This is a genomic window from Pseudomonas sp. LD120, from assembly GCF_009861525.1.
Lineage (GTDB): Bacteria > Pseudomonadota > Gammaproteobacteria > Pseudomonadales > Pseudomonadaceae > Aquipseudomonas.
In genome coordinates this window covers 2,053,867-2,284,552 of record NZ_WVHL01000005.1, presented here as the reverse complement: position 1 = coordinate 2,284,552, position 230,686 = coordinate 2,053,867, and the positions used below count along the sequence as shown (strand labels likewise).

General features: G+C 60.1%; 202 protein-coding genes, 5 tRNA genes, 1 other RNA gene and 6 pseudogenes (2 of these 214 running past the window's edge). 62 read left to right on the top strand and 152 right to left on the bottom strand.

Features of this window, described 5'->3' with window-relative positions:
• The 3 genes and pseudogenes from PLD_RS24770 to PLD_RS31305 form a co-directional block, all read right to left on the bottom strand.
• Positions 1-867: the 5' portion of a bifunctional diguanylate cyclase/phosphodiesterase gene (locus tag PLD_RS24770; RefSeq protein ID WP_159897347.1), read on the bottom strand. It extends 852 nt beyond the left edge of the window; 867 of the gene's 1,719 nt are visible here — the first part of the coding sequence; the start codon lies at positions 865-867; the stop codon falls past the left edge of the window.
• 18 nt (positions 868-885) lie between these two features.
• A complete protein-coding gene (locus PLD_RS24765) occupies positions 886-1,980 on the bottom strand; it encodes a methyl-accepting chemotaxis protein (RefSeq protein ID WP_371929103.1) in 1,095 nt (364 codons plus the stop codon).
• 189 nt (positions 1,981-2,169) lie between these two features.
• Positions 2,170-2,484: pseudogene (locus PLD_RS31305) on the bottom strand (PAS domain-containing protein); the annotation flags it as partial.
• 411 nt (positions 2,485-2,895) lie between these two features.
• Between PLD_RS31305 and PLD_RS24760 the strand changes: the two are divergent.
• The 3 genes from PLD_RS24760 (at position 2,896) to PLD_RS24750 (ending at position 4,759) form a co-directional block, all read left to right on the top strand.
• Positions 2,896-3,210 (top strand): helix-turn-helix domain-containing protein, encoded by a 315-nt coding sequence (locus tag PLD_RS24760; RefSeq protein ID WP_159897345.1) that lies wholly within the window; start codon positions 2,896-2,898, stop codon positions 3,208-3,210.
• A gap of 146 nt (positions 3,211-3,356) precedes the next feature.
• A complete protein-coding gene (locus PLD_RS24755; protein WP_159897344.1) occupies positions 3,357-3,728 on the top strand; it encodes a VOC family protein in 372 nt (123 codons plus the stop codon).
• A 137-nt stretch (positions 3,729-3,865) separates the two neighbouring features.
• A complete protein-coding gene (locus PLD_RS24750; RefSeq protein WP_159897343.1) occupies positions 3,866-4,759 on the top strand; it encodes a DUF2167 domain-containing protein in 894 nt (297 codons plus the stop codon).
• 55 nt (positions 4,760-4,814) lie between these two features.
• Here PLD_RS24750 and PLD_RS24745 read toward each other — a convergent pair whose 3' ends face one another.
• The 7 genes and pseudogenes from PLD_RS24745 to PLD_RS24720 all read right to left on the bottom strand — a co-directional run bounded on the left by PLD_RS24745 (position 4,815) and on the right by PLD_RS24720 (position 13,976).
• Complete coding sequence (locus PLD_RS24745) at positions 4,815-5,336, bottom strand: GrpB family protein (RefSeq protein ID WP_159897342.1); 522 nt, start codon at positions 5,334-5,336, stop codon at positions 4,815-4,817.
• Between the two features lie 190 nt (positions 5,337-5,526).
• Positions 5,527-5,623, bottom strand: an RNA gene (ffs, locus tag PLD_RS24740) — signal recognition particle sRNA small type.
• 364 nt (positions 5,624-5,987) lie between these two features.
• A pseudogene (locus PLD_RS30495) lies at positions 5,988-6,156 on the bottom strand (putative zinc-binding metallopeptidase); the annotation flags it as partial.
• A 78-nt stretch (positions 6,157-6,234) separates the two neighbouring features.
• Positions 6,235-8,607, bottom strand: a complete 2,373-nt coding sequence (gene ligA / locus PLD_RS24735; protein WP_159897341.1) for an NAD-dependent DNA ligase LigA — start codon at positions 8,605-8,607, stop codon at positions 6,235-6,237.
• A 108-nt stretch (positions 8,608-8,715) separates the two neighbouring features.
• Positions 8,716-9,570 carry a cell division protein ZipA gene (zipA, locus tag PLD_RS24730; protein WP_159897340.1) on the bottom strand — a complete coding sequence of 285 codons (855 nt, stop codon included), beginning with the start codon at positions 9,568-9,570 and terminating at the stop codon, positions 8,716-8,718.
• Positions 9,571-9,825: 255 nt separating this feature from the next.
• Positions 9,826-13,314: a chromosome segregation protein SMC gene (gene smc / locus PLD_RS24725; protein ID WP_159897339.1), complete on the bottom strand. Its 3,489-nt coding sequence runs from the start codon at positions 13,312-13,314 to the stop codon at positions 9,826-9,828.
• 2 nt (positions 13,315-13,316) lie between these two features.
• Entirely contained in the window at positions 13,317-13,976 is a 660-nt protein-coding gene (locus tag PLD_RS24720; RefSeq protein ID WP_159897338.1) for a GntR family transcriptional regulator, read from the bottom strand.
• A gap of 347 nt (positions 13,977-14,323) precedes the next feature.
• Here PLD_RS24720 and xdhA point away from each other — a divergent pair, with 347 nt between their 5' ends.
• The 4 genes from xdhA to guaD all read left to right on the top strand — a co-directional run bounded on the left by xdhA (position 14,324) and on the right by guaD (position 20,456).
• Positions 14,324-15,778 carry a xanthine dehydrogenase small subunit gene (xdhA, locus tag PLD_RS24715; RefSeq protein ID WP_159897337.1) on the top strand — a complete coding sequence of 485 codons (1,455 nt, stop codon included), beginning with the start codon at positions 14,324-14,326 and terminating at the stop codon, positions 15,776-15,778.
• On the top strand, positions 15,771-18,170 hold the full coding sequence (xdhB, locus tag PLD_RS24710) for a xanthine dehydrogenase molybdopterin binding subunit (RefSeq protein WP_159897336.1): 2,400 nt from the start codon (positions 15,771-15,773) through the stop codon (positions 18,168-18,170). Before xdhA ends, xdhB begins: the two co-directional genes overlap by 8 nt.
• A gap of 114 nt (positions 18,171-18,284) precedes the next feature.
• Positions 18,285-19,127, top strand: coding sequence for a xanthine dehydrogenase accessory protein XdhC (gene xdhC / locus PLD_RS24705; protein ID WP_159897335.1), 843 nt, complete (start codon positions 18,285-18,287; stop codon positions 19,125-19,127).
• A gap of 24 nt (positions 19,128-19,151) precedes the next feature.
• The gene (gene guaD / locus PLD_RS24700) at positions 19,152-20,456 is read left to right on the top strand and encodes a guanine deaminase (protein WP_159897334.1); all 1,305 of its coding nucleotides are present in this window, start codon (positions 19,152-19,154) and stop codon (positions 20,454-20,456) included.
• 80 nt (positions 20,457-20,536) lie between these two features.
• Here guaD and PLD_RS24695 read toward each other — a convergent pair whose 3' ends face one another.
• The 3 genes from PLD_RS24695 to PLD_RS24685 form a co-directional block, all read right to left on the bottom strand.
• Complete coding sequence (locus tag PLD_RS24695; protein ID WP_159897333.1) at positions 20,537-21,370, bottom strand: nucleoside-binding protein; 834 nt, start codon at positions 21,368-21,370, stop codon at positions 20,537-20,539.
• A gap of 147 nt (positions 21,371-21,517) precedes the next feature.
• Complete coding sequence (locus tag PLD_RS24690) at positions 21,518-22,468, bottom strand: LysR family transcriptional regulator (protein ID WP_159897332.1); 951 nt, start codon at positions 22,466-22,468, stop codon at positions 21,518-21,520.
• Between the two features lie 194 nt (positions 22,469-22,662).
• Complete coding sequence (locus PLD_RS24685) at positions 22,663-23,427, bottom strand: GntR family transcriptional regulator (protein ID WP_159897331.1); 765 nt, start codon at positions 23,425-23,427, stop codon at positions 22,663-22,665.
• 310 nt (positions 23,428-23,737) lie between these two features.
• Between PLD_RS24685 and PLD_RS24680 the strand changes: the two genes are divergently transcribed.
• Positions 23,738-24,928 carry a benzoate/H(+) symporter BenE family transporter gene (locus PLD_RS24680; protein WP_159897330.1) on the top strand — a complete coding sequence of 397 codons (1,191 nt, stop codon included), beginning with the start codon at positions 23,738-23,740 and terminating at the stop codon, positions 24,926-24,928.
• Between the two features lie 179 nt (positions 24,929-25,107).
• On the opposite strand, the gene PLD_RS24675 is transcribed toward PLD_RS24680, so the two are convergent.
• Positions 25,108-25,452 (bottom strand): YggL family protein, encoded by a 345-nt coding sequence (locus PLD_RS24675; protein ID WP_159897329.1) that lies wholly within the window; start codon positions 25,450-25,452, stop codon positions 25,108-25,110.
• A gap of 233 nt (positions 25,453-25,685) precedes the next feature.
• Between PLD_RS24675 and dacB the strand changes: the two genes are divergently transcribed.
• Positions 25,686-27,146 carry a D-alanyl-D-alanine carboxypeptidase/D-alanyl-D-alanine-endopeptidase gene (dacB, locus tag PLD_RS24670; RefSeq protein WP_159897328.1) on the top strand — a complete coding sequence of 487 codons (1,461 nt, stop codon included), beginning with the start codon at positions 25,686-25,688 and terminating at the stop codon, positions 27,144-27,146.
• Between the two features lie 40 nt (positions 27,147-27,186).
• On the opposite strand, the gene PLD_RS24665 is transcribed toward dacB, so the two are convergent.
• Together PLD_RS24665 and rlmKL are read right to left on the bottom strand one after the other, a co-directional pair.
• A complete protein-coding gene (locus PLD_RS24665) occupies positions 27,187-29,586 on the bottom strand; it encodes a diguanylate cyclase (protein ID WP_159897327.1) in 2,400 nt (799 codons plus the stop codon).
• A 137-nt stretch (positions 29,587-29,723) separates the two neighbouring features.
• Positions 29,724-31,994 carry a bifunctional 23S rRNA (guanine(2069)-N(7))-methyltransferase RlmK/23S rRNA (guanine(2445)-N(2))-methyltransferase RlmL gene (rlmKL, locus tag PLD_RS24660; RefSeq protein ID WP_159897326.1) on the bottom strand — a complete coding sequence of 757 codons (2,271 nt, stop codon included), beginning with the start codon at positions 31,992-31,994 and terminating at the stop codon, positions 29,724-29,726.
• Between the two features lie 545 nt (positions 31,995-32,539).
• Here rlmKL and rmf point away from each other — a divergent pair.
• Complete coding sequence (gene rmf / locus PLD_RS24655) at positions 32,540-32,755, top strand: ribosome modulation factor (RefSeq protein WP_159897325.1); 216 nt, start codon at positions 32,540-32,542, stop codon at positions 32,753-32,755.
• A gap of 131 nt (positions 32,756-32,886) precedes the next feature.
• Here the strand turns inward: rmf and PLD_RS24650 are convergent, their stop codons facing one another.
• Complete coding sequence (locus PLD_RS24650) at positions 32,887-33,909, bottom strand: quinone-dependent dihydroorotate dehydrogenase (RefSeq protein ID WP_159897324.1); 1,023 nt, start codon at positions 33,907-33,909, stop codon at positions 32,887-32,889.
• Positions 33,910-34,139: 230 nt separating this feature from the next.
• Here PLD_RS24650 and PLD_RS24645 point away from each other — a divergent pair, with 230 nt between their 5' ends.
• Positions 34,140-35,351, top strand: coding sequence for a CmpA/NrtA family ABC transporter substrate-binding protein (locus PLD_RS24645; protein WP_159897323.1), 1,212 nt, complete (start codon positions 34,140-34,142; stop codon positions 35,349-35,351).
• Between the two features lie 15 nt (positions 35,352-35,366).
• The gene (locus tag PLD_RS24640; RefSeq protein ID WP_159897322.1) at positions 35,367-35,942 is read left to right on the top strand and encodes an ANTAR domain-containing response regulator; all 576 of its coding nucleotides are present in this window, start codon (positions 35,367-35,369) and stop codon (positions 35,940-35,942) included.
• 26 nt (positions 35,943-35,968) lie between these two features.
• Here the strand turns inward: PLD_RS24640 and PLD_RS24635 are convergent, their stop codons facing one another.
• Positions 35,969-37,270, bottom strand: coding sequence for an IS4 family transposase (locus PLD_RS24635; RefSeq protein WP_159890820.1), 1,302 nt, complete (start codon positions 37,268-37,270; stop codon positions 35,969-35,971).
• Between the two features lie 453 nt (positions 37,271-37,723).
• Here PLD_RS24635 and PLD_RS24630 point away from each other — a divergent pair, with 453 nt between their 5' ends.
• The 6 genes from PLD_RS24630 to cobA all read left to right on the top strand — a co-directional run bounded on the left by PLD_RS24630 (position 37,724) and on the right by cobA (position 47,303).
• Entirely contained in the window at positions 37,724-38,935 is a 1,212-nt protein-coding gene (locus tag PLD_RS24630) for a NarK/NasA family nitrate transporter (protein ID WP_159897321.1), read from the top strand.
• 7 nt (positions 38,936-38,942) lie between these two features.
• The gene (locus tag PLD_RS24625; protein WP_159897320.1) at positions 38,943-40,613 is read left to right on the top strand and encodes a bifunctional protein-serine/threonine kinase/phosphatase; all 1,671 of its coding nucleotides are present in this window, start codon (positions 38,943-38,945) and stop codon (positions 40,611-40,613) included.
• Positions 40,614-41,068: 455 nt separating this feature from the next.
• On the top strand, positions 41,069-43,522 hold the full coding sequence (gene nirB / locus PLD_RS24620) for a nitrite reductase large subunit NirB (protein WP_159897319.1): 2,454 nt from the start codon (positions 41,069-41,071) through the stop codon (positions 43,520-43,522).
• A complete protein-coding gene (gene nirD / locus PLD_RS24615; RefSeq protein ID WP_159897318.1) occupies positions 43,519-43,836 on the top strand; it encodes a nitrite reductase small subunit NirD in 318 nt (105 codons plus the stop codon). The genes nirB and nirD overlap by 4 nt, the downstream gene beginning before the upstream one ends.
• On the top strand, positions 43,836-46,553 hold the full coding sequence (locus PLD_RS24610) for a nitrate reductase (RefSeq protein WP_159897317.1): 2,718 nt from the start codon (positions 43,836-43,838) through the stop codon (positions 46,551-46,553). Before nirD ends, PLD_RS24610 begins: the two co-directional genes overlap by 1 nt.
• Positions 46,554-46,562: 9 nt before the next feature.
• Positions 46,563-47,303 (top strand): uroporphyrinogen-III C-methyltransferase, encoded by a 741-nt coding sequence (gene cobA / locus PLD_RS24605; RefSeq protein WP_159897316.1) that lies wholly within the window; start codon positions 46,563-46,565, stop codon positions 47,301-47,303.
• 78 nt (positions 47,304-47,381) lie between these two features.
• Here the strand turns inward: cobA and PLD_RS24600 are convergent, their stop codons facing one another.
• The 8 genes from PLD_RS24600 to ppsA all read right to left on the bottom strand — a co-directional run bounded on the left by PLD_RS24600 (position 47,382) and on the right by ppsA (position 55,516).
• Entirely contained in the window at positions 47,382-48,362 is a 981-nt protein-coding gene (locus tag PLD_RS24600; RefSeq protein WP_159897315.1) for an OmpA family protein, read from the bottom strand.
• A gap of 107 nt (positions 48,363-48,469) precedes the next feature.
• Entirely contained in the window at positions 48,470-49,060 is a 591-nt protein-coding gene (gene sigX / locus PLD_RS24595; RefSeq protein WP_011060195.1) for an RNA polymerase sigma factor SigX, read from the bottom strand.
• Positions 49,061-49,146: 86 nt separating this feature from the next.
• Positions 49,147-49,971, bottom strand: coding sequence for a mechanosensitive ion channel domain-containing protein (locus PLD_RS24590; RefSeq protein WP_016964357.1), 825 nt, complete (start codon positions 49,969-49,971; stop codon positions 49,147-49,149).
• Between the two features lie 2 nt (positions 49,972-49,973).
• Complete coding sequence (locus PLD_RS24585) at positions 49,974-50,225, bottom strand: CrfX protein (protein WP_371929081.1); 252 nt, start codon at positions 50,223-50,225, stop codon at positions 49,974-49,976.
• Between the two features lie 57 nt (positions 50,226-50,282).
• Positions 50,283-51,278, bottom strand: a complete 996-nt coding sequence (locus tag PLD_RS24580) for a zinc transporter ZntB (protein WP_159897313.1) — start codon at positions 51,276-51,278, stop codon at positions 50,283-50,285.
• Between the two features lie 25 nt (positions 51,279-51,303).
• The gene (gene rraA / locus PLD_RS24575) at positions 51,304-51,795 is read right to left on the bottom strand and encodes a ribonuclease E activity regulator RraA (protein WP_159897312.1); all 492 of its coding nucleotides are present in this window, start codon (positions 51,793-51,795) and stop codon (positions 51,304-51,306) included.
• Between the two features lie 256 nt (positions 51,796-52,051).
• Entirely contained in the window at positions 52,052-53,038 is a 987-nt protein-coding gene (locus PLD_RS24570) for an alpha/beta fold hydrolase (protein ID WP_159897311.1), read from the bottom strand.
• A 102-nt stretch (positions 53,039-53,140) separates the two neighbouring features.
• Positions 53,141-55,516 carry a phosphoenolpyruvate synthase gene (ppsA, locus tag PLD_RS24565; RefSeq protein ID WP_159897310.1) on the bottom strand — a complete coding sequence of 792 codons (2,376 nt, stop codon included), beginning with the start codon at positions 55,514-55,516 and terminating at the stop codon, positions 53,141-53,143.
• A 174-nt stretch (positions 55,517-55,690) separates the two neighbouring features.
• On the opposite strand from ppsA, the gene PLD_RS24560 reads away from it, so the two are divergent.
• Entirely contained in the window at positions 55,691-56,509 is an 819-nt protein-coding gene (locus PLD_RS24560) for a pyruvate, water dikinase regulatory protein (protein ID WP_102863851.1), read from the top strand.
• Between the two features lie 82 nt (positions 56,510-56,591).
• Here the strand turns inward: PLD_RS24560 and PLD_RS24555 are convergent, their stop codons facing one another.
• Positions 56,592-58,016, bottom strand: a complete 1,425-nt coding sequence (locus tag PLD_RS24555) for a PLP-dependent aminotransferase family protein (protein WP_159897309.1) — start codon at positions 58,014-58,016, stop codon at positions 56,592-56,594.
• Between the two features lie 93 nt (positions 58,017-58,109).
• Between PLD_RS24555 and PLD_RS24550 the strand changes: the two genes are divergently transcribed.
• Positions 58,110-59,066: a DMT family transporter gene (locus tag PLD_RS24550; RefSeq protein ID WP_159897308.1), complete on the top strand. Its 957-nt coding sequence runs from the start codon at positions 58,110-58,112 to the stop codon at positions 59,064-59,066.
• 114 nt (positions 59,067-59,180) lie between these two features.
• Here PLD_RS24550 and prpD read toward each other — a convergent pair whose 3' ends face one another.
• From prpD to PLD_RS24520, 6 genes are all read right to left on the bottom strand, one after another.
• On the bottom strand, positions 59,181-60,665 hold the full coding sequence (prpD, locus tag PLD_RS24545; protein ID WP_159897307.1) for a 2-methylcitrate dehydratase: 1,485 nt from the start codon (positions 60,663-60,665) through the stop codon (positions 59,181-59,183).
• Positions 60,666-60,965: 300 nt separating this feature from the next.
• Positions 60,966-62,156, bottom strand: a complete 1,191-nt coding sequence (prpF, locus tag PLD_RS24540) for a 2-methylaconitate cis-trans isomerase PrpF (RefSeq protein ID WP_159897306.1) — start codon at positions 62,154-62,156, stop codon at positions 60,966-60,968.
• Positions 62,157-62,217: 61 nt separating this feature from the next.
• Entirely contained in the window at positions 62,218-64,812 is a 2,595-nt protein-coding gene (gene acnD / locus PLD_RS24535; protein ID WP_159897305.1) for a Fe/S-dependent 2-methylisocitrate dehydratase AcnD, read from the bottom strand.
• A 200-nt stretch (positions 64,813-65,012) separates the two neighbouring features.
• Complete coding sequence (prpC, locus tag PLD_RS24530; RefSeq protein ID WP_159897304.1) at positions 65,013-66,140, bottom strand: 2-methylcitrate synthase; 1,128 nt, start codon at positions 66,138-66,140, stop codon at positions 65,013-65,015.
• Between the two features lie 174 nt (positions 66,141-66,314).
• Positions 66,315-67,208, bottom strand: a complete 894-nt coding sequence (prpB, locus tag PLD_RS24525) for a methylisocitrate lyase (RefSeq protein ID WP_159897303.1) — start codon at positions 67,206-67,208, stop codon at positions 66,315-66,317.
• A complete protein-coding gene (locus tag PLD_RS24520; protein ID WP_159897302.1) occupies positions 67,205-67,927 on the bottom strand; it encodes a GntR family transcriptional regulator in 723 nt (240 codons plus the stop codon). Before PLD_RS24520 ends, prpB begins: the two co-directional genes overlap by 4 nt.
• 268 nt (positions 67,928-68,195) lie before the next feature.
• Between PLD_RS24520 and PLD_RS24515 the strand changes: the two genes are divergently transcribed.
• The 4 genes from PLD_RS24515 (at position 68,196) to pabB (ending at position 72,759) form a co-directional block, all read left to right on the top strand.
• Positions 68,196-68,732: an ATP-dependent zinc protease gene (locus PLD_RS24515; protein ID WP_159897301.1), complete on the top strand. Its 537-nt coding sequence runs from the start codon at positions 68,196-68,198 to the stop codon at positions 68,730-68,732.
• A gap of 5 nt (positions 68,733-68,737) precedes the next feature.
• On the top strand, positions 68,738-70,270 hold the full coding sequence (locus PLD_RS24510) for an inactive transglutaminase family protein (protein WP_159897300.1): 1,533 nt from the start codon (positions 68,738-68,740) through the stop codon (positions 70,268-70,270).
• Positions 70,270-71,256, top strand: coding sequence for an alpha-L-glutamate ligase-like protein (locus PLD_RS24505; protein ID WP_159897299.1), 987 nt, complete (start codon positions 70,270-70,272; stop codon positions 71,254-71,256). The genes PLD_RS24510 and PLD_RS24505 overlap by 1 nt, the downstream gene beginning before the upstream one ends.
• A gap of 159 nt (positions 71,257-71,415) precedes the next feature.
• Positions 71,416-72,759 (top strand): aminodeoxychorismate synthase component I, encoded by a 1,344-nt coding sequence (pabB, locus tag PLD_RS24500; RefSeq protein WP_159898198.1) that lies wholly within the window; start codon positions 71,416-71,418, stop codon positions 72,757-72,759.
• Between the two features lie 110 nt (positions 72,760-72,869).
• Here pabB and thrH read toward each other — a convergent pair whose 3' ends face one another.
• A complete protein-coding gene (gene thrH, locus PLD_RS24495; RefSeq protein ID WP_159897298.1) occupies positions 72,870-73,487 on the bottom strand; it encodes a bifunctional phosphoserine phosphatase/homoserine phosphotransferase ThrH in 618 nt (205 codons plus the stop codon).
• Between the two features lie 176 nt (positions 73,488-73,663).
• Here thrH and PLD_RS24490 point away from each other — a divergent pair, with 176 nt between their 5' ends.
• From PLD_RS24490 to PLD_RS24480, 3 genes are all read left to right on the top strand, one after another.
• Positions 73,664-74,398: a phosphoadenylyl-sulfate reductase gene (locus PLD_RS24490; protein ID WP_159897297.1), complete on the top strand. Its 735-nt coding sequence runs from the start codon at positions 73,664-73,666 to the stop codon at positions 74,396-74,398.
• A 525-nt stretch (positions 74,399-74,923) separates the two neighbouring features.
• Positions 74,924-76,471 (top strand): NCS1 family nucleobase:cation symporter-1, encoded by a 1,548-nt coding sequence (locus PLD_RS24485; protein WP_159897296.1) that lies wholly within the window; start codon positions 74,924-74,926, stop codon positions 76,469-76,471.
• A gap of 55 nt (positions 76,472-76,526) precedes the next feature.
• A complete protein-coding gene (locus PLD_RS24480) occupies positions 76,527-77,255 on the top strand; it encodes an aspartate/glutamate racemase family protein (protein WP_159897295.1) in 729 nt (242 codons plus the stop codon).
• A gap of 36 nt (positions 77,256-77,291) precedes the next feature.
• Here PLD_RS24480 and PLD_RS24475 read toward each other — a convergent pair whose 3' ends face one another.
• Positions 77,292-78,215, bottom strand: a complete 924-nt coding sequence (locus tag PLD_RS24475) for a LysR family transcriptional regulator (protein WP_159897294.1) — start codon at positions 78,213-78,215, stop codon at positions 77,292-77,294.
• Positions 78,216-78,340: 125 nt separating this feature from the next.
• Here PLD_RS24475 and PLD_RS24470 point away from each other — a divergent pair, with 125 nt between their 5' ends.
• A complete protein-coding gene (locus PLD_RS24470) occupies positions 78,341-79,087 on the top strand; it encodes a 3-oxoacyl-ACP reductase family protein (protein ID WP_159897293.1) in 747 nt (248 codons plus the stop codon).
• 72 nt (positions 79,088-79,159) lie between these two features.
• Here PLD_RS24470 and leuS read toward each other — a convergent pair whose 3' ends face one another.
• The 13 genes from leuS to PLD_RS24405 all read right to left on the bottom strand — a co-directional run bounded on the left by leuS (position 79,160) and on the right by PLD_RS24405 (position 95,264).
• Complete coding sequence (leuS, locus tag PLD_RS24465) at positions 79,160-81,949, bottom strand: leucine--tRNA ligase (RefSeq protein WP_159897292.1); 2,790 nt, start codon at positions 81,947-81,949, stop codon at positions 79,160-79,162.
• Positions 81,950-82,039: 90 nt separating this feature from the next.
• Complete coding sequence (locus PLD_RS24460; protein ID WP_159897291.1) at positions 82,040-83,404, bottom strand: glutamate-cysteine ligase family protein; 1,365 nt, start codon at positions 83,402-83,404, stop codon at positions 82,040-82,042.
• 15 nt (positions 83,405-83,419) lie between these two features.
• Positions 83,420-84,631, bottom strand: coding sequence for an aminotransferase class V-fold PLP-dependent enzyme (locus PLD_RS24455; RefSeq protein WP_159897290.1), 1,212 nt, complete (start codon positions 84,629-84,631; stop codon positions 83,420-83,422).
• A gap of 45 nt (positions 84,632-84,676) precedes the next feature.
• The gene (locus PLD_RS24450; protein WP_159897289.1) at positions 84,677-85,885 is read right to left on the bottom strand and encodes a hypothetical protein; all 1,209 of its coding nucleotides are present in this window, start codon (positions 85,883-85,885) and stop codon (positions 84,677-84,679) included.
• The gene (locus PLD_RS24445; protein ID WP_159897288.1) at positions 85,875-86,666 is read right to left on the bottom strand and encodes a gamma-glutamyl-gamma-aminobutyrate hydrolase family protein; all 792 of its coding nucleotides are present in this window, start codon (positions 86,664-86,666) and stop codon (positions 85,875-85,877) included. The genes PLD_RS24450 and PLD_RS24445 overlap by 11 nt, the downstream gene beginning before the upstream one ends.
• Positions 86,667-86,717: 51 nt before the next feature.
• A complete protein-coding gene (locus tag PLD_RS24440) occupies positions 86,718-87,689 on the bottom strand; it encodes a RimK family alpha-L-glutamate ligase (protein ID WP_218575866.1) in 972 nt (323 codons plus the stop codon).
• Between the two features lie 69 nt (positions 87,690-87,758).
• Positions 87,759-88,403, bottom strand: a complete 645-nt coding sequence (locus tag PLD_RS24435; RefSeq protein ID WP_159897287.1) for a glutathione S-transferase family protein — start codon at positions 88,401-88,403, stop codon at positions 87,759-87,761.
• The gene (locus PLD_RS24430; protein WP_159897286.1) at positions 88,400-89,278 is read right to left on the bottom strand and encodes an ester cyclase; all 879 of its coding nucleotides are present in this window, start codon (positions 89,276-89,278) and stop codon (positions 88,400-88,402) included. Before PLD_RS24430 ends, PLD_RS24435 begins: the two co-directional genes overlap by 4 nt.
• 5 nt (positions 89,279-89,283) lie before the next feature.
• A complete protein-coding gene (locus PLD_RS24425; RefSeq protein ID WP_159897285.1) occupies positions 89,284-89,652 on the bottom strand; it encodes a hypothetical protein in 369 nt (122 codons plus the stop codon).
• Positions 89,653-89,660: 8 nt separating this feature from the next.
• Positions 89,661-91,031, bottom strand: coding sequence for a cytochrome P450 (locus PLD_RS24420; RefSeq protein WP_159897284.1), 1,371 nt, complete (start codon positions 91,029-91,031; stop codon positions 89,661-89,663).
• Between the two features lie 29 nt (positions 91,032-91,060).
• Positions 91,061-92,251, bottom strand: coding sequence for a cupin-like domain-containing protein (locus tag PLD_RS24415; protein ID WP_159897283.1), 1,191 nt, complete (start codon positions 92,249-92,251; stop codon positions 91,061-91,063).
• Positions 92,241-94,196, bottom strand: a complete 1,956-nt coding sequence (locus PLD_RS24410; protein ID WP_159897282.1) for a radical SAM protein — start codon at positions 94,194-94,196, stop codon at positions 92,241-92,243. The genes PLD_RS24415 and PLD_RS24410 overlap by 11 nt, the downstream gene beginning before the upstream one ends.
• A gap of 36 nt (positions 94,197-94,232) precedes the next feature.
• A complete protein-coding gene (locus tag PLD_RS24405; RefSeq protein WP_159897281.1) occupies positions 94,233-95,264 on the bottom strand; it encodes a radical SAM protein in 1,032 nt (343 codons plus the stop codon).
• 242 nt (positions 95,265-95,506) lie between these two features.
• Between PLD_RS24405 and PLD_RS24400 the strand changes: the two genes are divergently transcribed.
• The gene (locus tag PLD_RS24400; RefSeq protein ID WP_159897280.1) at positions 95,507-96,214 is read left to right on the top strand and encodes an autoinducer binding domain-containing protein; all 708 of its coding nucleotides are present in this window, start codon (positions 95,507-95,509) and stop codon (positions 96,212-96,214) included.
• A gap of 265 nt (positions 96,215-96,479) precedes the next feature.
• Complete coding sequence (locus tag PLD_RS24395) at positions 96,480-97,046, top strand: acyl-homoserine-lactone synthase (RefSeq protein ID WP_159897279.1); 567 nt, start codon at positions 96,480-96,482, stop codon at positions 97,044-97,046.
• Between the two features lie 42 nt (positions 97,047-97,088).
• Here the strand turns inward: PLD_RS24395 and PLD_RS24390 are convergent, their stop codons facing one another.
• From PLD_RS24390 to PLD_RS24365, 6 genes are all read right to left on the bottom strand, one after another.
• Complete coding sequence (locus PLD_RS24390; protein WP_159897278.1) at positions 97,089-97,787, bottom strand: HAD-IA family hydrolase; 699 nt, start codon at positions 97,785-97,787, stop codon at positions 97,089-97,091.
• 152 nt (positions 97,788-97,939) lie between these two features.
• Positions 97,940-98,101 carry a hypothetical protein gene (locus PLD_RS24385; RefSeq protein WP_178116206.1) on the bottom strand — a complete coding sequence of 54 codons (162 nt, stop codon included), beginning with the start codon at positions 98,099-98,101 and terminating at the stop codon, positions 97,940-97,942.
• Between the two features lie 323 nt (positions 98,102-98,424).
• The gene (locus PLD_RS24380; protein ID WP_159897276.1) at positions 98,425-98,865 is read right to left on the bottom strand and encodes a hypothetical protein; all 441 of its coding nucleotides are present in this window, start codon (positions 98,863-98,865) and stop codon (positions 98,425-98,427) included.
• A gap of 491 nt (positions 98,866-99,356) precedes the next feature.
• Positions 99,357-100,337 (bottom strand): IS5 family transposase, encoded by a 981-nt coding sequence (locus tag PLD_RS24375; RefSeq protein WP_159897275.1) that lies wholly within the window; start codon positions 100,335-100,337, stop codon positions 99,357-99,359.
• A 223-nt stretch (positions 100,338-100,560) separates the two neighbouring features.
• Positions 100,561-100,752, bottom strand: a complete 192-nt coding sequence (locus PLD_RS24370) for a hypothetical protein (RefSeq protein ID WP_159897274.1) — start codon at positions 100,750-100,752, stop codon at positions 100,561-100,563.
• 565 nt (positions 100,753-101,317) lie between these two features.
• Positions 101,318-101,920: an NAD(P)H-dependent oxidoreductase gene (locus PLD_RS24365; protein WP_159897273.1), complete on the bottom strand. Its 603-nt coding sequence runs from the start codon at positions 101,918-101,920 to the stop codon at positions 101,318-101,320.
• Between the two features lie 87 nt (positions 101,921-102,007).
• Here PLD_RS24365 and PLD_RS24360 point away from each other — a divergent pair, with 87 nt between their 5' ends.
• The gene (locus PLD_RS24360; RefSeq protein WP_159897272.1) at positions 102,008-102,625 is read left to right on the top strand and encodes a TetR/AcrR family transcriptional regulator; all 618 of its coding nucleotides are present in this window, start codon (positions 102,008-102,010) and stop codon (positions 102,623-102,625) included.
• 499 nt (positions 102,626-103,124) lie between these two features.
• Here PLD_RS24360 and PLD_RS24355 read toward each other — a convergent pair.
• The 3 genes and pseudogenes from PLD_RS24355 to PLD_RS24345 form a co-directional block, all read right to left on the bottom strand.
• Positions 103,125-104,096: pseudogene (locus tag PLD_RS24355) on the bottom strand (IS5 family transposase).
• A gap of 176 nt (positions 104,097-104,272) precedes the next feature.
• A protein-coding gene (locus tag PLD_RS24350) for an IS3 family transposase (RefSeq protein ID WP_159890010.1) occupies positions 104,273-105,441 on the bottom strand; the annotation gives its coding sequence in 2 pieces (ribosomal slippage) (positions 104,273-105,180 and positions 105,180-105,441; 1,170 coding nt in all).
• A gap of 381 nt (positions 105,442-105,822) precedes the next feature.
• Positions 105,823-105,912 (bottom strand) — tRNA-Ser (locus PLD_RS24345).
• Between the two features lie 319 nt (positions 105,913-106,231).
• Between PLD_RS24345 and PLD_RS24340 the strand changes: the two genes are divergently transcribed.
• From PLD_RS24340 to PLD_RS24330, 3 genes are all read left to right on the top strand, one after another.
• Entirely contained in the window at positions 106,232-106,921 is a 690-nt protein-coding gene (locus tag PLD_RS24340) for a crotonase/enoyl-CoA hydratase family protein (protein ID WP_159897271.1), read from the top strand.
• Between the two features lie 214 nt (positions 106,922-107,135).
• Complete coding sequence (locus PLD_RS24335; protein WP_159897270.1) at positions 107,136-107,858, top strand: 1-acyl-sn-glycerol-3-phosphate acyltransferase; 723 nt, start codon at positions 107,136-107,138, stop codon at positions 107,856-107,858.
• Between the two features lie 146 nt (positions 107,859-108,004).
• Positions 108,005-108,976 (top strand): magnesium and cobalt transport protein CorA, encoded by a 972-nt coding sequence (locus tag PLD_RS24330; protein ID WP_159897269.1) that lies wholly within the window; start codon positions 108,005-108,007, stop codon positions 108,974-108,976.
• A 40-nt stretch (positions 108,977-109,016) separates the two neighbouring features.
• Here the strand turns inward: PLD_RS24330 and PLD_RS24325 are convergent, their stop codons facing one another.
• The 3 genes from PLD_RS24325 to PLD_RS24315 all read right to left on the bottom strand — a co-directional run bounded on the left by PLD_RS24325 (position 109,017) and on the right by PLD_RS24315 (position 113,220).
• Positions 109,017-109,739: an amidotransferase gene (locus tag PLD_RS24325; RefSeq protein ID WP_159897268.1), complete on the bottom strand. Its 723-nt coding sequence runs from the start codon at positions 109,737-109,739 to the stop codon at positions 109,017-109,019.
• Between the two features lie 105 nt (positions 109,740-109,844).
• Entirely contained in the window at positions 109,845-111,989 is a 2,145-nt protein-coding gene (locus PLD_RS24320) for a 3-hydroxyacyl-CoA dehydrogenase NAD-binding domain-containing protein (protein WP_159897267.1), read from the bottom strand.
• Between the two features lie 25 nt (positions 111,990-112,014).
• The gene (locus PLD_RS24315) at positions 112,015-113,220 is read right to left on the bottom strand and encodes an acetyl-CoA C-acetyltransferase (protein WP_159897266.1); all 1,206 of its coding nucleotides are present in this window, start codon (positions 113,218-113,220) and stop codon (positions 112,015-112,017) included.
• Between the two features lie 792 nt (positions 113,221-114,012).
• On the opposite strand from PLD_RS24315, the gene PLD_RS24310 reads away from it, so the two are divergent.
• Positions 114,013-114,819: a cytochrome c gene (locus PLD_RS24310; RefSeq protein WP_159897265.1), complete on the top strand. Its 807-nt coding sequence runs from the start codon at positions 114,013-114,015 to the stop codon at positions 114,817-114,819.
• 416 nt (positions 114,820-115,235) lie between these two features.
• On the opposite strand, the gene PLD_RS24305 is transcribed toward PLD_RS24310, so the two are convergent.
• The 13 genes from PLD_RS24305 to PLD_RS24245 all read right to left on the bottom strand — a co-directional run bounded on the left by PLD_RS24305 (position 115,236) and on the right by PLD_RS24245 (position 125,013).
• Complete coding sequence (locus tag PLD_RS24305; RefSeq protein WP_159897264.1) at positions 115,236-115,574, bottom strand: ribonuclease E inhibitor RraB; 339 nt, start codon at positions 115,572-115,574, stop codon at positions 115,236-115,238.
• Between the two features lie 213 nt (positions 115,575-115,787).
• Complete coding sequence (locus PLD_RS24300) at positions 115,788-116,021, bottom strand: hypothetical protein (RefSeq protein ID WP_159897263.1); 234 nt, start codon at positions 116,019-116,021, stop codon at positions 115,788-115,790.
• Positions 116,022-116,144: 123 nt separating this feature from the next.
• Positions 116,145-117,367, bottom strand: a protein-coding gene (locus PLD_RS24295) for an IS3 family transposase (RefSeq protein WP_159889365.1) whose coding sequence is annotated in 2 segments (ribosomal slippage) — positions 116,145-117,004 and positions 117,004-117,367 — 1,224 coding nt in all. Because the reading frame shifts where the segments join, the coding sequence is not laid out codon by codon here.
• 111 nt (positions 117,368-117,478) lie between these two features.
• Positions 117,479-118,087 carry an START domain-containing protein gene (locus PLD_RS24290; RefSeq protein ID WP_159897262.1) on the bottom strand — a complete coding sequence of 203 codons (609 nt, stop codon included), beginning with the start codon at positions 118,085-118,087 and terminating at the stop codon, positions 117,479-117,481.
• A 72-nt stretch (positions 118,088-118,159) separates the two neighbouring features.
• Positions 118,160-118,414 (bottom strand): YkgJ family cysteine cluster protein, encoded by a 255-nt coding sequence (locus tag PLD_RS24285; RefSeq protein WP_159897261.1) that lies wholly within the window; start codon positions 118,412-118,414, stop codon positions 118,160-118,162.
• A gap of 169 nt (positions 118,415-118,583) precedes the next feature.
• Entirely contained in the window at positions 118,584-119,084 is a 501-nt protein-coding gene (locus PLD_RS24280) for a translation initiation factor 2 (RefSeq protein ID WP_159897260.1), read from the bottom strand.
• Between the two features lie 76 nt (positions 119,085-119,160).
• Complete coding sequence (locus PLD_RS24275; protein WP_159897259.1) at positions 119,161-120,600, bottom strand: PLP-dependent aminotransferase family protein; 1,440 nt, start codon at positions 120,598-120,600, stop codon at positions 119,161-119,163.
• 202 nt (positions 120,601-120,802) lie between these two features.
• Positions 120,803-121,615, bottom strand: a complete 813-nt coding sequence (locus tag PLD_RS24270) for an OmpA family protein (RefSeq protein ID WP_159897258.1) — start codon at positions 121,613-121,615, stop codon at positions 120,803-120,805.
• A complete protein-coding gene (locus PLD_RS24265; protein WP_159897257.1) occupies positions 121,612-121,968 on the bottom strand; it encodes a DUF4398 domain-containing protein in 357 nt (118 codons plus the stop codon). Before PLD_RS24265 ends, PLD_RS24270 begins: the two co-directional genes overlap by 4 nt.
• 9 nt (positions 121,969-121,977) lie before the next feature.
• A complete protein-coding gene (locus PLD_RS24260; protein WP_159897256.1) occupies positions 121,978-122,802 on the bottom strand; it encodes an ABC transporter substrate-binding protein in 825 nt (274 codons plus the stop codon).
• A 79-nt stretch (positions 122,803-122,881) separates the two neighbouring features.
• Positions 122,882-123,811, bottom strand: coding sequence for an electron transfer flavoprotein subunit alpha/FixB family protein (locus tag PLD_RS24255; RefSeq protein WP_159897255.1), 930 nt, complete (start codon positions 123,809-123,811; stop codon positions 122,882-122,884).
• 2 nt (positions 123,812-123,813) lie between these two features.
• The gene (locus tag PLD_RS24250) at positions 123,814-124,563 is read right to left on the bottom strand and encodes an electron transfer flavoprotein subunit beta/FixA family protein (protein WP_015634720.1); all 750 of its coding nucleotides are present in this window, start codon (positions 124,561-124,563) and stop codon (positions 123,814-123,816) included.
• 258 nt (positions 124,564-124,821) lie between these two features.
• Positions 124,822-125,013 (bottom strand): hypothetical protein, encoded by a 192-nt coding sequence (locus tag PLD_RS24245; RefSeq protein ID WP_159897254.1) that lies wholly within the window; start codon positions 125,011-125,013, stop codon positions 124,822-124,824.
• A gap of 98 nt (positions 125,014-125,111) precedes the next feature.
• On the opposite strand from PLD_RS24245, the gene PLD_RS24240 reads away from it, so the two are divergent.
• Complete coding sequence (locus PLD_RS24240) at positions 125,112-126,776, top strand: electron transfer flavoprotein-ubiquinone oxidoreductase (RefSeq protein WP_159897253.1); 1,665 nt, start codon at positions 125,112-125,114, stop codon at positions 126,774-126,776.
• 166 nt (positions 126,777-126,942) lie between these two features.
• Here the strand turns inward: PLD_RS24240 and PLD_RS24235 are convergent, their stop codons facing one another.
• Positions 126,943-127,833 (bottom strand): AraC family transcriptional regulator, encoded by an 891-nt coding sequence (locus PLD_RS24235; RefSeq protein WP_159897252.1) that lies wholly within the window; start codon positions 127,831-127,833, stop codon positions 126,943-126,945.
• 180 nt (positions 127,834-128,013) lie between these two features.
• On the opposite strand from PLD_RS24235, the gene PLD_RS24230 reads away from it, so the two are divergent.
• Complete coding sequence (locus PLD_RS24230; RefSeq protein ID WP_159897251.1) at positions 128,014-129,066, top strand: NAD(P)-dependent alcohol dehydrogenase; 1,053 nt, start codon at positions 128,014-128,016, stop codon at positions 129,064-129,066.
• A gap of 109 nt (positions 129,067-129,175) precedes the next feature.
• Here the strand turns inward: PLD_RS24230 and PLD_RS24225 are convergent, their stop codons facing one another.
• Entirely contained in the window at positions 129,176-129,655 is a 480-nt protein-coding gene (locus PLD_RS24225; RefSeq protein ID WP_159897250.1) for a GNAT family N-acetyltransferase, read from the bottom strand.
• Between the two features lie 128 nt (positions 129,656-129,783).
• Between PLD_RS24225 and PLD_RS24220 the strand changes: the two genes are divergently transcribed.
• The 3 genes from PLD_RS24220 to PLD_RS24210 all read left to right on the top strand — a co-directional run bounded on the left by PLD_RS24220 (position 129,784) and on the right by PLD_RS24210 (position 132,165).
• Positions 129,784-130,425, top strand: coding sequence for an HD domain-containing protein (locus tag PLD_RS24220; protein ID WP_159897249.1), 642 nt, complete (start codon positions 129,784-129,786; stop codon positions 130,423-130,425).
• A 114-nt stretch (positions 130,426-130,539) separates the two neighbouring features.
• Entirely contained in the window at positions 130,540-131,757 is a 1,218-nt protein-coding gene (locus PLD_RS24215; RefSeq protein WP_159897248.1) for an MFS transporter, read from the top strand.
• Positions 131,758-131,841: 84 nt separating this feature from the next.
• Complete coding sequence (locus PLD_RS24210; RefSeq protein WP_159897247.1) at positions 131,842-132,165, top strand: hypothetical protein; 324 nt, start codon at positions 131,842-131,844, stop codon at positions 132,163-132,165.
• Between the two features lie 136 nt (positions 132,166-132,301).
• Here PLD_RS24210 and PLD_RS24205 read toward each other — a convergent pair whose 3' ends face one another.
• The 20 genes from PLD_RS24205 to PLD_RS24110 form a co-directional block, all read right to left on the bottom strand.
• A complete protein-coding gene (locus tag PLD_RS24205) occupies positions 132,302-133,222 on the bottom strand; it encodes a PfkB family carbohydrate kinase (RefSeq protein WP_159897246.1) in 921 nt (306 codons plus the stop codon).
• Positions 133,215-134,681: a cytosine permease gene (locus PLD_RS24200; RefSeq protein WP_159897245.1), complete on the bottom strand. Its 1,467-nt coding sequence runs from the start codon at positions 134,679-134,681 to the stop codon at positions 133,215-133,217. Before PLD_RS24200 ends, PLD_RS24205 begins: the two co-directional genes overlap by 8 nt.
• A gap of 121 nt (positions 134,682-134,802) precedes the next feature.
• Positions 134,803-135,801, bottom strand: coding sequence for an ADP-ribosylglycohydrolase family protein (locus tag PLD_RS24195; protein WP_159897244.1), 999 nt, complete (start codon positions 135,799-135,801; stop codon positions 134,803-134,805).
• Positions 135,798-136,511 carry a GntR family transcriptional regulator gene (locus PLD_RS24190; protein ID WP_159897243.1) on the bottom strand — a complete coding sequence of 238 codons (714 nt, stop codon included), beginning with the start codon at positions 136,509-136,511 and terminating at the stop codon, positions 135,798-135,800. Before PLD_RS24190 ends, PLD_RS24195 begins: the two co-directional genes overlap by 4 nt.
• A gap of 68 nt (positions 136,512-136,579) precedes the next feature.
• The gene (locus PLD_RS24185) at positions 136,580-137,146 is read right to left on the bottom strand and encodes a DUF1285 domain-containing protein (protein WP_159897242.1); all 567 of its coding nucleotides are present in this window, start codon (positions 137,144-137,146) and stop codon (positions 136,580-136,582) included.
• 16 nt (positions 137,147-137,162) lie between these two features.
• On the bottom strand, positions 137,163-137,765 hold the full coding sequence (locus PLD_RS24180; protein WP_159897241.1) for a DUF4823 domain-containing protein: 603 nt from the start codon (positions 137,763-137,765) through the stop codon (positions 137,163-137,165).
• Positions 137,766-137,864: 99 nt separating this feature from the next.
• Positions 137,865-138,833, bottom strand: a complete 969-nt coding sequence (locus PLD_RS24175) for a GTP 3',8-cyclase MoaA (protein ID WP_159897240.1) — start codon at positions 138,831-138,833, stop codon at positions 137,865-137,867.
• Between the two features lie 139 nt (positions 138,834-138,972).
• Entirely contained in the window at positions 138,973-139,611 is a 639-nt protein-coding gene (locus PLD_RS24170) for a TetR/AcrR family transcriptional regulator (protein WP_159897239.1), read from the bottom strand.
• A 763-nt stretch (positions 139,612-140,374) separates the two neighbouring features.
• A complete protein-coding gene (locus PLD_RS24165) occupies positions 140,375-141,166 on the bottom strand; it encodes a TatD family hydrolase (RefSeq protein WP_159897238.1) in 792 nt (263 codons plus the stop codon).
• An 83-nt stretch (positions 141,167-141,249) separates the two neighbouring features.
• Entirely contained in the window at positions 141,250-142,236 is a 987-nt protein-coding gene (locus tag PLD_RS24160) for a DNA polymerase III subunit delta' (protein ID WP_159897237.1), read from the bottom strand.
• Positions 142,229-142,861, bottom strand: a complete 633-nt coding sequence (gene tmk / locus PLD_RS24155) for a dTMP kinase (protein ID WP_159897236.1) — start codon at positions 142,859-142,861, stop codon at positions 142,229-142,231. The genes PLD_RS24160 and tmk overlap by 8 nt, the downstream gene beginning before the upstream one ends.
• A gap of 19 nt (positions 142,862-142,880) precedes the next feature.
• Entirely contained in the window at positions 142,881-143,999 is a 1,119-nt protein-coding gene (mltG, locus tag PLD_RS24150; protein ID WP_159897235.1) for an endolytic transglycosylase MltG, read from the bottom strand.
• Positions 144,000-144,002: 3 nt separating this feature from the next.
• Positions 144,003-144,818, bottom strand: a complete 816-nt coding sequence (gene pabC / locus PLD_RS24145; RefSeq protein WP_159897234.1) for an aminodeoxychorismate lyase — start codon at positions 144,816-144,818, stop codon at positions 144,003-144,005.
• Positions 144,818-146,062, bottom strand: coding sequence for a beta-ketoacyl-ACP synthase II (fabF, locus tag PLD_RS24140; protein WP_159897232.1), 1,245 nt, complete (start codon positions 146,060-146,062; stop codon positions 144,818-144,820). Before fabF ends, pabC begins: the two co-directional genes overlap by 1 nt.
• Before the next feature lie 110 nt (positions 146,063-146,172).
• On the bottom strand, positions 146,173-146,409 hold the full coding sequence (gene acpP, locus PLD_RS24135) for an acyl carrier protein (RefSeq protein ID WP_003175607.1): 237 nt from the start codon (positions 146,407-146,409) through the stop codon (positions 146,173-146,175).
• A gap of 196 nt (positions 146,410-146,605) precedes the next feature.
• Complete coding sequence (gene fabG, locus PLD_RS24130) at positions 146,606-147,346, bottom strand: 3-oxoacyl-ACP reductase FabG (RefSeq protein WP_159897230.1); 741 nt, start codon at positions 147,344-147,346, stop codon at positions 146,606-146,608.
• Positions 147,347-147,362: 16 nt separating this feature from the next.
• Entirely contained in the window at positions 147,363-148,301 is a 939-nt protein-coding gene (gene fabD, locus PLD_RS24125; RefSeq protein WP_159897228.1) for an ACP S-malonyltransferase, read from the bottom strand.
• A gap of 127 nt (positions 148,302-148,428) precedes the next feature.
• Positions 148,429-149,439: a phosphate acyltransferase PlsX gene (gene plsX, locus PLD_RS24120; RefSeq protein ID WP_159897226.1), complete on the bottom strand. Its 1,011-nt coding sequence runs from the start codon at positions 149,437-149,439 to the stop codon at positions 148,429-148,431.
• Positions 149,440-149,442: 3 nt separating this feature from the next.
• The gene (gene rpmF, locus PLD_RS24115; RefSeq protein WP_003179396.1) at positions 149,443-149,625 is read right to left on the bottom strand and encodes a 50S ribosomal protein L32; all 183 of its coding nucleotides are present in this window, start codon (positions 149,623-149,625) and stop codon (positions 149,443-149,445) included.
• 13 nt (positions 149,626-149,638) lie between these two features.
• Complete coding sequence (locus PLD_RS24110) at positions 149,639-150,166, bottom strand: YceD family protein (protein ID WP_009047832.1); 528 nt, start codon at positions 150,164-150,166, stop codon at positions 149,639-149,641.
• Positions 150,167-150,271: 105 nt separating this feature from the next.
• On the opposite strand from PLD_RS24110, the gene PLD_RS24105 reads away from it, so the two are divergent.
• Positions 150,272-150,850 carry a nucleoside triphosphate pyrophosphatase gene (locus PLD_RS24105; protein WP_159897224.1) on the top strand — a complete coding sequence of 193 codons (579 nt, stop codon included), beginning with the start codon at positions 150,272-150,274 and terminating at the stop codon, positions 150,848-150,850.
• A gap of 53 nt (positions 150,851-150,903) precedes the next feature.
• Here the strand turns inward: PLD_RS24105 and sppA are convergent, their stop codons facing one another.
• From sppA to rluC, 3 genes are read right to left on the bottom strand one after another with little or no spacing between them, the layout of a single operon-like run.
• Positions 150,904-151,893 (bottom strand): signal peptide peptidase SppA, encoded by a 990-nt coding sequence (gene sppA / locus PLD_RS24100; RefSeq protein ID WP_159897222.1) that lies wholly within the window; start codon positions 151,891-151,893, stop codon positions 150,904-150,906.
• 21 nt (positions 151,894-151,914) lie between these two features.
• Complete coding sequence (locus tag PLD_RS24095; protein WP_159897220.1) at positions 151,915-152,577, bottom strand: HAD-IA family hydrolase; 663 nt, start codon at positions 152,575-152,577, stop codon at positions 151,915-151,917.
• Positions 152,567-153,523 (bottom strand): 23S rRNA pseudouridine(955/2504/2580) synthase RluC, encoded by a 957-nt coding sequence (gene rluC / locus PLD_RS24090; protein ID WP_159897218.1) that lies wholly within the window; start codon positions 153,521-153,523, stop codon positions 152,567-152,569. The genes PLD_RS24095 and rluC overlap by 11 nt, the downstream gene beginning before the upstream one ends.
• Before the next feature lie 715 nt (positions 153,524-154,238).
• Here rluC and rne point away from each other — a divergent pair.
• Positions 154,239-157,448, top strand: a complete 3,210-nt coding sequence (gene rne, locus PLD_RS24085; RefSeq protein WP_159897216.1) for a ribonuclease E — start codon at positions 154,239-154,241, stop codon at positions 157,446-157,448.
• A gap of 58 nt (positions 157,449-157,506) precedes the next feature.
• On the opposite strand, the gene PLD_RS24080 is transcribed toward rne, so the two are convergent.
• The 12 genes from PLD_RS24080 to PLD_RS24025 form a co-directional block, all read right to left on the bottom strand.
• The gene (locus tag PLD_RS24080) at positions 157,507-158,097 is read right to left on the bottom strand and encodes an NTP transferase domain-containing protein (RefSeq protein WP_159897214.1); all 591 of its coding nucleotides are present in this window, start codon (positions 158,095-158,097) and stop codon (positions 157,507-157,509) included.
• Entirely contained in the window at positions 158,094-159,089 is a 996-nt protein-coding gene (locus PLD_RS24075) for an XdhC family protein (RefSeq protein ID WP_159897212.1), read from the bottom strand. The genes PLD_RS24080 and PLD_RS24075 overlap by 4 nt, the downstream gene beginning before the upstream one ends.
• Positions 159,089-161,404 (bottom strand): xanthine dehydrogenase family protein molybdopterin-binding subunit, encoded by a 2,316-nt coding sequence (locus PLD_RS24070; RefSeq protein WP_159897210.1) that lies wholly within the window; start codon positions 161,402-161,404, stop codon positions 159,089-159,091. Before PLD_RS24070 ends, PLD_RS24075 begins: the two co-directional genes overlap by 1 nt.
• Positions 161,401-161,871, bottom strand: coding sequence for a (2Fe-2S)-binding protein (locus tag PLD_RS24065; RefSeq protein WP_159897207.1), 471 nt, complete (start codon positions 161,869-161,871; stop codon positions 161,401-161,403). The genes PLD_RS24070 and PLD_RS24065 overlap by 4 nt, the downstream gene beginning before the upstream one ends.
• A gap of 240 nt (positions 161,872-162,111) precedes the next feature.
• Positions 162,112-163,131 carry a UDP-N-acetylmuramate dehydrogenase gene (murB, locus tag PLD_RS24060; protein WP_159897205.1) on the bottom strand — a complete coding sequence of 340 codons (1,020 nt, stop codon included), beginning with the start codon at positions 163,129-163,131 and terminating at the stop codon, positions 162,112-162,114.
• Positions 163,128-163,592 (bottom strand): low molecular weight protein-tyrosine-phosphatase, encoded by a 465-nt coding sequence (locus PLD_RS24055; protein ID WP_159897203.1) that lies wholly within the window; start codon positions 163,590-163,592, stop codon positions 163,128-163,130. The genes murB and PLD_RS24055 overlap by 4 nt, the downstream gene beginning before the upstream one ends.
• Positions 163,592-164,356, bottom strand: coding sequence for a 3-deoxy-manno-octulosonate cytidylyltransferase (gene kdsB / locus PLD_RS24050; RefSeq protein ID WP_159897201.1), 765 nt, complete (start codon positions 164,354-164,356; stop codon positions 163,592-163,594). Before kdsB ends, PLD_RS24055 begins: the two co-directional genes overlap by 1 nt.
• Entirely contained in the window at positions 164,353-164,538 is a 186-nt protein-coding gene (locus tag PLD_RS24045; protein ID WP_011060103.1) for a Trm112 family protein, read from the bottom strand. The genes kdsB and PLD_RS24045 overlap by 4 nt, the downstream gene beginning before the upstream one ends.
• Positions 164,539-164,562: 24 nt before the next feature.
• A complete protein-coding gene (gene lpxK, locus PLD_RS24040; protein ID WP_159897200.1) occupies positions 164,563-165,573 on the bottom strand; it encodes a tetraacyldisaccharide 4'-kinase in 1,011 nt (336 codons plus the stop codon).
• The gene (locus tag PLD_RS24035; protein WP_159897198.1) at positions 165,573-166,001 is read right to left on the bottom strand and encodes a biopolymer transporter ExbD; all 429 of its coding nucleotides are present in this window, start codon (positions 165,999-166,001) and stop codon (positions 165,573-165,575) included. The genes lpxK and PLD_RS24035 overlap by 1 nt, the downstream gene beginning before the upstream one ends.
• A complete protein-coding gene (locus PLD_RS24030; protein ID WP_178116205.1) occupies positions 165,998-166,633 on the bottom strand; it encodes a MotA/TolQ/ExbB proton channel family protein in 636 nt (211 codons plus the stop codon). Before PLD_RS24030 ends, PLD_RS24035 begins: the two co-directional genes overlap by 4 nt.
• Before the next feature lie 98 nt (positions 166,634-166,731).
• The gene (locus PLD_RS24025) at positions 166,732-168,966 is read right to left on the bottom strand and encodes a DNA internalization-related competence protein ComEC/Rec2 (protein ID WP_159897194.1); all 2,235 of its coding nucleotides are present in this window, start codon (positions 168,964-168,966) and stop codon (positions 166,732-166,734) included.
• A gap of 139 nt (positions 168,967-169,105) precedes the next feature.
• Between PLD_RS24025 and PLD_RS24020 the strand changes: the two genes are divergently transcribed.
• The gene (locus tag PLD_RS24020) at positions 169,106-169,621 is read left to right on the top strand and encodes a DUF2062 domain-containing protein (RefSeq protein WP_159897192.1); all 516 of its coding nucleotides are present in this window, start codon (positions 169,106-169,108) and stop codon (positions 169,619-169,621) included.
• A gap of 54 nt (positions 169,622-169,675) precedes the next feature.
• Here PLD_RS24020 and PLD_RS24015 read toward each other — a convergent pair whose 3' ends face one another.
• The 4 genes from PLD_RS24015 to PLD_RS24000 form a co-directional block, all read right to left on the bottom strand.
• Positions 169,676-170,455 (bottom strand): ABC transporter permease, encoded by a 780-nt coding sequence (locus PLD_RS24015; protein ID WP_159897190.1) that lies wholly within the window; start codon positions 170,453-170,455, stop codon positions 169,676-169,678.
• On the bottom strand, positions 170,452-171,384 hold the full coding sequence (locus tag PLD_RS24010) for an ABC transporter ATP-binding protein (RefSeq protein ID WP_159897188.1): 933 nt from the start codon (positions 171,382-171,384) through the stop codon (positions 170,452-170,454). The genes PLD_RS24015 and PLD_RS24010 overlap by 4 nt, the downstream gene beginning before the upstream one ends.
• A 133-nt stretch (positions 171,385-171,517) precedes the next feature.
• The gene (locus PLD_RS24005) at positions 171,518-172,141 is read right to left on the bottom strand and encodes a glutathione S-transferase (RefSeq protein ID WP_159897186.1); all 624 of its coding nucleotides are present in this window, start codon (positions 172,139-172,141) and stop codon (positions 171,518-171,520) included.
• A 42-nt stretch (positions 172,142-172,183) separates the two neighbouring features.
• Positions 172,184-172,843 carry a transglutaminase family protein gene (locus PLD_RS24000; protein ID WP_159897184.1) on the bottom strand — a complete coding sequence of 220 codons (660 nt, stop codon included), beginning with the start codon at positions 172,841-172,843 and terminating at the stop codon, positions 172,184-172,186.
• A gap of 226 nt (positions 172,844-173,069) precedes the next feature.
• Between PLD_RS24000 and PLD_RS23995 the strand changes: the two genes are divergently transcribed.
• A complete protein-coding gene (locus PLD_RS23995) occupies positions 173,070-175,517 on the top strand; it encodes an acyl-CoA dehydrogenase (RefSeq protein ID WP_159897182.1) in 2,448 nt (815 codons plus the stop codon).
• A gap of 86 nt (positions 175,518-175,603) precedes the next feature.
• Positions 175,604-176,011 carry a PA2817 family protein gene (locus PLD_RS23990; RefSeq protein ID WP_016968255.1) on the top strand — a complete coding sequence of 136 codons (408 nt, stop codon included), beginning with the start codon at positions 175,604-175,606 and terminating at the stop codon, positions 176,009-176,011.
• A gap of 149 nt (positions 176,012-176,160) precedes the next feature.
• Here PLD_RS23990 and PLD_RS23985 read toward each other — a convergent pair whose 3' ends face one another.
• Entirely contained in the window at positions 176,161-177,114 is a 954-nt protein-coding gene (locus PLD_RS23985) for a LysR family transcriptional regulator (protein WP_159897180.1), read from the bottom strand.
• An 89-nt stretch (positions 177,115-177,203) separates the two neighbouring features.
• On the opposite strand from PLD_RS23985, the gene PLD_RS23980 reads away from it, so the two are divergent.
• Positions 177,204-177,830, top strand: coding sequence for an alanyl-tRNA editing protein (locus PLD_RS23980; protein ID WP_159897178.1), 627 nt, complete (start codon positions 177,204-177,206; stop codon positions 177,828-177,830).
• A 32-nt stretch (positions 177,831-177,862) separates the two neighbouring features.
• Positions 177,863-178,495, top strand: a complete 633-nt coding sequence (locus tag PLD_RS23975) for a LysE family translocator (RefSeq protein ID WP_159897176.1) — start codon at positions 177,863-177,865, stop codon at positions 178,493-178,495.
• 125 nt (positions 178,496-178,620) lie between these two features.
• Here PLD_RS23975 and PLD_RS23970 read toward each other — a convergent pair.
• The 4 genes from PLD_RS23970 to PLD_RS23955 form a co-directional block, all read right to left on the bottom strand.
• Positions 178,621-178,696, bottom strand: a tRNA-Gly gene (locus tag PLD_RS23970).
• Between the two features lie 3 nt (positions 178,697-178,699).
• Positions 178,700-178,775: transfer RNA gene (locus tag PLD_RS23965), tRNA-Glu, on the bottom strand.
• Positions 178,776-178,879: 104 nt separating this feature from the next.
• Positions 178,880-178,955: transfer RNA gene (locus PLD_RS23960), tRNA-Gly, on the bottom strand.
• A 2-nt stretch (positions 178,956-178,957) separates the two neighbouring features.
• Positions 178,958-179,033, bottom strand: a tRNA-Glu gene (locus tag PLD_RS23955).
• Positions 179,034-179,398: 365 nt separating this feature from the next.
• Here PLD_RS23955 and PLD_RS23950 point away from each other — a divergent pair.
• Positions 179,399-180,169, top strand: a complete 771-nt coding sequence (locus PLD_RS23950) for a hypothetical protein (RefSeq protein ID WP_159897174.1) — start codon at positions 179,399-179,401, stop codon at positions 180,167-180,169.
• Between the two features lie 69 nt (positions 180,170-180,238).
• On the opposite strand, the gene PLD_RS31300 is transcribed toward PLD_RS23950, so the two are convergent.
• The 3 genes and pseudogenes from PLD_RS31300 to PLD_RS23940 form a co-directional block, all read right to left on the bottom strand.
• Positions 180,239-181,102 (bottom strand): methyl-accepting chemotaxis protein, encoded by an 864-nt coding sequence (locus PLD_RS31300; RefSeq protein ID WP_371929102.1) that lies wholly within the window; start codon positions 181,100-181,102, stop codon positions 180,239-180,241.
• A pseudogene (locus PLD_RS31295) lies at positions 181,100-181,324 on the bottom strand (HAMP domain-containing protein); the annotation flags it as partial. The pseudogene PLD_RS31295 and the gene PLD_RS31300, both read right to left, overlap by 3 nt.
• A gap of 1,079 nt (positions 181,325-182,403) precedes the next feature.
• Positions 182,404-183,165, bottom strand: coding sequence for an SDR family oxidoreductase (locus PLD_RS23940; protein ID WP_159897170.1), 762 nt, complete (start codon positions 183,163-183,165; stop codon positions 182,404-182,406).
• 238 nt (positions 183,166-183,403) lie between these two features.
• On the opposite strand from PLD_RS23940, the gene PLD_RS23935 reads away from it, so the two are divergent.
• The gene (locus PLD_RS23935; protein ID WP_159897168.1) at positions 183,404-184,408 is read left to right on the top strand and encodes an NADP-dependent oxidoreductase; all 1,005 of its coding nucleotides are present in this window, start codon (positions 183,404-183,406) and stop codon (positions 184,406-184,408) included.
• 49 nt (positions 184,409-184,457) lie between these two features.
• Here the strand turns inward: PLD_RS23935 and pyrF are convergent, their stop codons facing one another.
• On the bottom strand, positions 184,458-185,159 hold the full coding sequence (gene pyrF / locus PLD_RS23930; protein WP_178116204.1) for an orotidine-5'-phosphate decarboxylase: 702 nt from the start codon (positions 185,157-185,159) through the stop codon (positions 184,458-184,460).
• A gap of 317 nt (positions 185,160-185,476) precedes the next feature.
• Here pyrF and PLD_RS23925 point away from each other — a divergent pair, with 317 nt between their 5' ends.
• From PLD_RS23925 to PLD_RS23915, 3 genes are all read left to right on the top strand, one after another.
• Entirely contained in the window at positions 185,477-186,241 is a 765-nt protein-coding gene (locus PLD_RS23925; RefSeq protein ID WP_159897166.1) for a response regulator, read from the top strand.
• Positions 186,241-187,272, top strand: coding sequence for a HAMP domain-containing sensor histidine kinase (locus PLD_RS23920; protein ID WP_159897164.1), 1,032 nt, complete (start codon positions 186,241-186,243; stop codon positions 187,270-187,272). Before PLD_RS23925 ends, PLD_RS23920 begins: the two co-directional genes overlap by 1 nt.
• Before the next feature lie 112 nt (positions 187,273-187,384).
• Positions 187,385-187,678, top strand: coding sequence for a hypothetical protein (locus PLD_RS23915; RefSeq protein ID WP_159897162.1), 294 nt, complete (start codon positions 187,385-187,387; stop codon positions 187,676-187,678).
• Here the strand turns inward: PLD_RS23915 and PLD_RS23910 are convergent.
• The 10 genes from PLD_RS23910 to PLD_RS23865 form a co-directional block, all read right to left on the bottom strand.
• A complete protein-coding gene (locus PLD_RS23910) occupies positions 187,675-188,727 on the bottom strand; it encodes an AI-2E family transporter (RefSeq protein WP_159897160.1) in 1,053 nt (350 codons plus the stop codon). The genes PLD_RS23915 and PLD_RS23910 overlap by 4 nt on opposite strands.
• A gap of 69 nt (positions 188,728-188,796) precedes the next feature.
• Positions 188,797-189,603 (bottom strand): DUF4892 domain-containing protein, encoded by an 807-nt coding sequence (locus PLD_RS23905; RefSeq protein WP_178116203.1) that lies wholly within the window; start codon positions 189,601-189,603, stop codon positions 188,797-188,799.
• An 8-nt stretch (positions 189,604-189,611) separates the two neighbouring features.
• Positions 189,612-190,271 (bottom strand): glutathione S-transferase family protein, encoded by a 660-nt coding sequence (locus PLD_RS23900; RefSeq protein ID WP_159897156.1) that lies wholly within the window; start codon positions 190,269-190,271, stop codon positions 189,612-189,614.
• 50 nt (positions 190,272-190,321) lie between these two features.
• Complete coding sequence (locus PLD_RS23895; protein ID WP_159897154.1) at positions 190,322-191,176, bottom strand: alpha/beta hydrolase; 855 nt, start codon at positions 191,174-191,176, stop codon at positions 190,322-190,324.
• The gene (locus PLD_RS23890; protein ID WP_159897152.1) at positions 191,173-191,979 is read right to left on the bottom strand and encodes an alpha/beta fold hydrolase; all 807 of its coding nucleotides are present in this window, start codon (positions 191,977-191,979) and stop codon (positions 191,173-191,175) included. Before PLD_RS23890 ends, PLD_RS23895 begins: the two co-directional genes overlap by 4 nt.
• A 114-nt stretch (positions 191,980-192,093) precedes the next feature.
• Positions 192,094-192,537, bottom strand: coding sequence for a hotdog fold thioesterase (locus PLD_RS23885; RefSeq protein WP_159897150.1), 444 nt, complete (start codon positions 192,535-192,537; stop codon positions 192,094-192,096).
• Between the two features lie 33 nt (positions 192,538-192,570).
• Positions 192,571-194,238, bottom strand: coding sequence for an AMP-binding protein (locus PLD_RS23880; RefSeq protein WP_159897148.1), 1,668 nt, complete (start codon positions 194,236-194,238; stop codon positions 192,571-192,573).
• 172 nt (positions 194,239-194,410) lie between these two features.
• On the bottom strand, positions 194,411-194,860 hold the full coding sequence (sixA, locus tag PLD_RS23875) for a phosphohistidine phosphatase SixA (protein WP_159897146.1): 450 nt from the start codon (positions 194,858-194,860) through the stop codon (positions 194,411-194,413).
• Positions 194,857-195,204 carry a DUF4389 domain-containing protein gene (locus tag PLD_RS23870; protein WP_159897144.1) on the bottom strand — a complete coding sequence of 116 codons (348 nt, stop codon included), beginning with the start codon at positions 195,202-195,204 and terminating at the stop codon, positions 194,857-194,859. Before PLD_RS23870 ends, sixA begins: the two co-directional genes overlap by 4 nt.
• 18 nt (positions 195,205-195,222) lie before the next feature.
• Positions 195,223-196,248, bottom strand: coding sequence for an NAD(P)H-dependent glycerol-3-phosphate dehydrogenase (locus tag PLD_RS23865; RefSeq protein ID WP_159897142.1), 1,026 nt, complete (start codon positions 196,246-196,248; stop codon positions 195,223-195,225).
• A 195-nt stretch (positions 196,249-196,443) separates the two neighbouring features.
• Between PLD_RS23865 and PLD_RS23860 the strand changes: the two genes are divergently transcribed.
• The 6 genes and pseudogenes from PLD_RS23860 (at position 196,444) to PLD_RS23835 (ending at position 204,547) form a co-directional block, all read left to right on the top strand.
• Positions 196,444-198,564: a TonB-dependent siderophore receptor gene (locus PLD_RS23860; protein ID WP_159897140.1), complete on the top strand. Its 2,121-nt coding sequence runs from the start codon at positions 196,444-196,446 to the stop codon at positions 198,562-198,564.
• 1 nt (position 198,565) lies between these two features.
• Positions 198,566-199,495, top strand: coding sequence for an ABC transporter substrate-binding protein (locus PLD_RS23855; RefSeq protein ID WP_159897138.1), 930 nt, complete (start codon positions 198,566-198,568; stop codon positions 199,493-199,495).
• Entirely contained in the window at positions 199,492-201,393 is a 1,902-nt protein-coding gene (locus PLD_RS23850; RefSeq protein ID WP_159897136.1) for an ATP-binding protein, read from the top strand. Before PLD_RS23855 ends, PLD_RS23850 begins: the two co-directional genes overlap by 4 nt.
• Before the next feature lie 247 nt (positions 201,394-201,640).
• Complete coding sequence (gene fabA, locus PLD_RS23845) at positions 201,641-202,156, top strand: 3-hydroxyacyl-[acyl-carrier-protein] dehydratase FabA (RefSeq protein WP_159897134.1); 516 nt, start codon at positions 201,641-201,643, stop codon at positions 202,154-202,156.
• A gap of 11 nt (positions 202,157-202,167) precedes the next feature.
• On the top strand, positions 202,168-203,388 hold the full coding sequence (gene fabB, locus PLD_RS23840; RefSeq protein WP_159897132.1) for a beta-ketoacyl-ACP synthase I: 1,221 nt from the start codon (positions 202,168-202,170) through the stop codon (positions 203,386-203,388).
• A 128-nt stretch (positions 203,389-203,516) separates the two neighbouring features.
• Positions 203,517-204,547 (top strand): annotated as a pseudogene (locus PLD_RS23835) (IS110 family transposase).
• Positions 204,548-204,828: 281 nt separating this feature from the next.
• On the opposite strand, the gene PLD_RS31290 reads toward PLD_RS23835, so the two are convergent.
• Together PLD_RS31290 and PLD_RS31285 are read right to left on the bottom strand one after the other, a co-directional pair.
• Entirely contained in the window at positions 204,829-205,692 is an 864-nt protein-coding gene (locus tag PLD_RS31290; protein ID WP_371929101.1) for a methyl-accepting chemotaxis protein, read from the bottom strand.
• Positions 205,684-206,454: pseudogene (locus tag PLD_RS31285) on the bottom strand (MCP four helix bundle domain-containing protein); the annotation flags it as partial. The pseudogene PLD_RS31285 and the gene PLD_RS31290, both read right to left, overlap by 9 nt.
• A 348-nt stretch (positions 206,455-206,802) precedes the next feature.
• Between PLD_RS31285 and PLD_RS23825 the strand changes: the two are divergent.
• Both PLD_RS23825 and PLD_RS23820 read left to right on the top strand, forming a co-directional pair.
• On the top strand, positions 206,803-207,219 hold the full coding sequence (locus tag PLD_RS23825) for an OsmC family protein (protein WP_159897128.1): 417 nt from the start codon (positions 206,803-206,805) through the stop codon (positions 207,217-207,219).
• Between the two features lie 67 nt (positions 207,220-207,286).
• A complete protein-coding gene (locus PLD_RS23820; protein WP_159897126.1) occupies positions 207,287-208,159 on the top strand; it encodes a pirin family protein in 873 nt (290 codons plus the stop codon).
• Between the two features lie 101 nt (positions 208,160-208,260).
• Here PLD_RS23820 and PLD_RS23815 read toward each other — a convergent pair whose 3' ends face one another.
• The 4 genes from PLD_RS23815 to PLD_RS23800 form a co-directional block, all read right to left on the bottom strand.
• Entirely contained in the window at positions 208,261-208,989 is a 729-nt protein-coding gene (locus PLD_RS23815) for a dienelactone hydrolase family protein (RefSeq protein WP_159897124.1), read from the bottom strand.
• A 71-nt stretch (positions 208,990-209,060) separates the two neighbouring features.
• Complete coding sequence (gene htpG / locus PLD_RS23810; protein WP_159897122.1) at positions 209,061-210,965, bottom strand: molecular chaperone HtpG; 1,905 nt, start codon at positions 210,963-210,965, stop codon at positions 209,061-209,063.
• A 90-nt stretch (positions 210,966-211,055) separates the two neighbouring features.
• Positions 211,056-211,508 carry a PaaI family thioesterase gene (locus tag PLD_RS23805; protein WP_159897120.1) on the bottom strand — a complete coding sequence of 151 codons (453 nt, stop codon included), beginning with the start codon at positions 211,506-211,508 and terminating at the stop codon, positions 211,056-211,058.
• Positions 211,505-211,981, bottom strand: coding sequence for a PaaI family thioesterase (locus PLD_RS23800; RefSeq protein ID WP_159897118.1), 477 nt, complete (start codon positions 211,979-211,981; stop codon positions 211,505-211,507). Before PLD_RS23800 ends, PLD_RS23805 begins: the two co-directional genes overlap by 4 nt.
• Positions 211,982-212,139: 158 nt before the next feature.
• Here PLD_RS23800 and PLD_RS23795 point away from each other — a divergent pair, with 158 nt between their 5' ends.
• Positions 212,140-212,391 (top strand): hypothetical protein, encoded by a 252-nt coding sequence (locus PLD_RS23795; RefSeq protein WP_159897116.1) that lies wholly within the window; start codon positions 212,140-212,142, stop codon positions 212,389-212,391.
• A 115-nt stretch (positions 212,392-212,506) separates the two neighbouring features.
• On the opposite strand, the gene PLD_RS23790 is transcribed toward PLD_RS23795, so the two are convergent.
• From PLD_RS23790 to sdhC, 12 genes are all read right to left on the bottom strand, one after another.
• Entirely contained in the window at positions 212,507-212,971 is a 465-nt protein-coding gene (locus PLD_RS23790) for a hypothetical protein (protein WP_159897114.1), read from the bottom strand.
• Positions 212,972-213,022: 51 nt separating this feature from the next.
• Complete coding sequence (locus tag PLD_RS23785) at positions 213,023-213,760, bottom strand: DUF599 domain-containing protein (RefSeq protein ID WP_159897112.1); 738 nt, start codon at positions 213,758-213,760, stop codon at positions 213,023-213,025.
• Between the two features lie 169 nt (positions 213,761-213,929).
• Positions 213,930-215,243: a branched-chain amino acid transport system II carrier protein gene (gene brnQ, locus PLD_RS23780; protein WP_159897110.1), complete on the bottom strand. Its 1,314-nt coding sequence runs from the start codon at positions 215,241-215,243 to the stop codon at positions 213,930-213,932.
• A 455-nt stretch (positions 215,244-215,698) separates the two neighbouring features.
• Complete coding sequence (gene sucD / locus PLD_RS23775; RefSeq protein ID WP_068587916.1) at positions 215,699-216,580, bottom strand: succinate--CoA ligase subunit alpha; 882 nt, start codon at positions 216,578-216,580, stop codon at positions 215,699-215,701.
• Positions 216,580-217,746, bottom strand: coding sequence for an ADP-forming succinate--CoA ligase subunit beta (gene sucC / locus PLD_RS23770; protein WP_009047768.1), 1,167 nt, complete (start codon positions 217,744-217,746; stop codon positions 216,580-216,582). Before sucC ends, sucD begins: the two co-directional genes overlap by 1 nt.
• A 229-nt stretch (positions 217,747-217,975) precedes the next feature.
• Positions 217,976-219,412, bottom strand: coding sequence for a dihydrolipoyl dehydrogenase (gene lpdA / locus PLD_RS23765; RefSeq protein ID WP_159897108.1), 1,437 nt, complete (start codon positions 219,410-219,412; stop codon positions 217,976-217,978).
• Between the two features lie 106 nt (positions 219,413-219,518).
• On the bottom strand, positions 219,519-220,736 hold the full coding sequence (gene odhB, locus PLD_RS23760) for a 2-oxoglutarate dehydrogenase complex dihydrolipoyllysine-residue succinyltransferase (RefSeq protein ID WP_159897106.1): 1,218 nt from the start codon (positions 220,734-220,736) through the stop codon (positions 219,519-219,521).
• A 42-nt stretch (positions 220,737-220,778) separates the two neighbouring features.
• On the bottom strand, positions 220,779-223,610 hold the full coding sequence (locus PLD_RS23755) for a 2-oxoglutarate dehydrogenase E1 component (RefSeq protein ID WP_159897104.1): 2,832 nt from the start codon (positions 223,608-223,610) through the stop codon (positions 220,779-220,781).
• Between the two features lie 263 nt (positions 223,611-223,873).
• Positions 223,874-224,578: a succinate dehydrogenase iron-sulfur subunit gene (locus tag PLD_RS23750; protein ID WP_038581011.1), complete on the bottom strand. Its 705-nt coding sequence runs from the start codon at positions 224,576-224,578 to the stop codon at positions 223,874-223,876.
• Positions 224,579-224,590: 12 nt separating this feature from the next.
• Positions 224,591-226,363 carry a succinate dehydrogenase flavoprotein subunit gene (gene sdhA / locus PLD_RS23745; protein WP_159897102.1) on the bottom strand — a complete coding sequence of 591 codons (1,773 nt, stop codon included), beginning with the start codon at positions 226,361-226,363 and terminating at the stop codon, positions 224,591-224,593.
• A 3-nt stretch (positions 226,364-226,366) separates the two neighbouring features.
• Positions 226,367-226,735: a succinate dehydrogenase, hydrophobic membrane anchor protein gene (sdhD, locus tag PLD_RS23740; protein WP_159897100.1), complete on the bottom strand. Its 369-nt coding sequence runs from the start codon at positions 226,733-226,735 to the stop codon at positions 226,367-226,369.
• Positions 226,729-227,103 (bottom strand): succinate dehydrogenase, cytochrome b556 subunit, encoded by a 375-nt coding sequence (gene sdhC, locus PLD_RS23735; protein WP_011060048.1) that lies wholly within the window; start codon positions 227,101-227,103, stop codon positions 226,729-226,731. The genes sdhD and sdhC overlap by 7 nt, the downstream gene beginning before the upstream one ends.
• A gap of 363 nt (positions 227,104-227,466) precedes the next feature.
• Between sdhC and gltA the strand changes: the two genes are divergently transcribed.
• Positions 227,467-228,756 (top strand): citrate synthase, encoded by a 1,290-nt coding sequence (gene gltA, locus PLD_RS23730; RefSeq protein WP_159897098.1) that lies wholly within the window; start codon positions 227,467-227,469, stop codon positions 228,754-228,756.
• Between the two features lie 305 nt (positions 228,757-229,061).
• On the opposite strand, the gene PLD_RS23725 is transcribed toward gltA, so the two are convergent.
• On the bottom strand, positions 229,062-230,686 hold the 3' portion of the coding sequence (locus PLD_RS23725; RefSeq protein WP_159897096.1) for a cation acetate symporter. 34 nt of this gene lie beyond the right edge of the window; 1,625 of the gene's 1,659 nt are visible here — the last part of the coding sequence; its start codon lies off the right edge, out of view; its stop codon occupies positions 229,062-229,064.

Here is a 230,686-nt window from a genome sequence, read left to right as displayed (position 1 = left end):
GAACAAATGAAAACGATTGCGTCCGCTTTGCTTGGCCACGTACATCGCTTGATCGGCATGGCGCAACAACGTGTCGGCGTCATGGTTGTCGGTGGGAAACAGGGTCACGCCAATGCTGGCAAAGACGTTGATGTCCTTGCCCTGAATTGAGTAAGGCTGGGAAATGGCGACCAACACCCGCTGCAATGCCGCGCGCAACTCCAACATATCGCGCACATAACGCAGGATCAGCACGAACTCGTCACCGCCCAGTCGCGCCACCACATCCTCGCCACGAATGATCGAACGCAAGCGCGCAGCCACCTCGACCAGCAGCAGATCGCCGCACGCATGCCCGTAGCCATCGTTGACCGCCTTGAAACCGTCCAGATCGAGCATGCACACCGCCAGCGGAATGTCTTCCTGCCGGGAGAAATCCAGGGCCTGATGCAGCAACTCGGAGAGGAAGGCCCGATTGGGCAGGCCGGTCAGCACGTCATGCCCGACCCGCCACTGCAGCGAGTGCAGCAGTTGGCGCTTCTCACTGACATCGAAACGGATCGACACATAACGCATCACCTTCCCGGTAAGCGGGTCCATCAAGGGCACCATGGTGCTGTCGACCCAGTACAAGCTGCCGTCCTTGGCACGGTTACAGATTTCCCCCTTCCATACCCGGCCCTGGGTGATGGTCTGCCACAAGTCACTGAAGAAACCTGGCGGGTGCAGCCCGGAACTGAGCATACGGTGGTTGGCACCGATCAGTTCCTCGCGGCTATAACCCGACACCTGACAGAACAGGTCATTGACATAGGTGATGGATCCGCTCAGATCTGTCTCGGAGAAGATGGCGGCGGCATCCACGGCCCTGCGGTATTTCTCATCCATGAGTCGAACTCACCGTCGCTAGCGGTTGAACCGCTCGACCAGGGCACGCAGCCCGGAAGAGATGTTTTCCAACTCGGCGCCGCGAACCACTCCAGCGCTGGCATTCTCAGCAGTGCGTTGCACGGTGGCGGCGACACTGTTGATTTGTTCGGAAACCGATTCAGCTACATGGGACTGCTCCTGGGAGGCTGCAGCCATTTGCTGGCTCATGTCTGTGATGCGCTCCACTGCCGCACTGATGCCCTGCAGGGCCTGCTGCGCCTGCACAACCTGTTGCACACCCTGCTCAGCCTCTTCGATGCCAAGGTTGGCGATTTGTACTGCCCCTTCGGCGCCGGCCCGCAAGTTCTGAATGATGCCCTGGATCTGCTGGGTCGACTCGCGAGTCTTGCCTGCCAGGGCTCGCACCTCATCGGCCACCACGGCAAATCCACGGCCCTGCTCACCGGCGCGGGCAGCCTCGATGGCGGCGTTCAGGGCCAGCAGGTTGGTCTGATCGGCGATCGCCTGGATCATGCTCGCCGCCACCATGATGTCCTGGGTCTGACCGGCCAGGTCGCCCACCGCCTGGTTGATCTGACTGACGGTGCGGGCCAGCAATTGAATGGCATCACGCGACGTGCCCGCGACCTGACTGCCCTGCTGCGCCAGGAGGTTCGCGGTGTGGGCCTCACTGGCGGTGTGCTGCACATGCTCGGCCACCTCAGTGATTGACGCCGCCATCTGGGTCATGGCGGTGGCGGTCATGTCAGTCTCGGCTCGCTGCTCGCGCAACGCTGATTCGGTGCGGCTGGACAACTGGCAAGAATCAGTCGCTGCCGTGGCCATTTGCCGAGCCAGATCACTGAGACGGGTCAAGGCCGTTTTCAGCCGGGCCTCCTCACTGATCAAAATCATCTGCAACTGCGCCGCCGGGCCCAACGCTTCGCTATAGGCCAAGGCACAGATAGGATCGGCAAAGGTGTTCGGGGTACTGCCGACAATCTGCTTGAGCTGCTGCCCCAAGTGACGTTGTCCGAGCCACCCGACGCTGACAAACCCCGCAAGCGTCAGTCCCTGAGCCAACGGTGTTGGCAGCCAGGCAAACGCCGCCAGACACCCCAGCGCCACCAAGACGGGCAGCAGCAATGGCCGCGCCCCAAGTGCAACGCGCCGCCTCATCGAAACCGGCGACTTATCGGCCCGCAACCGGGCGTACAACGCTTCGGCGCGGCTCACCTGCTCCCGGGTAGGCTTGACCCGAACCGACTCAAATCCCACCAAGCGCCCATCGTCAAGGATGGGCGTGACGTAAGCGCTGACCCAATAGAAGTTGCCGTTCTTGCAGCGATTCTTCACCACCCCCATCCAGCTCTGTCCTGCTTTCAGGTACCCCCACATTGACTCGAACACTGCTGCTGGCATATCCGGGTGGCGCACCAGGTTGTGAGGACTACCGATCAGTTCGGCCTGGCTGAAACCGCTCACTGCGGCAAACTCCGCGTTGCAGTAAGTGATATGACTGTTTATATCAGTGGCAGATATGAGCCGCTGCTGGTCGGGAAAGGTCTGTTCAACAGAGGTGACCGGCAAATTGAGACGCACTTTAGAACTCCATAGACTGCCTGCGATCAACATTTACCGGCACCCGGCAATGGATTGATTAGCGATGTACTTTCCTGGCGGTACAACTCAATCGATAGGTTCGCCCTGATTGCAGCCGTACAGCGGTTTGCGCGGCAGTTGACCGTCAATTCAACGAAGATCAACTAAAATCAGATAAGGCGTCAGGTGGGGACGGCGGACGAAGCGTTGGCGGGATTTACGAGACGTTCGAGCCTCTGCCAAGCCCTCGGTTTAGGTGAACAAGGGAAATGCAATGATTTCTTGTTTCATAAACCTGCCTTCTGAAACTAGATCACCAAATACCTGTCCGAAGCGCCGATTCTACGAAATACATCACATTTTGCAAGGCAAGGTGATGAAAACTGGCGTTGTCTAATGCCAAGATTTATCGTTAAGTTCTTGATTCTAAATGGGAATTGAGCGATGCAAATTTCAAGTTTGGGTGCAGCCATCAAGCGCTATCGAAAGGTAGCGGGGCTTACTCAGGCTGAACTAGGTGAAAAAACCGGTTTTGACCCAAAAACCATCAGCCGCTTCGAAACCGGCACCTACACCCCCAGCGTTGAAGCTCTATTTCTGCTAGCCGAAGTACTGGGAGTGAAGCTGAAAGCCTTCTTCGCCGATCTGGGCGACGAAGAGGAACAGCGAGCTTATTTGTTCGGTGTCATTCACAAAGCCCCCCCGAAGGATCTGGGAAAGCTGATAGCAGCGGTAGACCAGGCCTTGTCCAAGCCTTGAACACCCGCAACAACCCCACCAGAAGAGGCAGGCTTATCACCCCTGATAAGTTGGCCTCTTTTTAATCCGCGACTCCTGACAGGAACTGACAGACCCAGCCCATAAGCTTGTGCCCACAGCACAACCCAAAGATCCCTGGAGCCGTCATGATCAACAACACCTACTTCCTGCTCTATGTAGACAGCCCGTCCCTCAGCGCGGAGTTCTACAGCCGCCTGCTGGACAAGCAGCCGGTGGAATCATCCCCCGCCTTCGCCCTGTTCATCCTTGATTCGGGGATCAAGCTCGGCCTCTGGTCCCGGCACACGGTTGAACCGAGCGCCCAGGCAACCGGTGGCGGCGGCGAGCTGGGCTGGGCCGTCGACAGCCGCGAAGCGGTGGATGAACTGCATCGACACTGGCAAGCCCTGGGCATGACCATCGCCCAACCTCCCACCCAAATGGACTTCGGCTACACCCTGCTCGCCCTTGATCCGGACGGACATCGCCTGCGCGCGCTCCATCTCACGGTCAACTGAGCTGCAACCCAGCAAAGGCGCTGATATCGGCGCCTTTCCAACCTCGACCTGAAAATTAATAGAAATGTCTCATTGAGCCCGCTGACGCTCATCGTTATTCTCCCCCGCCAATTTGTCACAATTTGTAAGGGAATACGATGAAGTACCTGCGCCTCCTCCTAGCGATGACCGTCCTCTGCACCACCCCATGGCTTGCCAGTGCCGCCACCCCGGCCGAGAGCAAAGATACCGAACCACAAACCGCCGAGCAGTTTCTCGCCACACTCTCCCCACGCCATGGCAACGTCAAATTACCCGGGGATATCGCCAGTCTCGACCTGAGTAACGAGTTCTATTACCTCAACCCCAAGGACACCGAGACGCTGCTCACCGAAGGTTGGGGCAACCCACCCGGCTTCAGTACCCTGGGCATGATCGTACCCAGCGCGGTCAGCCCACTGTCCGCCGAAGGCTGGGGGGTAATCATCAGCTACAAGAATGACGGCCACATTTCCGACGATGACGCCGCCAAAATCGACTACCAAGCGCTGCTCAAGCAGATGAAGGAAGAGGACAAGGAAGACAACAAACAGCGCAAGGAACAGGGCTACAGCGCCATCCACCTGGTGGGCTGGGCCGAACAACCCAGCTACGACGCACACACCCACAAAATGTACTGGGCCCGCGAGCTCAAGGCCGAAGGCGCCGAGAGCAACACGCTGAACTACAGCATTCGCGTGTTGGGGCGCGAGGGCGTACTGGAACTCAATGCAGTCGCGTCCATGGACGACCTGGACACCATCAAACGCGAGATCCCCAAAGTCCTGGCCTTCACCAACTTCACTGATGGCAACCGCTACGCCGACTACAACCCAAGCACCGACAAACTGGCTTCCTACGGCCTGGCCGCGCTGGTGGCCGGCGGCCTGGCCAGCAAGGCCGGCCTGTTCGCCAAGCTGGGAGTACTGCTGCTGGCCGGCAAGAAATTCATTGTCATCGGCGTACTCGCCCTCGCCGCATTCGCCGGCCGACTGTTCAAGAAAAAAGGCTGACGCCCTGTCGCGCCACCCTCAGAAGACGTAATCCAGGCCACTCCAGCCAGCAGCCTTAAGTGACCTTCATCGACGCGCCTGACGCTCTGCGCATTAGCGCGTCGATGAAGGGCGCCTTTTGCGCAAGATACTCGCCAACGCCCTCGCGATTGCGTGCTTCAAGCTCAAGCTTCAGGTTTTGGTATTGCTGACGCAGATCGCTGTCCTGGCGCAGCAGATCGCGAAAATTCAGCATGCGCTCGATCTGCTCATGACCCGAGACACAAACATGAACCTTGTGGGTGCGCACGCCATCGACATCACGACGATAAAAGTGATGCCCCAGGCCAAGATCGCTACCCCGGACATACCCCAAGCCTGCCATGAAGGCAGTGCGCGCCTCCTCATCCCGGTTCTGCGCCACTACGACCAAAAGATCAATCTCCGGCTTGGCCGCCAGACCGGGCACAGCGGTGCTGCCCACATGCTGAACATCCATGAGCTCGGAACCGAACCCCTTGGCTATACGCGCCTTCTCGGCCCTGAATGCCGCAGGCCACTGATTGTCATAGAGGGAAATCTTACTGGTTAGCGCCATGAGCACTCCTTGAAGCAAAGGCGATGGATGTTCCAGGAACCGAGCGCACAGTTTTGCCGGGACAGGGATTCACGAGCCAAAAACAAGGTGCACGAAAAAACACGCCAACAGGAATGCTGCGCGATCTTGAAGAATCTTGAGGAATTTGATGAATCTCGTCGAGGACCAACGAGAGGCGTTATGGAGGCAACCCCACCAGCCACACCCCGGCACACAATGTTCCCGCTGTGGCTGCTGCCTTCCGGCTCTGACCAGGTTCACGGGTAATCGTTGCGGGGGGACCGATGGGGTCACCATAACGACGCTCGCCTGTCGGCGAGCCGCGCCATTGTACCTATCTGAGTCGAACTTACAACCGCTACTTGCAGATTAAAAATCTGAGGGCGGTCAAGCACTTGGCTACTTTCCTTGGAACACCCCGCGATGCGGGGGGGGGCCGGAACCGGCCAAGGGTATCGGCGCCGTACCCTTTGCAAGACAAGCACGTGAGGCGCTGTGGAGTTTTCGCTTTGTTTTATAGGCCGCCACCAAGGGAATGCACCGGCAGCGCGGATGCGGCTGTGAACTCGGCAACTCTTGAACACCGAACGCCCACCCACCTGTGACGCGCGCAACCAATGCCATGAGAAAGCGCGCCCTCTTGCCGCACCTTCAGGTCTGGGCCGACAGCTCATCGGCCTTGCCAGCTTCGCCCTGGATCACCAAGTGAATGAACTGCAACTTGGCAATCACCGCTACAGGCAGGATGAAAGGATAGACCTCCGGCCTGCCCCATGTTCCGCGTCAGCTCGTTGAGCATGCCCGCCAGTTCGATCCAGGCGGCCTCATCGCCCCCCTCGCGGCTACCCGCAGCTGGCTCGCGGGCCAAAGGCTTCGCCTGCAAGCCAGCTCCTAGGGGTCAAGCCGAGACGGAGATGCCATGCTCGCTGAGGAAGGCGACGAAAGCGGCTTCGTCCAGAACCTTGAGTCCCAGCTCATTGGCCTTGGCCAGCTTGGAACCGGCACCCGGACCGGCGACGACACAGTGGGTTTTGGCTGACACGGACCCCGCCACCTTGGCCCCCAGGCTCTCCAATTTGTCCTTGGCCACGTCGCGACTCATCAACTCCAGAGAGCCGGTAAGCACCCAGGTCTTGCCAGCCAGCGGCAGGCCCTCGACCACTTTCTTTTCACTCTGCCAATGCATGCCGAATACCCTGAGCTGCTCTTCAATGGCCCGGGCCAATTGGGCGTTGGCCGGATTGTCAAAGAACTCGCGCACCGCCTTGGCGGGCTTCTCCGACAGGGTCTGGCGCATGTCCAGCCAGTCCGCCTCGATCACCCGCTGCAGGGAGCCGAACTTTTCCGCCAGCTTTTGTGCGGCACCGGGACCGACCGAGGGGATATTGAGCTTGTCGAGCATGCCGCCCAAGGTGGTACTGGCGGCGAACTCTGCGCCCAACTCGCCCTGATCCTGCAACTGCAGACCGCACTGATCAGTGGCCAGCAAGGCGCCGATCACTTGCTGGTTATGGCTGTCCTGGAAAAAGCTGTGGATCTCGTGGGCCACTTCCAGACCAACATCCGGCAGATAGGTCAATACTTGCGGCAACGCCTGCTGCACTCGCTGCAGACTGCCCAGTGAGCGCGCCAGGACCTTGGCGGTTTCTTCGCCTACATCGGGGATGCCCAGGGCGTAGATAAACCGCGCCAGGGCCGGACGCTTGCTGTCCTCAATGGCCTTGAGCAACTTGTTGCTGGAAACCTCGGCAAAACCTTCCAGATCGATGATCTGTTCGTATTTGAGCTGGTAGAGATCCGCCGGCGACGCAATAAGCTCCTCGTCCACCAGTTGCTCGATGGTCTTGTCGCCCAGACCTTCGATGTCCATGGCACGACGGGAAACGAAGTGAATGATCGCCTGCTTGAGCTGAGCAGCACAGGCCAGGCGGCCAACGCAACGGTACACCGCGCCTTCACTGATGGTTTCCCGGCCCTTGCTGCGCTTGACCAACTGAGTGCGCTCAACGTGAGAACCACAGACCGGGCAGCGCTCGGGAATCTGTACGGGGCGAGCGTTTTCCGGGCGGCGCTCAAGGATCACTTGCACCACTTGCGGAATCACGTCACCGGCACGGCGGATGATCACCGCGTCACCGATCATCAACCCCAGACGCGCCACTTCATCCATGTTGTGCAAGGTGGCGTTGGACACGGTGACGCCTGCCACCTTCACCGGCTTCAGACGTGCCACCGGCGTTACCGCCCCGGTGCGACCGACCTGGAACTCCACATCCAGCAGCTCGGTGAGCTCTTCCATGGCTGGGAATTTATGAGCGATGGCCCAACGCGGCTCCCGGGCACGGAAACCTAACTCACGCTGCGACGCAATGTTGTTGACCTTGAACACCACGCCGTCGATTTCGTACGGCAGCGCATTACGCCGCTCGCCGATCTCGCGGTAGTAATCCAGGCATTCATCGATACCCTTGGCCAAGCGCAATTCGCGACTGATGGGCATCCCCCATTGCTTGAGTTGCTCAAGGTTGCCAATGTGGGTGTCGGCAATATCCGCACTGACCTGACCCAGGCCATAGCAGCAAAACTCCAAAGGTCGACTGGCGGTGATCTTCGAGTCCAACTGACGCAGGCTGCCCGCCGCAGCGTTGCGTGGGTTGGCAAACGTCTTGCCGCCCGACTCCAGTTGCGCAGCGTTCAGGCGCTCGAAGCCTGCCTTGGACATGAATACTTCACCGCGCACCTCCAGCGTCGCCGGCCAGCCGCTGCCGTGCAGCTTGAGCGGGATATTGCGCACCGTGCGTACGTTGACACTGATGTCTTCGCCGGTGGTGCCATCGCCACGAGTGGCGCCGCGCACCAGCACACCGTCCTGATACAGCAAGCTGACCGCCAAACCATCAAGCTTGGGCTCACAGCTGTACTCCACCGCAGCGCCACCACCGAACAAGTCACCCACCGGCAGATCCAGCCCCTCATTGACCCGGCGATCGAACTCGCGCATGTCAACCTCTTCGAAGGCGTTGCCCAGGCTGAGCATGGGCACTTCGTGACGGACCTGAGTGAACGCCGAGAGTGCCGCGCTGCCCACGCGCTGGGTCGGGGAATCGCTGGTCACCAGCTCAGGATGCTCGGCCTCCAGCGCCTTGAGTTCGTGGTACAGCCGGTCGTACTCCACGTCCGGGATACTCGGCTCGTCGAGTACGTGATAGCGATAGTTGTGCTGCTCCAGCTCAGCGCGCAGCTCAAGAATGCGGGTTTCGGCGGCGGTCATGGGGTTCTCTCAAAAAGCAAAAGAGCAGCCTAGGCTGCTCGATATGAAGATTGGCACACAGGCTTGGCTAGCAAACCAGCGTCCCGAGAGGGCGCTGGCTGCGCGAGCCTAGCGCTTTTGGGTCAGGGCACGGCGTTCGAATTCGACGATACGCTGGCGATAGTGTTCGATGGTCTGAGCGGTCAGAACGCTGCGCTGATCATCCTTGAGCTCACCATTGAGCTCTTGAGACAACTTGCGTGCTGCCGCCACCATCACATCAAAAGCCTGCTTTGGATGGCGTGGACCAGGCAAACCGAGGAAGAAGCTCACCGCCGGCGTGCTGAAGTGGTCAATATCGTCCAGGTCGAATACGCCGGGCTTGACCGCGTTGGCCATGGAGAACAGCACTTCGCCGTTGCCGGCCATGCTTTCGTGGCGGTGGAAAATATCCATCTCGCCAAAACGCAGACCGCTTTCCAGGATGTTCTGCAACAGAGCCGGGCCCTTGAAGCCCGCTGCATCGCGACAGATCACGCTGATCACCAGCACTTCTTCGGCTTGCGCGGGCTCCTTGCCGCCATGACTGGAGGACTTGTCCTCGTCCGCCGGGAAATCATCGTCGCGGCTACTGAAGCTCGGACCGCCGTCCAGATCAAGATTCAGATTGAGGTCGCCCTGATGCGGCTCGCCACCACGCTTGCCGCGCTTGGACGAAAGATTTTCCCGAGGCTCACGAGCCGACATACTCACCGACGGTAAATCGTGCTCGTCCAGTTGCGGTTCTTTATGCGTATCCAGCACCCGGGGTGGCCCCAGCAGTTCGGCACTGCCTTCGTCGTCCGGCAGATTGGACAGACTTCGATCAAGACGGAATTTCAACTTGCCCTTACCGCCGCGCATACGCCGCCAGCCATCAAAAAGAATACCGGCGATAACAATGATGCCGATGACGATCAGCCACTCGCGCAGACCGATTTCCATGTAATCCCGTGCCTCTATAAAAAATGCTGAAAAATAAGGAGTTTACAATCTGCAAACCGCTTTAAAACGTGGCGCCAACTCTATGTTCTGAATGGCGTTTTGCCCACGCATAGAAAAAATTGACATTAAACTAGCACGACCAAAGGCAACTTTACACCGTCTGTCGTAACGGTTATGGCCAATCTATCGATTGGTCAGCTCAGTAAGGGGCAAATTCCCCGAATTGCCCCCAACAATCGCCTCAGCGGCCCGGACTCAAGCGTCCACCATCGCCATCGCCTCCTCAACATCCACGGCTACCAGGCGCGAACATCCAGGCTCGTGCATCGTCACGCCCATTAACTGATCAGCCATTTCCATGGCGATCTTGTTGTGGGTGATATAGATGAACTGCACCGTCTGCGACATCTCTTTAACCAGTCTTGCGTAGCGTCCAACGTTAGCGTCATCCAGCGGTGCGTCAACTTCATCGAGCATGCAGAACGGCGCCGGATTCAACTTGAAGATAGCGAATACCAAGGCCAACGCGGTCAGTGCCTTTTCACCACCCGAGAGCAAATGAATGGTGCTGTTCTTCTTGCCAGGAGGACGCGCCATGATCGTTACCCCTGTATCGAGTAAATCTTCGCCCGTCAGTTCCAAATAAGCGCTGCCACCACCGAAAACTTTTGGAAAGAGTGCCTGCAAACCGCCGTTGATCTGATCGAAGGTGTCCTTGAAGCGATTACGGGTTTCCTTGTCAATCTTGCGAATCACGTTCTCCAGGGTTTCCAGGGCTTCCACCAGGTCAGCGTCCTGGGCATCCAGATAGCGCTTGCGCTCGGACTGCTGCTGGTACTCGTCGATGGCGGCAAGGTTGATCGCACCCAAACGCTGAATTCTGGCGGCAATGCGCTCCAGCTCGTCTTCGGCGGCCTGCTCGCTGGCATCACCGGTCAAGGTCGCCAGCACGCCATCCAGATCATAGCCATCTGCCAGCAACTGCTCCTGCAGGGTCTTGCGACGCACGGTCAGAGCCTGCCATTCCATGCGCTGCTGCTCGAGCTGACCACGGATCAATTGAGATTGCTGCTCGGCCTGGTTACGGCGCTTCTCGGCATCGCGCAGTTCGCGATCGGCCTCTTCCAGGGCAATCTGCGCTGTCTTGAGTTCGACATCAACGGTCATGCGCTTTTCCAGCAGCTCTTCGAGCTTGAGGCGCAACTCTTCCAGCGGCGCCTCACCCTCCTCCAGGTTGAGGCTGAGCTGCTCACGCTTCTCGGTCAGGCGCTCGGACTGCAACGCCAAGCGTTCCAGAGCCTGACGAGTGGAATCGTGCTGAGCCTTGAGCGAGCCCATGCGCACCGCCAGTTGATGGGCGTGATCCTTGTGCTGGCGCGCCTCCTGGCGCACCCGATCAAGGCGCTCGCGCAGACTGTCGCGCTGGGCCAGCAGCAGCTCACGCTGTTCGGTGTCCAGAGCCATGCTGTCGAGGGCTTCCTGCAATTGCAGGCGCGCCTCACCAATTTGTTCATGCTCCAGCTCTCGCTGCTCGCCAAGTTCCACCAACTCTTCGTCAAGACGAGTACGGCGCAGATTCAACTGCTCGGCCTTGGCCTTGCCGGCGGACAGCTTGGCTTTCAACTCGCCTTGTTGACGGGCCTCATCCTGCAATAGCCGGCGCAGATGCTCGCGACCGTTCTCCTGCTGACGCTGCTGGGCCCGCAGGTTGAGCAACTGGCTTTCCAGGGCTTCGACACTGGCTTCGCGCTCATCACGTTCCACGGTCAGTTGCTGAATTTCCTGGCCGCGGGCCAGCACGCCGCTTTGCGCTTCGCTGGCGCGGCGCACCCGCAGAAAGTGCCGACCGACCCAGTATCCGTCGCGGCTGATCAGGCTTTGCCCCGCAGTCAACTGCCCCCGCAAGGCCAAAGCCTGCTCAAGGCTTTCCACCGGTTTGACCTGCCCCAGCCAGGGCGACAGATCAACCTGCGATTCAACTTTGTCCAACAGGCTGCCCGGCATACGCAAGGCGTCACCCTGCAGCGTCAAAAGGCGCAAGTCGCCCTGCTCGAACCCCGCCAGGTCGATGCCGGCAAAATCGTCCACCAATACCGCCTGCAGATCGGCGCCAAGCACGGTTTCCACCGCCAGCTCCCAGCCAGCCTCTACCTGCATGCCATCGGCCAGACGCGGGCGCTCAGCCAACTGTTGATCGCGCAACCATTGCGCGGCACCGGTTCCCGGGTCCAACGCGGCTTGCTGCAAGGCCTCCAAAGAAGCCAGCCGCCCATTGAGTCGCTGCAGCTCGCCCTGAGCCTGTTGCTGGGCCTGAGTAGCCTGTTGCAGTTGCTGGCGCAACTGCTCCAGACGCTCGACCTGGGACTCTTCGCTGGCCTGCAGGTCTTCCAGGGTCGCTTCGCTGGCGGCCAACTGCTCATTGAGTTCGAGGATCGCCGCGTCTTCCGGGTCAGCCAAGAGCTGCTCGCGCTCCTCCACCAGCCGCCGTTGACGCTCGAACAGACGCTCCATGCTGCCTTCCAACTGCTGAATCCGCGACTGCTGCACTTCCGACTGACGCCGGGGTTCGGCGGAACTGAGGTTGAAAGCATCCCACTGTTCCTGCCAGCCGTGCATGGTGGTTTCGGCTTCTTCCAGGGTTGCGGCGGCTTCTTCGGCGGCAGCGGCGGTCACTTCCTGCTCGGGCTCAAGCATCGCCAACTCTTCGCCCAGGGTCGCCAGCAACGTGCGGTCGTGGCCCAGGTGCGATTCGGTTTCCAGGCGCGCGCGCTCGGCTTCCTTGAGATCGTCCTGCAACTGCCGCAGGCGCTGCTGGCCATGCTGGATGCTCTGCTCGACCCGCGCGATGTCACCACCCACTGAATAGAAGCGCCCCTGCACCAGATTGAAGCGCTCGGACAGCTCATGGTGGCCATCGCGAAAGCGTTCGATGGCGGCGTCGGCATTACGCTGCTCGGCCACCAGGGCCTCGAAACTGACCTCCTGGCTGCCGATCACTGACTCACGCTGAGCCACCTGCTCATCCAATGCCTGCCAGCGCAAGGCCGACAGTTGCGCCTTGAGCTGACGCTCCTCGGCCTTGTATTCCTGATACTTCTCGGCAGCCTGGGCTTGACGGTGCAAACGCTCGAGCTGACGTTCCAGCTCTTCGCGCAGGTCGGTCAAGCGAGCGAGGTTCTCATGGGTGCGGCGGATGCGGCTTTCGGTTTCGCGCCGACGCTCCTTGTACTTGGAGATGCCCGCGGCTTCTTCGATGAAGTTGCGCAGGTCTTCGGGCTTGGCCTCGATCAGCTTGGAGATCATGCCCTGCTCGATGATCGAGTAGCTGCGCGGCCCCAGGCCGGTGCCAAGGAAGATGTCGGTGATGTCGCGACGGCGACACTTGGCGCCGTTGAGGAAGTAGCTGTTCTGGCTGTCGCGGGTCACCTTGCGGCGGATGGAAATCTCCGCATAGGCCGCGTACTCGCCCACCAGGGTGCCGTCGGAATTATCAAACACCAGTTCGATGCTGGCCTGGCTCACCGGCTTGCGACTGGTGGAACCGTTGAAGATGACGTCGGTCATCGACTCGCCACGCAGGTTTTTCGCCGAGCTTTCGCCCATCACCCAGCGCACGGCGTCGATGATGTTCGATTTGCCGCAACCATTGGGCCCGACCACCGCCGCCATGTTACTGGGGAAGGTCACCGTGGTCGGATCGACGAAGGACTTGAACCCCGCCAGCTTGATGCACTTGAGTCGCACGCTTACGCATCCGCCAACGCAGCTACCACCTGATCGATGCTGCGCTGGGCATAGGCCGTCAACACCTGGCGGATCTGCGCCAGATCACGGGCCAGCACCGCCGCCAGCAACTGCTCGAACAACTCCAGGTACTCACTCATCGACGCCTTGCGCTGATCCAGCGCCAGGTAATAAGCACGGCTCATGGCCGGTTGCAGGTTTTCGACGGTCTCCTGCAGGTACGGGTTATTGGCAAAAGGATAGGCCGCGCGCATGACGCTGAAACTGTCTTCGACGAAAGCGCGGACGTCCTGACGCTGGTAGGCACCCTCAAGACGCTGCTGGATCTGCAGGAACGGAGCCATGTCGCTCTGCTGTGTCCAACCGCTGGCTACCGAGTTGCCCAACAGGATGTACAGCTCGCTCATCAGTCTGCAGAGACTGCGAACCTTATGCTCGGTGAGCTCGGTAACGTGGGCGCCTCGCCGAGGCAGGATGGCGATCAAATGGCGCCGTTCAAGAATCAGCAACGCTTCGCGAACCGAACCACGGCTGACATTAAGGGCCAGGGTGACCTTCTGCTCCTGAATGCGCTCCCCAGGCTTGAGATCCCCGCGAATGATACGTTCGGCGAGGTGGTGAGCGATTTGCTCGGCGAGACTGTCCGGCGCCTTGAACGTCATGGTTTTCCTTCAAAATCTTTAATCGACACAAGCGGCGCAGTGTAGCGCAATTGATACCTTGTCGCGGAGTGCCCAGACAGCGGAATTTGCCACGAAACACGCAGATTGATCGCGATTCGAGCATTTCCCCACAGTCACCACCCAAGGTCGCGATCAGCGGGCAAGACCAGCGTGTTCAGCTGATATTCGCAGCCTGCGTGGCGACTGCGGCGATCGCGTTAATACTTGAAGTGTTACCCGCCAACATTTCCTGACCCAAAGGTCAGAAAATCATTGACCGAAAAGTCAGACATGACTAAATTCGGCCCACGTCGGTTAACAACAATAATGAGTCTGCGAGGCCTTCCGTGATCCAGTTTTTACTCAACCAGGAACTCCGTAGCGAGCACGCCCTGGACCCGAACCTGACTGTGCTCAACTACCTGCGCGATCACCTGGGCAAACCCGGCACCAAAGAAGGCTGCGCCAGCGGTGACTGCGGCGCCTGCACCGTGGTGGTCGGCGAGCTGCAGGTGGATGCACAGGGCAGCGAATCCATTCGCTATCGCAGCCTCAACTCGTGCCTGACATTCGTCTCGTCCCTGCACGGCAAGCAACTGATCAGCGTCGAAGGCCTCAAGCACCAGGGGCAACTGCACAGCGTGCAGCAGGCCATGGTCGAGTGCCACGGCTCACAATGCGGCTTTTGCACCCCAGGGTTCGTCATGTCGTTGTTCGCCCTGCAAAAGAACAGCAGTGAACCCGACGCCCACAAGGCCCATGAGGCCCTGGCCGGCAACCTGTGTCGCTGCACCGGCTACCGGCCAATTCTCGCCGCCGCCGAACAAGCCTGCTGCGGCCAGCCAAGCGATCAGTTCGACGCCCAGCAAACCGAGACCATTAAACGCCTCAAAGCCATCGCGCCCCAGGACACCGGCGAGCTTAACAGTGGCGACAAGCGCTGCCTGGTGCCGTTGACCGTAGCCGATCTGGCCGACCTCTACGACGCCTATCCACAAGCCCGGTTGCTGGCCGGCGGCACCGATCTGGCCCTGGAAGTGACCCAGTTCCACCGCACCCTGCCGGTGATGATCTACGTCGGCAACATTGCCGAAATGAAGCGCATCGAACGCTTCGACGATCGCCTGGAAATCGGCGCCGCCACCGCCCTCACCGACTGCTACGAGGCCCTGCGCGCCGAGTACCCGGACTTCGGCGAATTGCTGCAACGCTTCGCCTCGTTGCAGATCCGCAACCAGGGCACCCTGGGCGGCAACATCGGCAACGCCTCGCCCATCGGCGACTCGCCGCCGCTGCTGATTGCCCTCGGTGCGCAGATCGTTCTGTGCAAGGGCCAAGTGCGACGCACCCTGGCCCTGGAAGACTATTTCATCGACTACCGGGTCACCGCCCGCCAGGAAAGCGAGTTCATCGAGAAGATCATCGTGCCCCGGGCCAGCGCCGAGCGACTGTTCCGTGCCTACAAGGTGTCCAAGCGCCTGGACGATGATATTTCCGCGGTCTGCGCGGCCTTCAACCTGCGCATCGACAACGCCATGGTCAGCGCTGCGCGCATCGCCTTCGGCGGCATGGCGGCGATCCCGAAACGGGCCAAGCGCTGCGAGGCGGCGTTGATCGGCGCCCCTTGGAACCAGGCGACGATAGAACGTGCCTGCGCCGCATTGACGGAAGATTTCACCCCGCTTTCGGACTTTCGCGCGAGCAAGGAATACCGCCTGTTGAGCGCACAGAACCTGCTGCGCAAATACTTCATCGAACTGCACACACCGCACATCGAGACCCGGGTGACCGCTTATGTCTAATCATCACAAGGTCGAGAAGACCCAAGCCGAACTGACTGCCCTGTTTCACCAGGACCTGAGCACCGGCGTCGGCCGCAGCGTCAAGCACGACAGCGCCGACAAGCACGTATCCGGTGAAGCCGTGTACATCGATGACCGCCTAGAATTCCCCAATCAACTGCACGTCTACGCAAGGCAGTCGGACCGGGCCCACGCCAAGATCATCAGCATAGACACTGGTCCCTGCTACGCCTTCGAAGGCGTGCGCATCGCCATTACCCATGAAGACATTCCCGGCCTCAAGGACATCGGCCCGCTGCTGCCCGGCGACCCGCTACTGGCCATCGACACCGTGCAGTTCGTCGGTCAGCCGGTGCTGGCGGTAGCCGCCCATAACCTGGACACCGCGCGCAAGGCGGCCATGGCCGCGATCATCGAATACGAGGACCTGGAGCCGGTGCTGGATGTGGTCGAAGCCCTGCGCAAGCGCCACTTCGTGCTGGACAGCCACACCCATCAACGCGGCGATTCGGCCGGCGCCCTGGCCAGCGCCGAACACCGCATCCAGGGCACCCTGCATATCGGTGGCCAGGAACATTTCTACCTGGAAACCCAGATTTCCTCGGTAATGCCCACCGAAGACGGCGGCATGCTCGTCTACTGCTCGACCCAGAACCCCACCGAAGTACAGAAGCTGGTGGCGGAAGTGCTCGACGTGTCGATGAACAAGATCGTGGTCGACATGCGGCGCATGGGCGGCGGTTTCGGCGGCAAGGAAACCCAGGCCGCCAGCCCCGCCTGCCTGTGCGCAGTGATCGCCCGCCTCACCGGCCAACCGACCAAGATGCGTCTGCCACGGGTCGAAGACATGCTCATGACCGGCAAGCGCCACCCCTTCTACATCGAATACGACGTGGGCTTCGACAACAACGGGCGCCTGCACGGCATCCAGCTGGAACTGGCGGGCAACTGCGGCTGCTCACCTGACCTCTCGGCGTCCATCGTCGACCGGGCGATGTTTCACGCCGACAACGCCTACTACCTGGGCGACGCCACCATCAACGGCCATCGCTGCAAGACCAACACCGCGTCGAACACCGCCTACCGCGGCTTCGGCGGCCCGCAAGGCATGGTCGCCATCGAGGAGGTGATGGACGCCATTGCCCGCCACCTGCACCTGGACCCGCTGGCGGTGCGCAAGGCCAACTACTACGGCAAGACCGAGCGTAACGTCACCCACTACTACCAGACCGTCGAGCACAACATGCTCGAAGAGATGACCGCCGAACTGGAAGCCAGCAGCCAGTATGCCGAGCGTCGCGAAGCCATCCGCCGGTACAACGCCAACAGCCCGATCCTGAAAAAGGGCCTGGCACTGACCCCGGTGAAGTTCGGCATCTCCTTCACCGCCAGCTTCCTCAACCAGGCCGGCGCGCTGATTCACGTCTACACCGACGGCAGCATCCACCTGAACCACGGCGGCACGGAAATGGGCCAGGGTCTGAACGTCAAGGTGGCGCAAGTGGTGGCCGAGGTGTTCCAAGTGGACATCGGGCGAGTACAGATCACCGCCACCAACACCGACAAGGTGCCCAACACCTCCCCCACCGCCGCTTCCAGTGGCGCCGACCTCAACGGCAAGGCCGCGCAGAATGCCGCGCAGACCATCAAGAACCGCCTGGTGGAGTTCGCCGCGCGCGCATACCAGGTCAGCGAGGAAGACGTGGAGTTCCACAACGGCCATGTGCGGGTTCGTGACCACATCCTGAGCTTCGAAGAGCTGATCCAGCAGGCCTATTTTGCCCAGGTGTCGCTGTCCAGCACCGGCTTCTACAAGACCCCGAAAATCTACTACGACCGCGCCCAGGCCCGAGGTCGGCCGTTCTACTACTACGCCTTCGGCGCTGCCTGTGCCGAAGTGATAGTCGATACCCTGACCGGCGAGTACAAAATGCTGCGCACCGACATCCTGCATGACGTCGGCGCCTCGCTGAACCCGGCCATCGACATCGGCCAGGTAGAAGGCGGCTACATCCAGGGCATGGGCTGGCTGACCAGCGAAGAGTTGGTGTGGAACGCCAAGGGCAAACTGATGACCAACGGACCGGCCAGCTACAAGATCCCAGCCGTGGCCGACATGCCTGCGGACCTGCGAGTCAAGCTGGTGGAAAACCGCAAGAACCCGGAAGACACGGTGTTCCACTCCAAGGCCGTGGGCGAACCGCCGTTCATGCTCGGCATCGCCGCCTGGTGCGCGATCAAGGACGCGGTGGCCAGCCTTGGCGGCTACCGTCACCAGCCACAGATCGACGCCCCGGCGACACCGGAGCGGGTGTTGTGGGGTTGCGAGCAAATGCGCCAGTTACAGGCAAACAAACGAGTTGAACCTGCAGCCGAGCCGACTCAGCCCTGATAGCGAGGCACGATCTTCGCGGGCACGCCCACTCCTGCATGACTCATGATGAACCTGCGGGAGTGAAGCGCCCAGCCAAGGGCCGTAACAGACAACCAAGATGTCGAGGTGAACATGTACAACTGGATCAGCGCCCTCGCCGACCTGCAAATACAAGGTGAGCCCTGCGTGCTGGTGACCATCATCGAAGAGCTCGGCTCAACGCCGCGCAACGCAGGCTCGAAAATGGTGGTCAGCGCCAGCCAGTCGTTCGACACCATCGGCGGCGGCCACCTGGAATACAAGGCCATGCAAATCGCCCGGGAAATGCTCGCCGCGGGCAAGCAGGCCACCCACCTGGAGCGCTTCAGCCTCGGTGCCAGCCTCGGCCAATGCTGTGGCGGCGCCACGGTGCTGCTGTTCGAACCCATGGGCCAGGTGCAGGCACAGATCGCTGTGTTCGGCGCAGGTCACGTCGGTCGCGCCCTGGTGCCGCTCCTGGCCAGCCTGCCCTGTCGGGTGCGCTGGATCGACTCCCGCGACCAGGAGTTCCCGGAACACATCCCCCAGGGCGTACACAAGATCGTCAGCGAAGAGCCGGTGGACGAAATCGACCACCTGCCTCCTGGCAGCTATTGCATTGTCATGACCCATAATCACCAGCTGGACCTGGAGCTGACTGCCGCCCTGCTCAAGCGCAACGACTTTGCCTATTTCGGCCTGATCGGCTCGAAGACCAAGCGGGTCAAGTTCGAACATCGCCTGCGCGACCGCGGCTTCGACGCCTCCACCGTGCAGCGCATGCGTTGCCCGATGGGCCTGGACGACGTCAAAGGCAAGCTGCCCGTGGAAATCGCCATCTCCATCGCCGGTGAGATCATCGCCACCTATAACGCCCATTTCGGCCAGCCCAGTGCCAGCGCCGAACCCATTGCCAAGCTGCTGCCCATCTCGCGCCGCAGCCACGCCTCGAACTAAAAAAGCCACACATTGAGAACGACCATGCCTTTGACTCGCAAAGCCTACCGTGCCGCCATCCTGCACAGCATCGCCGACCCGGCCGAAGTCGGCATCGAAGCCTCCTACGAGTACTTCGAGGATGGCTTGCTGGTGGTCGAGGACGGCCGGATCAGCGCCCTCGGCCACGCCAGCGAACTGCTGGCCAAGCTGCCCGCCCAGGTGCAGATCGAGCACTATCCGGATGCCCTGATCACTCCCGGCTTCATCGACACCCATATCCACCTGCCCCAGACCGGGATGGTCGGCGCCTACGGCGAACAGTTGCTGGACTGGCTGAACACCTACACCTTCCCTTGCGAAAGCCAGTTCGCCGACCAGGCCCATGCAGACAAAGTGGCCGACATCTTCATCAAGGAACTGCTGCGCAACGGCACCACCACTGCCCTGGTATTCGGTAGCGTGCACCCGCAATCGGTGAACGCGTTCTTCGCCGCCGCCGAGAAACTCGACCTGCGGATGATCGCCGGCAAGGTGATGATGGATCGCAACGCCCCGGACTACCTGACCGACACCGCTAAGTCCAGCTATCAGGACAGCAAGGCACTGATCGAGCGCTGGCACGGTAAAGGCCGCCTGCACTACGCCGTGACCCCGCGCTTCGCTCCGACCAGTACCCCGGAGCAACTGACCCTGGCCGGCCAGTTGCTGACCGAGTACCCCGACCTCTACATGCAGACCCACATCAGTGAAAACCTGCAGGAAATCGAATGGGTCAAGGCGCTGTTCCCGGAGCGCAAGGGCTACCTAGACGTCTACGACCACTACCAGTTGCTGGGCGAACGCTCGGTGTTCGCCCACGGTGTGCACCTGTGCGACGACGAGTGCGCGCGCCTGGCGCAGACTGGCTCGGCCGTGGCCTTCTGCCCGACCTCGAACCTGTTCCTTGGCAGCGGCCTGTTCAACCTGCCCATGGCGGAAAAGCACAAACTCAATGTCGGCCTGGGCACCGACATCGGTGCCGGTACCAGCTTTTCTCTGCTCAATACCCTGAACGAGGCCTACAAGGTCATGCAATTGCAGGGCGCACGCTTGAGCCCCTTCAAGTCGCTGTACCTGGCCACCCTGGGTGGCGCCCGGGCCCTGCGCCTGGAGGACAAGATCGGCACCCTGCACCCGGGCACCGACGCCGACTTTGTGGTTCTCGACTACCACGCCACACCGCTGCTCAGCTACCGCCTGAAGCAGGCCAATGACATCGCCGAAACCCTGTTCGTCCTGATGACCCTGGGGGATGACCGCACCGTACTGCAGACCTACGCCGCCGGCCAGCCAGTGCACCAGCGCTAACCCGGCAAATAAAAATCCCCCGCTGGCGAGAACCGGACGGGGGATTTTTTGTGCCTGACGCACCCAGCATCGAATGAAGGCTAGAACGTCACTTCCATGTTCAAGGTCGGCGCCGTGGTCCGCGTACCACGGCCACCGTCGACCCCGAATTTGTTGTGCCAGTACTCATAGCCGACCCCCAGATACAGGTTGGGTTTGACCCGTTTGCCCGGTAGCACGGCCACCATCAGCGACGTTCGCACCAGGGTTTCCGCGGCGGTGTCACGGTTGTTGTAGTCGTGGCCCTTTTCCCCGGTGTAGTTGATGAAGCCCTGGAACTTGGCGGCGTGGTTACCGACCTCGAAGGGTCGCATCCAGGCCAGGTTGAGCAGGTAGGTATCGTCGAACGTGTGGTTCGGATCCTTGGCCCCGGGAATGCCGGAGTGGTTGTTTTCCTTGTAGTACAACAGGCTCAGGTCGAGTACCCCGACGCTGTTGAACTTCAAGGTTGGCCCGAACACCACGGCGCGTTTTTTCGCCGATGCCAGGTTGTTGTTGCGACTGGCGTCAAAGCCCAGGGTCAGTGCGTAGTCCTTGACCAGCCCGGTGCCCAGGGGCGTATCGAATACCCGCGAGGCGAAGAGCTGATGACGATAGACGCCGTAGACTTCGCTGCCGCCCTTATGGGTACCCTTACGCGGGTCGTCGCTGTCAGAGAGCAGCACATCCAGGTGCAGGTAATTGCTGCCGTACTGGTAACCACTGGCGTGAGTGAAACTGTAGATGCGCTTGCTGATGTAATGCGGGTTGTTCGGGTTGGTGAACTCCTTGCCGTACCGAAAGCCGACGCTGTTGTTCATCCACTCCAGGGCGGACGCTTGCCCCGCGCCGATCAAGCTCATCAGCAGGGTTGCGCCTTGTAGTGCCTTTCTCATTTTTATTATGTCCTGTGGCGGTGTAGCGTTAGGCAGCTTCGCTGGCTGCCGACCGCACGCAGTATCGGCACAAGCGCCACAGGGCCCAAAGAACAGAATATCGACCAGCGCGCTGCCAAAATGGCAACAGCCTCGCCAGCCAGGTACTCAGGGCAGCGGCTGGCCGAAGGCGCGCTCGGCCCGCTCCCGAATGGCAATCTCCTCACTGAGCAGATGCGCCAGCGCCTCCACGGCGCTGGGCAAATCGCGCCCGCTGCGGGCATAGAGCCCCAGGTCGCTATAGATGCCACCTTGATCGCTGAGGGGAATATGCACCAACTCGCCCTTGCTCAGGTCCGACTCGATCCCAACCCGGGTCTGGAACGCCACCCCCATGCTGTGCCGGGCCATCTGCCGCGCCAGTTCCATGGAGTTGCTTTGCAATGCTGGCTTGTCCAGCAATCCCAGGCGCTTGTGCAACGGCGCCAGCAAATGATGAATTGACAGTTCACTTTTCGCCAGAATCAGCCCGTGCTCGGCACAGGTGGCGAAATTGACACTGCCGCGCTCAGCCAGCGGATGCTCGGGGCTGACCAGCGCGCCCAAACGGAAATGCCCGACGCTCAGTTGGCGAATCTCCGGCGCCCTGGGCAGGGCAAACGCCAGCCCCAGATCGGCACGGCTATTGATCAACGCCTGAGGAATCGATGGCGAGCCCTGCACCGTGACGCCAATGGTCACCTGTGGGTAGTGATCGCGCATGCGTTTGAGCACCACCGGCAACAGGTCCACGGTGGCCCCCTCGACCGTAGCGATCTCCACATGCCCACTCTTCAGGCCTGGCAGGGCATCCAGTTCCAGGCGCACCCGCTCCAAATCCTGCAACACCAGACTGACGTGGCGACTGAACACCTCCCCAGCCAGGGTCAAGCGCAACCCGCCGGGCAGGCGCTCGAACAGCGGAGTACCGAGTTCATCCTCAATCTTCAGAATCTGCCGATTCACCGCCGAGGAGGCGACATTCAGGCGCCGCGCGGCTGCGCGGATCGAATGACAGCGCCGGACCATATCGAAGTAGTGGATCGCGGAGGAATGGATGCGGAGGGTTCTGCCTGTCATGCCGTGGGTTCCTTGCGCAGGGCGAGAGGCTTGTCCCTGACGGAGACCCCGGTCGAGCGCCCTTGAAGCAGGCACTGTATACAATTTCCAGTAAAAACATCAACAATCCATCAGACCGAAATGCAAACGGCCACACACAAAAAATCCCCCGCTGCGCGCACTTCACGCAGCGAGGGATTTCTGGGCTGGCCAGCTTACAGTTTGACTGTCGGTCGCCCCGGCTTCTTGGTCTGCAGCAAGTGCGAGAACACCGCGTGCAGATCATCCGAAGCACTTTCCTCGTCGAGATTGAGCTTGCTGTCGATGTGATCCATGTGATGCATCATCAGGTTCACCGCCAGCTCGCCATCCCGGGCTTCGATGGCGTCGATCAGTTGAGTGTGTTCATCGTAGGAACAATGGGAGCGGTTGCCACTTTCATACTGGGCGATGATCAGCGAGGTTTGAGACACCAGACTGCGCTGAAAGCTGATCAGCGGTGCATTCTTCGCCGCCTCGGCCAACTTCAGGTGGAACTCCCCGGACAGGCGGATGCCGGCGCCACGATCCCCCCGGGAAAAGCTGTCGCGCTCCTCGTTGACCATCTGCCGCAATTCCAGCAGTTGCTCGGCGGTGGCATGCTGCACCGCCAGCTCAGTGATGGCCCGCTCCACCAGGCGCCGGGCGAGAAATACCTGCCGGGCTTCCTCGACACTCGGGCTGGCCACTACCGCTCCACGATTGGGCCGCAGCAGCACCACGCCCTCGTGGGCCAGGCGTGACAGGGCGCGACGGATGATGGTCCGACTGACTCCGAATATTTCTCCCAACGCCTCCTCGCTCAACTTGGTGCCGGGCGCCAGGCGCTGCTCGAGGATGGCCTCAAAGATGTGCGCGTAGACAATATCGTCCTGGGTTCCGCTGCGACCGGCTTTGCCTGCTCGCGGCTGTTTCTTGAGAGGTTGCAACTGTTCGTTCATGGGCACTCGGGTCGGGAGGACTGCGGCAATTTCGGCGTGACTTTAATACGTCAAGGTAGGTCGCTGGCAAGTATCGCGTTAAAACAGGGACGCATTGTACACAACCCCAGGGATCATTAATAAAAAGTGTTGATGCCCTTCTACTGCTACAGCGACTGTACGGCTATTTGTAGTCACCGCTGTATAGCAATGCAAAGTTACTTTTAAGTTTAGGCTTGAATCCCTTGCCCAGCCGAGGTTTCGAACACATTTTGAGCCATGCGCGCCGAATGGGCAGTGTTATGCCGATCTAGAACAAGGAATAGCAGTAATGTCCGATGCCACCCCCGCACAGTTACGCCCCATCGCGGACACTTCCCCCTCAGCCATAGTGGCCGGCTTCATCGCCATGATGACCGGCTATACCAGCTCCCTGGTGCTGATGTTCCAGGCCGGACAAGCTGCCGGCCTGAGCAGCGGCCAGATCTCATCTTGGATCTGGGCCATTTCCATCGGCATGGCGGTGTGCAGCATCGGCCTGTCCCTGCGCTATCGCACCCCGATCACCATCGCCTGGTCGACTCCTGGGGCGGCGCTGCTGATCACCAGCCTGTCGGGAGTAACCTACGGCGAAGCGATTGGCGCCTACATCACTTGCGCGGTGCTGGTGACTATTTGCGGACTCACCGGCAGCTTCGAGCGCCTGGTGAAGAAGATTCCAGCATCCTTGGCAGCCGCCTTGCTGGCGGGGATCCTGTTCAAGATTGGCAGTGAAATTTTCGTCGCCGCGCAGCACCGCAGCGGGTTGGTCCTGGGCATGTTTTTCACCTATCTGGTGGTCAAGCGGCTATCGCCACGTTATGCGGTGCTCGCGGCGCTGCTGATCGGCACCGCCCTGTCGGGATTGATGGGGCTCTTGGACTTCAGCCACTTCCACCTGGAAGTGGCAACGCCGATATGGACCACGCCACACTTCTCCCTCGCCGCCACCATCAGCATCGGCATCCCGCTGTTCGTGGTCGCCATGACGTCGCAGAACATGCCAGGGATTGCCGTACTGCGGGCCGATGGCTACAACGTCCCGGCCTCGCCGTTGATCTCCGCGACGGGCCTGGCGTCCCTGGTCCTGGCGCCATTCGGCTCCCATGGCATCAACCTGGCCGCCATCAGCGCGGCGATCTGCACTGGCCCACACGCCCATGAAGATCACAGCAAACGCTACACCGCGGCAGTTTGGTGCGGGGTGTTCTACGGTGTCGCCGGGATCTTCGGGGCCACCCTGGCGGCGCTGTTCGCCGCCTTGCCCAAGGAGTTGGTGCTGTCCATCGCGGCGCTGGCGCTGTTCGGTTCGATCATCAATGGCTTGAGCATCGCCATGAGCGAAGTGAAGGAGCGAGAAGCCGCGCTGATCACTTTTATGGTGACCGCTTCAGGGCTGACGCTGTTCTCCATCGGCTCGGCATTCTGGGGAATTGTGGCGGGGGTGGTGACCTTGATGATTCTCAATTGGCGCAGTGCTTGAACAACTGCGCAGACCGCCGCCCCTACAACCACCACAAGTAACCGGCCTGCCGGTGAAATGACGCCCACGACAAAACCCGGGACACGCCCGAGGCAGATAACAATACAAAGGGGAAAACGACAGATTGCCCTGTGGGCAACAATGCATGAGCGACCCGGGCGGGCCGCTCATGCATGACATCACGCGACGGTGTTGATCGCGTTGTCCGGGTACCAAACGTCCAGCAGCGGGCTGACTTCAACGGTGGTCAGCTCGGGACGAGCCTTGAGCCAGGCTTCAACGGTAGCGCGCTGCTCTTCGCTCACGGAACCGCGCTTGCTCAGGCAAACCAGACCGAAGTCATCGCCGCCTACATAGCCCAGGCCGTTGGCTTCCATCGCTTCTTTGAGGAATGCGTCGAGGAAAGCGTCAATAGCTTCGTCAGCCAGACCTTCTTTGAAATCCAGGTTCAGCTCAAAACCCAGCTCCTGAAATTCATCCACGCAGAGTTTTTTGCGCAGACGGCGGGAACGGTTAGTGGCCATGGAACAATCCTCATAAGTAATAACGGGCGGCACTTTACCAGTTTAGTCAGGCGATTGCCTGACTCTATGAGGATCGCGGCCCGCCATTGGTAAAAAAATACCGCACCGGCCGCCCGCGGCACGGCACAAGCCGCTATACCTTGGGGCATAATGCCGACACTTTCAGGATTACTGAGGGATTTTATCTACATGCCCTCGCCTTTATTCCCCTCGACTGCAGGGTTGCATTTCATATGATCAAATCGTTGCGTCCTCTATTGCTTGCCAGTGTTTTTCTCCCCCTGGCACTCCCAACCTCCGCGGCACCGGTCAACACCACCCTGACTCCCAAGGTTCAACAAGCCCTCAAGGCCAACAAACTCCAGCACAACGCACTCTCGCTGGTGATGATTCCCCTGAACAGCCCGGGCACCCCGACGATTTTCAACGCGGATGTGTCGGTCAATCCGGCGTCCACCATGAAACTGGTGACCACCTACGCGGCCCTGGAAATGCTCGGCCCGACCTACCAGTGGAAGACCGAGTTCTACACCGATGGCACCCTCAGCGGTGGCATCCTCAACGGCAATCTCTACCTCAAGGGCGGGGGTGATCCCAAGCTGAATATGGAGAAACTCTGGCTGTTGATGCGCGATCTGCGCGCCAATGGCGTGCAACAAGTCACCGGCGATCTGGTGCTGGACCGCAACTTCTTCGTGCCACCGCAACTGCCGGAATTCAACGATGACGGCAACGATAAAAACAAGCCCTTCCTGGTCAAGCCGGATTCGCTGATGGTCAACCTCAAGGCCCTGCGTTTTGTCGCCCGCAATGACTCAGGCCGCGTCCTGGTATCGGTGGAACCGCCGATTGCCAAGATTCGCATCGACAATCAGCTCAAAGCCCTCAATACCAAGCAATGCACCGGTGATGTGCGCTACAACCCGGTCACCCAGGCCGACGGCAGCGTGATCGTCACAGTCGGCGGTCAGTTGGGCGACGGTTGCAGCTCCCAGACCTACCTGTCGCTGCTGGATCACGCCACCTATACCGCCGGCGCAGTACGGGCGATCTGGAAGGAGCTTGGGGGTAGCATTCAAGGCCGCGATCGCTCGGCGCAGGTGCCCAAAGACGCCAAAGTGCTGGCCCGGGCCTTTTCACCGGACTTGGCGGAAATCATCCGCGACATCAATAAATACAGTAACAACACCATGGCCCAGCAGCTCTTCCTGAGCCTGGGCGCCAAGTACCGCAATGAAACGGATGGCGACGACGCCAAGGCGGCCCAACGCGTAGTGCGTCAATGGTTGGCAAAAAAAGGCATCACCTCACCGCATCTGGTGATGGAGAACGGTTCGGGCCTGTCCCGGGCCGAACGGGTCAGTGCCCGGGAACTGGCTGGCCTGCTGCAAGCGGCCTGGAAAAGCCCCTATGCCGCGGAATTCATCAGCTCGATGCCGATTGCCGGCATGGACGGCACCATGCGCAAGCGCCTCAAGCGCACAGCCCTGTCCGGCGAGGCGCATATCAAGACCGGCACCCTGAATACCGTCCGCGCCATTGCCGGCTACAGCCGCGATGACAACGGCAACACCTGGGCGGTGGTGGCCATTCTCAACGACCCTCGTCCGTTTGGCGCATCATCGGTACTGGATCAAGTCCTGCTGGATCTGTATCGCCAACCCAAACAGGGCAACAGGGCGTCTGCGCTGTAACCCCAATCCGACGGCGGCGACCACACCTCGCCGCCAGCCCTCATTGCAATTCGCCCTGCACCCGGTCACGCCCGGCCTGCTTGGCGGCATAGACTGCGGAGTCGGCTCGCAGCAGCAATCCGTCCGCCCCCTCCCCCTGACGCCAACTGGCAATGCCAAAACTGGCGGTGACAATCCCCACCGGCTCGATCGGTGAACTGCGCAGCCCATGCCACAGCTCCCAGGCGAGAATCGCCGCCTGCTGAGCATTGGTGTCTGGACACAAGACCATGAACTCCTCGCCGCCAAGCCGACAGAACACATCGGTGCGCCGCAAACGCCGACCAATACGTTCGCACAAGGTACGCAACACCTGATCCCCGACCCCATGACCATGCTGGTCGTTGATTCGTTTGAAATGGTCGATATCGAGCATGATCACCGCCATCTGCCCGCCTCCGCGCTCCAGCCGTTGCATCTCGATTTGCAGATGCTCCTGAAAATAGCGTCGGTTATAAATGCCCGTCAGAGCGTCAGTCACCGACAGCGCACGCAGCTCCTCCTCGACCCGTTTGAGATCGGTGATATCCGAGATGTAGCCATGCCACAGCACCGCGCCATCAGGCAGGCTTTCCGGGGTTGCGGCGCCACGCATCCAGCGCAGGCCGCGCTGCGGCAGACAAACCCGGTACTCCTCCCGCCAAGGGCTGAGTTCCTGTGCGGAGACCTGAATCGATAGGCGCACCCGCTCCACGTCCTCCGGGTGAATGCGCTCGAACACCTGGGAAGCGTCTTGCTGCAACTGCTGCGGCTCAATCTCGTAAATCTCACGAATGCCATCACTGGCGTAAGTGAAACTGGCATGCCCATCGACATCCAGCTTGAACTGATAGATGCCCCCGGGCACATGAGCGCTGAGCCTGTTGAGCAGTCGATCACGGGCCGCCAGCGCCTCGTGTACGCGCTTGCGTTCGGTAATGTCGATGCAGATCGCCAGATGCCCGACCCACAACCCCTGATCATCAAGTACCGGAGTTGCCAGCATGTTCACCGGCAGATGGCTGCCATCGCGCCGCACCAGGGTCCACTCCCGAGCCTCGTGACCATCGGCCATGCCCTCTTGCACCAGCATCGCCTGAGACACCGGGATGGGTTTGCCATATCGCTGGCTGAGGCTATGCGCCCAGCTCTGCAGTTCCTGAGGCATGTGCAGACTTTCCAGCGTCAGGTGCCCCACCGCTTCGCCGCTGCGGTAACCGAGCATGTGCTCCGCCCCAGCATTGAAAGTCGTGATGACCCCGCGCAGATCCGTAGCGATGATCGCCACCTGAGTGGCGGCATTGAGCACACTGCGCAACTGGTTGTGGGTGCCGCGCAGCTCATGCTCCCGGCTGCGCAGTTCAGCCGTGCGCTGCTCCACCAGCATCAGGGCCCGTTGTCGCTGGCTCACCAGCACATAGAGCAACGCACTGAGCAGCATACTGAGCAAGCCGCCGAGGATCACCGGGCTACTCAAGGACGAATGATTGGCCTGCAAAAAGGCCTCGCTGGGACGAATGTCCACCTGATAATCCCGATCCGCCAGACGCAGCAGACGGCTGGCGCTCAGGTGACTGGTGGTGGCGGGATTGTTCGACTCGTAGAGCACCTCATGCGGCCCCTCGGTGGACAGGTCGAGAATCCGTACCGACAGGTTGTCACTGGCCGGGACCGGCAAACCGTCCGCAACCAATTGCCGCAAGCTGATCACCGCCAACACATAGCCGTCGGGCACCGAGCGCCCAGCGCCCGGCTTCACGGCATGGCGCACCGGAGCAGCCAGCAACACGCCCCGGGCATAGGCCGGATCGACCGCCACCAAGTGCACAGGCTGTGAAACCGCCAGGCCGTTGAGCTCCCGGGCACGCTCCAGTGTGGCCCGGCGTTGAGGCTGAGCCAGCAAGTCGTAGCCCAGGGGCGAGCCCAGCGGACTTTGGGTCTGGCTATACAGCACCGGGGCATATTCATCCCGATCGCCGGCAGGCCCCAACTGGTCGGAGGCGTCCAATTGCAGAATGGAAAACCCCGCCAGCCCCTGATCCCGCACCGACTGCTCGAACGCCGAACGCTGGCTGCGACTGACCAGAGGCGCCCACGCATAAGCCTGAGTGCGATGCAACAAGGGGCGGGCATAACCTTCGAAGTCCTGGCGGGTTACCAGATCGGAATTGACAAAGAAGCGCCGCAAGCCATCCAGGCGCTGCTCCTGGTCTTGAAAGCGATCTTCGATACGGCTGTAGCGCTCGCTGGCCAGCAACTGGAAACGCTGACGCAACTGCTGTTTGTTGAGGTTGTAGGTCGACAACGCCAACAGCCCGGTGAGAACCACGCCGGCCAGCAATACCAACAAGGCCACCAGCCAGGCGGACGCTTCTTCACTAATGAAACCCAGAATCTTCGGGCGGACCAGATGCAACGGCATAAGTAGAACTCATCACGCCAACGAGTTTGGGTGTCATTCGAACCAGTTAAAGTTATAGCTATTAGCCACTAATTTGACCAGTGCCAAACAGTCCCTGAAGCCTTAAAAATCGGGCTTCCGGGACTGTCTGCCGACCATCAGCGAGCAGTGATTTTCCAGGCACGGTGGATTTTGCTGTTGCGAGCGAAATCGGGATCGATGGTTTTCGCGGTGATTTCCTCGATCTGATATCGCGCAGCGAGGTGTTCATCCAACTGGAACTTGCGGAAATTATTGGAGAAGTACAACACCCCACCTGGCGCCAGACGCGCCATGGCCAGGTCCAGCAATTGCACCTGATCGCGCTGTACGTCGAACACCCCTTCCATGCGCTTGGAGTTGGAGAAGGTTGGCGGATCAATGAAGATCAGGTCGAACTCATCGCGACAGCTGTCCAGCCAGGCCATCACATCACCCTGCTCCAGCCGATTCTTGTCGGAGAAACCGTTGAGCGAGAAGTTACGCCGCGCCCAGTCCAGGTAGGTTTTCGACAGGTCGACGCTGGTGGTGCTACGCGCCCCGCCCTTGGCCGCATGCACACTGGCAGTGGCGGTGTAGCAGAACAGGTTGAGGAAGCGCTTGCCCGCGGCCTCTTTCTGGATGCGCATGCGCATCGGCCGGTGATCGAGGAACAAACCGGTGTCCAGGTAGTCCGTCAAATTCACCAACAACTTGACCCCGCCTTCGCGGACTTCAGTGAACTGCCCCTGCGCACTCTGGCGCTCATATTGCTTGGTACCACTCTGACGTTCGCGGCGCTTGATCACCACCCGGCTCTTGTCCACATTCAACGCCTGCGGGATCGCAGCCAGCGCGTCGAACAAGCGGGCCTGGGCCTTTTCCGGGTCGATGGATTTCGGCGCAGCGTATTCCTGAACGTGCACCCAATCATGGTAGAGGTCGATGGCCAGGGAGTACTCGGGCATGTCGGCATCGTAGACCCGATAGCACTCGATCCCTTCGCGCTTGGCCCACTTGCCCAGTTGCTTGAGGTTCTTCTGCAGACGGTTGGCGAACATCTGCCCCCCCTCGCTCAAACGGGCCTGCTCGACCACTGGCGCTGGCGCCGGAGCGGGTTTGATCGGGTTGCCGTTTTTGTTGTACTGACGCTCTTGTGGCTCCAACGGCGCCTGATCGGCCTGCGCTTGCTCGCGTTCGGCCAGACGTTGCTCCGGGGTGCGGCGTTCGCCGGTGACAAACTGATCCGGCAGCACCTTGATCAACAACAGTTTGCACGGCAAGGCACCGTTCCAGAACGAATACTGCTTGTGGCTACGAATGCCCATGCGCTTGCCCAGGTCCGGAGCCCCCGTAAACACCGCCGCCTCCCAGTTCAGGCAAGCCTGACGCAGACGCTCACCGAGGTTCTGATAGAGATACAGCAAGCTGGCTTCATCCCCCAGACGCTCTCCGTAGGGCGGATTGCAGATCACCAGGCCTTTCTGGTTCTGGTCCGGACGTGGCTCGAAGGTGCCCACTTCACCTTGGTAGATCTTGATCCAGTCACTCAGACCGGCGCGCTCGACGTTGTTGCGGCCTGGTTGAATCAGCCGAGGATCGGCCTCGTAGCCGCGAATCCACAGCGGCGGCTTGGCCAAGCCAGCCTGGGCCCGCGCCTGAGCTTCGTCGTGCAATTTGCGCCACAGCGCCGGCACATGCCCAAGCCAGGCGGTAAAGCCCCACCGCTCGCGTTTGAGGTTGGGGGCGATGTCAGCAGCAATCATTGCCGCCTCCACCAAGAACGTACCGACACCACACATCGGGTCAGCCAGAGCACCGCCTTGCGCGGCGATACGTGGCCAGCCGGAACGGATCAGGATTGCCGCCGCCAGGTTCTCTTTCAGCGGCGCGGCGCCTTGCTGCAGGCGATAGCCGCGCTGGTGCAGGCTGTGGCCGGACAGGTCCAGGGAGAGGATGGCTTCGCCGCGATCCAGGCGCAGGTGAATGCGCAGGTCCGGATTGAGCTTGTCCACCGAAGGACGCTCGCCGGTCGGGGCGCGCAGCTTGTCGACGATCGCATCCTTAACCTTCAGCGCGCCGAAGTGAGTGTTATCGATGCCCGAACCGTGGCCGCTGAACTCCACCGCCAGGGTGCCATCAGCAAACATGTGGTCCTGCCAGTCGACATCCAGCACGCCGTGGTAGAGGTCCTCGGCATCCTTCATCGGAAAGCGCTTGAGGACCAACAACACACGGTTGGCCAGACGCGACCACAGGCACAGGCGATAGGCCGTCTCCATGTCGGCCATGCCGCGCACGGCGGAAGTGTGCTCACGCGCTTGCTCAAGGCCAAGCCCGACGGCTTCCTCGATCAGCAGGCCTTCAAGGCCTTTGGGACAGGTGAGGAAGAGTTCGTAACGATCCGACATGGGAATACCAAGGCCTTTAGCAATAAGTGAACGGACAACGCGTCGCCCGCTCGATTTTCAATCAAGCGCTTTTCTTCAAGAGCGCTCGTGTGGCACGAAACTGTGCCGTCCCACCCCGTCTATTTGGCTTTCTTGCAGGGCAAAAGAGCTTAGAAGCCGGGACAGATAAAAAAGTCAGGGCAACAAAATGACATAAGTCGACCCTTCGTCGAATAGTAGTTGAGTGCAACCGTTCGACATTCTCACTAAGGCATTAACCCCATCATCTAGCGAGAGGCTGATCACATCGGGCTTTGCCTGAAACCAGCATCGCAAAACGTCCCCAGCTTATGACATGGATAGCAATATCGTTACGCCCTTATGACAAAACGATCATTCACTTGCTGTGACCTATTGGTTAGAAATCAACACAGGTTGGCGCCGCAACGGCACCAACGCCAAGGCTCGCGACGCCGGCAGCGAGCACCAGCGGCAGAGGCAATCTGCCAGACCTCAAATGAAGGTCGACGGGACATAAGACAGTCAACAAGTGAGGGAAACACCCTATGAGAAGACTAAAGCGTGATCCGTTGGAAAAAGCGTTTTTACGCGGATATCAGTATGGCGTTAGTGGCAAGTCCCGTGAGCTTTGCCCATTTACTCTACCGTCGGTACGCCAAGCCTGGATTAACGGCTGGCGCGAGGGACGCGGCGACAACTGGGACGGTATGACAGGCACTGCGGGCATCCACAGACTCAACGAACTTCGCGCTGTCGGCTGATCAGGGTACATTCCGACACCTAAAACTTGAATAGATGACGATTTAACCACGCACGCCCCATCCGGGCGGCGGGCTTCGGCCCAGGGGCTCCTTCGAGGAGCCCTTTTTATTGGCCACGCTGGCGTCCGTGCTTACCGCCCCATCGCCGCGATGGCATCCACCGACTCACGAATCAACGCCGGCCCCTTGTAGATAAAGCCCGAATACAGCTGCACCAGGCTGGCGCCCGCGGCGATCTTCTCAGCCGCGTGCTTGCCTTCAGTGATGCCACCCACGGCAATGATCGGCAAACGGCCAGCCAGCTCAGCCGCCAGGACCTTGACCGTGTGCGTGCTCTTGTCTCGCACCGGCGCGCCGGACAGACCGCCCGCCTCGTCGCCATACTCCATGCCTTCGACACCTTCACGACTCAAGGTGGTGTTGGTGGCGATCACTGCGTCCATGCCGGTTTCAAGCAAGGCGCGAGCCACTTCAACGGTCTCTTCATCGCTCATGTCCGGAGCGATCTTGATCGCCAGGGGCACGCGCTGGCCATGCAGGGTCGCCAGTTCCTGCTGACGCTGGCTCAGGGCCGACAGCAACTGCTTGAGGGACTCGCCAAACTGCAGGCTGCGCAAACCCGGGGTGTTGGGCGAGCTGACGTTGACCGTGACATAGCTGGCATGGGCATAGACCTTGTCCAGGCAGATCAGGTAGTCATCCACCGCCCGCTCCACCGGCGTGTCGAAATTCTTGCCGATATTGATCCCCAGCACGCCCTTATATGAAGAGGCGGCAACCCGCGCCAGCAGGTGGTCGACCCCCAGGTTATTGAAGCCCATGCGGTTGATGATCGCTTCGGCCTGGGGCAGACGGAAGATCCGCGGCTTGGGGTTGCCCGGCTGTGGGCGCGGAGTCACGGTGCCGATCTCGACGAAACCAAAGCCCAGTTGCGCGAAGCCATCGATGGCCGCACCGTTCTTGTCCAGGCCGGCAGCCAGGCCCACCGGGTTCGGAAACTCCAGGCCCATGACCTGCACCGGCAACTGCGCCGGCGCCTTGCACAACAGACCGTTAAGGCCCAAACGCCCGCCCGCACCGATCAGGTCCAGGGACAGATCGTGGGAGGTTTCCGGGGAGAGTTTGAACAACAGCTGGCGGGCCAGGGTATACATGGGCGGGATGAACTCGGTTGGCGGCGAAATAAGGCGCCGATTATAGCCGCGCCCAGGGCTTGCAGGCGAGGCGCAGAATAAAATCCCCGACAATGGCATATGCCTTGCACCCACTTGCTCCATCAGACCTGGGCCAATGCCGGCGCAGGTTCAAGGACAATGGCGTCGTCACCCGCTCGGGCATTGCCTGGCCAGTGGGGACGACGCTTTTTTATGCAAGGTGCCAAGCCATGACTGAACACCCCAACACTGCATTGGCCTGGGTCAACGGCAGCGATGCCCCGGAAAAGTCCGCCATCAACCTGGGCTTCATGGCCCTGACCGATTGCGCCTCAGTGGTGGTCGCCGCCACCCAGGGTTTTGCCCAGCCCTACGGCCTGACCCTGAACCTCAAACGCCAGAGTTCCTGGGCCGGGCTGCGGGACAAGCTGGCAAGCGGCGAACTGGATGCCGCCCACAGCCTGTACGGCCTGATCTACGCCGTGCACCTGGGCATCGGCGGAACCCCTCCCTGCGACATGGCGGTGCTCATGGGCCTGAACCAGAACGGCCAGAGCATCAACCTGTCCCGCGAGCTGCAAGCCCTCAAGGTGACCAGTCCTGAAGCATTGGATCGCCACGTGCACCAAAGCCGGACGCGACTGACCTTCGCCCAGACCTTCCCCACCGGCACCCACGCCATGTGGCTGTACTACTGGCTGGCAAGCCAGGGCATCCACCCGCTGCAGGATGTCGACAGCGTGGTGGTGCCGCCACCGCAGATGGTCGCCCACCTGCAAGCCGGGCGCATCGACGGGTTCTGCGTCGGCGAACCCTGGAGTGCCAGCGCCGTGCAGCAGGATCAGGGCTTCACCCTGGCCACCAGCCAGGCGATCTGGCCGGACCACCCGGAAAAGGTACTGGGCTGTACCCGCGCCTTCGTCGAGCAATACCCCAACACTGCTCGGATCCTGGTGATGGCGATTCTCGAAGCCAGCCGCTTTATCGAGCAAAGCCCGGAAAACCGCCGCAGCACCGCCCAGCTCCTGAGCGCCGCCGATTACCTGAATGCACCGCTGGACTGCATCGAGCCGCGGCTGCTGGGGGACTACGCCGACGGCCTGGGCAATCGCTGGCAGGACCCTCACGCCCTGCGCTTTCACCAGCATGGCGCCGTCAACCTGCCCTACCTGTCCGACGGCATGTGGTTCATGACCCAGTTCCGGCGCTGGGGCCTGTTGCGCGAGGACCCGGACTACCTGGACGTCGCTCGCCAGGTGCAACAGCTCGACCTGTACCGCGAAGCCGCTACCGCCGTGGGCGTTGCCGCCTGGGGCCAGGACATGCGCAGCAGCCAGTTGATCGATGGCAAGGTATGGGACGGTTCAGAGCCCGCCGCTTATGCCCGCAGCTTTCGCCTGCATGCCCTCAACGACGCCCCCGCCCTGGTTGCCCAGCGCTGAACGGAGCCCGCGAACATGCTGCGTATCCTGCTGATCAACGACACCGCGAAAAAAGTCGGACGGCTCAAGGCCGCCCTCAGCGAAGCCGGTTTCGAGGTAATTGACGAATCCGGCCTGACCATCGACCTGCCCGGACGCGTCGAAACAGTGCGTCCGGACGTAATCCTGATCGATACCGAGTCACCCAGCCGTGATGTCATGGAGCAAGTGGTGCTGGTCAGCCGCGATCAACCCCGGCCCATCGTCATGTTCACCGATGAACACGATCCGGGGGTGATGCGCCAGGCGATCAAGTCCGGGGTCAGCGCCTACATCGTCGAGGGCATCCAGGTTCCGCGCCTGCAACCGATTCTCGACGTAGCCATGGCCCGCTTTGAAAGCGACCAGGCCCTGCGCGCTCAGCTCCAGGCCCGGGACCAGCAACTGGCCGAACGCAAGCGCATTGAGCTGGCCAAGGGCCTGTTGATGAAGATGAAAGACTGCGATGAAGAACAGGCCTACACCCTGATGCGTCGCCAGGCCATGAGCAAGCAGCAGAAGCTGATCCAGGTCGCGGAGCAGATCATCGCCATGCAGGAACTCCTCGGTTGACTCCTGCACCCTAAGAGCCATCCCTTTCAAGGTCTTTTCGTTTTGGCTGCCTTGATGACTCGATCGGTTGAAACATGGGCATTCACGGCCGTCCCCTGCACCCATGTTTTGGGCTTGGGTACCTTGGGGCCTCGTGGGCTTTTCGCAACTTGTTTTGGCTGGATGTTTCTGGCTAATTCCAACAAGCGCTGAGCCAGTTTTTCCGCAGGGATAACGGGAAGGTACTCCGAGGGCAGCGCAATCTGCATTCCCTCATAACCACTCCTGACCTGGACCGCCAAGTGATAGGTCGAGGCTTCCCAGCCTTCAGGCTGGGTGTCCCGATGGGCTTGTTCGACACTTCGTTTGAGTACGGCCAGGACGTTGTATGCCAATACCGCAGTAGCGAACCCGAGCAAGGCAGCTTTTGGGCTGCCAAGGGTTTCGATTTCACTTTCCAGGATCGCTTCCAGTCGCTGGAACATGCCCTCAATACTCCAGCGGCGGCGATAGAGTTCCGCGATCTGCTGTGCACTGACGCTCTCAGGTAGATTGCTCCAGAACATCAAGCTGCTGTCACCCGAGTCCGTTGGCGAATGAAGCGTCAGTTCCACGCGCCGCCATTGGTAACCGCCTCTGACGTGGATGATCTGCTCGCGCACAGTGCCTGTTTCCACAGGTACGGGCTCTTGCCACTCACCCTCTTGAATCAGGCGTGGGTGCTTGGCTTGCTGACGAATGACAAAGGATGTCTGGACCTGCTCACAAGCTTCCATGACCGGAAGCGTGCAGTAGAGTCGATCAGCCAGCCACACCTGGCCCGGCTCGGCATCAGCCAATAGAGGCAGCACACAAATACGCTCGCTTGCGTAGGCATCCTCACACGCCTGAAGGTCGATGACCTGATCGAGATCGGGGTCGTAGACAACCACCGAAAAGCCAGGACGAGCGGCACCTCGCTCGTGGCGTAGAGCGCCCAGACGTTTCTCAGTGGATGCCAAGTGGTTGCCGTCCACCACCCGAACCTGCCAGCCCGGCAGCATCGTGGTGCAACCCAGCTCTTTGATGGTTGGGGTCAGGCGTTGCGCACAGCCTGTGACCAGCGCGCGCAACAGAGCAGGTTCGGTACGACTGATCTTGTCGTAGAGGGCTGCCAAGCTGACAGGAAGATCTTCCAGTTGCCGAGCGGCGGCGTGCAGGGATGGCTTCAAACCCAATGAAACAAGGGACATCAGCTTGATGATGGTCGAGAACAGTAGTTCACGAGAGTACTGCCGTTGCCGATGTTCTTCGAAGACCTGATCGACCCACTCAGGAGCAATAGCCTGCTCCAGCGCCAACTTGGCCATGACGCTGGCAGGTGCTTTTTTCTCGAATCGAGCTAGAACATCGGTCCACATCTTCGGGGATCCCTGACTGAGATTTCAGGGGATTCTACCTAAGACCTTGAAAGGGATGACCCTAAGAGCCGGATTGCCGGCAAATAGCCCTCTGAACCTTGTAGTTCGTCTTGAGGGCGCCAGTGCTGGCAAGCCCGCTACTGCCGCCAGCTCCTGAGCCAGCTCCAACACTCGCTATCGACACGGATTGGCGCGGCTCTTGCTATCAGATCCACAACGGTAACCAACGGCGGTTGCCCCACCTACGACAAAGACGTCGCGCACCCTGCTCGCCCACCGCGAGCCAGGTGCCGACGTTTTTTCGTTTTGGCCCCACTGACCGGGGTCGGTGGCGCGGCCGTCGCGGCGCTCCACCTACAAGCTCATGACGATTCCTACGACTCTTATCAGCTGAGGTGCGCGATGAATTCAAGCTTCTGGAAATCCGGCCACACCCCGACCCTGTTCGCGGCCTTCCTGTATTTCGACCTGAGCTTCATGGTCTGGTACCTGCTGGGCCCCCTGGCGGTGCAGATTGCCGCCGACCTGCACCTGAGCACCCAGCAACGCGGGCTGATGGTGGCCACGCCGATCCTTGCCGGCGCGGTGTTGCGCTTCATCATGGGCCTGCTGGCCGATCGCCTGTCACCCAAGACCGCCGGCCTGATCGGTCAAGTGATCGTCATCGGCGCCCTGTTGGTGGCCTGGAAACTGGGCATCCACAGCTATGAGCAAGCGCTGCTCCTGGGGCTCTTCCTCGGCATGGCCGGCGCTTCCTTCGCCGTGGCCTTGCCCCTGGCGTCCCAATGGTATCCGCCACAACACCAGGGCAAAGCGATGGGCATCGCCGGTGCTGGCAACTCCGGCACCGTGCTCGCCGCACTGATCGCTCCGCTGCTGGCGACGGCTTTCGGCTGGAGCAATGTGTTCGGCTTCGCCCTGATCCCGCTAGTCCTGACCTTGGTGTTGTTCGCCTGGCTGGCGAAGAACGCCCCCGAGCGGCCACGGGCCAAGTCCATGGCTGACTACTTCAAGGCCCTGGGGGACCGCGACAGCTGGTGGTTCATGTTCTTCTACAGTGTGACCTTTGGCGGTTTCATCGGCCTGGCCAGCGCCCTGCCCGGCTATTTCAATGACCAGTACGGCCTGAGCCCGGTGACTGCTGGCTACTACACCGCCGCCTGTGTCTTCGGCGGCAGCCTGATGCGCCCTCTGGGCGGCGCCCTGGCGGACCGTTTCGGCGGTATCCGCACCCTGCTGGCGATGTACAGCGTGGCGGTGGTCTGCATCGCCGCGGTGGGTTTCAACCTGCCCAGTTCCTACGCTGCCCTGGCCCTGTTCGTCTGCACCATGCTGGGCCTCGGCGCCGGCAATGGCGCGGTCTTCCAACTGGTACCGCAACGTTTTCGCCGGGAAATCGGGGTCATGACCGGGCTGATCGGCATGGCCGGTGGCATCGGCGGTTTTGCCCTGGCCGCAAGCATGGGCGCGATCAAGCAAAGCACCGGCAGCTATCAACTGGCCCTGTGGCTGTTCGCCAGTCTTGGGGTCCTGGCCTGGTTCGGCCTGCACGGGGTCAAGCGTCGCTGGAGAACCACCTGGGGCAGCGCCGCCGTGACCGCGGCAAGGGTCTAAGCGCGCCATGGGCCTGCAACTGAGCCATGCCGAAGCCAGCGCCACCGGGCCACGGACGCAGAACCAGGACGCCTTGCGCCGGGTCACCCCGGCGCCGGACCTGGCGGCAAGCAAAGGCCTGCTGTTCGCCATCGCCGATGGCGTCAGTCAGTGCGCCGACGGCGGCCTGGCAGCACGCTCAACCCTGCAGGCGCTGGCCCTGGACTACTACGCCACGCCAGAAACCTGGCCCGTGGCCGAAGCCCTGGAGCGTCTGCTGATCGCCCAGAACCGCTGGTTGCAGGCCAACGGCGGCGGCCAGCCCCTGCTCACCACCCTCAGCGCCCTGGTATTGCGCGGGCGACGCTTCACCCTGGCCCATGTCGGCGACTGCCGGGTCTATCGCTGGCACCAACAGCAGTTGCAACGCATCAGCGAGGACCACGTCTGGGAACAACCGGGCATGCAGCATGTGCTCAAGCGCGCCCTGGGCCTGGACCAGCATCTGGTGCTGGATTTTCTCGATGGCGAACTGCACCAGGGCGAAAGCTTCCTGCTGCTCAGCGACGGGGTCTGGGCCACCTTGGGCGACACCGCCATTGCCGCCATCCTGCGGGACCAACCGGAGCCGGACAACGCGGTGGCGACCCTGGTCAACGCCGCGCACCTGGCCGGCAGCCAGGACAACGCCAGCGCACTGCTGGTGCGAGTGGACCAGCTGGGCGAAAGCAGCATTGGCGATGCCCTGCTGCACCTGCAGCAATGGCCCCTGCCTCCACCACTCACACCCGGGCACTGCTTCGAGGGCTGGCACATCGAAGCGCTGATCAACCAGAGCCAGCAATCACTGCTGTACCGGGTGCGTGACGAGCAACAGCAAGCCTGGTTGCTGAAAACCCTGCCCGGGGCCTTGCATAAGGACCTCGACGCCTGCCAGGGACTGTTGTCCGAAGAGTGGCTGCTGCGCCGCGTGGCCGGGCGTCACTTCCCCCAGGTGCACGGTGCGACATCGCGCCAGCACCTCTACTACGTGATGCGCGAGTATCCGGGCCGGACCCTGGCCAATCTGTTTCGCCTGAACGGCCCCCTGCCGCTGGCGCAATGGCAGCCCCTGGCCGAGCACCTGCTGCGGGCGATCGGTTTGCTGCACCGGCGGCAGATCCTGCACCGTGACATCAAGCCCGACAACCTGCTGCTGGGGGATGATGGCGAACTGCGGGTGCTGGATTTCGGCCTTGCCTATTGCCCCGGCTTGTCAGCAGACCCAGCACACCTGCTACCGGGCACCCCAAGCTACATCGCCCCGGAAGCCTTCGACGGCGAACCTCCCAGCCCGCAACAAGACCTCTATGCCGTGGGCGTCAGCCTGTATTACCTGCTGACCGGACACTACCCCCACGGCGAGATCGAGGCTTTCCAGCGCCCGCGCTTCGGTGCCCCGACAAGCCCCGCGCGCTATCGCCCGGACCTGCCGGAATGGCTCGCGCAAAGCCTGGAACGCGGGGTGAGTGCCGACCCCAGACGGCGCTACGAAACCGCCGAAGAATGGCTGCTGGCGCTGGAACACGGCGAACGGCGCGGCCTGAGCACGAGGCCGCGGCCCTTGCTGGAACGCGAACCCCTGAAGGTCTGGCGCGGCATCGCCCTGCTCGCCTTGCTGTTCAACCTGATGCTGTTGCTTGTGCTGCTGCATCGTTAGCTCCCGCGTCCCAGCAGACCGTTCGCAGCCTGCGGCAGCGGCTACAAACCCCTTCGGCATTGGCAGCAGGTGTAGCCGCTGTCGAGCCATAGCGAGGCTGCGAAACGCTCCGCAGAACCTTGCTTGGCGATGCCCAGGCCATTCATCGCCCCCAGCAGCCGCCCCAAAGAGCCGAAAGAGGGCGTGACGCCTCGATTCGGTGCAAGGACCATACCCGGCACGCTGACAATCTTCACAAAAGCCCCATAAACCGCGCCCTTGGCAACTTGGCACAAGCGCTGCATTAGATCAGGCAACAGACATAAAGCCGGCCTTCAACGACGAAGGCGGGCTTCCCGAGAGAACGGGATCGGACAAAGGCGTCCTCGTCAGGCCACTGACGGGACGCCTTTTTTGTTTGCGCGCAGTTTGTCGAGCCAGGCCGCACTGACCCTGCCTGAGCTCCGGAGAAGCCCATGAAAAGACTCAAACTGGTAATGATCGGCAACGGCATGGCCGGGGTCCGCACCCTGGAAGAGTTGCTCAAACTGAGCGACGAGCTGTACGACATCACCGTGTTCGGTGCCGAACCCCACACCAACTACAACCGCATCCTGCTGTCACCGGTGCTGGCCGGTGAACAGACGTTCGAGGACATTGTCCTCAACGACCTGGACTGGTACCTGGACCACGACATCAAGCTGCTGCTCAACCGCAAAGTGGTGCAGATCGACCGCATCAAGCGCCGGGTGATCGCCGAGGACGGCAGCGAGGCCGAGTACGACCGCCTGCTGATCGCCACCGGTTCCACGCCGTTTATCCTGCCGATTCCCGGCAAGGAACTGCAGGGGGTGATCGGCTATCGCGACATTGCCGACACCCAGGCGATGATTGACGCGACGAAAACCCATCAGCACGCAGTGGTGATCGGCGGCGGCCTGCTGGGCCTGGAAGCCGCCAACGGCCTCACGCTGCGGGGCATGGACGTGACCGTGGTACATATCGGCGACTGGCTGCTGGAACGCCAATTGGACCAGACCAGCGGCCAGTTACTGCAGAGCGCCCTGGAAAGCCGTGGCCTGAAGTTTCGCCTGTGTGAACAGACCCAGGCCCTGATCGATGCCGGCAATGGCCGGGTCGGCTCGGTGCAGTTCAAGAATGGCGAGATCATCCCCGCCGATCTGGTGGTGATGGCCGCCGGCATCCGCCCCAACAGCGAACTGGCGGAACGGGCCGGCCTGCCTTGCAACCGCGGGATTCTGGTCAACGACACCCTGCAGACCTTCGACCCGCGCATCTACGCCATCGGTGAATGCGCCAGTCACCGCGGTATCGCCTACGGCCTGGTGGCGCCGCTGTTCGAACAGGCCAAGGTCTGCGCCAACCACCTGGCCCAACTGGGCTTTGCCCGCTACCAGGGCTCAGTGACCTCGACCAAGTTGAAGGTCACGGGCATCGACCTGTTCTCCGCCGGGGACTTCATGGGCGACGACGGCACCGAGACCATCACCCTCGCCGACCCGATTGGCGGGGTCTACAAGAAGCTGGTGATCAAGGACGACGTACTGGTGGGCGCCTGCCTGTACGGCGATACGGCGGACGGAGGCTGGTACTTGCGGCAGATCCGCGAACAGCACGGCATTGGCGAAATCCGCGATCACCTGATGTTCGGCGAGCAGGCCTTGGGGGAGGTCGGCCACCAGGGCCAGGACAAGGCCATGAGCATGGCCGACAGCGCCGAGGTCTGCGGCTGCAATGGTGTGTGCAAGGGCAGCATCGTCAAAGCCATTCAGGAACACGGGCTGTTCAGCGTCGACGAGGTCAAGAAACACACCAAGGCCGCCAGCTCCTGCGGCTCCTGCGCCGGCCTGGTGGAGCAGATCCTGATCAACACCGTGGGCGGCGCGGCGGACGTCAAGCCGAAAAGCGAAAAGGCCATCTGCGCCTGCAGCGACCTGAACCACGGGCAGATCCGCCAGGCCATTCGCGAACAGCACCTGCTGACCGTCGCCGGCACCATGAGCGACCTCAACTGGCGCACCCCCAACGGTTGCGCCACTTGCCGCCCGGCGCTGAACTACTACCTGATCTCCACCTGGCCGGGAGAAGCCCGGGACGATCCGCAATCGCGACTGATCAACGAGCGGGCCCACGCCAACATCCAGAAGGATGGGACCTACTCGGTGGTGCCGCGGATGTGGGGGGGCGTGACCAATCCGTCCGAGCTGCGGCGCATCGCCGATGTCGCCGACAAGTACCAGGTGCCCATGGTCAAGGTCACCGGCGGCCAGCGCATCGACCTGCTGGGCATCCGCAAGGAAGACTTGCCCGGAGTCTGGAAAGACCTGGACATGCCCTCCGGCCACGCCTACGGCAAATCCATCCGCACGGTGAAGACCTGTGTCGGCAGCGAGTTCTGCCGCTTCGGCACACAGAACTCCACCCAGCTGGGCATCGAGCTGGAACACGACCTGTTCAACATGTGGTCACCGCACAAGGTCAAGCTGGCGGTCTCCGGTTGCCCGCGCAACTGCTCGGAAGCCGGGATCAAGGACGTGGGCATCATCGGCGTCGATTCGGGCTGGGAGCTGTACATCGGCGGCAACGGCGGGATCAAGACCGAGGTGGCGGAGTTTTTCGTCAAGCTCAAGACCGCCGAAGAAGTCCGCGAATACAACGGCGCCTTCCTCCAGCTGTACCGCGAAGAGGCCTTCTACCTCGAACGCACGGTGCACTACCTGCAACGGGTCGGCCTGGAGCACGTGAAAAAGGCCGTGCTGGAAGACCCGCAGCGGCGCAAGGCGCTGAACGAGCGCCTGCAGTTCTCCCTGTCCTTCGAGCAAGACCCGTGGCAGCAGCGCCTGGCCGAGCCGCAGCTGAAAAAAGAGTACGAGTCGATCCCCGTGAAACAACTGGAGGTGCCGGCATGAACTGGCTGGATATCTGCGCCCTGGAAGAGATCAATGCCCTGGGCTCGCGCATCATCAAGGGCCCCAAGGGCGATATCGCGATTTTTCGTACCAGCGACGATCAAGTCTTCGCCCTCGATGACCGCTGCCCGCACAAGGGCGGCCCCCTGTCCCAGGGATTGATCTACGGCAGGCGCGTGGCCTGCCCGCTGCACAACTGGCAGATCGACCTGGAATCCGGCGCAGCCCAGGCACCGGACGTCGGTTGCGCCCACCATCATCCGACGCGAGTGGAAAGCGGCCGAGTGCAGTTGGCCCTGCGGGAGGCCGGGTGATGCAGCGCCAGCGCACGGCCTCGACCTGTTGCTACTGCGGGGTCGGCTGCGGTGTGCTGATCGAGCATGACGGCCGGCAGATCCTCGGGGTCAGCGGCGATCCGACGCACCCGGCCAACTTCGGCAAGCTGTGCAGCAAGGGCGCCAGCCTGCATTTGACCGGCGACCGCAACGCCCGCGCCCTGTACCCGGAACTGCGCCTGGGCAAGGACCTGGCTCGCAGCCGCTGCGACTGGGACAGCGCCCTGGAGCATGCCGCCGGGGTGTTCGCCCAGACCATCGCCGAGCATGGCCCGGACAGCGTGGCGTTCTATGTCTCCGGACAACTGCTGACCGAGGACTATTACGCCTTCAACAAGCTGGCCCGGGCCCTGGTGGGCACCAACAATATCGACAGCAACTCACGGCTGTGCATGTCCTCGGCGGTGGTGGGCTACAAACGCAGCCTGGGAGCCGATGCGCCGCCTTGCAGTTATGAGGACCTGGAGCACAGCGATTGCGTGGTGATCGTCGGCAGCAACATGGCCTACGCCCACCCGGTGCTGTTTCGGCGCCTGGAGCAGGCGAAAAGCCGGCGCCCGGAGATGAAAGTCATCGTCATCGACCCGCGTCGTACCGACACCTGCGATCTGGCCGACCTGCATCTGGCGATTCTGCCGGGCACCGATGTCGCACTGTTCCACGGCATTCTCCACCTGTTGCTGTGGGAGGACTGGGTCGATCGGGACTTCATCCGCGAACACACCGAGGGCCTGGCCGAGCTGAAGCTCCTGGTCCGCGACTACACCCCGGCGATGGTGGCGCAACTCTGCGGTATCAGTCTTGAGCAACTGCAGCTGTGCGCCCAATGGATAGGGATGGCGCCCAGTTTCCTGTCGTTGTGGTGCATGGGCTTGAATCAGTCCAGCGCCGGCAGCGCAAAAAACAGTGCGCTGATCAATCTGCACCTGGCCACCGGGCAAATCGGCCGCCCTGGTACAGGGCCTTTCTCGCTCACCGGCCAGCCCAATGCCATGGGCGGGCGCGAAACCGGCAGCCTGAGCAACCTGCTCCCCGGACACCGGGAGGCCGCAGACCCTGAGCATCGTGCGCAAGTCGCCGCCTACTGGGGGGTGGAACAGTTGCCTGACAGCCCTGGACTGAGCGCTATCGAGTTGTTTGAGCAGTTGCAAAGTGGTGGCATCAAGGCCTTGTGGATCGCCTGCACCAACCCGGCGCAGTCCCTGCCAGATCAGAACGCTGTGCGGGCTGCCCTGCAGCACTGCCCTTTCGTGGTCCTGCAAGAAGCCTTCGCCACCACGGAAACCACGGCCTTTGCCGACCTGCTGCTACCTGCCGCGAGCTGGGGTGAAAAAGAAGGCACGGTGACCAATTCGGAACGCCGGGTTTCTCATGTACGCCAGGCCGTGATCGCGCCCGGCGAGGCGCGTCCTGACTGGGCCATTGCCGTGGATTTTGCCCAACGCCTGGAGCGACGCCTGCGGCCCGGACAGCCGAGCCTGTTTGACTTCGATGCCCCCGCCCAGCTGTTCGATGAGTACAAAGGCCTGACCCAGGGCCGCGACCTGGATCTGTCTGGCCTCAGTCACGCGTTGATCGATCGTCTCGGCCCGCAGCAATGGCCCTTCCCCGCTGGCGCAACACAGGGCACCCCGCGCTTGTATGGGGATGGACGCTTTCCCACGGCCACAGGCCGTGCGCATTTTGTCAGTGATCCTTACCTGGCCGCCAAGGAACAGCGGGATGCGCGCTACCCCCTGACGCTGCTCACCGGTCGGCTGCGGGACCATTGGCACGGCATGAGCCGCACCGGCACCGCGGCGCAATTGTTCGGCCATGTCAGCGAGGCACTGCTAAGCCTGCATCCGGATGAACTGCGGCGCCAGCGGCTACGGGAAGGTGATCTGGTGAACCTGAAAAGCCGCCGAGGCTCCGTGATCGTCGCCGTCAACAGTGATGACAGTGTGCGCCCCGGCCAGGCATTTCTACCCATGCACTGGGGCGACCGCTTCCTCAAGGGCGGGGTCAATGCCGTCACCCAACCGGCCTTCGACCCTCTGTCCAAGCAGCCGGAACTCAAACACAGCGGTGTGCGCCTGGAGCCAGTGCAACTGCCTTGGCACTTGTTTGCCTTGATCGAAGGCGACGTGCAGGCCCACTTCAAGACCCTGCGCCCCCTGTGCGAAGCCTTTGCCTACGTCAGCCTCAGCCTGACCGGTCGCGACCGGCCGGCCCTGGTGGTTCGAGCCGCTCACCAAGAGGCGCCACCGCCGGCACTGCTCAAGCTCATCGATCAGCAGTTGGGGCTCGATATCGGGCCGGTGCTGGCCTATGACGATCCACGTCGGGCCATCGGCAAGCGAGTGCGCATCGAACAGGGGCGGATCACTGCCATTCGCCTGGCCGGGGAAACCCTGGCCCAGCACTGGCTGCAGCAACTGTGGCTCAAGGGGCGCACCGATGAGCAACTAAGACGCTGGCTGCTCGCGCCGATGAGCCATCCGCCAGGAGCAGACGGCTTAGGCGGAAAACAGGAGCGCACCCTGTGCAACTGCAAGAACGTCAGCTACCGGGCGATTTGTGCCGGTATCGCTGAAGGCTTGAACCTCGATCAACTGAAACAACAGCTGGGTTGCGGCAGCCAATGCGGCTCCTGCGTGCCGGAGATCAAGCGCCTGCTGGCGACTCCGGTGCAACCTGTCGCCGTCCCTGTATGAGGAAAACGTATGAGCGCAAAAGTCTGGCTGGTGGGTGCTGGGCCCGGCGACCCTGAGTTGCTGACACTCAAGGCCGTACGCGCCCTCGGTGAAGCCGATGTGGTGTTGATCGACGATCTGGCAAACAACGCGGTGCTGGAACATTGCCCCACGGCGCGAGTCATTCCGGTGGGCAAACGCGGTGGCTGTCGCTCCACGCCCCAGGCCTTCATTCATCGCCTGATGCTGCGCTATGCCCGTCAGGGGCGCTGCGTGGTACGCCTCAAGGGGGGCGATCCGTGCATTTTCGGGCGAGGTGGCGAGGAAGCTCAGTGGCTGAAGGAGCGCGGGATCGAAGTGGAGCTGGTCAATGGCATCACCGCCGGACTGGCCGGCGCAACCCGTTGTGATATTCCCCTGACCCTGCGTGGCGTGGCTCGGGGCGTGACGCTGGTGACCGCCCACACTCAGGATGACAGCAGCCTGAACTGGCAGGCCCTGGCGCAAAGCGGTACAACTCTGGTGATCTACATGGGGGTGGCGAAGCTGGCGGAGATCGCCGGGCAGTTGCGTGACGGCGGTCTGGCCGCCGATATGCCGGTGGCGATGATTGAGAATGCTTCGCTGCCTGAACAGCGTGAATGCCGCAGCGATCTGGCGGGGATGGAGCGTGATGCCCTGCGCTTCGAGTTGAAGAGCCCGGCGATCCTGGTCATCGGCGCAGTGGCCGCCACTGAATCCGTGGTCCACGCCTCTGTGCGCCAAGCCTGAGTCACGCCTCCCGCACAGGTAAATCGCAGGCAAAGAAAAACCCGGCCTTGGCCGGGTTTTTCCAAGCTACAAGGCTAATTAATTAGCTTGAGCTTCTACCGAGGCTTCTACGCGACGGTTGATGGCGCGACCTGCTTCAGTTGCGTTGTCGGCAACTGGGCGGGACTCACCGTAACCAACGGATTGAACGCGGTCAGCGCCAACGCCGTACTGGTTGACCAGAACTTGTTTAACGGCGTTTGCACGACGCTCAGACAGCTTCTGGTTGTAAGCGTCAGGACCGACGGAGTCAGTGTGACCTTCAACAACGGTGGTGGTCTGTGGGTACTGATTCATGAAATCAGCCAGGTTCTTGATGTCAGCGTAGCTGTTAGGCTTAACGACCGACTTGTCGAAGTCGAACTTCACGTCCAGCTCAACACGAACAACTTCAGCAACTGGAGCTTCTGGAGCTGGTTCTGGAGCTGGTGCTGGCTCTGGAGCAGGCGCTGGAGCAACTTTGCCGCCGCTGCCACCGAAGTTCACGCCCAGACCGATGGTAGGAGCGTAGTCCCACTTACCGTTGTCCAGCTTGTAGTCAGCTTCAACGCCAGCACGAGCGAACAGGTTGTTGGTGAAGTAGTACTTAACACCAGCGCCAGCAGTCAGGAAAGTCGACTGGTCGCGGCCGCTGTGGCCGTCAGCGATGACGTTGGTCATGCTCTTGTGAGCAACACCGCCGGAAACGTATGGACGCAGAGCGTCACCCACGGTACCAAAGTGGTACTGAGCGTTCAGGCCAAAGTTGTCGCCCTTGATTTTCTGGTTACCAGTACCGTCGTTAGAACGGGTGTGGTTGGTCTTGTCGTAGGTGGCATTCAACGACAGATCGTCGGTCAGGAAGTAACCGATCGATGCGCCAGGGTTGAAGCCGTCTTCAACGTGATTAACGCTGTCGTTGTACTGTTTTTTGTAAAACAGTTCACCCTCGACCGCGCCTTGGCCCTGCGCCAGAACGCCGAACGAAGTCACGGCAACAATAGAACCAATGGCAATGCCCAAGGTGTTTTTCAGTTTCATCCGTTAAATCCCCATCTGGTGATTGTAAAGCAGTCCCACATACCGGGGGACAACTCGGCGGCAAGTCTATCAGAACTCGCCTAGACGTAAGAGACATTTGCGCCGAACTAAGTTTCAGCAATACCTGCAAATTTCTCACGCAATTTATCAAGAGCACGCTTGTAACGCATTTTTGTAGCACTCAAACCCATGTGCATGATGTCCGCAATCTCTTGAAACTCCAGCTCTGCGACAAAACGTAGCACCAGAATTTCCCGATCAATCGGGTTTACATGCACCAACCAGCGGTCAAGCCCACCCTTCTCCTCAGGTTTCGGCGCCTTCTCTTCAGAGGCCTCCTCGAGGGGATCAAGACTCAAAGCGTCCATCAACCGACGCTTGCGCCGCTCTTTGCGATACTGCGTGATGCATTCGTTGTACGTGATGCTATATAGCCATGTCTTAAACTTTGATTTGCCCTCAAAGTTCTTAAGGCCATACAACACCTTCAACATCACTTCCTGACAGACATCATCCGCATCCCGATCGTTCCCTAAATAACGCGCACACACATTAAATAGGGTTCTCTGGTAGCGCCGCATCAACTCTTCATAGGCGCGTGTTACGTGAAACAGCTCCGTATGTGAGCGCGCAACCAACTCCTCATCAGAGAGCTCACGGGGGTCATAGCGCGTGGATAGCGATTGGGTTTTGTTCAAAACGAGTCGTGCCGACAGTCAGGTCAATGTCCGCCGCTACCCGGTAGGGCATTTTGCGGCGGCATACATTAGCAGGGTTTGCCGGGTTAGCGGCTACTTACATGCTGCTCCAGCAGGATCCGGTTAGAGAGGGAGACTAGCTCACCCTCCTCGGTCAGCAATGTAGTTTTAACCGTGCCAATCTCTTCGATCTGGCCTTCGACCTCACCAACACGCACTTGTTGCCCAACCTGGTACAACTCACGCACATAAATTCCCGCAAGAATCTGCCCGGCAATCTCCCGGCTTCCCAAACCCATGGCCAGCGCAACGGCCAGACCAACGGTAATCAAAACAATCACGATCACATGGTTGAGCAGGTCGGTTTTGACCTCCAACTGGCTGATCGCTACAGAAATACTGATGATGATCACCAGCCCTTGGGCAATCCGCCCCAGGCCACTGGCGTAATCCAGCCCGACGCCTTCAGCGGCTCCGCGTACCAGTCCGTTGGCCAACTGCGCCAGGAGCACCCCGACCAGCAATACCAACGCGGCACCAAACACCTTAGGCAAGTACAGCGCGAGCATGTCGAGCGTAGCCGAAACACGCTCAAGACCGAGGGACTCAGCCGCAGACACCAGAAAAATCAACAGCACGAACCAATAGACAATCTTGCCGATCAAGGTGGAAATCGGCACTTGCAGCCCAGCACGGGACAGCAACTTGGTCAGGCCGGTGCCGCCCATCAAACGATCCAGGCCCAGCTTGGCCAGCAGTTTCGACAGCAGAGTATCGAGCAGCTTGGCCACTACGAAACCCAGTAGCAGCACCACCAATGCGCCGAACAGGTTCGGAATGAAATTCGCCACCTTGGTCCACAAGGCAGTCATCGCCGTGACCAGGCTCTGCGTCCAGAGATCAAGTTCCATATTCAATCAGCCTTATCAGCAGTGCGAGCAGTAGATTTACGACGGGAAACCGGCGCGATATGGGCCGATCCATTATTCAAGGCAATCATCAACGCTGGTAACCAGCGGCCCAGCAAGCTGAACAGATCTCCCGCGCCCACCTGACGGTTGGCGGTTTTCAGTACGCGGCCCAGGCAAGCGTCGTCATCGCGACTCGATGGCGAGGCTTTGAGCATGTCACGTAACGATTCTTCAAACGGATCGTGCATACGCACCTCTGGTGATATCTGAAAAAGACGCGATCAGATTTATTCGGGTCACATGGAGCCCCTTCACACCCAGCGCAAACGACGAAACAACCACCACTGCCCCAGAGCCACCGCCACCAGCAACACACAAGCGATGATGAAGCCATAGGGGCTGGCGGAAAACGGAATACCGCCGACGTTGATCCCCAAAAGCCCGGTGAGAAAGCTCATGGGCAAGAAGATGCCTGTGATGATTCCGAAGCGATACATGGTGCGATTCATGCGCACGCTCAAACGCCGGTCCTCAGCCTCCAGCACAAGCCCCATGCGCTCCCGGGTCAATTCCAGTTCTTCCAGATAGCGGGTCAGGCTGTTGTGCAGCTCATTCCAGTAATCACCGTCATCAACGGCAAACCAGGGGAGTTTTATCCGACTCATTTGCGCGAATATATCGCGCTGTGGCGCCAGAAAACGCTTCAACCCGGCAGCCCGTCGACGGATCTGCAAAATGCTGCCGTGCTCCGGCGTATACCGTTCGTCGGCATCTAGATTTTCTTCTTCGCCGTCGACCACTTCGCAGAGATCACTGACCAGTTGCTGCACCTTATGCGTCAAGTACTCGGCCATATACAGGAGCAGCTCGGCGGAATTCTTTGGCCCTTTGCCTTCGGCCAACTGCGCCAGCAGTTCATCAGTAGCCCGCAAGGGACGCAAACGCAGGGAAATCACCCGTTGCGCAGCAGCGAAGATCCGCACCGAGACCATGTCTTCAGGCTCGGCCCCAGGATTGAGATTGATGCCCCGCAGAAACAGCAGCAGCTCCGAGTCCGGCAGGGCCAGCAAGCGCGGCCGGGTGTTTTCCTCCAGTAGCAGATCACAACTAAACTCGCTCAGGCCGCTGGAGCGGCGTAGCCAGGTCTGAGTTTGCGGATGACTGCGATCCCAATGCAGCCACAGGCTTTCGTGGGCCTGTAGCTGCAGATCGTCAAGCTCCGTCCGAGCAAGCGAACGCGCACCGCCTTGACCGTCGAGCACCAGGGCGTGCACCAGCCCCCACTGCGCGTTTTCTTCCTCGAACATCCTCATCCCTTGTCAGGCCAATTGTTTATTCAGGCATTTTCAGCGGGCTTGGCGACACGATCACGCCATTGTTGTCAGCGTAGACATACTCGCCCGGGCGAAAGGTCACCCCGGCAAAGGTCACCGCGACATTGAGATCACCAATTCCGCGCTTGTCGGTCTTCATCGGGTGACTGGCCAGGGCCTGGACCCCAAGGTCTGTCTGCGCGATGACATCCACGTCACGGATGCAACCGTAGATCACCAGACCTTCCCAGCCGTTCTTGGCCGCCTTCTCAGCCAGCATGTCACCCAGCAACGCGCGGCGCAGAGAGCCGCCCCCGTCGACCACCAACACCTTGCCCTGCCCCTTGAGTTCGACCTGCCCCTTGACCAACGAGTTGTCCTCGAAGCACTTGATGGTGACGATTTCGCCACCAAAGGAGTCGCGGCCACCGAAATTGCTGAACATGGGCTCAACCACTTGCACCAGGTCCGGGTAGGCGTCGCACAGGTCGGGCGTGAGGTAATGGTTCATCGAGAAACTCCTTTAACAGAAAGAACACGATCGAAGATCATCGGATATTCCGGGACTGCCTTAAAAAAACGAGCTTGCACAGCCGCTATTTAACCTGCGCCACCTGAGCCACTGATCAGCCCGGTCACAGACTTGCCAAACCGAGCCAGCAGAACCGCAAACGACCAAAAAATCCGAATGTGACTAAAACAGCAAAAAGCGTCATATCTTAGCCACAAGCACAATCGAGCGAAATGCCCTTTTCAGAGCCTTCGCTTCAAACCATCACCTGCTCGGAGGCAGAAACCAACAGCGGCGCACGCTGATCCTGAAGCCAGCGCGCCACCAGCGGCCAGACCTCCGCCTGCGCCGGCTTGCTCACCAGCATCTCGACATGACCGAAATGACTGCTGAACCCCTGTTCACGCCCCAGGCAGACAAATTGTTTCTGCTCGCTTCCCAACTGGTCGAACAGCTTGCGACAGGCCCAAGTCGGATCCTGGTGATCGCCCGCCGCACTGACCGCTAGCGCCGGCACCGTAACGCTCTCCAATCCCGCCCACCAGTCCTTGTCAGCGTCGCCAAAGCGGCCGAACAGGCCGTGCCAACGCATACTTTCCAGCGCCAGCCCAATCGGTTCATCTTCCGGCCCTCGCTTGAGTCGAGAACCTGAAAGCTGGGCAAACCGCTTGATGACCAGGCGCCCGCCCCACTCCACCAAGGGAATCTTCAACGGCCAGTAAGTGCGACTGATCTGAGTGCCGAAAAACGCCGCCGAAGCCACACCGGCCTCCCCCAGATACTGCCCCCCCAGAGCCGCCGCCAAGGTGGTGCCACCGAGGGAGTGACCAATCCAGTGGGGAATCTGCGCGCTTTGCTCACGAACAAAAGCGGCGATCGCCGGCAGATCGTAACGAGCATAGTCGGCCACTTGGTTCTTGCGATAATCAGCATTGCGCCGCGACAGACCGTGACCGCGCATTTCCGCAATCCACACATCGAATCCGGCGCGTGCCAGATAAGCCCCCAGGCCAATACCCTTAGGCGAATACCAGAAACGCCGGTTGGAAAAGCTGCCATGAAGCAGGATCACCGGCACACCCCGAGCTTCGGGTTCGTCAGCCAGCCCCAAACGGGTAACAGCCAGCTCCACGGAGGAGTCTGGGCTGTTGCCAGGCTTCAAGCGATAGACATCTTCGCTGAGGTCGCCTCGACGCTCGGCACTGATCAAGGCGACGGGAAATAGGTTGCTGCTGCTTTGCATATTCTTCTTGCACAAAAAAGGGCGGCAACCAGAAGAAGCACGCCCTGCTTGAATCGTCAAAAGCCGGCCAGCCTCACGGCCGGCCGCCCCGTCATTCACTGATTACGCCGCGCCCGGGCCTTCAGCCAGGAAGAACCAGGTTTCCAGTACCGAATCCGGGTTCAACGACACGCTTTCAATGCCCTGTTCCATCAGCCATTTGGCCAAATCCGGGTGATCCGAAGGACCCTGGCCACAGATGCCGATGTACTTGCCAGCCTTGTTGCAGGCGGCAATGGCATTGGCCAGCAGCTTCTTGACCGCAGGATTACGCTCGTCGAACAGGTGGGCGATGATCCCCGAGTCACGGTCCAGGCCCAGGGTCAACTGGGTCAGGTCGTTGGAGCCGATGGAGAAACCATCGAAGTACTCGAGGAACTCTTCGGCCAGAATGGCGTTGGAAGGCAGTTCGCACATCATGATCACGCGCAGACCGTTTTCGCCACGCTTGAGGCCATTTTCAGCCAGCAGATCAACCACTTGGCTGGCTTCGCCCAAGGTGCGCACGAACGGCACCATGATTTCGACGTTGGTCAGGCCCATTTCGTTGCGCACGCGTTTCAACGCACGGCATTCAAGCTCGAAGCAATCACGGAAGGATTCGCTGATGTAACGCGAGGCGCCACGGAAGCCCAGCATCGGGTTCTCTTCTTCCGGCTCGTACAGCTTGCCGCCGATCAGGTTGGCGTATTCGTTGGACTTGAAGTCCGACAGGCGCACGATGACCTTCTTCGGCGTGAACGCCGCGGCCAGGGTGCTGATGCCTTCAACCAGCTTGTCGACGTAGAAATCCACAGGATCGTGGTAGCCGGCGATGCGCTTGTCGACGCTGTCCTTGATCTCTTGCGGCAGCCCGGCGTAGTTCAGCAGCGCCTTGGGGTGCACGCCGATCATGCGGTTGATGATGAATTCCAGGCGGGCCAGGCCCACGCCGGCGTTCGGCAACTGGGCGAAGTCAAAGGCGCGATCCGGGTTGCCGACGTTCATCATAATCTTGAACGGCAGTTCCGGCATGGCGTCTACCGAGTTCTGCTTGATGTCGAAACCCAGTTCGCCTTCGAAGATCAGACCGGTGTCGCCTTCGGCGCAGGAAACAGTCACGCCCTGGCCATCCTTCAGCAGCTCGGTGGCGTTGCCACAACCCACCACGGCAGGAATGCCCAGTTCACGAGCGATGATCGCCGCGTGGCAGGTACGACCGCCACGGTTGGTGACGATGGCGCTGGCGCGCTTCATCACCGGCTCCCAGTCCGGGTCGGTCATGTCGGAGACCAGCACGTCGCCGGGCTGGACTTTGTCCATTTCGGAAACGTCCTTGATGATCCGCACTTTGCCGGCGCCGATGCGCTGGCCGATAGCACGACCTTCCACCAGCACAATGCCGGTTTCCTTGAGCAGGTAGCGCTCCATGACATTGGCCGAGGTGCGACTTTTCACGGTTTCCGGACGGGCCTGGACGATGTACAGCTTGCCGTCGTCACCATCTTTGGCCCATTCGATGTCCATCGGGCACTGGTAGTGCTTCTCGATGATCATCGCCTGCTTGGCCAGCTCGCTGACTTCGGCGTCGGTCAGGCAGAAACGGGCGCGATCGGCCACGTCCACATCCACGGTTTTCACCGAGCGACCGGCCTTGGCTTCGTCACCGTAGATCATCTTGATCGCCTTGCTGCCCAGGTTGCGGCGCAGGATGGCCGGACGCCCGGCTTCAAGGGTGTTTTTGTGGACGTAGAACTCGTCCGGATTGACCGCGCCCTGAACCACGGTTTCACCCAGGCCGTAGGCACCGGTGATGAACACCACGTCGCGAAAGCCCGATTCGGTGTCGAGGGTGAACATCACCCCGGCGGTGCCGGTCTCCGAACGCACCATGCGCTGCACACCGGCAGACAGGGCCACCAGCTTGTGGTCGAACCCCTGGTGTACGCGATAGGAAATGGCCCGATCATTGAACAAGGAGGCAAACACTTCCTTGGCCGCGCGAATCACGTTGTCCACGCCACGGATATTGAGGAAGGTTTCCTGCTGACCGGCGAAGGAGGCGTCCGGCAAGTCTTCGGCGGTGGCCGAAGAACGCACGGCCACGGCCATTTCCGGATTGCCGGCCGACAGCGCGGCGAAGGCGGTACGGATCTCGGTGTTGAGGCGCTCGGGGAACTCGGCCTCCATGATCCACTGACGGATCTGCGCGCCGGTCTTGGCCAGGGCGTTGACGTCATCGACATCCAGCGCATCGAGGGCGGCATGGATCTGGTCGTTCAGACCACTCAACTCAAGAAAATCACGATAAGCCTGAGCAGTCGTGGCGAAGCCACCAGGGACCGATACGCCCGCACCTGCGAGGTTGCTGATCATCTCGCCCAGGGATGCGTTCTTGCCCCCCACATGCTCAACATCGTGTTTGCCGAGCTTATCGAGGGAAACTACGTACTCTACCAAGGTGATCTCTCCACTAACTGTGTTGGAAAAGCTCAGAAGCCGGCTGCTCTTTGGAGCGTTTGCCCGCTATATGGCCTGGACCTGGAAAATAAGTGAGAATGCGGGCCATTCCCGGCCGACAAATCGCGCCTATCATATCCAAGAATCGTCACTAGCTTAAGGCCCAAGCCGCAAATGAAACGATCTGCTTTCTTTATTTCCGACGGTACCGGCATCACGGCGGAAACCCTCGGCCAGAGCCTGTTGGCGCAGTTCGAAAACGTTACCTTCAGCAAATTCACGCGGCCGTACATCGACAGCATGGAAAAAGCGCGGGCCATGGTACAACAAATCAATATAGCCGCCGAAAAAGACGGTTATCGGCCGATTATCTTCGACACCATCGTCAATCAGGACATTCGAGAGATCCTCGCCACCTCCAATGGTTTCATGATCGATATCTTCTCGACCTTCCTCGCCCCCCTGGAGCAGGAGCTCAGCGAACACTCGTCCTACTCCGTCGGCAAGTCCCATTCCATTGGCCACAACTCCAACTACATGGAGCGCATCGAGGCGGTGAACTTCGCCCTGGACAACGACGACGGTGCCCGCACCCACTACTACGACAAGGCTGACCTGATCCTGGTGGGCGTATCGCGCTGCGGCAAGACCCCAACCTGCCTGTACATGGCCATGCAATTCGGCATCCGCGCGGCCAACTACCCGCTGACTGAAGAAGACATGGAGCGCCTGCAACTGCCCAATGCCCTGCGCGCTCACAAGCACAAGCTGTTCGGCCTGACCATCGACCCCGACCGCCTCACCGCGATCCGCAACGAGCGCAAGCCCAACAGCCGCTATTCCAGCTACGCCCAGTGCGAGTTCGAAGTGCGCGAAGTGGAGAACCTGTTCCGCCGCGAGAACATTCCCCATATCAACTCCACGCATTTCTCGGTGGAAGAGATCTCGGCCAAGATCCTCGTGGAAAAAGGCGTGGAGCGGCGCTTCAAGTAGACCGCGCCACGGCTTCAGCCAGCCCGATGTGGCAAGGGATCCTCCCTGCCACAAGGCTTGCCCCCGTCACCCCGTCACCCCGTCACCATCCCGGCAATCCGCGCTCCTGGCGTAACGCCGTCGCCAGGGCAGCAAAGCCCTCGGTCAGTTTCCGATCATCGGCCGTGGTGTTGCAGACACTGGCGCGAATGAACTGCGGCACCGCCGCCTGGCCCACGGCAAAGGTCTCGGCAGTGGCCACCAGATAGTGCTGCTGCTTCAAGTGCGCCTCGATCTCCGAGGCCCGCCAGGGCTCGGGCACACGGATCCAGAAATGCGGGCAGGCCTCTGGGCTGCGCCATTGCACCCCCTGCAGCAGACCCGCCACCAGCCCCTTGCGCCGGGTGATCTCGGCCATTTGCTGCTGACGCAGGCGTTCGGCAATACCGTTGTCGATCCAACCGGCAGCCAGCTCCAAGGCTAGCGGCGTGGCCATCCAGCAGGTCGCCCGCAGCGCTGCGGCCAATCGTCCCACCAGCGGCGCGGGCCCGCACAGGAAACCGACCCGCAGCCCCGCGGCCACGGCCTTGCTCAAGCTGCTGATCAGCACCGTGCGCTCAGGAGCAAAATGCGCCAGCGGCGCCGGCCGCCGGGCGATCAGCACCGCATGGGTTTCGTCCTCCAGAATCAACAGATTGTGCCGCCGGCAGACTTCGGCGATCGCCTTCCGGCGCGCTGCGGACTGCACCGCGGTGCTGGGATTCTGCAAGGTCGGCGTGCAATACAGGGCCGCCAGCCGATGATGCCGGCACGCCTCTTCCAGCGCCTCGGGCAGCAGCCCCTGCTCATCCATTGGCAGGCCCAGCAACTTGATCCCCTGCATCCGTGCGGTACTGATCAGGCCCGGATAGGTCAGGTGCTCGGTGGCCAGGGTATCCCCCGCCTTGAGCAGCGCCAGCAGGGCGATATGCAAGCCGTGTTGGGCGCCGTTGACGCAAATCACCTGCGAGGCATCGACCTGCAACCCTTCCTGAGTCAGCCAGCGCGCGCCGGCCTCACGATAGCGCGCCAGCCCGGCCTCCGGGCTGTAGCGAGCCACCTCCAGCAACCCCTGAGGATCGTCGGCCAAAGCCCGCAGACTCTGGGCGATCAAACGGCTCTCCGCCCCGGGAATATGCGTATTGCGGCTCATGTCGAATAGCGCGGGCGACTCTTCTCCGACGTGGCGAAACCCCGCGTCGCGCGGATGCTGCAAGCCGTCCTGACGTACGTAGGTGCCATCACCGACCCGCGCCACCACCTGCCCCACGCGCTCCAGCTCGGCATAGGCGCGACTGATGGTGCCAATGGTCACCCCCAGTTGATCAGCCAACTGCCGATGGGGAAACAACTTGCTGCCAGGGGCCAGCAGCCCCTGGTCAATGCCCTGATCCAGTGCGTCGGCCAGGCGCTTGTACTTGGGCCCCGCCCCTTCGTGCAAGGCGGAACGCAACATTGACACCATGTCAATACTTACTTTGACAGCCATCACTTACCCCAATAACGTGCTTTACAGGTTCAATCACCGGAAATGACCCGTTCAATATAAGGGTCAATTACCGATCACGAAAGGAGTGTCAGCGTGACCACAACCACCACCGCAGCACCGACCGCTCAAGTGCCCGCGCGCCACTGGCTCGCCACCCTGGTCACCGGCACCCTGTTCCTGATTGTCTGCCTGAGCTGGGGCACCACCTGGCTGGGCATCAAGATTGCTGTGGAAAGCGTGCCACCACTGACCGCCGCCGGGCTGCGCTTTCTGATCGCCTTCCCGTTGTTCGCCTGCTTTGCCTGGCTGCGCCGCGAGCCGTTGATGTTCCCCAAGGGCAACCGGGGGTTCCTGCTGTTCGTCACCCTGTGCTACTTCAGCCTGCCCTACACCTTGCTCAACTACGGCGAGGTGCACGTCTCCTCGGGACTGACCGCCCTGCTGTTCAGTTGCATGCCAGTGTTCATCCTGATTTTTTCCGCCCTGCTGTTGCGGGAAAAGATTCATCTGGCGCAACTGTTGGGCATCGCCGTCGGCTTTGCCAGCCTGTTCCAGATCATCCGCGGCCAGGGTCTGCTCAGCGATCACAACGAACTCTCGGGGGTGCTGGCGATACTCGGCGCGGCGCTGCTGCATGCCTTGTGCTACGTGGTCACCAAGAAACACGGGAGCGCCATCAGCGTCATCACCTACAACACCCTGCCGATCGGCATTGCCGGCCTGCTGCTGTGCCTGGCCGGGCTGACGGTGGAAAGCCCGGATTTTGCCGCAATCAGCCCACGCTCATGGGGTGCCTTGCTGTACCTGGGGCTGGCCGCTTCGGTGGGCGGGTTCATCGTCTACTTCTTCCTGCTCAAACGCCTGAACCCGGTGATCCTGTCCTTCGTCTTCATCATCTTCCCGGTGTTCGCGGTGATCATCGGCGCCTGGTACGAAGGCCTGAGCCTGTCCCGTGACCTGCTGCTGTACTCCGCGACCCTGCTCGGCGGCTTCGCCATCACCAAGCTGCCGCTGGAGAAATGGCTGCCCAGAAAGCCCACCCAACGCTAAGAGAACCCATAGCGAGCTTGCTCGCGATGCTTCCCCGGGACACCGCGTGCGCCCAGCGAATCCGCGTCATCCTTGACGTTCTTCGCGAGCACGCCACTCCTACAGCGGTGAGCCTCAGATCACCAGCAGGTCGACAAACCGGTGCACTGGCGTCGCTTCCAGCCGTGCCGGGTCCTTGCACAGCTGGAAAATCTGCGTCGCGCGCTGGACGCTGAAGCGCGTGGCCAGGTTGGCCTTGAACTTGTCTTCCAGCAGCGGGATGCCTTCAGCGCGGCGGCGCCGGTGGCCGATGGGGTATTGCACCGCCACCTGCTCGGTGCTGGAGCCGTCCTTGAAGAACACCTGGATCGCGTTGGCGATCGAGCGTTTGTCGGCTTCCAGGTATTCCCGGGTGTAGCGCGGGTCTTCGACGACCTGCATCTTCTGGCGCAACTGATCGATGATCGGGTGCGCTGCGTGGAATTCGTCCTCATAGTGCTCGGCCACCAGGGTGCCGAAGGCCAGGGGCACGGCGGTCATGTATTGCAGACAGTGATCGCGGTCGGCGGCATTGGCCAGCGGCCCGACCTTGGAAATGATGCGGATCGCCGACTCATGGGTGGTGATCAGGATGCGGTCGATTTCGTGCAGGCGATTGCGCACTTTCGGATGCAGGATCACCGCCGCCTCACACGCGGTCTGCGCATGGAACTCCGCCGGGAAGCTGATCTTGAACAGCACGTTTTCCATCACGTAGCTGGCGTATTTCTGCGTCAGGCTGAACTGCCGCTGGCCCTCGGGCTTGAGCGCCAGGTCCTTGTTGGTGTGACTGAACAGCACGTCATAGAAGCCCCACTGTGGCGCGCTGAGCACCCCGGGAATGCCCATCTCGCCGCGCATTGCGATATCCGCCAGGCGCACCCCGCGACTGGTTGCATCCCCGGCCGCCCAGGATTTGCGTGAACCGGCATTCGGCGCATGACGGTAGGTGCGCAGCGCCTGACCGTCGACAAAGGCATGGGACAGCGCCGCCAGCAGCTGCTCACGATCGGCCCCCATCAGCTTGGCGCAGACCGCGGTGGAGGCGACTTTCACCAACAGCACATGATCGAGCCCGACGCGGTTGAAGGCGTTTTCCAGAGCGATCACGCCTTGGATCTCATGGGCCATGATCATCGCCCTGAGCACCTCGCCCATAGTCAGCGGCGCCTCGCCATTGGCCACGCGCTTTTGCGACAGATGATCGGCCACCGCCAGAATCCCGCCGAGGTTGTCCGAAGGATGCCCCCACTCGGCCGCCAGCCAGGTGTCGTTGTAGTCCAGCCAGCGCACGATGCAGCCAATGTCCCAGGCCGCCTTCACCGGGTCGAGGCGGTAGCTGGTGCCGGGCACCCGGGCGCCGAAGGGCACCACGGTGCCTTCGACGATCGGCCCCAGGTGCTTGGTGCATTCGGGAAAACGCAGGGCCAGCAGGCCGCAGCCCAAGGTGTCCATCAGGCAGTTGCGAGCGGTGTCGAGGGCTTCTTGGGAGTCGATGGAATAGTTCAGGACATAGTCAGCGATGTCCTGCAGGACCGGGTCGTACTCGGGACGGTTGTTCAGGTCTGCGTTGGCGCTCATGAGGGCTTCACTCCTGTTGCAAGGTTGTGGGTAGCGGTGATTCCTCAGGTACAGGTCAATAACGGCATCGCAGGTCTGCGCCTGCTCAGCGATTCAATAACAACGTCACGACTGGCGGTGGTGGCGAGGGAGCCTGCGCCCGCTGGATGGCACAGCCGCGCAAAGGCGGTCCATGCGTTGCAGCAAGTCAATCGCGGACTCAGGGCTTACGACCGCTACGCGCCGGAGCGCCGGCCGGCCGAGCCGGAGCAAGCTCCCTCGCCACAGTAAGCCCCGCCACCACAGCCAGCATTACTCTGCTTAGAAACTGTCGCCGGGCACTCGCACCCAGCCTTCCATCAGCACCCGCGCGCTGCGGCTCATGATGGCCTTGACCACGGTCCAGTCACCGCCGTTACGGGTGGCTTCGGCGCCGACGCGCAAGGTGCCCGAAGGATGGCCAAAACGCACCGCACTGCGCGCACCGCCACCGGCCGCCAGATTGACCAGGGTCCCGGGAATCGCCGCCGCGGTGCCAATGGCCACCGCCGCAGTACCCATCATTGCGTGATGCAACTTGCCCATGGACAGGGCCCGCACCAGCAGGTCGACATCCCCGGCCTTGATCGCCTTGCCGCTGGAGGCCTGGTAATCCGCCGGCGCGGCGACAAAGGCTACTTTCGGCGTGTGCTGGCGCTGGGCGGCTTGGTCCAGGTGCTGAATCAGGCCCATGCGCAGGGCGCCGTGGGCGCGAATGGTCTCGAACATCGCCAGGGCCTTGGGGTCACCATTGATGTCGCCCTGCAGCTCGGTGCCGCGATAACCGATGTCCGCCGCGTTGACGAAAATCGTCGGAATCCCGGCATTGATCAGCGTCGCCTTGAAAGTGCCGACACCGGGTACTTCCAAGTCGTCCACCAGGTTGCCGGTGGGGAACATCGAACCACCGGCGCCCTCTTCCTCGGCCGCCGGATCGAGGAACTCCAACTGCACTTCGGCCGCCGGAAACGTCACGCCGTCCAGCTCGAAATCACCGGTTTCCTGAACCTCGCCATTGGTGATCGGCACGTGGGCGATGATGCTCTTGCCGATATTGGCCTGCCAGATGCGCACCACCGCCACGCCGTTCTGCGGGATGCGCGCCGGGTCCACCAGGCCGCTGCTGATGGCAAACGAGCCGACCGCCGCCGAGAGGTTGCCGCAGTTGCCGCTCCAGTCGACGAAGGCCTTGTCGATGGCCACCTGGCCGAACAGGTAGTCGACGTCGTGGTCGGCCTTGATGCTCTTGGACAGGATCACCGTCTTGCTGGTGCTGGAGGTGGCGCCGCCCATGCCGTCGATCTGCTTGTCATAGGGATCGGGGCTGCCGATCACCCGCAACAGCAGGGCATCGCGGGCCGCGCCCGGCAGTTGGGCCGCCTCGGGCAGGTCCTGCAGGTTGAAGAACACGCCCTTGCTGGTGCCGCCACGCATGTAGGTGGCGGGAATCTTGATCTGCGCTACAAATGCCATGAATTTCAGGTCCCGATAATGACCAGGGGCGGCGCCTTGCGGCCCGCCCCCGGTACGTCATTTAGCTGGCGACTGCCGATTCCAGGAAGTCCTGGGCGAAGCGTTGCAGCACCCCGCCCGCCTCGTAGATCGACACTTCTTCGGCGGTGTCGAGGCGGCAGGTCACCGGCACCTCGATCCGCTCGCCGTTGCGGCGGTTGATCACCAGGGTCAGTTGTGCCCGAGGTGTACGCGCGCCGATCACGTCATAGGTTTCAGTGCCGTCGATGCCCAGGGTCTTGCGGTCGGTGCCCGCGAGGAACTCCAGGGGCAGCACGCCCATGCCCACCAGGTTGGTGCGGTGGATGCGCTCGAAACCTTCGGCGACGATCGCCTCCACCCCGGCCAGGCGCACGCCCTTGGCCGCCCAGTCGCGGGACGAGCCCTGGCCATAGTCGGCACCGGCAATGATGATCAGCGGTTGCTTGCGCTGCATGTAGGTTTCGATGGCTTCCCACATCCGCGTCACTTTGCCTTCCGGCTCGATGCGCGCCAGGGAGCCCTGCTTGACCTTACCGTTTTCCTCGACCATCTCGTTGAACAGTTTAGGGTTGGCGAAGGTCGCGCGCTGGGCGGTCAGGTGATCGCCACGGTGGGTCGCGTAAGAGTTGAAGTCCTCCTCCGGCAGGCCCATTTTCGCCAGGTATTCGCCGGCTGCGCTGTCGAGCATGATGGCGTTGGACGGCGACAGGTGGTCGGTGGTGATGTTGTCCGGCAGCACCGCCAGCGGGCGCATGCCCTTGAGGCTGCGCTCACCGGCCAAGGCCCCTTCCCAATAAGGCGGACGACGGATGTAGGTGCTCTGCGGACGCCAGTCGTACAGCGGCTCGACTTTCGGACCGGTGTCCTCGTGGATGGCGAACATCGGAATGTAGACCCTGCGGAACTGCTCTGGCTTCACCGCCGCCTTGACCACGGCGTCGATCTCTTCATCGCTCGGCCAGATGTCCTTGAGGCGGATTTCCCGGCCGTCGGCATCCAGGCCCAGCACATCCTTTTCGATATCGAAACGGATGGTGCCAGCAATCGCGTAGGCCACCACCAGCGGCGGTGACGCCAGGAACGCCTGCTTGGCATAGGGGTGGATACGCCCGTCGAAGTTGCGGTTGCCCGAGAGTACAGCAGTGGCGTACAGGTCGCGATCGATGATCTCTTTCTGGATCACCGGGTCCAGGGCGCCGGACATGCCATTGCAAGTGGTGCAGGCAAAAGCCACCACGCCAAAGCCCAGCTGCTCCAGCTCATGGCCCAGGCCGGCCTCTTCCAGGTACATGGCCACGGTTTTCGAACCCGGGGCCAGGGACGACTTGACCCACGGCTTGCGGGTCAGCCCCAGCTTGTTGGCATTGCGCGCCAGCAGGCCGGCAGCAATCACGTTGCGTGGGTTGCTGGTGTTGGTGCAACTGGTGATGGCGGCGATGATCACCGCCCCGTCGGGCATCTGCCCCGGCACTTCGGACCACTGCCCGGCGATGCCCTTGGCCGCCAGATCGCGGGTGGCGACCCGGGCGTGGGGGTTGCTCGGCCCGGCCATGTTGCGCACCACCGACGACAGGTCGAACTGCAGGCCGCGCTCGTAACGCACGTGCTTGAGGCTGTCGGCCCACAGGCCAGTGTGCTTGGCGTAGTTCTCTACCAGACGCACTTGTTCATCTTCACGACCAGTGAGCTTGAGGTAATCGATGGTCTGCTGGTCGATGTAGAACATCGCCGCGGTGGCGCCGTATTCCGGGGCCATGTTGGAGATGGTGGCGCGGTCGCCCAGGGTCAGGGCCGCGGCGCCTGCGCCGAAGAACTCCAGCCAGGCACCCACCACTTTCTGCTTGCGCAGGAACTCCGTCAGCGCCAGCACCATGTCGGTGGCGGTGATCCCGGGCTGCAACTTGCCAGTGAGCTCGACGCCGATGATTTCCGGCAAGCGCATCCACGAAGCGCGGCCGAGCATGACGTTCTCGGCTTCCAGGCCGCCCACGCCGATGGCGATCACGCCCAGGGCATCCACATGCGGGGTGTGGCTGTCGGTGCCGACGCAGGTATCAGGGAAGGCCACCCCGTCGCGCACCTGGATCACCGGGGACATTTTCTCCAGGTTGATCTGGTGCATGATGCCGTTGCCCGGCGGGATCACGTCGACGTTCTTGAAGGCCTTCTTGGTCCAGTTGATGAAGTGGAAACGGTCTTCGTTGCGCCGGTCTTCGATGGCGCGGTTCTTGTCGAAGGCGTCCGGATCGAAACCGCCGCACTCCACGGCCAGGGAGTGGTCGACGATCAGTTGGGTCGGCACCACCGGGTTGACCAGGGCCGGGTCACCGCCCTGGTCGGCGATGGCGTCGCGCAGGCCGGCCAGGTCCACCAGCGCAGTCTGGCCAAGGATGTCATGGCACACCACACGGGCCGGGAACCAGGGAAAGTCCAGGTCGTCGCGGCGTTCGATCAACTGGCCAAGGGAGGCGTTGAGGGTCGCTGGATCACAGCGACGCACCAGGTTTTCCGCCAGTACGCGGGAGGTATAGGGCAGGCTGTCGTAGGCGCCTGGCTTAAGCGCATCGACCGCCGCACGGGCGTCGAAATAGTCCAACTGGCTGCCCGGCAGCGTCTTGCGAAATTCAGTGTTCATGGTCAGGGACTCGATCACGGTAGTTTCAAAGGAAGCGTCCGGCACCGGGTTGAATGGACACCCATCCTTTGTCGGAGCGAGCCCGCTTGCGATGATGGAAGCAGATCCGACATCGCGCCGGCTGATCCATCGTTATCGCGAGCCAGCTCGCTCCTGCAGGTGTGGGGTGCATTCAAGCCACAGTGCCGGCGCCCTCCCGGTCAGCGGTGTTCGATTGGCACGAACTTGCGCTGTTCAACGCCGATGTACTCGGCGCTTGGACGGATGATGCGGTTGTTGCCCCGCTGCTCGAACACGTGGGCGGCCCAGCCGGTCAGGCGCGAGCAGACGAAGATCGGGGTGAACAGCTTGGTCGGGATGCCCATGAAGTGGTACGCCGAGGCGTGATAGAAGTCGGCGTTGGGGAAGAGTTTCTTCTGTTCCCACATGGTCTTGTCGATGGCTTCGGACACCGGGAACAGGACCTTGTCACCGACTTCGTCAGCCAGCTTCTTCGACCAGCCCTTGATCACCTCGTTGCGCGGGTCGCTGTCTTTGTAGATCGCGTGGCCAAACCCCATGATTTTGTCCTTGCGCTCCAGCATCCGCAGCAGTTCGGCGGTCGCCTCTTCGGGGCTGTGGAAGCGCTCGATCAGCTCCATGGCCGCTTCGTTGGCGCCACCGTGCAACGGACCACGCAGCGAACCGATGGCGGCGGTGATGCACGAGTACAGGTCCGACAGGGTCGAGGCACAGACCCGGGCAGTGAAGGTGGAGGCGTTGAACTCGTGCTCGGCGTAGAGAATCAACGAGACGTTCATCACCTTGACGTGCAGGTCGCAGGGCTTCTTGCCGTGCAGCAGGTGCAGGAAGTGGCCACCGATGGTCTGCTCGTCGCTGACGCAGTTGATGCGCACGCCTTCATGACTGAAGCGGTACCAGTAGCACATGATCGCCGGGAAGGCCGCCAGCAGGCGGTCGGTAACATCGTGCTGCTGGGAGAAGTCCTTCTCCGGCTCGATGTTGCCGAGGAACGAGCAACCGGTGCGCATCACGTCCATCGGATGGGCCTGGGCCGGAATCCGCTCCAGCACTTCCTTCAGGGCTTGCGGCAGATCCCGCAGCTTGCTCAGCTTGGCGCTGTAGGCGGCCAGTTGTTCCTGGGTCGGCAGGTCGCCATACAGCAACAGGTAGGCGACTTCCTCGAACTGCGCATCGGCCGCCAGTTCGCGCACGTCATAGCCGCGATAGGTCAATCCGGCACCGGCCTGGCCCACGGTGGACAGCGCGGTTTGCCCAGCGACCTGGCCGCGCAGACCTGCACCACTCAATACTTTTGCTTCGGCCATTGCTCTCTCCAATCTTGAATTTGTTAGGGACTTGGCAACTTCGTTGGTCGGAACTCACCCCGACACTGTAGGAGCGAGCTTGCTCGCGATCCAGGCCCGCGCGCCCCAGCGACTCAGGGGCGGTGCGTTAACGTTGATGGCCGTCGCGAGCAAGCTCGCCCCACAGGGGTTGATTCAACCTTTCTTCTGGGCGAACAGCGCATCGAGCTTCTGTTCGAAGCTGTGGTAGTCGATGCGCTCGTAGAGCTCCATGCGGGTCTGCATGGTGTCGATCACGTTCTGCTGGGTGCCGTCACGACGGATCGCGGTGTAAACGTTTTCCGCCGCCTTGTTCATGGCACGGAACGCCGACAGCGGGTACAGCACCAGGGAAACATCCACGGATTTCAACTGTTCGGTGGTGAACAGCGGGGTGGCGCCGAATTCGGTGATGTTGGCCAGGATCGGCGCCTTCACCCGGTCGGCGAAGATCTTGTACATCTCAAGCTCGGTGATGGCTTCCGGGAACACCATGTCGGCACCGGCCTCGATGCATGCCGCGGCGCGCTCCAGGGCCGATTCCAGGCCTTCCACCGCCAGGGCGTCGGTACGCGCCATGATCACGAAGCTATCGTCGGTGCGGGCATCCACCGCGGCCTTGATGCGATCGACCATTTCCTGCTGGGAGACGATCTCCTTGTTCGGGCGGTGACCGCAGCGCTTGGCGCCGACCTGGTCTTCGATATGGATCGCCGCGGCGCCGAACTTGATCATCGACTTGACGGTGCGCGCCACGTTGAAGGCCGAGGAGCCAAAGCCGGTGTCCACGTCCACCAGCAGCGGCAGGTCGCAGACGTCGGTGATGCGGCGCACGTCGGTGAGGACGTCGTCGAGGCCGGTGATGCCCAGGTCAGGTACGCCGAGGGAGCCTGCGGCGACCCCGCCACCGGACAGGTAGATGGCCTTGAAACCGGCGCGCTTGGCCAGCAGGGCGTGGTTGGCGTTGATCGCGCCGACCACTTGCAACGGCCGTTCGCTGGCGACCGCATCGCGGAAACGCTGGCCTGGAGTGCTGTTGTTGGAACTCATGACTCACCTCGTGGAGTGGCTGTCTGATGGGCGCTGTCCTGGTAGTGACGCGCAATATTGCGTTTCGAGGCGCCGATGTGGCGGCGCATCAACAACTCGGCCAGCTCGCCGTCGCGATCGGCAATGGCATCGAGAATCCGGTGGTGTTCGGCAAAGGCCTGGTGCGGACGGTTGGGCGTGGCAGAAAACTGGATACGGTACATGCGCACCAGCTGATACAGCTCGCCACAGAGCATCTGCGTGAGGGTGCGGTTACCCGCGCCCTGGATGATCCGGTAGTGGAAGTCGAAATCCCCTTCCTGCTGGTAGTAGCCGACACCGGCCTGGAATGCGGCATCGCGCTCATGAGTGTCCAGCACCCGGCGCAGCTCATCGATTTCCTCTGCGGTCATGCGCTCCGCCGCCAGGCGACAAGCCATGCCCTCCAGGGACTCGCGAATTTCGTAAAGCTCGATCAGCTCGGCATGACTCAGGGACACCACCCGAGCGCCGACATGAGGCACCCGCACCAACAGGCGCTGGCCTTCCAGACGGTGAATGGCCTCACGCAGCGGGCCACGGCTAATGCCATAGGTGCGAGCCAGTTCCGGCTCGGAGATCTTGCTGCCCGGGGCGATCTCGCCCTTGACGATAGCGGCCTGGATACGCCGAAAGACGTTTTCAGACAGGGTTTCGGAATCATCCTGCACCGGGACCGCGCGCTCCAGTTGATCCAGCATATTGTCAACACCTTCAAAAACAATGAGGCAAAAACTAGCCAATACGAGCGAAATAGTCAAAGGAAAAATAGATATTGTCGACAATCGTCTAATGACCCTTGGCCGCCGAACGCAACAAAAGGCCCACCGCCGACGCTGGCGCCACAAAACCAGCATGCTAGAATGCCGCCCGCATTGGCCTGTCATCTTTTTATGGCACGCATACGAGGGAGCTTGCGCAGCAATGCCGGTCGCCTTGAACTGAAGAACCCATGTCACGTCAGGATCTATGAGACTCAAGGCCCTTCCCCTACTGCTCTGTCTGCTGGCACTGCCCAGCATCGGTACCGCCGCCGGCAAGACCGTCTACGGTTTGAATGAATATGCACGGCTGTCGGGCATCGACCTGGAGGTCGCTGCCAAGCTCGACACCGGCGCCAAGACCGCCTCGTTGAGCGCACGCGACATCAAGCGCTTCAAACGCAACGGCGAATCCTGGGTGCGCTTCTATCTGGCGATCGACGCCGCCCATTCCCACCCCATCGAAAGGCCCCTGGCCCGGATCAGCAAGATCAAACGCCGTGCTGGCGACTATGATCCCGATGAGGGCAAGAACTACACCGCACGGCCAGTGATCGCTCTGAATGTCTGCATGGGCAATGCTTTACGCAGCATCGAGGTGAACCTGACCGACCGCAGCGCATTCCAATTCCCGCTTTTGATTGGCTCCGAAGCCCTGAAACGCTTCGACGCGCTGGTTGACCCCAGTCTCAAATACGCTGCTGGCAAACCCGCCTGCGCCACCGACGCTCATACCGCAGAGTAATTCCAATGCGCTCTCTTACCCTTCATCTGAAAATCCTGATCACTCTCCTGGTGGTGCTGGGCATCTCGATCACGGCTTATCAGATCTTCGCGCTCGGCATTCCAGTAACCGAAGACGCCACCGACGATCTGTGGAACATCGATGCCAAGGTCGAGTTCGTCGCCAACGGCAAAGACCCGATCAAGATCCAGATGTTCGTGCCGCCCCTGAGCAGCGACTACGTGAGCCTCAACGAGAGCTTCATTTCCAATAACTACGGGGTGTCGGTCAACCGCGTCGACGGCAACCGCAAGGTCACTTGGTCGGCACGCCGGGCCAAGGGTAATCAGACCCTGTATTACCGCCTGGTGCTGACCAAGCGCTACAGCTCCGAAAAATCCAAGGTCAAGGGCCCGACCTTCCGCGACAGCATCGCCGTGGAAGGTCCGGAGAAAATCGCCGCTGACGCCCTACTGGCGCCGATTCGCCAGCACTCCGCGGACGTCGAGACCTTCATCAGCGAGGCCATCAAGCGGGTTAACAACGCCAACGACGACAACGCCAAGCTGCTGCTGGCCGGAGACACCTCCAGCGCCAACAAGGCCAGGATCATTGATCTGCTGCTGTCCATCGCCCACGTCCCCATGGAGAAGGTCCACACCCTTCGCCTGGTGGCTGACCAGCCACAAAGCCCAGAACTCTGGCTGCGCAGCTTCAACGGCAACGAATGGCTGTACTTCAACCCGGAAACCGGGCAACAGGGCATGCCCGCGGACCGCCTGCTGTGGTGGACCGGCGACGACAACCTGATCACGATCGATGGCGGCAAGAAGGCCAACGTCACCTTCAGCCTCAACAACAGCGAAATGAACGCCATTCGCCTGGCCAAGCTGACGGATGAGAATACCGACGCCAATTTCCTCGAATATTCGCTGTACGGCCTGCCGCTGCAGACCCAGCAAACCTTCATGATCATGGTGATGATCCCCATCGGCGTACTGGTGATCCTGGTGCTGCGCAACCTGATCGGCCTGCAGACCCTGGGCACCTTCACCCCAGTGCTGATTGCCCTGGCCTTCCGCGAGACGCAGTTGGGTTTCGGCATCGTGCTGTTTACCGTGATCACCGCCCTGGGCCTGTCACTGCGCTCCTACCTTGAGCACCTCAAACTGCAGATGCTGCCGAGACTCTCGGTGGTACTGACCTTCGTCGTGGTGCTGATCGCCACCATCAGCCTGTTCAGCCACAAGCTGGGCCTGGAGCGCGGCTTGTCAGTGGCGCTGTTCCCGATGGTGATCCTGACCATGACCATCGAGCGTCTGTCCATCACCTGGGAAGAGCGCGGTGGCGGCCATGCGATGAAAGTCGCCATCGGCACCCTCTTCGCGGCCTCCCTGGCGCACTTGATCATGAGCGTGCCGGAGCTGGTGTATTTCGTCTTCACCTTCCCGGCAATCCTGCTGATCCTGGTGGGTTTCATGCTGGCGATGGGACGCTACCGCGGCTACCGCCTGACAGAGCTGGTGCGCTTCAAAGCCTTCGTCAAGGCTGACTCCTGATGTTCGGCCTGTGGAAGACCTGGAAAGCCCTGGAAGCGCGGGGAATCATGGGCATCAACCGGCGTAATGCCGACTACGTGCTCAAGTACAACAAGCGCAGCCTGTACCCCATCGTCGATGACAAGATCATCACCAAGGAGCGGGCAATCAAGGCCGGCATCCATGTGCCCGAATTGTATGGAGTGATCTCCACCGAGAAGGAAATCGACAAGCTCGACGAGATCCTCAAAGGACGCAACGACTTCGTGATCAAGCCGGCCCAGGGCGCCGGCGGCGACGGCATCCTGGTGATCGCCGACCGTTTCGAAGGGCGTTATCGCACCGTGTCCGGAAAAATCATCAGCCATGAGGAAATCGAGCATCAGATTTCCAGCATCCTCACCGGCCTGTATTCCCTGGGCGGCCACCGCGACCGGGCGCTGATCGAATACCGGGTGACACCGGACCAGATCTTCAAGAGCATCAGCTACGAAGGCGTGCCGGACATCCGCATCATCGTGCTCATGGGCTACCCGGTGATGGCCATGCTGCGCCTGCCGACCCGCCAGTCCGGAGGCAAGGCCAACCTGCACCAGGGCGCCATCGGCGTCGGGGTCGATTTGGCTACCGGCATGACCCTGCGCGGCACCTGGCTGAACAACATCATCAATAAGCACCCGGACACCACCAACACGGTGGATGGCGTACAACTGCCCTATTGGGACGGCTTCATGAAGCTGGCGGCCGGTTGCTACGAGCTCTGCGGCCTGGGCTACATCGGCGTGGACATGGTGCTGGACCAGGACAAAGGCCCGTTGATCCTTGAGCTCAACGCTCGCCCCGGCTTGAATATCCAGATCGCCAACGACTGCGGCCTGACCCAGCGTACCCACGCGGTCGAAGCCCACCTCGAACAACTCAAGACCCGTGGCATCCAGGAAACCGTCGAGGAGCGCGTGCGCTTCGCCCAAGACTTGTTCGGCCATATCCCCCAGGTCGAAGGCTGAAAGGAGACTGTCGACACCGCCCTGTCCGGCCGCGGACAAGAGGGTGTCGACAGCTCGATGATTACGCCGCGAATGCGGCAATCGCCGACATCCCTCTAGGAGCAACTCCCGCAGAGGAATACAATCGCCAGCCGCGCTCCGATGGCTGATCTGCTTCGCATGTTGACCTGTTCCGTACACCCGCTTCCCTATCGCGCCAACCCCGCCGAGTATTTCGCGGCAATTGAACACGCCCCCGGCGCCGTACTGCTCGACAGCGGCCGGCCGGCCGCCGAACGCGGCCGCTATGACCTGCTCAGCGCCTGGCCGCTGGTGGAACTGAGCGCGGCCGCCGACGAAAGCGGTGCCGGGTTCCTGCAACGCCTGCGGGACAGCCTCGAACACCTGGGCCAGGCCAAGGTACCGGCACCTTATGAACTGCCTTTCGCCGGTGGCCTGATCGGCTACCTCGGGTATGACTTCGGCCGTCGCTTGGAGCGCCTGCCGAGCCAGGCCCAGGATGACCTGCACCTGCCTGACGCGCGCCTTGGCCTGTACGCCTGGGCGCTGATCAGCGACCACCAGTCAGGCACCAGCCAACTGCTGTTCCACCCCAGCCTGGCGGCCGCCGAGCGCCAACGGCTGATCCAGCTGTTCCAGCAGCCACTGGCAACGGACGTAGCCGCATTCAAGCTCACCCGCGCCATGCGCGCCGACCTGACGCCCGACGCCTACCGCCAGGCATTCCAGCGCATCCAGCATTACATCCAGGCCGGCGACTGCTATCAGGTGAACTTCGCCCAGCGGTTTCGCGGCCAGTACCAGGGCGACCCCTGGGGCGCCTACTGCGCCTTGCGCGCCGCCTGCCCGACGCCCTTCTCCGGTTTTCAGCGCCTGCCCGACGGTGGCGCGCTGCTCAGCCTGTCGCCGGAGCGCTTCGTTCACGTCAGCCAGGGCCGGGTAGAAACCCGGCCGATCAAGGGCACTCGCCCGCGCAGCCAAGCCGCCGCCGAAGACGCGGCCAACGCTGCGCAGTTGCTGGCCAGCCCCAAGGACCGTGCAGAAAACCTGATGATCGTCGACCTGCTACGCAACGACCTGGGGCGTACCTGCCGCATTGGCTCAGTACGCGTGCCAGAACTGTTCAGCCTGGAAAGCTACCCCAACGTGCACCACCTGGTGAGCAGCGTCACCGGCGAACTGGCGGACGACAAGGACGCCCTGGACCTGATCGCCGGCAGCTTCCCCGGCGGCTCGATCACCGGCGCGCCGAAAATCCGCTCGATGCAAATCATCGACGAGCTGGAACCGACGCGCCGCGCCCTGTACTGCGGCTCGCTGCTGTACCTGGACGTGCGCGGGGAAATGGACAGTTCCATCGCCATTCGCAGCCTGCTGGCTAAAGATGGGCAGATCAGTTGCTGGGGCGGCGGCGGGATTGTCGCGGATTCGGACTGGCAGGCGGAGTACCAGGAATCCATCACCAAGGTACGAGTGTTGCTGGAGACCCTGCAAAAGCTCTGACCCCTGCAGCCGCTGCCGCAGGCTGCGATCGACTCCGAAGGCAGCGGCGCTCCTGTAGCCTTGAAGCCCCTGCGGGGCTTGTTACAGGCTGCGACAGCGGCTACAGCGGTTTACAGGCTCAGAGCGCGGTTGGAGGCCCTGAGGAATTGCTGCTTCAGTTCGGCAAAGCTGTGCACCGCCGGGAACTGCGGGAACTCGCGGACCACGTTGTCCGGGGCATGGAACAGGATGCCGGCATCGGCCTCGCCCAGCATCGTCGTGTCGTTGTAGGAATCCCCGGCAGCGATGACCCGGTAGTACAGGCTCTTGAAGGCCAGCACCGACTGGCGCTTGGGGTCTTTCTGACGCAGCTGATAACCGGTCACCCGACCAGCGTCATCGGTGATCAGGCGGTGGCACAGCAGGGTCGGGAAACCCAGTTGACGCATCAAGGGCTGGGAAAACTCATAGAAGGTGTCGGAGAGGATCACCACCTGGAAGCGCTCGCGCAGCCAGTTGACGAACTCCACCGCGCCGTCCAGGGGCTTGAGGGTGGCGATCACTTCCTGGATGTCCGACAGCTTCAGGCCGTGCTCATCGAGGATGCGCAGGCGCTGCTTCATCAATACGTCGTAGTCGGGAATATCCCGGGTGGTTGCCTTGAGGGATTCAATCCCGGTTTTTTCGGCAAAGGCGATCCAGATTTCCGGGACCAGTACACCTTCCAGATCGAGACAGGCAATTTCCACAAGACACTCCCCATTGCTTCTGATTATTTGAATTGAGCGAGAAAAAGGACTGCCGAACTCTAGCGACTCGCCTGCGCAGGCGCAACGCAGAGGAGCGCGCCAGGGCCGGGTGGATTTTGTTAAGATCGCCCCCCTATAGAGCGCACAGCGCCACCGACCTGTAGGAAACCGCCCTGATGACCCCATCGTTCGACGTCGCTGAACTCGCTACGACCTATGCCAACAAATCCGCCCAGGACATTCTCAAGCTGGCCTTCGCCCAGTTCGGTGACGACCTGTGGATCTCCTTCAGCGGCGCCGAGGATGTGGTGCTGGTGGACATGGCCTGGAAGCTGAACAAGAACGTCAAGGTGTTCAGCCTGGACACCGGGCGCCTGCACCCGGAAACCTACCGTTTCATCGATCAGGTGCGCGAACACTACAAGATCGACATCGAACTGATCTCGCCGGACCACAGCAAGCTCGAACCCTTCGTCAAGGAAAAGGGCCTGTTCAGCTTCTACAAGGACGGCCACGGCGAATGCTGCGGCATCCGCAAGATCGAACCGCTGCGACGCAAACTGTCCACCGTCAGCGCCTGGGCCACCGGCCAGCGCCGCGACCAGAGCCCGGGCACCCGCAGCCAGGTGGCGGTGCTGGAGATCGACAGCGCCTTCTCCACCCCGGAACGTCCCCTGTACAAGTTCAACCCGCTGGCGCAGATGAGCAGCGAAGAGATCTGGGGCTACATCCGCATGCTGGAACTGCCGTACAACAGCCTGCATGAGCGCGGCTTCATCAGCATCGGCTGCGAGCCCTGCACCCGCCCGGTACTGCCCAACCAGCACGAGCGCGAAGGCCGCTGGTGGTGGGAAGAAGCCACCCAGAAGGAATGCGGCCTGCACGCCGGCAACCTCATCAGCAAAGCCTGACCCTCCCCCTTCTCCCCTGGAACCGGCTTGCCGGCGAAAGCCCCTCGCCCTGAGGACGCGTTCGCCGGCAAACGGAACGCCAACCGACGCACCCGCAAACCTGTACACATAAATGTCACCAAGGGTGCCATTTATGTGTGCACTTTCAGCAACCTCCGCCCCAAAAAGTGACAGGCCTTTCTGCCGTCAACATTCATACGACAGCCAATCGCATCCGCCGAAAAATAAATACCTGTTCAAACGGTCAATTTTTAATCCATCTGTTTCATACAGTTAGGAGTAGCCCATAACAAAACGAAATCAGCAGCCGATTTCATAGTTTCAAAACTGGCACAGAAGTGGCTTTAGTCGACCTATGTTTTGTATACAAAAACATCAAAATATACATACACTAACCGTCCGCACGCCTGATCCACGACTCAAGCTGCAGATGCCCAGAACCCAGTGATTCCGCCCCTGCGACGAAGATTGTCGAGCCTTGCGCTCAAGCACAGTCATCCAGGGCCGGAATCAGGAGCCGCCGGAATGCACACCAGCCCTTCCAACAACATCGCACTGGATCTGCCCTCCTCGCCGCACTCGCACCACCTGCAACAGCCCATCGCCACAACCGACCCGGACAGCGTCATCCTCAGCCCGCGCCTGCACAATCGCGACCTGGCGCCAACCAAGGTCGAAGGCCGGCGCTGGGGTGGCTACAGCATCTTCGCCCTGTGGACCAACGATGTGCACAACATCGCCAACTACTCCTTTGCCATCGGCCTCTACGCCCTGGGCCTGGGTGGCTGGCAGATCCTCCTGTCGCTGGGAATAGGCGCGGCGCTGGTGTACTTCTTCATGAACCTGTCCGGCTACATGGGACAGAAGACCGGGGTGCCGTTCCCGGTGATCAGCCGCATCAGCTTCGGCATCCATGGCGCACAGATACCGGCGTTGATCCGCGCGGTGATCGCCATCGCCTGGTTCGGCATCCAGACCTACCTGGCGTCAGTGGTGTTTCGGGTTTTACTGACCGCCATCCACCCAGGCTTCGCCGACTATGACCACGACTCGATCCTCGGCCTGTCCACACTAGGTTGGGCCTGCTTCGTGGTGATCTGGCTGGTGCAGTTGGTGATCCTCGCCTACGGCATGGAAATGATCCGTCGCTACGAAGCGTTCGCCGGGCCGATCATTCTGCTGACCGTGGCCTGCCTGGCGGCCTGGATGTACACCCAGGCCGACGGACAGATCGCCTGGTCGATTCGCGAGCCCCTGAGTGGCGGAGAAATGTGGCGGCAGATCTTCGCCGGCGGCGCATTGTGGCTGGCGATCTACGGCACGCTGATCCTCAATTTCTGCGACTTCGCCCGCTCCTCGCCGTGCCGCAAGACCATCAAGGTCGGCAACTTCTGGGGCCTGCCGGTGAACATCCTGGTGTTCGCCACCATCACCGTGCTGCTGTGCGGCGCGCAGTTCCAGATCAATGGCCGGGTCATCGAGAGCCCCACCGAAATCATCGCTTCGATTCCCAACACCCTGTTCCTGGTCCTGGGTTGCCTGGCCTTCCTGATCGTCACCGTGGCGGTGAACATCATGGCCAACTTCGTCGCACCGGCCTTCGTCCTCAGCAACCTGGCCCCCAAATACCTGACCTTCCGCCGCGCCGGGCTGATCAGTGCGGCGCTGGCGGTGCTGATCCTGCCGTGGAACCTGTACAACAGCCCGCTGGTGATCGTGTATTTCCTCTCCGGCCTGGGCGCCCTGCTAGGCCCGTTGTACGGGGTGATCATGGTGGACTACTGGATCCTGCGCAAAGCCCAGATCCACGTGCCACAGCTGTACAGCGAAGACCCGCAAGGCGCGTACTTCTATAGCCGCGGGGTCAATCTGCGAGCGGTGGCGGCCTTCGTGCCCGCGGCGCTGATTGCCATCGTGCTGGCCCTGGTGCCGGGCTTTGCCAGCGTCTCACCCTTTTCCTGGCTGATCGGCGCCGGCATCGCCGGCCTGCTGTACCTGATCATCGCCAAGCGCCAGCCCGGTTACGCGGACGTCAGCGGCGAATCCATCGCCGTGGACAACGTCAGCCATTGAACCTGAACGGCCCGGTACGCCGGGCCCTGAACTGCCCAACCTGCAAGGAACCCCCATGCGCATTCTCGTGGTCAACGTCAACACCACCGACAGCATCACCCAGGCCATCGCCCGCCAGGCACAAAGCGTGGCGGCGCCGGGCACCGAGATCATCGGCCTGACTCCCTACTTCGGCGCCGAATCGGTGGAAGGCAACTTCGAAAGCTACCTGGCGGCCATTGCCGTGATGGACCGGGTACTGGCCTACGACCAGCCCTATGACGCGGTGATCCAGGCCGGCTACGGCGAGCACGGCCGCGAAGGCCTGCAGGAGCTGCTGAATGTGCCGGTGGTGGACATCACCGACGCCGCCGCCAGCACGGCGATGTTCCTCGGCCACGCCTACTCGGTAGTCACCACCCTGGACCGCACCGTGCCGCTGATCGAAGACCGGCTCAAGCTGTCCGGCCTCTATGAGCGCTGCGCCTCGGTACGAGCCAGCGGCCTGGCGGTGCTGGAACTGGAGGAAGACCCGCTGCGGGCGGTGGAGTCCATCGTGCACCAGGCCGAACGGGCGGTGACCGAGGACAAGGCCGAGGTCATCTGCCTGGGCTGTGGCGGCATGGCCGGACTGGATGAACAGATCCGCCAGCGCACCGGGGTGCCGGTGGTGGATGGGGTCACGGCGGCGGTGACCATTGCCGAATCGCTGGTACGCCTGGGGTTGTCCACCTCGAAGGTACGCACCTACGCGACGCCACGGCCAAAAAAGGTGCTTGGCTGGCCGCTGCGTTCAGGGCGCTGAGTCAGGCAACTGCCGGGTTCGCCGGCGAGCCGGTTGCTACAGGGCGCTGAAGGTTTGCGCCAGGCCCTGTTCGGCGAACTGCTCGATGACGAAGTCGACAAAGGCCCGGGTCTTGCCCGGGAGCATCTTGTGCTCGGCGTAGTAGATCGAGGTGAAGCCGTCGTCGACGTACCAATCCGGCAAGACCCGTTGCAGCGCGCCGGAACGCAGGTAGTTGACGGCAAACGGCATGCTCACCAGGGCCAACCCCAGGTCCTGGGCGGCCGCCACGCAGGCCGCCTCGGAATCGCTCATGGTCATGCTGGCCTTGAGCTCCAACGGGCGCACGCTACCGCCGCGCCCGCTGAGTTGCCAGGGACGGATGCGGCCGGTCTGCGGAGAGCGGATCAGGATCCCCCGGCAATGCTGCAGGTCCTGCGGATCATGGATCGGCGCCCGCCCCGCGAGATAGGCCGGGCTGGCCACCAGCACCCGATGGGCCGGTGCCAGGCGCCGGGCGACCACCCCTTGTGGCAACTCGAAACCGCCACCGATGGCGGCATCGAAGCCCTGGCCGATCAGGTCCACCTGGCGATTGTCGAAATGCCAGTCCGGCTGGATGTCCGGGTAACGCTGCAGGAAGCTGGCGAGCATCGGCACGATGTAAAAACAGCCAAATACCGTTCCCATGCTGACCTTGAGCGTGCCTGCCGGGCGCCCCTGGACGGTGGACAAGCTGCTCACGGCATTCTGGATGGTCTGCAGGCTGTCGCTGACTTCTGCCAGGAACAAGCGTCCGGCCTCGGTCAGGGTCAAACGCCGGGTACTGCGCTGGAACAAACGCACGCCCACCCGCGCCTCCAGCTTGGCCACGCTTTTACCCACCGCGGCCGGGGTCAATCCCAGGCGTCGCGCCGCCTCGGCAAAACTGCCGACTTCAGCGCTGCGGACAAAACATTCGATACTGCTGAAGGCTTCCATAAGCGACCACTCTAAACTTTTGGTTTATACAGAGTATAGGAATTAGCGGCTACACAGAGGCCAATCAGCGGTCGATACTCGCTCCCAGATCAAGGCAACCCGGCCTTGAATTTCTGGAGAAGCATATGAGCAAACATGACCTGAGTGGCAAAGTGGCCCTGATCCAGGGCGGTTCCCGCGGTATCGGCGCGGCCATCGTCGAGCGCCTGGCGGCCGAAGGCGCCAGCGTCGCCTTTACCTACGTCAGTTCGACGAGCAAGGCCCAGGCGCTGCAGGCGCGCGTCACGGCCAACGGCGGCAAGGCCCTGGCAATCCACGCCGACAGCGCCGACGCCGAGGCCATTCGCCGCGCCGTGAACGACACCGTGCAGGCCTTTGGCCGCCTCGACATTCTGGTGAACAACGCCGGCGTACTGGCCATGGCGCCCCTGGATGAGTTCAAGCTGGAGGATTTCGACCGGACCCTGGCGATCAACGTGCGCAGCGTGTTCATCGCCACCCAGGAAGCGGCGCGGCACATGGGCGAAGGCGCACGCATCATCAACATCGGCAGCACCAACGCCGAGCGCATGCCCTTCCCCGGCGGCGGCCCCTACGCCATGAGCAAGGCCGCGCTGGTGGGCCTGACCAAGGGCCTGGCCCGGGACCTGGGCCCGCGGGGCATCACCATCAACAACGTCCAGCCCGGCCCGGTGGACACCGACATGAACCCGGCAGACGGTGACTTCGCCGACAGCCTGCTGGACCTGATGGCCATCCGCCGTTATGGCCACGCCGAGGAAATCGCCGGTTTCGTCGCCTACCTGGCCAGCCCGGAAGCGGGCTACATCACCGGCGCCAGCCTGACCATCGACGGCGGTTTCGGCGCCTGATTCCGACCCGCATAAAAAGCCGGGCCGGGGCTCTGTGCCCCGGCCCGGCCGGTGTGCAACAGGTGCGCGGGATCAATCAGGGTTCGCGGCGCAGACGATGTTGATGATCCGATCAGGGACGAAGATGAACTTCAGCAAGCGCCCGCCAGACAGCCAGCGTTGCACCGTTGCATCCTCCAGCACCTGGGCCTTCACTGCCTCTTCCGTCATCCCCCGCTGCAGCATGATGCGGGTCCGCAACTTGCCATTGATGGAGACCGGGCATTCGAACTGCGCCTCATACAGCACACGTTCGTCGGCGACGGGATAACCGCAATCGAGGATCGACCGCGAGTGCCCCAAGGCCTCGGACCACAGTTCTTCAGTAATGAACGGCGCATAGGGGTGCAACAGCTTGAGCAACAGCTCCAGCACACCACGCTTATGGCACTGCAAGACGCTGAGCTGGTTCACGCAGATCATCAGAGCGGCAATCGCGGTGTTGTAGGACATGTCCTCGGTGGCACGCCCTACCTTGGCAATCGCCGTGTGCACCGCCTTGAGTTCCTCGTCGCCGGGCTCAAGGTCATCCACGATCACCGCGCCCTGCTCGTCCAGAAACAGACGCCAGACCTTCTGCAGGAACTTGTGCGGGCCGTCGATGGATTGCGTCGACCAGATGGCGGTCTGGTCGATCGGCCCGAGGAACATTTCATGCAGGCGGAAGGTGTCCGCCCCATAGACCTCGATCAGGTCATCGGGATTGACCACGTTGTACTTGGACTTGGACATCTTTTCCGACAGGCGATCACACAGGAACACGCCCTTGGAGCAGACAAAGGTGCCTTCGGTGTAGGTCTGGCGCCATGTGCGAAGGGCGTCGATATCCACCTGGTTCTTGTCATTCACCATGCTGATATCGACATACAGCGGCTGCACATCCCGCCCGTCCTTGAGATCGGCGGAGACGAATTCATGGGTCGCCTTGTCCCGATAGATGATCGCCGAGACGCCAAGGATCATGCCCTGGCACAAGACCCGCTTGAAGGGCTCGGAAAAACTCAGCACACCGCGATCCTTGAGGAAATGCGTCCAGAAGCGCGAGTACAGCAGGTGGCCGGTGGCATGCTCGGAACCGCCGACATACAGGTCCACGGCCTGCCAGTAGGCCAGGGCCTCCTTCGACACGGGCTCACGGCTGTTGGTCGGGTCCATGTACCTGAGGAAGTACCAGCTCGACCCGGCCCAACCGGGCATGGTGGTGGTTTCATACTTGCAGCCGCCATAGCGCCAGCTACGGGCCCGCTCCAACGGTGGCTCACCCTCGCTGGTCGGCAGGAAGGCCTCGACATCGGGCAGGGTCACCGGCAGGTCCTGCTCGGGCACCACACGAGGAATGCCCTGCTCGTCGTAATACACCGGGATCGGCTCGCCCCAATAGCGCTGGCGGCCAAAAATCGCATCGCGGATACGGTAATTGAAGGTGCGCTTGGCGGTTCCGGTCGCCACCAGGCGCTGCAGGATCCACTCAGTAGCCTCGGCACGCAGCATGCCACTGGCTTGCTGGGAATTGATCAGGCGGCCTTCATTGATCAGGAATGGCTTGGCGGCCTGCTCCGCCCCCTCATAGATATGCACCACAGGCAGATCGAAGGCCTGGGCAAAGTTGAAATCCCGCTGATCCCCGGAAGGGACCGCCATGATGGCGCCCGTGCCGTAATCGGCCAGGACGTAGTCGGCAATCCAGATCGGCAGGTTTTCGCCGGTCAAGGGGTGGACGGCGTAGGCGCCGGTGAACTGGCCGGTGATCCGCTCGGCCTTGGCCATCCGCTCGCGCTCGGAGCGCAAGGCCACTTCTTCGCGGTAATTGGCCACTGCGGGCTTGAGCGACGCTGAAGTGATTGCCTCGACGGCATCATGCTCAGGCGCCAGCACCAGGAACGTCGCGCCGTAAAGCGTATCCGGGCGAGTGGTGAAAACCTTGATCGAAACCTGCGAATCACGAACCTGGAAATCAATTTCCGCGCCCTGGGATTTGCCGATCCAATTGCGCTGCATATCCTTCAACGCTTCCGGCCAATCCAGACGATCAAGCCCTTCCAGCAGGCGATCGGCATACGCGCCAATGCGCAGCATCCACTGCTTCATCATCTTTTTCTGAACCGGATGGCCACCACGCTCGGAGAAACCGTCCTTGATTTCATCGTTGGCCAGCACCGTGCCCAGGGCCGGGCACCAGTTCACATAAGAGTCGGCGCGGTACGCCAATCGGTAGTTCATCAGGAACTCCGACTGCTGCAAAGGCGAGAGAGCGGCCCACTGTTGCGCACTGATGGTTGTGGTCCGCGAATCGGACCAAGCATTCACCCCGGCGTTGCCGGATTGTTCAAAGCGCTGGATCAGGGTATCGACAGGCTGGGCTTGGTGCGTATCGAGGCAGTACCAACTGTCGAACAGTTGGGAAAATATCCACTGCGTCCAGTGATAGTACTGAGCATCGGAAGTCTTGATCTCGCGGTCCGGGTCATAACAGAAACCCAGTTTTCTCAACTGCGACTTGAACGTGGCAATGTTCTTGTCAGTGGTCACTCTTGGGTGCTGTCCGGTTTCGATTGCATACTGTTCCGCGGGTAACCCGAAAGAGTCGAAACCCATGGGATGCAAAACATTGAAACCAGCCATTCGTTTAAAACGACTATATACGTCAGTCGCAATATATCCGCGCGGGTGCCCAACATGCAGACCGGCACCCGAAGGATAAGGAAACATGTCAAGGCAATAATATTTAGGCAGAGAAGTATCTAGTTCAACGGAGTAATGCTTTTCATTTTCCCAGCGAGCGAGCCATTTATCTTCTATCTTCCTGATACTTTCCGTCTTCATGAACAACTCCTGAAAAATGCCGCACGCACTCATTTACGAGGGCGGAATATATTACAGTCGACTACCATTCGCAACGCGCGGCAGATTGCTTTAGGAGACGCACTTAATGTTCGAATAAGCTGTTTTCGGGTTTGCGCCCAAGCATATAGGCACGCCCTTGTTGAGCATTAGATCCGCTGCCGATTGCCCAGTTGCGATCATCTCGTTCAGCGCTTGCAGATAACCACTCTCGAGCTTGGATGCACCCTGATACTGCAACCCCTGAGCGGCCAGCCCGACCAGGCGTCGAATCCCTTCGGCCAGCGAGTTCCCCGCCCCATCGACCCCGGCCATGCCGAACTCCGCGGCCTGGGCATACTTGCGATTCAACTCGACGGAAGTCTGCCCGCCCAGCATGTCCAACGCGGCATCAAGAGCCTCTTCGCTATAGGCCAGGCCCTTCCAGAAGGCCGCGAGTGAAGCGGCGAAGTGAGGCGCACAGGTGTCGGCCGAGCGAAACTCGACAATGTTCTTCAGCCGGGCCTCAGGGTAGAGGGTACCCAGGTGCATGATCCAATCCTGAAGCGTGGCAGCGCCCGAGGCCGCCCCCCGGCGCATGTAGTCGCGAAAACTCAGGTCGTTCATGTGGATCAACTGCCCTTCACGCTGAATGAACAGCAGCGGTTTCTCCAGGGCCCAGTCAACATAGTGCTCAAAGGTATGGGCGCTGAAGTGTGCGCGCAACATGAACTCGGGAATCCCGGAGCGTTGCTGATCGAATTGGGTCCAGGCATGCATCCGATGACTTTTATAGCGGCTGGTGGCCGCCGAAAAGTACGGGGAGTTGGCGAACAACGCGACGATGTAAGGCTGACAGGCAACCCCCAACTGCAACAACTTGCCCGCATGCCGCTCGGAGAAGTAGTCGACGGAAACCTGCATCGAGGCCGTCATCTTCTGCCCGGCCGAAGCCCCCGAGACCTTTTCCAGGATAGGCATCATGTGCAAGTAGCGAGTGCGCGGCACCGTCGCCACCGACGCCACGCCCCCGTAAGGCCGATAACCGATGGGCAGCAACGAAATGGCCAGGCACTGGCAGACCTGATCCAGTTCCCGCAGAAACACTTCAAGTTCGATAACAACATCGGACACCAGACGCAGCGCCGATGAAGAGAACTCCACCTGGCCACCGGGCTCCAGGCTGATGACCGTGCCGCCGCGCCTCAAACCGATAATCAAGCCATCGTCATAAACCGGCAAATAGCCATATGCCAGCAAGCCCTTGAAGATGCTCGACAGGCTGCGCAAGCCAAAGAACGGCACACTCAGGGAAGTCGCCTTATCAATCAGGATCAACTCGTACTCAAGTCCGATCAATGCCGAAGTCCGGCGTTTTATATGCCGATGAAAATAGGCAATGCAATCTTCCTTGGTGATGGTGCTTGCGCCCAATACTTCCAGCAATTCAGCGGCCATATTGATTCCCTCCTACTAAGCCAGCAGATCCTGGAGATCAGTGAGTGCCATCACCAACGTGTCGATATCTTCACGACTGTTGTAAAGATGCATCGAGACCCGCAAGGCGCCATTAATTCCACTGTTGCGGTAGAGCGGCTGGTTGCACTGGTATCCGGAACTCAGCGCAATGTCGTAACGATCGGAAAGAATCCGCGAGACGAAGCCGATATCGACCTTGCCGACGGCAACCAGAGGAAAAATCGGCAGGTGCTGTGGCCCGACGGGGAAGGCGATTTCAATATTGCGCACCGATTGAATCTGCGACAGGAAATAGCGCTCCAGATCCTCATCGTGGTCTTGCACCCACTGCCCGCCCAGGCCGTTGATATAGTCGACCGCCGCCCCCAGCCCGATGGCGCCTTCAATGTTCGGCGTGCCGGCCTCGAACCGACCAGGGCCGGATTGATAACTGACGTCGCCCTGCTCCACTTTGTTGACCATGCCGCCGCCATAGCGATAGCTGTGCATCGACGCCTGGAGATCACGCCGCATGTACAGCGCGCCAATCCCCGAGGGGCCGAACATCTTGTGCCCGGAAAGGGCGAGAAAATCACAATCGATCTGCCCGACATTGACCGGGATATGGCCAACGGTCTGCGCCGCATCCAGCAGGCTCAGCGCCCCCCGCGCCCGGGCGATCTGACAGATTTGCCTGACGGGTTGCACGTTGCCGGTGACATTCGATGCATGGCAGACCGCGACCAGCCGGGCCGGGTCGGCGGCAAGCAACGAATCCAGATGATCCAGGTCGATACAACCGTTCTGATCCAGACGGGCAACCGTGACTCGACACCTGGATAACCAGGGCAGGAGATTGGAATGGTGCTCCAGGGGCGAAACCACTACATGGTCGCCCTTGCCCAACGCCAAAGCGTGGGCGAGCAGATTGATCGAGTCCGTGCAATTGGCGGTAAAGATCACTTCGTCGGCGCTGCACCCCAGAAAGCAGGCCAGCTTGTTGCGCGACGACTCAAACAGTTGGGTGGACAACTGAGCGTACTGATGATTGGAGCGCCCGACATTGCTACCGGCATGCAGGTAAAAGTCAGTGATGGCGCTGATCACCGACGCGGGTTTCAACGAGGTGGATGAACTGTCCAGGTAGATCCGCTGATTATCCCGAAAGAACGGAAAGTCACTGCGCGCATCCGGCAACACCATGTATTTCACATCCAAGGCTTGCATAACATTCTCTCTTTTTTTAATGAGGGACGACTCTTCACGAACCCGCTATTTGATAATTGCAAACTTTCCCGAGGCTTGCGGCGCAATGCTTGGAACAGCCATTGATTCAACACTACGCATATGGCCAAACCAGCCACGCAGGCACCGCTCGACGGCCGGCAGGGCGGCGTCGTGTTCCTGGACATCCGAAACGTAGAACAGCGTGACCTTGTGCTCGGTCACCTGCAGTTGATACTGCCGGACCCAAGGCGCGGAAACGGCAAACAACTCGTCAAGATCGGCGAGGGTCTTGAGCTCCCCATCATCGGCCACCAGGCAGTCCCTGATACGGCCATGCAGCTTCAGCAACGGAATGTCATCCACGGTGCCGAAGACCTTATTCGACCACTCGCCTTCCGGCACTTCGACAAGGTCCCCGGTGGCATAGCGCAACAAAGGCATCAGCGGGTTTTTCCAGGACGTGACAATCAACTCGAACAGATTGCGCCGGGCCAGGTACGGCCTGAGTTCGACCAGTGTGTCGTGGCCACAACGGACAAAAGTGCCGCTGCGATTCTGCATGAACAGCACACCCAACTCCGTCGAGCCATACATGCTGAGTACCGGCAAACCATAGGCGCTCTCGATCAGCCGGCGAACATTGGTGGTCATGTACTCGTAGGAGGCTGCGATGTAGTCAGGGATATAAAGAGGCTCGGCAATCCGGTACTGCGCACGCTTGCTGAGGAAGATCGCGAGATAGGTCGGATCTATCTCCAGAAGTCTTGGCGCAAACATCCGCAGTTCGGCATCGATGCGCTGGATATCGCTGAGCGTCCAGCGCGTAGGGTCCGGATGCGTATTCAGGCTCAGCACCCCATTGTGGATGCGCTGCTGGTAGTCCGGGTCGTCAAGAAAGCACGACACCGCGGAACAGGCCGCCGTCGTCAGTACCGCTTTCCTGTCGTGCTCCATCGAATAGCCAACCATGTCCGCCACCCGCTGATAGGCGCGCTTGAACTCACGCCCCCACCAGCCCTTGTAACGAATGATCTGGAGAATCTGGGAGCTGCTCCCGGAGGTATTGGCGAACTCGACATCGCCGCCCTCGATGCCGACGCGCATCGCCTGGGTCATGAAGTTTCCAGGAAACCCGGAAATGATTACCTGCTTGCTCAACAGCGGAATATCGGCGCAGTCGCCCGCCTCGAAGAATGCGTCGAGGCTCTTCATCAAGGGCTGATAAAGGGGAACCTGGAAGTGTTCAATTGACATGTTGCCGACTCCTTGTGGCAGCCTCACTGGCGAATGTTTTCCATATCTGCAGGTGTTCGGGATGATTGATCAGGGTCTTTTCTATATGCCCCTGCAGCCCCAGGACGAAATGCTCGTGACTGGCCAGCTCCACCGCCTCGACCATCCCATCGGCGGCCATCGCGCAGGCTTTCAAGCCCGGCGCCAGGTGCTTGATCGCCTGGTGGTGCACCGACGAAACGCTGAAGCTGCGCTTGTCGATTATCCGATAGAGCCGGCTCTGCGGATCGACGTCCACCGGGTGATAGTTGATCCAGCCATCGGGGTCGATCGCGTGCTCGACCCCTCGGTCGGGGATCTCCTGATGCAGCGAGCCGCCTTCGGCAACGTTGATCAATTGCAGGCCCCGGCAGACCCCGAGAATCGGTAGCCGCCGGGACCTGGCCTGCCGGTACAAGGCCAACTCCAGTGCGTCACGGTCCTTGTCGGGACTGAGCATCAGCGGCCGCTTGTAAGGCTCACCGATTCCCGAGACCTGCGCCGAATAGCTGACCTCGCACTCCTCACCGTAACTGCTCGGACAAAGGTCCTGACCGGAGCCCAGCAACAGCCCATCGGCAATACTGAACAGGCGCTCCAACGCCTCAACGGGCATCCCCGGCACCACCATCAGCGGAACACAGCCCAGGCTGATCAACAGCTCGGTGAAACTGCAATTGAGTACGTTCATCGCCAAGGCAGCGGAGTGATTGATAGCCAGCCGCTGGCGTGCGGCGCTGATGAGAATAACGGGCTGCATCATTCAATTCCCTGAATAGGTACCTGCACCGCGCATGCGCGCAGTGCTCAGGTTTCATGGCGTCGGTGTCAGTGACTGGCGCGCAGGCAGCGCATCGAGGTAGCTGGCAATCGAGTCCAGCTTCAGTCGGTCATAGGAGTAACGCTGGTCAGGCTCGGTATCGGGCATCTTGGTGCCGGCACGCATGGCCGATTCGACGAAGATGCCCAGCAGGGGATTGACCTCGAGGACATAGAACTGGCGGTCGGCAGTCGACTGGACCATGTCGACGATCGTCCCATTGATTCCCAACACCTGGGCGGCCTTGAGTGCCACTTCAACTTCGCCCCCCAGGATGCGCGGCGTCATTTCACCACCGGCGCAAATGTTGGTCTTGAAGCTGTGTTTCTTCTTGCGGCTGTAGCCACCCATCAACTCGCCGTTGAAGATCTCGACCCGACAATCGTAGTCGCCAAACTCGATGTATTGCTCAACGTAGTAATCACCGAGAAAGTGCGCCGTCGCCTGGATGAAATCGATGAACTGTTCGGCCTCCACAAAGCGCATGACACCCACGGCCCCATGGCCCGAACGGGGCTTGTAGACCAGGCTGCCCCAGCGCGCAAAGAGTTGGTGAATGACCGCAGCATCAATCTGGCTACCCAGCAATGCGGAGTCGGGTACGTTCACTCCATGCATGCGCAACAGCTGGTTGGCCTTGAACTTGTCGCGGCAGTTGAAGAATGAAACACACTCGTTCACCACCGCTACACCACTGTCCTGCAACGCCCGAAGAATATCGGCCTGATACGGCGACTGTTCATCGGCGTTCATATGAAACAGGGCATCGAACTCACTGAGACAGCGCCCACAGGCGGTATAGACCTTGCCGGAAATGACATGGCATTGGCGCATGTCGAAATCGGAAAAAACCACAAAGCCTTTTTCCTCAAGCAACTCACGAAGCATTTGCTTGGGAATATGACCGTTGTCGTTTTCATACATCCACAGTACTACCGAACGACGACTTCTGGCTGAAGTGCTCATCGCACAATCTCCGCGTTGCTATCTGCTACCGAGGGTGGGCATGGCGTGCCGTGGCACGCCATGCATGATTCAGAGAATGACCGAGAGCGGGTCTTTGTAAGACTCGCGCTGAGTCAGGCCGTACCACCAGCGGCGCACGTTCTCGTAGTTGAAGACGATGCTTTCGCTCTGCGCCTTGAGGATGTAATCGGTGTACTGGACAAACGCCAGGTCGGCCAGGGACAGCGAGTCGCCCACCAGGAACCGCCCCTCCTCGCCAATGGCGCGATCCATGGCGGCGTAGATGGCGTTCAGCTTCTCCTCGGCCTCCTTGACCGCTGCCTGGTCAGTCTGCCCGCCGTACATGGGCAAGAACAGCTTTTGCCAGACCAGGGCATAGGCCTGGGGCGTGAAGTAGCTGGAGTCCACGCTCAGCCACTGATCCATCCGCGCAATGTCTTGCGGGTTCTGCGGGATCAACGAAGTGCCGGGCAGGATCGCCTCCAGATAACGGTTGATGGCCTGCGACTCGTAAAGGGTCAGGTCACCGTGGATCAGCACCGGAACCTTGCCGAACGGGTTGAGACTCAGATGCTCGTCCGACTTGTGCGCACCGGTCCCCAGATCGATGCTGACAAACTCCGCCGGCGTGTTCTTTTCCTTCAGAACCATCAGCACACTGCGGGTGCAGGCGCTGTTTTCGTTGCCGATCAACTTCATGCCGTGCGCAGTCATTTACCCATCCCCATTTGCGAACCCATGTCCAGGGTATTGCCGAAGGTCCAGCCCTTGCGGATCACATTGCCGTCAAAGTAGGCAATATCCATGTTGTCCACGTTGACCACCCGGTTGGACGCGGGAATGCCTTTGAGAGGCCCCTTGTGCGTCGCGGTGAAGATCCCCTGGTGAATCACGAAGTCCCCTACCGACCACATGTTGGTCATGTTGATGGACGCATCGGGGAAGGCTTCGGCCAGCATCACGAAGTCGTCCCGCGAATGTTCCTTGCCCACGGCCAGGCCGGGGACCATCTGGTCATCCCATTCGATGTCGTCGCTCATGCAGTCGAGCCACGGCTCCAGCTGCTTGCTCAGCAGCAGCTCGTTGTAGTGGCGCATCTTGGCCAGGTTCTCGAAGCGCGGCTTCAGCGTCTTGCAGTCGTAGATCTCGCACGGCTCGGTCAGCGACGGCACGCTGCGCCCCTGGTCATCGATCACACCGAGCTGGATCAGCAGGGTGTAGGGATCCTCGTAGGTGTGTTCCTTGGTCACGCGAAAATCGCTGTCGAACCAGAACAGGCTGGCGGCGATCAGGCCAACTTCCTTGTTGCTTGGCTCAACGCCCATGTAGGTCTGGGCGTGCCGCCCCTTCCAGCCCCACACGGCGATGAGCACATTGTCCTTGAGAAACAGGATGCGGTCGGCCAGTTGCATGTCGGCGAAGGTGCCCTGCCATTCCTGGTAGTGCTCGAGGATCTGCGTCACGCCAATGCGGTCAGGTTGTCCGGGAGACTTGCGAATAGCATCTGCCGCGTACAAAGATGCCAAAGACTTGTAGTCCTTAGTACGGACCGCAGCCAGATAGCTCTCACGAAATAAGGTTAGGCTCATCTTTATTACCAACTTTGTGAATGAATGGGTTCAACTTTGCACTGCAGCAGTACTTCAGGCATCGGGTCATCACTGGGGGACTCGAAGTCCATGCCAAAGATTTCCTTGTTTTCCTGCTTTATCCACTTGTCAAAGGGATGCTGGGAGCTCGCCAATTTTGCGAATGCCGCATTCAAATCTGGCGCCGCCAAATAACAGATAAAAAGCTCCATCTCGCCAAAAGGCTGCAGGAACCAGTTCTCCTCAACCGTATCGAGGCGCTCCAGAAACCGGCGAAAATCGGCATTGCGTTCATTGCGAATCAACTGGGCAAACTTCAGGAAACGTTCTTTCTTGTCACCGGGTAAAGGCACCGCAAAAGCAATGGTCTGCATAAAACACCTTAGTTGCGCTTGATAAACTCTAGGCACACGCCCGGCTCGGAAGTCATGAACAACCGGGCTTTCAATGTCGGTTCATTGCCATCCACTGCGCGCAACTCATAACGTTGCGCAATACGCACCAGAATCGTCTTGCCCTCGCCCTCGGCCAGATGGATACCGATGCACTTTCGGGCGCCCGCGCCGAACGGCAGGTAGGCATACTTGTGCACTTGCTTGATGCGTTCCGGTGCAAAGCGTTCCGGGTCAAACTTCAAAGGCTCTTGCCAATACTCCGGATTGCGATGCAGGCCCCACTGGGCAACGATGAAGTCCGCCCCCTTGGGAAACAGGTAGTTCTTGTACTGATAGTCTTCCAGCACCACTCGGCTCATGCCCCAGGAAGACGGGTAGAGCCTGAGGGACTCCTTGAATACCCAGTCGGTGTAATCAAGGCGCTTCAAATCTTCCAGGGTGCAGATTGCATTGCCGAGTTCAGCCTCGACTTCCGCATGCAGCTTCTGTTGTTCCCGGGAGTTGTTCGCCAACAGATAGAGGGCGAATGCCACGCCATTGGCGGTGGTTTCATGGCCGGCCAGAAACAGGTTCATGACCTCATGCCGGAGTTGGATATCCGTCATTCCTTCCCCGGTGTCTTCGTACAGCGCAGACATGTACATCGATAACAGGTCATTATGCTGGACCTCTTTGTTCTGACGACGATCGTGGATGATGGTGTAGATGATCGCGTCGATTTTTTTCTTGGCGTTCTCGTACGCCTGCTCATCGGCGGCGCTGATGGTCGCCGGCGACCACAACTTCAGCAGCGAATACTCCTGCAAGACCTCAAGGGCCGCGGTGACATCACTGGAAAAACGCAGAATGTCCGTGGAGAACAGGCACTTGATGACAATCCGCAGGGTGAGCTTTTTCATCTCCTGAGTTGCATCAAGAACACCTTCGGAACGAGCATCCCACTCATCGAACATCTCGTTGATGCATTCGTGAAATACGTTGCCGAAAGCGTCGACGCTGCGCTTGCTGAAAGACGGATTGGCGATCTTGCGCTGACGCTTCCATTCATCACCGATCAACGTCGACAGCCCATTGCCAATGGCCGGGCTGATCTTTTCCATGGTCTCGGCGCTTTTGGAAAAAAAACGCTCGTCACCAATCAGCATGCTTTCGATAAAGGGGGCATCGGCGATGAGATAACCGTTGATGCCCGGCAGGTAAACGATATTCCCGTACTTTTCCAAGGCCCGCGTAGTCAGGCCCAGGGGGTCCTTCAACATATAGGAAGGGTCATTGAACTCGGGAGAAACATCATCGCTGCCCGGCACCACATCAAAGCCAGAACGAACCAAGAGTGCCGCTTCCGTTGCTTGCGGCAAATCGCCCTTCCTCAAGTCTTTCAAATTACTCATAGCTGGACACTCTCATAGTTATCACGATTAACAGACAAGACTCTTGGCTCACCATTTACGGCAAAAAAGTTAAGTGACCAGGACACTTCCAGATTCAGGACGTGGTGCCACCAACCGGCCGGCAAATACAACATATCGCCAGGCCGCAATTCGCAAACAGTGGATACCGACTGCTGATAATCCGGAAACTTCTCATCCTGATAGTTTTCCGGATCAACCCGACTGGGCTCATACATCAAGTTCCCGCCGACACTGGCCGGGTAGAGAAATCTCGTTTCACTGGGGGCATAAAGGCGTATTTTCTTGCGCCCTTTCAATTGCACCAGAAAGTTATCCACCATATCCCTGTGTAATCTCAGCCCGGTACTGGCCGGACCTATCCACCATCTTGGCGTGTTGAATACCTCGCGCGCGAAGACACTCGGAAAACAGTAGGTATCGTCCAATGCAGGCGGTACGGTATTGGCCGCCATATAACCGCTGACAGACGCTTGCGCGGCATACAGGGACTCTACATATTCGGCAAACGAGGTTTTCCGGTACTTCGGTGGCTGAGCATGTTCCAGATCGTATTCCTCAAGAAGAAGACTCACGTCCAGGTTGCCTACCCGATTCACGATGTGGCCGACGGGCATCGAGAAGATCGGCCATGAAACTGCCGCATTGCGCACAATGACCGGCTCACCACGACGCAAATAAGGCTCGATATCCCTTTCATCAGTGATCACCTGGCAAAACGGAAAATCCTTTCCTTGAGTACTGCGGATCTCCAGTTGAGCAATGCGCTGAGTGTCGACCAAGGCATTGTTGAAGATAAAATTCAACAACTTCATTACATCGACGGCAATAACGGAGTGGTCGCTGTCTGCGTTAATCAGCAACTTCCCGGTATTGAACAGGGTCAGCGGATCATCGACCTTGTTTGCCAAGGCCTGGAGAGTCATATCACTGAGCACGATGGTGGCGCGTGGTGGGTATTCCTGCGCGGCAAACGACCAGCTCAGTGTTTCAGAAACATCCATGCAGCCCAGATGAACGCCAGACTCAAGTTGCCAGTGATAGCGTCCCTGCAGGCCACGTAGTGCCCAGCCAGGAACTTTTTCACTCAATGTCTCGATCAATCGAAGGTTGGAAACTGCATTTGCCAACATCGCATAGGCTCCCTGCCAGGCCAGATCAAAGCTCAAATAACAGATCCTTATATTCGTGTCTGAATACAAGACCTATTGCATACTCGATATACCGCATAAACAACGCGGCATAACCTTTGCTATCAGGTGCCAGGTGTTCTGCAAGTTCAATCCACTCTCCAGCATTGGAGAAACGCGCATAAAACAACTGCGTGAACACATAGTCACTGGATGCAAGTTTTACACCGGAAAAGTGCTGTTTCCCGAACAACCCTATAACCGGCTGAATACTGCTTGAATTTCGCCCGAACAATTCAAGCAGCCAAGCGTGATAAACATCTTCCTGCAATGCTCTGTCATCAGCGGCCTCACGACTCAGCAACGCCTTGATGTCGCTGGGCAAGAGTCGCGCCTGGGCATCCCGGCCCAGCAACTTTGCCAAGTCCGTCCAATGCGCCGAGCAGTCATCAAGATGTTGTTCCAGATAGAGCGCTATGAACTGGCTGAACGACTTATCTTTGCGATGAGCCTGGCACATCAGGGTGTTGGATACGTAGTTGAAAAAACTGTATATCCGTTCTCGATCTCCCAGGGCACTGACAAGAAAGTCTGGAAAATGAAAGGTCGGCCACTTGGAATCCGTGGCGATAACACCATCACGACCAAAGGAGTAAGTGGTATCCCTCGCAACAAAATCCTGAGTCCGGCCGATGCCAAATACCCGAGTACTGGGAATCACATACCCCGCCTCGTACTTGTTTGTCAGTCCACTTTCTTCCAGAAACGCCAACGTACGAGCGATGGTGTATCTGTCCGCATGCGCGTTCCCCAGAAAGAACGAGATGAGATTGGAATATTCAATCGGCGCACTGGCGGTAAACTTCGCCTGCTCTTCCAGCTTTCGCGTTTTTTCTTCATGAATTTCCGCACGTATCGAAGACAGGCTTTTGAGAAAGGTAACGGCTTGCTCTCTCTTGTACGGCACCTTCGCCCGCTTCAGATTATCTTCGTCCAACGAAAGAATATCGTTCATGGCTCCGGTGTAACCGGCACGCATCATTGTCTTCAGCTCATCGTGACCCAGCGAAGGCAGCGAATATCCCGACCATTTAATCTGACGCTTCTTATAACGCTCATTAAGCCTGATCACCCGCTCGGCCAGTTCCAGGGCGAAACCAGCACCACCGATATTCAGTTCAGAACAGATAAACCAGAAGTCATAAAGATCGTTTTTTAATAGAAACTCCAGGTCGGCTTCGACCACATCCAGATTACGCTTGTCAATCCGCTTGCCCTTGACGTCAGGTTCGACACAGAAATAGCACTGGAACGGGCATCCGCGTGAAACTTCTACGGCAATGGTCGGTGGCGTTTTCGACTGTAATGCCGGACCGTAAAAGGCCTTGATCTCGTTAACGATATCCAGCCGGTACTCGGTCACTTCGGCTGGTTTGTAGAAACCGACATCGTTGTATAGGTACTCCGACCCGTTCTTGTGAATCAGGCCAGGCACAGCCCCCAGATTTCGCCCGGAAAGTGTGTCGTTGAAGGCGCGAAAGAAACCATCTGGACAGCCTTGCAAGCCAAGATCGATTTCCAGATAGTTAGCCAACTTTCTGGCATGAGTGGTGAAACCAAAGCCACCCATGATGATAGGCGCATCCGTCAACTCCCTCACCAGGCGAATCAGGCGCCTGCTGTCTTCAACGGGGTAATAGGTTCTAAAGTAGTTCCCAGGTTCACCGTCTACGGCATCATAGTTGGAAAGATCAAGAGAATCCCCTTGCCGCAGATGTATACCAATCATCTTCGGACGCTGGGTCTTTATCACGCTTTTAAGATGCTCGTACCAATGCTCAACGTACAACAAATCAATACGTGTGACCCTGATATCGAATCGCCGAGCAATCTCACTGATCTGAACAAAGGCATACGGATATATCGGACGCCACGGTAAGTTACAACAATTCAGCAATAAGAAATCGGTTTCCTGCATACTCACGGCGTGTCATCCCTGTACAACAGTGCAGAAAATTATTTAGCTGACCAAGAACATTGGCAACTTGAAAACCGCCTTGCGTGAATTACAGCCCTGGCAAATCTCCATATTGCCCAACTGCTTCACCCTGCTTTTCACAATCTTCTTCAGGTTGTCATTATCAATATGACCAATATTTGATACGTGCCCGAAATCCTGGAAGCAACCGAGTATCTCGCCGGTATAACTGATACTGACGCTGCCATCGCCAATTGCACAAAAGTTTCGATTTTCAAGGGTGCCCAACAGAGCGTTCAGCATGAACTTGACCTTGCCCATGCCTGTTTTGTACTCACTCTCAGACAGGTTCAAGCCCAACTCGCGCACGAGTTTCTGACGGTATTCACTTTCGAGTTTGGCGTTGATATCCCCACCTCGGTTCCAGAGCGGGAACAGATAGATCCGCTTGAAACCCAGGCTGCGCAAATGTGCGACAGTTGCCGGCAATGTGCTATAGATCGCCGGACCGCCGGTCAAATGGACAATGACTTTATCCGCCGCGGCCTCGGCCAACGCGGCAATGTTGCGCCAGATTTTCTCGTGGTTCAGGCCAATGTGAACCTTATCGAAAACCTCTTTCTGAATAGAACTGACAGACAGCCTGATGACATCAACGTTTTGTACACAGGCATCTATATTGCGCTGATTGAAAGTGACCGCCGTTGTGGTCACGTCAGTCAAGACTCCGGAGCGGCGCATCATTCGCAAGAGCTCATGAAACTCTGGATGAATGGTCGGCTCCCCCCTGCCCGCCAAGTCAAGTTCCCAGACATAGGAAGGGTCTATCTGCGACACTATCTTGTCCATGGTCTCCAGCGAAATAAAACCATAGTCCTTGATCACTGAGCGGGGGCACATACTGCATGCTGCTGGGCACGATGGCGTCGCCTCAACATTGACAAGTACCTTCTTAAGCACGGGCAGTTCTCTCCATTGATTTTTATATTCCCTGTGGAGCTCATCTAGACTGCCGGCGCGTTCAAACAGCTCAGCCCGTCCGTCCTTCAACAATCTAGAGACATTACCGCTCATCTGTAACTACCACTATTGGTAGGTACTCAGCGAGACGAAGCCTTTACTCTTTCTATTCCGGCAAGACGCCATCGGATAAGTTGCTGGCAAGCGCCCGTTGCCACATCTTTTTTCTGACGCCAAACTTACATTTACGTATGTTTCATATTTATAAACTTGATTTCCATCGTAGAACTGGTCAGATTCGCGACGCAACTCGATGTCACCGCAGTACGAAAGGTGACTATACAAGGAGGGTATTTATGAAAAGCTGGCAAGATGACTTACTGATGATAACGGACCTGAAACTTTCCGAATCTCAAATAGTCAAGCGAATTCAAGATGCGGCTACAACTCTTGAATTCGAGTACTGTGCTTACGGGCTACAGGTGATTTTTCCCGAGGAGAAAGTCGTGATGTTCAACAACTATCCTCGTCAATGGCAGAGGCGCTACGACACTGAAAACTACCTGGCCACTGATCCAATAGTGGCACAAGGAAGGCAATCCCAGACACCAATCATCTGGGAGGACGCGGTATTTCGCGAAGCACCGGTATTTTGGGAGGAAGCGCGGGCAGCTGGACTTAAAGTTGGATGGTCGCAGTCAAGCACCAATGCCGCCGGTGCAGCCAGCATGTTATCACTCAGTCGCTCTTCACAACCCATCACCCGCCAGGAACTGGATGCCAACGAAATTAAAATGCGCTGGCTGGTAAGTGTCGCTCATATCACACTTTCAAACCGGATCAGCACGCGCCTTGCCAACCCCTACGAAGTTAAGCTTACATCCCGTGAGAAAGAGGTTCTAAAGTGGACCGGCAGCGGAAAGACCTCATTTGAAATATCCTGCTTGCTGGCCATATCAGAAAACACAGTAAACTTTCACATCAAGAACTCCATTCTAAAACTAAGTGCAGCAAATAAAACTGCCGCCGTTGTCCAAGCCTTCCTCACAGGACTACTGATCTAAATAACATTAATAGAAAACAATAAAACAAACCCAAACCGTATACTTTCTCTGCCTTTACATTCCCCTTTTGCACCTCAGCTTCAGGAACTCTTCTGCTCCTGAGCCATGCTGGCGCCGGCTGCCCATACCTTCTGTCCGGCGACCAGCACTAATGCCGCCAGGCCTTTGCCCGGCAAAAAAAGCCACCTACCTACCAATAATGGTAGGTACCCGGCTTTACTCACTAATTTACGATCACGCTCGACTTGAACGCCGAGGATGTATGATGCGTATTTTTTCCGGAAATGGTAAAGCATTAGGCTCGCAGCTTAAGCAGGACATTGCTTCTTATCGTTATAAGGTATTTGTCGAAAAGCTCGGTTGGCCATTGGATTGCCCCGACCAGTTGGAACTCGACGAGTTTGACCGGGATGACACGCTTTATCTCGCTGCCAAAGATGAAACAGGTGCCATTGTAGGTACCGCACGCCTGCTACCTACAACCCGCCCTTATCTATTATCGGAAGTATTTCCCGACCTGCTGGGTTCAGCCCAGCCGCCCTCTCAAACTCATGTCTGGGAGTTGTCCAGGTTCGCCGCTGTATCCCTCGATAAGGACACCGATGTTCTGAATGCCTATTCTTCATCCCACTCGATGTCGCTGTTGCTTGAAGCCTTCGAGTACGCCAAGTCCCTGGGGGCACGCAAACTACTGACGGTTTCGCCAAGTGCGATCGCCCGGCTGCTGATCAAGAGGAAGTTCAATATCCGGCGCCTCGGCCCCTCCAGGATCAGTGAGGGACTGAGCATCATGGCCCTGGAAATCGACCTGTCTGCGGCACGCAGCCATTAAGGTAGAACTGCCCAGGAGCTCCAGGCCTGGGCAGGCACGGCTTTATGCTGGCCAGTCCAGCCTGGGCAAGCCACACGCCGCGGGCTGAAAGGCCTTCAACGATCGCAGGATCGCATCGGCATGGGCGAACTTGCTATCGGCCATGGCCGGATCGGGCACCGCAATCACGCTCATGCCAGCGGCCCGGGCGGCGGTGACGCCGAACGGCGAATCCTCGAACACCAGGCACTCCGCGGGGGCCACCCCCAGGCGGCGAGCTGCGGTAAGGAAGATATCCGGTGCCGGCTTGGCCGCCGTCACTTCCGGGTCATCGGCGGTGACGATAGTGTCGAACAGCGCGAACCAGTCGCCATGGCGGGTGGTTTTCTCGCCAAAGGACATCTGCGACGAACTGGTCCCGACAGCGATGGGGATCCTGTGTGCCTTCAGATGCCGTACCAGCTGCTGGGCACCGGGCATCGCCTCGGCGCGGGGAAAGCGCTCGCGCATCAGCGGTTCGCGCATGACCAGGAACTCTTCGGCGCTGATGGGCAGGTCCAGGGCCTGGACCACATAACGGGCCAGGTCGCCGGCGCCCCGGCCGATGATGTTCTGCTTGATGGTCCAATCGTAGGTGCGCCCGTAGCGTTCGGCGATCAACTGGGTGATCTCGGTGTAGATGCCCTCGGTGTCCAGGAGCAGGCCGTCCATGTCGAAAATGACGGCCTTGATCGGCCCCAAATCGTTCAACTGTGCATTCATCGCATCTGATCCGTTAGCAAAAGTACATTCCAGGGAGCGGCTCAGGTACGGCCAGTTCTTTGTTGGCGATTCACCAATTAAAGGATTCAGCAGCATAGCGGCGGGCTTGGGTCAGGAGCAACCGAGGGAGCTGGGGGCTGTTTCCGCGGGCTCTATTCGGCAGCCTCGGGCGGGCTTTCGTGGTCTTCGGGCGCCTCTTGCAGGGGCACTCGTGCATCGTCGAGCAAGGAGCCCGGGTCTTCATTTCCAGGGTCGTTGATCAGGCTCGGCTCCTCGGGAGCGGGCGGTGTCTGGTCGGGTGTCTGGCGAGGCATGATCGTCTCCTTGAACATCGGGATCGATGGGCCTTGAGTATGGCGAAGCTTGGGCCAACCCACACAAAAAAAAGCCCGCTGGGGAACGGGCTAGGGGTATTGCTTTTAACGGATGGTTCGAGAGTACTCAGGCAGATGTGAAGATTATGTGAAAAGCATCTACCAACGAGAGCAAACCAAGCAGATCCGGCCACCTATCAACCCCGTGTACCTTCAGCTCACATCACCGAAGATGCTCAGGCCAGATCAGCAACAGCTAGCACCGTGGAGGACTGCACTGCGCTGATCCGATAGCTGCCTCAGACACTCTCTTGCAGCAGGAATTAACGAATGCTGCGGATGTTGCCTTTATTGCCTTTGACCGTTACGGAGACCTTCTTGAAGATGAAGTAGTTTTCTTCGTTCACTTCATAACGCGGGGCAACGATGATGTCGGCGCCCGACGATTTGACAGCCTTGAAAGCAGCAGCCGACTTGACCGCACTGACCGGATCAAGCCCCAGGCCACCCAGGCCGCCGCCACCAGCACCACCGTACGCTACACCGTCAGCAAACTGGCTATCGCCACCAAACTGCAGAAAGCCGAACAGGATGTTCACAGACGACTGACCCGAAATTGCTTCGCCCACCGCCACATCCGCCTTCAGGTCAGTCTTGACCTGACTGTCGATCGGAGCGGATGGTTGGCTGATGTTGTAGCTGGTGCAACCAGTAGCTGCGGCTACGAGAGTAGAGAGTGCGAGGAGCTTGAAAATGGCTTTCACGTTTATTTCCTTATCGCGTTTCATATAGAGGCATCATCGCTGGATGCGCAGCCCCGTTTAAATCGGGATAAAGAACATATCGCCAGTTATAGCCAATTGAGATAAGAGAAATCCTAAAAACACAAAAGAACAATCTTCATTTATTACATCCCACTGGCGACAACCAGTTAATACAGCTATTTAAACGCAGCAAAAAAAATTAATACACAAACCACCGCCTGAAAAATCCCACCTTAACAATCCTTTAAAGCACACCAGCAACTTCACGCTCTACACTCGATACCTTAGACCACTGCAAAGCCGCACAGACTTTGCGTCGCCCGCGACAACCAACCCACGCAGCTAGGGATGGTCTGAAGTAGCCATGCGTTTCTGACTGATTTCGGCCACCGCCGATTTTGAAAGTGGCGAGTCGATCCAAAACGCTGAGATCACTCACCCATCCCTGTTTTTTAGCCGCCGCGAGCACCTCGCGGCGGCAACTTCCCACATTACAGGTGCACCTCTCCTGCATGGCTCAGTAAATGTCGGCGAGCCATCCACAGATTCGACAGCGCAAACAGCGTCACCAACTGTGCCGTGTTCTTGGTCAGGCCACGGAAACGTGCCTTCACATAACCGAACTGGCGCTTGATCACCCGGAACGGGTGCTCGACCTTCGCTCTGACCTGCGCCTTGGCTTTTTCGATCTTGCGCTTGGCTTTGTACAGGACGCTGCGCTTGCCCAGTTTCTGGTAGGTGCTGCGCCGGGCGGCAATCTGCCAGATGACCTGGCGACCTTCATGCTCGGGGCGTTTTTCCACTCCGGTATAACCGGCATCGGCACAGACTACGTTTTCGTCGCCGTGCAGCAGCTTATCGACCTGCGTGACATCTGCCACATTGGCCGCCGTGCCCACCACGCTATGCACCAGGCCCGACTCGTCATCCACACCGATATGGGCCTTCATGCCGAAGTACCATTGATTGCCTTTCTTGGCCTGGTGCATTTTCGGGTCGCGTTTGCCGTCCTGGTTCTTGGTCGAACTCGGCGCATGAATCAGCGTGGCATCGACGATAGTGCCCTGGCGCAACGACAGGCCGCGATCACCCAGATAGCCATTGATCACGCCCAGAATTCCTGCCGCCAGTTCGTACTTTTCCAGCAGGCGACGGAAGTTGAGGATGGTGGTTTCGTCGGGAATGCGCTCCAGGCTCAGCCCCGCAAACTGGCGCAGAATCGTAGTCTCGTACAGTGCTTCTTCCATCGTTGGATCGCTGTAGCCGAACCAGTTTTGCATCAGATGGACACGTAGCATCGCCATCAGCGGATAGGCCGGACGACCACCATCACCCTTCGGGTAGTGCCGCTCGATCAGAGCAATCAAACCCTTCCACGGCACCACCCGATCCATCTCGATCAGGAACAACTCTTTACGGGTCTGCTTGCGTTTGCCGGCGTACTCGGCATCGGCGAAAGTCATTTGCTTCATCGGGAAACTCGGCGGGTGGAATCTGGGTATTTTGCCTAAATCAGGATGTCTTCTTCAGAGTTTCCCTAGGGCCCTCGCGCCAACCGCGCCGACAGCAGGGCCGGGCCCTGCCTTCAAACTGCCGAGATAGTCGGATGAACACCTGAACCTTGATGCATAACGCTATTGATGAGGTGCAAACAATAAAAAGCCTCGCATAACGCGAGGCTGGCAGAACTTGAAATCACTTTCTCTTCGGCAACGCCTTGGGAAAGAACATCGTATTACTGGCAACTGGCACCTTCGCCGGCTTCGCTTTACTGCCAACAGTGTCAGAGAGTTGAATATCGGTTTCAAATGCGGCTTGGCCGCAACGCACCAAGTTGTTGATTGGGAACTCATCCCCGTTGTCTTCAATATAGGCAAGACTTCTCATCGCTCAGCTCCCGTCCAACAACCGACCCGTACCGGCAAGCACCTGATTGCCTAGGAAATACGTGTCGTCACGGCCACTCAGACTAGACAGTCATTTATCGACCTGCCGCTCAAAACCGGCAAACACCGACGAGCGGCCAGATGACTCAAGGTGGATTGATCCAGAGCAACTCTAGCGTCCCTTCGCAGACTTGGTTGCCGTCTGCATCCCCAGGCTCTTGCGGCCATTGCCCTGGACTGAACAACGCACGCGTGACATTAAACGGCTTACCACGCGGCAATCACTTCGCAGCACGGGACAGGTTCTTTCAAGATCAGTTGCCCGCGGCCGAACTTCGCTGCTGCGGCCCATCCAGTGCCGACACAACGACGCCAGTCAGTTGCTGACAACCGGCGCGGCGTCGATCGACTGGATAGCCGAGCAGATGGTGCATACCAACAGGAACATGCTCACCCAGCATTAAGGGACGTGGATCAATGAACATCGGGCAGACGGCGCAACTGCTCTGAAACGGTGATACCCAACGCTTGAAACGAAAACAAGCATTTACACGTCTGTCAGGACGCTAGCCGATCTCGCAGTTCGAACCGAAAGCACGCCCCATCCGCTCGGCCCTCTCCAAGGCAAGGAGAGCACCCGAGTTCTCGCTATCCAACAGTAGATCGGAACTCACCACTTCAGCCCCACAGTAACCAAAGATTCCGTGATCTATCTGCGACTTCATAGCTGTAGCGTACCCCCGACGCTCGTAGGTTGATGAGTCAGCGCCACCAATGCCTATCAGGCGTACACGTAAATGCCCCAAGTTCTTGATGAGCGGGCCTTGCGGATCAAAGTCAAACGCCCAACCGTTCGAGAATACCCGATCGATCCATCCTTTCAGCAGTGCGGGCATCGACCACCAGTACACTGGATAAACGAGTATCAAGGTATCAGTACGTTCTATCCTGGCCTGCTCCATCTGAACCTCTGAGGCGGGCTTGGCCTTTTGCCTGTGTACAGCCAAGTCGGCCTCCGTGAAACGCGGGTCGAAACCCTCTTGCGCCAAATGGGCAAATTCGACCGTGTGTGAAGCATTCGCTTGATCAATTCCTTTTGCTACATGCTCAGAAATAGCGTGCGTTAGCGACTGGGTTTCTGGATGTGCGGTGACGAGGAGTACGTGCATTTCGCGACTCTCTAGCGTTTGAGTGATGAGATGGCAGGCTATATACTTCTGGTAGGTAAGATTATAAATTACTAATGGTATATAAAAATGTCAATCGCCAAACAGCACCCTGCTGATCCGCCAAAACCTAGACGCCGGTTAGCCAGAGAAGACCGCCTCCGTCAGTTATTGAGCGTGGCATGGAAAATAGTTGGAGACGAAGGCTCTGACGCACTCACCCTTGGCCGCCTTGCCGAGCATGCAGGGGTGACTAAACCTGTGGTTTACGATCATTTCGCAACCCGTGCAGTTCTGCTCGCGGAGTTGTACAGAGATTTCGATAAGCACCAGACATTGCGCATGGATGCCGCCATCGAAGGTAGCGACGTAACGCTGGAGAGTAGAGCAACGGTCATCGCTTCGTCCTATGTAGACTGCGTATTGTTGCAAGGCCGGGAAATTCCCGGGGTCATCGCTGCGCTAGCCAGCACCCCTGAGCTGGAGAAGACTAAACGCGAATACGAGACAGTGTTCTTGAACAAATGCCGCGTATGGTTTTCGCCATTCATGAATAATCACGAGATGAGCATGGCAAGTTTGCACGCCATACTAGGTTGCGCCGAGGCACTTTCCGGGGCTGCTGCCCGAGATGAGATCTCATCACAGGAAGCCAAAGATAAATTGCTGGTCGTTATCTTGGCGATTGTTGCGAAAGAAGCGCTTTGAGTGTTTGGTTAGCAACAACTGCTTTTGCAATAACAGCCTATAGACTGTTCAGGCTCTAACACGACGAAGTTAACCATAAAAATCGTTACTCGCAGTTCACACTGTGCATTTTTTTACAAGCACGATATACACACAAATCAAATAATCAATAATGAAGACTCATATTCTACTCAGCACTCTTTTGCCCTTGGCGCCGCCATGACAGCAACTTGCGACACGAACGAATTCAAAAAATCACCTGACGCTATATCGCTGCCGCGCCTGCCTGCATCGAAAGCAGTGCCTGTTCAAGCACGTCATATGCCGATATGAAAGATCTGACGCTTGAAATATTTCAAACATGCCTCAGCTAAGGATAGTCTGAAGTAGTCCGATATTTTTGGCCGACTTCCGCACCTGCCGTTTTTGAAAGCAGGGAGTCGATCTAAAATGACCAAATCACCCGCTCACTTCTGTGTTGTTAGCCGCCGCAAGCACCTCGCGATCGCTACTACCTGCATCACAGGCGCACCTCTCCCGCAGCAGGCAATAATTGCCGGCGCACCATCCACAGATTCGACAGCGCGAACAGTGTGGTCAATTGCGCCGTATTCTTGGCCAGGCCACGGAAGCGTGTTTTCACGTAGCCGAATTGGCGCTTGATCACACGGAATGGATGTTCGACCTTCGCTCGTGCCTGCGCCTTGACCTTCTCGATCTTGCGTCTGGCTTTGTAGAGCACGCTGCGTTTGCTCAAGTGCTTGTAGGTGCTACGACGAGCCGCAATCTGCCAGATCACCGGCCTTCCTTCATGCTCCAGCCGCTTCTCCACCCCGGTATATGCACCGCCTTCTCTTTGCCATGCAGCAGTCAGTCGACTTGAGTGACGTCTGCCACATTGGCCGCTGTACCTACCACGCTATGCACCAAACCGGGCTCCGCATCCACGCCTATATGCGCCTTCATGCCGAAGAAGTACTGGTTGCCTTTCTTCGTCTGGTGCATTTCAGGATCGCGTTTGCCTTCCTTGTTCTTGGTCGAACTGGGTGCGTGGATGATAGTAGCGTCGACAATGGTGCCCTGGCGCAACGACAGGCCCTTGTCTCGCAGATAATTGTTGATGGTTTCCAAAATGCCCGCCGCCAACTGATGCTTCTCCAGCAGGTGCCGGAAGTTCATGATCGTCGTGTCTTCGGGGATCGGAGCGCTGAGCGTCAGACGAGCAAACTGGCGCATCGAAGTAATCTCGTACAGCGCCTCTTCCATGGCTGGATCGCTCAACGAGAACCAGTTCTGCAGCAGGTGAATGCGCAGCATGGTGTCCAGTGGATACGGCTTGCGACCACCGCCGGCCTTTGGGTCATGCGGCTCGCATCAATGCCACCAAACCGCTCCACGGCACCACCTGTTCCATCTCGGCCAGGAAACGCTCGCGACGGGTTTGCTTGCGCTTACCGGCGTACTCGAAATCGGAAAAGCTCATCTGGCTCATGGGATGGCGGGCTTGTAGAGGGCAGTTGGACGGAGGGCTATTTCTGCACAGGTCAGATGGCCTGTGCTGACTTGATCGGAGAATCCCTAAAGCCATCGGCTGTGAAGATGTTTCTTATGAGGCCGATCCCTGTGGCTAGAGCCGCTCAGAAAGCAGGTTTTGCGCTTGTGTAGTGGTCAACAATTTCCGGACACAGAATTGAGTTTTTCCTCAACAACCGCTGGCGGCACGAAGCCGTTGTACTGATGTGGCCGTGTCCAGTTGTATCGCTGCATGAGGTATCGGCCGATGTCCTGCTCGGCCAACGCCGTCGTCATGTAGCCCACCGTCGGCACCCACTCGGTTTTCAGGCTACGAAACAGCCGCTCCATTGGCGAGTTGTCGTAGCAGTTTCCCCGTCTGCTCATGCTTTGAGTCATCCGATAGCGCCACAGTCGCCGTCGGAAACTGCGGCTGCCGTATTGGCTTCCCTGATCGCTGTGAAATAGGACTCCCCGTGGTCTGCCACGCATTTCATACGCCCTGTCGAGCGCCTTGATGACCAGATCGGCATCAGGCCTGGAAGACATTGCCCAACCCACCACCCTGCGGCTGTACAAATCCAATACAACGGCCAGGTAATGCCATCGCCCTTGCGCCCAGATGTAGGTGATGTCGCCGCACCAAGCCCTGTTCGGCGCTGCCACGGCGAACTGCCGATCGAGGAGGTTGGGAATGTCAGGACGTTCAACCGTGGCTTTCTTGTAAGCGTGAGAACCGGGCTGCTTGCTGATCAATCCTTGTTCCTTCATCAAGCTTCTGACCTTGAAGCGTCCCACCTCGACGCCCTCGTCGCGAAGCATGGCAACGATACTGCGGCTGCCGGCAGAACTACGGCTTTGGCTGAACAGTTCGTTGATGCGGCTGCGCAGGCTCACCCGGCGAACATCGATACGACGCCGCCGGGCCAAATGGGCGTAATAACAGGATCGGGGCAGCTCGAACACTGAACACAACAGCTGGACGGGATAGTGCTTGGCCAACTGCCGAATCGACTTCAACGTCTGCGCCCGTGTTCCTCGGCCATCAAGAGCGCAGTGGCCTCCTTTAAGATTTTTTTCTCAAGCTCCAGCCGGTTGATGCGGGCCTGAAGCTCCTGAATCGTCTGCTGCTCCGGTGTAAGCGCCTTGGCAGTCGGCGTAACGCCTCCACGTTCCAGTTGCAACTGGGCAACCCAGCGCCGCAATGCGGTCTCACCTACATCGAGGGATTTGGCGGCCTCAGGGCAGCTATAGCCTTGGTCGAGCACCAGGCTGGCAGCCTCACGCTTGAAGGCAGGGGTGAAAGTACGTCGTTGTCTGCTCATTGAACACCTCTGTGTGGCGATCATCTTCGCCTAAAAAGGTGTCCGGAGTTAGTAGACCACTACACTTGAGAATGCTCAAAGCGAAAAAAATACAGGCAGACACGAAAAGCAGAAGAGGAGAAGAAAACCAAATCAGTGCCGAACTCTGATCAGGGCGTAGAAGCGAAACCAAGCTAATGAGAGGTTCTGGGCAAAAATACAACGTCTTTGATCTTGAGCTGCTTACAAACGCAGACCTGCCTCAGCGGTTGCGATCCGGGTATTGACGGCGAAAAATAGCCCGCACTCTCACATCAGTCCCATGGGGCCATTTTTTAGACACCAAAAACCACAAACCCCCGACTTTCTCTAGGAAAATCAGGGGTTTGCGTTTACTTAATGTGGCGGTGAAGGAGAGATTCGAACTCTCGATACAGTTTCCTGTATACACACTTTCCAGGCGTGCTCCTTAAGCCACTCGGACACTTCACCGTATCTCGTCAAACCGATTCAGTCTGTCGAGGCGCGCTAATGTAGTCGATAGCTTTTCAGATGGCAAACTTTTTTTTCAGAATTTTCATGCGCTTAAGGCAAATCCCTGCTCAGGGGAAATGCGCGCAGCACGCCGAACAAGGCAAACCGGCCAATCTTCAGCCGAGCGTACGCCTATATAGAAGAAACCAAACGGTAGCCACAGCACTGTGCAGGCCCATGCAAGCCCCCCAGCCTGACTCACCAGTCAGTCACAGTGCTTTACCAGATCTATTGGGGTGGGTAACTTCTGCTGCACTTCAATACAAGGAATTGCGTCATGAGTGAATTGATTTCCTACCATCTCGAAGACGGTATCGCGACCCTGACCTTGAGCAATGGCAAGGTCAATGCCATCTCCCCGGACGTGATTGCCGCCTTCAATGGCGCCCTGGACCAGGCCACCGCTGACCGTGCGGTGGTGATCATCACCGGTCAGCCGGGGATTCTCTCGGGCGGCTACGATCTCAAGGTCATGACTGCCGGCCCCAAGGAGGCGATCTCACTGGTGGCCCAGGGCTCGACCCTGGCCCGCCGCCTGCTGTCTCACCCGTTCCCAGTGATCGTCGCTTGTCCGGGACACGCGGTGGCCAAAGGGGCTTTCCTGTTGCTGTCGGCGGACTACCGTATCGGTGTCGACGGCCCTTTCAGCATCGGTCTCAACGAGGTGCAGATTGGAATGACCATGCACCACGCCGGGATCGAGCTGGCCCGTGACCGTCTGCGGCGCTCGGCTTTCCATCGTTCGGTAATCAACGGTGAGATGTTCGACCCGCAAAACGCCGTGGACGCTGGCTTCCTCGACAAGGTGGTGAGCGCCGAGGAGCTGCAAGGCGCGGCTCTGACCGCTGCGCGCCAGTTGAAAAAGATCAATATGCTGGCCCACAAGAACACCAAGCTGAAGGTTCGCAAGGCGCTGCTGGACAATCTCGACAACGCGATCATCCTCGACCAGGAACACATCGTCTGAGGCCGCTGCGCAGTCTGGATCAGCCCGGCCTGCGTGTCGGGCTTTTTCTTTTCGTATCGGTACAAACGTACCAAAGGCTCTAAACCGCCGTTAACGGGCGCCCTTGGAAACATGCACTCAAACATCGCCCATCTCCTGGCCAAGAACGGCAATTGCCGAAAACAGTGCACATCCGTACACTGCGCCACCTTTTTGCCGCAGGTGAGCTGTTTAGATGCTGTATCTGTTTCGTATGTCGTTGATGGGCTTGCACTTTATCGTCGCGGGTAGCTTGGGCCTGCTGTTGGGACTGTGCCGCCCCTTCAACCCGGATAACAGCCGCCTATGCGCCCGCCTCTACGCCTGGCCAGCCATGTGCATCCTGCGCCTGCGGGTCAAGGCCGAGGTCGGTCCATTGATGGACAAACCGCATAGCTGCGTGATCATCGCCAACCACCAGTCCAACTACGATCTGTTCGTGCTGGGCAATGTGGTACCACCGCGCACGGTGTGCATCGGCAAGAAAAGCTTGAAGTGGGTACCACTGTTCGGTCAGTTGTTTTGGTTGGCGGGCAATGTCCTGATCGACCGCGGCAATCCGCACAAGGCCAGGCGTTCGATGCTGACCACTACCCACACCCTGCAAAACAAGAACACCTCGATCTGGGTCTTCCCAGAAGGCACGCGTAACCTTGGCGAAGCACTGCTGCCGTTCAAGAAAGGCGCGTTCCAAATGGCGATCGCCGCGGGGGTGCCGATCGTCCCGGTGTGCGTCAGCAGTTACATCAAGCTCATGAACCTGAACCGTTGGCACAGCGGCAAGATCCTCATTCGCTCGCTGCCGGCGATCCCTACCGTGGGATTGACCCTGGATGACATGCCCGCGCTGATCGCTCAATGCCGCGAACAGATGCACGACTGCATCGCCAGCATGGATCGACAGCTGCAATCGGCCTGACCCGTATCGATCCCATCAGCCCGCCTTGTGCGGGCTTTTATTGGTCTGCGAACTCAAGCGTCGATAGCGACTTTGATGCTGCGCGCAAGCTAAGCTGCAGCAGATCGAGCGCCCTCACACTGAGTAAGAAGAAGTGAATCGCAACCATGGGTAGAGTTGTTGCTGCTGCCGTCTATAGCGGCGGAAAGAGAATCACCGATATCAGCCTCGACGAAGGGGCTGCCTGGGCCGCCAAACCCGGTCACTTCGTGTGGATCGGCCTGGAAGAGCCCAACGCTCACGAACTGGCGAACCTGCAACGTCAGTTCAACCTGCATGAACTGGCCATCGAAGACGCCCTGGAAAAACACAGCCGCCCCAAGCTGGAAACCTTCGGCGATGCACTGTTCATCGTCACCTACTCACCCGTGCGAACCGACGGCAAGCTGGAGTTCATCGAAACCCACATTTTCGCCGGCAACGGTTACATCATCACGGCCCGTAACGGCCACTCGGCGTCCTACGGCTATGTCCGCCAGCGCTGCGAGGCGCGCCCCTTGCTGCTGGAGCATGGCGAGGACTTCGTCCTCTACGCCTTGCTGGACTTCGTCACCGAAAACTACCAGCCAGTCAGCGAAGCCATCCACGGGGAAATCGACGAACTGGAACGCAATGTACTGTGCAATTCACTGAACGAGCGGGATATCCAGAACCTCCACGGCCTGCGCCGCGACGTATTGCGCCTGCGCCGACATGTGGCGCCGCTGGTGGAGATCAGCGAGGAACTGCAGAAACTCAGCTTTCCGTTCATCGACAAGAACATGCGGCCGTATTTCCGTGACGTGCAGATTCATGTCACGCGGCAGATGGAAGACCTTTCGACCCTGCGCGACATCGCCAGCCAGACCATCGAAATCGGCGTCCTGCTCGAAGCGTCACGGCAGAGCATCGTACAACGCAAATTTGCCGCCTGGGCGGCGATCCTGGCGTTTCCAACAGCGGTGGCAGGGATCTATGGAATGAACTTCCACAACATGCCGGAGCTGAGCTGGCACTACGGCTACTTCGGCGTGCTGGGTTTTATCAGCGTGGGTTGTGTCGGTTTATGGGCCAGCTTCAAGCGTTCAGGCTGGCTCTGAAGGGAAGGCCCTACGCCTTTGCAACAGGGCCGAATCCCGGTCACGCAACGTCGGGTTTGTGAGCGACAAAGCGCATCATCCATTCCGCGACGGTGGTGCCGTGATGATCGCGCTCAAGGCTGGCCACGCCCTCCTGGTAGATCTGTTCACCAAGAAACTCATGGCGCAGATCCAGCAGAGCCCGGGAATAATCGTGGATGAACTCCGGGTGCCCCTGGAAGCACAGCACCTGATCGTTGATGTGATACGCGGCATACGGGCAGAAGTCACTAGAGGCGATCACGGTCGCGTTTTCCGGCAGCGCGGTGACTTGGTCCTGATGGCTGATCAACAGCGTCAACTCCTCCACCAACGGACTCATCCACGGCGCCTTGGCTGCCAGTTTGTAGTTGTGGGTACCCACGCCCCAGCCCTGGTTCGCCCGCTCACTCTTGCCCCCCAGCAACAGCGCTAGCAACTGATGACCGAAACAGATACCCAGCAGCTTATCGCCACGCTCATAGCGGCCCAGCAGGTAGGTTTTGAGGGTTTGGATCCAGGGGTCGGAGCCGAAGGAATCGGCCTTGCTGCCGGTCACCAGGTAGGCGTCGAACGCCAACTCATCCGCGGGATAGTCGCCCTGGACCACGTTGTAAACGCTGAACTCGGCGGCGATGGGCTGCTGGGAAAACAGGCGCTGGAACATCTGCCCGTATCCCTGATATTGATCGACCAGTTCGGGACGCAGGATATCGGTTTCAAGAATGCAGATGCGTAGCGACATAAAAAATTCCTGACAAGGCGATGGCAATAATGAACGCTCCAGAGCCTGCCTTGAAATACCACGGCAAGGCAAGTGCCGGAGCGGCTCATTTCATACCTGCACCGGTCAGAACGACTGCCCCTGACGAGCCTTTTCCAACAGCAGGGCTGGCGGGGCGAAACGCTCGCCATACTGCTCCGCCAGATACTGCGCACGGGCGACGAAATCCTTCACCCCGTACTGGTTGATGAACTGCAGGGCACCACCGCTCCAAGCGGCGAAACCAATGCCGAAGATCGAGCCGACATTGGCATCCGCAGTAGACTGCAACACCCCCTCCTCCACACAGCGCACGGTTTCAATGGCCTGGATGAACAGCAGTCGATCGCGTACATCCTGGGGCGAGATCTGCCCGTCGGCGCGATAGAAGCGCGTGTGCAACTGTGGCCACAAGTGCTTCTGGCCACAGGCCGGGTAATCGTAGAAACCACCGCCGGCGGCCTTGCCCGCACGCTTGTAGTCGTCGAGCAACTGATCGATCACGGCAAACGCCGGATGCTCGATAGGCGGCTTACCTTCAGCCTCCAGGTCCTTGGCGGTCTGCTGACGGATGTGACTCATCAGGCTAAGGGAGACTTCATCGGCAATCGCCAGCGGCCCCACCGGCATCCCGGCCTTGCGTGCCTCGGTTTCGATCAGCGGCGCGGCAATGCCTTCGCCGAGCATGGCGATGCCTTCATTGGTGAAGGTGCCGAATACCCGGGAGGTGAAGAAACCGCGGCTGTCGTTGACCACGATCGGGGTCTTGTTGATCTGCAGCACGAAGTCGAATCCACGGGCCAGGGTCGCATCGCTGGTCTGCGCACCCCTGATGATTTCCACAAGGGGCATCTTTTCCACCGGGCTGAAGAAGTGCAGGCCGATGAACTTGTCTGGATTGGGCACCGCCGTGGCCAGTCCGGTGATGGGCAGGGTCGAAGTGTTAGAAGCGATCACCGCTTCACCGCCGACCACCTGCTGCGCCACCTGGGAGACCTTGGCCTTGAGCGCGCGGTCCTCGAATACCGCCTCGATGATCAGGTCGCAACCGGCCAGGTCGGCGTCCTCGGCGGTGGCATGGATGCGCGCCAGGGTCGCGTCACGCTGCTCGCGGCTCAGTTGCCCGCGGGCCAGCTTTTTCTCCAGCAGCGCCGCCGAGTGGGCCTTGCCCTTCTCTGCCGCCTCTACGCTGATGTCCTTGAGCACCACCTCGATGCCCGCCACTGCGCTGACGTAGGCAATCCCCGCCCCCATCATCCCGGCCCCCAGCACCCCGAGTTTTTTTGTGGCCTGCGGCGCGATACCTTGAGGCCGCGAGCCACCGGCATTGATTTCATTGAGCTGGAACCAGAAGGTGCCGATCATGTTCTTCGCCACCTGACCGGTGGTCAACTCGGTGAAGTAACGAGCCTCGATCAATTGCGCGGTATCAAAATCGACCTGAGCACCTTCGACGGCAGCGCAGAGGATCTTCTCCGGCGCGGGGAAGCAACCCTGGGTCTTGGCCCGCAGGACCGACGGCGCAATCGCCAGCATCTGCGCCACTTTCGGATGGGATGGTGCGCCTCCAGGAATCTGATAACCGTGCACATCCCAGGGCTGCCTGGCAGCGGGGTTAGCCTGGATCCAGGCCCGAGCCTTGGCCAGCAGATCGTCACGGCCGGCTGCCAACTCATCGATCAAACCAGCCTGCAACGCCTGCTGCGGACGTAGTTTCTTGCCTTCCAACAGATACGGCAGGGCCTTTTCCAGACCGAGCATGCGCACCATGCGCACCACGCCACCACCACCGGGCAGCAGGCCCAAGGTGACTTCCGGCAGGCCGATCCGCAGCGTGTCGTCATCCAGCGCAATACGGTGATGGCAAGCCAGACAGATCTCCCAACCACCGCCCAGGGCCGCGCCATTGATGGCCGCCACCACGGGCTTCCCCAGGGTTTCCAGTGCCCGCAGTTGGCCCTTGAGGAGCAATAGGCGGTCATAGAAGGCTTGGGCTTCTGGCTTGCCGATCTTGATCAGTTCGTTGAGGTCTCCACCGGCAAAAAAGGTCTTTTTCGCCGAGGTGATGATGACCCCGGCAATTGAATCCCGCTCGGCCTGTAGGCGGGCCACGGCACTCGCCATGGCCTGGCGGTACAGGGCGTTCATGGTGTTGGCACTCTGGCCCGGCATGTCGATGGTCAGGACGACGATCCGGTCCTGGCCTGTTTCGTAACGAATGGCATCGGTCATGAAAGGGGTTCCTTGAAATCGGGGCTCAGAGGCGTTCGATGATGGTGGCGATACCCATGCCGCCACCGACACAGAGGGTGGCCAGACCATAGCGCTGGCGCCGGGCTTCCAGTTCGTCTAGCAAGGTCCCGAGAATCGCGCAGCCGGTGGCGCCCAGAGGGTGCCCCATGGCAATGGAGCCGCCGTTGACGTTGACCTTGCTCGGATCGATGGCCATGTCCTTGATGAATTTGAGCACCACTGAGGCGAACGCTTCATTGACCTCGAACAGGTCGATGTCCTCGACCCGCAGCCCAGCCTTGGCCAACGCCTTGCGGGTCGCCGGTGCGGGGCCGGTGAGCATGATGGTCGGGTCGGTGCTGGTCACTGCACAGGCAACGATCCGCGCCCGGGGCTTGAGCCCCAACTCACGGCCCTTGGCTTCTGAACCGATGAGCATCAGCGCCGAGCCATCGACGATGCCCGAACTGTTACCGGGCGTGTGCACATGGTTGATGCGTTCCACATGGCTGTAGACCCGTAATGCGGTGGCATCAAAGCCCATCTGCCCCATCATCTCGAAGCTTGGCTTGAGACTACCCAGCCCCTCCATGGTTGAATCGGCACGGATGAACTCATCCTGGTCCAACAACACGATGCCATTCTGGTCCCGCACGGGCACCAGGGACTTGCTGAAAGCCCCGCGTGCCCGAGCCCGGGCGGCCTTTTGCTGGGACTCCAGGGCAAACTGGTCGACATCCAGGCGCGAGAAGCCTTCCAGGGTGGCAATCAGGTCGGCGCCAATCCCTTGCGGGGTGAAATGGCTGTGCATATTGGTTTCCGGGTCCAGCACCCAAGCACCACCGTCGCTGCCCATGGGCACTCGCGACATCGACTCGACGCCCCCCACCACCACCAGTTCCTCAAAGCCCGAGCGCACCTTCATCGCTCCCAGGTTGACGGCCTCCAGCCCAGAGGCACAGAACCGATTGATTTGCACACCAGCCACGCTCACGTCCCAATCCGCGGCCTGGACCGCAGTCTTAGCGATATCGGCGCCCTGATCGCCCACTGGCGTCACACAGCCCAGGACCACGTCGTCCACCTGGCTGGTGTCCAGCTCACAGCGTTGTTGCAGGGCCCGCAACAGGCCGGCCGCCAGGTTTACCGGCTTTACGCTGTACAAGGCGCCATCGGCCTTGCCTTTACCACGGGGCGTGCGCAATGCATCGAATATCAACGCTTGGGTCATGACGTCCTCGAACCGCTGTGCAGGGGAAATGTCGAGCTCCCACCTTAGGCGCGACAGCCATGGATTCAATGACCGATGCGCTCAGCCGCCTTGACGGTCGCGCTCAGACGAACGGTAGGTTGCTAAGGGATCAGCCGATGAAGGGTCGCAAGCTGTCTAGCCAAGGCTCGACCATCGTGCATGGAGGACCATTTATAGCCGTTTCAGAGAAACGGCTATAACTTCATACGAATTGGATCTAAGCCAGAGGATACAAGGCCCCTAAGGTAGAAACTGTAGAAAGTCTCAGAGGAAATCTGCACTGAGACTGATAGGAAAAAGGACACATAGCCGGCGCATCGTGCAAGACACCAACCGGCATGCATTGATGCTCAGGAATAACAACAAAAGGCATTCAGCCATGTTCAAGCATTCGAAAGTACGTCAGGCGGGGCTCATTCTTTTCGCAACCACGTTGCTGTTGATCTTGCCGAACCTTACCAAGGTGGTCGGCTGATCTGTGACTGCCCGATCAACGCATTAAACAGCCAGCTTCCGCTTTCAGCGGGAGTGGGTGATTGTGTGCCTGCCTTCTGAGCAACACGAAAGAGAAGGCGCATGAGCGATTGGATTGCATCGGGGCGCTTTCTTGAACACTGGCATCAAGATCATTGCCGTCCAACGCAACTATTTCGGTATCGTGAACCCTAACCGCTGCCAACAACTTCGGGACGCCCTGTTCACCCCTGTACCGCGACCAGAGCATGCGCTTCCCGACAACGAACCTACTGACGACGAACCGACGGCCATCCCTTGAAAGCTCTACTTATTTGCGCTGCTCTGCTCGTGAGCTCCCCGCTGTACGCTGCACAACTGCTGATCGACTTGGGCTCCGGCGGCCATACTTGGCAGACCGATGAGCTGCTTCAGCACCCTGAAGCCCGGGATATCACCCTCAACAACGATGTGTCCTACAAGCGTGATATGCGGTACCGCGCGGTGCCTATAGCGAGCCTGCTCAAAGGCCTGCAACCCCAGGATCATCTGCAGGCTGTGGCCCTGGACGGTTTTGCCGCAGAACTGAGCGCAGCGCCCCTGCTCAATCGCCAAGGCGCCCAAGCCTGGCTGGCCATTGAAGACCCAGCCAAGCCCTGGCCGGCACTGGCTACAGGCAAGCCCAGCGCAGGCCCCTTCTACCTGGTCTGGAGTAACCCTGAGGCCGGGCACATCAGCCCGGAGCAATGGCCGTTCCAGGTGGCACGCCTCCAACGCCTGGCACCTGTGGCACAGCGCTTCCCGGCGCTGAACCCGGATCCAAAGCTGGCGGCGAACGATCCGGTCAACCAGGGCTTTGCCTTGTTCCAGAAGAACTGCCTGGCCTGCCACCGACTCAATGGCGCCGGCGACTCGCAATTGGGTCCAGACCTGAATAGTCCCTACAGCCCCACCGAATACTTCGGTGACGACTTTCTCAAGCGCTATATCCGCGATCCGCAGAGCCTGAGGCGCTGGCCACAAGCGAAGATGCCGGGCTTCAACAGCAACGTGCTGCCGGATGCGGAGCTGGAGTTGCTGCTGGGCTACCTCAGGCACATGGCCGGACGTAAGCAGTTTCCTTGAGCCCCCACGCACCAGAAGCAGACTTGTCGCCGCCCAGTGGCAGTGAAGCTCATCACCGCCTGCACCTGAGCCGCTGACCTGCACACTGGCGCCACCTGGCCACGCAGATCAGCAAACCTCACACCACCGCCACGAAGGTTTAGGCTATCCGCGACATAGAAAAAGTTGATTTCAGCACCAGACCGCTCACGCCGATAATCGCTCCCATCGAACCGACGCCTCACCAAGCCTGATGAAGCCGCTGCAACCTTGATCTCGCCGCTGCCCCCCGGGCAGGGCCTGCCCCTCATCACGGGCCTGAACAGCCTTCCCTTTAGCCACCCTCCGGGGTGGTTTTTTATCTTTACAGGGCCTGGAAATGCAATTGGCCGACCCGGGGGGTCAGCCAATGTGCAGCCTCACCATCTGAACGCGGGCTAGATCAGCCGACGAACCTCATGCTTCACGCCCCAACCTTCAATGATGCCACCCAAGGGCTCGACCACTGCCTCGAAGTCCTGTTCAAAATCCCCAATGCCGCCATGGGTGGCGTACATCACCTTACTCAGTTCCAGGTACCAGGCGCCGTCGTCACGCACGCTGACCTGGGCATTCAAGGATTCACCGCGAAAATGTCCTGCCGCCCTGCGCGCCCGCTCCTCATCCGGGAAAATGGCGTAGAACTCGATGGGATGGAATCGTGAAAAGTCAAAACCGCCTTCTTTCATGCGGCGCAGCACGCTGCTGCTGATGTCTTCTTGAAAGGCTGTGCTCATGAAACGTCCTCCTAAAACCGATGGATAGACTTTCCGTACTTCCCGACTCGCAGGCCAGAGAGACCAGCATCACAACCCAGGGCGGGCCATCAGGAAACAAGCATGGAGCTGACAAGATCAGAGCTTAGCGAAGAATTCGCCGATCTCGTTTGCAGATTAGCGCCAACATTTGGCCGCCGCCAGAAATGGTTGTTGGAACACTCTCTGTTCCTATTAGATCGGCGTGATGCTGAGAATCTGAATACTGTTCTGCTCTCTCAAACTCCTGAGCGTCGGCGCCTCGGTGCGCCCATCCAGGTCGTTGAGATCCAACTCGGCGCTGATCGGCAGTAGTTTGGCCCGCACCCACTGCGCAGCACGCTCCATCGTCGGCGGCTCATCGCAATCGAAGAGCTCGACGGACTGGACACCATGATCATCAACGAAAGTGACTTGCCACTTTTGCATCAGTGCCTCCTCGATAGCCCCATAAGTGGGCTGACGGCATCTCGACACTGGTTTTAAGAGAAACGTTCCGCCCCCGGCGCCCTGCACGTGTCTAGTCCTGAAATAGGTTGACACTTGTTTCACTCAAAACGCCCGATGCACCGCATCGGGCGTTTTGTATTTGAGCGCTAGATGGGGTCGCTCAGCGTTATAAATTGATACCGACTCACTCACCATCTTCCTTGCATGCGCCAAGTTCTCTGGTCGATGAAACAGAAACTCTGTCTTCAAGATCCCATTCACCCGCTCCGCCAAAGCATTCTGGTAGCAGTCATAACCGTCCGTCATCGAACAACGGATTCCGTGTTTGGCATGCAGCGCCTGATAAAGCGCAGAACAGTATTGGCTACCCCGATCCGAGTGATGCACCAACGGTAATTCGGTTTGACGCTGCTTCACGGCACTGCGCAGCGCTCGTATTACCGACTCGGTCCGTAAGTTTTCATGGACGTGATAACCCACAATCTTGCGCGAGTAAGCGTCGGTCACAAGACTCAGATACGCCACACCTTCGCGAGTGGGTAGATAGGTGATGTCGGCCACCCAGACCTGCTCCGGACCATTTGGCACCACTTGATCAGGGCCGGATTTAAGCAGGTTTGGATGGCGCCGGAAGCGATGATGACTGTCGGTAGTCTTATGGTAAGCACGCTTGCGAGCCACCAGCAGGCGATGTTCGCGCAAGATTGCAAACAGCCGATCACGGCCTACTTGAAGTTCAAGCAGGGGCTGGCAATGCAGCAGATGGTGCAGCTTGCGGGTGCCCAAGCGGGGCTGGTGCAAGCGCTTGTATTGGACGAAATCCATCACTCTCTGGTCGAGGGTCAAGCGCGCGTCCTGAGCTTGGTTGCGCTTGTAGTAGGCCTGTCGGCTAATCCCCATGAACTGGCAAGCCCTACTGATACTCAGGTCCTGGATTTGCTTTTGCGTGAGGACTTGCCGGGACGCTTTTTTACGACGCTGATCCCGTAATCGTTCTTTAGAACATTGACTACCGCCTCAAGGAACTGGGCTTTCTGATTCGACAGCGCGAGCTGCGCTTCCAGCTCCTTGATACGTTGTTCCGGGGTTAACGGCAGGGCGGGCTCATTCACGGAAATGGTCCTCGAAGAGCGAATTGAAGCGCCTTGGCTCCAGTCCTGGAGGCCATGCTTGCGCAACCAGACCAGAACAGTTGATCGACCTTGGATACCGTAGCGCTGTTGAGCCTCTTTATAACTCAACTCGCCTTTTTCGACCTGATCCACCACGGCCAGTTTAAAAGCCAGCGTGTAATCACTCTGCGTGCGCTTGATCTCAGTGCTCATCACCCTCTCCTTGAATAAGGTCAGAAGGTGTCAACCTTATTCAGGACGGGACAACGACAATAAAAAGGCCGCCCGAAGGCAGCCTTGGTAACCCCGTGAGTGCTCAACCAATCACGGCTTTTCGGCCAGGACCTTGAGCGCCTTCAAGGTATTGAAGGGCGCGTCCACCACAAACTTATTGGCCAGCCACGACGGCACGCTGCCACCCGGCTCGGTATGCACCTGATAAATCACTTCCACCTGATCGGCGCCCTTGGGTACGAACTTCCAGTAGCCCTCAATCTGAGCCACTCGCACGAAACCTTTTTCTTCGGGAATATAGCTAGGCACACCTTCAAGCTTACGGGTCAGTGTGCCGTCGGCGGCTTCACTGGTGGTGATGTGCAGCACCGAATCACGGGCGGTGACCGGCCATGGGGTGTTGAACTGGGTGTAAGTCCAGGTTTGATCGCCCTCGTGCTTGAGCAGCTTCTGGGTCTTGCACTCATGAATCCAGGAGCAAGCGCCGACCACGTCTTCCTGCAGCGCGCGAAGCTTGGCGATGGAGGTTTTCATGGTGGTGACACCACGGTAAGCCTTGTACTTAGAGCCGGCCACGTCACTCAAGGACACCTTGATACCGTCCTGATCCTTGGCGGTTTGCCAGTCTTCGGCCTGGGCCGTCGCCGTTAACAGCACGGTTAAACCACAGAGCATTGCCATTCGATGCAGCGAACCCATTGTCTTATTCCTTATTGTTGAAGTTCCGTTCTTTGCGAACACCCCAGAACTTGTCAGCGAACGGCACAGTCTCTAAGCCGCTGTCACTTGTTCCCACCAACCGAGCAAACGGATGGCTTCCTCAGCGCTTTCACCACACACCTCGGAATCTGCCTGAAACGCCCCACACACCGCCGGTCGCTCGGGCATGCCGAAAAGGCCGCACAAGTTTTCGACAGAAAGGTGCAGACAACGTTCTCCCGCCAGCTTGCCCTGAGGCATTCCGGGAATCGGGGTACTGATGGAAGGGGCAATGCAGCAGGCGCCACAACCTTCACGGCAGTTCATGACGAAAAGCTCCTCGCGACAAGCAAAGTGTTGAATGACGCCCGGTAAGAGTAACCGCTAAAACAGCCGTTTAAAATTACTCAAAGAACGTATTTGACTTACAACCGTGCGTGACTGATCAGTCTCCGACAAAGCGTCGAGCAACTCAGTCACAGAGGCGATGAATTATTTATTGTTTGAACTCGAAATCCAGGGCAGCACCCTCGACGTCCCGCCGCTCCTCGTTGCGCAACTGCAATTGCATTTCGTTACTGAGCAATCGACCGTTGAGCTGGAATGGGCTGCTTTCTTTGGGCTTATCACCAAACATCTGCGGCAGCAGCGGCTCACGCTTGGGCAGTGGCACGCTGCCGATAGGTTGCAGGTGCTTGACCATTTCCGGCGGCAGGCTCAAGTCCAGCTTGGGGCTGACCAATGGGGTCTTGATATCTTGATAGGCCCACTTGGACTTGACAGTAGCTGGCGTCTTTTTACTTGCTGGCTTGGCCTTGGTGACGCGAGTCGCAACCTTGGCTTGGCTCGCAGAAGCCTTTTTGGCGGTGGTCGACTTGCTCGGATGCGAGGTAGCGGCTGCCGATTTATCCAAAGCCGAAGTTGCCTGGGCAGATGTGACAGCAGCCACTCCCAACAGGCAGACGCATAACCAGATGGCAGGATAGAAGGCTTTCATAAAGGCAGGTAGATCGACAAAAGGTGCTCTATGCTCGCTTGTTGAACGCCCTGTGACAAGCACAGGGCCACATTGTTTAGAATCCGCTGGCCGTCTCCTGGCACAACTGACTGGCAAGCATGCCCAAAGTCATCAACGCTCGCTCAGCCTCGCGGTTCCAGGGCGTCCCACAGTTCAGGCGCACGCAGTGGTTGAACTGCTCGGTATTACTGAAAATCAGCCCCGGGGCAATACTGATGCCCTGCTGCAACGCGCGTACATGCAGCTCCTGAGTGTTGACCCGCCCCGGCAGACTGACCCAGAGGATGAAACCGCCATTGGGTCGAGTGATCTGCGTGCCCTCCGGGAAGTACTGTTGCACCGCCAATTGAAAGGCGCTGAGATTCTTGCGGTACTCCTGGCGGATGTAGCGTAAATGCCGGTCATAGCCGCCATTTTCCAGATACGCCGCCACCCCCATCTGCGTCACGCTGCACGCCGAATGGGTGCTGAAGGTCTGCAGGCGCTGGATCTCCTGCTGATACTTACCCGCGATCATCCAGCCGATACGCACCCCGGGCGATAGCGTTTTGGAAAAGCTCGAGCAGTAGATCACCCGGTCCAGACGGTCATAGGCTTTGAGCGCCTTGGTGCGCCCCACCTCAAACATCAATTCGCCGTAGATATCGTCCTCGACCACTTGGATATCGAAATCCGACGCCAATCGCAGTAACTGCTTCTGCCGCTCCTCCGGCATGGTGCCGCCCAAGGGGTTGCTCAGGCGCGTGGTCAGGACCAGGGCCTTGATCGACCACTGGTTGGCCGCCAGTTGCAGAGCTTCGAGGCTCATCCCGGTGGAAGGATCGCTGGGAATCTCGATGACCTTGAGCCCCAGCAGGTCCGCCAACTGCAGCAATCCGTAATAAGTCGGTGATTCCGCGGCGATCAAGTCACCCGGCCGAGTCAGGACCCGCAGCGACATCTGCAGTGCATCCACGCAACCGTGAGTAATGACCACTTCCGAAGGGTCGACCACCACCCCGGCGTCGCGCATGCGAATGGCCACCTGACGCCGCAATGGCTCGAATCCAGGGCTGAACATGTAGCTGAACGCCCGGGGACTGTGGAACCGCGTAACCTTGGCCAGTTGCTGATGCAAGGCACGCACCGGCAGGTAGTCGACACTGGGGACCGCGGCGCCCAGGGGAAAGACCCCCTCGCGCCGGGACTCCACCAGCACCTGCTGAATGATGCTGCTGCGAGTGACCAGCCCTGGCCGTTCGACCCGAGCGATGTCTGGCGTCGGCGCCGTCAGCGCTGGCGTCTGGTGCACGTAATAGCCCGACTGAGGACGCGCCCGGATCAGCCCCTGATCCTCAAGATTGGCGTAAGCCTGGAGCACCGTGGCGTGGCTGACATTGAGCTGCGAGCTCATCTTGCGCACCGACGGTACGCGCTCCCCCGGCTGATAGACACCACGGCGAATATCCTCAGCCAACTGCTGAGCGATACGTTGATAGAGCAAGAGATTGGTCATGGCACAGCACTCGATTTCACGGCGTTTTATTCTTGTGTGAAACAATACCGGCACAGTTTAGAAGTGTACTGGGACAGTTCCTACAATAGTCGAGGACACTGGGCAGTGAAAAGAAGAACTGTAGGGTTTTTGCAACCTGATTGGCAGGCATAAAAAACCGACGCTGCCGGGCGTCGGTTTCTTATCGGGCAATGAGGTCGTTTCAGCGAGCAGCGCCGAGCTCGCCCTTTTCATCGGAGAAGACGATCTCCACCCGCCGGTTCTGCGCCCGCCCCCGCTCAGAGGCATTGGCCTCTACCGGATAATCGTCGCCATAACCCTCGACTTGAATCCGTTTTTCGTCGATTCCCAGGTCCACCAGTACGTCAGCCACGGCCTGCGCCCGCTCCCGGGACAGTTGCAGATTGCTTTGACGCTCACCGGTGTTGTCGGTGTAACCCTCGATGCGCACCACTCGCTTGGGATTCAGTTGGAGAAACTGCACCACCTTGAGCACAGTACGGTTGGCCGAGTTCTTCAACTCCGCCTCACCGGTATCGAACAGCACATCCCCCAGGGTCATCACCAACCCGCGATCCGTCTGAATGGTGGCCAGACTGATGATCTGCTCTTCAAGCCATTTACCTTGTTGCTGCACGCTGAGCAGCTTGGCTTCACGCAGGGCCAGCTGCAGGCGCTGACGCTCCAGTTCAAGCTTGGCCGCGTGCTCCTGATTCAGTGCCTGCTCGGTGTGTTCGCGGGCAATCTCGCTGTAGCGACGGCTCAGATAGGCGTAGTGCTCCACATCGCCGCCGCTGCCCCAGTAAGTCGACAGACGATCGGCACGGGCCAGCGACTCACCTGCGCGGATTACGTCCTTGGGCGCGATACGCAGCACATTGGCGTCTTCCTTGACCTTCTGGAAGTCGTTACCAGCCTGCTGCAGCGCCTCTTCACTGTGCTGACCGGCACAGCCAAAGAGACTCGCGCAGGCCGCCAGTACAGCGCCACCAAACAACGGTTTAGTAAGTTTCATTGGACATCCCCCAGTTGCTTGCGCAGACGAGTGATGCGGGTATTGAGCAGATTCACCTGCTCCTGACTCTTCTGGGTCAATACTTTGGCTTCGGCCAGACGTGCATCCAGTTCCGCTTGCTCGGCACGCATCCGCGCCTTCTTGTAGGACTGATCCTGCATATTGCCCTGGGCCCTGGAGTACTTGTCTTCGGCCAGTTTCAACTCAGGCACATCCTCGGCCGAAGCCCCAACGGCCTTGGCTTGCTCCAGCGCCTGGCCGGTGAGGCGCATCTGCTCGTTGGGCGCCGGATCGGTCGCACAACCTGCCATGGCCAACAGGCCCATGACAGCGAAAAACGTTCGAATAGTCACACATGATTCCTAGGGTTTTGGGCTGCTGGCAGGTTGCTGCAACTGGGCCTTCCAGCGCTCCAGATTGCGCTGCAGCAAGGCTTGCGCCAGACCGGACGCGGGCAATTCTGTCATTTTTTTTGCCAGCTGTCCGCGCAACCATGGGTCATTGCAAGCGGAGTTATGCGACAGCGCCAGGAACAACCCCGGTTTGTCGGCAGGCTGGGGAAACGCCACCAGATCCGCCTCCATTCCCAAAGACTGAGCCATCGCCATACCCGCATAACGTGGCGCCAGCACGTAGTCCACCTCACCCAAGAGCAAAGTCTGGAAGACTTGGGTCAGGCTCGGCAGGTGCTTGAGCTGCAAATGCTCACTGGCCATGGCGACGAAGGGCTGAGTCAACCGGGCGCTTTCGGACACGGCCCCGGCATGCCCGGCCAGATCGGCCACCTGCGCGAAGTTCAGGGTCGAGTCCTTGCGCGTCCAGACCAGGTAATCGTTCTGCATCAAGGCCGGGTGGATGTAGTCCAGCGACTCCAGCTCATTCAGGGTCAACGGCGCATCGGCAAGCATGTCCATGCGCCCAGCGCGCACCTCCTCCAAGGCCTCCGAGCGTTTACCGGCATAGAGTAGCTCGACCTTGAGCCCCAACTCCCCCGCCACCTGCTGCAACAGATCGGCACTGGCGCCTATCAGGTGCTTGGGGTTCTGCGGATCGCGCCACAAATAGGGGGGCGCATCCGGACTACCAGTGACCACCAGTCGCTCGCACTTGCCCACAGCCATCGACAACGATGGCAACAACATCAGGCCCAACAGCGCTGACCTGCCACTCAGGCGACGCAGATCCATGGCGAAAGTCTCCCCGACAAAAAACAGACCAAAAAAGCCCGACCAATAGGCCGGGCTCTTTATAAGTGAAGCCGCCGGATTAGACCAGCTTCTCCAGCTCAGGTACGGCTTCGAACAAGTCCGCCACCAGGCCGTAATCGGCCACCTGGAAGATCGGCGCTTCTTCGTCCTTGTTGATCGCGACGATCACCTTGGAGTCTTTCATACCGGCCAAGTGCTGGATCGCGCCGGAAATACCCACCGCGATGTACAGCTGTGGCGCAACGATCTTGCCGGTCTGGCCAACCTGCATGTCGTTCGGTACGAAACCTGCGTCCACGGCTGCGCGGGAAGCGCCGACCGCTGCGCCAAGCTTGTCGGCCAGGGCGTACAGGTGCTTGAAGTTGTCACCGTTCTGCATGCCACGGCCGCCGGAAACGACGATCTTGGCAGCCGTCAGCTCAGGACGATCAGACTTGGCCAGCTCTTCGCCAACGAAGCTCGACTGGCCCGCATCGTGAGCGGCGCCCACCGCTTCAACAGCAGCCGAACCACCTTCAGCAGCAACGGCGTCGAAGCCGGTGGCGCGCACGGTGATGACTTTCACGGCAGCCGAAGACTGCACGGTAGCAATCGCGTTACCGGCATAGATCGGACGCTTGAAGGTATCAGCGCTCTCTACCGAGACGATCTCGGAAATCTGATCAACGTCCAGTTGAGCGGCCACCCGCGGCAAGATGTTTTTGCCGTTGGAGGTAGCGGCCGCCAGGATGTGGCTGTAGCCAGCGCCCAGTTCGGTCACCAGCGGCGCGACGTTTTCCGGCAGCTGGTGAGCGTAGGCGGCGTTGTCGGCCACCAGCACTTTAGCCACGCCGGCAACTTTCGCAGCGGCTTCGGCCACAGCGCCAACGCCCAGGCCTGCAACCAGAATGTGGATGTCACCACCGATTTTGGCGGCGGCGGCAACGGTGTTCAGCGTGGCCGGAGCCAGCGCCTTGTTATCGTGTTCGGCGATTACCAAGATAGTCATGATCAGATTACCTTCGCTTCGTTTTTCAGTTTCTCGACCAGTTCAGCCACCGACTTGACCTTGATGCCCGCGCTGCGTGCAGCCGGCGCTTCGACTTTCAGGGTCTTGTTGGTGGAGGCGGTGGAAACGCCCAAAGCATCAGGAGTCAGCGTTTCAAGCGGCTTCTTCTTGGCTTTCATGATGTTTGGCAAAGACGCGTAGCGCGGCTCATTCAAACGCAGGTCGGTGGTGACGATGGCTGGCAGGTTCAGCGCAACGGTCTGCAGGCCGCCGTCGATTTCACGGGTGACGTTGACCTTGTCGCCGGACACTTCAACCTTGGAGGCGAAGGTGCCTTGAGCGTAACCACTCAGAGCCGCCAGCATCTGGCCGGTCTGATTGTTGTCGCTATCGATCGCTTGTTTACCCAGGATCACCAGTTGTGGCTGCTCCTTGTCGACCACAGCCTTGAGCAGCTTGGCCACGGCCAGGGAGTTCAACTCTTCAGCGGACTCGACGAGGATTGCGCGATCGGCACCCAGTGCCAGGGCGGTACGCAGTTGCTCTTGAGCAGTAGCAGGACCGATGGAGACGACGACGATTTCAGTCGCCACGCCTTTCTCTTTCAGGCGTACGGCTTCTTCCACTGCGATTTCGCAGAAAGGGTTCATCGACATCTTGACGTTGGCGAGGTCGACGCCGGAGTTGTCCGCTTTGACGCGAACCTTGACGTTATAGTCGACCACTCGTTTGACAGCTACAAGAACCTTCATGGATTCCTCGTTACTCTCCGGTGAAAAGAAAGTCGCCTAGGCGAGAACCTGGCGGTTGATGCTCATCGGCACAAGGGCACCTCCAAAAACGCTGGCACACCTAAAGGTTGACCTTGCTCACGGGACAATGACCGTCCGTCAGTGGTGACCGACGAGTCATTCATTATCGCGGCGTGTAAACTGCGCACTTTCAAATTGCGCGGCGCATCACCTTTATTGCCTTTGCCCTGTCTTTAGAGGTGCTCTTGAAACCAACAGTCAGCCTACGGCGAGCGCAAAACCGACCGTATCTTGACCGGAACGCCTTTTCCGGTCAATACGGCAAAATAGCCGTTTATAAGCCGCGCTTCTTTGATTTACCTGGGCTGCGGCAAATTCAAACAAACGTTTGTATTGGACGCTGAGAGTGGTGTAGATATAATGCGCCGCCCAGAGATAAAGGTCGGCCATCCTCCCCTCCTCCCCCCGAATGCGATGGGAGAAAGCGCGGATGCAACGCCAAACCTCCAATTAGAAAAACCGTTGAGCCTTGAGTAGGAGATAGCCTAGTGGAACGCGAATACATGGAATTCGACGTGGTCATCGTCGGTGCCGGCCCCGCAGGCTTGTCCGCCGCTTGCCGCCTTAAGCAGAAGGCCGCTGAAGCCGGGAAGGAAATCAGCGTCTGCGTGGTTGAAAAAGGCTCCGAAGTCGGCGCTCACATCCTTTCCGGTGCCGTGTTCGAACCACGGGCCCTGAATGAACTGTTTCCGGACTGGAAGGAACTGGGCGCCCCGCTCAACACTCCGGTCACCCGCGATGACATCTATGTCCTGCGCAGCGGCGAAACCGCCACCAAGGTTCCAGACTTCTTTGTGCCCAAGACCATGCACAACGAAGGCAACTACATCATTTCCCTGGGCAACCTGTGCCGCTGGCTGGCCCAACAAGCGGAAAACCTGGGCGTGGAAATCTACCCGGGCTTCGCCGCCCAGGAAGCCTTGATCGACGAAAACGGCGTGGTACGCGGGATCATCACCGGCGATCTGGGTGTCGACCGTGAAGGCCAGCCGAAAGACGGCCTCTATACCCCTGGCATGGAACTGCGCGGTAAATACACCCTGTTCGCCGAAGGCTGCCGTGGCCATATCGGCAAGCAACTGATCAAGCAATTCAACCTGGACAGCGATGCGGATGCCCAGCACTACGGCATCGGCCTCAAGGAAATCTGGGAAATCGACCCGGCCAAGCATCAACCGGGCCTGGTGGTCCACACCGCCGGCTGGCCGCTGGACATCATGAGCAACGAGAACACCGGCGGCTCCTTCCTCTATCACCTGGAAAACAACCAAGTGGTGGTGGGCCTGATCGTCGACCTGTCCTACGCCAACACCTACCTGTCACCGTTCGACGAGTTCCAGCGCCTCAAGCATCACCCGGTGCTGGCCCAGTACCTAGAGGGCGGCAAGCGCATCAGCTACGGCGCGCGCGCCCTGGCCAAAGGCGGTATCAACTCGCTGCCGAAGATGGTGTTCAAGGGCGGCGCACTGATCGGTTGCGACCTGGGCACCATGAACGTGGCCAAGATCAAGGGCAGCCATACCGCCATGAAGTCCGGCATGCTCGCCGCCGATGCGGTCGCCGACTCACTGTTCGCCGGTTCCGAAGGGGCCGACGAGCTCAAGAGCTACGTCGACTCGTTCAAGTCCAGCTGGCTGTATGAAGAGCTGTTCGCCAGCCGCAACTTCGGCCCGGCCATGCACAAGTTCGGCCCGATCATCGGTGCCGGCTTCAACTGGATGGACCAGAACATCTTCGGCGGCAAGCTGCCCTTCACCCTGCACGACACCAAGCCGGACTATGCCTGCCTGAAGCTGGCCAAGGACTGCACGAAGATCAACTACCCCAAACCCGACGGCAAACTCAGCTTCGACAAGCTGAGCTCGGTGTTCATCTCTGGCACCAACCACGAAGAAGAACAGCCTTGCCACCTCAAGCTGACCGACCCGAGCATCCCGCTGGGCCGCAACCTGCCGCTGTACGACGAGCCTGCCCAGCGTTACTGCCCGGCCGGCGTGTACGAAGTCATCACTCAGGAAGACGGCGAGAAGCGCTTCCAGATCAACGCGCAGAACTGCGTGCACTGCAAGACCTGCGACATCAAGGACCCTGCCCAGAACATCACCTGGGTCACCCCAGAAGGCGCTGGCGGCCCGACTTACCCGAACATGTAAGTCGCCGCAGGACAAAAGAGGCCCCCTATATGGGGGCCTTTTTCATGCCGCTGTCCGACCCAGCAGCCTGTAGGTGCCGGCTTGCCAGCGAAAACGCTCCCTCAAGCCTGGTTTCGACTCATAGGCACCTTCGCTGGCAAGCCAACCCCTGCAAGGGCATTGGCGCTCAGGCCGCGCGCTCTTCGCCGGGGTTGCGTTCGAAGTAGCGCTTGTACTCGCGACTGAACTGCGAGGTGCTCTGGTAGCCCACCCGATGCGCTACCTGGGCCACGCCAAGCCCTTCCCCCAACAGCAACTGCTGAGCCTTGAGCAGGCGCAGGCGCTTTAGGTACTGCACCGGCGACAGCAAGGTGCTGCGCTTGAAATACTCGTGGAAGGTCGAGGGACTCATGTTGGCGCAGCGGGCCAGGGTCTCGACACTCAAGGGCTCGGTGTAATGCTCATGCAGATGATTGAGCGATGCCGCGACCCGGGCGAAATGCCCCTGCTGCTCCACCAGTGCCCGCAGGGCATCGGCCTGGGGCCCGCGCAGGGCAGCGAAGAGCAGTTCGCGCACTCTGGACGCGCCCATGACCTTGCACTCCAGAGGATCGTGCAGACAGCGCAGCAGCCGCTCCACACAACCACGCATACTGTCATCGAGCACCGCCGAGGTCATGGACTCCAGGGTCTGCGCCGAAGCGGCCCGGCCTTCGGTGATGCCCATGGCCAGCACCAACTCGCTGAGAACCGCCCGATCGATGGCGATGGAAATGCCCAGCAGCGGCGCATCGGGCATAGCGAAGGTTTCACACTCGAAGGGCACCGACAGCGCCTGGATCAGGTAATGCCCGGCACCATACTCAAGGGTCCGCGTCCCCAGGTACGCCAACTTACTGCCCTGGACAATGATCATCAGGCTCGGCTCATAGATCTGCGGGCCGCGCGCCACATCGCAACTGGCCCGCAGCACCTGGACTCCAGGCAAGGTGGTAGCCACGAAACCATCTCGGCTGGCAAGGGGCTGGATCAGCGAAACCAGGGTGGCATTGGCGTCCAGATGACGGGTCAGCAGCATGGGAAACACTTCACGGAAAAAGGGATGAAAACATCATCGCAGGTCTGTCCGCCAATGCCGTGTGAAAACCGCCAATGGTGGAGGAATAGGCATGACATGCCGAGGAATCGCCATGGTTGGCCCCGGGCTCGACGCCGAGAATGCTCCGCCTCAATCGTCAGCATTTTCGCGAGGTTCATCATGTACACCGCCATCGGCTATGCCGCCCAATCGGCCACCACGCCCCTCGCCCCCATGAGCTTCCAGCGTCGCAGTCCTCGTCCGGACGATGTTGCCATCGAGATTCTCTACTGCGGTGTCTGTCACTCCGATATCCACCAGGCCCGCAACGAATGGGGCATCGCCGTGTACCCACTGATGCCCGGCCACGAGATCGTCGGCAAGGTCACTGCGGTCGGCGCCAATGTCAGCAAGCACAAGGTCGGCGACCTGGTGGGCGTCGGCTGCATGGTGGATTCCTGCCGCCACTGCGAAGCCTGCGCCGCGGACCTGGAACAGTACTGCCTGGAAGGCCCGACCATGACCTACGCCACCCCGGATCGGGTCGACGGCAGCAATACCATGGGCGGCTACTCCGACAGCATCGTGGTCAGCGAGCACTTTGTCGTGCGCATTCCCGAGAAGCTCGACCTGACCAGCGCCGCGCCGATTCTCTGTGCCGGCATCACCACCTACTCACCGCTCAAGCACTATGGCGTGAAGGCTGGTGACAAGGTGGGGATTCTCGGCATGGGCGGCCTGGGCCACATGGGCATCAAGTTCGCCAAGGCCCTGGGCGCCGAAGTGACCCTGTTCACCCGTTCGGCGAGCAAGGCCGAAGAAGCCCGCCACCAGGGCGCCGATCACGTGGTCGTGTCCACCGACGCGGCGCAGATGCAGGCGGTGGCCGGGCACTTCGACTTCCTCCTGGACACCATTCCGGTGCCCCACGACCTCAATCCCTACCTCGACACCCTGCGCTTTGACGGCGTGCACATTCTGGTGGGCCTGATCGAGCCGGTGGACCCGGCGCTGCATGCCGGCAAGCTGGTGATGAGCCGTCGGGTACTGGCCGGCTCGCTGATCGGCGGCATCGCGGAAACCCAGGAAGTGCTGGATTTCTGCGCCGAGCACGGCATCACCTGCGACATCGAAATGCTCGACATCCGCCAGATCAATGAAGCCTACGAACGCATGATCAAGGGCGATGTGAAATACCGCTTCGTGATCGACATGGCCAGCTTGAAGGGCTGAATCCCGGCATCATGCAGACCCGGCCTGGCGGTGGCAGGCGCTCCATGGAGCGGCCTTGGCCGGCAAGCCGGGGCCTGCGCAAGCCGGCGTCGGCGAACAGCGGCTGTGATCAGCCGCGGGCGAAAGCGCGCAGTACTTCGCCGTCCATGCGGTACTTGACCCACTCTTCCTGCGGCTGGGCGCCCAGGGACTTGTAGAACTGGATGGCCGGTTCGTTCCACTCCAGCACACTCCATTCAAAGCGCCCGCAATCGTTATCGCAGGCGATCTGCGCCAGGTGCCGCAGCAGTTGCTTGCCCGCCCCGCCGCCCCGCTGCTCCGGGGTGATGTAGAGGTCTTCCAGGTACAGGCAGTTACTGCCCAACCAAGTGGAGTAGCTGAAGAAAAACACCGCGAAACCGATCGGCCCCCCCTCTCGCAAGCAAATCAGGCCATGGGCCGTGGCGCCTTCGCTGAACAGGCTGCGTTCGATGTCGGCGACACCGGCGATCACCTCATGACGAGCCCGCTCGTAGTCGGCGAGCTCGGTGATGAAAGCAAGAATCTGCGGGGCATCGCTGGGCAGTGCAGGACGGATTTCGACGGACATCGACGGTTCTCATGGCGGAATCAGGCGGCCATATTAGAACGACAGCCGAAAGACTTGCACGGGCATTTATAGGAATCGGCCAATCACCGATCATGCCGGACACCGAACTGATTACCCCGGACCGACGAATGCACTTTGCTCCCTTGCATGCCCTGGCAGAAACCTTGCTGAGCCACGCCCTCGAACCGACCAATGATGGCTCCCATGACCTGTCCCACCTGCAACGGGTCTGGCACAACGTGCGACGCATCGTCGATGAAGAGGGCGGCGACCTCAGCGTGTTGCTGGCCGCGACCCTACTCCACGATTGCGTGAGCGTGGAAAAAAACGCCCCGTTGCGCGCCCAGGCGTCACGTCTGTCGGCGGACAAGGCCCGAGGGATTCTCACTGGACTGGGCTGGAGCGACGCCGAAATCGAAGCGGTGGCCCACGCCATCGCCGCCCACAGCTTTTCCGCCGCCCTCGCTCCTGCCACCCTGGAAGCCAGGATCCTTCAGGACGCCGATCGACTCGATGCCCTGGGCGCCCTGGGCGTGGCGCGGACCTTCTACGTCTCCGGCCGCCTGGGCCTGGCCCTCTACGACCCCGCCGATCCCACGGCCCAGCAGCGCGAACTCGATGACTCACGCTTCACCCTAGATCACTTCCAGACCAAGCTGCTGCACCTGGCCGAAGGTTTTCAGACCCCCTGCGGCGCCCGCCTGGCGCAGATTCGGCATGAGCGCCTGCAACGCTTCAGGCAGGAGTTGCTGGAAGAAATCGGCCTGTAAGCCCCAGGCTCACTCCGCTGACGGCTAACCCTGAGGCCAGCAGGAACACAACCAAGCGCCGGCGTCGGCATGTTAGAAAGCCCTGCATCACTCCAAGCACAATGAGGCGCTTTCATGTCCACGCAGGCCAATCCGCAATCCGAGGTGTCGGGCCTCTTGTTCGGGCTGTTGTGCCTGGGCAGCTATCTGTTGTCTCTGTCTTACGGCTCGACCTTTCTGCTGTCCTTGTTGATCAGCAGTCGCGGCGGCAATGAGCACGATGCCGGCAGCGTGATTTCGGCGGCAATGCTCAGCACGTTTATCGCCGTGATCGGCTCCGGGCACCTCTCGGACTGGCTCGGCGCCGCCCGCTCGGTGGCACTGCTGGGCTGCCTGCTGGTCCTGGCCTGCCTGGGGTTTGCCCTGACGCCGGGGTTCGGCCACGACCTGCTGTGGTTCGGCCTGACTCTGGGCCTGGGCTGGGGCGCGTTCTACACCCTGGGGCCGATCATTGTGGCAATGCTGGTGGAGCCCGCACATCGGGCGCGCTACTTCGCCCTACTGTCGGGCAGCATGATGACCGGCATTGGCTCAGGCCCGCTGCTGGGGCGCTTGGCCAGCGCCCTTGACTATCCATTGACCAGTGCTTTTTTCATTGCCGCCGGCGCCAGCCTGATGGGCGTGCTGATCTTCTGCAAACTGGGCGCCCGCTTGCGCCAGCAGCCCAACCATCTGGGCGCCTCGGCGGCAAAAATCACCTGGCGCGGCGCCGCTCGAGTCCTCTCCTCCAAGGCGCTGCTGCCCATCGTGATGGTGGGCCTGGGCGGCTGCGTATTCGGCGGTCTGTCGAGCTTTCAGACCAGCTATGGACCGTCGCGGGGCGTGGACTATTCGCTGTTCTTTCTCGGCTTTATGAGCGCGGCCATCGTCAGCCGGATGCTGATCGCCGGCTTCGTGGTCAAGCATGACCCCTACCGCGCCGCCTGCCTGCTCTCGGGGGTGATGGTGGTGTCGATCCTGCTGTTCCTGTTTGCCGTGGACAGCAGCGCCAGCTACCTGCTGGCCGCCGTGCTCCTGGGGGTCGGCTACGGCCTGACGTACTCGGTGATCAACGCTCTGGCGGCCAACGAAGCACCCAGCGGCAGCACTTCACAAGCCTTGCTGCTGTTCAGCCTGTCCTACTTTATCGGGGTGTTCGGTTTTCCCTGGCTGGCCGGCAAGATCATCGTCGAGGCAGGCATCCAGGCGCTGCTGCTGAGCGTGCTGGGCGTTGCCTTGCTCAACTGGCTGATCAGTCTTGGCCGGCTGGGCTGGCGTCTTTTCTGCTCTGGGCAGACAGGGCATGCCGCATAAGACCATTCGTCGGTCATCTGGCACCAAGCGCATGACCCAGCGGACCAATATCAGGTAACGACTCTAACGAATGGAGACAACACCATGGCCAAGGCTCAACTCGCTATCCTCACCCTGAGCGGGCTGCTCTCTGGCGCGGTACTGGCCGGTGCCAGCGGTCCGAGCAACCCCGTGGAAGCAGCAACATCTCCCGCGCCCAAGGTCATACCGAAGATCAAGATCAACCCACCAACCCTGGACGAAAGCTCGCTGCCGCCAGCCACCGGCACCGATCCGCGCATTCAAGGCAATGACAGCGGCCGTCAGGGCGGCGTTGGCACCGGGGATTGGAGCACGCCCAATGACCGCAAGACCGGTGGCGGCTCAACCAGCATCGGTGGCTCGGGCTCTGAAGGCATCAGCCAGTAAGCTCAACACCGATTCAGTCCAGCAGCCCCCGGACAGCCGGCCGAAAGGAACAACGCCATGACCCGAGAGCGCTGATCGAGGCGCGGCAGAGGCTGGCTGATTAGCGACGGCGAAAACCTGGCGCTGCCCGTGGCGATCAGTGCGCCCGCAACAAGGCGTCCACTTCAGCGCTGCCCGGAGCGGTAGCCGGGCCACGATGCGTCACCGCAATGGCAGCCGCGGCATTGGCCCGCCGGGCAGCGGCCAGCGGCTCCAGCCCCGCCGCCAGGGCGGCAATGAAGACCCCCGCATGGGCGTCGCCGGCACCATTGCTGTCTAGCGCCTCGACGGCAAACCCCGGCACCCGCACATGATGCCCCTGCTGGCCGATCCAACAGCCTTGGGGGCCGTCTCGCACGACCAGCAAAGCACTGGGCGACAACATGCCCGCCAGTGCCGACAAGGCCTCGGCGAGCTCCAGGGTGGCCGTCGCCTGCAGAGCCTCGGCGCGGTTGCTGCTCCAGATGTCGATCCGTGGCAGCAAGGCTGTCATCAGCGCTGAATCCGCCGAGGCCGCCAGTGGCCCCGGGTCGAACATCAGCGGCAGCGAACGTGGCACAGCCAGTAGCCAGTCGATCAGCGCCTGGGCCTTGCTCGCCTGTAACAGGCTGTAGCCGCTGACGTAAAGGTAATCCCCGGCCGTCACCCGGACTTGAGCCAGATCTTCGGCAGACAGTTCGCCCTCGGCGCCAATATGGGAGATGAAGGTGCGCTCGGCGCAGGCTTCGGTCAGGGCCACACACAAACCGGTGTCGGCACCCGCACTGCACGCCAGGCTCAACTGAATACCTTCAGCCTGCATCGCCTCTCGCGCCAGATCACCAAAGCGCCCCACGCCATGGCGCCCCAGGTAGACCACCGGCAAACCGTTGCGCGCCGCAGCAGCCATAACGTTGAAGCCACCACCGACCTCGAAACTCGCCGATTGCGCCAGCACATCGCCGCCGGGAGCCGGCAAGCGCTCAATGGCCATCACCAGATCAACGATCACCTGGCCGCTATGAAGCAATCTAGGCATTGGCATTCTCGGCAAACGCTGCACGCCGATCCCGAGCGCCGCCCAGCAGGCCATAACCGCCGCCGGCCACCAGGAAGGTGACGATCCACCCCAGACCGTTGTGACCCAACCAGGAGTCCGCCAGAGGCCCGGTGAACCAGACATCCTCAGCGGTGGTGCCTATGGTGGTGAAACAGAACCCCAGGACGATGGCCAGCACCCAGGCGCCGAACGCACGCCATTCAATGCCGCCCTGATACCAATAGGCACTGCCGGGGCCAACGTTCAACAGGTCTTCGGCGCTGTAGTAATGACGATGGATCAAGTCCACGACGAAGATCCCCACCCAGGCGGTAATCGGCACCGCCAGCAAGGAAATGAAGCTGATGAAAGGGCCGTAGAAACTGTCGGCAATCAGCATGAAATAGATCGAACCGATGAAGATCGCCACGATATCCACCAGCACCGCATAGACCCGCTTGACCTTGAGACCCAGGGTCAACGCGGTGAGACCTGCGGAATACACCGACAAGTTGTTGGACAACAGCAAGCCACCAAAGGCGGCGATCAGGTAAGGCACGGCCATCCAGGTGGGCAGCATGTCGCGGATCGCGATGATCGGATCGACCGCCGAGGCCAGTTGATCATTGCCCACCGACAGCAGCCCACCCAGGGTGATCAGCAGCACCAGCGGAATACCCGCCCCAAAGGCCGCCGAAGCCACCAGACGCCCGGCGCTGACCGAACGTCGCTGATAGCGCGACATGTCGGCCCCGGAGCTGGCCCAGCCAATCCCGGTACCGGCGGCCATGGTGCCGACGCCGATGATCATCGCGCTCATCGGTGCTGGAGCGGCATTGAACACCGCGCTCCAGTCGATGGTGGCGCAGAGAAAGCCGCCCACCAGCACATTCAGCGCGCCGAAGCCGTAGGTGGCCCACTTCTGGATCACCAACAGCGTGGCGTGGCCCAGGCCGGACACGCTCAAGGTCATCAAGACGAAAATGCCGATAAACAGCAGGGTCAACAGTGGCGCCTCCTTGGCCGAGGCCGGAGTGCCGAACAGGATCGTGCTCAGGGACAGCAGAACAAAGGCTGCGGTGGTGGTGTTGACCGTCTCCCAGCCCACCCGCGAGAGCATCGAGACCAGCGTCGGGCCGATATTGCCGCGCACGCCGAAGATCGCTCGGGACAACGTCAGGCTTGGCGCCCGCCCGCGTCGACCGGCCACCGAGATCAAGCCGACCACCGCAAACGAGCCTACCGACCCCAGGATCGCCACCAGCACCACTTGCCAGATCGACAGGGCACGAAACGCCACCAGGGTGGCGCCCAAGGGCAAGCCGAGAATGCTGATATTGGCCGCAAACCAGACCCAGAACAGTTGCAGCGGATGACCGTTGCACTCCGCTTCAGGCACCGGCTCGATACCCCGCGTCTCCAATTGCCCGGCGCTTGGCCCTGCTGTCGATGAACTCATGAATAAGGCTCCTGTTGCCGTTGTTATGGTTTTAGGCAATTTCGGAAGTCGCTGAACATCCCGGCATTCCTGGCCGTGTTTGAAGCTTTCCATAGCGATCGATGTTCGCTGAGCAAGCGACTCAGCGCAGCGTTAACAGCTTTTGTATCAAAGGCAGCAGGTCCAGTTCATTGACCTGCTGCACCTGGGCAATCAGTTGTGCCGGCCAGACCTGCAATCCCAGACAGGCGCCAAGCATGGCCCCGAGAATGGCGGCAATGGTGTCGGTGTCACCGCCCAGGCTGGCGGCCATGCACAACGCCTCGAAGGCCTGCAACTGACCCAAAGCCACCTGGCCGGCCAGAGTAAAACTCACCACCACCGATTCCTGGGACGCCACCGAGGTACCAACCAACTCATACAGCATCTGGGCAAAACGCTCTTTGTCGCCCTCAACCCTCAGGCTGCTGGCCCACTCCAGCCGGGCGGCCATGCTCGCGCCCGCCACCCAGTGCCCATGGGTTTGGGCCTGGCGGGCTATCTGCGCCCCAAGGGGTAAGGCCTCGACCAGGGAGGCGCCGTTGATCCCAGCAGAAACCACCGCCGCCACCGCGGCGGCACTGGCGATGCCCAGGCTGGTGTTGTGAGTCACCTGACAAGCCCCGACCACTGCCCGGATAAACGCCTCGGGCTTGGCCACGTCACTGGCGATCGCCACCGGGGTGATGCGCATTGCCGCACCATTGGTGGTGCCGTAGCGACCAGCCTCCTCCACCGAGTGGCCTGCGAGGATCATTTCAATGGCGCGCTTGGTGGACGGTCCCAGCAGATCCTGGGAGCCCCTGGCCTGCATCAGCGCCTCCCAGTCGATCAGCCGCTGGGCCAATGCTTGCGGGGCGATCCGTCCTTGTCCCTCCACCAGCAAGCGCCCCACCAGGATCGCCTGCTCGGTGTCATCGGTGATTGATCCCTTGGGCATGTTGGCGGCGATCGGCTGATCAGGCCCGGCGTCTACCAAGGTCTCGATAGCGCCGAAACGCTGTTGGATCTGCTCACGACTCAACGATTGCGTGGGCATCCCCAGCGCATCCCCTAGCGCCAGTCCGTAAAAGGCGCCGAGCGCTCGCTGGAGCGGGCTCATCGTGCAGCGCCAAATTGCAGATGCATCCGAAAATGCTGCGGATCCAACAAGCTTTCGACCTGTTCCATGAAACGGCCCTGGCGGTCGTAGGTGGTGCGCAGGGCTTTGATGAAGACTTCGCCCGGCGCACGCCCGAGCAGTTCGGCGTCCTCGGCGCTCAGTGGCTCGGCGCCGATCCACTGATCACCGCGCTCACCGATGTAGCCATAGGCGGCCAGGGTTATGGTCAGGGAATCGTCGATCAGACCGACCCGAGGCAAACCTTCGAGTTCGCCGGATGCGGGGATCAGGGAGCGCTCAAGGGACAGCACCCGGCCATCAGTGCTGCGCCGACGACGATCGAGGGCAATGAATTGATCGGTGCCAAGGCGGTGCTTGAGATCCGGACGGCGGATCGCCTCCAGGCGCAGCACCTCGGTGTTGACCAGCGCACCGCTGTCGGCCAGCGCCTGGGCCCAGCCCTGGTGCTGATCCAGGGCCACCCCGTCAAAGGTGACGATGGAACCGACCCCGCTCTGCGTGGCGATGTAGTTGCGGCGCTTAAGTTCAGCCAGGGCCTCACGCAAGGTACCGCGACTGACACCAAATTCCTGGGCCAACTGATGCTCACCCGGAAGCTGAAAACCGTCTTCCATCAGACCGCTTTCAATGCGCCGGATCAGTTCGTCGACCACGCGTGTTTTTTTATCGAATCGGACATGTTTAGGCATGTCCGGTTTGATACATGAAACGCCGGACACAGAGCAAGAAATTTCTCCTCGCCGCCATCCAAAACCTCTTATTCAGGCTCCAGACCGATAGGAAAGAAAACCCCATCACTCCACACCCCAAGCCAGCTCTGGCCATCAAACATGCGGGGCTGCGCCAGCTCCACCAGTTGGTAGAAGACGTTGCGATGGATCAGCGCTTCCAGGTTGTCGCGAACCAGGAGGTAAGGCGCCGGCTCCTGCGTGACCGGGTCGATCACCACCCGCAGTGGGTGCTCACTACCGGCCAGCACCTGCTCATCAACATGAGTGGTAAAGCGCAGCAACTGACCTTCGCCCTGCCCTTCGACCTCCAGCGTCACCGCGACGAAGGGCGCATCATCGACTTTGATCCCGACCTTCTCCACTGGAGTGACGAGGAAATAATCGTCGCCATCGCGGCGGATGATGGTGGAGAACAGCTTGACCATGGGTTTGCGACCGATAGGCGTGCCCAGGTAATACCAGGTGCCATCGCGGGCGATACGCATGTCAATGTCACCACAGAAATCAGGGTTCCACAAGTGGACCGGAGGCAAGCCCTTTTCAGCCTTGGGAATCTGCGCCAACAGGTCATTGGCCTTGCCTGGACCACTCATGCCATTCTCCTCCAACTCAGTCGCTCAGGCCCAGCAGGCTGCGAGCGTATTGCTGCAACGGCGGGCCGAGCAAGTCCTGTGGTTTGTTGTCGTGGAACGTCAGTAAACCGCCACGACTGCGAATCCGTGTGGTATCGATCAGGTACTGAGTGCTGGTTTCGATCAGCATGATCTGGATGGTGCTGGTATCGACCCCAAGACGGTCCACTGCCTCTTGATCCAACCACTCATCGGAGTTGCCAATGCGGTCGTCCGCCTTGGCGAACCGGGCATACAGCAGATAGTGCGCCCCCACCTCCCGAGCTTCGGCCATCGCTTCGCTCAAGCCTTCGGGTGACCGGGCTCGACGGACCATGGGGAAATACTCGACAAAGCCGTTGAAGGCTTCTTCAGCCACCACATTGGGCCGGGGATAAGCGCCACCTGGCGGTACGAAATGCCCTTGGGCAATGAAAACGAACGAATCCGGCTGAATGCGAAATGAGCTGGTACGGCGGGTATCGCTGTGATCAAGCACCCCCGCATCACTCAGGTGATAGCGCACCCCTTCGCCCATATCACTGACATTCATGCAGCCGCCGAGCGCCAAAAAGGCCAGCAGCAAAACCAGGCTACGCATCCTACCCTCCAAAATCCGGTGACGGAAAACCGGCGAATGGCCACGGGATGCAGCTTCCGCGCCAGCTCCATAATGGCAGGGCATTGCGCCAATACAGCATCAGCCGCCAATGATCTTCATGACCGTGGCGCCGCCGGAAAACGCCACATCCTGCTTGTCTTCCAGGGCCTTGATCAACAGGCGCTGCAGGGCCGGCAAGGCTTGATGACGCGGCTTGTCCAAAAGATCGCCAACATAGTGACGATTGCTGGATGACAGGCAGCCGTGCAGCCAGCCGGTTGATGACAACCGCAGGCGCGAGCATGTCCGGCAAAAAGGCACGCTTTCGTTGGCGATCACTCCGAAATACCCCCGCCCCGGAATCTCGTAACGCACGGCAGTAGCGTCCATTGGTGCATCGGCCTGAAGGTACTCATAACGTTCGCCGATCTGGTCCAGCAATTGCTGCAGGCTGACAAACTGCTGCAGGAAGGCATTGCCGTCGCTGGCCAGGTGCCCCATGCGCATCAGCTCGATAAAGCGCAATTCATAGCCGCGTTCCAGGCAGTAATCGAGCAATGGCATGACTTGATCCAGGTTCTGGCCACGCAACGGCACCATATTGACCTTGATCTTCAAGCCCGCCGCCCGAGCCTGTGCCATGCCATCGAGCACCGCGGCCAAATCGCCGCCACGGGCAATGCTGCGAAAAGCCGCTGCGTTCAGGGTATCGAGGGAAACATTGATTCGCCGGATCCCGGCATCCACCAACAGCGGCAACTTGCGCGCCAGGAGCTGGCCGTTGGTGGTCAGGCTGATGTCCTCAAGGCCCATGCACCCTACCGCGCCCATGAAAGCCTCCAGCTTGGGGCTGACCAGCGGCTCGCCGCCGGTGATGCGCAAGCGTTCGATGCCCGCGGCCTCAATCAGGTACGCCACACCCCGGGCCATCGCCTCGGCCGACAACTCATCCTGCGCAGCCACCAGCCGCTTGCCATTGGGCACGCAGTAGGTACAGGCGTAGTTGCAGGCAGACGTCAGACTGATCCGCAAGTTGCGAAAGCGCCTGCCTTGACGATCAACAATCATGGGTGACTCCGGCGTAAGAAGGGAGAACCGGGCAAAACCTGACCCAAAAATCAGGTTTTGGCAAGCCCCATGCCTGAGTATATTCCTCGGTCAGCGCGCCATACAGCTCCCCGATGGCGCGATACACCGGCTGAATGTCTTAGCCGTTGGAGGTATCAGGATCGCGCTTGCGCTTGTTGCCCATGCGCACGCCGATGTCCATCAGGAACTGGAAGAAACCTTCCTGATCCTCCAGCACATTGCTCCAGAACGGCGAGTGGTACAGCGCTACCGCGCCATGCACCAGCGCCCACGACGCGCAGTAGTGGAAGTAAGGCGGCACGTCTTCCAACTTGCCCTCGCTGATGCGCCCCTTGATCAACAGGGTCAGGCGCTCGAAGTTGGACGCGCGGATCTTGTGCAACTCTTCGACCATTTCCGGCACCTGATTGCCCTTGACCACCTTTTCTTCCAGGCGGTCGAACAGCCGGTAACGCTGCGGATCGCGCATGCGGAACTCGAAGTAGGCACGCGACAGGGCTTCCTTGTCCTTGTCGACGTCAGCCGAGTGCAGCAGCTCGTTCAGGTCCCGCTCGTAGTCGAGCATCAGGCGCAGATAGATCTCCGCCTTGGACTTGAAATGCTTATAGATGGTCCCTTTGCCGATACCCACGGCATCAGCAATCATCTCGACGGTGACGCTGTCTTCACCTTGTTCGAGGAACAGCTTGAGCGCGGTATCGAGAATTTCTTGCTCACGGCGTCGAAACTCACGGACCTTACGAGGTTCTTTTTGCATAAGAAAAGGTCTGTTCGGGGTCAAAATCGAAGCCGCGTATTATGCCTAACTGGCGCCAAAATGCACGGATCATCCATCGTTGCAGCGACTTCTGACAGAAAAGCCGGACAGATCGAACAACCTGGATAGACCTGAAAAGCCCGGCATCACCGGTGAATACGGGGACGGCAGCCGGTTCAAATAGCAAACGCCAAATAACACAGAGGCCCGGAATAGACCGCAAAGTCTCAATATTCCCGTAACCAGCACCGCTTGCCGACTCAAGCCTCACGCTCGACGAAAACACCTTCGCCAGTCGTAATTTCATCATGGCCAGGCAACTGCGTCGGCCTCTGAAAGGCGTGAACCGCCAAGGCCACGAGCCGTAAAGGCTTGCCTAGGGGCCAGCCATGACAACGGCGGGCTCATGAAAACCGGGTAAAGATCGGACGAACAGGAAGTACAGTGAAGACGCACGGGGAACTTCGTCCATTTCCCCTAAAATCCAGCGAGATACGGTGAACGTCAGCCGAACACGGAAAATGAGAACTCAACCGAAGCGCTCGTATTCCAAATTTGTTTAAAAAACGAACATGTATAACTGGACTGAACGCAATACTCATCAATACTTCAACTGTCGGCGGGACATCTCCCCCAAGTGAAACGCCGATCAAGGTACCAAGGGACCGCGTACCTTAGTTTTACTCCTAATGGTCTTAACCCGGATTCCCCCCCCAGAACCCGGGTTTTTTTTGCCTGCAATCTGCCCTTGCCGCCCGGCGAATCAAACCACGCCCTTGACCCGAGCCAAAGGGAACAGCCGCTTGAAGTTCGCGGTGGTTTGCTCGGCAAAGACGTCGTAGGCTTCGCCGCGCAACATCGCCAGAAACTCCGCCACCTCGCGCACGTACTGCGGCAGGTTGGGTTTGCCGCGATAGGGAATCGGTGCCAGGTAGGGGGCATCGGTTTCTACCAACAGTCGATCGGCAGGCACCTGCCGGGCCACATCCCGCAGCGCGTCGGCATTGCGGAAGGTGACAATCCCCGACAGCGAGATATAGAACCCCAGATCCAGGGCCGCCTTGGCCATGTCCCAGTCCTCGGTGAAGCAATGCAGCACGCCGGCATTGGGCAGCGCTGCTTCACGCAGCAAAGCCAAGGTGTCGGCACGCGCGCCGCGAGTATGCACTACCACCGGTTTACCCGTTTGCTGGGCGGCCTGCAGGTGCAAACGGAAGGACTCCTGCTGCAGCTCGGCGGCTTCTGGTTCGTAGTGGTAATCCAGACCGGTCTCGCCGATCGCCACCACCCGAGGGTGGTTCAGCTCATCCAGCAGCCAATCCAGGGCAGGCGCCGCGCCCGGCTGCACATCCAATGGATGCACCCCCACCGAGCAATCGACATCGTCATAACGCTCGGCAAGGGCCTTGACGTCCGCCGCGTTGTCCGCGCTGACGCCAATGCACAGGAAATGTCCGACACCGCGCTGACGCGCCGCTGCAAGGGCTGCATCCAAAGAGCCGTCGTGGGCGGCCAGGTCAAGACGATCAAGGTGGCAATGGGAATCTACGAGCATAAGAGGCAACAACTACATCCGATCAATGAAGGGCCGGACTGTGCGTTCCGGCCGGAGACAGGTTCGATTTTAGGCGCGCTCCATCAGCGCTGGGTAGGCAATGCGGCCCATTGCACCAACAACGCTTCAAGCAGCAGCACGCGATTGAGGTTGGCTTTGCTGAGCACCTTTTGCCGCTGGGCGAGGATCCAGTCCTGTATGTTCAAGACATTGGCCTGCCCGGACTTTTGCGCCAGGTATTGCACCACCTTGCGCATGTCCTGCAAACCCAGGCCATCTTCATCCTGAGTCAGTTGATAGCGAAGGATCAGGCTCGACCAGTCGCAAAACCAATCGAACAGCAACAACAACGGAATGGCGCTCCAGGACTCGGCCAATTGAGTCGGCGACTGTTGCTGCTTGAGCAACTTCTTCACCCCTTCCACCACCAGCGCCCGCTGGTCGCGAACACCCTGAGCCTGCAGACTGACCGCGGCCAAGGGTGAACCCGCGGCCAGGGTCAACAGCTCCACGCGCTCTTCCTGGGAACACTCAGGCAGGGCCTGGGACAGCCATTGCAGGCTCATGGCCTCACTGGGCAGCGGGCAGGCCTGCTGTACACAACGACTCTTGATGGTCGGCAACAAGCGGCTCGGCTGGTGGCTCACCAACAACAGCACGGTATCGCCAGAGGGTTCTTCGAGGCTCTTGAGCAGGGCATTGGAAGCGTTGATGTTCATCGACTCTACCGGCTCGATCAGCACCACCTTGCGCCCGCCCAACTGGGCGGTCTGGACCACGAACCCCACCAACTCACGCACCTGGTCGACCTTGATCGCCTTGTCCGCCTCCTCAGGCTCCAGCACGTAGTTGTCCGGATGGCTACCGGCCTGCAACAGCAAGCAGGACTTGCAGTGTCCGCAGGCATCCAGCCCTTGTGGGCGCTGGCACAGCAGGCGCGCCATCAAACGCTCGGCCAGGGCCCGCTTACCGATGCCCGCCGCCCCATGCAACAAGTAGGCATGAGCGTGTTGCGTGCGCCCGGCCAACTGCTGCCAGAGGCCCTCCTGCCAGGGGAAGACTTCAGCCACGGGCGCGCTCCAGCAATTGCGGCAACAACGCATCGAGTGATCGCTGGACTTGCGCCAGAGGCTGCGCCGCATCCACCAGGAAATAACGCTGCGGAGCCGCTTCGGCACGCTTGAGGTAAGCCTCGCGGACCCTTTGGAAAAACGCCTGGCCTTCCTGCTCGAAGCGGTCCAGGCGCCCGCGGGCACTGGCACGCGCCAAACCGACGGCCACCGGCAGGTCGAAGACCAGGGTCAGGTCAGGACGCAATTCACCTTGAACGAATGCCTCCAGTGCGGCGATGCGCTCCATGCTAAGACCACGGCCAGCGCCTTGATAGGCGTAGGTCGAATCGGTAAAACGGTCGCACAGCACCACTGCCCCCCGCTCCAACGCCGGACGAATCACCGCCGCCAGATGCTGGGCCCGGGCGGCGAACACCAGCAGCAACTCGGTATCCGCGCTCATGAGCTCTTCGCCCGGGGCCAGCAACACCTCGCGAATGCGTTCGGCCAAGGGCGTGCCACCGGGCTCGCGAGTCAACAACACTTCGATCCCCGCAGCACGCAGGCGTTCGGCGAGGTATTCGCGATTGGTGCTTTTGCCGGCACCTTCCGGGCCTTCCAAAGTAATAAACAAGCCAGTCACAGGCAGTCCTTAATCAAAGTCATTGCGGGCTTTTCGGCGCGGACTCGGTTGGCGTATCCGGCGTCACCGCTGCTGCCGGACTCTGGGCCTCGGCAGCCGCCGGGGCGGGTGCCGGACTGGAGCGATAGTCGGCACGACGCTTGAGCTGAAACTCGCGCACAGCGCGGTTATGGGCATCCAGATTATCGGAGAACACATGGCTGCCATCGCCCCGCGCGACAAAATACAGACTCTTGCCCCGTACCGGATTGAGGGCCGCGCGAATCGCCTCGCGCCCGACCATGGCAATCGGTGTCGGCGGCAAACCGGCGATCACATAGGTGTTATAAGGCGTGGCTTCGCGCAGGTGCGCCCGCGTCAACTTACCGGTGTAACGCTCGCCCAGGCCGTAGATCACCGTGGGATCGGTCTGCAACAGCATGCCAATCTGCAAGCGTCGCACGAACACTCCGGCGATCTGTCCACGCTCCTGGGGAACGCCAGTTTCCTTTTCCACCAGCGACGCCATGATCAGCGCCTGATAGGGGTCGCTGTAAGGTGCATCGTCAGCGCGCTGCCCCCACTCCTTGGCCAGCACCTCGTCCAAACGGTCGTAGGCTTTCTCGAGGATCTCAGCATCCGTCATACCACGAACAAAACGATAGGTATCGGGGAAGAAGCGGCCTTCGGGAAAGACTCCGGCATGCCCGAGCTTTTCCATCACTTGACTGTCGCTGAGGCCTGCCAGCGTCTGTTGCAACTTATCGTTGTTGGCTAGTGCGTTACGCACCTGACGAAAGTTCCAGCCCTCCACCAGGGTCAAGCTGTATTGCACCACCTCACCGCGCTGCCAGAGACCGATCAGGCCTTCGGCGGTCATGCCGGGGGTCATACGGTATTCGCCGCTGTGCAACGGCTGGCCCGGCAGATTGAAACGCCAATACAGACGCAGCCACAACGCGTCCTTGATCACGCCCTCGGCTTGCAGACGATTGAAAGTACCCGTGGGAGTAGAACCGGAGGGGACATCAAGCAACTGTTCCTGGCTCAGGTTCAGCGGCTGCTTCAGAACGGTGTTCAGTTTCCAGGCACTCGCGCCCAGCAGCAATCCTGCCAGGACCAGTCCGGTTTCCAGCAGGAGCAGTAATTTACGTCTCACGAATCAAGCATCCAGTAGTGCGCGGGCAATGGCCTGCAGTTTACGGGTGAGCGGCCCCGCCGACCAGCGCATCCCGGCACAGGCACGCACCGGCCAAATGCCATAGACGCTGTTGCAGACAAAGACCTCATCCGCCCGCTGCAGTTGATCGAGGCTGATATCGGCGACTTGCACGGCAACCCCCAGAGACTCGGCCTGAAACACTATTTCAGCCCGCATCACCCCGGCCACGCCGCAGCGACTTAGATCGGCTGTCAGCAGGCGCCCCTGACAGACCAGGAACAGGTTGCTGAACACCCCTTCGATCACTCGCCCAGAGACATCGCGCATCAAGCCTTCAGCATGTTCGGCGTCGCACCACTCCGCACGGGCCAGTACCTGCTCCAGACGATTGAGGTGCTTGAGGCCAGCCAGTAGCGGCTGCTCGGACAAACGTGTGGCGCAAGGAAATAAGTGAATCCCTTCCTCGGCATGCGCGCGTGGATAAGCTGGCAACGGAGCGCCTTGCAGAATCCGCCGCGCGCTGGCAGCGGGGTCGGCGGCATAACCGCGCAAACTGTCGCCCCGGGTCAGGATCAGCTTGAGCACCCCGTCCCCCAGAGCCGCCGCATAGGCCAATACTTCACTGCGGATCAAGAGCTGATCCGCAGTGATTGCCAGGCGCCGACAACCTTCAGCCAGACGCTGTAGATGTCGCTCCAACAGTTGCGGCTGTCCGGATCGAACAACGATGGTCTCGAACAGACCATCGCCATAGGCCAGACCGCGATCTTTGAGCGAGGCTGCGTCGGCCGGCTGACCGTCGACCCAGCTGTGCATCACTCGGAGAACCGGCGGAACACCAGGGAGCCGTTGGTACCACCAAAGCCGAAGGAGTTGGACAGCACCACATCGATGTCCATGCTGCGCGCGGTGTGCGGCACGAAATCAAGGTCACAGCCTTCATCCGGCTCATCCAGGTTGATGGTGGGCGGCGCGACCTGGCTGTTGATCGCCAGCACACTGAAGATCGCCTCGATCGCCCCGGCAGCCCCCAACAGGTGACCGGTCATGGACTTGGTGGAACTGACCGCGAGCTTGTAGGCATGATCGCCGAACACGCTCCTGATCGCCTCGGCTTCGGCCAGATCGCCGGCAGGCGTGGACGTGCCGTGGGCGTTGATGTACTGCACCTGATCGACATTGAGCCGGGCGTCGCGCAAGGCGTTGGCGATACAGCGGGCAGCACCGGCGCCGTCAGCGGGTGGCGACGTCATGTGATAGGCGTCACCGCTCATGCCAAAGCCGATCAGCTCGGCGTAGATCGTGGCACCGCGGGCCTTGGCATGCTCCAGCTCTTCAAGCACCAGGGCGCCAGCACCGTCGGCAAGCACGAAGCCATCACGCCCTTTGTCCCAAGGACGACTGGCACGCGTGGGCTCGTCATTGCGGGTCGACAGCGCACGGGACGCGCCGAAACCGCCCATACCCAGCCCACAGGCGGCCATTTCAGCACCGCCGGCGATCATCACATCGGCTTCACCGTACGCAATATTGCGCGCAGCCATGCCGATGCAGTGGGTACCGGTGGTACAGGCGGTGGAAATGGCATAGTTCGGCCCCTGGGCGCCCAGATGGATGGACAGGAAGCCGGAAATCATATTGATGATCGAGCCAGGCACAAAGAACGGAGAAATCCGTCGTGGGCCGGAATCGTGCAAGGTGCGACTGGTTTCCTCGATATTGGTCAAACCGCCAATACCCGAGCCCATGGCCACGCCAATGCGTTCACGGTTGGCGTCGGTGACTTCCAATCCGGCGTTACGCACCGCCTGAAAACCGGCCGCCAGGCCGTATTGAATGAACAAGTCGAGTTTGCGAGCCTCTTTGGCCGACAAGTATTCCTCGACATTGAAGCCCTTTACCGAGCCGCCAAAACGGGTGGAATAGGCAGAAAGGTCGGTGTGCTCGATCAGACCGATGCCACTTTGGCCAGCCAGAATGCCCTGCCAGCTACTCGGTACATCCGTACCCAATGGCGACAACATACCCATACCGGTGACTACGACGCGTCTACGCGACACAGCACTCTCCTTTTTCTAATGACGACACTTTGTATCAGGCCTAAAGAAAAAACCGCACGCCGTAACGGCAGTGCGGTTTTTCCATGACAGCAAAAGACGACTACAAACGATTAAGCCTGGTGGCTGGTAACGTAGTCGATAGCTGCTTGAACGGTAGTGATCTTCTCAGCTTCTTCGTCAGGGATTTCGGTCTCGAATTCCTCTTCCAGAGCCATCACCAGCTCAACGGTGTCAAGGGAGTCGGCACCCAGGTCTTCAACGAAGGAAGCGGTGTTCACAACTTCTTCTTCTTTAACGCCCAGTTGCTCAGCAACGATTTTCTTGACGCGCTCTTCGATGGTGCTCATACCTTGTTTTCACTCCTAATGGACAAATTCAGGCAGCTGGCCAGTGGGTAAGTGTATAGAAAGGCTTTTCAGCTTTTCAACTGAAAGCTTTGTCCCTCAAACTCTTTGGCCATCTGCCTATAAATAGATTGCAGCTTTATAACGGATTTTAGACAGCTCGTATGACATTTTTTTGAAGCAATCCGTCACATTTGACTCACATATACATCCCGCCGTTGACCGGGATTGTAGCCCCAGTAACGTATGCCGCACCGTCAGATGCCAGAAAAGCGACCACTTGCGCAATCTCTTGAGCCTGACCCAGACGACCCAGCGGAATCTGCGCCTGCAGAGCTTCGCGCTGCGCCTCCGGCAACTCACGGGTCATATCGGTATCGATAAAGCCGGGAGCAACCGAGTTCACAGTAATCGACCGCGAGCCCACTTCACGCGCCAGGGCACGGCTGAAACCTTCCAGACCGGCTTTGGCGGCGGCGTAGTTTACTTGGCCTGCGTTGCCCATGGCACCCACAACCGAGCCAATACTGATAATTCGCCCCCAACGCGCCTTGGTCATGCCACGCAGAACGCCCTTGGACAGGCGATACAGACTGTTCAAGTTGGTATCGACCACGTCGTACCACTCGTCATCTTTCATGCGCATCATCAGGTTGTCGCGAGTGATACCGGCGTTGTTCACCAGGATCGCCGGCGCACCGAACTGCTCAGTGATGCTTGCCAGAACCGCAGCCACGGATTCATCGCTGGTGACATTGAGTTCAAGGCCCGTGCCTTGAATGCCGTTTTCCTTGAGGGTGGCGGCAATGCGCTCAGCACCCGAGGCAGACGTGGCGGTCCCCACAACGATGGCGCCCATCCGGCCCAATTCGAGGGCGATGGCCTGACCGATACCACGGCTGGCACCGGTCACCAGTGCAACTTTACCTTGCAGAGTCATGCAGGCTTCTCCTAGTTCAGGCCAACGCTGCACGAGCGGCAGCGAAAGCGTCTGGGGTATTCAGGTTAGAGGTCGATACGCCTTCGGCGCAGCGCTTGTTGAGCCCGGCCAGAACCTTGCCCGGACCGCACTCGACCAACTGAGTGGCCCCCTGGTTGGCCAGGGTCTGTACCGACTCGACCCAACGCACCGGCTTGTAGAGTTGCTCCAGCAGATCACGCTTGAGAGTCTCCAAATCAGCCGCCACGGCAGCGCTGACGTTCTGCACCAGCGGAATTTGCGGAGCCTGCCAGTTGATCGCCGCGATCGATTCAGCAAAACGCTCGGCCGCCGGACGCATCAGTTCACAGTGGGATGGCACACTGACCGGCAACGGCATGGCGCGTTTGGCACCACGAGCCTTGCAGCCCTCAATGGCGCGATCCACCGCGGCCTTGGCTCCCGCGATCACCACCTGACCCGGGGAGTTGTAGTTCACAGCGCTGACCACCTCGCCTTGCGCCGCTTCAGTACAGGCCGCCACCACATCGGCATCGTCCAGACCGAGAATCGCCGCCATGCCACCCTGCCCTGCAGGCACGGCTTGCTGCATCAACTGACCACGGCACTCAACCAACTTGACCGCCTCAGCCAATGTGAGGCTGCCCGCGGCCACCAGGGCGCTGTACTCCCCCAGGCTGTGACCGGCAACAAAAGCAGGACGCGCGCCCCCCTCAGCCAACCACACACGCCACAAGGCAATAGAGGCGGTGAGAATGGCAGGCTGGGTTTTATCGGTCTGATTGAGCTGCTCTTCAGGACCTTGCTGGGTCAGGGCCCAGAGGTCATAGCCCAGAGCATCGGAGGCTTCTTTAAACGTGTCGAGGACCAGCGGGTACTGCGCGCCCAACTCAGCCAACATGCCGAGGGACTGCGAACCCTGTCCTGGAAAGACGAATGCGAGGGATGCAGACATGTAACAAGCCCCTAATGATCTTGTCGTCGGAGAATTGACGTCACACCGTAGTGGACGCAAGAAACTGACAGTTGGATGGCCAATTGAACTGAGCGGTCACATTTTAAGCACTCAACGGAGAAAACGCCTAAAGCAACAAATCTTCAAGACGCCCATGCAGGCGCCGCGGCAAATCTTCCTGAATCTCGATCAGCGCCCGCTGAATTGCACTCTGAAACCCTTGAGCCCCGGCCGAGCCGTGGCTTTTCACTACAATCCCCTGCAGCCCGAGAAAGCTCGCGCCGTTGTGCCGAGCCGGCGCCAAATCAGCCTGCAGCCGCCGCATCAACGGCAAAGCCAGCACCCCTACAGCGCGAGACAACAGACCCTGCCTGAACAGCGCCTCGATACGGGCCGCAATCATGGTCGCCAGCCCCTCGCTGGACTTGAGCAGGATGTTGCCGACGAACCCGTCGCACACCACAACATCCGCCTCACCGCGATACAGACCATCGCCTTCAACAAAACCGATGTAGTTCAAACCACGAGCCTGCTGCAGCAGGCTCGCCGCCAGTTTGACCTGCTGATTGCCCTTGATGTCTTCGGTACCGATGTTCAGCAGCGCCACGCGCGGCCGCACGACACCCAGGGTTTCCGCCGCCACCGACCCCATGACGGCGAACTGCAGAAGGTGCTCAGCACTGCAATCGACGTTGGCCCCCAAATCCAGTAACTGGCAATAACCGCGCTGAGTGGGAATGGCAGCCACCATCGCCGGACGATCAATACCGGGCAGGGTTTTGAGCACGTAACGCGACAACGCCATCAACGCCCCAGTATTGCCGGCACTGACACAGGCCTGGACCTTTTCATCCCGCAACAACTCGAGCGCCACCCGCATCGACGAATCAGGCTTGCCACGTAAGGCCTGGGCAGGCTTTTCGTCCATGGCGATCACTTCGCTGGCCGGGGTAATCGTCAGGCGCACGCGATCCGCGGCCGAATGGCCAGAGAGCAGTTCTTCTAGGAGGGTGGGTTGACCAACCAGGGTCAGGCGCAGCGAGGGGGTAGCAGACAGGCAGGCAATGCTGGCCTGAACAATGCTGCGGGGACCGAAGTCCCCGCCCATTGCGTCAATCGCGATAACTTGAGCGGACAAGGATTACTCGTCAGCGCCCTTGTCGATCACTTTACGACCACGGTATACGCCTTCTGGCGATACGTGGTGACGCAGGTGAACTTCACCGGTGGTCTTTTCTACGGACAGGGTGCTAGCCTCGAGAGCATCGTGGGAACGACGCATGTCACGGGCAGAGCGGGATTTTTTGTTCTGCTGAACAGCCATAATTGATTAACTCCTAAACGTTTGGGTCACGCTTTAACTGCGCCAATACACTGAACGGGTTGGACCGCGTTACCTCGTCCTCGCTCGGTTCGGGCTCATCGAGCCCCGCCGGCTGCTGGCATTCTTCCGGATGATGAGCAGGAACGATGGGCAAGGCGAGCAAAAGCTCCTCCTCAATCAACGCCTGCAGATCCAAAGGATCTTCGCCCAGTTCCAGCACGTCATAACCTTTCGGCAACGACTGGGTATTCGCACCCTCCTTCACCACGGCGTAACTGCACTCGCTGTGGATCGGCAGGGTGACCAGCTCAAGACAACGCTGGCAAACCATTTTGACTTCGACGTCGATGGAGCTGTGAATAACTACAGCTTTACGTTCGTCACGCTCGAAAACGAATTTAGCCTGCACCGTACCGACATTGTCGGAAAGCGGGTCGCAGAGTCTCTCCAAATCGGCCAGCAGCAGCTCACCTTGAAGGGTGGTGCCACGGTCAGCCAATTTGCGCGGGTCAACGTGAGGTGGAATCGGGTCATTCAACATAGGCGCAGCATTATAGGGATGCCCCCGGCCATGTCAAAGGAAATTCAGCCCTGTCCGTCACTTGCGAGCCCCGCTAGAATTCCCGCCCCATCTCAGGAGATGCGCATGCTGCCTTTATTACTCGCCTCGAGCTCGATTTACCGCCGGGAATTGCTCTCACGCCTGCAATTACCCTTCACCTGCAGCGCCCCTGACATTGACGAAAGCCGTCACCCGGACGAACCCGCCACTGAGCTGGTGAAACGCCTGGCCGAAGAAAAAGCCCGCGCCCTTGCCGCCAGCCACCCAGCGCACCTGATCATCGGCTCGGACCAGGTTGCCGTACTGGGCGAGCGCATCATTGGCAAACCCCACACCTTCGACAGGGCCCGCCAGCAATTGCTGGATGCCAGCGGCGCCAGCGTAACCTTCCTCACCGGCCTGGCCCTGCTCAACAGCCAGACCGGCCACTGCCAGGTCGACTGCATCCCTTTCACGGTCAACATGCGCACCCTCGACAGCGTCCGCATAGAACGCTACCTGCGCGCCGAGCAACCCTTCGATTGCGCAGGCAGCTTCAAGGCCGAAGGCTTAGGGGTCAGCTTGTTCCAAAGCACCGAAGGCAGCGACGCCACCAGCCTGATCGGCCTGCCACTGATCCGCCTGGTGGACATGCTGCTGAGCGAAGGCGTGAAAATCCCCTGACCCAGCAGCAAAAAGCCGGCACTCAGGCCGGCTTTTTAGGCGACATCACGAACCTAGCGCAAGCTCGGCCCCTGAAAACCCATCCACATTGCAATCTGTTCAGCCACACTGGCGCCAAGCTTTTTCGAGAAGCGATCAAAAGGCGACTCCTGAACAGTGAAGTCCACCAGCTCCTTCTCGCCGATCACATCCCGCGCGACCGAACTGGTATTACCCAGGCCATCGATCAGCCCCAGCGCCAGCGCTTGCTCGCCAGACCAGACCAACCCGGAAAACAGCTCTGGGTGTTCTTTGTCCTTCAAGCGATCGCCACGCCCCTGCTTGACGCTGGCAATGAATTGGCGATGGGTAGTATCCAGCACGCCCTGCCAGAATTTCGTCTCTTCAGGCTTTTGCGGCTGGAACGGATCCAGGAACGACTTGTGCTCGCCCGATGTATAAGTGCGGCGCTCAACCCCCAGCTTCTCCATGGCACCCACGAACCCATAACCAGCCGCGGTCACACCAATGGAACCGACCAGACTCGCCTTATCGGCATAAATCTCGTCAGCGGCGCTGGCAATGTAATAAGCGCCAGAGGCACCGAGATCGGAAATCACCGCATAGACCTTGGTGTCCTTATGCAAGGCACGCAAACGACGAATCTCGTCATACACATAGCCAGACTGCACCGGACTGCCGCCGGGACTATTAATGCGCAAGACAATACCCTTGACCTTGGGATCATCAAAAGCGGCACGCAGACTACCAACAATATTGTCAGCGCTGGCAGGCTCTTTATCGGCGATCATCCCCGTCACATCGATCACCGCAGTGTAGCTACTGCCACGAGTGGCATTTTTTTCCAGAGTCATCAGCGGCGTGAACAACGCCAGCGCCGCGAACAGATACACAAATGTCAGCAACTTGAAGAAGATCCCCCAACGCCGCGAGCGACGCTGCTCCTGAACACCGGCCAGCAGGGTCTTTTCCAGCAGCTTCCAGCTTTTATCGTCTCCAGCTTCGGCACCCGCCTTGCTCGGCGCCTTCCATTCATCGGTCATGCCTGCTACCCCAGCAAAAACTTATTCAGCACCCTGACTCAGCCAGGCATGCAATTGAGGAAAACGGTCGATACATAAGCGCGGCTCGAATGCCTGCAAAGCTTCAATGGATTGAGCGCCGTAGCTGACGGCCACCGAATCCATACCAGCATTGCGCGCCATCAACAGGTCAAAGGAGGAATCGCCCACCATCAGAGCCTGACGCGGCATGACACCACAATGAGCAAGAATCTCCTCCAGCATCAAAGGATGAGGCTTGCTCGCGGTTTCATCGGCCGCCCGGGTAATATCGAAATAGCCTTCCCAGCCATGCGCTTTCAGCACCCGATCCAGCCCGCGACGCGCCTTGCCGGTAGCGACCGCCAACTGATAACCCTCGGCCCGAAACGCATCCAGCGACTGCACCACACCTGCGAATAAAGGCGAAGGCTCAGCTTCAAGCGCTATGTAATGATCGGCGTAATGCTGACGAAAGGCGACCAACTGGCCATCATCGATCTGCGGATAAAGCGTACGAATCGCTTCAGGCAGCCCCAGGCCGATGATGCCCTTGACCGCAAGATCATCACAGCGCGAAAAACCGGAACGATCGGCAGACACATGCATCGCCTCGACAATCCGACCAATGGAATCCGCCAGAGTGCCGTCCCAATCAAAAATCAGCAATTTGTAGTCAGGGCGCACTCAAACGCTCCACGGTCTTGGCCCACATATCGTCCACCGGAGCCTGCAACTTCAGCTCGCCACCATCAGGTAGCGGCACCGTCAACATATAGGCATGGAGAAACAAGCGCTTGCCGCCCAGCTCACGGATTTCGCGAGTGAAATCGTCATCGCCGTACTTGCTGTCCCCCGCAATGCAATGCCCGGCATGCAAAGTGTGCACGCGAATCTGATGGGTGCGCCCAGTCACAGGCTTGGCCTCGACCATGGTGGCAAAGTCACCGAAACGGCGCAGCACCTTGAACACGGTCAAGGCCTCCTTACCCTCTTCGTTGACTTCCACCATGCGTTCGCCAGAGCGCAGGTTGCTCTTGAGCAACGGCGCGCGCACCTGCTTCACAGCAGTCGCCCAATGCCCACGAACCAAGGCCATGTAGCGTTTGTCCACCCCATCGCCACGCAGCGCGGCGTGAAGATGACGGAGCATGCTGCGCTTTTTCGCGATCATCAGCAGACCGGACGTGTCGCGGTCGAGACGATGCACCAACTCCAGCTCCTTGGCATCCGGACGCAACTGACGGAAGGCTTCAATCACACCGAAATTCAGACCACTGCCACCATGCACGGCAATCCCGGCAGGCTTGTTAATGACAATCAGCGCCTTGTCTTCGAAGACGATCGAGGCTTCCAGTCGCTGCAGCAAACCCTGAGCCAGCGGGACAGGCTCATCACGCTCGGGTACACGCACCGGCGGCACGCGCACTACATCGCCCGCCTGCAACTTGTATTCGGGCTTGATCCGCCCCTTGTTCACACGCACCTCGCCTTTACGCAAAATGCGGTAAATCAAGGTCTTGGGCACACCCTTGAGTCGCGCTAGAAGGAAGTTATCAATACGTTGGCCGGCATATTCCGGCGAGACCTCAAGCATTTGAACGCCTGGGGTCGAAGGGGCAGTAGTCGTCATGGCGCGAATGATAACAATTTTTTATGGATTTGAAGCACTTAATGATTGCTGCTATAGTCGCGAACGCCGCCAAAAGCGGCTGGACAGCGCAATATCGGCAACTAGCCGGCCCTGACCAACGCAATTCAAGAGGACGCAAGGCCGTCCTACGCAACCCTCGCTACATAACGGAAGAGTTTGACGTTGTAACAAGCGCAGGTGACATGAGGCCTGAAACCCGTATAAAGCAGAGTCATCACTCGCTTCTTACGCAGCGATTAACGGCCAGTTCACAAAGTGCAGTCAGCGACTAACAAACCCGAGCGTAAGTTACGGAAACAACGCCTTTAGCCATGATGCGTGACCTCCCCTTTCGGAGGTCACGGTAAATGCCAACCCGCTGCGGATTCTGCGCGCGGCAGCACCCGAATTATCAGGGATACGTGTAGGGTGGAGATGCACAACCGTCGGACTGTGTAGCATTAGGCTTTATCAAGACGCTTCATCTCGTCCACAGTAGCCGGTTGATTCCTCCTCCTGACAGATTTTTTGCTTAAGCGGTGCCTTAGTCACCACAGCAAGCAGGACGCGTGAGTTGCGACTTCGCCCTTAGTTATTTGGACGAACCTCGCTAGACACTGGAGTGTTCAAGCACTCCTGACGCACCTGACACCGACCGTGAGAAGTCGTGTGTGCCGAACGCCGTTTCCGGCAGCCCGGAAACCGACGGTACTACATGAAAAGAATGCTGATTAACGCAACTCAACCCGAAGAGTTGCGTGTTGCCCTGGTAGACGGCCAGCGCCTCTACGACCTGGACATCGAGTCCGGTGCACGCGAGCAGAAAAAGGCCAACATCTATAAAGGCCGCATCACTCGCATCGAACCAAGCCTTGAGGCTGCCTTTGTCGATTTCGGCTCTGAGCGCCATGGCTTCCTGCCCCTCAAAGAAATCTCCCGCGAATACTTCAAGAAAGCCCCCGAAGGCCGCGTCAACATCAAGGACGTCCTGAGCGAAGGCCAGGAAGTCATCGTCCAGGTCGAGAAAGAAGAACGTGGCAACAAGGGCGCCGCCCTGACCACCTTTATCAGCCTGGCCGGTCGCTACCTGGTGCTGATGCCGAACAACCCACGTGCCGGCGGCATTTCTCGCCGCATTGAAGGCGAAGAACGCAATGAACTGCGTGAAGCGCTGAATGGTCTGGTCGCACCGGCCGACATGGGCCTGATCGTGCGCACCGCCGGCCTGGGCCGCAGCAGCGAAGAAATGCAGTGGGACCTCGACTACCTGCTGCAACTCTGGACCGCCATCAAAGAAGCGTCGCTGGATCGCTCCGCGCCTTTCCTGATCTACCAGGAAAGCAACGTGATCATCCGCGCCATTCGCGACTACCTGCGCCAGGACATCGGCGAAGTGCTGATCGACAGCGTTGAAGCCCAGGACGAAGCCCTGACCTTCATCCGCCAGGTGATGCCGCAGTACGCCAGCAAGATCAAGCTGTACGAAGACAGCGTGCCGCTGTTCAACCGCTTCCAGATCGAAAGCCAGATCGAGACCGCCTTCCAGCGCGTGGTTGAACTGCCTTCCGGCGGCTCCATCGTCATCGACCCAACCGAAGCCCTGGTGTCCATCGACATCAACTCGGCCCGCGCCACCAAAGGCAGCGACATCGAAGAAACCGCTCTGCAGACCAACCTGGAAGCAGCGGAAGAAATCGCTCGCCAACTGCGTCTGCGTGACATCGGCGGCCTGATCGTCATCGACTTCATCGACATGACCCCGGCCAAAAACCAGCGCGCAGTGGAAGAAAAAGTCCGCGAATGCCTGGAAGCCGACCGCGCCCGTGTACAGATCGGCCGCATCTCGCGCTTCGGCCTGCTGGAAATGTCCCGTCAGCGCCTGCGCCCATCCCTGGGTGAAAGCAGCGGCATCGTCTGCCCACGCTGCAACGGCACCGGCATCATCCGTGACGTCGAGTCGCTGTCCCTGGCGATCCTGCGCCTGATCGAAGAAGAAGCCCTGAAAGACCGCACCGCCGAAGTTCGCGCCCAAGTGCCGATTCCGGTCGCCGCTTTCCTGCTCAACGAAAAACGCAACTCGATCACCAAGATCGAACTGCGTACCCGTGCCCGCATCGTCATCCTGCCGAACGATCACCTCGAAACGCCGCACTTCGAAGTTCAGCGCCTGCGCGATGACAGCCCGGAAGCCAACACCAACCAGTCCAGCTACGAAATCGCCGCTGCCGCTGCCGAAGCCGAAGAAGTTCAGCCAACTGCCGCCACCCGCACCCTGGTTCGCCAGGAAGCTGCAGTGAAGACTGCTCCGGCTCGCGCCAACGCTCCAGTGCCAACCGAAGCCCCAGCCCCGGCCGCCACCCCCACTCCGGTTGTTGCCGAACCAAGTCTGTTCAAAGGGCTGGTGAAGTCCCTAGTCAGCCTGTTCGCCACCAAGGAAGAGCCGGCCGCTCCGGTAGTGGTTGAGAAACCAGTGACCGAGCGTCCTGCCCGCAACAATGAAGAGCAACGTCGCAATGGTCGCCAGCAGAGCCGCAACCGTAACGGTCGCCGCGATGAAGAACGTAAGCCACGCGAAGAACGTGCTCCGCGTGAAGAACGCGCGCCACGGGAAGAGCGTCAACCACGCGAACCCCGTGAAGTCCGTGAAGAAGCACAGAACGTAGCCCGCGAAGAACGCGCTCCACGCGCACCTCGTGAAGAGCGTCAACCGCGCGCGCCTCGTGAAGACCGCAAGCCACGCGGTGAGCGCGAAGAACGCGTTCGCGAACTGCGCGAGCCACTGGATGCCGCTCCAGCTGCCGCAGCTACCGCTGCAGTCGTTGCCGAAGAGCGTCCAGCTCGCCAGCCTCGCGAAGAACGCCAGCCACGTGCGCCACGCGAAGAGCGTCAACCACGTACCGAGCAGGCCCAAGCGGCAGCCGCCAGCGAAGAAGAAGTGCTGCCCAACGAAGAGCAAGCGCAGGAGGAAGGCCAGGACAACGCCGAAGGCGAACGTCCACGTCGTCGTTCTCGTGGTCAACGTCGTCGCAGCAATCGCCGCGAGCGTCAGCGTGATGCCAATGGCGATGTGATCGAAGGCTCGGAAGAGAACGCCGCAGAACCAAGCAGCGCTGACTTGGCTGCCGGCCTCGCGGTAACAGCCGCTGTTACCAGCCCCGCCATCAGCGCCAACGCTGAGGCCGAAGCTCACCAGCAAGCCGAGCGCGCTACCGCCGCGGCCGACCAACAGGCTCCGGAAGCAGCTGAACAACAGGCTCCGGAAGCACCAGTGGTTGAAGCCACCAGCGCAGTGCAAACGCCTGCAGTTCCAGCCGTCGAAGTGCAACCTGCACGCGAAGAACAACCGGCTGAAGCCGCTGCCGAAACAAGCGTGGCCGTCCAAGACCAGCCTGTAGTTGCTGAGCAGCCAGTTATCGAGCAACCGGTTGCGGAACCTGTGGTCCAGACACCAGTGGTTGAAGAAACAGCCGAGGTTCCAGCCCCTGCGGCTGAGCCGGCGGTGGTCGAGCAACCCCTGGCGGCACAACCGCCTGTGCAGGCTGAAGAGCCCGCAGCGGCTACAGCCCCTGCCGTTGCCGAACCGGCTCCGGTGGTCGAAGCCGCACCGGCCAGCGCCCTGACCAGCAATGGCCGCGCACCGAACGACCCGCGTGAAGTGCGTCGCCGTAAGCGTGAAGCCGAGCGCCTGCAGAAGGAAGCGGAACTGGCGGCTGCCGCCCCAGTTGAAGCGGTAATCGTTGCCGAACCGGCTCTGGTAGAAGCTCCAGCGGCTGTCGACGCCGCTCCCGCTCCTGCCGAAGTGACCGAAGCTGCAGCCCAGCCTGTGGCAGAGCAATCCGCCCCAGTGATCGAGCAAGCTCCAAGCTCGGTTGAGCCTGCAACGCACGCCGACGAAGAGCAGCGCGAGCCTAAACCGCTCGTCTGATTCAGACGGCCATGAAAAAGCCCCGCCCGGGTAACCGGGCGGGGCTTGTGATTGTCCGCTACCGACGAATCAGGGCCTCGGGCCGATCCACATCCCGCACCACCCCCAGGTCCAATACCGGCACCTCCACCACCATGCCCGCCGCCAACAAGGCCCTGGCCCCACGATCACCGGTCAAGCCCTGCAGAGCCTGGCCATAAGCCCGACCAAATGCCACCGGATGCCCCTGTCGATCACCCAACAGCGGCACACTGATGCACGCCTGCGTCAGCGCCCCAATCACCTGTCGCGTGGTGGCGGGCGAAATAAAAGGCATGTCCCCCAACACCACCAACCAACCATCGGCATTGGCACACTCCGCCACTGCCGCCGCCAGACTCTGCCCCATGCCACTGGACTCCAGTAGCAGCACCTGACAACCATAAGCACGCGCCAGGTCCACCACTTGCAGTCGCTCGGGAGTGGTCACCAGTACCCTGCGAGTCACTTCAGCAGGCAGGTTGACCAGCACCTGCTCAAGTACCGGGCGCAGCACGCCGTCGAGCCCTTGGCAAGGAACCAGCAACTTGTCCTGGTCCGCCCCCGCTACTTGTCGATAGCGACTGCCCTGCCCTGCCGCCAGGATGACTGCCACAGGTGACGAACTCACGCCACGGCCCCGCTTGCCCGCAGCAGTGGCTTCTTTTGCGAGGAATCGATGCCATTTTTGATCGCCACGATCTCCGCCAGCAGCGACAGTGCAATCTCCGCTGGGGTATGACTGCCGATGTGCAACCCTACTGGCCCATGCAAACGTTCGATGGCCTGCGCCGACAAACCCAACAGGGCGAGATTGTCCCGACGTCGCTGACTGTTGACCCGCGACCCCAGGGCTCCGACATAAAACGCCCGGGAATCCAGCGCCGTCAGCAAAGCCATGTCATCCAGACGCGGATCATGGGTCAGCGCGACCACCGCGGTCCGCTCGTCAGGCACGATGCTCAACACCGCATCGTCAGGCATGCCCGCGACAAACCGTCCATCCTGCGGCTCCCAGCCATGAACGAACTCCTGGCGCGGGTCACAGATCAGCACCTCGAAATCCAGCAATCGTGCCATCTGCGCCACATACCGGGATAGCTGCCCCGCGCCGATCAGCAGCAGACGCCAACGCGGCCCGTAAATCGCTCGCAAGGTGACCCCGTCAAAAACCAGCTCATCGGCTTTGTTCGCCGCCTTGAGCAGCACCTGGCCGGTATTCAAGTTCAGTTCCCGGGCGACGATCTGCTGCGCCTGGCAACGTCGCAGCAGTTCGTCGACCCAGGCCGGATCACCGACCGGCTCCTCGGTCAGACGCAACGTGCCGCCACAAGGCAGTCCAAATCGCGCCGCCTCTTCAACAGTCACGCCGTAGGTCACCAGTGATACCGCAGGAGCTGCTGGCGCAAGACGCCCATCATTCAAACGGCTGATCAGATCATCCTCGATACAACCACCGGACACCGAGCCAATCACCACCCCGTCATCGCGCAAGGCCAGCATCGCGCCTGGCGGCCGGGGTGCACTGCCCCAGGTTTGGACCACGGTGTAAAGCACCACCCTCCGCCCGGCGCGGCGCCATTCCAGGACGCTGCGCAAGACATTCAGATCGACGCTGTCCATCAGACTGGCGCCTGTTGCCAGCCCTGCAACTGGTAACGCACCGGCAGGTTGCGGATACGCTTGCCGGTGGCGGCGAAGATCGCGTTGCACAGGGCTGGCGCAATGGGTGGCACGCCCGGCTCGCCCACCCCGCCCAACGGCACCTCACCTCGTGGGGCAAGCAGATGCACGTGCAGCTCTTTCGGCGCCAGGGACATGCGCGCCACTTCATACATATGGAAGTTGTCCTGCTGGACCTGGCCGTCCTTGAAGCTGATTTCCCCCAGCACTGCATTGCCCAACCCCATGACGCACGCCCCTTCGAACTGCGAACGGATACGTTCGGGGTTAATCTGCGGACCGCAATCCGCGGCGATGTCGGCCTTGTGCACGATCAGCGTGCCATCTTCCTTGACCTCCACCTCGATCGCTGCCGCCACATAGGTCACGAAGCTGTAATGCACCGCCAATCCCAAGCCGTGCCCCTTGGGTAATGGACGCCCCCAGCCGGCAGCCTTGGCCGCGGTTTCCAAGACCGCGCGCAAACGTCCGGTATCAATCGGATAACGCTCCGGGGACTCGCCGTAGTTCCACTCGTCGCTCAAGGTCCCTGGATCGATCTGTCGATCAGGCCCCAAGAGCTTGAGCTGGTACTGCAACGGGTCCTGACCGGCCTTATGGGCCAGCTCGTCGACAAAACTCTGAATGGCGAAGCCATGTGGAATGTTCGACACCGAACGGTACCAGCCGACCCGGGTATGAGCGACGGCCTCTGGGTTCTCCAGACGCACATTGGGAATCGCATAGGCCATGTTGGTGAAGCCCATGCCCAGCTCGAACGCCGCTTCGTGTTTCATCCCCGGGGCGAACAGCGCGGTGATGCTCGGGGCCACGGTGCGATGCAACCACGCCGCCGGCATGCCGTCCTTGTTCAGCCCGGCCTTGAGGTACTCCACCGACACCGTATGAAAGTAGCCGTGATGAAGGTCGTCTTCCCGGGTCCACTGCACCCGCACCGCCTTGCCGGGAAACGCCTTGGCCAGGATTGCCGCTTCAAGAATGAAGTCAGGCTTGGATTTGCGCCCGAAACCGCCGCCCAGCAGGGTGACGTTGACCGTGACCTGATCAAAGCCGATACCCAGACGCTCGGCAATTCGCTCGCGGGTGACCTGAGGCGCCTGACTTGGCGCCCAGGCTTCACAGCGACCATCCTGAAAGCGCGCCACGGCCACCATCGGTTCCATCGGTGCCTGGGCCAGGTGCGGCAGGTAATAGGTGGCTTCCAGGCTACTCTGCGCACCACCCAGTGCGTCATCCAGGTTGCCGGTACTGCGCACCACCTTGCCCGGCTTTTGCGCCGCCGCCTCCAACTCCTTGCGATATTCAATGGAGTTGTACCCGGCATTGGCTCCGTCGTCCCACTCGATCTTCAAGGCATCACGCCCCTTGATCGCCGCCCAGGTATTGCTCGCCAGCACCGCGATGCCGCCCAGCGGCTGGAATTCGGAAGGCAGGGGGCGACTGTCAATGGGCATGACCTTGATCACTCCCGGCACCTTCAGCGCCGCGCGGTCGTCAACGGACTTGACCTTGCCGCCATGAACCCGAGGCCGTGCCACTGCCGCAAACAGCATGCCTTCAAAGTGCACATCGGCACCGTACACCGCGCGGCCATTGACGATGTCCTCGCCGTCGATGGCGCGTGTCGCTTCTTTACCGATATAGCGAAACTCCGACGGCTGCTTCAGCCGCAGGCTGTCCCGGGCCGGCACGCTCAAGGCGCCCGCCGCTGCGGCCAGAGCGCCATAATCCAGCTCGCGCCCGCTGGGTTGGTGAACCACCTGGTGCAACTGCGCCCGGCACTCCGTCAACGGTACTTGCCACTGCTCGGCGGCGGCCTGCTCCAGCATGGTCCGCGCGGCGGCGCCGCAACGACGCATGGGCTCGTACCAGTGGCGCATGCTGCGCGAGCCATCAGTGTCCTGATTGCCGTACCGCGCCTCGTCTCCTGGCGCCTGCCGGACCCTGACCCGAGCCCAGTCGGCCTCCAGTTCATCGGCCACCACCATGCTCAGGCTGGTACGCACGCCCTGGCCCATTTCCGAACGGTTACAGATCACCGTCACGCTGCCGTCCGCGGCAATGCTCACGTAGACCTTGGGATCATCGACCCAGCCATGGGGCATGCCGTCAGCACCGAACTTCCGATCTTCGGCAAAAGCCTTCTGCCACCCCCAACTGGCCGCCAGAACCAGAGCCCCGGTGGCGCCCATGCCTTTGAGCAAGCCCCGACGGCTGAGGTTGCTCAGTGCAAAATCATTGGATAAAGGGTTCATGCCTTAGCCTCCTGCAACTGAGTGGCCGCGGCGCGGATCGCGACCTTGATTCGGTTGTAGGTGCCGCAACGACAGATATTGCCGAGCATCGCGTCTTCGATCTGCTCGTCGCTGGGGTTGGGATGAGTTTTCAGCAACGCGGTGGCGGACATGATTTGCCCACCCTGGCAATAACCGCACTGGGCCACCGCCGTATCAAGCCAAGCCTGCTGCACCACCTGCCCCACCGGATCGGCGTGCAAATTGTCGATAGTGCTGATGTCTTTACCTTGCACCGAACCGATCGGAGTGATGCAACTGCGTGCCGGGGAGCCGTCGATATGGATGGTGCAAGCACCGCACAAGCCCATGCCGCAGCCAAACTTGGTGCCGTTGTAACCCGCCACATCGCGAATCGCCCACAACAGCGGCATGTCCTCGGTGACGTCCAGTGAATGATCTTGACCGTTGAGTTTCAGGGTAATCATGGGCACGCCCGCATGCTATAGGGTGATGGGGTCGAGCCATCTGCCGCAGCAGCGCGACTGCGGTGCACGCAGAGAAGCTCAGGCTAATCGGGCTCTCTTGTGAAGGGGGCTTCACTGGGCCTTTGGCCGCGACAAATACTCACATTGTTAGCAAGCTAAGTTAAGTCGCCAGGCATAAAAAAACCTTGCAGGGTGTAACCCGTGCAAGGCTTTGGAGCCTAGCTTAGTTCAAGAGCCGCCTCAGTACAGATTCGGCTCCATTTCCAGTTCGACATTGAAGCGCTCGGCGATATCGCGCTGGATCCGCCGGGCCAACGCCAACAGCTGCAAGCCAGTGGCCGCACCATAGTTCACCAGCACCAAGGATTGCAGGCGATGAACCCCGGCATCGGCGTCGCGAAAGCCTTTCCAGCCCGCCTGCTCGATCAGCCAGCCGGCCGCCAGCTTGACCTGCCCGTCAGCCTGGGGATAACCCACCAACCCCGGGTGCGACTGTCTGATCTGCGCCGCCAGCTCGGCCGGCACCACTGGGTTCTTGAAGAAACTGCCGGCATTGCCAAGCACCGCAGGGTCCGGCAGTTTTTCACTGCGAATGCTGCAGATCGCCCGGCTGACGTCACTGGCGGTAGGCCGCTCGATGCCCTGCTCGCTCAGGCGCTGACGCACGGGACCGTACTCAAGGTGCAGGTGGTCGGCGCGATTCAAGGCAAAACGCACTCGCAGAATCAGCCAGCGACCTGCTTCATGCTTGAACAGGCTGTCACGGTAAGCAAACTGACACTGGGCCAGATCGAAGTCACGCAGCTCACCGGTCTGACGGTCCAAGGCGCTGAGGCCGACAAACACGTCCTTGACCTCGACTCCATAGGCACCAATGTTCTGCATGGGCGCGGCCCCAACGGTGCCGGGGATCAAGCTCAGGTTCTCCAGGCCGGACAAGCCCTGCTCCAGGGTCCACTGAACGAAGGGGTGCCAGGTTTCCCCAGCTTCGGCCTCCACCACCACCCGCTGGCCGTCATCGCTAAGCACGCGAATGCCGCAGGTGGCCATGCGCAACACCAAAGCCCGGACATCCGCGGTCAGCAACAGGTTGCTACCGCCACCGATAACCAGCAGTGGCAATTGCCGTTGCGCACAATAAGCCAGGGCCTCGCGCACGTCTTCATCACTGTGGGCCTGGGCGAACCATTGCGCCTTGACGTCGACCCCGAAGCTATTGAACGGCTTGAGCGAAACATCGGACTGAATCTGCAAGGTCATAGCCGCCCCTTCAATTCGACCACCAGTCGGTCACAGGCATCCTCGATCAGGTCCAGCACCTGCTCGAACCCCTGCTCACCGTCGTAGTACGGATCTGGCACCTCATCCAGAGAGGCCTCATAGCGGCGCAGAAACAGGTCCAGCTCGGCCTTGCCTTGAGCCGGCTGCAAGGCCTTGAGGTTGCGCAGATTGCTCTGGTCCATGGCGAAAATCAGATCGTAAACCGCGAAATCGGCACGACTGACTTGCTGCGCCCGTTGCGCCGACAAATCGTAACCGCGCCGCAACCCCGCCTGCTGGCTGCGCTTGTCCGGCGCCTTGCCAACGTGCCAATCGCTGGTGCCGGCGGACGCCACCTGCACCTGATGATCCAGGCCGGCTTCGAACAACTTGTGGCGCAACACGCCTTCGGCGGTGGGCGAGCGACAGATATTGCCCAGGCAGACGAACAGAACCCGCATCACGCCTCCAGCAAGCGCCGAACGCGCTCCAGGTCTTCGGCGGTGTCGACGCCAGTAGGCGGTGCCTCCAGCGCATCGGCAACGTGGATGCGCACGCCGTGCCACAGGGCGCGCAACTGCTCCAGGGATTCAGTGTTTTCCAACCAGCACGGCCCCCAACTGACGAAGTCATGGAGAAAACCGGCGCGGTAGGCGTAGATGCCAATGTGACGGCGATAAGGCACGCCTTCCGGCAGTTGATCGCGACGCTTGGCGAACGCGTCACGGGCCCAGGGTAAAGTGGCGCGACTGAAGGTCAGGGCCAGGCCGTTGAGATCACTGACCACTTTGACAACGTTGGGGTTGAACAGCGCCTCCACGTCCTCGATCGGCTCGGCCAGGGTGGCCATGCGCGCTTCGGTGTGGGCCGCCAGATTGGCCGCCACCTGATCAATCACCGCTGGCGGGATCAATGGCTCGTCGCCCTGAACGTTGACCACGATGGCCTCCGCCTCCAGACCTAGCTGGCTGGCGACTTCCGCCAGACGATCGGTACCGGAGTTGTGGTCTTCCCGGGTCAGCACGACGTCAGCGCCGAACCCCTGGCAGGCGTCGACGATACGCTGATCATCGGTGGCCACGACGACTCGCTCGGCGCTGCTCTTGCAAGCCTGCTCCCAGACCCACTGGATCATCGGCTTGCCGGCAATCATCTGCAGCGGCTTGCCAGGCAAGCGGGTAGAGGCGAACCGCGCCGGAATGACCACGGTAAAGGCACTGCTCATTTGTCCAGACGCTCTTCGGTGGTCAGGGTACGGGCTTCGCTTTCCAGCATCACCGGAATGCCGTCACGAATCGGGTAGGCCAGGCCAGCACCTTTGCTGATCAGCTCGGTTTTATCGGCGCTGAGTTTGAGAGGACCTTTGCAAATTGGGCAAGCAAGAATGTCGAGCAGTTTGGTGTCCATGAGGATTCCCTGGATAAAAGCGTATTAAGGCAACAGACGATCAGGTAGCAAACGCATCAACTGGGTGTCGAACCAAGCGATGAAGGCCCGCGACGGCGCCGCATCGACCGCCAGGTACCACCAGTCGGCAGCCGCGAAGTCGCGACACTTGACCGCGTCTTTCTCGGTCATGACCAACGGCAGCGACGGGGTAAAGGCCAAGGCTTGTGCGCTGTATTGGGCGTGGTCGGCAAATGCATGGGGAACAGGCCGCCAGTGTAGCGTTTCAAGGGTATTGAAGAAACGCTGGGGGTTGCCGATGCCCGCCACCGCGTGCACCGCCTGCCCGGGGGCAAAATGCCCCAGCGGACGGCGCTCGCCACTGCGTAGATTGACCAACGCCGAAGGCTTGAGATGAAAGGCGAATCCGTCCTCGCGATCATCGACGGCGCCGTTATACAACAGCGCATCGACGCTTTGCAGGCGCTCCGCAGGCTCACGCAGGGGGCCGGCAGGCAGGCAGCGACGATTGCCCAGCCCACGGGCGGCATCGATCAGCACCAGCTCCAGGTCGCGGGCCAGGCGGTAATGCTGCAGGCCGTCGTCGGAGAAGATCAGGTCCAGCCGCTCGGCCGCCAGCAAGGCCTGCACGGCGCGGCTGCGATCCGGGTCGATCATCAGCGGCACGCCACAGCGTTGAACGATCAATAGCGGCTCGTCACCGGCCACCGCAGCGCTGTCCTGAGCAGCGACCCGCCAAGGCAGTTGCGGCGGCTTGGCACCGTAGCCGCGACTGACCACCCCAACCTTCAGGCCCAGACGCTGACAATGCTCCACCAGCCACAGAATCAGCGGGGTCTTGCCGGTACCGCCGACCGTGATATTGCCCACCACGATCAAGGGCACCGGTGGCTGATAAATGGCACCCTCGCCCGCCAGGAAGCGCTGGCGCTTGTTCTTCACCACTCGGCGGTACAGCCACTCTAGGGGCTGCAACAGTTTCAATGCGCGATGGCCGTCGTACCAGGCGGCGAGCAGACGATCGGAGAGTGCCATCAGGGTGCCGACGCCGCCTCGACGGTGGTCATGCGCAAATGGCTGAAACCGAGCTTGCCGGCTGCGTCCATGGCAGTGATCACCGCTTGATGTTGAGTCTTGCCGTCGGCGCTGATGGACAACGGCAGGCTGGTGTCCCCTGCCGACTCCTTCTGCAAGGCGTCCATCAGGGTTGCCAGATCATTTTTCGGCAGGACCTGATTATTGACCGAGAACACCCCGTCGGCACTGATGGCGATGTCCAATTGCTTGACCTGCTGGTCTTCAGCCGGCGAGCCGCTGACCGCTTCCGGCAGATCGACCCGTAGCTCGGTCTCCCGGGTAAAGGTGGTGGTCACGACGAAAAACAGCAGCAGGATGAACACCACGTCGATCAACGACGCGAGGTTGATGTCTACGGTTTCCCGGGGTTTGCGACGGAATTTCACGCTTTTTCCTCAGCCAGGTCGACATCGCGGTCACCCTGGAGCACTTCCACCAGCTTGATCGCTTCCTGCTCCATGCCCACCACCAGCTCATCAACCCGGCGCTGCAGGAAACGATGGAAGAACACCGCTGGAATCCCCACCATCAAGCCTGCTGCAGTGGTGATCAGGGCCTTGGAAATCCCCCCGGCCAGTATGTGCGCGTTGGATGTCATGCCCGAGCCCATGAACGAGCTGAAGATATCGATCATGCCCAGCACTGTCCCCAAAAGCCCCAACAAAGGCGCCATGGCAGCGATGGTGCCCAGGGCATTGAGGTAGCGCTCCAGCTCATGAATGACCCGGGCCGCCGCCTCCTCGATGCATTCCTTCATGATCTCGCGACCATGCTTGGAGTTGGCCAGCCCGGCCGCGAGGATTTCCCCCAGGGGCGAATTGGCGCGCAGTTCCTTGAGTTTTTCCTTATTGAGTTGCTTGTCCTTGATCCAGCGCCAGGCCTGCCCCAACAAATGTGGTGGCGTGACGCGGCTGGCCCGCAACGTCCACAAACGCTCGGCAATAATGCCCACAGCGACGATGGAACTCAGAATAATGGGCAACATCATCCAGCCGCCGGATTTGACTAATTCCCACACAGTGACAGCCCCCTCGAAAAAGTGCGCCACTCTAACATAGGGGCTGGACGCACCGAAGACCGTGATGTCGCATGTTCAAAGGCGTTGATAGCTCACCGTTATTTAAGGCCTTCCGCCGGCTCGCGCCAGAAACGCCGTTGCGCACGCAGGCCTTCAGCAGCCCCGAAAGTCCCCAGCCGCAGCTTCAAGGCACCCTGCTCGGCACTGTCGTAAATCAGCAGGCCCAACCGCCGGTAACGCGCCAGCACCTGGGGATGAGGATGACCAAAGGCGTTGCCACGGCCGCGGGAAATCAGCACCGCTGTCGGCGCCAGTCGCTGCAACAAGGCCATGGACGACGAGGTGCGACTGCCATGGTGGGGCGCCTGTAGCCAATGCGTGGGGACCGCCAATGGACTGTCGAGCAATGCCCGCTCGGCGCGCGCGTCAATATCGCCGGTCAGCAACAAGCGTTCGCCAGCGGCCTCGACCTGCAGCACGCAGGAGGCCTGGTTTCCGTTCCCGGCCGCCGACCAGTGCCACTGAGTAAAGCGGACGCCGTCCCACTGCCAGCTCAGACCGGACGCACAAGGGGCGGACTGCAGCGCTGCGGGCAAGGCATCAGGCTCGCCGCTGCGCACCTGAGCCACCCGCATTCCGCGCTGGACCGCCAGGGCGCCACCGGCGTGGTCGTTATCAGCGTGGCTGAGGAGCATCAGGTCCAACTGCTTGATCCCCAGTTTGTGCAAGCTCGGCAGTACCACTCGCTCTCCTAGATCAAACTCCGCACCCCGCGCCCCGGCGTCATACAACATGGCGTGCTCACGGGTGCGCAGGATAAAGGACAACCCCTGCCCAACATCCAGTTGCCAGACCTCCACTTCGCCATGGGGCAAGCGCTCCTGGGGCGGCCAGACCGCCAACAGTAACAGCGGCCAACCCAGCACTCGCAACGGCACCCCCTGAGGCAACAGCAGCAACAGCACGCCCAAACTGCCAAGGGCCCATAGCCAAAAGGGAATCAACGGCGCCACCCAGGCCGGGCATAGCCCGGCGATCAGCCCCAGCCACTGGAACAACGCGTCCAGCAATCCACCGGCCAGCCACAGCAACCCCTCGCCCACGTACGGCAGCGGTAGCAACAGACAGCCCAGCAACGCCGTGGGCAGCACCAGTAGGCTGATCCAAGGCACCGCCAACAGGTTGGCCAGCGGCCCGGTAAGGCTGATGGGCAGACCCAGTGCCAGCAGCGGCGGCAACAGGCCAATAGCAATCAGCCATTGCGCCCGAGTCCAGCTCTGCCACCAGCCCCAGGCTCCCAGACGACCGGCAAAAATGAAGATCAGGATTGCCACCGCCGCGAAGGACAACCAGAACCCGGGTTGCAGGCTGACCAACGGCTCAAACAACAACACCGCATTCACGGCCAGCAACAACGGCCAGCCAGCCCCCAGATGACGGAAGCGCAAACGCCACAGCAGCACCAGGGCAACCATCAGACAAGCCCGCTGCACGGGCACATCGAACCCGGCCAGTAACCCGTAGCCCAGCGCCCCGAAAGATGCCAGGGCACAGGCCCAGGGCAGCCAGGGCCAACGCTCGGGCCAGAGGCCATGACGCGCCAGCCTCGCCACCCCGAGGTAGATCAACCCGGCCAACAGGCTGATGTGCTGCCCGGAAATCACCATCAAGTGCACCGTGCCGGTGTCCTGCAACAAGCCCCAATCTTCCCGCGTCAGGCCCGATCCATCGCCCATCACCAGGGCTGCCAGGCCAGCGGCGCGCCCATGCGCCTCGACCTGGAGCACACGCTGGCGCAATCCATCGCGCCAGGCACGAGCAGCAGGCGCCAGTAACTGCCCATCCTTGACCGTACCCGTGGCACCGATGCGTCGGGCCAGCAACCAGGCTTCGTAATCGAAGCCCTGAATATTCAACAGCCCCGACGGACGCCGCAGCTTGACCGCCAGACGCCAACGCTCGCCACTGTTGACTGGCGGGCCACCGTGCCAGGACAGTCGCATCCGCCGCGGCAAACGTTCACGCCGGGCCTGAACCTCTTGCAGCTCAAAACGCACCACTCCCGGCCCCTGCTCTGGCAAACCAACGACCCGTCCTTGCAGCCAGCGAGTTTGCGTGTCCAGGCGCAAAGGCAAGCGATCATCCAGCGCCGACTGCGCAGAAGCACAAGCCCAAGTGAAACCGAAGAGAAAAAATGCCACTGGGTGTGTGCGAAACGGCAGCAGCATCAAGGCCAGTATCGCCATCAGCAGCAACAGCCAGCCCGGCGGCAAGACCGGCAGCACGCCGATGGTCAGCAAACCCGCGGCCAGCGCCAACATTCCTGTACCCATCAACCACCCCATCCTTGGCAGTCCCTACTCTTGGCTTAGTCGAGGATGCGAGGCGCGGCTTTATCATTTGTCACAATGTCTGAATTCTTGCCGGCTAGAATACGGTCATAATCGCCGCCTGCCCCGACCGAGAAGCCTTATGCCCAGGCGCCTATTCAAACGCTACATGCCAGATCCAAACAGAATCCGGGAACACAAATCCTTACGCTTTCTCGGCACCCTGCTGCATGACCCCAACCTCTGGCACCTCAATCGGCACTCGGTAGCCCGAGCCATGGCCGTGGGCCTGTTCAGCGCCTTCATTCCCATTCCGATGCAGATGCTCCTGGCCGCCGTGCTGGCCATCAGGCTGCGGGCCAACATGCCCATCAGTGTCAGTCTGGTTTGGCTGACCAATCCGATCACCATGCCGCCGGTGTTCTTCTGCACCTACAAACTGGGCGCCTGGCTGATGAGTGTGCCACCACGCAGCCTGCCCGAGGCGCTGACCTGGGAGTGGATCAGCAGCGAGCTCGGAACCCTGTGGCAACCTTTTCTCCTGGGCTCGGTGGTGGCTGGCCTAGTGCTGGGAACCGCGGCCTATTGCCTGACCATGCTCTATTGGCGCTGGTGGGTCGGTCGCCAGTGGCATCGACGCAAGCAACAACGCCACTGACAAACAAAAACGGCCTCCCGATTGGAGGCCGCTTTCATCACGCGCTGCGGCGGCTTACTGACGCATGCCGCGCCCGCTGACCAACAGCCGTGCACAGCCGAGGTACAGCACCACGGTTGCCACCAGCATGAAGGTGATGGCCACGCTGATCTTGATGTCCGAGACCCCGAGAATGCCGAAACGGAAGGCGTTGACCATGTGCAGCACTGGGTTGGCCAAGGACACGGTCTGCCAGAACGGCGGCAGCAGGTTGATGGAGTAGAAGACCCCACCCAAATAAGTCAGGGGTGTCAGCACGAAGGTCGGAATGATCGAAATATCGTCGAAATTGCGCGCAAATACCGCATTAATGAAACCCAGCAGCGAGAAGATCGTTGCCGTCAGCACAACCACCAGCACCGTCACGCCCAGGTGATGCACTTGCAGCTTGGTGAAGAACAGCGAGAGCAGGGTCACGATGATCCCCACCATCAGTCCCCGCAGCACCCCACCCAGGGTGTAGCCGATGAGAATGGTGTGCGGCGACACCGGCGACACCATCAGTTCTTCGATCGAGCGCTGGAACTTGCTGCCGAAGAAGCTCGACACCACATTGCCGTAAGAGTTGGTGATCACCGACATCATGATCAAGCCCGGCACGATGTACTCCATATAGGTGAAACCACCCATATCACCGATTTGCCGGCCGATCAGATTACCGAAGATGACGAAGTACAAAACCATGGTGATGGCTGGGGGCAGCAAAGTCTGCGGCCAGATCCGAGTGAAGCGCCGGATCTCGCGGTACACGATGGTGTTGAGGGCCACCAGGTTGGGCTTCAACTCCGAACTCATACCGCCACCTTCGACAGATTTTTCTCCACCAGGGACACGAACAACTCCTCAAGTCGATTGGTTTTATTACGCAGGCTCAAAACCTCGATGTTCTGCAGCGCCAGTTGAGCAAACAGCGCGGTGATGCCCGCAGTCTTGTCTACCTGGACTTCCAGAGTGTGGCTGTCCACCAAGCGGGCCGGGTAGCCGACCAGTTGCGGGGCCACCTTCAGGTCGTTCTTCAGGTCGAGGAGGAAGGTCTCCACATGCAGTTGGCCGAGCAACTGACGCATGCTGGTGTTCTCAACGATGGTGCCGTGATCGATGATGCCGATGTTGCGGCACAACTGCTCAGCCTCTTCCAGGTAATGCGTGGTGAGGATGATGGTGATGCCTTTCTGATTGAGCTCGGTGAGGAAGGCCCACATCGAGCGGCGCAGTTCGATATCGACCCCGGCCGTCGGCTCATCGAGGATCAGCAGGCGCGGCTCATGAACCAGCGCGCGGGCGATCATCAACCGGCGCTTCATGCCGCCAGACAGCGAGCGCGACGGCACGTCACGCTTATCCCATAACCCGAGCTGGGTCAGGTACTGCTCGGCCCGTTCCTTGGCGATTTTCGCCGGAATGCCGTAGTAACCCGCCTGGGTCACGACGATGTCGAAAGTCTTCTCGAACTGATTGAAATTGAATTCCTGCGGCACCACGCCGATGCAACGCTTGAGCGCCGCGGGCTCACGATCCAAGTCGTGGCCGAAGACATTCACGGTGCCGCTGGTCTTGTTCACCAGGGTCGAGAGAATGCCGATGGTCGTGGATTTACCAGCCCCGTTAGGGCCGAGCAGGGCGAAAAAATCGCCTTCGGCAACATCCAGATCGATACCACTCAGGGCCTGGAAACCGTTGCCGTAGGTTTTGGTTAGCTGCCGGATGGACAGAGCGGAACTCATATCGGATTCATGCACCAAGAAGGGGGAGACTTTATAAATAAGGGCGGCCCGAGCCGATTACAACGACACCGGACGCCCGCCATGTTGCGTGCCGCGACCGCGCAAGTACAGTCACGTGTATTGATAGTGGGTATTAAGTCAACGCGGTCATCACCGCCTGACGGTAGGCCGGGCGTTGCTGCAGCCGCTGGTACCAGGCATGCAAATGCACCATCGATGGCCGCTCGATAGGCATCTCGAACCAGGCGTAAATGAAACTGCCCAATGGGATATCGCCCACACCAATGGACTCTCCCGACAAGTAAGGCTGCCCAGCCAGTGTCTGGTCAACCCGAGACAACAGCTCGGCGCACATGGCCTTGGCAGCGTTGATCTGCTCCCAGTCCTGCTGCTGCGCAGGTGTGCGCAACACGCCCCAAAACAACTGCCGAAACGGTTCGGCGAAGGTTGAGGTGGTCCAATCCATCCATTTCTCGGCACTGGCCCGCACCTGCACATCGGCGGGATACCAGTGCGTATCGGCGGCGTACCGGGCAGCGAGGTAACGCACGATGGTGTTGGACTCCCAGAGGACGAAACCTTGGTCTTCAATCAGCGGGATGCGTCCATTAGGGTTCAACGCCCGATACGCTGGCGTGTCTACCACGCCGAAGGCACCACCGGCGTCGAGGGATTCATAGACCAGCCCCAACTCCTCGGCGCACCAGAGTGCCTTCCTGACATTCGACGAGTTCTTGCGCCCCCAGATCTTCAGCATGACCATCCCCCAGTAATGAATGCCGGGGCAGTCTACGCCTGATCAGTCACCACTCAAATCGCTGTGCATGTCCCCCAGCAATGACGATTGCGACGCGCTGAACAGGTGCGGATAGCACTTTTCCAGATGGGCGAAAAAAAACGCTTGCGGGACATCGGCAAACTGGCCGTGGTCCACCAGGTACTCCATCAACTGCTCACCCTTGCGGTTGAAGGGATGAAAAACACTGTCCTGTCGGCCATCGAAATCCAGCGGCGCCACATCGAACAGTTCACACAAGCGCTGATTGAACGCCGGCGTGGCCTTGACCCAGCGTCCTTGCAGATAGAACTCGGTATAACCGTGCATGGCGAACACATCGCTGCGCAGCAACGCCAGCAAGCGCGGGGTCGACAAGTGATTGCGCACATCGGCCAGCCCAATGCGTGCAGCAATCCCGCAATGCCGGGCGCAACCGGCGAGCAAGGTGGCCTTGGGCACGCAATAGCTTTCACCACGGGCCAGGGCATGGCTGCCGCGCAGGGTCTCCGGGTCTCGGCTAAAGGTGTAAGGGTTGTAGCGCACGGCTTCACGCACGGCGTAATAGAGGCTTACCGCTTGCTGCAACGGATCACGGCTGGCACCGCGATGAGATTCGGCGAACTCCACCACCGCAGGGTGGTCACTATCGATGAAGCGGCTGGGACGTAGGTACTCGTGCATGGGCAAAACCTCCGAGTGAGGCCTGGAGTCTATCGAGGCGCCTGGCACAGAGATAACGACGTTTCGGCCAAAGATCATGACCCGTTCAATCAAGCCGAGCCGGGGTTGAAACGCCTCGTGCGCTGGCCAAGGCTGACGTTACACACACTGTCCTGATCACCCACTTCGGCGCAGGCCGACTAAGCTCTGAGGGTTATCTGGCCCCTGGCTTCATGGAGGATTGAATATGCTGTTGCTGTGGATACTGGTTCTGCTGGTTGGCATCGCCTATCTGGCGCACCGTCGCACTGCCCCCTTGCCTACTCTGGGCGTGATCGCTGTCTACCTGCTGGTCATGGGCGCTTTCAGCCATGCCCCCGGCTGGTTGTTGCTGATTGGCTGGGTGCTACTGGCGGTGATTGCCGCCCCCTTTCTGCTGCCCGACCTGCGACGCAAATACTTCAGCGCACCGTTATTTGCCTGGTTTCAAAAGGTCTTGCCGCCGATGTCGCAAACCGAACGCGATGCCATCGATGCGGGGACCGTCTGGTGGGATGGCGAGCTGTTCAGCGGGCGTCCGGACTGGAACACCCTGCTGGCCTATCCCAAGCCGCAACTGACCGACGAAGAGCAAGCCTTCATCGACGGCCCCACCGAAGCGCTTTGCGCCATGGTCAGTGACTGGCAGATCGGCCAGCACATGGACCTGCCGCCCGAAGCCTGGGCCCACATCAAGGAACATGGCTTCTTTGCCCTGATCATTCCCAAGGAGTACGGCGGCAAGGGTTTTTCTGCCTACGCTCACTCCCAGGTCGCGATGAAACTGGCCACCCGCAGCGGCGATCTGGCCTCCACGGTCATGGTGCCAAACTCTCTGGGTCCGGCGGAACTGCTGCTGCATTACGGTACCGATGAGCAGCGTAATCATTACCTGCCACGCCTGGCCCGAGGCGACGACATTCCCTGCTTCGCCCTCACCGGCCCCCTTGCTGGCTCCGATGCTGGCGCCATGCCCGACACCGGGGTGATCTGCAAAGGCCAATGGCAAGGCGAGGAAGTCCTCGGCCTGCGCCTGAACTGGGAAAAGCGCTACATCACCCTGGGCCCCGTGGCCACTCTGCTTGGCCTGGCCTTCAAGGCCCACGACCCGGACCACCTGTTGGGCGACCAGGAAGACCTGGGCATCAGCCTGGCCCTGATTCCCACCGACACCCCCGGGGTAGAGATCGGCCGTCGCCACCTGCCACTGGGCGCCGCCTTCATGAACGGCCCCAACGCCGGCAAGGACGTCTTCATTCCCCTGGACTACCTCATCGGCGGTCGGGACATGCTTGGCAAGGGCTGGATGATGCTGATGAACTGCCTGTCGGTGGGGCGCTCGATTTCCCTGCCAGCGGTGGGCACCGGCGCCGCCAAGTTCACCAGCCTGGTCACCGGTCAGTACGCCCAGGTGCGGGAACAGTTCAACCTGCCGCTCGCCGCCTTCGAAGGCATCCAGGAAGCCCTGGCCCGCATCGGTGGTAACGCCTGGCTGATGGACAGTGCGCGCATGCTCACCGCCAACGCCGTGGACCTTGGGGAAAAACCTTCAGTGCTGTCGGCGATCCTCAAGTACCACCTCACGGAGCGTGGACGCGAGTGCATCAGCCACGCCATGGACGTGCATGGCGGCAAGGCCATCATCATGGGGCCCAACAATTACCTGGGCCGCAACTGGCAAGGCGCGCCGATCTTCATCACCGTGGAAGGCGCCAACATCCTCTCGCGCAACCTGATGATCTTCGGCCAGGGCGCCATCCGCTGCCATCCCTTCGTCCTCAAGGAAATGGCCCTGGCGGGACGTGAAGACCCTGAGCAGGCACTGAAGGAATTCGACGCCCTGCTGCTCAAGCACATCGGTTTTGCCGTCAGTAACGCCGCCAGCACGCTGGTCCTCAACCTGGGCTTTGGCCGCTTTGAGCCAGCCCCGGGAGACCAACTCAGTCAAGGCTATTTCCGCGCACTCAATCGCCAAGCTGCGGCCTTCGCCCTGCTGGCCGACTTGTCGATGATGCTGTTGGGCGGCGAACTGAAACGCCGCGAACGTCTGTCCGCGCGCCTGGGCGACGTGCTCAGCCATCTGTACCTGGCTTCGGCGGCGCTCAAGCGCTATCACGATCTGGACTCCCCGGACTACCTGCGGCCGCTGCTGGGCTGGGCTATGGAGGAAAGCCTCGGCCAGTCCGAACGCGCCCTGGATGAGCTGCTCAGCAACTTCCCCAGCCGGACCTTCGGTTGCCTGCTGCGGGTGCTGGTGTTCCCCTTCAGTCGCCGGCATACCGGGCCGTCCGACCTATTGGACGCCGAAGTGGCAGCCATCATTGGTCGTGCACAGGGGGATCCTGCGCTGGAGGCGGTGCTCGCCGGCTGCTATCGCCCACAATCGGCGGACGACCCCGTGGGCGCACTGCAACATGCCTGCGACCTGCTGAGCGCGGCCCATCCATTGCACAAGAAGCTTCACGAAGCGCTGAAAAGCGGCCAGGTCAAACCCGCAGCTGGCGCATCGGCGATCGACGCAGCTCTCGAGGCTGGCGTCCTGCAAGCCGGCGAAGCGCAGACCCTGCACGAAGCCGAAGCTGCGCGGCGCAGCGTCATTGACGTGGATGACTTCACCAAAGAGGAACTGACCCTAAGCGAAGGCAAGATCCGCTAAACCGGAGCCCGAGCGGTAGGTCGATTATGAAACCGGGCACGGGAGCTATATACTCCCGCGCCCGTTTTGCTCTTGAGGACCCTGTCATGTCCAATGTCGTCGCCGATCATCTCGTCCTGCTGGACCACCTGCGCAGCATCCTGGTGGCCGTGGGAGAAGCCGAGCAGGTTCCCGAAGAAAGCCATGCGCTGTTCCTGGAGCGCTTCGATGAGCTGCGTGCATCGCTGCCCATCGACCCGATCGAAAGCCAGTACCTGGGCCAGGATTTGCTGTGCCAAATCATGCAGCGCTACCCACAAATCGCCCACTTGGTGCCTCGCGATCTGCTGTGGTTCTTCGCCGGTGACTGCCTGCACTACATGCCGGATGAAGAAATCGATCTGTACCAGGCCCTGGAGGAGCGTCGCTTCGAAGCCGAGCAGAACGACGAGCCCTTCGACTGGAACCAGGAAAAACAGCTGCTGGCGCTCTCCGCCCAGGACAGCAAGCACTGATCACGGCGCTCAACGCCGCCAAGGCCCGCACGGTTTGACCGGCGGGCCTTTTTTCATCCATGTTTTCACCCCAGATATCGCTGCCCGATGCGGTGCAGCCCGAGCCCGTGCCGCCCCGTCCGACGACCTCATTCGCCGGTCATCGATTCTTACAGGGTGCGCTCTACTTTGCCCGGGCGATTAAGGGTCGGCTCCTTGGCCAAGCACTCCACCAAGTAGTCGATAAACACCCGCAGCTTCGGCGGCAGATAGCGGGTTGGCGAGTGCAGCAACCACGCGCCACCGTGGTAGGACGCCAGGAAGGTCCACTCCGGCAGCACCTGCACGATCAAGCCCTGCTCCAGCGCATGACGCGCCGTGAAATACGGCAGACTGCCAATCCCCAGGTGCTGCATTACCGCATCCAGGCGCACGCCCGTATGGTTGGCGGCGTAGCGCCCGCGCACACCGACCGTCACCGCCTTGCTGCCCTGGGTGAACTTCCAGCGCGCATCGCTCGGGGTTTCGCCCAGGTAAATGCAACTGTGCTGACGCAACTCCTGAGGATGAACCGGCGTACCGTGCTGTGCCAGGTACTGCGGCGTGGCACAGAGCAGATGATCGATGCGCAACAGCTGACGCCCAATCAGCCCTGGCGGTGGACGGTCAGTAATACGGATGGCCAGGTCGACATTGTCATCAATCAGGTCGACATCACGGTCTTCATGCAGCAACTCCACGTCGACCTTCGGGTACCGCCGGAGAAACTCCGGCATGTGCGGGTGCACCACAAAGCGCCCCACCGCCTTGGGCACGCTGACGCGCACCACGCCTTCGGCCTCGTGGGTGAACTGACCACTGATTTCCATCACCGAACGGGCCGCGCTGAGCATCTCGCTACAGCGCTTGAAGACCTCCTCGCCCCCCTCGCTCAAACGCAGCTTGCGGGTGGTGCGCTGCAACAGTCGGGTGGCCAGGGCCTTCTCCAGACGCGAGATGCTGCGACTCACCGCCGACGGCGATGAACCCAATTGCCGCGCGGCCTCGGAGAAACTGCCGGTCTCCACGACCCTGACGAAAATCGCCATTTCCGCCAGTAAAGGCAGAGGTAGATTTATGCTCACAATGCAAAAGTCCATTGAGTTTGGGACGGATTATCACGCAATTACGCAAGCCACATAATGGAAAAACACTTAAATCCAAGGCTTGAGAAATGACGCTTCACCTGTATTACCAAGACGATCAACTGATCGCCCCCGTAGAAGTCCTGACTTGCCAGCCGCATGACGAGCTGTTCGCCGCGACCCTGCACGCGACGCCGTTTCACCCTCAAGGCGGCGGCCAACCCAGCGACACCGGCTGGATCGGCGAAGCGCAGGTACTGCGCGTGACGCAAGAAGGACAACAGATCGTGCACTACCTACCGCAACCTCTGCAGCTGGGCCTGCAGGAGGCGCGAGTGGATGAGAAACGGCGCCGGCTCAATAGCCGCATGCATTCGGCCGGGCATTTGATCGGTCACTTCGTACAAAGCCTGGGCTGGACGCCGATCAAGGCCCACCACTGGCCGGGAGAGGGCCGAGTGTCATTCAAGCCGGGAGAGCGCCCCCAGGCCGTCGACCGCATCCAAGTGCAGAGGGCCCTCGAACAATGGATCGGCGCGAACCTGGAGCGGCACATCACCATGGAATCCGGAACACGCCAGGTCCGCTTTGGCCAATTGCCGGCCTATGGCTGCGGCGGTACGCACGTGCATCAATTGCAAGAGCTGGGACCGGTGAGCATCAACTCGGTCTCGGAAAAAAAAGGCACGCTCTCGGTCAACTACAGCCTCGACTGAAACACTCATCTTCCCTGCGGAACGGAGGCAACATGCCACCCCATTATCTTGGTGAGTTTCTCACCCTGGCCGTGGTTCACTTTCTTGCGGTGGTCGCACCAGGGCCGGACTTTGCCGTCACCATCCGCCAGAGCGTGCGCTTTGGCCGGCTGACTGGCGTCTGCACCGCCCTGGGCATAGGCGCCGGCATTTCGGTGCACGTGCTTTACACCTTGCTGGGAGTCGGCGCCCTGATGCACGCCACACCCTGGTTGCTAAGCGCCGCCAAACTGCTAGGGGGCGCCTACATTCTTTACTTGGGCATCAGCCTGCTACGCAGCCAAGCCAAGAGCACAGTCCCAGGCGAGACAGCGCAAGACGAACCGCGACAAACATTGCTGCGCGCCTTTAGCACGGGCTTTCTGACCAACGCCACCAACCCCAAGGCAACGCTGTTTTTCCTGGCGATCTTCACCACCCTGGTCAGCGCAACCACCCCCTTGAGCATTCAGGCTTCATATGGCGCCTGGATGTGCCTGGTGAACGCGCTGTGGTTCGTTATCGTCGCGCTGTTCTTTTCCAGCCCCCGGGTACGCCTGCTGTTCATGCGCCTGGGGCACTGGTTCGAACGCTGCATGGGGCTGATCCTGGTGTTGTTTGCCGGGCGGCTGCTGCTATCGCTGTAATAGCCGAGTCAACGACACAGGCCCGCACAGTCAGACTGGCGGGTCTTTTTCAATTGCCAAGAAAATCGAGACTTAAATCGCAGACAAACAAAAACGCCGCTCAATGAGCGGCGCTTTTGTGAATTTGGAGCGGGAAACGAGACTCGAACTCGCGACCCCGACCTTGGCAAGGTCGTGCTCTACCAACTGAGCTATTCCCGCAAATGGCGTCCCCTAGGGGACTCGAACCCCTGTTACCGCCGTGAAAGGGCGGTGTCCTAGGCCACTAGACGAAGGGGACACGCTACCCGGAACACATGGTGTGTGTTTCGGTGTCCAGATCCGCACCCGAAGGCTTGGTTCTGGTTTCACTCAGCACCGCCCTAAAGCAGTGCCGTTTAAAATTGGAGCGGGAAACGAGACTCGAACTCGCGACCCCGACCTTGGCAAGGTCGTGCTCTACCAACTGAGCTATTCCCGCATTGGCGTCCCCTAGGGGACTCGAACCCCTGTTACCGCCGTGAAAGGGCGGTGTCCTAGGCCACTAGACGAAGGGGACACGCTACAACATTCACTCCCTGCCGCGTTTTGCTGTGTGCTTTACGCTGCAAGTGGCGCGCATTCTATGGATGCTTTGAGAGGTCGTCAACCCCCTGATATAAATTTATTTAAATCAATGACTTCGCGACGGTTTAAGGCCCACTTCAGGGTTTTCTGCCGTCCGGGCTTTGGCGCCTATATTCTGGCACTCGACAAGGCGTTATAGTCCCGCGACCGGCGATATCAATTTGAATCTCCAGATACCCCTGACGGTTCTATACCTATATAAGCAGTACGACTCATGCCCGGCTCGTCGAGCGACGCTATGCGTCGAAATGCCAAGCCACTAAACTCGCACGCGAACTCTACAACGAGGTTTTAACGGTGACACCACTCATGATCACCCTGCTGGTAATAGCCGGGATCGCACTATTGATCGCCATTGGCTACATGAACCATGTGGTGGAAAACAACAAACTGGAAAAGTCCCGCACCAAGATCGAACTCAATGATCGCCTGCGCCGCTGTGGCGAAATCACCGAAACCTTCCCCGGCCAGTTCATGTCCCCGGCCCTCAAACTGTTGCTGACCCGCCTGGAACTTAACGTTGTTCAGCGCATGCTCAACCTCGACAAGTCAGACGCCGCCCTCAAGACCCGTCTTGCCGAGCTCAACACCTTGGTCGGCCAGGGCGAATCGATTCCAGTGAACAACCCGCCGGCGCCGATTCAGACCGAAGCCAAGGCCAAGGACGTACGCTTCCTCTTGGAGGCCATGCACGGCCAGGTGACACGCGCCGCCCACGACGGCTTCCTGCAAGCCAACGAAGCCAAGCGTTGGATCAAGGAGATCCGTCACATCCTGGTGCTGTTGCACATCGAGTTCTTCAACAACCTGGGGCAGCATGCCTTGCAACAAAATCAGCCGGGACAGGCCCGCCTGGCTTTCGAGCGCGGTGTGCAATACCTGCGTAAACAGCCCGACCCTGCCGTCTACAAGGAGCAACTGGAGTACTTGGATAAACTCTTGGTCCGCGCCAACTCCATGGTGCTGTCCACCCTTGAGCAGGCTCCAGACGAAGTCAATGAGCTGACCCAAGGCCTCAAGACCGTGGAAGCCGACGCCGACTGGAAGAAGAAAGCCATCTACGACTGACATGAACACCCCTTGCCCGACGCATCCAGCGCCGGGCAAGGGTTCGATACCGCTATGCCCTTTTCGCCGCTATAGGCGGAAATGCCCCACCATCCCCTTCAATTCCACGCCCAACTGCGCCAGTTCAATGCTCGACGCCGCATTGCCCTGCATGGCCAATGAAGACTGATCGGCGCTGGCGCGAATGCTGGTGACACTGCGATTGATCTCTTCGGCCACCGAACTCTGCTGCTCGGCGGCCGCAGCGATCTGCTGGTTCATCTGCTGGATCAATGACACCGCCGCGGCAATACTGCCCAGAGCACTTTCGGTCTGCAGGGCATCACTGACCGCCTGCTTCACCAACTCACCACTGCTCTGAATCTGCTGCACCGATGAATCGGCAGCGGTATGCAAGGCGGTCACCAGTCGCGAGATCTCCTCGGTGGACTGCTGGGTGCGTTTCGCCAAAGCTCGCACTTCATCCGCCACCACCGCGAAGCCCCTACCCTGCTCCCCGGCCCGCGCAGCTTCGATGGCGGCATTGAGGGCCAGCAGGTTGGTCTGTTCGGCCACGCTCTTGATCACATCCAGCACGCTGCCGATGTTATCGATCTCCGCACTCAGGCTCTCAATGCCACTACTGGCACGGCTCGCGGAATCCGCCAACTGCTCGATCCGCCGCATGCTCTGGCGCACCACCTGCTGGCCACTCTCCACCTTGTCATCGGCAGCCTGGGCAGCCTGGGCGGCTTGCTCGGCGTTGCGCGCCACATCGTGCACCGTAGCGGTCATCTGGTTCATGGCGGTGGCCACTTGTTCGGTTTCTTCTTTCTGGGTGCTGACTTCGAGGTTGGTCTGCTCGGTCACCGAAGACAGTGACTGGGCCGAGCCGGCCAACTGCTCGATCCCGGCCTGCAAGCCGCTGACGATACCGCTCAGGCCAGTGCCCATCTGCTGCATCGCCTGCATCAACTGACCGATCTCGTCGCGCCGGGTGACCGCCACGCTGGTGGTCAAGTCCCCTGCGGCGATCTGCTGGGCCACCTGCATCACGCTGCGCAGCGGACGGACAACCAACCGAGTGATGCTCAGAGCCGCCAACAACCCCACCAACAGGGCCAGGGCCGAAGAGCCAATGATCAACAGGGAGTTCTTGTCCAGTTCGCCCTGCATGGCGCGGTCTTGGGCGGCATACGCCTGATCGACCCGCTCCATCACCTGTGCAGCACGTTGATTCAGCGTTTGATAGACCTGCTTCTCTTGGGCCAGCAGGCCGGTGTACTCGTTGAGTTTCTCGCTGAAATTGCCGATATGGCCCGCCACTTCGTTGAGGACCGTTTGATAGCCCGCATCCTTGACCTCGGCCTTCAACTGTTCGACCTGCGCCAGGGCTTGCTCGGCCTGTTCGATCTTGCCCTGTTCAGCGGAGGCCTGATCGTCGCCTTTGCGGTTCTGGTCCAGGCGCACCCGGGCTTCGTTCATGGCCTGGAGCATCAGGCGCGAGACCTGACTGATCTGATTGGCCTGCTCGATGAACGCTGCGCCATCGTTGCCCTGGGACTCCTTGAGCGTGTAGGTCCCGTCATCTGCCAGCCCCGCCTGAAGCACATCCAGGTTATTGGCCACACTGGACACCGACCAACTGGCCATCTCCAGCGCCAGCTCCTTGGTCTGGGTCAGTTCAACGAACTCATCGAAGGCCTTGCGATAGTCGCCGAGCGCCAGCTCGACATCGGCCATGGCCGTCTGGTTCGCCGGATACAAGTCCTTGAGCTGCTGAGCCAGCGCCACCAAGCCATCCAGGCTTTCATGCAGGGCGTCCACGCTCTTGTTGTCACCGTGCAGCGCGTAGCCCTGCTCCAGCAAGCGGACCTTGAGTACGCCGCTGTTAAGCGCCGACATCTGCTTGAGGCCTTCGAAACGCACGCTGATGGTCTGCAGTGACCAGACACCGATACCGGCCACCAGAGCCGTCAAGAGCAGCACCAGGGCAAACCCGATACCCAGTTTCTTTGCCATGCTCAGGTTGGCAAAACGTCCACTCGCGGCCGAAGTCATGATGCGCAGTCCCCTTCCAATCCCCAATGGCAATAGGGCCATTTTGTCTGCATGAAGGGTCGCAACGGCGTGTACCGGCGCACAAGCCTCCGACGTCGGAATAATGGCAAAAAGCTACGCGCAGGTCGTTTTCAGGACACTCAAGGTCGATTCCACAAGCCTCCGCTGGCACGAGCCAGCGGAGGTTCCCCCCCTCAGATCGCCGTGGCGCCCCCGTCGACGGTCAATGCGTGGCCGGTGGTAAAAGCCGCACCATCGCAACACAGGTAGAGCACCGCGCTGGCAACCTCTTCAACCTTGCCGATACGGCCTACCGGGTGCATCGCCGCGGCGAACTCAGCCTTCTTCGGATCGGCCTCATAGGCCCGCCGGAACATGTCGGTGTCGATCACCGCCGGACACACCGCGTTGACTCGGATCCTTTTCTTGGCGTACTCGATGGCCGCAGACTTGGTCAAGCCAATCACCGCGTGCTTGGACGCCGCATAGATGCTCATCTTCGGTGCCGCGCCCAAGCCCGCCACCGAGGCGGTATTGACGATGGCTCCAGCGCCCTGGGCGAGCAGCAGCGGTAGCTGATACTTCATGCACAGCCAGACCCCTTTGACGTTGACTCCCATGATGGCGTCGAACTCATCCAGGGAGCCCTCGGCCAACCGGCCCTGCTCGATCTCGATCCCGGCGTTGTTGAAGGCATAGTCCAAGCGGCCATACGCCTCAATGGTCCGAGCCATGAGGTTCTGCACATCAGCCTCCAAAGTGACGTTGCAAGGTACGAACAGTGCCTCGCCCCCCGCCGCGCGGATCAGGGCAACCGTGTCCTCGCCTGCAGCGACATCCAGATCCGCCACCACCACCTTCAAACCTTCTGCGGCGAATGCCTGGGCCGTCGCCCGGCCGATGCCATTGGCCGCGCCGGTTACCAGGGCCACCTGGCCGGAAAACGTCATGCTCATGTGCTCAGTTCCTCGATGAAGTACGGGTCAACTACCCGAACCCATCTAGCCACAGCCGGGTGTAAACGCGTCAGCACTATCAAAAGGCCGGTTGGGTTCTTATGCATCCGGTTGATAAAAGCACCAGGGTATTCATCACTGCTCTGGATTGACCGCCATTCGCTGGACCAGCAAGCCTTGCAGCCACAGACTCGAGGGTCTATCAACTAAGGCTTCTTTTGCCCCTTGAGTACCAGCCATGACTTCCCTGACCAATCGCCAGTTCCTGCTTGCCAAGCGCCCCGTCGGCGCAGCCACCCGCGACACCTTCACCTACCAGCAGGTGGCGGTGGGCGAGCCGACGGCTGGGCAAGTCCTGGTGAAAAATCAATACCTGTCCCTGGACCCAGCCATGCGTGGCTGGATGAATGAAGGCAAGTCCTACATCCCGCCGGTGGGCATCGGCGAGGTCATGCGAGCCCTGGGCGTGGGCCAGGTGATCGCGTCCAACAACCCGGGCTTCGCCGTTGGCGATTACGTCAACGGTGCCCTGGGCGTGCAGGATTATTTCCTTGGCGAGCCGAAGGGTTTTTATAAGATCGACCCCACGCTGGCCCCGCTACCGCGCTACCTCTCCGCCCTGGGGATGACCGGCATGACCGCCTATTTTGCCCTGCTGGATGTCGGCGCCCCCAAGGCCGGTGAAACGGTAGTGCTGTCCGGCGCCGCGGGGGCGGTGGGCAGCATTGCCGGGCAAATTGCCAAGATCAAGGGCTGCCGCGTGGTGGGCATCGCCGGCGGCCAGGACAAGTGCAAATTCCTCATCGACGAACTGGGCTTCGACGGCGCCATCGACTACAAAAACGAAGACGTGCACGCCGGACTCAAGCGCGAGTGCCCAAAAGGCGTCGATGTGTATTTCGACAACGTGGGTGGCGACATCCTCGATGCCGTGCTCAGCCGCCTGAACTTCAAGGCCCGCGTGGTGATCTGCGGTGCCATCAGCCAGTACAACAACAAAGAAGCAGTCAAAGGCCCAGCCAACTACCTGTCGCTGCTGGTTAACCGAGCACGCATGGAGGGATTTGTGGTGATGGACCACGCCGCCCAGTTTGCTGCCGCGGGCCAGGAGATGGCTGGCTGGCTGGCCAAGGGGCAGCTCAAGAGCAAAGAAGATATCGTCGAAGGGCTGGAGACCTTCCCGGAGACACTGATGAAACTGTTCAGCGGTGAGAACTTCGGCAAGCTGGTGCTGAAGGTGTGAAAACGAACCAGCCCCGATGGCGGGGCTGGTTCAAGTGCAGGCGTCTGGGTTACAGGGCCAGTTCAGCCACCACCGCGGCCAGGGCCTTGGCTGGGTCTGCCGCTTGGCTGATGGGACGGCCGATCACCAGGTAATCGGAACCCGCATCCAGGGCCTGGCGCGGCGTCAGAATCCGCCGCTGATCATCCTGGGCGCTGCCCGCCGGACGAATCCCCGGGGTCACCAGTTGCAGAGAGGGATGCGCGCGCTTCAGCGCCTGGGCTTCCAGGGCCGAGCACACCAAGCCATCCATCCCGGCTTTCTGCGCCAGCGCGGCCAGACGCAGCACCTGCTCCTGGGGCTCGATGTCCAGGCCGATGCCGGCCAGGTCTTCACGCTCCATGCTGGTGAGCACGGTGACACCGATCAGCAGTGGCTTGGGACCACTGCGCTGGTCCAGTACATCGCGACAGGCAGCCATCATGCGCAGGCCGCCGGAGCAGTGCACATTGACCATCCACACGCCCATTTCCGCGGCGGCCTTGACGGCCATGGCGGTGGTGTTGGGAATGTCGTGGAACTTCAGGTCCAGGAACACTTCGAAACCCTTGTCGCGCAAGGTCCCGACAATCTCGGCGGCGCAGCTGGTAAACAGCTCCTTGCCGACTTTGACCCGGCACAGTTTCGGGTCCAACTGATCGGCCAGTTTCAGTGCGGCGTCACGGGTGGGAAAATCCAGGGCGACGATGATAGGAGTCTGGCAGGCGGACATGAAGGGGCTCTCAGGCAAGTCGAAATCGGCGCGGATTGTAGCGCAAGCCGCGCCGATCCGGGACCCGATCAGAGGGAATTCATCCTCAACGGCACCTGAGATCAACGATCCACCCGGCAATTGCGGGTGGCAGCAGCGCTTTTGTATCAACCTGGATACACTGACGACACGCCAGCAACAATCCCCCGCGCTACCCTCGCCAGGCGCAGCACCCTCGAACAGCACTTCCAGCCCCCGAGCCGGACGCCTATGCTGAAGCCACAACTTCGTCGCCGCCTGTTGGTGGGCGACAGCCACTCTGGCAGACGATCGCTCCCATGCATAACACTCCAGCCCCTCAGAACGACGAATCCAAAGCCCCCGTCAATGGCGACGACAAGCGCTGGAACACCCGGGCCCTGATCGTTGACGACGACGCCCCCATCCGCGAACTGCTGATCGACTACCTGGCGCGTTTCAATATCCACGCCAGTGGCGTCGCCGACGGCGCCGGGATGCGCCAGGCTCTGCACGCTGAACACTTCGACGTGGTGGTGCTCGATCTGATGCTGCCAGGCGAAGATGGTCTGGCGCTGTGCCGCTGGCTGCGCAGTGAATCGGACATTCCAATCCTCATGCTCACCGCCCGCTGCGAGCCTACCGACCGCATTATCGGCCTGGAACTGGGGGCTGACGACTACATGGCCAAGCCCTTCGAGCCCCGAGAACTGGTGGCGCGGATTCAGACCATCCTGCGCCGGGTCCGCGATGACCGCAGTGAACAGCGAGCCAATATCCGCTTCGACGGCTGGCGCCTGAACAGCGTCCTGCGCCAACTGATCTGCGCCGATGGCCTGGTAGTGCCGCTGTCCAACGCCGAGTTCCGGCTGCTCTGGGTGTTCATCGAGCGCCCGCGCCGGGTCCTGAGCCGTGAACAGTTGCTGGACGCCGCCCGTGGCCGCTCCATTGAAGCCTTTGATCGCAGCATTGATCTATTGGTGTCGCGCCTGCGACAAAAGCTTGGGGATGATCCGAAATCCCCTCAACTGATCAAGACCGTGCGCGGTGAAGGCTATTTGTTCGATGCCCGAGACATCGGCTGATGCACGGGCGTTTCGATACGCTGTTCGGCCGCTTGTTCGGCGTCCTGCTGATCGCGATCGTGCTCGCCCACCTGCTGGCGTTTTTCTGGTTTCGGCATTACGGGCCGCCACCGCCGCCGCCCAATTCGGCGACGCTCAATAATGGCCAGCCGGCGCATTTCCCGAGACACCCGCCACGCCCGTGGTTCGGTGGTCCGTTGGTGCCGCTGACGTTTCAGTTCATCTCGCTGATCATCGCCGCCTGGTACGGCGCCAAGCTGCTGTCGCGCCCCATCCAGCGCCTGAGCGACGCCGCCGAGCGCTTGAGCGAAAACCTCGATAGCCCGCCCCTGGACGAAGTCGGCCCCCGTGAATCACGGCAAGCGGCCAGTACCTTCAACCAGATGCAAAAACGTATCCGTGAGCAGGTCCAGCAACGTGCACGCATGCTCGGCGCGGTTTCCCATGACCTGCGCACCCCGCTGTCACGACTGAAACTGCGCCTGGAACAAATCGAGGACAGCAAGCTGCAAGGGCAGATGCGCCAGGACCTGGACGACATGATCAAGATGCTCGATGCCACCCTCACCTACCTGCACGAACAGCGCACCAGCGAAGCCCAACAATGGATGGACGTACAAGCGCTGGTGGAATCGCTGTGCGAGAACGCCCAGGACCAGGGCGCCAAGGTTCAGGCTCAAGGCCACTGCACGCCCCTGCTGGTGCAACCGATGGCCTTGCAGTCGTGCCTCAACAACCTGCTGGACAACGCCTTGCGCTATGCCGGGCAGGCGACCCTGACGCTGGAAGACCATCACCAACGGCTGCTGATCCGGGTGATCGACCACGGCCCAGGCATTGCCGCCGACAAGCGCGAGGCCGTGTTCGAGCCCTTCTTCCGCCTCGAAGGCTCGCGCAATCGCAACTCCGGCGGCGTCGGCCTGGGCATGACCATCGCCCGCGAAGCCGCAGAGCGCATGGGTGGTCAGTTGCTGCTGGAGGAAACTCCGGGCGGTGGTCTGACCGCGGTACTGCACCTGCCGCGCCCCTGAACACCTTGTGTGACGCGGGGTAAAAACCTCGAATACCCAAAACAAGTCCGCCCTTGTGGCTGCAGAAACCGATGCTCACGCAGGCGCTATTCGTCCGCAGGGAGTGAGCCCCATGATCGTTAGTGTCAGTAGCAATCATTCGAGCCATTACCACTCCAGCAACCGTACTTCCAACGCCGACCGTGGCCAACAATTGCCAAAAGCGCTACCGGCCAGGCTCGACAGCAATGGCCGTGGCGCGGTGAGTCAGGATGAGCTGAACAGTGCACCGTCACAAAAAAGCGACAACGGCATGCGGGCCTGCCTGAGCAAGAACCCCAGCGACCTGAACAGTCAGGGCAGTGGCACCAACGTCGCCGCCAGGGGGCATTGCCGCTCCACCGTGGAGCGGCAATCGAGGTCCTAGCGCGGTTCCTCGGCTCGGGCCTGGCTAGCACTCCAGTCCAGCAGCAGGCTATAGGCCACCGCCAGCAGGGTTGGTCCGATGAACAGGCCGATAAAACCGAAAGCAATCAAGCCACCAAATACCCCAAGCAGGACAATCACCAGAGGCAGGTTGCCACCGCGACTGATCAGGTACGGCTTGAGCACGTTATCGACGCCGCTGATGATGAAGGTGCCCCAGATTCCGAGGAATACCGCCATGCCGTATTCACCCTTCCAGGCTAACCAGGCCGTGGCCGGCACCCACACCAACGGCGGCCCCATGGGAATCAGGCTAAGCAGGAAGGTGATGATCCCCAGTACCAGGGCCCCAGGCACGCCGGCAATCAGAAAACCGATCAGCGCCAGAATCGCCTGGGCCGCTGCGGTGCCGATCACCCCGTTCACCACCCGTTGCACGGTGCCCGCCACCAGTTCGATGTAATAGCCGGCACGCTCGCCGATCAGGCGCTCCAGCAACTTGCGCACAAACAGCGCCAGACGCGGACCGTCGCGGTAGAAGAAAAACACAAAGACGATACTCAGTGTCAGTTCGAGAATCCCCCCACCAATCTGTGCGCTGCGGGCCAGCAACCAGTTACCCACTTGACCCAGGTACGGCTTGACCGCCTGCATCAAGGCCGCGCCCTGCTCGTCGATGCTGTTCCATACCCCGACAAGACGTTCGCCGACAAACGGCAGGCCGGCCAGCCAAGCGGGCGCCTCGGGCAAACCTTCCACCTGTACGTCCTTGATGAACGCCGTGGCATCACGCACATGGTCCGCCAGGTTGAGGCCAAGCCAGACCAGGGGCGCCGCCACCAATAGCATCCACCCCAAGGTCAGCAAGGCCGCCGCCAAAGATTCACGACCGTTGAGCCAGCGGGTCAGTAGACGCATCAGCGGCCAACTGGCAAAAGCCAGCACAGCCCCCCAGAACAGGGCCGACCAAAAAGGCGCCATCACCCAGAAGCTGGCACCAAATAGCGCCAGGAGCAGGATCTGCACCAGCAGGCGATCGTTGTTGAGCATGAAATGTCTCGCGCAAGAATAACCAGTAAAGGGTAGGCGAGCCCGCGAACGCGGGCTGCCTGAAACAGCTTAACGCAGCAGTTCGAAATGCAGACCTGGCACATCAGTGCTGCCGGTTTCCATCCGCGAGGCTCGCACGCCCCGACCGATCAGCCCCTGACGCCAGACTTCGGCCTGCTTGCCGGTGAGGGCAACCCGCAGGCTGGTGTCCAGATTCAGGCCACGAGCCAACAAGTTAAGCCAGGTCGGATCCGGATCACCGACCAGTTTTGGCAGATCCAGTTGGCCAATGTCCTTCAACTGCCGCAGCAACGTCCCCGAGGTGGGCAACAGGTCCCCCAGCGGAGCAGCGGAGTCGAACTGTTCAACATGCAGGTAGGCCCGGCGATTGCCCCGGGTGATGCTGTACAGGGCTACCAAAGAGTTGTCCTGGGGAGCCGCCAGTCGCAGCAACAGATAGGCCTGCTGCTCATCGGAGCCATACAACTTGGCATTACCGAACACTTCATTGGCCCACAGGCTGCTCTCGCCGCAATCTCTGGCCTGACACCAGAACAGCAACTCGGCGCCCTGCTTCTGCAACGCTTCGCGGGCCAGGGTGAAGGCCTCATTGGACGTGCGCTCCGGCGGCAGCCGATAGGTGATGGCGGTAAGGTTGCCCCGGGCGCTGACCTGGCCCTCAAAGCGCAACTTGCCACTGATCTTGCGAACCGAACCCAGGGGATAAACCCGCTCTTGCGCGACTGGCGGACGGTAGTCGACGATTCGAGCATCGGTCAGACGAGGCACCAAGGGCAGATCATGGCTACCCGGCACATCGGCGGCAAATGCCAGGGAACTCACTAAGGACAAGCCCAGAACACTGATTGAACGCATGGAAACTCTCATCGGATAAGCATGGCCTGGGCGCCTTTGACGACGCTGACGTCGTCACTGCGTTGCGGAACCTGCAAGCCGCGCTGAACCGCTGGACGGGCCTCAAGGGCCGCCATCCAGCGTTGCAAGGCCGTCAGCCCCTGGACTGAGACGCCAGACCACTCATGACCGCGCACCCAAGGGAAGGTGGCGATGTCAGCAATACTGTAGTCCCCAGCCAGGTAGTCAACCTGTTGCAAGCGAGTGTCGAGCACCTCGTACAGACGCCGGGTTTCATGTTGATAGCGGTCGATGGCGCCCTGAAGTTTTTCCGGGAAATAGCGGAAGAACACGTTGGCCTGCCCTTGCATGGGTCCGATACCGCCCATCTGGAACATCAGCCACTGCATGACAATCGAGCGCCCCTTGGGGTCGGCGGGCAGCAGTTGGCCACTGCGCTCAGCCAGATACACCAGGATCGCGCCGGATTCAAATACCGGGAAATCGCCATGGTCACGGTCGACGATGGCCGGAATACGCCCATTGGGATTGATCTTCAGAAACGCTGGCGCCTTTTGCTCCTTCTTGTCGAAACTCAAGGCATGCACCGTGTAGGGCAACCCGAGCTCTTCAAGCAGGATAGAAACCTTGTGGCCGTTGGGGGTCGCAGCGGTGTACAGATCTATCATGGTTCTCTCCCATTTCAACCCGCCCAGCCTCGACACTTGCCCCCGTCAAGTCAAGGAACGGCGAAAAACCTATTGAAACAGTCTGCGACAAACACCGCACCGGTCTCGTCATTGAGGTGCAAATGGTGTCCGCCTGGCAACTGCGCACGGCTAAAGGGTAGACGCTGTAACAGTTTGTCGTGCCTGACCAGCATGCCATCGGCCGCCACCACCAGTTGCGTCGGGCAACTGACACGCTGAACGAAGGACATCGCCTGCTCCTCGCTCAGACGCAGCGGCGACGCCAGGGTCAGGCGACTGTCGCTGCGCCAGGTGTATCCACCGGGCACCGGCATCAGGCCCCGCTGAGCCAAGAGCTCCGCCGCTTGGCGACTGACCGCCACCAGTCCCTTCATGCGCGCCTCGACAGCCCGCTCCAGTGTGTTATAGACCGGCTTGCGCTTGCCCTGCAGATCCAACTGCATCTGCAGGGCCATTCCCAGGCGCTCGGCAGCGCTCTCACCACTGGCGGTTAGCGGGATCACTCCGTCGATCAGGGCCAGGTGACTGACCCGTTCCGGCAGCGCAGCGGCCAGCATCAGAGACACAATCGCCCCCAGGGAATGCCCCATCAGCGCGAACCGTTTCCAGCCCAATTGCTCAGCGACTTGCAACACGTCATACACGTAATCCCACAGGGCGTAGCCCGCACCCGGAGGGCGATGCCCGGAATGGCCGTGGCCGGCCATGTCCAGGGCGACAATACGCAGACCTTCAAGCTTGGGCGCCAAGCGCGCAAAGCTGTTGGCGTTGTCCAGCCAGCCGTGCAGGGCAATCACCGGCAAACCGTCCTCGGGCCCGAACAGATGGGCCGCCAACTCGATATGCGGCAGGCTCAGGCGTATTTCTTCGACCCGGTGATTCATGCACAGCTCCGTGGCAGGCGGTGTTGCCAACGAGCGAACAACTCCTTGAGCAAAGTCGCGGTGTCCTGGGGCCGCTCAAGGGGAAACATATGGCCGCCGGGCATGGTTAACGATTCACCCTGAGGCATGCGCCCCACCACACGGGTATGGTGACGCATCACCACCCGGCTTTGCTGTCCACGCACCACCGCCAGCGGCACCTTGAGTTGACACGCGCTGCCTGGGCTGGTGTGAGGTACGCCGCGATAAATGCTGATTTCGGTGGCCGGATCAAAACACAGCCGCAAGCGATCCCCCACGGGTTGCAGACCGTGCTGCAGGTAAGCGTCCAGGCAATCCGGGTCAAACGCGCGAAACAGGGGCTTGCGCGAGAAATAACGGCGCGCCGACTCCATATCGACAAACTCCTCGCGGCGCCCCAAGGTCCGCCCGGCCGGTGTCAGTCGGTCAATAAGGCCAAAACGCTTGGCGGCGCGGATCACCCACTGATCGGCCCGAGTCAGCACCGGCGAGTCGAGCATCACCACGCCCCGGTACAACTCCGGACACCGCAGCGCCGCGTGCAAATGCAGCACACCGCCCAACGAATGCCCAACGCCCCAGACCGGCTGAGCCTGTTGCTGCAGATGATGGATCAACTCATCCACCAAACTGCGCCAGTTGTCATCCACCGGGAAACGCGGATCGTGGGCATGTTGCTGCAAATGGGACACCTCGAATTCAGGCGCCAGGGCGGCGAACAACTTGCCGTAAGTGCCCGAGGGAAACCCATTGGCGTGAGCGAAGAATACCTGTTGCGACATACCGACTCATCCATCCATCAAACCAGCAGCCATTGTCCGCACGGCCTCGCACCTGGGCAATGACCGGAACGGACAGGAATGCTGACACCCAGGCTCAGTCTATGCCGCGTTTCTTCATGCCGCCGGCGGCGTCTGCCCCAGGGGCACCACCGCCATGGTCAGGCGCGAAACGCAACTGGCCTTGCCTTCATCACTGCTCAAACGAATGTCCCAGACATGGGTCGTGCGACCGATATGGATAGCCTTGGCCACCGCCGTCACCCGACCGCTACGCAAGCCCCGCAGATGATTGGCGTTGATCTCAAGCCCCACGCAATAAAACTTGCGGGTATCGATGCACAGGTAGCTGGCCATGGAGCCGACGGTTTCCGCCAACACCACCGAAGCACCGCCATGCAGCAGGCCATAGGGTTGGTGGGTGCGATGGTCGACCACCATGCTCGCGGTCAGCGACTCGTCATCAAAGGACTCAAAACGAATATCCAGCACTTCGCCGATGGTGTTTTTCTGAAGTGTGTTCAGTTGCTCAATGTTTGGAATGGTGCGCCACAAACTCATCACGACTTCCTTTTTCAGGTTGTTTTTTGTCGATCAATCCTGCCACAGCACGGCTTCGTCGCGCTCACTCCACGTTTGAAAGCTGGCGCCATAGGTGGCCTCGATCACATTGCGCTTGATCTTCAGGGTCGGGGTCAGAAAGCCGTTTTCCACCGCCCAACTGTCCTTGACCACCACCAGCCGATGCAGGCGCTCGTGTTTGTCGAGGTGGTCGTTGACCTGGACCAGAAGGCTTTCCAGGCTGCTGTGCAGTCCTTCTCGCGCGCTGCTAGCGGCCGCCTGCAGACCCGCCGCCGACAGTACGCACAATCCCAGTGGAGCGCTCAAGCCATCACCCACTACGCACACCTGTTCGATATGCGCATGCACAGCCAAACGATTCTCGATAGGCGCTGGGGCGACGTACTTGCCCTTGCTGGTCTTGAAGATCTCCTTGAGCCGGCCTGTCAGACGCAGATTGCCGGCAGCGTCCTGTTCGCCCTTGTCGCCAGTGCGCAAATAACCGTCCTCGGTGATGGTCTCGGCGGTCTTCTGCGGGTCCTTGTAATAGCCCTGCAGGATGGCCCCGCTACGCACCTGGACCTCCCCCGCCTCGTCGATACGCACTTCAACCCCTGGACAGGGCCGGCCTATCCAGCCCGGCACATGCTCCCCGGAGCGCCCGATATGGGAATAGCCGCAACTCTCGGTCATGCCGTAGACCTCTAGGACGTCAAGGCCCAGCCGGCGATACCAGTGCAACAGTGTCTGGGGCACCGGCGCCGCCCCCGACAAGGCCACGCGCAAGGCGTCCAGCCCAAGCCCGACAAGCACCTTGTGACCGACCTGCTTGCCGATCAATGGCAGGCTCAAGAGGACGTCCAGGCGCTTGGCCGGCACCTTGTCGTAGACCCCCATCTGGAACTTGGTCCAGATACGCGGCACGCCGAACAGTGCCGTGGGCCGAGCTCGCCGCAGGTCCGCCAGAAAAGTATCGAGGCTTTCGGCGAAGAAAACCGTTTGCCCGGTATAGATCGCGGCCATCTCGACGAACATGCGCTCCGCCACATGACACAGCGGCAGATACGACAACAGGCGGTCCTCGGGACCCAGGCCAAAGAGCTGAACCCCGTGACTGGCGGCAAACCCCAGGTTGCCGAAGCTGTGCATGACCCCCTTGGGCAGGCCCGTGGTACCAGAGGTGTAGATAATGGTGGCCAACTGATCGGCTGGCGGACTGGGGCTGTCAGCCAACGGCTGACAGCCTTGCAGATCGTCCCAGGTGCAGTCGAAAGTGCCTTCGGGGGCCAGCGGCAGGCGCACGGTGGGCAAATCGGGCCTGATCCCCGGGGCCATGCCCGACCAGTCATCGAGCTTGCCGATGAACACCAGGACCGACTCGGAATGCTCCAGTACCTGGGCCACCGAATCGGCTGTGAGGTTGGGATACAGCGGCACCGACACATGCCCGGCCATCCAGATCGCCAGGTCGCTGATGATCCAGTGCGCGGAGTTCTTGCCGATGATTGCGATGTGACTGCCCGGGGGCAACTGGCGCTCGCGCAGCCATTGGGCGGCGCGACGGGCCTGCTGGCCGACCTCGAACCAGCTCAGCGCCTGCACCTGCCCTCCGGCACTGGGCTGAACCAGAAAACGTTGCAGGGGATGACGAGCCTCGCGCTCGTAGAACACTTGCAGCGGCAAACGAAAAGCAGCAGCCATGACTCGCTCCTTTGTTTTTATTCTGTTCGCGACACCAACCAAGCACTTGCTCGGTCGACTATTCCACGCACAAAGGAGGGCTGCAAGCCAAGAAATGTAGCGCCGCGCAACCGGGTGTCGGCCACCCTCACGGACCTGCGGCGGCCAGGCACTGCCTGGCCGCCGGGGCGTTCTAGCGGTGCTTGACGCTATTGAGAGTCATCAGCCCGGCCATGGGCCAGTCACCTTCCAGCTCCGCCAGACTGGCGGTGTTCATAGGCTGAGGGGCATGCAGATGCCCATTCAGCAGCAGGCCGATCAGGTTGCCCACCAAGGGTTGATGGCTGACCAGCAGCAAGTTGTCGGCGCTGTCCAGATGCTCCAGCACCTGCAGCGGATTGGCGTCCGGCGTCAGCCACGGCACAGTGCGGACCTCTCCTGCAAACCCCAGTACCTCGCGCACCAACTGTGCGGTCTGCTGAGCGCGCACGTAGGGGCTGGCGATGATTGCACTGATGGGCTGGCCGATCAGTTGCGCGGCGCTGCCCAGCACTTCATCGCGGCCATGGGCCGTGAGAGGACGCTGAGCATCTGTGGGCGCGTGAGACTCGGCCTGACCATGGCGCAGCACCCACAACTTCACAGCTTGGGTTCCTCATCACGAACCGGGTGCGGCGCCGGCGGCACGCTATGCGGTGCCTCCCCTTCAGGGGGCCGCGGGGTTGGCCAATCGGCAAACGGCCAGGGTTTCTGCTCGGTGTGGAAGCTGCCAAAACGACCGATCTGCGCCAGGAACTGGCTCAGGCTGTCGCCAAAGTTCATCAGCCCGGCATTCGGTGCGCCGTAGATCAGCCGGTAGATCAACTGCACCAGGACCAAGGCGCCGAGAAGAAACTGCGACACCTGCCACACCAGCACGAAGACCAGCATCCACAGTACGCGCAGGAGGATGGATTCGTATTTGGCTTCACCATTCGTATCGTTCATGTCTGGCTCCTGTATTGCTCAGTTGAATCCACTAGTGGAGATAAAGTCGACATCGGTTTTCGGCTCGCCGCGCATCAAGAGTTCAATCACCTGATTCAGCGTACGCCCTTCAAACAGAATCGCGTGCAGTCCCGCTACCAGCGGCATATAAACGCCCACTTCCTGAGCCTTGGCCTTGAGCACTTTGAGGGTGTTGACGCCCTCGGCCACTTCACCCAGGCGGGTCACGGCCTCATCCAGGCTCAAACCCTGGCCCAGGGCAAAGCCCACCTGATAGTTACGGCTCTTGGGCGAGGAGCAAGTGACGATCAGGTCACCAACGCCGGCCAACCCGAGAAACGTCATGGGGTTGGCGCCCTGGCTCACGGCAAAGCGAGTCATTTCCGCCAGTGCACGGGTGATCAACATGCTCTTGGTGTTTTCGCCCATGCCCAGGGCCACCGCCATACCGGCGATGATCGCGTAAACGTTCTTCAACGCCCCACCCAGCTCCACACCGAAGCGGTCGGCACTGGCATAGACGCGGAAGGTGCGGCCATGCAGCGCGGCCTGGACCTTCTGACAAAGCTCGTCGTCTTCGCTGGCGACCACCGTGGCGGTCAACGCATGTTCGGCCACCTCACGGGCCAGGTTAGGGCCTGAGAGCACGCCGATCCGCGCCTGCGGCGCGATTTCCTCGAGGATTTCGCTCATCAGCTTGAAAGTCTGGGCCTCGATGCCTTTCGTCAGGCTGACCAGCATCTTGCCGCTCAGCAGCTGCGCATGGGGTGCCAGCACCGAGCGCAGAGCGCTGGAAGGCAAGGCGACGAAACACAGCTCGCCGTCATTGAGGGTGGCCAGCAGATCAGTGACCGGCTCCACCAAGGGATGAATCTTGATGCCCTTGAGATAGCGCGGATTCTCGCGATTGACCCGAATGGCCTCGGCCTGCTCGGGATCACGCATCCACTGCCGCACCGGGTGGCCGTTCTCGGCCAGCAGATTGGCCACGGCGGTCCCAAAACTTCCGCCTCCCAGGACCGCAATAGGGCGCTGTTGTGTCATATGCAATCCGTTTATCCATAGCAATGGCGATGGCGGCATTATACGGAGCGGTTTTTTCATCACCAGCCCCTGGTGCCATTCAGCCAATTTGTTGAGAACAGGCAGGTTCAGTCGGGGAATGTCGGGCTTAATGACTGGAAAACTCGACTAGCTCGGTTAACATGCGCGCCATTCATGTCCATTCAAGGCTGTGTCGTGTCCGCAGGTCCCTCCACTCTTCGTCTATCACTGTTGCTGAGCATGCTGTTCGGCCAGTCGGTGCTGGCCGACGATCTGTTTCTCGACGGCTCCGCATTGCCACACGTGTTGACCGCCACCCGCCTCAAGCAGTCCCCCGCCGCGGTCCCCGGCAGCATGACCGTGCTCGACAACGAGCTGATCAAGGCCAGCGGCGCCCGGAACATCAGCGAATTGCTGCGCCTGGTGCCGGGCATGATGGTCGGCGCCATCAGTGGCAATCAGGCCACAGTCAACTACCACGGCACCAACGCCAGCGAAGCCCGACGCATGCAAGTGCTGATCGACGGACGCTCGGTGTATCGCGCGGGCCTGGCCACGGTGGACTGGAGCGACATCCCGGTGGCCATGGAAGACATCGAGCGCATCGAGGTGTTTCGCGGCCCCAACACCGTCAGCTACGGCGCCAATGCGCTGATGGCGGTGGTCAATATCATTACTCGCTCCCCCGCCAACAGCCACGGCACGCGGTTCAAGGTGACCCGGGGCGAACGCGGCATCAACGACTGGTACGCCAGCCAAGGCAGCGGCTGGGAAAGCGGCGACCTTCGGCTATCGTTGTCGGGGCAGGAAGACGACGGCTTCGACAAGAACCGTGTGGGCGCCGATTACCGCGACAGCAAACGCTTGAACCGCTTCAGCCTGTCAGTAAGCCAGATGCTCAACGAACAGCAGAGCATCGATTGGCAGTTGAATGCCAAAGAGGGCACCAACCAGCGCCCCTACACTTACCGCCCCGTGTTCGCCGGCGTGACCTCGCAAGGTTACAACTCCGATGTCGTAGCCAAGGACTACGCTGGTTCATTGCGTTGGAACCTGGACATCAACCCCCGGCACAGCCTTTATATACAGGGCTCGGCCCAGCACTGGGACCGCCAGCAAACCTGGCGGGCTTGTGACGCGGCGGTCTCCTTCAGCCCCGAACTGACCCGCCTCTGGCAACTCAACCCGAATTATGCCGAGCGCCTGGCGCGGCGCATAACCCACTATTCGACTGCCCCCTCGGGGACCCCTGCGGAAGAAGCACTCGCCAGCCAGGTCCTCCAACAATGGAATAACGAAGGCGGCAGCCAGACCGTCTGCGGCAACATCGATCAAAGCGCCCGAGAAACCCGCTATGACCTGGAACTGCAGGACACCCTGAGCCTCAGCGACAACCTGCGGCTGGTCAGCGGCATGAACTATCGTTATGACCGGGCCGATTCCGAAACGTATTTCAACGGCACCCTCGACGACACCACTTGGCGCTTGTTTGGCCAACTGGAATGGCAAGCCAGCGAACACTGGCTGCTTCAGGGCGGGGCTATGTACGAAGACACCCAACTGACCGGCCACTCCCTGACGCCACGGGTGGCGGTCAACTACCTGATCAACCCGCGCCACGGCTTGCGAGCGGTGTACTCGGAAGCCATCCGCTCCCCGGACATGTTCGAAAACAACGTCGACTGGAGCTACCGGGTTACCGGCTTGAGCCCCACGCTCAATGGCCAGAGCAGCGCCCAGTACTTCGTCAAGACCCGTGGCCCCGGCAACCTGGACAAGGAACACATGCGCTCCCGGGAACTGGGCTACAACGGCTACTTCATCGACCTGGCCCTGAACCTCGACGTCAAATTGTTCTACGACGAAATCACCGGGATGATCAGCGAGCCACTGCGCAATAACCAATACATCGCCAGCAACAGCAACGCCTCGCGCTTCTCCGGCGCCGAGACCCAAGTGGACTGGCAATTGAGCCGCGTCGACCGCCTGCGCCTGGGTTACGCCTACGTGCGCGCCCAAGCCAGCAATCCCCTGGACCAGCGCCTGACCGCCAGCAACAGCGGTTCCGCCGGCTGGCTGCGCAACTGGGGCCAGGGTTGGTCCAGCGCGCTCTTCTACTACGGTGACAACTCACTCAACGGCTACCGTTTTGAGCGAGTCGATACCCGCATTGCCAAGCGCCTGGCCTTGAGTAAAGCCAGTCTGGAGCTGGCGGGCACCCTGCAACAACGACTCGACCATGCGCCCAGCACCTTCGCCGACAACCTGTATGACTCAAGGCACGTGGTCTATTTCAGCGCAGAGCTGGAGTTCTGACATGACCCGGCATCGGCCCCGGGGGGGCTTGCGCAGGCGTACTCGACTCGCTTGGAGCCTGCTTCTGCTGGGTTTGCTGCTGTGCACCCCGCTGCGCGCCGCCGACCTATTGCTGATCGCCAACGAGGACAGCGAAGGGCTGCGCAACTTCACTCAGGAACTGGCCAACCGGCGCCCCCAGGACCACGTGCGCTTCATGCCGCTGGCGCAGTTGCCAGCGCCCGGTAAATTACCCAGTGCCATACGTCTGATTCTGCTGGACCCGCAAAGCCTGGACTGGCGCCTGCAAGACCCTCTGGGGCCGGCCACCCTGGTACTGCGCGTCAGCCGTCTGCAGGCTGAACTGCGCCTGCATGGCGTGCCTCACCCCCGGCTCAGCCTGCTCTGGAGCGATCCACCGCTGCCCCGTCAACTGCGCCTGATTCGCAGCCTCTTGCCCCAAGTCCGTCGGGTTGGGGTGCTGTACACCAGGGACAGCCGGTTTCTGCTCAAGGAACTGCGCACAGCAGCGCAGTCCTTGGACATGGAAATCGTCGCCGAACCCTGGGACAGCACCCAAGACAGCCGTCCACTGCAAAATGTGCTGCGCAACAGCAACGTGCTACTGGGCCTGGATGATCCCAGGCTGTACAACCCGAAAACCGTGAAAAACCTGCTGCTCAGCAGCTACGCCCAGCAACAAGCTTTGATCGGCCCCAATGCCGGCTTCGTCAAGGCTGGCAGCCTGGCCAGCACCTACAGCGACCAGCAGGATTGGTTACACACCCTGGATAACCTGCTTGACCAAGCACCGGTACATTGGCCCCGGGCGCTGTACCCGGCGGCCTTCAAAGTAATGAGCAACCCACAGGTGGCACGTTCTCTGGGGATAGAAAAAATCGACCCCGAGGCCGTCGCGCGCCAGTTGAGCGAAGGAGAAAAACGCCCATGACATTGCGGCGCCGCTGGGACATCCATACCCGCACTCAGCTCATCAGCCTTGGCCCAGCCCTGCTCCTGACCTTGCTGCTGATCAGCTTCTTTACCTTCGTGCGCATTCAGGACCTGCGCCAGGAGCTGAACCACACCGGCCAACTGATCGCCAACCAGTTGGCGCCGGCCACCGAATACGGGCTGATCTCGGGCAATAACGATGGCCTGGAAAGCCTGCTGCAAGCCACGCTGGCGACGCCCCATGTGCACTTTCTGGAAGTCCAGGACAGCGCCAACAACATCCTGGTGTATGTCGAACAAGCGTCCGCCACTCACAATCACGCCCAACAGATCAAAGTGTTCCAAGCCCCGGTACGGCTGCAGCGCATACAGGTGCACAACGACTTTTTGCAGAACGATCCGGCCAGCCTGAACAGCCAGGGCGACGGTTACCTGGGACGAGTGATTGTCGGCATGTCCAACGACGCCTTCAATCAGCGCCAGCAGGAAATCCTCCTCAAGGCCGGCGTTCTCGCCCTGTTCGCGCTGCTCTTCACCTACCTCCTGGCCCGGCGCCTCGCGGCCGGACTGGCCAAACCCATCAGCGCCATGGGCCATGCGGTGAAAGCCATTCAGGACGGTGACTTCAAAACCGCGCTGCCCATCGTCGACGATGGCGAGTTGGACAACCTGGCGCGCCACATCAACAACCTTGCCGCGGGCCTGGAACTGGCCAGCCGCGAACAACAGCAAGCCATGTCACAACTGATTCAGACCCGGGAAGAAGCGGAACGGGCAAACAAGGCCAAATCGGACTTCCTGGCAATGATGAGCCACGAGCTGCGCACGCCGATGAACGGCGTATTGGGCATGCTGCAGTTGCTGGAAACCACGGAGATGACCCGGGAACAGAGCGAATACGCAGCGCTGGCCTCCGAATCCACTGAGCACTTGCTCAAGGTGATCAACGACATCCTCGATTTCTCACGCATCGAGCGCTCAGCCCTGGAACTGGAACATATTCCGTTCAACCTTGCCGACTTGATCAGCAGTTCGGCCCAAGCCTTTCAGCACAGCGCGCTGCAGCGCGGCCTGGACCTGCAACTGCGGCTACCGCCGGGCATGGAGTCGCTGCAGGTCAAGGGCGACCCGACGCGGATCCGGCAAATTCTGGTCAACCTGATCGGCAACGCGCTGAAGTTCACCGAGCAAGGCAGCATCACCGTCCAAGCGCAGTGGCAAGCCCTGGACCATGAACTCCTGTGGTTTACCTGCGCGGTGCGCGACAGCGGGATTGGCATCAGTCCGGCCAGCCTGGAAATGATGTTCGATGCCTTCCAGCAGGCCGACAGCTCGATCTCCCGACGCTACGGCGGCACGGGCCTGGGCCTGCCTATCGCCCGGACCCTGGCTGAACGCATGGGCGGCACCCTGCGGGCCCAGAGCGAGGAAGGCCAGGGCTCGGTGTTCACCCTGGAAATCCCCCTGGCGCTGTTTCAGCAAAGCCTGCCCGTGCTGGCGCCGCGAGTGAACACGGCCGCTCACCAGGGCGAAGGCCGCAACGTCCTACTGGTGGAGGACAATCCGGTGAACCAGACCGTGATCCAGGCCATGCTGCGTAGCCTGGGATTTACCGTGAGCATCGTCACCGACGGTGCCCAGGCGGTGCGCAGCGCTGAAAGCCTGATTTTCGAAGCGATTTTGATGGACTGCCGACTGCCGCTGGTCGACGGCTACGAAGCCACTCGGCAGATCCGCCAATTACCCGGATGCGCCGACCTACCGATCATCGCCCTGACCGCCAACGCCTTGCAGGGCGACCGTGAAGCCTGCCTCGCGGCCGGCATGAACGACTACCTGGCCAAGCCATTCAAGCGCACTGATCTGCAGCAAATTATCCAACGCTGGGTGCAGTAACAGGCTGTTTTCGCACACCTATGACTGGCGTGATGAGCGAAAGTGCGGCAGTCTTAGGCACCCGAAGGGGGGCCGAAAAGGCCCTCTACAAAAATTTCAGTGCACAAGTGTACTTTCATGCCCTTGGCGCTGTGACTTTCACTACAACGCAATAGTCTATGAGTAGGCTGCCGGCTCGAGGCATGAACGCTTCGATCGGCCGGGAAGATTGCCCAACCCTGCCGCACGGGACTATTGAGGAGCTCGCATGACCAAACAAAACGCCTTTACTCGGGAAGACCTGCTGCGCTGCAGTCGCGGTGAGCTGTTCGGCCCAGGTAACGCGCAACTGCCCGCCCCCAACATGCTGATGGTGGATCGCATCACCCAGATCAGCGAAGAGGGTGGCAAGTACGGTAAAGGTGAATTGGTCGCTGAGCTGGATATCACTCCAGACCTGTGGTTCTTCGCTTGCCACTTCGAAGGCGACCCAGTGATGCCAGGCTGCCTGGGCCTGGATGCCATGTGGCAACTGGTCGGTTTCTTTCTCGGCTGGCAAGGTCTGCCGGGCCGTGGCCGCGCCCTGGGTTCGGGGGAAGTGAAATTCTTCGGCCAGGTGCTGCCGACCGCGAAAAAAGTCACCTATAACATTCATATCAAGCGCGTCCTCAAGGGCAAGCTGAACATGGCCATCGCCGATGGTTCGGTCAGCGTTGACGGCCGCGAAATCTATACCGCCGAAGGCCTTCGGGTCGGCGTGTTTACCTCAACTGACAACTTCTAAGGGTTATCCGCATGCGCCGCGTCGTTATCACTGGTCTTGGCATTGTTTCGTGCCTGGGCAATGACAAAGAGACCGTCTCCGCTAACCTGCGTGCAAGTCGCCCTGGCATCCGCTTCAACCCGGAATATGCCGAAATGGGTCTGCGTAGCCAGGTTTCCGGCTCCATTGACCTGAACCTTGAAGAACTGATCGATCGCAAGATCTATCGCTTCGTCGGCCACGCGGCGGCTTACGCCTACCTGGCCATGAAAGACGCCATCGCCGACTCCGGCCTGAGCGAAGAACAAGTGTCCAACCCGCGTACCGGCCTGATCGCTGGCTCCGGCGGTGCTTCGACCCTGAACCAGATGGAAGCGCTGGACATCCTGCGCGAGAAAGGCGTCAAGCGCGTTGGCCCATACCGTGTCACGCGGACCATGAGCAGCACGGTTTCCGCCTGCCTGGCCACTCCGTTCAAAATCAAGGGCCTGAACTACTCCATCGCTTCGGCCTGCGCCACCAGTGCTCACTGCATCGGTACCGCCATGGAACAGATCCAGATGGGCAAGCAGGACATCGTCTTCGCCGGCGGCGGTGAAGAAGAGCATTGGACTCAATCGTTCCTGTTCGACGCCATGGGCGCGCTGTCCACCCAGTACAACGAAACCCCGGAAAAGGCCTCCCGCGCCTACGATGCCAAACGTGACGGCTTCGTCATTGCCGGTGGTGGCGGCATGGTGGTGGTCGAGGAGCTGGAACATGCTCTGGCCCGCGGCGCCAAGATCTACGCGGAAATCGTCGGCTATGGCGCCACTTCCGATGGTTACGACATGGTGGCTCCAAGCGGCGAAGGCGCCATTCGCTGCATGCAGATGGCCATGTCCACCGTCGACGCCCCAATCGACTACCTGAATACCCACGGCACTTCGACTCCGGTCGGCGATATCGCGGAAATGAAAGGTGTGCGTGAAGTGTTCGGTGACAAGGCTCCGGCCATCAGCTCCACCAAGAGCCTGTCGGGTCACTCCCTGGGCGCCGCCGGCGTTCATGAGGCGATCTACTGCATGCTGATGATGGAAGGCAACTTCATGGCCGGTTCGGCCAACATCGATGAGCTGGACCCGGAAGTCGCCGACATGCCGATCCTGACCAAGACTCGCGAAGACGCCACCATCAACACCGTGATGAGCAACAGCTTCGGCTTCGGTGGCACCAACGCCACCCTGGTGCTGAAGCGCTGGCAGGGCAAGTAAGCCCCGCCGCTTCGCCGAATGCAAAAAGCCCCGACTGGTTCGGGGCTTAATGAGATGGTCAGCCTGACCGAGAAGCCCTGCAGGTTTACGCTTGCAGGGCTTTTCTCGTTTTCGGCGGAGGATCTCTCATGAACACGATGACGCTTCTCGGTATCGACATTGGCAAACACAGCTTCCACCTGCATGGCCAGGATGCCAAAGGTCATCAGGTCCTGCGCAAGAAAACCAGTCGCAGCCAATTGCTCAGCACATTGGCCCAACTGCCGGCCTGCACGGCGGTGATGGAATCGTGTGGCGGTGCCCACTGGTTGGCTCGACAGGTTGAGGCATTGGGCCACGAGGTAAAACTGATTGCCCCGCAATACGTTAAGCCGTTCGTCAAAGGCAACAAAAACGACTTCATTGATGCCGAAGCGATTTGCGAGGCGGCGAGCCGCCCCGCGATGCGCTTCTGCTCGATTAAAACCGCAGAGCAACAAACGCTTTCAGCTTTGCATCGTGTCCGAGACTTCTTGATTGGCCATCGCACCGTCGCGACCAATCAGATTCATGGCTTTTTGCTGGAATTCGGGATCAGCCTGCCCATCGGCGCAACGGCGCAACGGCGTTGCACCGTGTGCCAGCGCTGCTGGACGATCCACAACATCCGGTTCCATTGCGCCTAAAGAGCGTGGTGATGCGTCTCCATCGTCAAATCCAACAGCTCAATGATGAAATCAAGGACATCGAGTCCGACCTGAAACAGCAGTTGAAAGAGGACGATGCCGGAAATCGCTGGCAGAGTATTCCTGGCATCGGCCCAATCATCGCCAGTGCGGTATTGGCGGATGTGGGCGATGCGTCGAACTCTCGAAGTGGACGCGATTTTGCCGCTTCGCTGGGGCTGGTGCCGAGGCAATACTCGACGGATGGAAAGACGGTGCTTCTGGGGATCAGCAAGCGCAGCGACAAACACATCCGCCAATTGCTGGTACAAGGCGCGCGAGCCATCATGCGTCATATCGACAAGCGAGAAGACGCCTTGGGGGCTTGGGTTCGGGAACTGCTGACGCGCCGCCACTCCAATGTCGTCGCGTGTGCGCTAGCAAACAAACTGGCGCGAATCGTGTGGGCGGTACTGGCCAAAGGCGGCCAGTACGACCCACATCCGAACGCTTGAACGTACAGCTTTACCACCGGCTTTTGCGACGTCACTGACGGATGACAGTAAACGGCAAATGGCCCGACTGAGAGCCTGGCACAAAATTCAGCTATAGAGGCTGAGGGCTTTTTCAGGGCAGTCGGGAGCGGCTACTCAGCGAGGGCCGGGCGTTGTTACAGCAACGCTCACAACGAGCCCGGATACATGAGCGCAGGCCAGCGTTACCGAAAACAACCAATGAGGTTGCAGGAGATGGGCTGACCATACATTTTTGTGCCTGCGCAGGCAGCGCTGCCGGCTTACACCGAGAAGCGCGACACCATGCTGTTCAAGTCCGCTGCCAACCGCGACAGCTCCTGACTGGCAGCGCTGGTCTGGTTGGCTCCTGCTGAGGTCTGGTGAGCAAGATCACGAATGTTCATCAAGTTGCGATCGACCTCACGCGCCACCGCGGCCTGTTGTTCCGAGGCGCTGGCAATCACGGTGTTGCGCTCGTTGATCAAGGTGAACGCCGAGGCGATTTCCTCCAACGCCTGCCCCGCCGCCTTGGCCACTTCCAGGGTCGACCGGGCGCGACCGTTGCTCTGCTGCATGGCGCTGACCGCTTGATCGGTGCCCTGCTGAATGCCGCCGATCATCTGCTCGATTTCCTGGGTCGACTGCTGGGTTCGATGGGCCAAGGCTCGCACCTCGTCGGCCACCACGGCAAAACCTCGCCCGGCATCACCGGCCCGCGCAGCCTCGATTGCAGCATTCAAGGCCAACAGGTTGGTCTGCTCGGCAATGGCTCGAATCACGTCCAGCACCTTACTGATGCCATAGACCTTCTGCGCCAAGTCTTCCACCTGACCGGCATTGGCCGTCACGTCCTCGGCCAACGCCTCAATCGACAGCACGGTCTGATGCACCTGCTCGCGTCCGCGCTGAGCAATATGATCGGATTCTCGCGACGCTTCAGACGTGGCGACCGCGTTGCTAGCCACCTCCTCCACCGCGGCAGTCATCTGGTTCACCGCGGTCGCTGCCTGCTCGATCTCCTGGCTCTGTTGATGCAGCCCCCGGGTGGCGTCTTCAGTGACGCAGCTAAGCTCCTCCGAGGCCGAAGCCAACTGACTGGAGGAGTCAGAGATGCGCCGAATGGTTTCCCGCAAGCTGTGCTGCATGGACTTGAGCGCCTGCAGCAAACGCGCGGGCTCATCCTTACCAGTCACCGTGATATCACCGGTCAGATCCCCCCCAGCCACCACCTCAGCCACATTCAGCGACTGCGCCAATGGCACAACGATGCTCCGGGTCAGCATCAGCGCCAGGCCAATAGTCACCAGCGTCGCGACCGCAATCATGGCCAGCACCCAAACCCGAGATTGGCTGAACACAGCCTTAGCCAAATCGGTGGCACGCGTCGCACTCTGCTTATTCAGCTCGACCAGGTCATGTAGGGTCGTGGCCAATTCATCGCCCAACTGATTCATTTCACCGTTGACCACCTTGGCCGCCTCCTCTATCTGATTCTGATTGGAGAAGGTCATGACCTGGGCCTGACGTTGCAGGTACTGCGTTTCTAAGGCCTTGAAGCGGTCAAACAGGACTCGTTCCTCAGGCAATATGATCAGCGCCTCATAACGCCGTTGAGCAACGCTCAGGCCGTTCTTGATGTCGTTGATCTTGTTTTCGTTCTGGGCCATCCCCTGCGGGTCGCGATTAATCAGCAGACGCAGCGTCAGCACACGGATGCGCAGCAGGTGCTGACTCATGTCACCTACAGACATGACACTGGGCAGCCAATTACTCTCAACTTCATCTGATTGCTGGCGCATATTCGCCATTTGCATCAGGGCGAACGCCCCGAGGGAAAACACCATCAGCGCCAGCAAACCAAAACCCAGGCTTGCGCGAGGCGCAATATTGAGACGTCTAAGACTCATTCCTTCGGCTCCTTCCTAGAGCGCTGCAAAACCTTGCAGCAAGGTGCTCTTAGACGGTATCGGGCCAGCGGAAATTTGCGTAAGACAAAAACGTGATATCAAAACGCCCTATGACTTCGATACCTGAAAGTAAAACGATTCAGCTTCCCAAAATCGGCATTTTTTCAATCAAACAGTGCAATTGACACCTCCAGACCCGCTGATTCACCGCTGCTTGCACATCCATCGGCGCAACACCGGGCCACTGCTGACCCAAAGTAAAAAACGGGAACGCCTGCGCCTGCGAATGCTCTATACCTTCAGCACCCTTACCACCGATCCGATACTCATCACTGCCTGAGGTTTGCCATGACCATTACCGTCAATACCGAGTCCAGCGAAGGTTTTCGCCACAGCATCCAGGTCGACGACCATCAGTTGTTCACCGACCTGCCCACGTCCGCCGGTGGCGAAGGCACCGCGCCCGAACCCCACGACTACTTCGATGCCGCCCTGGGCGCCTGCAAGGCTCTGACCCTCAAGCTCTATGCGCAAAAAAAGAACATTCCCCTGACCGGGGTCACGGTGGAGATCAAGCACGACAACAGCCAAGAGCAGAAAGGCACGTACGGCCTGCACGTCAAGCTGACCCTCAGGGGCGTACTCACCGATACCCAGCGCGAAGAGCTGCACCGGGTAGCCGACCGTTGCCCGATCCACAAACTGATGACCAGCAGTGAGGTCAGCATCGAGACCCACCTCTGCGAAGGCGCCTTCAGCCAGTAGCGACAAGGCGGGCACCTGGGGAGGGAGTTATGCTGCTGGCAGAACTCCGATCAGCCTGGAATCCACCATGAACTCATCCCTAGTGATCCGTCCCCGAGTCGAGCACGTCGAAGGCCAGCCCATCCTCCGCCCCCTGCCTTCGGCACAGTGCCGCAGTGTCGGCCCCTTCGTATTCTTCGACCACATGCTGAGCACCTCCTACCCCGCCGGCAAAGGCATGAACATCCGCCAGCACCCGCATATTGGCCTGTCCACGCTGACCTACCTGTTCGAAGGACAGATCCAGCACAAGGACAGTCTCGGCTCGGACCAGATCGTCCTGCCCGGGGACGTCAGCTGGATGACCGCAGGCAGCGCCATCGCCCATGTCGAGCGCACGCCCGAGACACTGCTGAACCAGGCTTTCACCCTGCATGGCTTGCAAGTCTGGCTGGCCTCGCCCAAGGAGCACGAGCAGGGGCCTGGGCACTACAGCCATCACCCCGCAGCCACACTGCCGGTGAGTGACAACCTCGGGGTCACGATCCGCATGATCGCCGGCAGCGGCTTCTGCCTGGAATCACCGGTGCCGGTGCTCTCCGCGACCCTGTATGCCGAACTGCAGCTGCAGACCGCCACCAGCCTGTTGATTCCCACCGAGCATCAGCAACGCGCGCTGTATGTACTGAGCGGCGAGGCACAGCTGGACAGCGAGCCATTGCCCCTGCACTCGCTGGTGGTATTGCCGGTGGGAGAAAACGCCACGCTGTTCGCCGAGAGCGACTGCCATGCGGTACTGCTTGGCGGTGCGCCGTTGGACGGGCCGCGACGGATCAACTGGAACTTTGTCGCCAGCGACCCACTGTTGATCGATGCAGCACGCAGACGCTGGGCGGCCGGGGACTGGCCGCCAGTGCCGGGAGAAAGCGAGCGCATCGAACTGCCCGCCTCTCGCCACTGATCCGTAGGCGCCGGCTTGCCGGGAAACGCCCCCCCTGAGTCTTGCGTTGTGCTCGCTCACGCCCGCGCCGGCAAGCCCGCTCCGGGATCAGGGGATTGCGGTCAGTTTTGGAACACTTCGTCCAGCAGGTAGTACAAGGTGGCAAAGGCCCGCGCCGATGTCTTGGCGTCATACATCATCTTGCCCGGGACATTGGCCTGAGGATCGGTAAAGGAATGCACCGCACCGCCGTAGCTGACCAGTTGCCAGTCAACGCCTGCCGCGTTCATCTCCGCCTCAAAGGCCGGCAGTTGTTCCTTGGCCACCAGCGGATCGGCCGCACCGTGCAGCACCAGCACCGAGCCCTTGATGTTCTGCGCATCCGCAGGCTCAGGCGTGTCCAGGGTGCCATGGAAGGAAGCCGCGGCCTTGACTGGCGCCCCGCTGCGGGCCAGTTCCAGCACGCAGCAGCCGCCAAAGCAGAAACCGAAGGTGGCCAGCCTCGTGGTGTCCACTGCGGCCTCGGTCTGGCTCTGCAGGGCGCTGAAGGCCGCCTGCATGCGCTGGCGCAAGAGCCCCCGGTCATTCTTCAGGGGCATCATCGCCGCACCGGCCTGATCGGCGTCGCTAGGGCGCACCGACTGGCCATACAGGTCGGCGACCAGCACCACATACCCCTTGGCCGCCACCGACTCGGCAAGCTTCTGCGCGCCGGCGCTGACACCCATCCAGTTCGGCGCCATCAGCAACCCCGGGAGCGCGCCTTGATGGGCGGCATCGAAGGCCAGGAGACCTTCATAGGGCTGGCCATCGATCTGATAGACCACAGAACGCACGGTGATTTGAGTCATGACTCATCTTCTCCAGTAGGGGGACACCAGAATGAAAAAACCCGCCGAAGCGGGTTTTTCCTGCAACCTGGTTAAACCGACAGTTCAACCAGCAGCTTGTTCAGTCGGCGCACATAGGCCGCCGGGTCTTTCAAGCTGTCACCGGCCGCCAGGGCCGCTTGATCGAAGAGGATATGCGACAGGTCGCCAAAGCGCTCTTCGCTTTGCTCGCCGTCAAGTTTCTCGATCAGCGGGTGAGTCGGGTTGAATTCGAAGATCGGCTTGGAATCCGGAACCTTCTGCCCGCTGGCTTCAAGGATCTGACGCATTTGCAGCCCCAGGTCCTGCTCGCCGATGGCCAAGATCGCCGGGGAGTCGGTCAGGCGGTGGGAAACCCGCACTTCGCTGACGTTCTCGCCCAAGACGGTCTTGATCCGCTCAACCAGGCCTTCCTTGGTCTTGGCGACCTCCTCGGCAGCCTTCTTGTCCTCTTCCGAGTCCAGGTTGCCCAGGTCCAGGTCACCCCGCGCCACGTCGACAAAGCTCTTGCCGTCGAATTCGTTGAGGTAGCTCATCAGCCACTCGTCGATGCGGTCGGTGAGCAGCAGCACTTCGATGCCTTTCTTGCGGAAGACTTCCAGGTGCGGGCTGTTTTTCACCTGGGCGTAGGATTCGCCGGTGAGGAAGTAGATCTTGTCCTGACCTTCCTTGGCGCGAGCCAGGTAATCTGCCAGGGACACAGTCTGCTCGCCGTCGTCGCCCTGAGTGGACGCGAAGCGCAGCAGGCCGGCGATCTTCTCCTTGTTGGCGAAGTCTTCGGCCGGGCCTTCCTTCATCACCTGGCCGAAGTTTTTCCAGAAGCCCTGGTATTGCTCAGGCTCGTTCTTCGCCAGTTTTTCCAGCATGTCCAGCACGCGCTTGGTCAGCGCCGACTTCATCGAATCGATGATCGGGTCTTTCTGCAGGATTTCCCGCGAGACGTTCAGTGACAGGTCGTTGGAATCCACCACGCCCTTGATGAAGCGCAGGTACAGCGGCAGGAACGACTCGGCCTGATCCATGACGAACACGCGCTGCACGTAGAGCTTGAGGCCCTTCGGCGCTTCACGCTGGTACAGGTCGAAGGGTGCGCGGGCCGGCACGTAGAGCAGCGAGCTGTATTCCAGCTTGCCTTCGACCTTGTTGTGGCTCCAGCTCAGCGGGTTCTCGAAGTCATGGGCGATGTGCTTGTAGAACTCCTGGTATTCCTCGTCCTTGATCTCGGTACGCGGACGGGTCCACAAAGCGCTGGCGCGGTTGACGGTTTCCCACTCCAGTGCCGGCTTCTCTTCGCCTTCAGCGGCCGCGGCCTCTTTTGGCAACTCGATCGGCAGGGCGATGTGGTCGGAGTACTTCTTGATGATGTTGCGCAGGCGCCAGCCATCGGCAAACTCGTCTTCACCGGACTTCAGGTGCAGGACAATGCGAGTACCGCGGTCGGCCTTGTCGATGGTCGCAACCTCGAACTCGCCTTCACCCTTGGACGACCAGTGCACGCCTTCGCTGGCGGACAAGCCGGCACGGCGGCTGAACACCTCGACCTGGTCGGCGACGATGAACGCGGAGTAGAAACCCACGCCAAACTGACCGATCAGGTGCGAGTCTTTCTTCTGGTCGCCGGTGAGGTTTTTCATGAAGTCGGCGGTGCCGGACTTGGCGATGGTCCCCAGGTGGGTGATCACATCTTCACGGCTCATGCCGATGCCGTTGTCTTCGAGGGTGACGGTTTTCGCGTCCTTGTCGAAGCTCACACGGATCTTCAGTTCAGCGCCACCTTCCAGCAAGTCAGGCTTGGACAGGGCTTCGAAGCGTAATTTGTCGACGGCGTCAGAGGCGTTCGAGATCAATTCGCGAAGGAAGATTTCCTTGTTGGAATACAACGAATGGATCATGAGGTGCAGCAGTTGCTTCACCTCGGTCTGGAAGCCCAGGGTTTCCTTTTGAGTTTCCACACTCATGGTCATCAAACTCCAATCAGATGGCAGTAGTCGCGTTCCGGAAGCGGAGAGCGGCGGGATGACATGGAAGTGGGGGTAGCTCGACAGATTTCAAGGGGCGGGCGTCTCTTCAATCTTGAAATGTGCGCGAGCGGTGGCAATTGGCTCGTCGACGGTGCTCTGCCAGGCAGTGATCGCGACGTTGGCCACGCGTCGGCCCTGGCGCCAGACCTGGCAGCGAGCGAAGGTGTCGCGAAACTGCCCGGCGCGCAGGTAATCCAGGGAGAAGTCGATGATCTTCGGCACCCCGGGCGAGCCGGTGAAGATCAACAGATGCAGGGCTGCCGCCAACTCCATGAAACCGGCAATCACGCCGCCATGCAGCGCGGGCAGCAACGGGTTGCCGATGTTGTCCTTGTTGGCCGGCAGACGAAACAGCAGCTCGTCTCCCAACCGCGAGCACTCGATGCCAATCAGGCTGGCGTAAGGAATTTTCTGCAGCAGCGCGGTGTAGTCGCCTTGCTGGTGGGCCTGATCCAGCAGTGCCTTTAGACTCTCACTCATGGGCGAGCTCCCTTGATCGAACTGGCGAACCCCGGGACACCTTTGAGACCCTTGCCCATGCGCATGAAGGTGCCCACCACATGGGCCACAGGACGCTCGGGATCATCCTGATAGGCAAAGCCGCGAGTGAAGATCACATCAGTGGTCACCCGGTAGCACTGGGCGAAACCATGCACGTCATGATGAGGCACTGCCGGATGCATATAGTCGACCCGCAGATCCAGGGTCGGGCACACCTCGAACGCCGGCAACACGCACAAGGTGGCCATGCCACAGGCGGTGTCCATCAGCGTAGTCAGCGCGCCGCCGTGAATAATCCCGCTTTGCGGATCACCCACAATCTGCGGGCGGTAGGGCAACGTCAGGGTCATGCCTTCGGTGGAAGCGCTGTGTACGGTGATGCCCAGCACCTGACAGTGGCGCAGTGCAGATAGAAAGCGTATCGCTCGCTCAAAAATAGGGTTTTGCGTCATGGAATATGCCTCTTGTTATTGTCAGAAATTGGCATCGAACTACGCGGGCAAAAGTTCCGTGGCAGGAATACTTAATATATCTGGGCATTTAAAGGAACTTAAATCACAACGCCATGCTCGAAAGGCCAGTCGATATCTTTACTAAGGAGAAATACCCCATGCGTAAGACTTTAGCTATTGCCCTGATGCTGACCGCCTCCCTTGGCCTGGCTGCCTGTGACAAAAAGTCCGAAGACAAAGCTCAAGACGCCAACCAGCATGCAGAGCAAGCGCAGCAAAAAATGAACGAGGCTCAGGATAAAGTGAACGAGGCAGCGAAAGAAAACGCCGAAGCCGCCAAAGATCAGGCTGAATCCAACAAAGCTGCGGTCGAAGAAAGCATCAAGGAAGAAGCGCCTAAAACCAACTAAGTCGGTTTTAGCGCAACACCAAAAAGCCCGCCAAGTGCGGGCTTTTTCTTGTCTGCAAAACAGCAGCTCAATACAACGGTGTTTAGTTGTCGAATAGATAACTAAGTACTGGAGCTCAATACCCTGACTCCAGGAACAACTCATCTTGGAGCGGTTCTGCCTGCAACGGGCGTCCAGCCACTCCATTGCCTGAAGACTCCACCCCATAGTGCAAGGAACTGGATGCAGGCAACAGCCTAATGGGAAAGTCGTAGTGGGCGGCAAAGGGGGCCGACCACTGGCGGGTCTGGTAATCGACCGCGCTGATACTCATGTTGCAAGGGTGCGGAGTGTCCTGGAGCCCGCGACTGGCCAGTACCATCACCAACTCCCAGTCGGTTGCCTGCTCGACCTGGAAGCGTCCGTCCTCGCCAGTCAGGAACTGCGCCCCACACAAGGCCCCCTTGGCCCCGGCGATCGGCATGCCACTCAATGCATCCACCACCTGGCCACGCGCATCGCCATTCAGATACAGGGTTTGCACTCGGCAGCCCGACAACAACATGCATGACAAGCACATCACGACACGCAACTTACTCATTGGCCAACTCCTTTTAACCGGGCGACAGATCAATCGATAAGTTCTCGCCGCTCAAATTGCGTCTTTGGGGCTATCGGCCAAAGGCTGTTCAGTCGGGGTATAGACCATGACGTCAAGTACGTCGGAATGAAACTCCCGCCGGTACAGGACAAACACCACGCCTGCACTCATCAGCATGAACAACCAGGGGCTGACGAACCAGGCCAGCATGGTCATGCCGAAATAGTAGGAACGCAGCCCGAAGTTGAACTGGTTGGCCGCCATGGAAATCACCCGGGCTGCCCGCGAAGCAAACGCCTTGCGCTCCTGCTCGGAGACATGTCGCTCGCCGATCATCGGCGCCGACCCCACCAGTACCGCCGCAAAGTTGTATTGGCGCATGCACCAACTGAAGGTGAAAAAGGCATACACGAACACCAGCGCCAGGCACAGTAACTTGATCTCCGACATGCCCTGGGACGCCTGCTGCACCAGTGGAATGTCCGCCAGCAGCGACACCGCGCGCTCCGATGCACCGAGCACTGTGAGAATACCTGCCAGGATGATCAGGGTGCTGGAGGCGAAGAACGAAGCATTGCGCTCCAGGTTGCCAATCACGCTGGCGTCGGCGATGCGGTTATCCCGCAGCAACATGCGACGCATCCAGTCCTCGCGGTACAGGTGCAGGACGCTGGCCAGGCATGCCGTGTCCCGGCCCTTCCAGGTGGCGTAGCGGGTGTAGCCGCCCCAGCAGACGACGAACCACAGTGCGGCCAGGAGATGAATCAGGTTGGCTTGGACGAACGACATGCAAATTCCTGTAAGGCGTTGGCAAAAGACAAGGACACTGCTTCGACGCCACGCCGAGGAAAAAGACACCGTCCAAGTCCCATAAAAAATGCCCCGTATCGATGGATACGGGGCATTTTCCTTGGTGCTTATGGGCCGCTTGTGGCGATCCAGAACCATCAGCGACGGATCAAGCCAGAGCTTGGGCCGGCTTGCCCAGAATACGGTCGAAGATCACCGCAACCCCCAGGATGATCACCGAAGGCACCAGCCAGGCCAGGCCTTGCTCGCTCAACGGCAAGTGGGACAACTGGCTGGGCAAGCCATCGGCCAGGCCGGCCCCCTTGAGTGCATCGATCAGACCGAACACGAAAGACACCAGCATCACCGGACCAACGATACGCCGCTGATCGCGCCAGAAGTCCTTGCAGAAGCTCAGGGCCACCAGGGCAATGCACGGCGGATAGATGGCGGTCAGCACCGGGATCGAGAAGGCGATCAGCTTGGTCAGGCCAAGGTTCGACACCAACAGCGAGAAAACCGCGAGGATCACCACCAGAGTCTTATAGGACAAGGGTGTTACACGGCTGAAATACTCGGCGCAGGCACAGGTCAGGCCCACCGCCGTCACCAAGCAAGCTAGGGAGATCAGTACCGCGAGGAAGCCGCTGCCCAGGGAGCCAAAGGTGTGTTGTACATAGGCATGCAGCACCGCCGCGCCATTGGTGGCACCGGCGGCCACTTCATGGCTGCCCGAACCGAGACGGAACAGGCTGATGTAAACCAGCGCCAGGCCAACCCCGGCGATCAGGCCGGCGATCACCGCATAGCGAGTGATCAGTCGAGGCGACTCGACCCCCCGCGAGCGAATGGCGTTGACGATGACGATGCCAAACACCAAGGCGCCCAGGGTATCCATGGTCAGGTAGCCATTGATGAACCCCTGGGAGAATGGCGCAGCAACGTACTCAGGCGTGGCATCGCCAACGCTGCCGGCCGGCAGGACGCACGCTGCGATTCCCAGAACCGCCAGGGCGATGATCTTCAGCGGCGCCAGAAAACGGCCAACCGTATCCAGCAGACGGCCCGGATACAGGGAGATGAAGAACACCAGCAGGAAATACGCCGAGCTGTAGAGGAACAGTGCCAGCGAGCTTTCACCAGTCAGTGGCGCCAGGCCCACTTCAAAGGACACAGTGGCCGTACGCGGCGTGGCGAACAGCGGGCCAACCGCCAGGTAGCAGACCGCCGCCAACAGACCGCCAGCGACTTTACCGATGGGGCTACTCAGCGCATCCATGGCGCCACCGACCTTGGCCAGGGCGACCACGGTGATCACCGGCAAGCCCACTGCAGTGATCAGAAAGCCCAGCGCCGCCATCCAGACATGGGGTCCGGACTGCAAACCGACGATAGGAGGGAAGATGATGTTGCCAGCCCCGACGAACAGGGCAAAAGTCATGAAGCCGAGCGCCAGAATGTCCTGGCCTTTCAACACTTTCATTAAGGAAATACCACACTACTGAATCGGAATTTAGAGAGGGATTTCCCTTATGGGTGAGGGAAATGCTGTCAATCCGTATAAGACTGACCCGTTTAGCGCGCAGCGGCCTTGTGGGCAGCAGACGCAAAAAGAGGCGGGTAGCCTACCGAATCTGTAAGACGAACGCACCGACGCAATAAGAATTTTCTGATATGCGACATAGGGATGTCGCTTTTTTGAAACTATTTTTCCATCGGAATGTCTCCCTTGCGCAGCCGCCGTACCGGCGCCCGCCTTACGCAGAGCCTGGTTTGCGCAGGAGCTGACTCGTGTGCAGCTGGCGCGCCAGTGAAGGCTTCGGCAAGGACAACACCCCGCTCAGAGGCACCTTCGCCGGAAGCCGGCTGCTGGGGCAGAAAGCACAAAGGCCACCCGAAGGTGGCCTTTGTGGTTGAAGCGTCAGTTAAGCGCGAAGCTTACTTGACAGCCCAACCGGTCAGCTCGGCCAAGGCCTTGCCGATGTCTGCCAGCGAACGCACGGTTTTTACACCTGCGTCTTGCAGCGCAGCGAATTTCTCGTCTGCAGTGCCTTTACCGCCAGAGATGATTGCGCCAGCATGGCCCATGCGCTTGCCCGGAGGAGCAGTCACACCAGCGATGTAGGAAACAACCGGCTTGGTCACGTGAGCCTTGATGTAGGCAGCCGCTTCTTCTTCAGCCGAACCGCCGATCTCGCCGATCATCACGATCGCTTCGGTCTTCGGGTCTTCCTGGAACAGCTTCAGGATGTCGATGAAGTTGGAGCCCGGGATCGGGTCACCGCCGATGCCGACGCAGGTGGACTGACCGAAACCGGCGTCAGTGGTCTGCTTAACAGCTTCGTAAGTCAGGGTGCCGGAACGGGAAACGATACCGACCTTGCCTGGCAAGTGAATGTGACCTGGCATGATGCCGATCTTGCATTCGCCTGGAGTGATCACGCCTGGGCAGTTAGGGCCGATCAGGGTAACACCCAGCTCGTCGCACTTAACTTTGGCGTCCAGCATGTCCAGGGTAGGAATGCCTTCGGTGATGCAGACGATCAGCTTGATGCCGCCGAAAGCTGCTTCCAGGATCGAGTCCTTGCAGAAAGGAGCTGGAACGTAGATCACGCTGGCGGTAGCGCCAGTAGCTGCTACAGCGTCTTTCACGGTGTTGAACACCGGCAGGCCCAGGTGCTCAGTGCCACCTTTGCCTGGAGTTACGCCGCCCACCATCTGGGTGCCGTATTCGATGGCTTGCTGGGTGTGGAAACTACCTTGCGAACCGGTAATACCCTGGCAGATAACTTTGGTGTCTTTATTGATCAGGACGCTCATTATTTGCCCTCCGCAGCTTTGACAACTTGTTGAGCAGCGTCGGTCAGGCTGGTAGCAGCGATGATGTTCAAGCCGCTTTCTGCCAGTACTTTAGCGCCCAGTTCAGCGTTGTTGCCTTCAAGGCGAACAACAACCGGGATTTTCACGCCCACTTCTTTAACGGCGCCGATGATGCCTTCGGCAATCATGTCGCAACGAACGATACCGCCGAAGATGTTGACCAGTACAGCGGCAACATTGGTGTCGGACAGGATGATCTTGAAGGCTTCGGTCACGCGCTCTTTGGTCGCGCCGCCACCTACGTCAAGGAAGTTGGCTGGCTTACCGCCGTGCAGGTTGACGATGTCCATGGTACCCATGGCCAGGCCGGCACCGTTGACCATGCAGCCGATGTTGCCTTCCAGGGCTACGTAGTTCAGTTCGAACTTGGCAGCGTGCGCTTCGCGCGGATCGTCTTGCGACGGATCGTGGAAAGTCTTCAGCTTAGGCTGACGGTACATGGCGTTGGCGTCGATGTTGATCTTGGCGTCCAGGCAGTGCAGATCGCCATCAGCCTTGATCACCAGCGGGTTCACTTCCAGCAGGGCCAGATCGTGATCCTGGAACAGTTTGGCCAGACCCACGAAGATCTTGGCAAACTGGGCAACTTGCTTGCCTTCCAGACCCAGTTGGAAAGCCAGCTCGCGACCCTGGAATGGCTGAGCGCCAACCAGTGGATCGATAGTGGCTTTGAGAATTTTTTCTGGAGTGTCGTGAGCGATCTTCTCGATGTCCACGCCACCTTCGGTGGAAGCCATGAACACGATGCGACGGCTCGAACGGTCAACGACAGCGCCCAGGTACAGCTCTTTAGCGATATCAGTGCACGATTCAACCAGGATCTTGGTGACAGGCTGGCCATTGGCGTCAGTCTGATAGGTCACCAGACGCTTGCCCAGCCACTGCTGAGCGAATGCCTTAGCGTCTTCTTTGCTGCGAACCAGCTTAACGCCGCCCGCTTTACCGCGACCACCGGCGTGAACCTGGGCTTTGACAACCCACTCGGAGCCGCCGATTTTGTCGCAAGCTTCTGCTGCTTCTTCCGGGGTGTCTACCGCGTAACCTTTGGATACTGGCAGGCCGTATTCAGCGAACAGCTGCTTACCCTGATACTCGTGAAGATTCATGCTTTTTACCGTCTTCGTTAGGTACTGCGCATTCGGCGCTGCGCTCAAGATTGAGTGCCGCACCACCTGTGACCGCTACTCTCAAACCAACACCCTCCCTGAAACCGGAGCCTGGGCTCCGGTCCAGTGCGTGGCGCTACCTCAAGAGGTCGAGTCCAGCGGATATTCCGCGGTGAGTCTTGCGCACAAGGCTCACGACGGGCCAACCGCCGTGGTTTCTTATTATTGCTTAGCGTTTCTTGCGGTTGGCGATGTGAATGGCGCCGCCATTCACAGCCAGTGCTGCTTCGTGCAGGGCTTCGGACAGGGTTGGATGGGAGAAAACCATCATGCCCAGGTCTTCGGCGCTAGTGCCGAATTCCATGCCGATCGCACCTTGCTGAACCAGTTCCGCAGCGCTTGGGCCAATCACGTGGACGCCCAATACGCGGTCAGTCTTGGCATCGGCGATAACCTTGACGAAACCACCGGTGTCGTTGGCTGCCATGGCACGGCCGCTGGCGGCAAACGGGAAGGTGCCGACGTTAACTTCAACGCCTTCAGCTTTCAAGGCCTGCTCGGTCTTACCGACCCATGCAATTTCCGGGTGAGTATAAATAACCGATGGGATCAGGTCATAGTTCATCTGGGCTTTGTGGCCCTTGATGCGCTCGACGACCATGATGCCCTCTTCCGAGGCCTTGTGAGCCAGCATCATGCCGCGCACCACGTCACCGATGGCGTAGACGCCTGGTACGGTAGTCGCGCAATGATCATCAACGTGCACGAAACCGCGCTCATCGAGGGTCACGCCGCAGTCGGTGGCCAGCAGATCGGTGGTCACAGGGCGGCGACCAACGGCAACGATCAGCTTGTCGAAAGTAATGGTTTGTTCGCCGTTGGCGTCGGTGTAGGTCACTACGACCTCTTCGCCATCAACCTTGGAGCCGGTCACGCGAGCGCCCAACTTGATGTCCAGGCCTTGCTTGGTGAGGGTCTTCAGCGCTTCCTTGGAAACAGCGGTGTCCGCAGCCATCAGGAAGGTGTCCAAGGCTTCCAGGACCGTCACTTGCGCACCCAAACGCGACCAGACCGAGCCCAGTTCCAGACCGATCACGCCAGCGCCGATCACGCCCAGACGTTTTGGTACGGCCTGGAATTCAAGTGCGCCGGTGGAATCGACAATGACGTTTTGATCGACTGGAGCCGGTGGAATGTCGATCGGACGCGAACCTGGAGCCAGGATGACGTTCTCAGCTTCAATCACTTCAACCGAACCGTCTGGCTTGGTGACTTCGACACGCTTGCCGGCCAGCAGCTTGCCGTGGCCTTGGATCGAGGTTACGCCGTTGGCTTTGAACAGGGTGGCAACACCGCTGGTCAGGCCTTTGACGATGTTGGCCTTACGACCGACCATGGCCGGTACGTCCATGGTTACGCCAGCGTGCTGGATACCATGGATGGCAAAACCATCCTGGGCTTCGTGGAATTTCCAGGAGCTGTCCAGCAGCGCCTTGGAAGGAATGCAACCAACGTTCAGGCAGGTGCCGCCAAGGGCCAGCTTGCCCTCTTTGTCGGTGTACTTCTCGATGCAAGCGGTGGAGAGACCAAGTTGCGCGGCCTTGATCGCGGCAACATAACCGCCTGGGCCAGCACCAATCACTACCACGTCAAATTTCTGAGTCATAAAAAGGTTCCTTTTAGCGGCAAGCTAGAAGCCACAGGCTGCAAGCTCGAAGCTCCTTCGCCCAGAACGGGACTGAAGCTTTTCGCTTGCAGCCTGTAGCTGCTTTTTAGATGTCCAGGAGCAGACGCGCTGGGTCTTCCAGCAGGTTCTTGATGGTCACCAGGAACGTCACGGCTTCTTTACCGTCGATCAGGCGGTGGTCATAAGACAGCGCCAGGTACATCATCGGACGAATTACCACTTGACCGTTGATCGCCATCGGACGCTGCAGGATGTTGTGCATGCCCAAGATCGCTGCTTGCGGCGGGTTGACGATCGGGGTCGACATCATCGAACCGAAGGTACCACCGTTGGTGATGGTGAACGTACCGCCAGTCATCTCTTCCATCGACAGTTTGCCGTCGCGAGCTTTCTTACCGAAGGTAGCAATGCCGCCTTCGATTTCAGCCAGGCTCATCAGCTCAGCGTTACGCAGAACCGGAACCACCAGGCCGCGATCGCTGGAAACCGCAACACCGATGTCGGCGTAACCGTGGTAAACGATGTCGGAGCCGTCGATCGAGGCGTTGACCGCTGGGAAGCGTTTCAGCGCTTCAGTAGCGGCCTTGACGAAGAACGACATGAAGCCCAAGCGCACGCCGTTGTGGGACTTCTCGAACAGGTCCTTGTACTTCGAACGCAGAGCCATGACTTCAGTCATGTCGACTTCGTTGAAGGTGGTCAGCATTGCCATGTTCGACTGGGCTTCGACCAGACGCTCGGCAACCTTGGCCCGCAGGCGGGTCATCGGAACACGCTTCTCAACGCGGTCACCCGCGGCGAAAACGGGCGCAGCGGCGGCCGGAGCCGGAGCCTTGGCAGGCGCGGCAGCTGGAGCGGCTTTCTTGGCGGCAACGGCTGCTACCACGTCTTCCTTGGTCACACGACCACCCTTGCCGGTACCGGCAACGGAAGCGATGTTGATGCCATTCTCTTCAGCCAGCTTACGCGCGGCGGGGGCCGCGATTGGATCGTCTTCGCCTTCAGCAGTTGGTGCTGCAGCAGCGGCCGGAGCAGCCGCAGCGGCCGGCGCGGCAGTAGCAGCGGCGCCTTCAACGATAGAGCCCAGAACTTCGTCAGACAGAACGGTATCGCCTTCGTTCTTGACGATAGCGCCCAGCACGCCGTCAGCGGTGGCCAGCACTTCCAGCACGACCTTGTCGGTTTCGATGTCAACGATCAGCTCGTCGCGCTTGACGGCGTCACCCGGTTGTTTGTGCCAGGTGGCAACGGTGCCATCGGCAACCGATTCCGGGAAAGTGGGGGCTTTGATCTCGATAGCCATTATCTGTGGTTCCTTAAATTCGGTTTCAGGTGCGCGAAGGCGTTAAACAGTGAAGGCATCTTGCAGCAGTTTTTCCTGCTGCTCAGCGTGCATCGATGCGTAGCCACAAGCTGGGGCAGCAGAAGCGTCACGGCCCGCGTACTCAAGTACCAGGGACTTGTTGTGACCGCTGATGATGCGCCGCATGTGATGCTGGCTGCAGTACCAGGCACCCTGGTTCATCGGCTCTTCCTGACACCAAACGATATGTTTGAGGTTTTTGTACGGAGCCAGGACTTCGATCAAGTCGTCCTCGGGGAATGGGTACAGCTGCTCAATACGCACGATAGCGATGTCGTCACGACCTTCGGCACGGCGTTTTTCCAACAGGTCGTAGTAGACCTTGCCGCTACACAGAACGATGCGATCCACGTCTTTCGGATCCTGGGCATCGATTTCCGGAATAACGGTCTGGAACGAACCTTCAGCCAGATCTTCCAGGGTCGAGATGGCCAGTTTATGACGCAACAGCGACTTCGGTGTCAGCACCACCAGCGGCTTACGCAGCGGGCGAATCACCTGACGACGCAGCAAGTGGTAGATTTGAGCCGGCGTGGTCGGTACGCAAACCTGAATGTTGTGCTCAGCACACAACTGCAGGTAACGCTCCAGACGAGCCGAGGAGTGCTCAGGGCCCTGACCTTCATAGCCGTGTGGCAGCAGCATGGTCAGACCGCAGAGACGGCCCCACTTGTGCTCGCCACTGGTGATGAACTGGTCAATCACCACTTGGGCACCGTTGGCGAAGTCGCCGAACTGGGCTTCCCAGATCACCAGCGCGTTTGGCGTAGTGGTCGAGTAACCATATTCGAACGCCAGTACGGCTTCTTCGGACAGGAACGAGTCGTACAGATCGAAGCGCGGCTGACCTTCGTACAGATGCTGCAGCGGGATGTAGGTGCTGGCATCTTTCTGGTTGTGCAGGACTGCGTGACGGTGCGAGAAAGTACCCCGGCCGATGTCCTGACCGGTCATACGGATCGGGTGCCCTTCGAACGCCAGGGTCGCGTACGCCATGGTTTCAGCATACCCCCAGTTGATCGGTAAGCCACCAGCCTGCATCTTCTGACGGTCTTCGTAGATCTTCGCGACCTGACGCTGAACCACGAAACCTTCTGGCAGTTCCAGCAGTTTGGCGGACAGCTCCTGCAGGGTCTTGAGGTCGAACGTGGTGTCGTGACGCGCAGTCCAGGTGTGCCCCAGGTATGGACGCCAGTCCACAAACAACTCTTTGTTCGGCTCTTTGACCAGGCTTTTCACAACATGCAGGCCGTTGTCCAAAGCGTTACGGTACTCATCGACCTTGGCCTGAACACGCTCTGCATCGAGGACACCACCCTGAGTCAGGCGATCGGCATACAGCTCACGGGTGGTGCGCTGCTTGGAGATCTGCTGATACATCAGTGGCTGGGTACCGCTTGGCTCGTCGGCCTCGTTGTGGCCGCGACGGCGGTAGCAAACCAGGTCGATCACCACATCGCGCTTGTACTGCATGCGGTAGTCGATGGCCAACTGGGTCACGAACAACACGGCTTCCGGATCATCACCATTCACATGGAGAATCGGTGCCTGGATCATCTTCGCAACGTCGGTGGCGTACTCGGTGGAGCGCGAGTCCAGCGGGTTGCTGATGGTGAAACCAACCTGGTTGTTGATCACGATGTGCACAGTGCCGCCGGTACGGAAACCGCGGGTCTGGGACATCTGGAAGGTTTCCATCACCACGCCCTGACCGGCAAATGCCGCGTCACCGTGGATCGAGATCGGCAGAACCTTGTCGCCGGTCTGGTCGTTGCGGCGATCCTGACGGGCACGCACCGAACCTTCGACCACTGGAGAAACGATTTCCAGGTGAGACGGGTTGAATGCCATCGCCAGGTGAACTTCGCCACCGGTGGTCATCACGTTGGACGAAAAGCCCTGGTGGTATTTAACGTCACCGGAACCCAGTTCGACCTTCTTCTTGCCTTCGAACTCGTCGAACAACTCGCGCGGGTTCTTGCCGAAAGTGTTGACCAGTACGTTCAGACGGCCACGGTGGGCCATGCCAATCACGACTTCCTTGGTGCCGTAGGAGCCCGAACGCTGAATCAGCTCGTCGAGCATCGGAATCAGGCTCTCGCCGCCTTCCAGACCGAAACGCTTGGTACCCGGGTATTTGGTACCCAGGTATTTTTCCAGACCTTCAGCCGCGGTGACGCGCTCGAGCAGGTGGCCCTTGATGTCGGCGGAGTAGGTTGGACGGCCGCGCACGCTTTCCAGACGCTGCTGGAACCACTGGCGCTGCTCGGAGTCGGTGATGTGCGTGAATTCAGCGCCGATGGTGCGGCAATATGTCTGCTGCAACGCTTCGTGAATTTCGCGTAGGCTCGCTTCCTCTTTGCCGATGAACAGGTCGCCGGCACGGAAGGTCGTATCAAGATCGGCATTGGTCAAGCCGTAATGATTGATCGACAGGTCTGCAGGTGCAGGACGCTGCCACAGTCCCAGCGGGTCAAGCTGGGCTGCCTGGTGGCCACGCATCCGATAGGCCTGGATCAATCGCAGCACTTCAACTTGCTTCTTCTCGTGCTCACTGCTCACGCTGCCGGCGGACACCGGTTGGGCGCGGCGCTGGTTCTTTGCCAGCAAGACGAAATGATCGCGGATTGTCGAGTGCGAAACATCGATGGCAGTGCTGCCGTCGGTAGGCAACTTCTGAAAGTAAGTGCGCCACTCTTCTGGCACAGCGTTAGGGTCGTGCAGGTAGAGCTCGTAGAGCTCTTCCACATAGGCAGCGTTACTACCGGATAGGTAGGCGCTGTTCCACATGCGCTGCATCACGCTTTCTTGCATGCTTGGTCACCCTCGGTTAGGGGAACACCATCGGCGAAGACACCGAGCAAGCTTGCAGAAGTCCGAATGCAGCGACCAAAACAAGCCACTTAGGATCACGCTGATAGTCCGGGTACCAGCCCGGATGCCCCTGCTTGTCTCATTTCTTCAAAAATAAGAGCAGCCACTTTGTGAGCTGCTGCTCAGGTTAGAGCCATGACGCGGGTTGAAGCCCGCGCCTTGGCTTTTACGGGTACAGCGGTCCTACGGGTACAACAGCTGAATCACACACCGCTCTGCAGCAGCATGTTACGAATGTGACCGATGGCCTTAGTCGGGTTCAGGCCTTTGGGACAGACGTTGACGCAGTTCATGATCCCCCGGCAGCGGAATACGCTGAACGGGTCATCCAGCGAAGCCAGACGCTCGGATGTCTTGGTGTCACGGCTGTCTGCCAGGAAGCGATAAGCCTGCAGCAGTGCAGCTGGACCCAGGAACTTGTCCGGGTTCCACCAGAAGGACGGGCAAGAGGTCGAGCAGCAAGCGCACAGAATGCACTCGTACAGACCGTCAAGCTTTTCACGCTCTTCAGGGGACTGCAGACGCTCGATGGCCGGAGCCGGCGTATCGTTCTGCAGGAATGGTTTCACCTTCTCGTATTGCTTGTAGAAGATGCTCATATCGACGACCAAGTCACGAATAACCGGCAAACCTGGCAGCGGACGAACAACCAGCTTGTTATTCTTGACCACGGCAGACAGCGGCGTGATGCACGCCAGACCATTCTTACCGTTGATGTTCATGCCATCGGAACCACAAACACCTTCACGGCAAGAGCGACGATAGGAGAAACCCTCGTCCTGCTCTTTGATCAGCGCCAGCACGTCCAGCACCATCAAGTCCTTGCCACCGGTGTCTACCTGAAAAACCTGGGTTTTCGGAGCCGAGTCGGTGTCAGGGTTGTAACGATAAACTTCAACTTGCAACATATCGATCACCCTTTAGTAAGTCCGGACTTTTGGTTCAAAAGTCGGAACAGTCTTCGGCGAGAAGTTGACCGCACGCTTGGCAACGCGCTTCTCACCCGGGAAGTACAGGGTGTGGCACAGCCAGTTTTCGTCGTCACGGTCTTCAAAGTCTTCACGGGCGTGAGCGCCGCGGGACTCTTTACGCACTTCGGCAGCGACGGCAGTGGCTTCAGCCACTTCCAGCAAGTTCTGCAGCTCAAGTGCCTCGATACGTGCAGTGTTGAACGCTTGAGACTTGTCGTTGATCTTGACGTTGGCGATACGCTCGCGCAGGTCAGCCAACTGGGCAATACCCTTCTGCATGTACTCGCCGGTACGGAATACACCGAAGTAGTTCTGCATGCAGTTCTGCAGCTCGCGACGCAGGGTGGCAACGTCTTCACCGGTGGTGCGCTCGTTGAGCTTGGCCAGACGGTTCAGGGCAACGTCGACGTCGGTGTCGCTGGCATCGCGGTATTCGATACCGTCGGTCAGCGCTTTTTCCAGGTGCAGACCAGCTGCACGACCGAACACCACCAAGTCAAGCAGCGAGTTGCCGCCCAGGCGGTTGGCACCGTGTACCGATACGCAAGCCACTTCACCCACTGCGAACAGGCCAGGGATGATGGTGTCTTCACCAGCAGCGTTCTGAGTGATCGCCTGACCATGAATATTGGTGGCAACACCGCCCATCATGTAGTGACAGGTTGGAACAACGGGAACCGGAGCAACCACCGGGTCAACGTGGGCGAAGGTCTTGGACAGTTCGCAGATACCAGGCAGGCGGCTGTGCAGCACCTCCTCGCCCAGGTGATCAAGCTTGAGCATCACGTGGTCGCCATTCGGGCCACAGCCGTTGCCGGCAATGATTTCCTTGACCATGGAGCGCGCAACAACGTCACGACCTGCCAAGTCTTTGGCGTTCGGAGCATAACGCTCCATGAAACGCTCGCCATGCTTGTTGATCAGGTAACCACCTTCACCACGGCAACCTTCGGTTACCAGTACACCAGCGCCGGCGATGCCGGTCGGGTGGAACTGCCACATTTCGATGTCTTGCACCGGAACGCCGGCACGCAGCGCCATGCCCACACCGTCACCGGTGTTGATCAGGGCGTTGGTAGTGGAAGCGTAGATACGACCCGCACCGCCAGTAGCCAGAACGGTGGCCTTGGAGCGAATGTAGGTGGTTTCGCCGGTTTCGATGCAGATCGCGATCACGCCGACAAAGGCGCCATCCTGGTTCTTCACCAGATCGACTGCGTACCACTCGTTGAGGAAGGTGGTACCAGCTTTCAGGTTGCCCTGATAAAGGGTGTGCAGCAGTGCGTGACCGGTACGGTCGGACGCTGCGCAGGTACGAGCTGCCTGGCCGCCCTTGCCGTAATCCTTGGACTGACCGCCGAAAGGACGCTGGTAGATACGACCCGTTTCAGTACGGGAGAACGGCAGCCCCATGTGGTCCAGTTCGAAAACCGCGGCCGGGCCTTCCTGACACATGTATTCGATAGCGTCCTGGTCACCGATGTAGTCGGAACCCTTGACGGTATCGTACATATGCCAGCGCCAGTCATCGTTCGGATCCGCCGAGGCGATCGCGCAGGTGATGCCGCCCTGGGCAGACACAGTGTGCGAACGGGTCGGGAACACCTTGGTGATCACGGCAGTCTTGTGACCACCTTGGGCCAACTGCAGTGCAGCACGCATGCCGGCGCCGCCGCCGCCAATGATGATGGCGTCGAAAGAAATGGTTGGAATGTTAGCCATGAATCAGATACCCCAGAGAATCTGCACACCCCAGACGAAGTAAGCGAACATCGCGACGCCGCATACTGCCTGGAAAAGGAAACGTACTGCTGTCGCCGACTTGCCCAGCGCCATTGGCGTCAGGTAGTCCGTCGAAATGGTCCACATGCCCACCCAGGCGTGAGCGCCCAGAGCAACCATGGCCAGCAGACTGAAAATACGCATCCAGTTGTTTGCGAACAGGCCATGCCACTGTGCGTAGTCAATGCCCGGGTTCGCTACGAGGTATCCGATCAGAAAAATGAAATAAGCCGCGAGAACGACCGCAGACACACGTTGTGCCATCCAGTCATAAAGGCCCGAACGCGACAGGTTCGTAACGCTGGTTACCATATCCAAACTCCCGCCAGAACGATTACCACCACGGATACGGCGATAACGATTTTCGAGCCCAGCTTGCCGCCTTCCAGCGTCTCACCGATGCCCATGTCCATAATCAGATGGCGCACACCGGCCACCAAGTGATACAGCAAGGCGGACAAGAGGCCCCATGCAACGAATTTGGCCAGCGGACTGGTCAGGCACGCCTTCACCTCGGCATAACCTTCCTCGGAACCCAGGGATTTGCTCAATGCGTAAAGCATGATGCCAATACCCAGGAAGAGGATGATGCCGGAAACACGGTGGAGAAACGACGTAACGCCGGTGATGGGGAGTTTGATGGTCCTTAGGTCTAGGTTTACAGGTCGTTGGCTATTCACGGCTTTTTTTCACACTGAAGAGCCCCTAACAATCAGGGCAAAGTTGTTGGGGAGTGCACTGGTCAGGTAACCACTACCCAGGGAGTGCGACCCCCATCAAAACGGGCCCAGAAGCCTATGGAGGTCGGTGGCCGAGTATAGACAGTTAGGCTACTAATGACAACGCAAACCCCTTCCCCTAATAGCTCATTGCGTTAGCCTTATAAAAGGCGTAAATGGCACTGAATTTCGCACAAAAAACCCTCCCAAAGCCTTCTGGGACAAGACTTTAGGCAAATTGACATTCGGATTTATCTCACTATAGTGGTGCGGGCCCTGCGTGGGGGGTCTGTCTGATGATTTCAAGCATAAATAGGAGGCCACATGGCTGACAAAAAAGCGCAGTTGATCATCGAGGGCGCAGCCCCCGTCGAGCTGCCCATTTTAACCGGCACCGTTGGTCCCGATGTTATCGATGTTCGAGGCTTGACGGCCACGGGCCGCTTCACTTTTGACCCGGGTTTCATGTCGACCGCCTCCTGCGAGTCGAAAATCACCTACATTGACGGCGACAACGGCATTCTGCTGCACCGCGGCTACCCGATCGAACAACTGGCTGAAAAGTCGGACTATCTGGAAACCTGTTACCTGCTGCTCAACGGTGAATTGCCTACCGCCGAACAGAAGGCCCAGTTCGTCAGCACAGTAAAGAACCACACCATGGTTCACGAACAGCTGAAGACCTTCTTCAACGGTTTCCGCCGTGACGCTCACCCAATGGCGGTGATGTGTGGCGTAGTCGGCGCATTGTCGGCGTTCTACCACGACTCCCTGGACATCAATAACCCGCAGCACCGCGAAATTTCCGCCGTGCGCCTGGTGGCCAAGATGCCAACCCTGGCTGCGATGGTTTACAAGTACTCCATGGGCCAGCCGATGATGTACCCGCGCAACGACCTGTCGTACGCGGAGAACTTCCTGCACATGATGTTCAACACTCCGTGCGAGATCAAACCGATCAGCCCGGTGCTGGCCAAGGCAATGGACCGGATCTTCATCCTCCATGCCGATCACGAACAGAACGCCTCGACGTCCACCGTGCGTCTGGCAGGCTCCTCGGGCGCCAATCCGTTCGCCTGTATCGCTGCCGGCATCGCTGCCCTTTGGGGGCCGGCTCACGGCGGCGCCAACGAAGCCGTGCTGACCATGCTCGACGAAATTGGCGATGTTTCGAACATCGACAAGTTCATCGCCAAAGCCAAGGACAAGAACGATCCGTTCAAGCTCATGGGCTTCGGTCACCGCGTGTATAAAAACCGCGACCCACGCGCCACCGTAATGAAGCAGACCTGCGACGAAGTCCTGAAAGAACTGGGCATCAAGAACGACCCACAACTCGAACTGGCCATGCGCCTGGAAGAGATTGCCCTGACCGATCCGTACTTCATCGAACGCTCGCTGTACCCGAACGTCGACTTCTACTCGGGCATCATTCTCAAGGCGATTGGCATTCCGACCAGCATGTTCACCGTGATCTTCGCTCTAGCGCGGACCGTCGGCTGGATCTCCCACTGGAAAGAAATGCTCTCCAGCCCTTACAAGATCGGCCGTCCTCGTCAGTTGTACACCGGCTACGAATCGCGCGACATCACCAAACTGGAAGACCGCAAGTAAGACCTGCCTTGCGCACATGTCTTAGCTGCACCGGATACGGCCTCTAACAGAGGTCGTATTTGTTTCTGCCCCCTCCCCTCACCTAGACCCTGTCGGAACCGGCTTGCCGGCGAAGAACCCCGCAGCCCTGCCACCCCCTCGAATAAGCCTTCGCAGGCACACCAGCTCCTTGCATCTCGACTATCGCTGCGCCCGCAGTCGAGGGTATCTGAACAGGACGAGCAGACAAAAAATGCCCCGATCTTTCGACCGAGGCATTTTGCTATTACACAGCTTCTATATAGAAGCCGACACACAGGACGAGCTTAGTGCGACACCGCGCCACTGGCGCCCAGGCCGGTCTGCGAGCGCACGAACTGCGGGAAGAACAGAGCCCGCTCGTTGACCGCCGAAGTCGACTTGTCAGTGATGGAGAAGAACCAGATACCAACGAAGGCGATAGCCATCGAGAACAATGCCGGGTATTCATACGGGAAGACTGCCTGCTCGTGATGCAGGATCTGCACCCAGATGGTCGGACCGAGCACCATCAGCGCCACAGCACTCACCAGCCCCATCCAGCCGCCAATCATGGCGCCACGGGTAGTGAGCTTCTTCCAGTACATGGAAAGCAGCAATACCGGGAAGTTGCAGCTGGCGGCGATGGAGAACGCCAAGCCCACCATGAACGCAATGTTCTGGCTCTCGAAGAGAATGCCCAGGCCGATGGCCAACACGCCCAAGGCCACGGTAGTGATCTTGGAAACGCGAATCTCATCCTTCTCGTTGGCCTTGCCCTTCTTGACCACACTGGCATAGAGGTCGTGGGACACCGCCGAAGCACCTGCCAGGGTCAGGCCCGCCACTACCGCCAGAATGGTGGCGAAAGCCACCGCCGAGATGAAGCCGAGGAACACGCTACCGCCTACTGCATTGGCCAAGTGCACCGCCGCCATGTTGTTACCACCCAGCAAGGCGCCAGCAGCGTCCTTGAAGTCCGGATTAGTGCTCACCAGTAGGATCGCGCCAAAGCCGATGATGAAGGTCAAAATATAGAAATAACCAATGAAGCCTGTGGCGTAGAGCACGCTCTTACGGGCCTCTTTGGCATCGCTCACGGTGAAGAAGCGCATCAGAATGTGTGGCAGACCGGCAGTACCAAACATCAACGCCAATCCCAGGGAGAACGCCGAAATCGGATCTTTCACCAGGCCACCCGGGCTCATGATCGCCTCACCTTTAGGGTGAACCTTGACGGCCTCGGAGAACAGCGCGCTGAAGTCGAAGTTGACGTGCTTCATCACCATCAGCGCCATGAAAGACGCACCGGAGAGCAGCAACACCGCCTTGATGATCTGTACCCACGTGGTGGCCAGCATGCCGCCGAACAACACATACAGGCACATCAGGATACCCACCAACACAACCGCGACATGGTAGTCGAGGCCAAACAGCAACTGAATCAGCTTGCCAGCGCCCACCATCTGGGCGATCAGGTAGAACGCCACCACCACCAGCGAACCACAGGCCGACAGGGTGCGAATCTGGGTCTGCCCGAGGCGGTAGGACGCCACGTCGGCAAAGGTGTACTTGCCCAGGTTCCGCAAACGCTCAGCGATCAGGAACAGAATGATCGGCCAGCCCACCAAAAAGCCGATGGAGTAAATCAAGCCGTCATAGCCAGAGGCATATACCAGCGCGGAAATCCCCAGGAAGGACGCCGCCGACATGTAGTCGCCGGCAATCGCCAGGCCATTCTGAAAACCCGTGATCTTGCCGCCCGCCGCATAGTAATCGGCAGCCGACTTGTTGCGCTTGGAAGCCCAGTAGGTGATGCACAAGGTAGCGCCGACGAAGACCACGAACATCAGGATCGCCGACACGTTGAGGGGTTGCTTGTGAACTTCACCTGTCAACGCGTCAGCGGCCCAGAGGGCTGGAGCGAAAGCGG

Excerpts from the sequence above, each read along its gene's own strand:
- PLD_RS24425 (WP_159897285.1), bottom strand. The coding sequence starts at position 89,652 with ATGCAGACCATTGCTTTTGCGGTGCCTTTACCCGGTGACAAGAAAGAA.
- PLD_RS24250 (WP_015634720.1), bottom strand. The coding sequence starts at position 124,563 with ATGAAGGTTCTTGTAGCTGTCAAACGAGTGGTCGACTATAACGTCAAG.
- PLD_RS23995 (WP_159897182.1), top strand. The coding sequence starts at position 173,070 with ATGCTGTTGCTGTGGATACTGGTTCTGCTGGTTGGCATCGCCTATCTG.
- lpdA (WP_159897108.1), bottom strand. The coding sequence starts at position 219,412 with ATGACTCAGAAATTTGACGTGGTAGTGATTGGTGCTGGCCCAGGCGGT.
- PLD_RS24175 (WP_159897240.1), bottom strand. The coding sequence starts at position 138,833 with ATGATTGTTGATCGTCAAGGCAGGCGCTTTCGCAACTTGCGGATCAGT.
- PLD_RS24390 (WP_159897278.1), bottom strand. The coding sequence starts at position 97,787 with ATGAATGCACAGTTGAACGATTTGGGGCCGATCAAGGCCGTCATTTTC.
- PLD_RS24365 (WP_159897273.1), bottom strand. The coding sequence starts at position 101,920 with ATGCACGTACTCCTCGTCACCGCACATCCAGAAACCCAGTCGCTAACG.
- lpxK (WP_159897200.1), bottom strand. The coding sequence starts at position 165,573 with ATGGCACTCTCCGATCGTCTGCTCGCCGCCTGGTACGACGGCCATCGC.
- PLD_RS23910 (WP_159897160.1), bottom strand. The coding sequence starts at position 188,727 with ATGCTCAACAACGATCGCCTGCTGGTGCAGATCCTGCTCCTGGCGCTA.
- PLD_RS24190 (WP_159897243.1), bottom strand. The coding sequence starts at position 136,511 with ATGCCTAAACATGTCCGATTCGATAAAAAAACACGCGTGGTCGACGAA.
- PLD_RS24640 (WP_159897322.1), top strand. The coding sequence starts at position 35,367 with ATGCTGCGTATCCTGCTGATCAACGACACCGCGAAAAAAGTCGGACGG.
- kdsB (WP_159897201.1), bottom strand. The coding sequence starts at position 164,356 with ATGAGCAGTGCCTTTACCGTGGTCATTCCGGCGCGGTTCGCCTCTACC.
- PLD_RS24330 (WP_159897269.1), top strand. The coding sequence starts at position 108,005 with ATGGGTAGAGTTGTTGCTGCTGCCGTCTATAGCGGCGGAAAGAGAATC.
- PLD_RS24280 (WP_159897260.1), bottom strand. The coding sequence starts at position 119,084 with ATGAAAGCCTTCTATCCTGCCATCTGGTTATGCGTCTGCCTGTTGGGA.
- PLD_RS24105 (WP_159897224.1), top strand. The coding sequence starts at position 150,272 with ATGCTGCCTTTATTACTCGCCTCGAGCTCGATTTACCGCCGGGAATTG.
- PLD_RS24600 (WP_159897315.1), bottom strand. The coding sequence starts at position 48,362 with ATGAAACTGAAAAACACCTTGGGCATTGCCATTGGTTCTATTGTTGCC.
- PLD_RS24385 (WP_178116206.1), bottom strand. The coding sequence starts at position 98,101 with ATGCCTCGCCAGACACCCGACCAGACACCGCCCGCTCCCGAGGAGCCG.
- PLD_RS24520 (WP_159897302.1), bottom strand. The coding sequence starts at position 67,927 with ATGCTGGATCAACTGGAGCGCGCGGTCCCGGTGCAGGATGATTCCGAA.
- PLD_RS24005 (WP_159897186.1), bottom strand. The coding sequence starts at position 172,141 with ATGCTGAAGATCTGGGGGCGCAAGAACTCGTCGAATGTCAGGAAGGCA.
- prpF (WP_159897306.1), bottom strand. The coding sequence starts at position 62,156 with ATGGCATTTGTAGCGCAGATCAAGATTCCCGCCACCTACATGCGTGGC.
- PLD_RS23935 (WP_159897168.1), top strand. The coding sequence starts at position 183,404 with ATGACTTCCCTGACCAATCGCCAGTTCCTGCTTGCCAAGCGCCCCGTC.
- PLD_RS23905 (WP_178116203.1), bottom strand. The coding sequence starts at position 189,603 with ATGCGTTCAATCAGTGTTCTGGGCTTGTCCTTAGTGAGTTCCCTGGCA.
- PLD_RS24025 (WP_159897194.1), bottom strand. The coding sequence starts at position 168,966 with ATGGGTACAGGAATGTTGGCGCTGGCCGCGGGTTTGCTGACCATCGGC.
- PLD_RS24110 (WP_009047832.1), bottom strand. The coding sequence starts at position 150,166 with ATGTTGAATGACCCGATTCCACCTCACGTTGACCCGCGCAAATTGGCT.
- PLD_RS24555 (WP_159897309.1), bottom strand. The coding sequence starts at position 58,016 with ATGGCTGTCAAAGTAAGTATTGACATGGTGTCAATGTTGCGTTCCGCC.
- PLD_RS23805 (WP_159897120.1), bottom strand. The coding sequence starts at position 211,508 with ATGAGTGAGAGTCTAAAGGCACTGCTGGATCAGGCCCACCAGCAAGGC.
- PLD_RS24230 (WP_159897251.1), top strand. The coding sequence starts at position 128,014 with ATGTACACCGCCATCGGCTATGCCGCCCAATCGGCCACCACGCCCCTC.
- PLD_RS31300 (WP_371929102.1), bottom strand. The coding sequence starts at position 181,102 with ATGGGCACTGGCCTGAGCGGTATCGTCAGCGGCTTGCAGGCCGGGATC.
- PLD_RS24370 (WP_159897274.1), bottom strand. The coding sequence starts at position 100,752 with ATGAGAAGTCTTGCCTATATTGAAGACAACGGGGATGAGTTCCCAATC.
- pyrF (WP_178116204.1), bottom strand. The coding sequence starts at position 185,159 with ATGTCCGCCTGCCAGACTCCTATCATCGTCGCCCTGGATTTTCCCACC.
- PLD_RS23940 (WP_159897170.1), bottom strand. The coding sequence starts at position 183,165 with ATGAGCATGACGTTTTCCGGCCAGGTGGCCCTGGTAACCGGCGCGGCC.
- PLD_RS24000 (WP_159897184.1), bottom strand. The coding sequence starts at position 172,843 with ATGCACGAGTACCTACGTCCCAGCCGCTTCATCGATAGTGACCACCCT.
- PLD_RS24760 (WP_159897345.1), top strand. The coding sequence starts at position 2,896 with ATGCAAATTTCAAGTTTGGGTGCAGCCATCAAGCGCTATCGAAAGGTA.
- brnQ (WP_159897110.1), bottom strand. The coding sequence starts at position 215,243 with ATGAAAGTGTTGAAAGGCCAGGACATTCTGGCGCTCGGCTTCATGACT.
- PLD_RS24505 (WP_159897299.1), top strand. The coding sequence starts at position 70,270 with ATGTTCGGCCTGTGGAAGACCTGGAAAGCCCTGGAAGCGCGGGGAATC.
- PLD_RS24300 (WP_159897263.1), bottom strand. The coding sequence starts at position 116,021 with ATGCAAAAGTGGCAAGTCACTTTCGTTGATGATCATGGTGTCCAGTCC.
- PLD_RS24015 (WP_159897190.1), bottom strand. The coding sequence starts at position 170,455 with ATGAGTTCGGAGTTGAAGCCCAACCTGGTGGCCCTCAACACCATCGTG.
- PLD_RS24480 (WP_159897295.1), top strand. The coding sequence starts at position 76,527 with ATGCGCATTCTCGTGGTCAACGTCAACACCACCGACAGCATCACCCAG.
- PLD_RS24675 (WP_159897329.1), bottom strand. The coding sequence starts at position 25,452 with ATGGCCACTAACCGTTCCCGCCGTCTGCGCAAAAAACTCTGCGTGGAT.
- acnD (WP_159897305.1), bottom strand. The coding sequence starts at position 64,812 with ATGAACACTGAATTTCGCAAGACGCTGCCGGGCAGCCAGTTGGACTAT.
- PLD_RS24485 (WP_159897296.1), top strand. The coding sequence starts at position 74,924 with ATGCACACCAGCCCTTCCAACAACATCGCACTGGATCTGCCCTCCTCG.
- prpD (WP_159897307.1), bottom strand. The coding sequence starts at position 60,665 with ATGAGCGCCAACGCAGACCTGAACAACCGTCCCGAGTACGACCCGGTC.
- fabD (WP_159897228.1), bottom strand. The coding sequence starts at position 148,301 with ATGTCTGCATCCCTCGCATTCGTCTTTCCAGGACAGGGTTCGCAGTCC.
- PLD_RS24195 (WP_159897244.1), bottom strand. The coding sequence starts at position 135,801 with ATGAGCCCGCTCCAGCGAGCGCTCGGCGCCTTTTACGGACTGGCGCTA.
- sucC (WP_009047768.1), bottom strand. The coding sequence starts at position 217,746 with ATGAATCTTCACGAGTATCAGGGTAAGCAGCTGTTCGCTGAATACGGC.
- prpC (WP_159897304.1), bottom strand. The coding sequence starts at position 66,140 with ATGGCCGAAGCAAAAGTATTGAGTGGTGCAGGTCTGCGCGGCCAGGTC.
- guaD (WP_159897334.1), top strand. The coding sequence starts at position 19,152 with ATGCCTTTGACTCGCAAAGCCTACCGTGCCGCCATCCTGCACAGCATC.
- PLD_RS24645 (WP_159897323.1), top strand. The coding sequence starts at position 34,140 with ATGACTGAACACCCCAACACTGCATTGGCCTGGGTCAACGGCAGCGAT.
- rpmF (WP_003179396.1), bottom strand. The coding sequence starts at position 149,625 with ATGGCTGTTCAGCAGAACAAAAAATCCCGCTCTGCCCGTGACATGCGT.
- sdhD (WP_159897100.1), bottom strand. The coding sequence starts at position 226,735 with ATGGTAACCAGCGTTACGAACCTGTCGCGTTCGGGCCTTTATGACTGG.
- PLD_RS23865 (WP_159897142.1), bottom strand. The coding sequence starts at position 196,248 with ATGACACAACAGCGCCCTATTGCGGTCCTGGGAGGCGGAAGTTTTGGG.
- PLD_RS24260 (WP_159897256.1), bottom strand. The coding sequence starts at position 122,802 with ATGGATCTGCGTCGCCTGAGTGGCAGGTCAGCGCTGTTGGGCCTGATG.
- dacB (WP_159897328.1), top strand. The coding sequence starts at position 25,686 with ATGATCAAATCGTTGCGTCCTCTATTGCTTGCCAGTGTTTTTCTCCCC.
- PLD_RS23915 (WP_159897162.1), top strand. The coding sequence starts at position 187,385 with ATGATCGTTAGTGTCAGTAGCAATCATTCGAGCCATTACCACTCCAGC.
- PLD_RS24470 (WP_159897293.1), top strand. The coding sequence starts at position 78,341 with ATGAGCAAACATGACCTGAGTGGCAAAGTGGCCCTGATCCAGGGCGGT.
- gltA (WP_159897098.1), top strand. The coding sequence starts at position 227,467 with ATGGCTGACAAAAAAGCGCAGTTGATCATCGAGGGCGCAGCCCCCGTC.
- htpG (WP_159897122.1), bottom strand. The coding sequence starts at position 210,965 with ATGAGTGTGGAAACTCAAAAGGAAACCCTGGGCTTCCAGACCGAGGTG.
- PLD_RS24170 (WP_159897239.1), bottom strand. The coding sequence starts at position 139,611 with ATGCAAAAAGAACCTCGTAAGGTCCGTGAGTTTCGACGCCGTGAGCAA.
- PLD_RS24180 (WP_159897241.1), bottom strand. The coding sequence starts at position 137,765 with ATGCGTAGCCTGGTTTTGCTGCTGGCCTTTTTGGCGCTCGGCGGCTGC.
- PLD_RS24010 (WP_159897188.1), bottom strand. The coding sequence starts at position 171,384 with ATGAGTTCCGCTCTGTCCATCCGGCAGCTAACCAAAACCTACGGCAAC.
- PLD_RS23795 (WP_159897116.1), top strand. The coding sequence starts at position 212,140 with ATGCGTAAGACTTTAGCTATTGCCCTGATGCTGACCGCCTCCCTTGGC.
- PLD_RS24075 (WP_159897212.1), bottom strand. The coding sequence starts at position 159,089 with ATGGACAGCGTCGATCTGAATGTCTTGCGCAGCGTCCTGGAATGGCGC.
- PLD_RS24320 (WP_159897267.1), bottom strand. The coding sequence starts at position 111,989 with ATGACCGATGCCATTCGTTACGAAACAGGCCAGGACCGGATCGTCGTC.
- PLD_RS24460 (WP_159897291.1), bottom strand. The coding sequence starts at position 83,404 with ATGGCCGCTGAATTGCTGGAAGTATTGGGCGCAAGCACCATCACCAAG.
- PLD_RS24375 (WP_159897275.1), bottom strand. The coding sequence starts at position 100,337 with ATGAAGCAAATGACTTTCGCCGATGCCGAGTACGCCGGCAAACGCAAG.
- rraA (WP_159897312.1), bottom strand. The coding sequence starts at position 51,795 with ATGAACCATTACCTCACGCCCGACCTGTGCGACGCCTACCCGGACCTG.
- PLD_RS23855 (WP_159897138.1), top strand. The coding sequence starts at position 198,566 with ATGACCCGGCATCGGCCCCGGGGGGGCTTGCGCAGGCGTACTCGACTC.
- PLD_RS24225 (WP_159897250.1), bottom strand. The coding sequence starts at position 129,655 with ATGTCCGTCGAAATCCGTCCTGCACTGCCCAGCGATGCCCCGCAGATT.
- PLD_RS24220 (WP_159897249.1), top strand. The coding sequence starts at position 129,784 with ATGCACTTTGCTCCCTTGCATGCCCTGGCAGAAACCTTGCTGAGCCAC.
- PLD_RS24690 (WP_159897332.1), bottom strand. The coding sequence starts at position 22,468 with ATGACAGGCAGAACCCTCCGCATCCATTCCTCCGCGATCCACTACTTC.
- PLD_RS23990 (WP_016968255.1), top strand. The coding sequence starts at position 175,604 with ATGTCCAATGTCGTCGCCGATCATCTCGTCCTGCTGGACCACCTGCGC.
- PLD_RS24305 (WP_159897264.1), bottom strand. The coding sequence starts at position 115,574 with ATGAGCACAGCCTTTCAAGAAGACATCAGCAGCAGCGTGCTGCGCCGC.
- PLD_RS24440 (WP_218575866.1), bottom strand. The coding sequence starts at position 87,689 with ATGAGCACTTCAGCCAGAAGTCGTCGTTCGGTAGTACTGTGGATGTAT.
- PLD_RS23925 (WP_159897166.1), top strand. The coding sequence starts at position 185,477 with ATGCATAACACTCCAGCCCCTCAGAACGACGAATCCAAAGCCCCCGTC.
- nirD (WP_159897318.1), top strand. The coding sequence starts at position 43,519 with ATGAACTGGCTGGATATCTGCGCCCTGGAAGAGATCAATGCCCTGGGC.
- fabA (WP_159897134.1), top strand. The coding sequence starts at position 201,641 with ATGACCAAACAAAACGCCTTTACTCGGGAAGACCTGCTGCGCTGCAGT.
- PLD_RS24720 (WP_159897338.1), bottom strand. The coding sequence starts at position 13,976 with ATGACGTTCAAGGCGCCGGACAGTCTCGCCGAGCAAATCGCTCACCAC.
- PLD_RS23895 (WP_159897154.1), bottom strand. The coding sequence starts at position 191,176 with ATGAATCACCGGGTCGAAGAAATACGCCTGAGCCTGCCGCATATCGAG.
- PLD_RS24475 (WP_159897294.1), bottom strand. The coding sequence starts at position 78,215 with ATGGAAGCCTTCAGCAGTATCGAATGTTTTGTCCGCAGCGCTGAAGTC.
- PLD_RS24435 (WP_159897287.1), bottom strand. The coding sequence starts at position 88,403 with ATGACTGCGCACGGCATGAAGTTGATCGGCAACGAAAACAGCGCCTGC.
- cobA (WP_159897316.1), top strand. The coding sequence starts at position 46,563 with ATGAGCGCAAAAGTCTGGCTGGTGGGTGCTGGGCCCGGCGACCCTGAG.
- xdhC (WP_159897335.1), top strand. The coding sequence starts at position 18,285 with ATGTACAACTGGATCAGCGCCCTCGCCGACCTGCAAATACAAGGTGAG.
- PLD_RS24665 (WP_159897327.1), bottom strand. The coding sequence starts at position 29,586 with ATGCCGTTGCATCTGGTCCGCCCGAAGATTCTGGGTTTCATTAGTGAA.
- PLD_RS24235 (WP_159897252.1), bottom strand. The coding sequence starts at position 127,833 with ATGCTGCTGACCCGTCATCTGGACGCCAATGCCACCCTGGTTTCGCTG.
- PLD_RS24685 (WP_159897331.1), bottom strand. The coding sequence starts at position 23,427 with ATGAACGAACAGTTGCAACCTCTCAAGAAACAGCCGCGAGCAGGCAAA.
- sucD (WP_068587916.1), bottom strand. The coding sequence starts at position 216,580 with ATGAGCGTCCTGATCAATAAAGACACCAAAGTTATCTGCCAGGGTATT.
- PLD_RS24635 (WP_159890820.1), bottom strand. The coding sequence starts at position 37,270 with ATGGCCAAGTTGGCGCTGGAGCAGGCTATTGCTCCTGAGTGGGTCGAT.
- PLD_RS24245 (WP_159897254.1), bottom strand. The coding sequence starts at position 125,013 with ATGGCCGACCTTTATCTCTGGGCGGCGCATTATATCTACACCACTCTC.
- PLD_RS23920 (WP_159897164.1), top strand. The coding sequence starts at position 186,241 with ATGCACGGGCGTTTCGATACGCTGTTCGGCCGCTTGTTCGGCGTCCTG.
- PLD_RS23870 (WP_159897144.1), bottom strand. The coding sequence starts at position 195,204 with ATGAACGATACGAATGGTGAAGCCAAATACGAATCCATCCTCCTGCGC.
- acpP (WP_003175607.1), bottom strand. The coding sequence starts at position 146,409 with ATGAGCACCATCGAAGAGCGCGTCAAGAAAATCGTTGCTGAGCAACTG.
- PLD_RS23825 (WP_159897128.1), top strand. The coding sequence starts at position 206,803 with ATGACCATTACCGTCAATACCGAGTCCAGCGAAGGTTTTCGCCACAGC.
- PLD_RS24455 (WP_159897290.1), bottom strand. The coding sequence starts at position 84,631 with ATGCAAGCCTTGGATGTGAAATACATGGTGTTGCCGGATGCGCGCAGT.
- PLD_RS24255 (WP_159897255.1), bottom strand. The coding sequence starts at position 123,811 with ATGACTATCTTGGTAATCGCCGAACACGATAACAAGGCGCTGGCTCCG.
- murB (WP_159897205.1), bottom strand. The coding sequence starts at position 163,131 with ATGACCTTGCAGATTCAGTCCGATGTTTCGCTCAAGCCGTTCAATAGC.
- PLD_RS24490 (WP_159897297.1), top strand. The coding sequence starts at position 73,664 with ATGACCCCATCGTTCGACGTCGCTGAACTCGCTACGACCTATGCCAAC.
- PLD_RS24650 (WP_159897324.1), bottom strand. The coding sequence starts at position 33,909 with ATGTATACCCTGGCCCGCCAGCTGTTGTTCAAACTCTCCCCGGAAACC.
- prpB (WP_159897303.1), bottom strand. The coding sequence starts at position 67,208 with ATGAGTTCCAACAACAGCACTCCAGGCCAGCGTTTCCGCGATGCGGTC.
- PLD_RS24185 (WP_159897242.1), bottom strand. The coding sequence starts at position 137,146 with ATGAGTGGTCCAGGCAAGGCCAATGACCTGTTGGCGCAGATTCCCAAG.
- PLD_RS24270 (WP_159897258.1), bottom strand. The coding sequence starts at position 121,615 with ATGAAACTTACTAAACCGTTGTTTGGTGGCGCTGTACTGGCGGCCTGC.
- PLD_RS31290 (WP_371929101.1), bottom strand. The coding sequence starts at position 205,692 with ATGCAGCACAGCTTGCGGGAAACCATTCGGCGCATCTCTGACTCCTCC.
- PLD_RS24065 (WP_159897207.1), bottom strand. The coding sequence starts at position 161,871 with ATGATTACCCTGAAACTCAACGGTCAAGATCATTCACTGGACGTCACC.
- PLD_RS24510 (WP_159897300.1), top strand. The coding sequence starts at position 68,738 with ATGCGCTCTCTTACCCTTCATCTGAAAATCCTGATCACTCTCCTGGTG.
- PLD_RS24020 (WP_159897192.1), top strand. The coding sequence starts at position 169,106 with ATGCCCAGGCGCCTATTCAAACGCTACATGCCAGATCCAAACAGAATC.
- PLD_RS23975 (WP_159897176.1), top strand. The coding sequence starts at position 177,863 with ATGCCACCCCATTATCTTGGTGAGTTTCTCACCCTGGCCGTGGTTCAC.
- PLD_RS23785 (WP_159897112.1), bottom strand. The coding sequence starts at position 213,760 with ATGTCGTTCGTCCAAGCCAACCTGATTCATCTCCTGGCCGCACTGTGG.
- PLD_RS23890 (WP_159897152.1), bottom strand. The coding sequence starts at position 191,979 with ATGTCGCAACAGGTATTCTTCGCTCACGCCAATGGGTTTCCCTCGGGC.
- ligA (WP_159897341.1), bottom strand. The coding sequence starts at position 8,607 with ATGACCGCCGCCGAAACCCGCATTCTTGAGCTGCGCGCTGAGCTGGAG.
- PLD_RS23750 (WP_038581011.1), bottom strand. The coding sequence starts at position 224,578 with ATGTTGCAAGTTGAAGTTTATCGTTACAACCCTGACACCGACTCGGCT.
- PLD_RS24750 (WP_159897343.1), top strand. The coding sequence starts at position 3,866 with ATGAAGTACCTGCGCCTCCTCCTAGCGATGACCGTCCTCTGCACCACC.
- PLD_RS24570 (WP_159897311.1), bottom strand. The coding sequence starts at position 53,038 with ATGCAAAGCAGCAGCAACCTATTTCCCGTCGCCTTGATCAGTGCCGAG.
- zipA (WP_159897340.1), bottom strand. The coding sequence starts at position 9,570 with ATGGAAATCGGTCTGCGCGAGTGGCTGATCGTCATCGGCATCATTGTT.
- pabC (WP_159897234.1), bottom strand. The coding sequence starts at position 144,818 with ATGCACAGCTGGGTCGACGGTCAGCCGGCCGACGCAGCCTCGCTCAAA.
- PLD_RS24055 (WP_159897203.1), bottom strand. The coding sequence starts at position 163,592 with ATGCGGGTTCTGTTCGTCTGCCTGGGCAATATCTGTCGCTCGCCCACC.
- PLD_RS23850 (WP_159897136.1), top strand. The coding sequence starts at position 199,492 with ATGACATTGCGGCGCCGCTGGGACATCCATACCCGCACTCAGCTCATC.
- PLD_RS24210 (WP_159897247.1), top strand. The coding sequence starts at position 131,842 with ATGGCCAAGGCTCAACTCGCTATCCTCACCCTGAGCGGGCTGCTCTCT.
- PLD_RS23880 (WP_159897148.1), bottom strand. The coding sequence starts at position 194,238 with ATGGCTGCTGCTTTTCGTTTGCCGCTGCAAGTGTTCTACGAGCGCGAG.
- PLD_RS23885 (WP_159897150.1), bottom strand. The coding sequence starts at position 192,537 with ATGAGTTTGTGGCGCACCATTCCAAACATTGAGCAACTGAACACACTT.
- PLD_RS24360 (WP_159897272.1), top strand. The coding sequence starts at position 102,008 with ATGTCAATCGCCAAACAGCACCCTGCTGATCCGCCAAAACCTAGACGC.
- PLD_RS24590 (WP_016964357.1), bottom strand. The coding sequence starts at position 49,971 with ATGGAACTTGATCTCTGGACGCAGAGCCTGGTCACGGCGATGACTGCC.
- PLD_RS23815 (WP_159897124.1), bottom strand. The coding sequence starts at position 208,989 with ATGACTCAAATCACCGTGCGTTCTGTGGTCTATCAGATCGATGGCCAG.
- PLD_RS24680 (WP_159897330.1), top strand. The coding sequence starts at position 23,738 with ATGTCCGATGCCACCCCCGCACAGTTACGCCCCATCGCGGACACTTCC.
- PLD_RS23820 (WP_159897126.1), top strand. The coding sequence starts at position 207,287 with ATGAACTCATCCCTAGTGATCCGTCCCCGAGTCGAGCACGTCGAAGGC.
- PLD_RS24755 (WP_159897344.1), top strand. The coding sequence starts at position 3,357 with ATGATCAACAACACCTACTTCCTGCTCTATGTAGACAGCCCGTCCCTC.
- PLD_RS24610 (WP_159897317.1), top strand. The coding sequence starts at position 43,836 with ATGCAGCGCCAGCGCACGGCCTCGACCTGTTGCTACTGCGGGGTCGGC.
- PLD_RS24290 (WP_159897262.1), bottom strand. The coding sequence starts at position 118,087 with ATGGGTTCGCTGCATCGAATGGCAATGCTCTGTGGTTTAACCGTGCTG.
- PLD_RS24745 (WP_159897342.1), bottom strand. The coding sequence starts at position 5,336 with ATGGCGCTAACCAGTAAGATTTCCCTCTATGACAATCAGTGGCCTGCG.
- PLD_RS24695 (WP_159897333.1), bottom strand. The coding sequence starts at position 21,370 with ATGAGAAAGGCACTACAAGGCGCAACCCTGCTGATGAGCTTGATCGGC.
- pabB (WP_159898198.1), top strand. The coding sequence starts at position 71,416 with ATGTTGACCTGTTCCGTACACCCGCTTCCCTATCGCGCCAACCCCGCC.
- leuS (WP_159897292.1), bottom strand. The coding sequence starts at position 81,949 with ATGAAGACGGAAAGTATCAGGAAGATAGAAGATAAATGGCTCGCTCGC.
- nirB (WP_159897319.1), top strand. The coding sequence starts at position 41,069 with ATGAAAAGACTCAAACTGGTAATGATCGGCAACGGCATGGCCGGGGTC.
- PLD_RS24445 (WP_159897288.1), bottom strand. The coding sequence starts at position 86,666 with ATGATGCAGCCCGTTATTCTCATCAGCGCCGCACGCCAGCGGCTGGCT.
- PLD_RS24325 (WP_159897268.1), bottom strand. The coding sequence starts at position 109,739 with ATGTCGCTACGCATCTGCATTCTTGAAACCGATATCCTGCGTCCCGAA.
- PLD_RS24070 (WP_159897210.1), bottom strand. The coding sequence starts at position 161,404 with ATGAACCCTTTATCCAATGATTTTGCACTGAGCAACCTCAGCCGTCGG.
- odhB (WP_159897106.1), bottom strand. The coding sequence starts at position 220,736 with ATGGCTATCGAGATCAAAGCCCCCACTTTCCCGGAATCGGTTGCCGAT.
- PLD_RS24315 (WP_159897266.1), bottom strand. The coding sequence starts at position 113,220 with ATGACCCAAGCGTTGATATTCGATGCATTGCGCACGCCCCGTGGTAAA.
- PLD_RS24630 (WP_159897321.1), top strand. The coding sequence starts at position 37,724 with ATGAATTCAAGCTTCTGGAAATCCGGCCACACCCCGACCCTGTTCGCG.
- PLD_RS24215 (WP_159897248.1), top strand. The coding sequence starts at position 130,540 with ATGTCCACGCAGGCCAATCCGCAATCCGAGGTGTCGGGCCTCTTGTTC.
- PLD_RS24335 (WP_159897270.1), top strand. The coding sequence starts at position 107,136 with ATGCTGTATCTGTTTCGTATGTCGTTGATGGGCTTGCACTTTATCGTC.
- PLD_RS24560 (WP_102863851.1), top strand. The coding sequence starts at position 55,691 with ATGAAACGATCTGCTTTCTTTATTTCCGACGGTACCGGCATCACGGCG.
- PLD_RS24430 (WP_159897286.1), bottom strand. The coding sequence starts at position 89,278 with ATGAGCCTAACCTTATTTCGTGAGAGCTATCTGGCTGCGGTCCGTACT.
- PLD_RS24580 (WP_159897313.1), bottom strand. The coding sequence starts at position 51,278 with ATGTTCGAGGAAGAAAACGCGCAGTGGGGGCTGGTGCACGCCCTGGTG.
- PLD_RS24450 (WP_159897289.1), bottom strand. The coding sequence starts at position 85,885 with ATGTCAATTGAACACTTCCAGGTTCCCCTTTATCAGCCCTTGATGAAG.
- PLD_RS23900 (WP_159897156.1), bottom strand. The coding sequence starts at position 190,271 with ATGATAGATCTGTACACCGCTGCGACCCCCAACGGCCACAAGGTTTCT.
- rlmKL (WP_159897326.1), bottom strand. The coding sequence starts at position 31,994 with ATGTCGGATCGTTACGAACTCTTCCTCACCTGTCCCAAAGGCCTTGAA.
- rne (WP_159897216.1), top strand. The coding sequence starts at position 154,239 with ATGAAAAGAATGCTGATTAACGCAACTCAACCCGAAGAGTTGCGTGTT.
- PLD_RS24400 (WP_159897280.1), top strand. The coding sequence starts at position 95,507 with ATGAAAAGCTGGCAAGATGACTTACTGATGATAACGGACCTGAAACTT.
- rluC (WP_159897218.1), bottom strand. The coding sequence starts at position 153,523 with ATGACGACTACTGCCCCTTCGACCCCAGGCGTTCAAATGCTTGAGGTC.
- PLD_RS24205 (WP_159897246.1), bottom strand. The coding sequence starts at position 133,222 with ATGCCTAGATTGCTTCATAGCGGCCAGGTGATCGTTGATCTGGTGATG.
- rmf (WP_159897325.1), top strand. The coding sequence starts at position 32,540 with ATGAGAAGACTAAAGCGTGATCCGTTGGAAAAAGCGTTTTTACGCGGA.
- PLD_RS24200 (WP_159897245.1), bottom strand. The coding sequence starts at position 134,681 with ATGAGTTCATCGACAGCAGGGCCAAGCGCCGGGCAATTGGAGACGCGG.
- PLD_RS23755 (WP_159897104.1), bottom strand. The coding sequence starts at position 223,610 with ATGCAAGAAAGCGTGATGCAGCGCATGTGGAACAGCGCCTACCTATCC.
- PLD_RS24285 (WP_159897261.1), bottom strand. The coding sequence starts at position 118,414 with ATGAACTGCCGTGAAGGTTGTGGCGCCTGCTGCATTGCCCCTTCCATC.
- PLD_RS24275 (WP_159897259.1), bottom strand. The coding sequence starts at position 120,600 with ATGACCAATCTCTTGCTCTATCAACGTATCGCTCAGCAGTTGGCTGAG.
- PLD_RS24625 (WP_159897320.1), top strand. The coding sequence starts at position 38,943 with ATGGGCCTGCAACTGAGCCATGCCGAAGCCAGCGCCACCGGGCCACGG.
- fabG (WP_159897230.1), bottom strand. The coding sequence starts at position 147,346 with ATGACTCTGCAAGGTAAAGTTGCACTGGTGACCGGTGCCAGCCGTGGT.
- sppA (WP_159897222.1), bottom strand. The coding sequence starts at position 151,893 with ATGACCGATGAATGGAAGGCGCCGAGCAAGGCGGGTGCCGAAGCTGGA.
- PLD_RS24395 (WP_159897279.1), top strand. The coding sequence starts at position 96,480 with ATGCGTATTTTTTCCGGAAATGGTAAAGCATTAGGCTCGCAGCTTAAG.
- PLD_RS24340 (WP_159897271.1), top strand. The coding sequence starts at position 106,232 with ATGAGTGAATTGATTTCCTACCATCTCGAAGACGGTATCGCGACCCTG.
- PLD_RS24045 (WP_011060103.1), bottom strand. The coding sequence starts at position 164,538 with ATGGACACCAAACTGCTCGACATTCTTGCTTGCCCAATTTGCAAAGGT.
- sdhA (WP_159897102.1), bottom strand. The coding sequence starts at position 226,363 with ATGGCTAACATTCCAACCATTTCTTTCGACGCCATCATCATTGGCGGC.
- PLD_RS24515 (WP_159897301.1), top strand. The coding sequence starts at position 68,196 with ATGAGACTCAAGGCCCTTCCCCTACTGCTCTGTCTGCTGGCACTGCCC.
- PLD_RS24405 (WP_159897281.1), bottom strand. The coding sequence starts at position 95,264 with ATGAGCGGTAATGTCTCTAGATTGTTGAAGGACGGACGGGCTGAGCTG.
- PLD_RS23980 (WP_159897178.1), top strand. The coding sequence starts at position 177,204 with ATGACGCTTCACCTGTATTACCAAGACGATCAACTGATCGCCCCCGTA.
- PLD_RS23800 (WP_159897118.1), bottom strand. The coding sequence starts at position 211,981 with ATGACGCAAAACCCTATTTTTGAGCGAGCGATACGCTTTCTATCTGCA.
- PLD_RS23790 (WP_159897114.1), bottom strand. The coding sequence starts at position 212,971 with ATGAGTAAGTTGCGTGTCGTGATGTGCTTGTCATGCATGTTGTTGTCG.
- fabB (WP_159897132.1), top strand. The coding sequence starts at position 202,168 with ATGCGCCGCGTCGTTATCACTGGTCTTGGCATTGTTTCGTGCCTGGGC.
- PLD_RS24165 (WP_159897238.1), bottom strand. The coding sequence starts at position 141,166 with ATGCTCGTAGATTCCCATTGCCACCTTGATCGTCTTGACCTGGCCGCC.
- xdhB (WP_159897336.1), top strand. The coding sequence starts at position 15,771 with ATGTCTAATCATCACAAGGTCGAGAAGACCCAAGCCGAACTGACTGCC.